At 71.5% G+C, this 227,220-nt stretch carries 218 protein-coding genes, 2 tRNA genes, 1 pseudogene and 1 riboswitch (2 of these 222 only partly in view); of the genes and pseudogenes, 93 read left to right on the top strand and 128 right to left on the bottom strand.

Translation table 11 applies throughout. The features are described 5' to 3' along the window. The 7 genes from KV394_RS10205 to dhaK all read right to left on the bottom strand — a co-directional run. Positions 1–73: the beginning of a TetR/AcrR family transcriptional regulator gene (locus KV394_RS10205; protein ID WP_136035420.1), read on the bottom strand. The gene continues 542 nt to the left of window position 1, outside the view; 73 of the gene's 615 nt are visible here — the first part of the coding sequence; its start codon is at positions 71–73; its stop codon lies off the left edge, out of view. Positions 74–135: 62 nt separating this feature from the next. After that, a complete protein-coding gene (gene paaK, locus KV394_RS10200) occupies positions 136–1,461 on the bottom strand; it encodes a phenylacetate--CoA ligase PaaK (protein ID WP_247638495.1) in 1,326 nt (441 codons plus the stop codon). Between the two features lie 24 nt (positions 1,462–1,485). Beyond that, entirely contained in the window at positions 1,486–1,914 is a 429-nt protein-coding gene (gene paaI, locus KV394_RS10195; protein ID WP_136035418.1) for a hydroxyphenylacetyl-CoA thioesterase PaaI, read from the bottom strand. 114 nt (positions 1,915–2,028) lie between these two features. Further along, positions 2,029–3,312, bottom strand: coding sequence for a sensor domain-containing protein (locus KV394_RS10190; protein WP_247981377.1), 1,284 nt, complete (start codon positions 3,310–3,312; stop codon positions 2,029–2,031). 181 nt (positions 3,313–3,493) lie between these two features. Next, the gene (gene ptsP, locus KV394_RS10185; RefSeq protein WP_247981376.1) at positions 3,494–6,163 is read right to left on the bottom strand and encodes a phosphoenolpyruvate--protein phosphotransferase; all 2,670 of its coding nucleotides are present in this window, start codon (positions 6,161–6,163) and stop codon (positions 3,494–3,496) included. Then, positions 6,163–6,804: a dihydroxyacetone kinase subunit DhaL gene (gene dhaL / locus KV394_RS10180; RefSeq protein ID WP_247638494.1), complete on the bottom strand. Its 642-nt coding sequence runs from the start codon at positions 6,802–6,804 to the stop codon at positions 6,163–6,165. The genes ptsP and dhaL overlap by 1 nt, the downstream gene beginning before the upstream one ends. After that, the gene (dhaK, locus tag KV394_RS10175) at positions 6,804–7,796 is read right to left on the bottom strand and encodes a dihydroxyacetone kinase subunit DhaK (protein ID WP_136030276.1); all 993 of its coding nucleotides are present in this window, start codon (positions 7,794–7,796) and stop codon (positions 6,804–6,806) included. The genes dhaL and dhaK overlap by 1 nt, the downstream gene beginning before the upstream one ends. Between dhaK and KV394_RS10170 the strand changes: the two are divergent. Then, positions 7,728–8,564, top strand: a pseudogene (locus KV394_RS10170) (IclR family transcriptional regulator); the annotation flags it as partial. The gene dhaK and the pseudogene KV394_RS10170 sit on opposite strands and share 69 nt — an antisense overlap. 164 nt (positions 8,565–8,728) lie before the next feature. Here the strand turns inward: KV394_RS10170 and KV394_RS10165 are convergent. Continuing rightward, complete coding sequence (locus tag KV394_RS10165; RefSeq protein ID WP_247981375.1) at positions 8,729–10,936, bottom strand: RecQ family ATP-dependent DNA helicase; 2,208 nt, start codon at positions 10,934–10,936, stop codon at positions 8,729–8,731. Positions 10,937–11,025: 89 nt separating this feature from the next. Between KV394_RS10165 and KV394_RS10160 the strand changes: the two genes are divergently transcribed. The 8 genes from KV394_RS10160 to KV394_RS10125 all read left to right on the top strand — a co-directional run bounded on the left by KV394_RS10160 (position 11,026) and on the right by KV394_RS10125 (position 17,722). Beyond that, entirely contained in the window at positions 11,026–11,445 is a 420-nt protein-coding gene (locus tag KV394_RS10160; protein ID WP_136035308.1) for a pilus assembly protein CpaE, read from the top strand. A gap of 88 nt (positions 11,446–11,533) precedes the next feature. Beyond that, positions 11,534–12,511 (top strand): 1,2-phenylacetyl-CoA epoxidase subunit PaaA, encoded by a 978-nt coding sequence (gene paaA / locus KV394_RS10155; protein WP_247981374.1) that lies wholly within the window; start codon positions 11,534–11,536, stop codon positions 12,509–12,511. Beyond that, on the top strand, positions 12,511–12,816 hold the full coding sequence (gene paaB, locus KV394_RS10150) for a 1,2-phenylacetyl-CoA epoxidase subunit PaaB (protein ID WP_247982858.1): 306 nt from the start codon (positions 12,511–12,513) through the stop codon (positions 12,814–12,816). Before paaA ends, paaB begins: the two co-directional genes overlap by 1 nt. Next, positions 12,813–13,682, top strand: a complete 870-nt coding sequence (gene paaC, locus KV394_RS10145; protein WP_407665438.1) for a 1,2-phenylacetyl-CoA epoxidase subunit PaaC — start codon at positions 12,813–12,815, stop codon at positions 13,680–13,682. The genes paaB and paaC overlap by 4 nt, the downstream gene beginning before the upstream one ends. After that, positions 13,679–14,179 (top strand): 1,2-phenylacetyl-CoA epoxidase subunit PaaD, encoded by a 501-nt coding sequence (paaD, locus tag KV394_RS10140; protein ID WP_136035818.1) that lies wholly within the window; start codon positions 13,679–13,681, stop codon positions 14,177–14,179. Before paaC ends, paaD begins: the two co-directional genes overlap by 4 nt. Further along, the gene (paaE, locus tag KV394_RS10135; protein WP_136030008.1) at positions 14,179–15,339 is read left to right on the top strand and encodes a 1,2-phenylacetyl-CoA epoxidase subunit PaaE; all 1,161 of its coding nucleotides are present in this window, start codon (positions 14,179–14,181) and stop codon (positions 15,337–15,339) included. Before paaD ends, paaE begins: the two co-directional genes overlap by 1 nt. Before the next feature lie 13 nt (positions 15,340–15,352). Beyond that, positions 15,353–16,123, top strand: a complete 771-nt coding sequence (locus KV394_RS10130) for an enoyl-CoA hydratase/isomerase family protein (RefSeq protein ID WP_136045974.1) — start codon at positions 15,353–15,355, stop codon at positions 16,121–16,123. Between the two features lie 75 nt (positions 16,124–16,198). Further along, positions 16,199–17,722: an ATP-dependent DNA ligase gene (locus KV394_RS10125; protein ID WP_247981373.1), complete on the top strand. Its 1,524-nt coding sequence runs from the start codon at positions 16,199–16,201 to the stop codon at positions 17,720–17,722. A 1-nt stretch (position 17,723) separates the two neighbouring features. Here KV394_RS10125 and KV394_RS10120 read toward each other — a convergent pair whose 3' ends face one another. After that, a complete protein-coding gene (locus KV394_RS10120; protein WP_136035815.1) occupies positions 17,724–18,233 on the bottom strand; it encodes a phosphoribosyltransferase in 510 nt (169 codons plus the stop codon). Between the two features lie 165 nt (positions 18,234–18,398). On the opposite strand from KV394_RS10120, the gene KV394_RS10115 reads away from it, so the two are divergent. Together KV394_RS10115 and KV394_RS10110 are read left to right on the top strand one after the other, a co-directional pair. Continuing rightward, positions 18,399–20,123, top strand: a complete 1,725-nt coding sequence (locus tag KV394_RS10115; RefSeq protein WP_247981372.1) for a thiamine pyrophosphate-binding protein — start codon at positions 18,399–18,401, stop codon at positions 20,121–20,123. A 25-nt stretch (positions 20,124–20,148) separates the two neighbouring features. Then, the gene (locus KV394_RS10110) at positions 20,149–20,997 is read left to right on the top strand and encodes a PhzF family phenazine biosynthesis protein (protein ID WP_247981371.1); all 849 of its coding nucleotides are present in this window, start codon (positions 20,149–20,151) and stop codon (positions 20,995–20,997) included. A gap of 121 nt (positions 20,998–21,118) precedes the next feature. Here the strand turns inward: KV394_RS10110 and KV394_RS10105 are convergent, their stop codons facing one another. The 6 genes from KV394_RS10105 to KV394_RS10080 form a co-directional block, all read right to left on the bottom strand. Beyond that, positions 21,119–21,499, bottom strand: coding sequence for a VOC family protein (locus KV394_RS10105; protein ID WP_136045970.1), 381 nt, complete (start codon positions 21,497–21,499; stop codon positions 21,119–21,121). Positions 21,500–21,590: 91 nt separating this feature from the next. Continuing rightward, positions 21,591–22,223 (bottom strand): response regulator transcription factor, encoded by a 633-nt coding sequence (locus KV394_RS10100; RefSeq protein ID WP_407665437.1) that lies wholly within the window; start codon positions 22,221–22,223, stop codon positions 21,591–21,593. After that, complete coding sequence (locus KV394_RS10095) at positions 22,220–23,416, bottom strand: sensor histidine kinase (RefSeq protein WP_136045969.1); 1,197 nt, start codon at positions 23,414–23,416, stop codon at positions 22,220–22,222. The genes KV394_RS10100 and KV394_RS10095 overlap by 4 nt, the downstream gene beginning before the upstream one ends. A 29-nt stretch (positions 23,417–23,445) precedes the next feature. Continuing rightward, a complete protein-coding gene (locus KV394_RS10090; RefSeq protein ID WP_136028501.1) occupies positions 23,446–24,201 on the bottom strand; it encodes an ABC transporter permease in 756 nt (251 codons plus the stop codon). A gap of 2 nt (positions 24,202–24,203) precedes the next feature. Then, positions 24,204–25,202 carry an ABC transporter ATP-binding protein gene (locus KV394_RS10085; RefSeq protein WP_247981369.1) on the bottom strand — a complete coding sequence of 333 codons (999 nt, stop codon included), beginning with the start codon at positions 25,200–25,202 and terminating at the stop codon, positions 24,204–24,206. 82 nt (positions 25,203–25,284) lie between these two features. Continuing rightward, entirely contained in the window at positions 25,285–27,156 is a 1,872-nt protein-coding gene (locus KV394_RS10080) for an FAD-dependent monooxygenase (protein WP_136028479.1), read from the bottom strand. A 151-nt stretch (positions 27,157–27,307) separates the two neighbouring features. Between KV394_RS10080 and KV394_RS10075 the strand changes: the two genes are divergently transcribed. Further along, positions 27,308–28,018, top strand: coding sequence for an IclR family transcriptional regulator (locus tag KV394_RS10075; protein WP_206251614.1), 711 nt, complete (start codon positions 27,308–27,310; stop codon positions 28,016–28,018). A gap of 246 nt (positions 28,019–28,264) precedes the next feature. On the opposite strand, the gene KV394_RS10070 is transcribed toward KV394_RS10075, so the two are convergent. Then, positions 28,265–29,644, bottom strand: coding sequence for an MFS transporter (locus tag KV394_RS10070; protein ID WP_136033970.1), 1,380 nt, complete (start codon positions 29,642–29,644; stop codon positions 28,265–28,267). A gap of 125 nt (positions 29,645–29,769) precedes the next feature. On the opposite strand from KV394_RS10070, the gene KV394_RS10065 reads away from it, so the two are divergent. The 8 genes from KV394_RS10065 to KV394_RS10030 are packed head-to-tail and all read left to right on the top strand — an operon-like array spanning position 29,770 to position 38,275. Then, positions 29,770–31,269, top strand: coding sequence for a fumarylacetoacetate hydrolase family protein (locus KV394_RS10065; protein WP_407665436.1), 1,500 nt, complete (start codon positions 29,770–29,772; stop codon positions 31,267–31,269). Next, positions 31,266–31,952, top strand: a complete 687-nt coding sequence (locus tag KV394_RS10060; protein WP_136033966.1) for a GntR family transcriptional regulator — start codon at positions 31,266–31,268, stop codon at positions 31,950–31,952. Before KV394_RS10065 ends, KV394_RS10060 begins: the two co-directional genes overlap by 4 nt. Beyond that, complete coding sequence (gene hpaE / locus KV394_RS10055) at positions 31,949–33,448, top strand: 5-carboxymethyl-2-hydroxymuconate semialdehyde dehydrogenase (RefSeq protein WP_136033965.1); 1,500 nt, start codon at positions 31,949–31,951, stop codon at positions 33,446–33,448. Before KV394_RS10060 ends, hpaE begins: the two co-directional genes overlap by 4 nt. Before the next feature lie 28 nt (positions 33,449–33,476). After that, positions 33,477–34,643: a 3,4-dihydroxyphenylacetate 2,3-dioxygenase gene (gene hpaD / locus KV394_RS10050; protein WP_136036961.1), complete on the top strand. Its 1,167-nt coding sequence runs from the start codon at positions 33,477–33,479 to the stop codon at positions 34,641–34,643. 9 nt (positions 34,644–34,652) lie between these two features. Continuing rightward, positions 34,653–35,438 (top strand): fumarylacetoacetate hydrolase family protein, encoded by a 786-nt coding sequence (locus KV394_RS10045; RefSeq protein WP_247981367.1) that lies wholly within the window; start codon positions 34,653–34,655, stop codon positions 35,436–35,438. Continuing rightward, entirely contained in the window at positions 35,423–36,223 is an 801-nt protein-coding gene (locus KV394_RS10040) for an HpcH/HpaI aldolase family protein (RefSeq protein ID WP_136036959.1), read from the top strand. Before KV394_RS10045 ends, KV394_RS10040 begins: the two co-directional genes overlap by 16 nt. Before the next feature lie 59 nt (positions 36,224–36,282). Beyond that, positions 36,283–37,533 (top strand): MFS transporter, encoded by a 1,251-nt coding sequence (locus KV394_RS10035; protein WP_247981366.1) that lies wholly within the window; start codon positions 36,283–36,285, stop codon positions 37,531–37,533. A 22-nt stretch (positions 37,534–37,555) separates the two neighbouring features. Beyond that, positions 37,556–38,275 carry a DUF6882 domain-containing protein gene (locus tag KV394_RS10030; RefSeq protein WP_247981365.1) on the top strand — a complete coding sequence of 240 codons (720 nt, stop codon included), beginning with the start codon at positions 37,556–37,558 and terminating at the stop codon, positions 38,273–38,275. A gap of 122 nt (positions 38,276–38,397) precedes the next feature. On the opposite strand, the gene KV394_RS10025 is transcribed toward KV394_RS10030, so the two are convergent. Beyond that, the gene (locus KV394_RS10025) at positions 38,398–39,276 is read right to left on the bottom strand and encodes a bifunctional methylenetetrahydrofolate dehydrogenase/methenyltetrahydrofolate cyclohydrolase (RefSeq protein WP_247981364.1); all 879 of its coding nucleotides are present in this window, start codon (positions 39,274–39,276) and stop codon (positions 38,398–38,400) included. A 117-nt stretch (positions 39,277–39,393) separates the two neighbouring features. Further along, positions 39,394–40,668 carry a serine hydroxymethyltransferase gene (glyA, locus tag KV394_RS10020; RefSeq protein WP_136033951.1) on the bottom strand — a complete coding sequence of 425 codons (1,275 nt, stop codon included), beginning with the start codon at positions 40,666–40,668 and terminating at the stop codon, positions 39,394–39,396. Positions 40,669–40,703: 35 nt separating this feature from the next. Then, positions 40,704–40,788, bottom strand: a riboswitch (ZMP/ZTP riboswitch). A 116-nt stretch (positions 40,789–40,904) separates the two neighbouring features. Between glyA and KV394_RS10015 the strand changes: the two genes are divergently transcribed. From KV394_RS10015 to KV394_RS09990, 6 genes are all read left to right on the top strand, one after another. After that, positions 40,905–42,416, top strand: coding sequence for a beta-N-acetylhexosaminidase (locus tag KV394_RS10015; protein WP_247981363.1), 1,512 nt, complete (start codon positions 40,905–40,907; stop codon positions 42,414–42,416). Beyond that, positions 42,413–43,585, top strand: a complete 1,173-nt coding sequence (locus KV394_RS10010) for an N-acetylglucosamine-6-phosphate deacetylase (protein WP_206251621.1) — start codon at positions 42,413–42,415, stop codon at positions 43,583–43,585. The genes KV394_RS10015 and KV394_RS10010 overlap by 4 nt, the downstream gene beginning before the upstream one ends. Positions 43,586–44,178: 593 nt before the next feature. Further along, complete coding sequence (locus tag KV394_RS10005) at positions 44,179–46,230, top strand: sigma-70 family RNA polymerase sigma factor (RefSeq protein ID WP_247981362.1); 2,052 nt, start codon at positions 44,179–44,181, stop codon at positions 46,228–46,230. 9 nt (positions 46,231–46,239) lie between these two features. Next, positions 46,240–46,611, top strand: a complete 372-nt coding sequence (locus KV394_RS10000; RefSeq protein WP_136030984.1) for a YrdB family protein — start codon at positions 46,240–46,242, stop codon at positions 46,609–46,611. Between the two features lie 24 nt (positions 46,612–46,635). Further along, the gene (locus tag KV394_RS09995; protein WP_247981361.1) at positions 46,636–48,000 is read left to right on the top strand and encodes an FAD-binding oxidoreductase; all 1,365 of its coding nucleotides are present in this window, start codon (positions 46,636–46,638) and stop codon (positions 47,998–48,000) included. Beyond that, positions 47,993–48,400, top strand: coding sequence for an NUDIX hydrolase (locus tag KV394_RS09990; RefSeq protein ID WP_247981360.1), 408 nt, complete (start codon positions 47,993–47,995; stop codon positions 48,398–48,400). The genes KV394_RS09995 and KV394_RS09990 overlap by 8 nt, the downstream gene beginning before the upstream one ends. A 7-nt stretch (positions 48,401–48,407) precedes the next feature. On the opposite strand, the gene nagB is transcribed toward KV394_RS09990, so the two are convergent. The 5 genes from nagB to KV394_RS09965 all read right to left on the bottom strand — a co-directional run bounded on the left by nagB (position 48,408) and on the right by KV394_RS09965 (position 55,921). Further along, the gene (gene nagB / locus KV394_RS09985; protein WP_136030990.1) at positions 48,408–49,187 is read right to left on the bottom strand and encodes a glucosamine-6-phosphate deaminase; all 780 of its coding nucleotides are present in this window, start codon (positions 49,185–49,187) and stop codon (positions 48,408–48,410) included. Then, the gene (locus KV394_RS09980) at positions 49,180–50,145 is read right to left on the bottom strand and encodes an ROK family protein (RefSeq protein ID WP_247981359.1); all 966 of its coding nucleotides are present in this window, start codon (positions 50,143–50,145) and stop codon (positions 49,180–49,182) included. The genes nagB and KV394_RS09980 overlap by 8 nt, the downstream gene beginning before the upstream one ends. A 31-nt stretch (positions 50,146–50,176) precedes the next feature. Continuing rightward, positions 50,177–51,364, bottom strand: coding sequence for an ROK family transcriptional regulator (locus KV394_RS09975; RefSeq protein WP_136030992.1), 1,188 nt, complete (start codon positions 51,362–51,364; stop codon positions 50,177–50,179). Between the two features lie 79 nt (positions 51,365–51,443). Further along, the gene (locus KV394_RS09970; protein ID WP_247981358.1) at positions 51,444–54,713 is read right to left on the bottom strand and encodes a family 20 glycosylhydrolase; all 3,270 of its coding nucleotides are present in this window, start codon (positions 54,711–54,713) and stop codon (positions 51,444–51,446) included. After that, positions 54,704–55,921 (bottom strand): alanine racemase, encoded by a 1,218-nt coding sequence (locus KV394_RS09965; RefSeq protein ID WP_247981357.1) that lies wholly within the window; start codon positions 55,919–55,921, stop codon positions 54,704–54,706. The genes KV394_RS09970 and KV394_RS09965 overlap by 10 nt, the downstream gene beginning before the upstream one ends. 25 nt (positions 55,922–55,946) lie before the next feature. Here KV394_RS09965 and KV394_RS09960 point away from each other — a divergent pair, with 25 nt between their 5' ends. Continuing rightward, positions 55,947–56,351, top strand: coding sequence for a RidA family protein (locus tag KV394_RS09960; protein WP_136030997.1), 405 nt, complete (start codon positions 55,947–55,949; stop codon positions 56,349–56,351). 121 nt (positions 56,352–56,472) lie between these two features. After that, entirely contained in the window at positions 56,473–57,963 is a 1,491-nt protein-coding gene (locus KV394_RS09955) for a L,D-transpeptidase family protein (RefSeq protein ID WP_247981356.1), read from the top strand. Positions 57,964–58,028: 65 nt separating this feature from the next. On the opposite strand, the gene KV394_RS09950 is transcribed toward KV394_RS09955, so the two are convergent. Then, the gene (locus tag KV394_RS09950; RefSeq protein ID WP_136044221.1) at positions 58,029–60,248 is read right to left on the bottom strand and encodes an NADP-dependent isocitrate dehydrogenase; all 2,220 of its coding nucleotides are present in this window, start codon (positions 60,246–60,248) and stop codon (positions 58,029–58,031) included. A gap of 175 nt (positions 60,249–60,423) precedes the next feature. On the opposite strand from KV394_RS09950, the gene KV394_RS09945 reads away from it, so the two are divergent. From KV394_RS09945 to KV394_RS09925, 5 genes are all read left to right on the top strand, one after another. Then, positions 60,424–60,882, top strand: a complete 459-nt coding sequence (locus tag KV394_RS09945; RefSeq protein ID WP_136031001.1) for a GNAT family N-acetyltransferase — start codon at positions 60,424–60,426, stop codon at positions 60,880–60,882. 218 nt (positions 60,883–61,100) lie between these two features. Then, entirely contained in the window at positions 61,101–62,084 is a 984-nt protein-coding gene (locus KV394_RS09940) for a TauD/TfdA family dioxygenase (RefSeq protein ID WP_136031003.1), read from the top strand. After that, positions 62,081–63,106, top strand: coding sequence for a sugar-transfer associated ATP-grasp domain-containing protein (locus tag KV394_RS09935; protein ID WP_247981355.1), 1,026 nt, complete (start codon positions 62,081–62,083; stop codon positions 63,104–63,106). Before KV394_RS09940 ends, KV394_RS09935 begins: the two co-directional genes overlap by 4 nt. An 83-nt stretch (positions 63,107–63,189) precedes the next feature. Then, positions 63,190–63,780 (top strand): alanine racemase C-terminal domain-containing protein, encoded by a 591-nt coding sequence (locus KV394_RS09930; protein ID WP_247981354.1) that lies wholly within the window; start codon positions 63,190–63,192, stop codon positions 63,778–63,780. Then, on the top strand, positions 63,777–64,835 hold the full coding sequence (locus KV394_RS09925) for an alanine racemase (protein ID WP_247981353.1): 1,059 nt from the start codon (positions 63,777–63,779) through the stop codon (positions 64,833–64,835). Before KV394_RS09930 ends, KV394_RS09925 begins: the two co-directional genes overlap by 4 nt. Here the strand turns inward: KV394_RS09925 and KV394_RS09920 are convergent, their stop codons facing one another. The 8 genes from KV394_RS09920 to KV394_RS09885 all read right to left on the bottom strand — a co-directional run bounded on the left by KV394_RS09920 (position 64,836) and on the right by KV394_RS09885 (position 75,594). Beyond that, a complete protein-coding gene (locus tag KV394_RS09920; RefSeq protein WP_136031008.1) occupies positions 64,836–65,648 on the bottom strand; it encodes a hypothetical protein in 813 nt (270 codons plus the stop codon). 92 nt (positions 65,649–65,740) lie between these two features. After that, on the bottom strand, positions 65,741–67,555 hold the full coding sequence (locus KV394_RS09915) for an ABC transporter ATP-binding protein (RefSeq protein WP_247981352.1): 1,815 nt from the start codon (positions 67,553–67,555) through the stop codon (positions 65,741–65,743). Then, the gene (locus KV394_RS09910; protein WP_247981351.1) at positions 67,552–69,477 is read right to left on the bottom strand and encodes an ABC transporter ATP-binding protein; all 1,926 of its coding nucleotides are present in this window, start codon (positions 69,475–69,477) and stop codon (positions 67,552–67,554) included. Before KV394_RS09910 ends, KV394_RS09915 begins: the two co-directional genes overlap by 4 nt. 312 nt (positions 69,478–69,789) lie before the next feature. Further along, the gene (locus KV394_RS09905) at positions 69,790–70,287 is read right to left on the bottom strand and encodes a methylated-DNA--[protein]-cysteine S-methyltransferase (protein ID WP_136045942.1); all 498 of its coding nucleotides are present in this window, start codon (positions 70,285–70,287) and stop codon (positions 69,790–69,792) included. Then, complete coding sequence (locus tag KV394_RS09900; protein ID WP_247981350.1) at positions 70,284–71,798, bottom strand: DNA-3-methyladenine glycosylase 2 family protein; 1,515 nt, start codon at positions 71,796–71,798, stop codon at positions 70,284–70,286. Before KV394_RS09900 ends, KV394_RS09905 begins: the two co-directional genes overlap by 4 nt. A gap of 125 nt (positions 71,799–71,923) precedes the next feature. Next, positions 71,924–73,531, bottom strand: a complete 1,608-nt coding sequence (gene purH, locus KV394_RS09895; RefSeq protein ID WP_136031019.1) for a bifunctional phosphoribosylaminoimidazolecarboxamide formyltransferase/IMP cyclohydrolase — start codon at positions 73,529–73,531, stop codon at positions 71,924–71,926. Between the two features lie 43 nt (positions 73,532–73,574). Next, complete coding sequence (purN, locus tag KV394_RS09890; RefSeq protein WP_136031021.1) at positions 73,575–74,153, bottom strand: phosphoribosylglycinamide formyltransferase; 579 nt, start codon at positions 74,151–74,153, stop codon at positions 73,575–73,577. A gap of 61 nt (positions 74,154–74,214) precedes the next feature. Further along, entirely contained in the window at positions 74,215–75,594 is a 1,380-nt protein-coding gene (locus KV394_RS09885) for a cell division protein PerM (RefSeq protein WP_247981349.1), read from the bottom strand. Positions 75,595–75,684: 90 nt separating this feature from the next. On the opposite strand from KV394_RS09885, the gene KV394_RS09880 reads away from it, so the two are divergent. Next, positions 75,685–77,160, top strand: coding sequence for an NCS2 family permease (locus KV394_RS09880; RefSeq protein WP_247981348.1), 1,476 nt, complete (start codon positions 75,685–75,687; stop codon positions 77,158–77,160). Between the two features lie 61 nt (positions 77,161–77,221). On the opposite strand, the gene KV394_RS09875 is transcribed toward KV394_RS09880, so the two are convergent. Further along, the gene (locus tag KV394_RS09875; RefSeq protein ID WP_247981347.1) at positions 77,222–77,623 is read right to left on the bottom strand and encodes a VOC family protein; all 402 of its coding nucleotides are present in this window, start codon (positions 77,621–77,623) and stop codon (positions 77,222–77,224) included. Positions 77,624–77,698: 75 nt separating this feature from the next. Here KV394_RS09875 and KV394_RS09870 point away from each other — a divergent pair, with 75 nt between their 5' ends. Continuing rightward, positions 77,699–78,277 (top strand): TetR/AcrR family transcriptional regulator, encoded by a 579-nt coding sequence (locus tag KV394_RS09870; protein ID WP_247981346.1) that lies wholly within the window; start codon positions 77,699–77,701, stop codon positions 78,275–78,277. A gap of 195 nt (positions 78,278–78,472) precedes the next feature. Here KV394_RS09870 and sucD read toward each other — a convergent pair whose 3' ends face one another. Further along, positions 78,473–79,375 (bottom strand): succinate--CoA ligase subunit alpha, encoded by a 903-nt coding sequence (gene sucD / locus KV394_RS09865; RefSeq protein ID WP_136036215.1) that lies wholly within the window; start codon positions 79,373–79,375, stop codon positions 78,473–78,475. A gap of 18 nt (positions 79,376–79,393) precedes the next feature. Further along, entirely contained in the window at positions 79,394–80,560 is a 1,167-nt protein-coding gene (sucC, locus tag KV394_RS09860; RefSeq protein ID WP_136031181.1) for an ADP-forming succinate--CoA ligase subunit beta, read from the bottom strand. Between the two features lie 157 nt (positions 80,561–80,717). On the opposite strand from sucC, the gene KV394_RS09855 reads away from it, so the two are divergent. Continuing rightward, complete coding sequence (locus tag KV394_RS09855) at positions 80,718–81,380, top strand: TetR/AcrR family transcriptional regulator (protein ID WP_136031183.1); 663 nt, start codon at positions 80,718–80,720, stop codon at positions 81,378–81,380. A gap of 73 nt (positions 81,381–81,453) precedes the next feature. Continuing rightward, on the top strand, positions 81,454–82,689 hold the full coding sequence (locus KV394_RS09850; protein ID WP_136031185.1) for an acyl-CoA dehydrogenase family protein: 1,236 nt from the start codon (positions 81,454–81,456) through the stop codon (positions 82,687–82,689). On the opposite strand, the gene KV394_RS09845 is transcribed toward KV394_RS09850, so the two are convergent. After that, the gene (locus KV394_RS09845; RefSeq protein WP_247981345.1) at positions 82,686–83,237 is read right to left on the bottom strand and encodes a GNAT family N-acetyltransferase; all 552 of its coding nucleotides are present in this window, start codon (positions 83,235–83,237) and stop codon (positions 82,686–82,688) included. The two genes, KV394_RS09850 and KV394_RS09845, sit on opposite strands and share 4 nt — an antisense overlap. Continuing rightward, positions 83,237–83,722: a hypothetical protein gene (locus KV394_RS09840; protein WP_136031186.1), complete on the bottom strand. Its 486-nt coding sequence runs from the start codon at positions 83,720–83,722 to the stop codon at positions 83,237–83,239. Before KV394_RS09840 ends, KV394_RS09845 begins: the two co-directional genes overlap by 1 nt. Positions 83,723–83,786: 64 nt before the next feature. Between KV394_RS09840 and KV394_RS09835 the strand changes: the two genes are divergently transcribed. Together KV394_RS09835 and KV394_RS09830 are read left to right on the top strand one after the other, a co-directional pair. After that, positions 83,787–85,241, top strand: a complete 1,455-nt coding sequence (locus KV394_RS09835) for a phytoene desaturase family protein (protein ID WP_247981344.1) — start codon at positions 83,787–83,789, stop codon at positions 85,239–85,241. A 46-nt stretch (positions 85,242–85,287) separates the two neighbouring features. After that, positions 85,288–86,331, top strand: a complete 1,044-nt coding sequence (locus tag KV394_RS09830; protein WP_136031190.1) for an ATP-dependent DNA ligase — start codon at positions 85,288–85,290, stop codon at positions 86,329–86,331. 6 nt (positions 86,332–86,337) lie between these two features. Here KV394_RS09830 and ligD read toward each other — a convergent pair whose 3' ends face one another. The 6 genes from ligD to KV394_RS09800 all read right to left on the bottom strand — a co-directional run bounded on the left by ligD (position 86,338) and on the right by KV394_RS09800 (position 96,647). Continuing rightward, the gene (gene ligD, locus KV394_RS09825; RefSeq protein ID WP_136036211.1) at positions 86,338–87,408 is read right to left on the bottom strand and encodes a non-homologous end-joining DNA ligase; all 1,071 of its coding nucleotides are present in this window, start codon (positions 87,406–87,408) and stop codon (positions 86,338–86,340) included. A 64-nt stretch (positions 87,409–87,472) separates the two neighbouring features. After that, positions 87,473–88,741: an SseB family protein gene (locus tag KV394_RS09820; protein WP_247981343.1), complete on the bottom strand. Its 1,269-nt coding sequence runs from the start codon at positions 88,739–88,741 to the stop codon at positions 87,473–87,475. 45 nt (positions 88,742–88,786) lie between these two features. Continuing rightward, a complete protein-coding gene (locus tag KV394_RS09815; RefSeq protein WP_247981342.1) occupies positions 88,787–91,255 on the bottom strand; it encodes an ATP-dependent helicase in 2,469 nt (822 codons plus the stop codon). Between the two features lie 101 nt (positions 91,256–91,356). Next, positions 91,357–94,470, bottom strand: a complete 3,114-nt coding sequence (locus tag KV394_RS09810; RefSeq protein ID WP_247981341.1) for a lamin tail domain-containing protein — start codon at positions 94,468–94,470, stop codon at positions 91,357–91,359. 144 nt (positions 94,471–94,614) lie between these two features. Next, positions 94,615–95,634: an ABC transporter permease gene (locus tag KV394_RS09805; protein ID WP_136033543.1), complete on the bottom strand. Its 1,020-nt coding sequence runs from the start codon at positions 95,632–95,634 to the stop codon at positions 94,615–94,617. Next, positions 95,631–96,647: an ABC transporter ATP-binding protein gene (locus KV394_RS09800; protein WP_247981340.1), complete on the bottom strand. Its 1,017-nt coding sequence runs from the start codon at positions 96,645–96,647 to the stop codon at positions 95,631–95,633. Before KV394_RS09800 ends, KV394_RS09805 begins: the two co-directional genes overlap by 4 nt. Positions 96,648–96,736: 89 nt before the next feature. On the opposite strand from KV394_RS09800, the gene KV394_RS09795 reads away from it, so the two are divergent. Beyond that, complete coding sequence (locus tag KV394_RS09795; protein WP_136033547.1) at positions 96,737–97,135, top strand: YccF domain-containing protein; 399 nt, start codon at positions 96,737–96,739, stop codon at positions 97,133–97,135. Between the two features lie 10 nt (positions 97,136–97,145). On the opposite strand, the gene KV394_RS09790 is transcribed toward KV394_RS09795, so the two are convergent. Beyond that, positions 97,146–98,132 (bottom strand): glycerophosphodiester phosphodiesterase family protein, encoded by a 987-nt coding sequence (locus tag KV394_RS09790; protein WP_247981339.1) that lies wholly within the window; start codon positions 98,130–98,132, stop codon positions 97,146–97,148. 90 nt (positions 98,133–98,222) lie between these two features. Between KV394_RS09790 and KV394_RS09785 the strand changes: the two genes are divergently transcribed. Both KV394_RS09785 and KV394_RS09780 read left to right on the top strand, forming a co-directional pair. Beyond that, complete coding sequence (locus KV394_RS09785; RefSeq protein WP_136033551.1) at positions 98,223–99,149, top strand: Bax inhibitor-1/YccA family protein; 927 nt, start codon at positions 98,223–98,225, stop codon at positions 99,147–99,149. A gap of 159 nt (positions 99,150–99,308) precedes the next feature. Continuing rightward, positions 99,309–99,581, top strand: a complete 273-nt coding sequence (locus tag KV394_RS09780; RefSeq protein WP_136033553.1) for a GlsB/YeaQ/YmgE family stress response membrane protein — start codon at positions 99,309–99,311, stop codon at positions 99,579–99,581. 134 nt (positions 99,582–99,715) lie between these two features. Here KV394_RS09780 and KV394_RS09775 read toward each other — a convergent pair whose 3' ends face one another. The 18 genes from KV394_RS09775 to KV394_RS09685 form a co-directional block, all read right to left on the bottom strand. Then, positions 99,716–101,002 carry an RNA polymerase sigma factor gene (locus tag KV394_RS09775; RefSeq protein WP_247981338.1) on the bottom strand — a complete coding sequence of 429 codons (1,287 nt, stop codon included), beginning with the start codon at positions 101,000–101,002 and terminating at the stop codon, positions 99,716–99,718. 10 nt (positions 101,003–101,012) lie between these two features. Further along, positions 101,013–101,441, bottom strand: a complete 429-nt coding sequence (locus KV394_RS09770) for a YciI family protein (RefSeq protein WP_136046019.1) — start codon at positions 101,439–101,441, stop codon at positions 101,013–101,015. A gap of 118 nt (positions 101,442–101,559) precedes the next feature. Further along, positions 101,560–102,948 carry a glycosyltransferase gene (locus KV394_RS09765; protein WP_247981337.1) on the bottom strand — a complete coding sequence of 463 codons (1,389 nt, stop codon included), beginning with the start codon at positions 102,946–102,948 and terminating at the stop codon, positions 101,560–101,562. Positions 102,949–102,996: 48 nt separating this feature from the next. Next, a complete protein-coding gene (gene guaA / locus KV394_RS09760) occupies positions 102,997–104,583 on the bottom strand; it encodes a glutamine-hydrolyzing GMP synthase (protein ID WP_136033560.1) in 1,587 nt (528 codons plus the stop codon). Beyond that, entirely contained in the window at positions 104,580–105,092 is a 513-nt protein-coding gene (locus tag KV394_RS09755) for a DUF3817 domain-containing protein (RefSeq protein WP_136033563.1), read from the bottom strand. The genes guaA and KV394_RS09755 overlap by 4 nt, the downstream gene beginning before the upstream one ends. A gap of 102 nt (positions 105,093–105,194) precedes the next feature. Next, on the bottom strand, positions 105,195–106,184 hold the full coding sequence (locus KV394_RS17435) for an ATP-binding protein (protein ID WP_407665435.1): 990 nt from the start codon (positions 106,182–106,184) through the stop codon (positions 105,195–105,197). A 548-nt stretch (positions 106,185–106,732) separates the two neighbouring features. Then, the gene (locus KV394_RS09740; protein WP_247981336.1) at positions 106,733–111,364 is read right to left on the bottom strand and encodes an ExeM/NucH family extracellular endonuclease; all 4,632 of its coding nucleotides are present in this window, start codon (positions 111,362–111,364) and stop codon (positions 106,733–106,735) included. Positions 111,365–111,604: 240 nt separating this feature from the next. After that, a complete protein-coding gene (locus tag KV394_RS09735) occupies positions 111,605–112,363 on the bottom strand; it encodes an SURF1 family protein (RefSeq protein ID WP_136036415.1) in 759 nt (252 codons plus the stop codon). 59 nt (positions 112,364–112,422) lie between these two features. Continuing rightward, positions 112,423–113,538, bottom strand: coding sequence for a GuaB3 family IMP dehydrogenase-related protein (locus KV394_RS09730; RefSeq protein WP_136033579.1), 1,116 nt, complete (start codon positions 113,536–113,538; stop codon positions 112,423–112,425). A 49-nt stretch (positions 113,539–113,587) separates the two neighbouring features. Then, positions 113,588–115,276: an ABC-F family ATP-binding cassette domain-containing protein gene (locus tag KV394_RS09725; RefSeq protein ID WP_206251653.1), complete on the bottom strand. Its 1,689-nt coding sequence runs from the start codon at positions 115,274–115,276 to the stop codon at positions 113,588–113,590. A 76-nt stretch (positions 115,277–115,352) separates the two neighbouring features. Further along, entirely contained in the window at positions 115,353–117,167 is a 1,815-nt protein-coding gene (locus KV394_RS09720; RefSeq protein WP_136046025.1) for a sensor histidine kinase, read from the bottom strand. Next, positions 117,164–117,511, bottom strand: coding sequence for a response regulator (locus KV394_RS09715; RefSeq protein ID WP_136033572.1), 348 nt, complete (start codon positions 117,509–117,511; stop codon positions 117,164–117,166). The genes KV394_RS09720 and KV394_RS09715 overlap by 4 nt, the downstream gene beginning before the upstream one ends. Then, on the bottom strand, positions 117,508–117,651 hold the full coding sequence (locus tag KV394_RS09710; protein ID WP_247981335.1) for a hypothetical protein: 144 nt from the start codon (positions 117,649–117,651) through the stop codon (positions 117,508–117,510). Before KV394_RS09710 ends, KV394_RS09715 begins: the two co-directional genes overlap by 4 nt. After that, the gene (locus KV394_RS09705; RefSeq protein WP_136036406.1) at positions 117,648–119,135 is read right to left on the bottom strand and encodes a glycosyltransferase family 2 protein; all 1,488 of its coding nucleotides are present in this window, start codon (positions 119,133–119,135) and stop codon (positions 117,648–117,650) included. The genes KV394_RS09710 and KV394_RS09705 overlap by 4 nt, the downstream gene beginning before the upstream one ends. Next, a complete protein-coding gene (locus KV394_RS09700; protein WP_247981334.1) occupies positions 119,135–119,851 on the bottom strand; it encodes a PHP domain-containing protein in 717 nt (238 codons plus the stop codon). The genes KV394_RS09705 and KV394_RS09700 overlap by 1 nt, the downstream gene beginning before the upstream one ends. Beyond that, positions 119,848–120,837, bottom strand: a complete 990-nt coding sequence (locus KV394_RS09695) for an ATP-grasp domain-containing protein (RefSeq protein WP_136036408.1) — start codon at positions 120,835–120,837, stop codon at positions 119,848–119,850. The genes KV394_RS09700 and KV394_RS09695 overlap by 4 nt, the downstream gene beginning before the upstream one ends. Continuing rightward, complete coding sequence (locus KV394_RS09690; RefSeq protein ID WP_136036409.1) at positions 120,838–121,884, bottom strand: response regulator; 1,047 nt, start codon at positions 121,882–121,884, stop codon at positions 120,838–120,840. Between the two features lie 141 nt (positions 121,885–122,025). After that, positions 122,026–122,340 (bottom strand): DUF2277 domain-containing protein, encoded by a 315-nt coding sequence (locus tag KV394_RS09685; protein WP_136035184.1) that lies wholly within the window; start codon positions 122,338–122,340, stop codon positions 122,026–122,028. Between the two features lie 167 nt (positions 122,341–122,507). On the opposite strand from KV394_RS09685, the gene KV394_RS09680 reads away from it, so the two are divergent. Further along, complete coding sequence (locus tag KV394_RS09680) at positions 122,508–122,954, top strand: HTH domain-containing protein (RefSeq protein WP_323131759.1); 447 nt, start codon at positions 122,508–122,510, stop codon at positions 122,952–122,954. 72 nt (positions 122,955–123,026) lie between these two features. After that, positions 123,027–123,455 carry a DUF4190 domain-containing protein gene (locus KV394_RS09675; RefSeq protein WP_206251659.1) on the top strand — a complete coding sequence of 143 codons (429 nt, stop codon included), beginning with the start codon at positions 123,027–123,029 and terminating at the stop codon, positions 123,453–123,455. Between the two features lie 74 nt (positions 123,456–123,529). Here KV394_RS09675 and guaB read toward each other — a convergent pair whose 3' ends face one another. Beyond that, complete coding sequence (gene guaB / locus KV394_RS09670; RefSeq protein WP_136035187.1) at positions 123,530–125,032, bottom strand: IMP dehydrogenase; 1,503 nt, start codon at positions 125,030–125,032, stop codon at positions 123,530–123,532. A 315-nt stretch (positions 125,033–125,347) separates the two neighbouring features. Between guaB and KV394_RS09665 the strand changes: the two genes are divergently transcribed. Genes KV394_RS09665 through KV394_RS09650 form a run of 4 tightly spaced genes read left to right on the top strand, consistent with a single transcriptional unit; the run spans position 125,348 to position 129,364 of the window. Further along, complete coding sequence (locus KV394_RS09665; protein WP_136035188.1) at positions 125,348–126,634, top strand: branched-chain amino acid ABC transporter permease; 1,287 nt, start codon at positions 125,348–125,350, stop codon at positions 126,632–126,634. Positions 126,635–126,637: 3 nt separating this feature from the next. Beyond that, a complete protein-coding gene (locus tag KV394_RS09660; RefSeq protein WP_136035189.1) occupies positions 126,638–127,615 on the top strand; it encodes a branched-chain amino acid ABC transporter permease in 978 nt (325 codons plus the stop codon). After that, a complete protein-coding gene (locus KV394_RS09655) occupies positions 127,605–128,600 on the top strand; it encodes an ABC transporter ATP-binding protein (protein ID WP_168387197.1) in 996 nt (331 codons plus the stop codon). The genes KV394_RS09660 and KV394_RS09655 overlap by 11 nt, the downstream gene beginning before the upstream one ends. Next, positions 128,597–129,364, top strand: a complete 768-nt coding sequence (locus KV394_RS09650; protein WP_136035190.1) for an ABC transporter ATP-binding protein — start codon at positions 128,597–128,599, stop codon at positions 129,362–129,364. The genes KV394_RS09655 and KV394_RS09650 overlap by 4 nt, the downstream gene beginning before the upstream one ends. Before the next feature lie 127 nt (positions 129,365–129,491). Here the strand turns inward: KV394_RS09650 and KV394_RS09645 are convergent, their stop codons facing one another. From KV394_RS09645 to groES, 3 genes are all read right to left on the bottom strand, one after another. Next, positions 129,492–130,748, bottom strand: a complete 1,257-nt coding sequence (locus KV394_RS09645) for an ABC transporter substrate-binding protein (RefSeq protein WP_136035191.1) — start codon at positions 130,746–130,748, stop codon at positions 129,492–129,494. A 145-nt stretch (positions 130,749–130,893) separates the two neighbouring features. Then, positions 130,894–131,823: an EamA family transporter RarD gene (gene rarD, locus KV394_RS09640; protein WP_136035192.1), complete on the bottom strand. Its 930-nt coding sequence runs from the start codon at positions 131,821–131,823 to the stop codon at positions 130,894–130,896. Between the two features lie 173 nt (positions 131,824–131,996). After that, positions 131,997–132,293 carry a co-chaperone GroES gene (gene groES, locus KV394_RS09635; protein WP_017203655.1) on the bottom strand — a complete coding sequence of 99 codons (297 nt, stop codon included), beginning with the start codon at positions 132,291–132,293 and terminating at the stop codon, positions 131,997–131,999. 151 nt (positions 132,294–132,444) lie between these two features. Between groES and KV394_RS09630 the strand changes: the two genes are divergently transcribed. Further along, a complete protein-coding gene (locus KV394_RS09630) occupies positions 132,445–133,650 on the top strand; it encodes a class I SAM-dependent methyltransferase (RefSeq protein WP_247981332.1) in 1,206 nt (401 codons plus the stop codon). 4 nt (positions 133,651–133,654) lie between these two features. Here the strand turns inward: KV394_RS09630 and KV394_RS09625 are convergent, their stop codons facing one another. From KV394_RS09625 to flgN, 10 genes are read right to left on the bottom strand one after another with little or no spacing between them, the layout of a single operon-like run. Further along, positions 133,655–134,923 carry a hypothetical protein gene (locus tag KV394_RS09625; RefSeq protein ID WP_247981331.1) on the bottom strand — a complete coding sequence of 423 codons (1,269 nt, stop codon included), beginning with the start codon at positions 134,921–134,923 and terminating at the stop codon, positions 133,655–133,657. Beyond that, on the bottom strand, positions 134,907–136,046 hold the full coding sequence (locus tag KV394_RS09620; RefSeq protein ID WP_247981330.1) for a hypothetical protein: 1,140 nt from the start codon (positions 136,044–136,046) through the stop codon (positions 134,907–134,909). The genes KV394_RS09625 and KV394_RS09620 overlap by 17 nt, the downstream gene beginning before the upstream one ends. 2 nt (positions 136,047–136,048) lie before the next feature. Then, positions 136,049–136,534, bottom strand: a complete 486-nt coding sequence (locus KV394_RS09615) for a hypothetical protein (protein ID WP_136031035.1) — start codon at positions 136,532–136,534, stop codon at positions 136,049–136,051. Beyond that, complete coding sequence (tsaD, locus tag KV394_RS09610; RefSeq protein ID WP_136031037.1) at positions 136,531–137,619, bottom strand: tRNA (adenosine(37)-N6)-threonylcarbamoyltransferase complex transferase subunit TsaD; 1,089 nt, start codon at positions 137,617–137,619, stop codon at positions 136,531–136,533. The genes KV394_RS09615 and tsaD overlap by 4 nt, the downstream gene beginning before the upstream one ends. Next, positions 137,616–138,104, bottom strand: coding sequence for a ribosomal protein S18-alanine N-acetyltransferase (gene rimI, locus KV394_RS09605; RefSeq protein WP_136044835.1), 489 nt, complete (start codon positions 138,102–138,104; stop codon positions 137,616–137,618). The genes tsaD and rimI overlap by 4 nt, the downstream gene beginning before the upstream one ends. After that, positions 138,101–138,718, bottom strand: coding sequence for a tRNA (adenosine(37)-N6)-threonylcarbamoyltransferase complex dimerization subunit type 1 TsaB (gene tsaB / locus KV394_RS09600; protein WP_136031041.1), 618 nt, complete (start codon positions 138,716–138,718; stop codon positions 138,101–138,103). Before tsaB ends, rimI begins: the two co-directional genes overlap by 4 nt. A gap of 55 nt (positions 138,719–138,773) precedes the next feature. Beyond that, positions 138,774–139,145, bottom strand: a complete 372-nt coding sequence (locus KV394_RS09595; RefSeq protein ID WP_136035474.1) for a flagellar assembly protein FliW — start codon at positions 139,143–139,145, stop codon at positions 138,774–138,776. Continuing rightward, the gene (flgL, locus tag KV394_RS09590; protein WP_247981329.1) at positions 139,142–140,023 is read right to left on the bottom strand and encodes a flagellar hook-associated protein FlgL; all 882 of its coding nucleotides are present in this window, start codon (positions 140,021–140,023) and stop codon (positions 139,142–139,144) included. The genes KV394_RS09595 and flgL overlap by 4 nt, the downstream gene beginning before the upstream one ends. Positions 140,024–140,036: 13 nt before the next feature. Further along, complete coding sequence (gene flgK, locus KV394_RS09585; RefSeq protein ID WP_247981328.1) at positions 140,037–141,446, bottom strand: flagellar hook-associated protein FlgK; 1,410 nt, start codon at positions 141,444–141,446, stop codon at positions 140,037–140,039. 13 nt (positions 141,447–141,459) lie between these two features. Continuing rightward, the gene (gene flgN, locus KV394_RS09580; RefSeq protein ID WP_136031050.1) at positions 141,460–141,942 is read right to left on the bottom strand and encodes a flagellar export chaperone FlgN; all 483 of its coding nucleotides are present in this window, start codon (positions 141,940–141,942) and stop codon (positions 141,460–141,462) included. A gap of 220 nt (positions 141,943–142,162) precedes the next feature. On the opposite strand from flgN, the gene KV394_RS09575 reads away from it, so the two are divergent. The 16 genes from KV394_RS09575 (at position 142,163) to KV394_RS09500 (ending at position 155,314) form a co-directional block, all read left to right on the top strand. Next, positions 142,163–142,966 (top strand): sigma-70 family RNA polymerase sigma factor, encoded by an 804-nt coding sequence (locus KV394_RS09575; protein WP_247981326.1) that lies wholly within the window; start codon positions 142,163–142,165, stop codon positions 142,964–142,966. Positions 142,967–143,064: 98 nt separating this feature from the next. Then, a complete protein-coding gene (locus KV394_RS09570; RefSeq protein ID WP_136044837.1) occupies positions 143,065–143,895 on the top strand; it encodes a flagellin N-terminal helical domain-containing protein in 831 nt (276 codons plus the stop codon). 88 nt (positions 143,896–143,983) lie between these two features. Continuing rightward, the gene (gene fliD, locus KV394_RS09565) at positions 143,984–145,372 is read left to right on the top strand and encodes a flagellar filament capping protein FliD (protein ID WP_136035470.1); all 1,389 of its coding nucleotides are present in this window, start codon (positions 143,984–143,986) and stop codon (positions 145,370–145,372) included. Between the two features lie 2 nt (positions 145,373–145,374). After that, entirely contained in the window at positions 145,375–145,761 is a 387-nt protein-coding gene (gene fliS / locus KV394_RS09560) for a flagellar export chaperone FliS (protein ID WP_247982855.1), read from the top strand. Next, a complete protein-coding gene (locus KV394_RS09555) occupies positions 145,758–146,054 on the top strand; it encodes a hypothetical protein (RefSeq protein ID WP_136031059.1) in 297 nt (98 codons plus the stop codon). Before fliS ends, KV394_RS09555 begins: the two co-directional genes overlap by 4 nt. A gap of 110 nt (positions 146,055–146,164) precedes the next feature. Next, positions 146,165–146,506: a flagellar basal body rod protein FlgB gene (locus tag KV394_RS09550; RefSeq protein ID WP_136031061.1), complete on the top strand. Its 342-nt coding sequence runs from the start codon at positions 146,165–146,167 to the stop codon at positions 146,504–146,506. After that, positions 146,503–146,898, top strand: coding sequence for a flagellar basal body rod protein FlgC (locus tag KV394_RS09545; RefSeq protein WP_136031062.1), 396 nt, complete (start codon positions 146,503–146,505; stop codon positions 146,896–146,898). The genes KV394_RS09550 and KV394_RS09545 overlap by 4 nt, the downstream gene beginning before the upstream one ends. Beyond that, positions 146,895–147,200: a flagellar hook-basal body complex protein FliE gene (gene fliE, locus KV394_RS09540; protein ID WP_247981325.1), complete on the top strand. Its 306-nt coding sequence runs from the start codon at positions 146,895–146,897 to the stop codon at positions 147,198–147,200. Before KV394_RS09545 ends, fliE begins: the two co-directional genes overlap by 4 nt. Next, complete coding sequence (gene fliF / locus KV394_RS09535) at positions 147,200–148,825, top strand: flagellar basal-body MS-ring/collar protein FliF (RefSeq protein WP_206251669.1); 1,626 nt, start codon at positions 147,200–147,202, stop codon at positions 148,823–148,825. Before fliE ends, fliF begins: the two co-directional genes overlap by 1 nt. Further along, complete coding sequence (gene fliG / locus KV394_RS09530; RefSeq protein WP_136031068.1) at positions 148,822–149,826, top strand: flagellar motor switch protein FliG; 1,005 nt, start codon at positions 148,822–148,824, stop codon at positions 149,824–149,826. Before fliF ends, fliG begins: the two co-directional genes overlap by 4 nt. Then, the gene (locus KV394_RS09525; protein ID WP_247981324.1) at positions 149,816–150,424 is read left to right on the top strand and encodes a FliH/SctL family protein; all 609 of its coding nucleotides are present in this window, start codon (positions 149,816–149,818) and stop codon (positions 150,422–150,424) included. The genes fliG and KV394_RS09525 overlap by 11 nt, the downstream gene beginning before the upstream one ends. Further along, positions 150,421–151,713, top strand: a complete 1,293-nt coding sequence (locus KV394_RS09520; RefSeq protein WP_247981323.1) for a FliI/YscN family ATPase — start codon at positions 150,421–150,423, stop codon at positions 151,711–151,713. The genes KV394_RS09525 and KV394_RS09520 overlap by 4 nt, the downstream gene beginning before the upstream one ends. After that, positions 151,710–152,132, top strand: a complete 423-nt coding sequence (locus KV394_RS09515) for a flagellar export protein FliJ (RefSeq protein WP_247981322.1) — start codon at positions 151,710–151,712, stop codon at positions 152,130–152,132. The genes KV394_RS09520 and KV394_RS09515 overlap by 4 nt, the downstream gene beginning before the upstream one ends. After that, positions 152,129–153,655 (top strand): flagellar hook-length control protein FliK, encoded by a 1,527-nt coding sequence (locus KV394_RS17395; RefSeq protein ID WP_282187124.1) that lies wholly within the window; start codon positions 152,129–152,131, stop codon positions 153,653–153,655. The genes KV394_RS09515 and KV394_RS17395 overlap by 4 nt, the downstream gene beginning before the upstream one ends. A 14-nt stretch (positions 153,656–153,669) precedes the next feature. Then, a complete protein-coding gene (locus KV394_RS09505) occupies positions 153,670–154,128 on the top strand; it encodes a flagellar hook capping FlgD N-terminal domain-containing protein (protein ID WP_247981321.1) in 459 nt (152 codons plus the stop codon). Between the two features lie 25 nt (positions 154,129–154,153). After that, on the top strand, positions 154,154–155,314 hold the full coding sequence (locus KV394_RS09500; RefSeq protein ID WP_136034174.1) for a flagellar hook protein FlgE: 1,161 nt from the start codon (positions 154,154–154,156) through the stop codon (positions 155,312–155,314). An 80-nt stretch (positions 155,315–155,394) separates the two neighbouring features. Here the strand turns inward: KV394_RS09500 and KV394_RS09495 are convergent, their stop codons facing one another. Then, complete coding sequence (locus KV394_RS09495; protein ID WP_247981320.1) at positions 155,395–155,736, bottom strand: ArsR/SmtB family transcription factor; 342 nt, start codon at positions 155,734–155,736, stop codon at positions 155,395–155,397. An 84-nt stretch (positions 155,737–155,820) separates the two neighbouring features. Between KV394_RS09495 and KV394_RS09490 the strand changes: the two genes are divergently transcribed. Continuing rightward, positions 155,821–157,125, top strand: coding sequence for an FAD-dependent oxidoreductase (locus KV394_RS09490; RefSeq protein ID WP_247981319.1), 1,305 nt, complete (start codon positions 155,821–155,823; stop codon positions 157,123–157,125). Between the two features lie 103 nt (positions 157,126–157,228). On the opposite strand, the gene KV394_RS09485 is transcribed toward KV394_RS09490, so the two are convergent. Beyond that, positions 157,229–158,587, bottom strand: a complete 1,359-nt coding sequence (locus tag KV394_RS09485) for a M23 family metallopeptidase (protein ID WP_247981318.1) — start codon at positions 158,585–158,587, stop codon at positions 157,229–157,231. 271 nt (positions 158,588–158,858) lie between these two features. On the opposite strand from KV394_RS09485, the gene KV394_RS09480 reads away from it, so the two are divergent. The 12 genes from KV394_RS09480 to csrA are packed head-to-tail and all read left to right on the top strand — an operon-like array spanning position 158,859 to position 168,174. Next, a complete protein-coding gene (locus tag KV394_RS09480; protein WP_247981317.1) occupies positions 158,859–159,116 on the top strand; it encodes a flagellar FlbD family protein in 258 nt (85 codons plus the stop codon). Then, positions 159,116–159,928, top strand: coding sequence for a motility protein A (locus KV394_RS09475; protein ID WP_136031174.1), 813 nt, complete (start codon positions 159,116–159,118; stop codon positions 159,926–159,928). Before KV394_RS09480 ends, KV394_RS09475 begins: the two co-directional genes overlap by 1 nt. Further along, entirely contained in the window at positions 159,925–160,734 is an 810-nt protein-coding gene (locus KV394_RS09470) for an OmpA/MotB family protein (protein ID WP_247981316.1), read from the top strand. The genes KV394_RS09475 and KV394_RS09470 overlap by 4 nt, the downstream gene beginning before the upstream one ends. 43 nt (positions 160,735–160,777) lie before the next feature. After that, positions 160,778–161,713 (top strand): flagellar motor switch protein FliM, encoded by a 936-nt coding sequence (locus KV394_RS09465; protein ID WP_205814364.1) that lies wholly within the window; start codon positions 160,778–160,780, stop codon positions 161,711–161,713. Next, positions 161,710–162,369: a flagellar motor switch protein FliN gene (fliN, locus tag KV394_RS09460; RefSeq protein ID WP_136031168.1), complete on the top strand. Its 660-nt coding sequence runs from the start codon at positions 161,710–161,712 to the stop codon at positions 162,367–162,369. Before KV394_RS09465 ends, fliN begins: the two co-directional genes overlap by 4 nt. Positions 162,370–162,419: 50 nt before the next feature. Next, complete coding sequence (locus KV394_RS09455; RefSeq protein WP_247981315.1) at positions 162,420–162,923, top strand: flagellar biosynthetic protein FliO; 504 nt, start codon at positions 162,420–162,422, stop codon at positions 162,921–162,923. Then, positions 162,920–163,735: a flagellar type III secretion system pore protein FliP gene (gene fliP, locus KV394_RS09450; RefSeq protein WP_206251678.1), complete on the top strand. Its 816-nt coding sequence runs from the start codon at positions 162,920–162,922 to the stop codon at positions 163,733–163,735. Before KV394_RS09455 ends, fliP begins: the two co-directional genes overlap by 4 nt. Then, positions 163,732–164,004 (top strand): flagellar biosynthesis protein FliQ, encoded by a 273-nt coding sequence (gene fliQ / locus KV394_RS09445; RefSeq protein WP_136029649.1) that lies wholly within the window; start codon positions 163,732–163,734, stop codon positions 164,002–164,004. The genes fliP and fliQ overlap by 4 nt, the downstream gene beginning before the upstream one ends. Positions 164,005–164,008: 4 nt before the next feature. After that, positions 164,009–164,770, top strand: a complete 762-nt coding sequence (locus tag KV394_RS09440; RefSeq protein WP_136046146.1) for a flagellar biosynthetic protein FliR — start codon at positions 164,009–164,011, stop codon at positions 164,768–164,770. Then, positions 164,767–165,858: an EscU/YscU/HrcU family type III secretion system export apparatus switch protein gene (locus tag KV394_RS09435; RefSeq protein WP_247981314.1), complete on the top strand. Its 1,092-nt coding sequence runs from the start codon at positions 164,767–164,769 to the stop codon at positions 165,856–165,858. Before KV394_RS09440 ends, KV394_RS09435 begins: the two co-directional genes overlap by 4 nt. After that, entirely contained in the window at positions 165,855–167,918 is a 2,064-nt protein-coding gene (locus KV394_RS09430) for a flagellar biosynthesis protein FlhA (RefSeq protein WP_136029655.1), read from the top strand. The genes KV394_RS09435 and KV394_RS09430 overlap by 4 nt, the downstream gene beginning before the upstream one ends. Before the next feature lie 4 nt (positions 167,919–167,922). Beyond that, positions 167,923–168,174: a carbon storage regulator CsrA gene (gene csrA / locus KV394_RS17390; RefSeq protein ID WP_136029658.1), complete on the top strand. Its 252-nt coding sequence runs from the start codon at positions 167,923–167,925 to the stop codon at positions 168,172–168,174. A 4-nt stretch (positions 168,175–168,178) separates the two neighbouring features. Here the strand turns inward: csrA and KV394_RS09420 are convergent, their stop codons facing one another. The 8 genes from KV394_RS09420 to coaA all read right to left on the bottom strand — a co-directional run bounded on the left by KV394_RS09420 (position 168,179) and on the right by coaA (position 176,798). Next, the gene (locus tag KV394_RS09420) at positions 168,179–169,315 is read right to left on the bottom strand and encodes a hypothetical protein (protein WP_247981313.1); all 1,137 of its coding nucleotides are present in this window, start codon (positions 169,313–169,315) and stop codon (positions 168,179–168,181) included. Beyond that, positions 169,312–170,904, bottom strand: coding sequence for a sensor histidine kinase (locus tag KV394_RS09415; RefSeq protein ID WP_247981312.1), 1,593 nt, complete (start codon positions 170,902–170,904; stop codon positions 169,312–169,314). The genes KV394_RS09420 and KV394_RS09415 overlap by 4 nt, the downstream gene beginning before the upstream one ends. Before the next feature lie 208 nt (positions 170,905–171,112). Continuing rightward, positions 171,113–171,913 carry a response regulator transcription factor gene (locus KV394_RS09410; protein ID WP_136029675.1) on the bottom strand — a complete coding sequence of 267 codons (801 nt, stop codon included), beginning with the start codon at positions 171,911–171,913 and terminating at the stop codon, positions 171,113–171,115. Then, positions 171,910–172,404, bottom strand: coding sequence for a tRNA (adenosine(37)-N6)-threonylcarbamoyltransferase complex ATPase subunit type 1 TsaE (tsaE, locus tag KV394_RS09405; RefSeq protein ID WP_240753201.1), 495 nt, complete (start codon positions 172,402–172,404; stop codon positions 171,910–171,912). The genes KV394_RS09410 and tsaE overlap by 4 nt, the downstream gene beginning before the upstream one ends. Beyond that, positions 172,401–173,507 carry an alanine racemase gene (gene alr, locus KV394_RS09400; protein WP_136029677.1) on the bottom strand — a complete coding sequence of 369 codons (1,107 nt, stop codon included), beginning with the start codon at positions 173,505–173,507 and terminating at the stop codon, positions 172,401–172,403. The genes tsaE and alr overlap by 4 nt, the downstream gene beginning before the upstream one ends. Beyond that, positions 173,504–173,863, bottom strand: coding sequence for a holo-ACP synthase (locus KV394_RS09395; RefSeq protein ID WP_136029679.1), 360 nt, complete (start codon positions 173,861–173,863; stop codon positions 173,504–173,506). Before KV394_RS09395 ends, alr begins: the two co-directional genes overlap by 4 nt. A gap of 72 nt (positions 173,864–173,935) precedes the next feature. Next, a complete protein-coding gene (gene glmS / locus KV394_RS09390) occupies positions 173,936–175,783 on the bottom strand; it encodes a glutamine--fructose-6-phosphate transaminase (isomerizing) (protein ID WP_136029681.1) in 1,848 nt (615 codons plus the stop codon). Positions 175,784–175,847: 64 nt separating this feature from the next. After that, positions 175,848–176,798 (bottom strand): type I pantothenate kinase, encoded by a 951-nt coding sequence (coaA, locus tag KV394_RS09385; protein ID WP_136029683.1) that lies wholly within the window; start codon positions 176,796–176,798, stop codon positions 175,848–175,850. Between the two features lie 28 nt (positions 176,799–176,826). On the opposite strand from coaA, the gene KV394_RS09380 reads away from it, so the two are divergent. The 4 genes from KV394_RS09380 to KV394_RS09365 all read left to right on the top strand — a co-directional run bounded on the left by KV394_RS09380 (position 176,827) and on the right by KV394_RS09365 (position 180,557). Further along, on the top strand, positions 176,827–177,768 hold the full coding sequence (locus tag KV394_RS09380; protein WP_247981311.1) for a Ppx/GppA phosphatase family protein: 942 nt from the start codon (positions 176,827–176,829) through the stop codon (positions 177,766–177,768). 35 nt (positions 177,769–177,803) lie between these two features. Further along, complete coding sequence (locus tag KV394_RS09375; RefSeq protein WP_247638433.1) at positions 177,804–178,277, top strand: VanZ family protein; 474 nt, start codon at positions 177,804–177,806, stop codon at positions 178,275–178,277. 35 nt (positions 178,278–178,312) lie between these two features. Next, positions 178,313–179,005 carry an arsenate reductase/protein-tyrosine-phosphatase family protein gene (locus tag KV394_RS09370; protein ID WP_282187123.1) on the top strand — a complete coding sequence of 231 codons (693 nt, stop codon included), beginning with the start codon at positions 178,313–178,315 and terminating at the stop codon, positions 179,003–179,005. 94 nt (positions 179,006–179,099) lie between these two features. Continuing rightward, positions 179,100–180,557: a polysaccharide biosynthesis tyrosine autokinase gene (locus KV394_RS09365; RefSeq protein WP_247981310.1), complete on the top strand. Its 1,458-nt coding sequence runs from the start codon at positions 179,100–179,102 to the stop codon at positions 180,555–180,557. Positions 180,558–180,567: 10 nt separating this feature from the next. Here the strand turns inward: KV394_RS09365 and KV394_RS09360 are convergent, their stop codons facing one another. Then, complete coding sequence (locus KV394_RS09360) at positions 180,568–181,668, bottom strand: ATP-binding protein (RefSeq protein WP_247981309.1); 1,101 nt, start codon at positions 181,666–181,668, stop codon at positions 180,568–180,570. A 261-nt stretch (positions 181,669–181,929) separates the two neighbouring features. Here KV394_RS09360 and KV394_RS09355 point away from each other — a divergent pair, with 261 nt between their 5' ends. From KV394_RS09355 to KV394_RS09340, 4 genes are all read left to right on the top strand, one after another. Next, a complete protein-coding gene (locus KV394_RS09355) occupies positions 181,930–182,124 on the top strand; it encodes a hypothetical protein (protein ID WP_247981308.1) in 195 nt (64 codons plus the stop codon). 187 nt (positions 182,125–182,311) lie between these two features. After that, positions 182,312–183,208: a helix-turn-helix domain-containing protein gene (locus KV394_RS09350; protein WP_247981307.1), complete on the top strand. Its 897-nt coding sequence runs from the start codon at positions 182,312–182,314 to the stop codon at positions 183,206–183,208. Between the two features lie 197 nt (positions 183,209–183,405). Continuing rightward, positions 183,406–183,912, top strand: coding sequence for a hypothetical protein (locus KV394_RS09345; RefSeq protein ID WP_247638428.1), 507 nt, complete (start codon positions 183,406–183,408; stop codon positions 183,910–183,912). An 82-nt stretch (positions 183,913–183,994) separates the two neighbouring features. Continuing rightward, positions 183,995–184,984, top strand: coding sequence for a MauE/DoxX family redox-associated membrane protein (locus KV394_RS09340; RefSeq protein WP_247638427.1), 990 nt, complete (start codon positions 183,995–183,997; stop codon positions 184,982–184,984). A gap of 6 nt (positions 184,985–184,990) precedes the next feature. Here the strand turns inward: KV394_RS09340 and KV394_RS09335 are convergent, their stop codons facing one another. Then, on the bottom strand, positions 184,991–186,058 hold the full coding sequence (locus KV394_RS09335; protein WP_247981306.1) for a heparan-alpha-glucosaminide N-acetyltransferase domain-containing protein: 1,068 nt from the start codon (positions 186,056–186,058) through the stop codon (positions 184,991–184,993). Positions 186,059–186,105: 47 nt separating this feature from the next. Between KV394_RS09335 and lepB the strand changes: the two genes are divergently transcribed. Then, positions 186,106–186,786 carry a signal peptidase I gene (gene lepB / locus KV394_RS09330; RefSeq protein WP_247981305.1) on the top strand — a complete coding sequence of 227 codons (681 nt, stop codon included), beginning with the start codon at positions 186,106–186,108 and terminating at the stop codon, positions 186,784–186,786. 3 nt (positions 186,787–186,789) lie between these two features. Here the strand turns inward: lepB and KV394_RS09325 are convergent, their stop codons facing one another. From KV394_RS09325 to KV394_RS09310, 4 genes are all read right to left on the bottom strand, one after another. Beyond that, positions 186,790–188,643 carry a DUF4012 domain-containing protein gene (locus KV394_RS09325; RefSeq protein WP_247981304.1) on the bottom strand — a complete coding sequence of 618 codons (1,854 nt, stop codon included), beginning with the start codon at positions 188,641–188,643 and terminating at the stop codon, positions 186,790–186,792. A gap of 67 nt (positions 188,644–188,710) precedes the next feature. After that, entirely contained in the window at positions 188,711–189,637 is a 927-nt protein-coding gene (locus KV394_RS09320) for a nucleotidyltransferase family protein (protein WP_247638423.1), read from the bottom strand. 263 nt (positions 189,638–189,900) lie between these two features. Further along, positions 189,901–191,277 (bottom strand): O-antigen ligase family protein, encoded by a 1,377-nt coding sequence (locus KV394_RS09315; RefSeq protein ID WP_247638422.1) that lies wholly within the window; start codon positions 191,275–191,277, stop codon positions 189,901–189,903. Beyond that, a complete protein-coding gene (locus KV394_RS09310; protein WP_247981303.1) occupies positions 191,274–192,800 on the bottom strand; it encodes a lipopolysaccharide biosynthesis protein in 1,527 nt (508 codons plus the stop codon). Before KV394_RS09310 ends, KV394_RS09315 begins: the two co-directional genes overlap by 4 nt. 316 nt (positions 192,801–193,116) lie before the next feature. Between KV394_RS09310 and KV394_RS09305 the strand changes: the two genes are divergently transcribed. After that, positions 193,117–193,947, top strand: a complete 831-nt coding sequence (locus KV394_RS09305; protein WP_247638420.1) for a glycosyltransferase — start codon at positions 193,117–193,119, stop codon at positions 193,945–193,947. Here the strand turns inward: KV394_RS09305 and KV394_RS09300 are convergent. The 10 genes from KV394_RS09300 to KV394_RS09255 form a co-directional block, all read right to left on the bottom strand. Further along, a complete protein-coding gene (locus tag KV394_RS09300) occupies positions 193,886–195,004 on the bottom strand; it encodes a glycosyltransferase family protein (protein ID WP_247981302.1) in 1,119 nt (372 codons plus the stop codon). The two genes, KV394_RS09305 and KV394_RS09300, sit on opposite strands and share 62 nt — an antisense overlap. A 151-nt stretch (positions 195,005–195,155) precedes the next feature. Beyond that, complete coding sequence (gene wecB / locus KV394_RS09295; RefSeq protein ID WP_247981301.1) at positions 195,156–196,283, bottom strand: non-hydrolyzing UDP-N-acetylglucosamine 2-epimerase; 1,128 nt, start codon at positions 196,281–196,283, stop codon at positions 195,156–195,158. Positions 196,284–196,285: 2 nt separating this feature from the next. Then, on the bottom strand, positions 196,286–197,380 hold the full coding sequence (locus KV394_RS09290) for a polysaccharide biosynthesis C-terminal domain-containing protein (protein ID WP_247638417.1): 1,095 nt from the start codon (positions 197,378–197,380) through the stop codon (positions 196,286–196,288). After that, positions 197,377–198,429 (bottom strand): SDR family NAD(P)-dependent oxidoreductase, encoded by a 1,053-nt coding sequence (locus KV394_RS09285; protein WP_247638416.1) that lies wholly within the window; start codon positions 198,427–198,429, stop codon positions 197,377–197,379. Before KV394_RS09285 ends, KV394_RS09290 begins: the two co-directional genes overlap by 4 nt. Further along, on the bottom strand, positions 198,426–199,658 hold the full coding sequence (locus KV394_RS09280) for a glycosyltransferase family 4 protein (RefSeq protein WP_247981300.1): 1,233 nt from the start codon (positions 199,656–199,658) through the stop codon (positions 198,426–198,428). The genes KV394_RS09285 and KV394_RS09280 overlap by 4 nt, the downstream gene beginning before the upstream one ends. Further along, on the bottom strand, positions 199,655–200,305 hold the full coding sequence (locus KV394_RS09275) for a NeuD/PglB/VioB family sugar acetyltransferase (protein ID WP_247638414.1): 651 nt from the start codon (positions 200,303–200,305) through the stop codon (positions 199,655–199,657). Before KV394_RS09275 ends, KV394_RS09280 begins: the two co-directional genes overlap by 4 nt. Continuing rightward, a complete protein-coding gene (locus tag KV394_RS09270; RefSeq protein ID WP_247638413.1) occupies positions 200,302–200,928 on the bottom strand; it encodes a sugar transferase in 627 nt (208 codons plus the stop codon). The genes KV394_RS09275 and KV394_RS09270 overlap by 4 nt, the downstream gene beginning before the upstream one ends. Then, positions 200,925–202,055, bottom strand: a complete 1,131-nt coding sequence (locus KV394_RS09265; protein ID WP_247981299.1) for a DegT/DnrJ/EryC1/StrS family aminotransferase — start codon at positions 202,053–202,055, stop codon at positions 200,925–200,927. The genes KV394_RS09270 and KV394_RS09265 overlap by 4 nt, the downstream gene beginning before the upstream one ends. Then, the gene (locus KV394_RS09260; protein ID WP_247981298.1) at positions 202,052–203,884 is read right to left on the bottom strand and encodes a polysaccharide biosynthesis protein; all 1,833 of its coding nucleotides are present in this window, start codon (positions 203,882–203,884) and stop codon (positions 202,052–202,054) included. The genes KV394_RS09265 and KV394_RS09260 overlap by 4 nt, the downstream gene beginning before the upstream one ends. Before the next feature lie 103 nt (positions 203,885–203,987). After that, positions 203,988–204,431: a GtrA family protein gene (locus KV394_RS09255; RefSeq protein WP_247638410.1), complete on the bottom strand. Its 444-nt coding sequence runs from the start codon at positions 204,429–204,431 to the stop codon at positions 203,988–203,990. Between KV394_RS09255 and KV394_RS09250 the strand changes: the two genes are divergently transcribed. Together KV394_RS09250 and KV394_RS09245 are read left to right on the top strand one after the other, a co-directional pair. Further along, on the top strand, positions 204,430–205,275 hold the full coding sequence (locus KV394_RS09250) for a glycosyltransferase family 2 protein (RefSeq protein ID WP_247981297.1): 846 nt from the start codon (positions 204,430–204,432) through the stop codon (positions 205,273–205,275). The genes KV394_RS09255 and KV394_RS09250 overlap by 2 nt on opposite strands. Further along, positions 205,206–206,720 carry a hypothetical protein gene (locus tag KV394_RS09245; RefSeq protein WP_247981296.1) on the top strand — a complete coding sequence of 505 codons (1,515 nt, stop codon included), beginning with the start codon at positions 205,206–205,208 and terminating at the stop codon, positions 206,718–206,720. The genes KV394_RS09250 and KV394_RS09245 overlap by 70 nt, the downstream gene beginning before the upstream one ends. A gap of 65 nt (positions 206,721–206,785) precedes the next feature. On the opposite strand, the gene glmM is transcribed toward KV394_RS09245, so the two are convergent. The 7 genes from glmM to KV394_RS09210 all read right to left on the bottom strand — a co-directional run bounded on the left by glmM (position 206,786) and on the right by KV394_RS09210 (position 212,923). Next, positions 206,786–208,144, bottom strand: coding sequence for a phosphoglucosamine mutase (glmM, locus tag KV394_RS09240; protein WP_247981295.1), 1,359 nt, complete (start codon positions 208,142–208,144; stop codon positions 206,786–206,788). Positions 208,145–208,158: 14 nt separating this feature from the next. Further along, positions 208,159–208,644, bottom strand: a complete 486-nt coding sequence (rpsI, locus tag KV394_RS09235) for a 30S ribosomal protein S9 (RefSeq protein ID WP_247981294.1) — start codon at positions 208,642–208,644, stop codon at positions 208,159–208,161. A 26-nt stretch (positions 208,645–208,670) separates the two neighbouring features. Then, entirely contained in the window at positions 208,671–209,117 is a 447-nt protein-coding gene (rplM, locus tag KV394_RS09230) for a 50S ribosomal protein L13 (RefSeq protein ID WP_247981293.1), read from the bottom strand. A 195-nt stretch (positions 209,118–209,312) separates the two neighbouring features. Further along, the gene (locus KV394_RS09225; protein ID WP_136031683.1) at positions 209,313–209,981 is read right to left on the bottom strand and encodes an endonuclease/exonuclease/phosphatase family protein; all 669 of its coding nucleotides are present in this window, start codon (positions 209,979–209,981) and stop codon (positions 209,313–209,315) included. A 52-nt stretch (positions 209,982–210,033) separates the two neighbouring features. Further along, complete coding sequence (gene truA / locus KV394_RS09220) at positions 210,034–210,882, bottom strand: tRNA pseudouridine(38-40) synthase TruA (protein ID WP_136036436.1); 849 nt, start codon at positions 210,880–210,882, stop codon at positions 210,034–210,036. A 38-nt stretch (positions 210,883–210,920) separates the two neighbouring features. Next, a complete protein-coding gene (locus KV394_RS09215; RefSeq protein WP_247981292.1) occupies positions 210,921–212,459 on the bottom strand; it encodes an APC family permease in 1,539 nt (512 codons plus the stop codon). A gap of 98 nt (positions 212,460–212,557) precedes the next feature. Continuing rightward, the gene (locus tag KV394_RS09210) at positions 212,558–212,923 is read right to left on the bottom strand and encodes a winged helix-turn-helix transcriptional regulator (RefSeq protein WP_136045384.1); all 366 of its coding nucleotides are present in this window, start codon (positions 212,921–212,923) and stop codon (positions 212,558–212,560) included. Between the two features lie 97 nt (positions 212,924–213,020). Between KV394_RS09210 and KV394_RS09205 the strand changes: the two genes are divergently transcribed. Beyond that, on the top strand, positions 213,021–213,866 hold the full coding sequence (locus tag KV394_RS09205; RefSeq protein WP_247981291.1) for an SDR family oxidoreductase: 846 nt from the start codon (positions 213,021–213,023) through the stop codon (positions 213,864–213,866). A gap of 28 nt (positions 213,867–213,894) precedes the next feature. On the opposite strand, the gene KV394_RS09200 is transcribed toward KV394_RS09205, so the two are convergent. From KV394_RS09200 to KV394_RS09160, 9 genes are all read right to left on the bottom strand, one after another. Next, positions 213,895–214,287, bottom strand: a complete 393-nt coding sequence (locus KV394_RS09200) for a hypothetical protein (RefSeq protein WP_240753185.1) — start codon at positions 214,285–214,287, stop codon at positions 213,895–213,897. Next, a complete protein-coding gene (locus tag KV394_RS09195; RefSeq protein WP_136031671.1) occupies positions 214,287–214,889 on the bottom strand; it encodes an Asp23/Gls24 family envelope stress response protein in 603 nt (200 codons plus the stop codon). The genes KV394_RS09200 and KV394_RS09195 overlap by 1 nt, the downstream gene beginning before the upstream one ends. Continuing rightward, positions 214,886–215,452: an RNA polymerase sigma factor gene (locus KV394_RS09190; RefSeq protein WP_136035291.1), complete on the bottom strand. Its 567-nt coding sequence runs from the start codon at positions 215,450–215,452 to the stop codon at positions 214,886–214,888. Before KV394_RS09190 ends, KV394_RS09195 begins: the two co-directional genes overlap by 4 nt. A 123-nt stretch (positions 215,453–215,575) precedes the next feature. Then, positions 215,576–215,749, bottom strand: a complete 174-nt coding sequence (locus KV394_RS09185) for a CsbD family protein (RefSeq protein WP_136031698.1) — start codon at positions 215,747–215,749, stop codon at positions 215,576–215,578. 14 nt (positions 215,750–215,763) lie between these two features. Then, complete coding sequence (locus tag KV394_RS09180) at positions 215,764–216,462, bottom strand: hypothetical protein (protein ID WP_247981290.1); 699 nt, start codon at positions 216,460–216,462, stop codon at positions 215,764–215,766. Then, positions 216,459–217,022 carry a hypothetical protein gene (locus tag KV394_RS09175; RefSeq protein WP_247981289.1) on the bottom strand — a complete coding sequence of 188 codons (564 nt, stop codon included), beginning with the start codon at positions 217,020–217,022 and terminating at the stop codon, positions 216,459–216,461. Before KV394_RS09175 ends, KV394_RS09180 begins: the two co-directional genes overlap by 4 nt. Then, positions 217,019–217,360, bottom strand: a complete 342-nt coding sequence (locus KV394_RS09170) for a hypothetical protein (protein ID WP_206251708.1) — start codon at positions 217,358–217,360, stop codon at positions 217,019–217,021. Before KV394_RS09170 ends, KV394_RS09175 begins: the two co-directional genes overlap by 4 nt. Continuing rightward, a complete protein-coding gene (locus KV394_RS09165; protein ID WP_136031662.1) occupies positions 217,357–217,548 on the bottom strand; it encodes a DUF2273 domain-containing protein in 192 nt (63 codons plus the stop codon). Before KV394_RS09165 ends, KV394_RS09170 begins: the two co-directional genes overlap by 4 nt. Then, a complete protein-coding gene (locus KV394_RS09160) occupies positions 217,545–217,985 on the bottom strand; it encodes an Asp23/Gls24 family envelope stress response protein (RefSeq protein WP_247981288.1) in 441 nt (146 codons plus the stop codon). The genes KV394_RS09165 and KV394_RS09160 overlap by 4 nt, the downstream gene beginning before the upstream one ends. 175 nt (positions 217,986–218,160) lie before the next feature. Here KV394_RS09160 and KV394_RS09155 point away from each other — a divergent pair, with 175 nt between their 5' ends. Together KV394_RS09155 and KV394_RS09150 are read left to right on the top strand one after the other, a co-directional pair. Then, positions 218,161–218,772, top strand: coding sequence for a TetR/AcrR family transcriptional regulator (locus KV394_RS09155; protein WP_136044524.1), 612 nt, complete (start codon positions 218,161–218,163; stop codon positions 218,770–218,772). Next, a complete protein-coding gene (locus KV394_RS09150) occupies positions 218,773–220,434 on the top strand; it encodes an MDR family MFS transporter (protein WP_247981287.1) in 1,662 nt (553 codons plus the stop codon). Positions 220,435–220,438: 4 nt separating this feature from the next. Here KV394_RS09150 and KV394_RS09145 read toward each other — a convergent pair whose 3' ends face one another. From KV394_RS09145 to KV394_RS09100, 10 genes are all read right to left on the bottom strand, one after another. Then, the gene (locus tag KV394_RS09145) at positions 220,439–220,597 is read right to left on the bottom strand and encodes a hypothetical protein (protein WP_168387156.1); all 159 of its coding nucleotides are present in this window, start codon (positions 220,595–220,597) and stop codon (positions 220,439–220,441) included. A gap of 292 nt (positions 220,598–220,889) precedes the next feature. Continuing rightward, the gene (locus tag KV394_RS09140) at positions 220,890–221,360 is read right to left on the bottom strand and encodes a hypothetical protein (RefSeq protein WP_247981286.1); all 471 of its coding nucleotides are present in this window, start codon (positions 221,358–221,360) and stop codon (positions 220,890–220,892) included. Positions 221,361–221,476: 116 nt separating this feature from the next. Beyond that, positions 221,477–221,550 (bottom strand) — tRNA-Met (locus KV394_RS09135). Positions 221,551–221,582: 32 nt separating this feature from the next. Continuing rightward, positions 221,583–221,654 (bottom strand) — tRNA-Thr (locus KV394_RS09130). A gap of 68 nt (positions 221,655–221,722) precedes the next feature. Then, the gene (locus KV394_RS09125) at positions 221,723–222,772 is read right to left on the bottom strand and encodes a M23 family metallopeptidase (protein ID WP_247981285.1); all 1,050 of its coding nucleotides are present in this window, start codon (positions 222,770–222,772) and stop codon (positions 221,723–221,725) included. Positions 222,773–223,093: 321 nt separating this feature from the next. Next, on the bottom strand, positions 223,094–223,879 hold the full coding sequence (locus KV394_RS09120) for an inositol monophosphatase family protein (protein ID WP_136045433.1): 786 nt from the start codon (positions 223,877–223,879) through the stop codon (positions 223,094–223,096). Positions 223,880–223,881: 2 nt separating this feature from the next. After that, a complete protein-coding gene (locus tag KV394_RS09115; protein WP_136036360.1) occupies positions 223,882–224,883 on the bottom strand; it encodes a hypothetical protein in 1,002 nt (333 codons plus the stop codon). 121 nt (positions 224,884–225,004) lie between these two features. Beyond that, entirely contained in the window at positions 225,005–225,805 is an 801-nt protein-coding gene (locus KV394_RS09110; protein ID WP_247981284.1) for an enoyl-CoA hydratase/isomerase family protein, read from the bottom strand. Positions 225,806–225,851: 46 nt separating this feature from the next. Next, positions 225,852–226,343, bottom strand: a complete 492-nt coding sequence (locus tag KV394_RS09105) for an FBP domain-containing protein (protein ID WP_136044941.1) — start codon at positions 226,341–226,343, stop codon at positions 225,852–225,854. 9 nt (positions 226,344–226,352) lie between these two features. Beyond that, a protein-coding gene (locus tag KV394_RS09100) for a bile acid:sodium symporter family protein (protein ID WP_240744573.1) crosses the window boundary here: on the bottom strand, positions 226,353–227,220 show its 3' portion. The gene runs 17 nt beyond the window's last position; the window shows 868 of its 885 coding nt (coding positions 18–885); the start codon falls outside the window, past its right edge — the gene reads right to left on this strand; the stop codon is at positions 226,353–226,355.

Here is a 227,220-nt window from a genome sequence, read left to right as displayed (position 1 = left end):
CGACCGCGACGTCGAGGATCCCCTGCTGGTCGTACCCGGGGCGGCCGCGCCGCGTGGTCTGCATCTCGGACATCCCCCACAGTCTCCCATCGCGGCGCCCCCGCGCCGTGCAGGCGGCGCGATCTCGGCGCCGTGTCAGCGCAGGTCGTAGACGCGCTTGTACTTGCCCTCGCTGCGGGGCAGGGCACCCGGCTCCTCCAGCCGCACCGCGACCGTCGACCCGACGAACACCTTGATGCGCTGCGCCAGCACCTTCGCCGCCGCCGCGCACGTGTCCACCGAGAGGTCGGGGTGACGCTCGATGCGCACGGTCAGCGCGTCCATCCGCCCCTCCTTCGTCAGCTCCAGGATGAAGTGCGGGGTCAGCTGCTCGATGCCCAGCACCAGCTCCTCGATCTGCGTCGGGAACAGGTTCACGCCGCGCAGGATGATCATGTCGTCGTTGCGACCGGTCACCTTCTCCATGCGCCGCATGCCCGGCCGCGCGGTGCCCGGCAGCAGGCGCGTGATGTCGCGCGTGCGGTAGCGGATCACCGGGAAGGCCTCCTTGGTGAGCGAGGTGAACACGAGCTCGCCGCGTTCCCCGTCGGGGAGCGCCTCGAGCGTGTCGCCGTCGATCACCTCGGGAAGGAAGTGGTCCTCCCACAGGTGCGGCCCGTCCTTCGTCTCCAGGCACTCGTTCCCGACCCCGGGCCCCATCACCTCGCTGAGCCCGAAGATGTCGAGCGCGTCGAGGTCGAGGCGCTGCTCGAGCTCGTGCCGCATCTCGTTCGTCCACGGCTCGGCACCGAGCACCGCCACCTTCAGCGACGTCGACCGGGGGTCGATGCCCTGCGCGGCCATCGCATCCGCGATCGTGAGCAGGTAGCTGGGCGTGCACAGGATGGCGTCCGGCTCGAAGTCACGGATCAGCTGCACCTGCCGTGCCGTCTGCCCGCCCGACATCGGGATCACCGTGGCGCCCAGGGCCTCGATGCCCGCGTGCGCTCCGAGGCCGCCCGTGAACAGGCCGTAGCCGTAGGCGTTGTGCACCTTCATGCCCCGCCGGATGCCGCTGGCCCGCAGCGACCGCGCCACGAGCGAACCCCAGCGGTCGAGGTCGCCCCGGGTGTAGCCGACCACGGTCGGGCGGCCCGTGGTGCCGCTGGAGGCGTGGATGCGGGCGACCTCGTCCATCGGCACCGCGAACATCCCGAACGGGTAGGTCTCGCGCAGGTCGTCCTTCGTCGTGAAGGGCAGGCGGCGCACGTCGTCGAGCGACCGGATGTCGTCGGGGTGCACGCCCGCCTCGTCGAACTTGCGGGTGTAGAGCGGCACGTGCGCGTAGGCGTGGCGCACGGTCCGTTGCAGCCGCTCCAGCTGAAGGGCCTCGAGCTCCGCACGGCTCAGGCGCTCCTCGGGGTCGAGTTCCTCGGCGGCGGGCGGGCGGAGGGCGGAAGCGGGGGCGGTCGTCGTCGACACGGGGGCTCCTCGGGTTTCGGCGGGTCAGTGGGTCTGGGGCGTGGTGCGGGAGCGGCCGCGGAACTCGGCGACGGTGTCGCCCTGCTCGTCGACCACGGTGACGTCGTAGATGCCGGAGCGCCCGGTGCGTGTGCGTCGCACGGCCGTGGCCGTGAGGGTCTGCCCGGCGACGGTCGGCTTGAGGAAGGCGATGTCGGCTCCGGCCGCGACCGTGACCCGGTCGTCCTCGTTGCAGGCGATCGCGAAGGCCGTGTCGGCGAGCGCGAACACGAACCCGCCGTGGGTGATGCGGAAGCCGTTGGTCATGTCGTCGCGCACGCGCATCGAGACGACCGCATGACCGGGGTCGTCGCGCTCGACCGTGAGCCCGAGCATCGCGGACGCACGGTCGCGCTGCATCATGGCGCGATTGGGCTGCACGGCCTCCGCCGTCTCCGTCGTCACATCCGTCATCGCCGACCTCCTCGTCGCGCTGGGGACGGGACGCCGCGGTCCCGCTCGGCCCATACTAACTGAACGATCGGTCAGTAAGACAGAGCGGGACCGCGGCCCGACGCAGAGCGTGCGTCAGTCGACGGTGAGGGGCGGGGTCAGCGTCGCATCCTCCACCGTGATCCCGGTGATGACGGCCGCCGGATCCGCGGCGTCGCGGTCCGCGCGGAAGCGAACCACGCCGCCCTCCCTCGTCGCCCACTGATAGAAGTCCTCGCCGGACGAGACGATCTGCAGGAACGTGCCATCGGGGAATGCGGCGACGGCGTCGGCGAGCGGCGCCCCGATGCGCACGCCCTGGGCCGCCGGGAGCAGGTCGCCGTTCGGCTCGACGTCACCGTCCAGGTTCGCGATGCCGGCGGTCACGCCGCTGAGCCGCGCCCCGTCTTCGGTGAAGTGCAGGATGAGCGAGGACTGTCCGTCCGGACTCACCAGGCGCGCGGCCGTGTCCGTCCAGGTGAACTCCTCGGCCGTCGCGCCGGGGACCGCGGCGAGCGCGGCGGCGCGGTCGGCACCGAAGATCAGAGGACCGACGCCCGTCGGCGTCAGCTCCCACGTGCTCCAGTCGGCGGAGGGATCCTGCTCGGACGGCGTCGGCGTGACGGGCGGCTGCGCGGTGAGCTCGTCCACGAGCGCGGTCTTCGCCTCCACCGCACGGTCGCGCAGCAGGAGCGCAGCGGCCTCCGCGTCGAACGCGGAACCGTCCTGTGCCGGCTGCCACGCGTGCACGATCACGTTGCCGACCGCGGCGAACGCGTGGTGTGCACGCCACGGGCTCCCCGAGGAGTCGAGTTCCAGCGTCCCGGCGAAGGCGCGGACACCATCGCCGTCGGGAGCCACGGAGGCCGTGAAGGACCCCGGCCCCTGGGCGTCGAACTGCGCGCAGCTCTCGACCGTCGACACGAGGTCGTCCATCCGAGCGGACGCGTTCTCCTCCGAGGCGAACTGCAGGATCTCCTGCCTTCCGCTGTTCCCGGCGTCTGCGCCATCGACCCACGGCACCGTGCGCGCGCCGATGCTGCGCATCGACGTCTCGCTGATCAGGAGCCTGCAGACGGCCGGAGCGAAGTCGGGACCGCCGCCGTCGGCGTACTGCACGAGCGTGTCCGTGATCGCGGTCGCGGGCGGTGCCCCCGGGAAGAGGCCGGCGACCTCCTGCGGAGTCAGTGCGAACGACTCCAGCTCGCCGCCGACGAAGAGCAGCGGCCCGTCGTACGGCTCCGGCGCCGAGGTCGACGGCGCGGCCGAAGGACTCGACGCGGGCTCGGGAGTCGGTGCGCACGCGGACACCCCCGCGAGCGCCCCCACGAGGACGGCCGCGAGGCCGCCTCGCGCGATCGATCTCTTCACGAACGACATGCTGGACATTCGACCCTCCGGTGGTCTCTCACGCGCCGACGGCGCGTCCCCTGCCGCGAGCGTAGTGGTTCGGCCCACCAAAATACTGGCCAGCCGACCACCGTGACGAGAACGATACGGATCGCATGCCCGCATCGGCATACACCCCCGCCCCGACCGCAGAAGCCCGCGTCGGGCGCCGTCACCCGGCGCGCGTCACGGCCGCCCGCGCCTCGGCCGCCGTGGGGGCGCCGGCCGCGGCCTCGGCCATCCGACGGCAGTCCTCGACGGTCACCGCGTCCAGCGCCGCGGCCACCCGTCCGAGCGCACGCGGGGTCATCGACAGGGAGGTCACGCCGAGCCCGACCAGCACGGGAGCGAGGGCCGGATCGCCCCCGGCCTCACCGCACACCCCGACCGGCTTCCCCGCCGCGCGACCTGCCGCACCCACCATGCCGATCAGGCGCAGGACTGCGGGCTGCCACGGGTCGTTCAGCTCGCCGAGGTCGCTCAGCAGGCGGTCGGCCGCCAGCGTGTACTGGGCGAGGTCGTTCGTCCCGAGGCTCACGAAGTCCACGACCTCGAACAGCTCGGCCGCCAGCAGGGCGGCAGCGGGCGTCTCGATCATGATCCCGACCCGGTCCAGCCCGGCGGCGTGACACCGCTCCGCGAACTCCCGCGCCTCCTCGACGGTCGCGACCATCGGCGCCATCACCTCGACCTCGGCCGACTCCGCATCCGCCGCGCGTGCGAGCGCCCGCAGCTGATCGTCGAGCAGGGCGGGGTTCCGCCGGGCGATGCGCAGTCCGCGCACACCGAGGGCCGGGTTGTCCTCGTGATCGGCGTTCGCGAAGGGCAGCGGCTTGTCGCTGCCCGCATCGAGCGTGCGCACCACCACCTTGCGGCCGGGGAACGCGGCGAGCACTCCGCGATACGCCTCGACCTGCTCGTCGATCGTCGGCGCATCGACACGGCCGAGGAAGCAGAACTCGGTGCGGAACAGGCCGACGCCCTCCGCCTGCGCGGCCGCCGCCGCCGCAGCATCGCTCGCACCGCCGACGTTGGCGAGCAGCGGGAGGCGCATCCCGTCCGCCAGGCGCCCGCGACCGTCGAAGGTCACGACGGTGGACGCCGCGCGCGCGGACGCCACGTCGACCTCATCCGGATCGACCGTCACGGTGCCGCGTTCTCCATCCACCAGCACGGTGGTGCCCTCGGAGACCCCGAGGGCACCGGCGAGCCCCACCACCGCGGGGAGCCCGAGCGACCGCGCGATGATCGCAGTGTGCGAGGTCGGGCCGCCCTGCTCCGTCACCAGCGCCACGCACCGCCCCCCGTCCAGGGTGGCGGTGTCGGCCGGCGACAGGTCGGTCGCCACCAGCACGAACGGCTCGTCGCGCTCCGGCACACCCGGCAGGTCGACCCGCAGGATCTCCGCGATGATGCGATCACGCACGTCGCGGATGTCGGCGGCGCGCTCGGCCATCCGGCCGCCGAGCGCGAGGAGGGCCTTCTCGTGCGTCGCGGACGTCTCCCAGACGGCGCGCGCGGCCGTGCGTCCCTGCGCGCGCACGAGCTCCGTCGCCTCCGACACCAGCTCCGGGTCGGACGCGAGGAGCCGGGACGCATCGAGGATCGCGCGGGCCTCGCCGGTCGCCTGAGCCGTGCGCGAGCGCAACTGGTCGGCCACGGCCACCGCGGCCCATTCGATCGCCGACACCTCGGCCTCGCGCTCGTCCGGCGCGACCACCGTCTCGGCGTCGGGCTCCGGCAGCGGCGGCGCCACGTGCACCACCGGCGCCGCGACCCTCCCCGGGCTCACACCGCGCCCCCGCAGCACGGCCCCGGGCTCGATCGGCACCGGTCCGTCCGCATCGCCGTCCACACCCGCTGCGTCCGCAGCCGAACCCGCTCTCTCCCCGCGGGCGTCGTTCGTCTCCGCGCCGGCGCCACGGCCCCCGGTCTCCGCGGCGGCGGCAGCACCCGGACCGTCCGCCGCGACGGACGCATCCGGACCCCCGACGCTGGCGCGAGCGCCCTCTCCGCCGGCACCGTCCGCGGCTCGAGTGTCGTCGCGCTGTGCGTCCTCCACGCCCTCGCCGAAGCCGTCGTCGAACAGGGCGACCAGCCGGTCGAGGGCGGCCGCGGCGTCGGGACCACGGCCGATCAGCTCGAACTCCGTGCCCTGCCGCGCTCCGAGCGCGAGCAGGCGCGTGAGGCTGCGCGCCGCCGCCTCGATCCCATCGGGCAGCCGTCGCAGGCGCACGTCCGCGCCACCGGCGGCCTCCGCGATCAGGGCGGCCGGGCGCGCGTGGATGCCCAGCGGGTTGCGCACCCGCACGCGACGCACACTCGCGCCCTCCCCATGCGCGCCCGACTCCGGCACGGCCGCGGACCCGGTCGTCGTACCCGTTCCCACCCCCGTGCTCCCGGCGGCGCCCGCCTCCGCCTCGGGCTCCCCGAGCTGTCCGCTCTTCGCCACCAGCGCTCCGGTCGCTTCCGCGGCCACGGCGTCGAGGTCGGCCCCGGCCGCCGCGGCGACCACGGCGGCGAGCAGCCCCTCCACGAACGGCGCGGGCGCCAGGCGCACCGGCACGTCGCTCGCCCGCAGCTCCAGCGCGAGCTCGGCGCTCAGCACCGCGGACCCGAGGTCCATCAGCACCAGCACCCCGTCGCAGTCCGCGGCGAGCGCATCGATCGCGGTCGCGACGGCCACGGCGTCGGTCCCGAGTACCGGGGCACCGTCGGCGTCGACCCCCGCGCCCGCCGCCACCTCGACGCGCACGCCTCCCCCCGGCACCATCTGGAGGGCGAGCTCGAGCGCCGCCTCCCCGAGCCGGGCGCTGTGGGAGACGGCGACGATGCCGATCATCAGGCGCTGTCCGCGATCGCGGCGGCGAGCGTGTCGAACAGGATCGCGGTGGAGGCCGCGCCCGGGTCGAGGTGCCCCGCGCTGCGTTCGCCCAGGTAGCTGGCGCGCCCCTTGCGCGCCACCAGGTCGAGGGTGGCGTCGCGCCCCGCGGCCGCCGCGTCGGCCGCCGCCCGGGCGGCGTCGCCCACCGAGGATCCGTCGGCGAGCGCCGCGTCGAACGCATCGACCGCCGGCGCCATCGCGTCGTACATGGTCTTGTCCCCCGCCTCGGGTTTGCCGCGGGCGACGATGCCCTCGAGTCCGGCACGCAGGGCCGCGGCGAGCGCGGGGCCGTCCAGCTCCGAGACCGCTCCGGCGGACATGCCCATGCGCAGGAAGAAGGTGCCGTACAGCGGGCCGCTCGCTCCGCCCACCGAGCTCACGAGCGTCATGCCGACCGTCTTCAGCAGCTCGTCGACCGTGGCCGGGGTCCCCGCGGCCAACTTGTCTCCCACGGCCGCGAAGCCGCGGGCCATGTTGGCGCCGTGGTCGGCGTCGCCGATCGCGGAGTCCAGCTCGGTGAGCCAGTCGCGCTGCGCGGTGACCGCGTCGCGGTAACGGGTGATCCAGTCCGCGAGCTGCGCGGTGCCGACGGCCGCCATCAGGCGCCCCACCGCAGGCCGGGGGTGACCACGGGTGCGTCCCACAGCCGCAGCAGCTCGTCGTCGGCCTTCAGCACCGTGACCGAGCAGCCGGCCATGTCGAGCGAGGTGATGTAGTTGCCGACGAGGTTGCGGGCGATCTGCACGCCCGACTTCTCCAGGATCGCGGCGACCTCGCCGTACATGAGGTAGAGCTCGATGAGCGGGGTCGCACCCATGCCGTTGAGCATCACGATCGCGGGACCGGCCGCGTCGATGTCGCCCAGGATGGGTTCGACGAGCTGGCGGGCGATGTCGGACGCGGGCGCGAGCGGCTCGCGGTGTCGGCCCGGCTCGCCGTGGATGCCGATGCCGATCTCCATCTGGTCGTCCGGGAGGTCGAACGTGGGCTTGCCCGCGGCGGGCACCGTGCAGCTCGTGAGCGCCATGCCCATCGAGCGCCCCTGTCCGTTGATGCGCTTCGCCAGCTCGACGACGGACGCGAGGTCGCGGCCCTCCTCGGCGGCGGCGCCCACGAGCTTCTCCAGCAGCACCGTGAGCCCGACTCCGCGGCGTCCGGCCGTGTACAGCGAGTCCTGCACCGCGACGTCGTCGTCGACCACGACCGTGCCCACCTCGATGCCCTCCATCGACGCGAGCTCAGCGGCCATCTCGAAGTTGAGCACGTCGCCGGTGTAGTTCTTCACGATGTGCAGCACGCCGGCGCCACGGTCGACGGCCTGGGTCGCCACCTGCACGCGGTCGGGGGTGGGTGAGGTGAAGACCTCCCCGGCGACGGCCGCATCGAGCATGCCCGTGCCCACGTAGCCGCCGTGCAGGGGCTCGTGTCCCGACCCGCCACCGGACACGACGGCGACCTTGCCCTGCGCCTTGGGCGTGGCCCGCGTGATGACGTGGTTCTCCAGATCCACCGACAGCTCCGGATGAGCGGCGGCGACGCCCCGCAGGGATTCGACGAGGACGTCTTCCGGGGCGTTGATGAGCTTCTTCATCGTGCGATCTCCTTTGATGCATCGTGCGCTGTCCCGAAAATCCGAAAGGAATTCGTTAATGTCGAATATGCTCGGAGCCTGCCGGCTTGTCAAGATCGTTCAGGCGACCGGCGCGACCGGGTCGACGACGACCGGAAGGAGACGCGGATGATCCAGGCGATCGACCGTGCTGCGAAGATCCTCGACCTGCTGCAGGGGGCGCGCCACCTCGGCATCACCGACCTGTCGAGCGCGCTCGGCCTGCCGCCGTCGACCGTGCACGGCATCGTGAAGTCGCTGCGCGCGCACGGCCTGGTCGCGAAGGAGCGCGGAGGGCAGCGCTACATGCTCGGCCCCACCCTGCTGCGCCTCAGCAACGTGTACCTCGACAGCCTCGACGTGCGGGCCCGGTCCATGCGCTGGACCCAGGAGCTCGCCCGCCGCACGCACCTCTCCGTGCGCCTGGGAGCGCCGCACTTCACCGACGTGCTGGTGATCCATCACAACCTGCGCCCCGACGACAGCCAGCAGATGCTCGAGACCGGTATGGCGATCCCCGCGCACGCCTCCGCGATGGGCAAGGTGCTGCTCGCGTACGACCAGGGGTTCCAGCGGACGGTGTTCGACGCACCGCTGCGCAGCCTCACCGGCGACACGGTCACCGACGTCGCGCGGTTGACGCTGGAGCTGCCCGCGATCGCCGAGCGGGGTATGGCGGGCGAGTTCGACGAGGCCGTGCTCGGTGAGTCGTCGCTCGCGGCGCCCGTCGCCGATGCCTCCGACGCGATCGTCGCCGCGGTCGCCGTGGTCCTGCCGACCTCGCAGACCCCCGCCTCGGACGCCGTCGTGAACGCTCTGCGCGAGAACCGCGAGGAACATCTCCCGCGAGCTCGGCGCGACCTCCTGGCCCCCGCGCATCTCCCCCGCCGACGACTGAGCCCGGGGCCCCGGCGTCAGCCGCGGAGGGCGAGCGCGAACGGGAGCACCGCGGTGGCCCCGGCACGACGGAGGGTGCGCGCGGCGACCGTCATGGTCCAGCGACTGTCGACGAGGTCGTCGACCAGCAGCACGGGGCCCGCTGGCACCTCGAGGTGCGACGCGTCGAAGCGGTCCCACACGCCCGCGAGCCGGAACACGCTGTTCCCTCCCGACTGGCCGGACGGTCCCCCGCCGCGCAGCTCCAGAGCGCCCAGGTACGGCAGTCGCCCGATGTCGGCCAGTCCTCGCGCCAGCGAGTCCACCAGCAGCGGCCGCGACCGCGAGGGCAGGGCGACCACGGCGACGGGCCGCTCCACCCACCCCCACCCGGCGAGCACGCGCACGCACGCCTGCACCAGCTGCGGGGTCACCGCGGCATCGGGGGCGCCCGCGGCGAAGGTGTCGCGCAGCGCGCCGCCCCAGCCCAGATCGGTGAGCCGCGCCAGCGCACGCCCCTCCTCGGCCTGCTCGTCCGCGGGGATGCGGCCCTTGACGGGCACGTCGAGGCGGTCGGCGCCGGTCGGCCAGGCGCGCCGCGGCTCGATCGGCACGCCCACGCGGTCGAGCGACTCCGCCGCCTGCGCGCTGGCCGTCGACGCCACCTCGGTCGGGAACCAGACGCCCGCGCAGGTGTCGCAGCGACCGCAGGGCGCGGCGGTCTCGTCGTCGAGCGCCCGCTGCAGGAACTCCATGCGGCAGCCGTCGGTCCGCTCGTAGTCGAGCATGTGCTGCTGCTCGGCGACCCGCTCGGCGGCGATGCGCTCGTAGCGCTCGGCGTCGTAGGCCCACGGCGCTCCCGTCGCGATCCAGCCGCCCTGCACGCGCCGCACGGCTCCGTCGACGTCGAGCACCTTGAGCAGCAACTCCAGCGGCGTGCGGCGGATGTCGACCAGGGCCTCCAGCGCCGGGGTCGAGATCGGAGCGTCGCCGAGCGCGGCGATCACCCGTTCGGCGCGCTCACGGTCGGGCATCGACGCGGTCGCGAAGTAGTGCCAGATGTCGCGGTCCTCGACCCCGGGCAGCAGCAGCACGTCGGCGTTGTCGCTCGCTCGGCCCGCACGGCCCACCTGCTGGTAGTACGCGACGGGCGACGACGGCGCGCCGAGGTGCACGACGAAGCCGAGGTCGGGCTTGTCGAAGCCCATGCCCAGGGCGCTGGTGGCCACGAGCGCCTTGACCTCGTTGCGCTTGAGCATGCCCTCCGACTCGGCGCGCTCCTCGGCATCGGTCTGCCCGGTATAGGCGCGCACCTCATGCCCGTGCTCACGCAGCAGTCGCGCGGTGTCGACGGCCGCGGCGACCGTGAGCGTGTAGATGATGCCGGAGCCCGGAAGGTCGTCGAGGTGGCTCAGCAGCCAGGCCAGGCGGCTGGCCGAGTCGCGCAGGCGCAGCACGCCGAGCCGCAGCGACGTGCGGGCCAGGGGTCCGCGGATCGTCAGCACCGGCACGGCTCCCGCACCGGCACCCGCTTCCGCTTCCGTTTCCGCATCCGCATCCGCACCCGCACCCGCACCCGGTGCAGCGGACGCCACAGCCCCACCGGCCTCCCCGGTCGGCAGCGCTCCGAGCTGCTCGGCGACGTCGGCCACCACGCGGCTGTTGGCGGTCGCGGTCGTGGCCAGAACCGGCACGTCGGTCGGGAGCTGGCCGATCAGGTCGCGCAGGCGGCGGTAGTCGGGCCGGAAGTCGTGCCCCCAGTCGCTGATGCAGTGCGCCTCGTCGACGACGAGCATGCCGAGGCGGGCCACGAGCGCGGGCAGCTGCTGCTCGCGGAAGGCGGGGTTGTTGAGCCGTTCGGGCGACACCAGCAGCACGTCGACCTCGTCGCGCGCGAGCCGCCCCTCCACCTCCGCCCACTCGTGCGCGTTCGTGGAGTTGATCGCCACCGCCCGCACGCCCGCGCGCTCGGCGGCCGCGATCTGATCGCGCATGAGGGCGAGCAGCGGCGACACCAGCACGGTGGGGCCGGCGCCCTGCCGTCGGCGCAGCAGCGTGGCCACGAAGTACACCGCGGACTTGCCCCAGCCGGTGCGCTGCACCACGAGCGCGCGGCGGCGCCCTTCCACCAGGGCCTCGATCGCCTCGTACTGCCCGTCGTGGAAGTCGACGTCGGCGCGCCCGACCAGCTCGGCGAGGGCGGCGCGGGCGGTGTCGCGGGCGGTGTCGGCGGGTGCGGAGGTCATGTCTTCCACTCTGCCGCACACCGCCGACAGCCCGGTCGTCGCGGCCCGCGATCGGGGGACGGCTGCCGCGTGGCGTCTAGCGTGGAGGGATGATCACGCGCGAACTCGCCGTCGCCCTGCGCGATGCGGGACTCACCTGGCACCCCGCGGAGGGCGACCGTTTCCAGCTGGACCTCCCCGACGAGGTGGAGCTGGAGGCCGAGGCCGACGTGTTCACCGTGAGCGGGATGACGATCGAGGCGCGGCAGACCCCCAGCGGCACCGACCTGGCGTTCAACGGCACGACCGAGTGGGCGCTCGATGCGGTGACCCTGGCTGATGCGGTGTGGTTGCCCCGCGAGGATCAGCTGCGCGAACTTCTCCGCGGTACGTTCCGCTCCCTCGTCCGGCTGCCAGACACGTTCCGCGTGGAGATCGAGATCGCCGGGGAGCCGCTCACGTTCGAGCACCCCGACCCCGCGGAGGCCTACGGCCGGGCCCTGCTCGCGCTCGTGTCGCGCTCGCTCTGATCCGGCGCCGGTTGAATACCGACGATCGCTGTGTCAGAATTACCTAACGATCGGTCAGTAAAGAAGGCCGGATGGCGAGGAGTCGACGATGACCAGTCCTGCAGACCTGTCCCTCGTGACGGACGAGGCCTCCGCGGAGGAGCGCCTGTTCGAGGAGCTCATCGCGAACGAGCAGCGCATCGAGCCGCGCGACTGGATGCCGGAGGCGTACCGCAAGACGCTCATCCGGCAGATCTCCCAGCACGCGCACTCCGAGATCATCGGCATGCAGCCGGAGGGCAACTGGATCACGCGCGCGCCCAGCCTCAAGCGCAAGGCCATCCTGATGGCGAAGGTGCAGGACGAGGCCGGACACGGGCTCTACCTCTACTCCGCCGCGCAGACCCTCGGCATCACGCGCGACGAGATGATGGACCAGCTCATCTCCGGCAAGGCCAAGTACTCGTCGATCTTCAACTACCCCACCCCCACCTGGGCCGACATGGGGGCGATCGGCTGGCTCGTCGACGGCGCCGCCATCTGCAACCAGGTGCCGCTGTGCCGCGCCTCCTACGGCCCCTACGGCCGGGCGATGGTGCGCATCTGCAAGGAGGAGTCGTTCCACCAGCGGCAGGGCTTCGAGATCCTCCTCACCCTCATGCGCGGCACGGAGGAGCAGCGGCAGATGGCGCAGGACGCCGTGGACCGCTGGTACTGGCCGAGCCTGGCGATGTTCGGCCCGCCCGACGACCAGTCCCCCAACTCCGCGCAGTCGATGGCCTGGAAGATCAAGCGCTTCTCCAACGACGAGCTGCGCCAGCGCTTCGTGAGCATGCTCGTGCCCCAGGCCGAGATCCTCGGCGTCACCCTGCCCGACCCCGACCTGCGCTTCGACGAGGAGACCGGCCGCTACGAGATGGGCGAGATCGACTGGGACGAGTTCTTCCAGGTGCTGCGCGGCAACGGACCGTGCAACGCGGAACGGCTGGAGCGCCGCCGCACCGCCCACGAGGAGGGCGCCTGGGTGCGCGAGGCCGCCGCCGAGTACGCCCGCAAGCAGGCCCTCAAGGCGAAGGCGGTCGCGTGATGGCCACCCCCGGCGCCGACCAGCGCGAGCCCTGGCCCCTGTGGGAGATCTTCGTGCGCGCGAACCGCGGCCTGAGCCACGTGCACGTCGGCTCGCTGCACGCGCCAGACGCCGACATGGCGATCCGCAGCGCCCGCGACCTCTACACGCGGCGCGGCGAGGGCGTGTCGATCTGGGCCGTGCCGGCCGACGCCATCACCACCAGCGACCCCGACGCCAAGGGCGCCTACTTCGAGAGCCCGGCCGGCAAGAACTACCGGCACGCGGTGTACTACACCGCCTCCGAGGGGGTGCCGCACCTGTGAGCGCGCAGCAGCACGGGCACACCGACGTGCACGGAACCGACGTGCACGGAACCGACGTGCACGGAGACGTCTCGGTCGACGAACTGCGGCTGAGCGAGGAGCTGGCGGGCGCCGGCACCACCGCGACCAGCGCCGACCTCGCCGAGTACGCGCTCTGGCTGGGCGACGACGCCCTGATCCTGTCGCAGCAGCTCGGCGCGTGGATCTCCCGCGCGCCGGAGCTGGAGGAGGACGTGGCGCTCGGCAACATCGCCCTCGACCTGCTCGGGCACGCCCGCTCGTTCCTGCACTTCGCCGGATCCTGGGACGGCCGCTCCGAGGACGACCTGGCCTACTTCCGCGACGAGCCCGAGTTCCGCAGCGCCTGGATCGTGGAGCAGCCCAACGGCGACTTCGCCCAGACCATCGCGCGGCAGTTCGTCGTGTCGGCGTACCTCGTGGAGCTGTACGCCGCCCTGCGCGCGAGCTCGGAGCCCACGTTGGCGGCGATCGCGGAAAAGGCCCTCAAGGAGGTCGATTACCACCGCGACCACGCCGTGCAGTGGGTGCTGCGGCTCGCGGGCGGCACGGACGAGTCTCGCGCGCGGATGATCCGGGCCCTGACCGACGTGTGGCCGTATGTCGACGAGCTGTTCCGCGACGAGCCGCTCATCGATCGACTCGGCGACGCGGCCGTGCGCCCCTCCGCGCTGCGCCCGGGGTTCGACGCGGTCGTGGACACCGTGTTCGCCGAGGCCGACCTCGCCGTCCCCGCCGTGTCGGCGTCGTCGGCGGGCGGCCGCCGCGGCGCTCATGCGACCCCGCTGGGCCACCTCCTCGCCGAGATGCAGGTGCTGGCGCGACGGCACCCGGGGGCGTCGTGGTGACCGGCACAGCGGCCGGGTCGCGGGCCGAGGCGTGGCGGATCGCCGCGGCCGTGCCCGATCCCGAGGTGCCCGTGCTCACGATCGAGGACCTCGGCGTGCTGCGCGCGGTCGAGGTGCACGGCGACACGGTGCGGGTCGACATCACCCCGACGTACAGCGGCTGCCCGGCGATGGACACCATCCGCGACGACGTCGTGCTGGCGCTCACCGCGGCGGGCTGGGCGCAGGTCGAGGTGCGGCTCGTGCTGTCCCCCGCGTGGACCACCGACTGGATGAGCGACGCCGGCGCGCAGAAGCTCCGGGAGTACGGCATCGCCCCGCCCAGCGGCCGCGCCGCGGTGTCGTCGGGGCCCATCCGGCTCGCGCTGAGCGTGCGGTGCCCGCGCTGCGGCTCGCTCGACACCCGTGAGGTGTCGCGCTTCGGCTCGACCTCGTGCAAGGCGCTGTACGAGTGCCGCGCGTGCCTGGAACCCTTCGACCACTTCAAGGTGCACTGATGTCGCTGTTCTCCCCCGCGCGGGCGACGCCGCCCGCGGCCGCCGCACCCGCCTCCCGCGAGCGCACGCGCGCGCGGTTCCACACGCTCGAGGTCGAGGACGTGCGTCCGCTGACCGAGGATTCCGTCGAGGTCACCTTCACGGTGCCGCCCGAGCTCGCCGACGACTACGACCATCTGCCGGGCCAGTATGTGGCGCTGCGCACGACCCTCGACGGCGAGGAGGTGCGGCGTTCGTACTCGCTGTGCCGCGCTCCCGAGCACCGCACCGACGGACGGCCGACGCGCCTGAGCGTGGCGGTCAAGCGCGACGAGGGCGGGCTCTTCTCCACGTGGGCGCAGACGGGTCTGCACCCCGGCTTCCGCATCGACGTGATGAGCCCGCAGGGCACCTTCACCTCGGGGCTCGACGACCTCGACCAGAAGCACGTGGTGGGCATCGCCGCCGGATCGGGCATCACTCCGCTGATGGCCCTCGCGCACACCGTGCTGACGCGGTCGCGGACCTCGCGGTTCACGCTGCTGTTCACGAACCGCTCGACCCTCGACGTGATGTTCCTGGAGGACCTCGCCGACCTGAAGGACCGCTACCCCACCCGGCTCACGCTGCATCACGTGCTGTCGCGCGAGCAGCGCACGGCCCCCGTGCTGTCCGGCCGCCTCGACGAGCCCAAGCTGCGCACGATCCTCGGATCGCTGATCGACCCCTCCGATGTGGACGAGTGGTTCCTGTGCGGGCCGCTCGCGCTCGTCGACCTGTGCCGCGCGGTGCTCGCCGACGTGGGCGTGCCGCGCGAGCACATCCGGTTCGAGCTGTTCACCACGGGTGACGAGCCGGTGCGGGCCGCGCGCCCCGTGACGGTGAGCGCCGGGGAGAAGACGGTGCGCATCGAGGTGAACCTCGACGGCGTCTCCTCGACGGTGGAGAGCCCCGTGGCGGCACGCGAGTCGGTGCTCAACGCGGCCCTGCGGGTGCGCCCCGACGCCCCGTTCGCGTGTGCGGGCGGCGTGTGCGGCACGTGTCGCGCGCGGGTGATCGAGGGCAGCGTCACCATGACGGAGAACTACGCGCTGGAACCCGACGAGCTCGAGCGCGGCTACGTGCTGACGTGCCAGTCCCACCCCACGAGCGACCGCCTGGTCGTCGACTACGACGTCTGATCCGGAGGGCCCCATGATCGACCTCACCATCGCCGACGACGTCGCCACGGTCGTCCTGAACGCGCCCGCGAAGCTCAACGCCCTCGACGAGACCGCGCTCGACGAGCTCGACGCCGCCTACGACGCGGCGGAGGACGCCGGGGTACGGGCGCTCGTCCTGCGCGGCGAGGGCAGGGCGTTCTGCGCCGGTCGCGACATCTCGGCGGTCGACCCGCGCGACGACGACGTGCTCGGCTACCTCGGCGGCGCGGTGACCCCGCTACTGCAGCGCATGGCGCGGTTCCCCGCACCGACGTTCGCGGTCGCGCACGGGGCCTGTCTGGGCGTCGGACTCGGACTGCTGATCGCGACCGACGTGGTGTACGTGGCCGAGTCCGCGAAGATCGGCTCCCCGTTCGCGGCCCTGGGGGCCACGCTCGACTCCGGTGGTCACGCGCTGTTCCTCGACCGGCTCGGCGCGCACAAGACGCTCGACCTCATCTATACCGGGCGCCTGATGAGCGGAACCGAGGCCGTGCAGTCGGGCCTGTTCTCCCGCGTGTTCCCCGACGACGAGGTGGTGTCGGCGACCGCGGAGGCCGCCGCCGCTGCCGCCCGGGGCGCGACGGCAGCGTTCCTGGCGAGCAAGGAGCTCGTGGCGCGGATCCGCGACGAGAGGCTGACGCTGTGGGACGCGGTCGGCATCGAGAACGCGGCGCAGGCCGCCCTGTGCGACACCGACGACTACCGCGAGGGTTTCGCCGCGTTCCAGGAGAAGCGCAGGCCGCAGTTCCGCGGGCGCTGAGCGAGCGACCCCGCCCCAGGGCGGGCGGTGTCAAGCTCCTTCCGCGGTGTCCGCGGCCGGTGGCATGATGCGGGGATGCTGCTCTCCGAGCTCGTCACCACGACCGAGAAGGTCGCGTCCACCTCGTCGCGCCTCGCCAAGATCGACGCGATCGCCGAGCTGCTGCGCGGTGCGGACGAGGCCGTCGTGCCCGCGCTCGTGGGTCTCCTGCTCGCCTCCCCGCGGCAGGGGCGACTGGGGGTGGGCTGGCGCGGGCTGTCGTCGCTCGACATCGCCCATGCCGCGGAGTCGAGTCTCACGATCGCCGAGGTCGACCACGCGTTCGAGGAGCTGTCCACGGCGTCGGGTGCCGGATCCGCCGGGGTCCGCAGCGACCTCCTGCGCGCCCTGGCCACGCGGTCCACCGCCGCGGAGTGGGACTTCCTCGCCAGGGCCATGCTGGGCGAGCTGCGCACGGGGGCGCTCGGCGGCGTGCTGCTCGACGCGATCGCCCGGGCGTCCGATCAGCCCATCGCGCTCGTGCGACGCGCGGCGATGCTCTCGGGCGACCTCGGGGAGACCGCCCGTCTGGCGCTGACCGGAGACGAGGGCGCGCTGGAGGAGGTCGGGCTGCGGGTGGGCCGCCCGGTGCTGCCCATGCTGGCGGCGACCGCGGCCACGCCCACCGCCGCGCTCGAGATCACGGGCCGCGCCTCCGTGGAGTACAAGCTCGACGGCGCCCGCATCCAGGTGCACCGGCACGGCGACGACGTGGGCATCTACACCCGCAGCCTCGCCGACGTCACGCACCGCCTGCCGGAGATCGTCGAGATCGTGCGGGCACTTCCCGCACAGGACGTGATCCTCGACGGCGAGACGCTGTCGCTCGACGAAGACGGCGGGCCGCGACCGTTCCAGGAGACCATGTCGCGGTTCGGGGCCGACGCCGCGCGCGAACTCGCCCTGCGACCGTGGTTCTTCGACGTGCTGCACCTCGACGGCCGCGACCTGCTCGACGAGCCGCTGTCCGTGCGCCAGGAGGTGCTCGCGGCCGTCGCGGGCGACTGGCGCATGCCGGGCATCGTGACGGACGACCCCGAGGCCGCCGAGCAGCTGTCGCGCGAGGCCCTCGCGGCCGGACACGAGGGCGTGGTGGTCAAGGCCGTCGACGCCCCCTACGCCGCCGGCCGCCGCGGCAAGTCCTGGGTCAAGGTGAAGCCCGTCCTCACGTACGACCTGGTCGTGCTCGGGGCCGAATGGGGCTCCGGCCGACGGCGCGGGTGGCTGTCGAACCTGCACCTCGGCGCCCGCGACCCGGAGGGCGAGTTCGGCGACCCCGGCTCGTTCGTGATGGTGGGCAAGACGTTCAAGGGCCTGACCGACGCGCTGCTGGAGTGGCAGACCGAGGAGTTCCCGGCGCACGAGTCGCATCGCACCGCCTCGACCGTGTTCCTGCGACCGGAGCTGGTGGTGGAGATCGCTATCGACGGCGTGCAACGGTCGCCGCGCTACCCGGGGGGACTGGCGCTGCGGTTCGCCAGGGTCAAGCGCTACCGCGACGACAAGACCCCGGCCGAGGCCGACACGATCCAGACGCTGCGGGCGCTGCTGCGCGGCTGAGTCAGGCGGAGGGCGCGAGGCCCTCGTCCTCCTCGCGCACGGTGCCCTGGAACGACCACGGGAAGTTGATCCACAGATCGGTGTCCTTCCAGGCGTAGTCGGGCTGGATGATCGTGGAGGGCTTGGTGTAGATCGTCACCGACCGCACGTCGGCGCCCTTGTCCTTCAGCAGCTGCACCGCGAGGGCGAGGGTGCGGCCGGAGTCGGCCACATCGTCCACGAGCAGCACGCGGCGACCGTCGAGGTACGCCATGTCGAGCTCGGGCGGCAGCACCTCGGGGGCGTCGAGCACCGTGCCGATGCCGGTGTAGAACTCGACGTTGATCGCGCCGCAGTTCTTCGCGCCGAGGCCGTAGGCGATGGCACCGGCGGGGAGCAGTCCCCCGCGGGCGATCGCGACGACCACCTCCGGCTCGAAGCCGCTGGCGAGGATGCTCCGCGCCAGGTCGCGCGTCGCCGCGCCGAAGCCGTCCCAGGTGAGCGTCTCGCGCTCGATCGCCGCATCCGTCATCGGTCCATTCTCGCGCATCCGCGAGGCAGGAGCCGCCGCTAGACTGGGCTGGTCCGGCCCGGCCGGTGCCTGAAAAAGAGGCACGAAGCGCTTCGCGATGTCGCGGAGGCGAGACACATACGGATCCCGCAGTCCCTCCGTCCCTGTCTCTCGAAAGGCACCCCCATGCCCACCGTCTCCGCGCACGTCGCCCTCACCCTCGCCCAGCACGTCGATGCCGTCTTCGGGGTGATGGGCAACGGCAACGCCTACTTCCTCGACGCGATCGAGAAGCACACCGACGCCGTCTTCACGGCCGTGCGGCACGAGCAGGGCGCCGTGGTCGCCGCCGACGCGCACTTCCGCGCCTCCGGGCGCATCGCCGCCGGCACCTCGACCTACGGCGCGGGCTTCACGAACACCATCACGGCGCTGGCCGAGGCCGTGCAGGCGCACGTCCCGCTCGTGCTCGTGGTGGGCGACGAGCCCACGTCGGGCCCCCGCCCGTGGGACGTGGATCAGATCGCGCTCGCCTCGGCCGTCGGCGCCCGCACCTACACCGTCGGCCGCGCGGACGCCGCGGCGACCACGGTCATCGCGGTGGAGCACGCGCTGACCTACCGCGTCCCGGTCGTGCTCGCGATCCCCTACGACGTCGCGGCCCTGGAGGCCGGCGACGTCCCGGCGGCGCCCGCGCCGCGGCTGCCCGCTCCCCTCGCGCCCCGTGGCGAGTTCGCGGAGGGCATGCTCGACGAGATCGCGGAGGCGCTGCGCGGCGCCGAGCGTCCGTTCCTCCTCGCCGGCCGCGGCGCGTGGCTCGCCGGAGCGGGCGCCGCCCTGGGCGAGCTGGCCGCCCTGACCGGTGCGCTCACCGCCTCGTCCGCCCTCGGTCGCGGCGTCTTCCCCGAGTCGCGGTACGACCTCGGCGTGACGGGCGGGTTCGGTGCCGACGGGGCCATGCAGCTCGTGCGCACGGCCGACGTCGCCGTGGTCTTCGGTGCCTCGCTCAACCAGTTCACGATGCGGTTCGGCGAGCTGTTCGCCCCGGGCACGCGGGTGTTCCAGATCGACGTCGCCCCGGCCGCGACGCACGCCCACGTCGGCGGGTTCGTGCGGGCCGACGCGCGGCTCGCCGCCGAGGCGCTCGTGACACGGCTCACCGGCGCCACTCCCCCGACCGCCGGGGACGACCTCGGCGACGAGAGCCGGCACTCCGGCACCGGCTCCGCGGTGGAGCACGCGACGCCGGCCCGTCCGTGGCGCGAGAGCGTCGATGTCGCAGCCGCGCGCACGTACGACGCCGGTGACGAGCTCGCGCCAGACGGACGCCTCGACCCCCGCTCGGCCGCGCGCCGCATCGCCGAGCTGCTGCCGGAGGACCGTGTGGTGGTGTCGGACGGCGGGCACTTCATCGGCTGGGCGAACATGTACTGGCCTGTCGCGGCGCCCGACCGCATGATGATGGTCGGCACGGCGTTCCAGTCGATCGGTCAGGGCTGGCCGAGCGTGGTGGGCGCCGCCCTGGCCCGCCGGGACTCCACGATCGTGCTGACCTCGGGCGACGGTGGCGGTCTGATGGCGATCGCCGACCTGGAGTCGGCCGTCCGCGCCGCGGGTGGCCGCGGGCTGGCGGTCGTGTGGAACGACGCGGCCTACGGCGCCGAGGTCAACCTCTACGGCCTGAAGGGACTCGCCGAGGCGCCGATGCGCATCCCCGAGGTCGACTTCGCGGCGTTCGGTGCCGCGGTCGGGGCGGAGGGGCTCGTGGTGCGCACGCTGGCCGACCTCGACCGGCTCGCCGCGTGGACCGCCGAGGACCCGGCGACGCGCCGCTTCCTCGTCGTCGACCTGCGCATCTCCGGCGACGTGATCGCCCCGTATCAGCAGGAGATCATCCGCGTGAACTCCTGACCGGGCCCGCCGCTAGGCTCGCCCTATGACGGATGCCCCCGAGATCCTCCGCTTCAGCGCGTTCGCGGCGACGCCGGACGGCGGCAACCCCGCGGGGGTGGTGCTCGACGCCGGAGGCCTCGACGATGCGGAGATGCAGCGGATCGCGGCCGACGTCGGGTACTCCGAGACCGCGTTCGTGACCGGCGCCTCCGATGACGGGGCGCGGCTGCGCGTGCGGTACTGGTCGCCGGCCGCGGAGGTCCCCTTCTGCGGTCACGCGACGGTGGCGACGGCGGTGGCGCTGGCGGAGCGCGACGGCCCGGGCACGGTGGTGTTCGAGACGGCCGCCGGTGCCGTGACGATGGAGTCGTTCGCCGACGCGGACGGGCAGGTGACGGTGTCGTTCACGAGCGTCGAGCCGCAGGTGCGCGACCTCGACCCGGCGGTGCGCGACCGGCTGCTCGGGCTGCTCGGGATGACCGCGGACGACGTCGACCCCCGCTTCCCCGTGCGGGAGGCGTTCGCGGGCAACTGGCACCCGATCGTCTTCGTCGCCGACCGTGAGCTGTTCCACCAGTTCCGCTTCGCTCCGGCCGCGGTCGCCGCCCTCATGCGCGAGCAGGGCTGGCTCGGCACGGTGACCGTGCTGCACGCCGAGGATCCGGCCGACATCGAGGCCCGCAACCTGTTCCCGGTCGGGCGCATCACGGAAGATCCGGCGACGGGTTCCGCGGCGGCCTCGGTCGGCGCGTACCTGCGCGCCCAGGGCTTCCCCGGCGACAGCGTGCGCATCCGCCAGGGCGCCCATGTCGGACGCCCCAGCGAACTGCGCGTGGCCGTGCCCGCGACGGGCGGCATCCTCGTCTCCGGCGGCGCGGTGCGGATCGGATGACGCCCTCTCCCCGCCCGGCGCGCTTCGAGCGTTCGACGTGCTGTCGAGGGCACGGGTCGGCCGCGCGGGCGTCCCGTGCCCCCGACGCGATCCCGTGCACGCGCCGAGACGCGCGTGTCCCTCAGCCCTGCGCGCTGTAGTCCGGGAGCTCCTGCAGGGTCCAGGTGTTGCCGTCGGGGTCGTCGAACGACACGAACCGCCCCCAATCGAGCTCCTGCACCCCGCGCGCCTCGACGCCGAGGCCGCGCAGATGAGCCAGCGCCTCGTCGGCATCCGGCACGACCACCTGGATCGAGTTCTGCTGCCCGGGCTCCAGCGCGACGCCGAGGCCCGTGCCGAACGCGATCGAACAGGCCGACCCGGGCGGCGTCATCTGCACGAACCGCAGCCCCTCCGTCGGCGTGTGGTCCCAGTCGGCGTGGAAGCCGACCCTCTCGTAGAACTCCTTCGACCGGTCGACGTCCGACACGGGCACGAAGATGAGCTCGATCTTCCACTCCATCACGCACTCCTCCTGTCCGGGCTCCCTCGCCCGTCGCGGCTCACGGTACGCCGGGGCACCGACACCCGCCACCGCCGCGGCAGGGTCCGCGTCAGATCCAGCCCTTGTCCGAGGCGATGCGCACCGCCTGCGCCCGGTTGACCGCACCGGTCTTGCCGATCGCAGCCGACAGATGGTTGCGCACCGTACCCGCCGACAGGAAGACCTCCGCGGCGATGGCGGCGGCGGATCGGCCGTCCGCGGCGAGCCGCAGCACCTGTCGCTCCCTGTCGCTGAGTGGATTCGCCCCGTCGAACAGGCTCTCCTCGGCGAGCGCGGGGTCGAGCACCCGCAGCCCGGAGTGCACGCGGCGCACGGCCTCGGCGAGATCCTCCGCGGGAGTGTCCTTCACGATGAAGCCGCTCGCGCCCGCGTCGAGGGCCGACCGCAGATACCCGGGCCTGGCGAACGTGGTCACCACGAGCACCCGCGTGCCCGGGCTGACCTCACGAATCCGCCGCGTCGCCTCGACCCCGTCCACGCCCGGCATCTGGATGTCCATCAGGCACACGTCGGGACGCACCTCGGCCGCCAGCCGCACCGCCTCCGCTCCGTCCGACGCCACGCCGCTCACGGTCAGGTCGGCCTCCAGGTCGAGCAGGGCCGCGAGCGCGCCGCGCACGAGAGCCTGATCGTCCGCGATCAGCAGCCGGATGCTGTCGCCCGCTCCCGTGTCCGCGTTCACCACGTCACCTCCACCCGCGTGCCCGACGCCCCCGCGGGTCCGATCGAGAACGACGCTCCCGCGGCCGCGGCGCGCTCGCGCATCCCGCGGACGCCGTTGCCGTCGACGGCGCGGGAGGCGCAGCCGATGCCGTCGTCCTCCACGACCACCCGCCCCGGCGCGAACAGCACCCGAACCGTGTCGGCCCGCGCGTGACGCAGGACATTCGTGGTCGCCTCGCGAAGGATCCAGCTCGCGGTGATGGCCTGCGCGGGCGAGAGCGCCTCGGGCCCGCCCGTGGTCTCGAGCCGGATGTCGGCCGCGCGCAGGGAGTCCCCCGTCGCGGCGAGCTGCTCGATCAGCGTGGTCGCACGCGCCCCCGAGACGGTCTGCCGCACGCCCGCGATGGCTTCCGCGGTCAGGCGCTCGATGTCGGCGAGCTCGGCCCGCGCCCGCTCGGGGTCCGTGTCCATCAGGCGTCGCGCGAGCTGGGCCTTGAGGCCGACGACGGTCAGCGAGTGGCCGATGAGGTCGTGCACGTCGCGTGCGACCGCCTCGCGCCCCTCGCTCGTCGCCAGCTCCAGCCCGAGGCGCTCCGCCTCGGCAGAGCGCAGGATCAGCCAGGTCGACACCGTGTTGACGACCCCGAGCAGCGCCACGATCGCCAGGACCGACGCGTACGTCAGGTTGCCGGGGATGAGCAGCACGCACCCCGCGGCGACCACGACCGCCGCCACGGTCGCGATCCAGTGCCACAGCCGGGTGAGGCCGTACGACGCGAACGACATGATGAACGGAAGGAAGCTCAGCGCCGAACCGCCGACCGCCGGCACCGTCACGAGTGCGCACGCGATGAGCAGCGCGAAGGTGATCCACTGGCGCGGCGTCGGGGGCCGCCCGAGCCCTCCGCCGCCGCGCATGCCGTGCAGGAACCCCGTGACGTACAGGACGATGAAGGCGACGAGCGCCACCCAGCCGGTGACGACCCACCCGAGCGGTGCGGTCGAGTGCAGCAGGGCGATCACCGGGTACACCAGGAAAACCAGCCAGATGACGGCCATCAGCCATCCGAACCGTGCCCACGGCTCCTTCCCGGAGCGGTCCGCGGCGCCGGGAGGCGGCGACGCGACCGGAGCTCCGGCCGCGCCGGACCGGACGGCGTCGCGGGAGGCTCGGGAGCTGCCGGAGCGCTCCCGCTGCGTGCGCTGCGTCATCCGTCCAACCTACTGTCGGCCGGCGCGGGTCACTGCCGCGCCCGGGAGCGCCGCATGCCCATCGCGACCAGCACCGCGAACACCGCGAGCCACACGGCCACGTTGAGGAAGAGCATCCACAGCGGGTCGGTCTGCCCGGTCGTCAGCACGCCCTCGGTGAGCGGCCAGCGGCTCAGCGCGACGAAGCCGTACAGCGGTGTGAAGCGGGCGATGTCGAGCATCACCCCGTCGAGCGGCATGAACACGTTGCCGAAGAACGCGAAGAACGTCATCGAGATGGACGCGAGGGCGGCGGCCGAGTCGGAGCTGAAGAACAGGCCGACACCGAGACCGAAGAGCCCGTACATGAGGCCGATGCCGAGGATGATGCCGGCGGTCGCGGCCCAGCGCCACCCGTCCTCGACCTCCGCGCCGGTGAGCATGCCGGCGACGAACACGGCCACGAGGGCCAGAGCCGCGAACGACACCGCGGTCAGCAGCTTCGTGAGCGCGTACCCCGCCGTGGTGAGCGGGGTCATCGCCAGCTGGCGCCCCCACCCCTGCTTGGCCTCGGTGGCGGCGAGAGACGTGAGCGAGCTCATCGCGACCGCCGTGCCGTAGGCGGCCATCGACGTCATGACGTAGAAGGAGACGTTGCCGTTCCCCGCGGACAGGGTGCCGTAGCCCATGCCCGCCCCGAAGAGCAGATACATGGCGACGGGCATCGCCAGGGTGAACGCGAGGGTGTACGGGTTGCGCAGCTGGCGGACGCCTTCGATGCGCAGCATGGTGGGTGAGACGAGCATGGTCAGTCCTCCGTGAGAGCGGTGAAGGCGGTCTCGAGCGTGGGCGCGGCGATCTCCAGGTCGTGCGCACCGCCGTCGAGCAGGATCCGGGCGGCCGCGTCGGAGTCGGTCGCGCGCAGGCTGAGGCGGTCCCCGTCCCGGCGCACCCCGGTCACGCCCTCGGCGGCGGCCACCGCGGCGAGGAGCGCCTCCGCGGTCCCCGGGGCGACGGTCGCGGCGACCGTGCGCTCCCCCAGGCTCGCGCGCAGCAGGGCGGTGGGGGCGTCCGCGACGACGGTGCCCCGGTGCATCACGACGGTGCGGCGGGCGAACTGCTCCGCCTCCTCCAGGTAGTGCGTGGCGAACACGATCGTGCGCCCGGCGTCCGCGTCGGCACGCATCACGTCCCAGAAGTGCCGGCGCGCGGTGACGTCCATCCCTGCGGTCGGCTCGTCCAGCACGAGGATGTCCGGGTCGGACACCATCGCGAGGGCGAACTTCACGCGTTGCTGCTCTCCCCCCGAGCACTTCGCGACCCGGCGGCGCGCGAGGCGCGTGAGGTCGGCCCTGGCCATCACGTCGCCCACCCGCGCGAGCGCCTCTCCGCCGTGCAGCGAGGCGATGAGGCGCACGGTCTCGCCGACGGTGAGGTCGCCCAGCAGCCCGCCGGTCTGCAGCACCGCGCCGATCGCTCCGCTCGCGGTCGCCCGCTCCGGGGTCATGCCGAGGACCTGCACCGTCCCGCTGCTGGGGGCCGTGAGGCCGAGCAGCATGTCGAGCGTCGTGGTCTTGCCCGCGCCGTTGGGCCCGAGCAGTGCGACGACCTCTCCGCGGCGGATCGACAGGTCAACGCCGTCGACGGCCTGCACGCGGCGGTCGCCCGAGCCGTAGTGTCGGCGCACGTCGCGCAGCTCCAGCACGATCGGGGCGTCCGCGCGAGCGGCCGCGGGTTCGGTGTCGGGTCCGGGTGCCGGGCGAGGGGCGACCCGCATCGCCATCGCGCCCGCAGAGGTGTCGTTCATGCCTCCAGCCTCGCGTCCGCCCGGCCGCGGCGCCGGAGCCCGGTGTCATCTCCTCGACATGACACGTGTCATGCGGCGGACCTCAGCGCGCGGGGAGGAAGGCGCCCTCCAGGAAGCCCTCGAGCTCCGCCACCCCGTCGAGCGGGAAGATCGCGGCCACGTACTGGTCGGGGCGCACCACGACCACGACGCCGTCGCGGGACAGCTCGCGCGCCTCGAAGATGTCCGTCGCGCACCACTTGCTGGGACCGGCGGCGTACACCTTCTCCCAGTCGGTGAGCCCGAGGGGACCCGTCTTCGGCTGGAACAGCGCGGGGGCCGAGGTCACCTCGACCTCCTCGAACGGCTGCGGATACACGGCCTTCACGTCGAACACCGCGTCCTCGTCGCCGTCGGCCGGGGTGAACCGCGCGAACACGGGTGCCGCGGCCTCGGCCCAGGCCGTGAGCGCCTCGCCCGTCCGGTCGCCGAAGGCGTAGACGCGCCACCGGCCGTCGGCCTTCGCGTGGTGTCCGAGGTGCACGACGTTGCCGTCCCCGACCCGCACGACCTCGGCGGACTTGAAGCGCTTGCCCAGCGGATACCCGACCGCGAGCTCCTGGTGCGCATCGGTGCCCGTGATCATGGAGCCCGTGTACTGCGTCATGAACCCGGAGGGGAACTCGGCCGTCGCGAGGTAGTACGTGGCCAGGTCGTTCGGGTCGGAGATCTCCTCGGGCTTGCGCGCCATGAGGCTCGACCACTCGCGGTCGAAGTCGATCAGCTGCTGCGCGACGGGCCGCCGCTCGGCGCCGTACGTGGCGAGCAGGGACTCGGGCGCGCGGCCGGTGAGCACGGAGCCGAGCTTCCAGCCGAGGTTGAAGCCGTCCTGCATCGAGACGTTCATGCCCTGGCCGGCCTTGGCGCTGTGCGTGTGGCAGGCGTCGCCGGTGAGGAACACGTGCGGCGTCCGCGACTCGCCCTCGTCCACGTCGTCGAAGCCGTCGGTCACGCGGTGCCCGACCTCGTAGACGCTGTGCCAGGCGACCTCGCGCACGTCGAGCGTGTAGGGGTGCAGGATCTCGTTCGCCCTGCGGATGATCTCCTCGATGGGCGTCTGGCGCACGCGGTGGTCGTCGTCGGCGGCGACCTCTCCCAGATCGATGTACATCCGGCTGAGGTAGCCGCCCTCGCGCGGGATGTGGAGGATGTTGCCCGCGGCCGAGTTGATGGCGCACTTGGTGCGCCAGTCCGGGAAGTCGGTGTTGACCAGCACGTCCATGACGCCCCAGGCGTGGGCGGCGCTGGCGCCGACGTGCGTGCGGCCGATCGCCTGGCGCACACCGCTGCGGGCGCCGTCGCAGCCGGCGACGTACTTCGCGCGGATCGTGCGCTCCTCGCCGGCGCGGTCGCCCGCGACGTAGCGGATCCCGACCTCGACGGGGTACTCGCCCTCGTCGTGCACGGTGAGCCCCGTGAACTCCACGCCGTAGTCGGGCGTGATGCGGCCCGGCCCGTTCGCCGCGGCCTCGGCGAAGTAGTCGAGCACGCGCGCCTGGTTGACGATCAGGTGCGGGAACTCGCAGATGTCGTAGGCGTAGTCGGCGGTGCGGGAGGTGCGCACGATGCGATCGCGGTGCTCGGGGTCGGGACCCCAGAAGTTCATCCAGCCGATGTTGTAGGCCTCGGCGATGATGCGCTCGGCGAACCCGAACGCCTGGAAAGTCTCGACGCTGCGCGGCTGGATGCCGTCGGCCTGGCCGAGCACGAGTCGCCCCTCGCGCTTCTCGATGAGGCGCGTGGAGACGTCGGGGTACTGCGACATCTGTGCCGCGAGGAGCATGCCGGCGGGGCCGGACCCGACGATGAGCACGTCGATCTCGTCGGGGAGGTCGGCGGGGCGGTCGGTGCCGATCCCCGCGGCGTCCTGCACGCGGGGGTCTCCGGACACGTAGCCGTGGTGGTGGAACTGCATCGTCGTCGATTCCTTCCGGACGTCGCTGTCGGGTGTCACTGTCGGGTGCTGCGGGGTCTTGCGTCCGAGACGAGTGTGTTCTATATTCGAACACACCGTTCTACTATTGAACACAGCCTAAACCGGCGCCGCGCGCGCCGCAAGGAGCCGCATGTCCGAGAGCCCGACCGCCGCGCCCGCCTCGCAGACGCTCAGCCGCGGGATCCGCATCCTGGAGGTGCTGTCCGACGCACGCCATGCGCTCACGATCGACGAGATCGCCGCGCGGCTCGACGTGCACCGCTCGATCGCCTACCGCCTCCTGCGCACCCTGGAGGACCACGGGCTCGTCAACCGCGACGCGGCGGGCGCCGTCAGCCTCGGCGCCCGCATGGCCGCCCTCGCCGCCGGCGTCGCGCACGACCTGCAGGCCGAGGCGCTGCCCGAGCTCACCGCGATCGCCAACGAGCTCGGCATGACGTGCTTCCTCGCGGTGCTCGACGGCACCGACTGCATCACCCTCGCGAGCGTCGAGCCGCGGCACGCGGTGGCCAGCGTCGCTCAGCGCCCCGGCGCCCGGCACCCGGTGACGGTGGGCGCCCCCGGCAAGGCGATCCTGGCGCAGCTCCCGGTCACCGAGCGGCCGGACGGCATCTCCCCCGCGCTGCGACGCGAGGTCGAGGCCGCCGCGGAGCGCGGCTACGCCACGAGCCACGACGAGGTCATCCCCACCGTGCAGGCCGTCGCCGTGCCGCTGGTGCTGCGCGGGCAGCGCCCGTGCGCGATCGCCGTCGTGCACGTGGCGACCGACCTCGACGACGCCGACATCGCCGCCCGCCTGCAACGCTCCGCCGCCGTGATCCGCGAGGCCCTCGACGGCTGATCCCACCCGGGGCTCACGCCCGCCGCATCCTCGGATCGATCGCCGCGCACCGGCGCGCGATGGCACCCTCGCCCCGCGAGGGAGAACGCACGGCAACGGGCACGCGCGAGAGGGCGCACCGCACCGGGCACGCGCGAGAGGGCGCACGGCACCGGGCACGCGCGAGAGGGCGCACCGCACCGGCCATGCGAACGGGCGCCCCGTCGCCGTCCGGCAACGGGGCGCCCGCAGGATCGATCCTCGGCGTCAGGCCTTCGCGAGACCGCGGATCGGGCTGACCGCCTGCTCCTCCTCGTGATCCGGCCCCAGCGGGATGCCGGAGCGGTCGCGCAGCAGGAGCGTCGCGATCAGACCCAGCAGGGTCATGCCCACGAGGTACCAGGTGACGCCCGCGGTCGAACCGGTCTCCGCGACGATCGCGGTGGCGATCAGGGGCGCGAACGCGCCGCCCGCGATGGCCCCGATCGCGTACGAGATCGAGACGCCGGAGAAGCGGATGCTCGCCGGGAACAGCTCGGTGTAGAGCGCGGCCTGCGGACCGTACGTGAAGCCGAGCCCGATCGTGAGGATCGCGAGCCCGGCGAACAGCAGGCCGATCTCGCCGGTGTTCACGAGCGGGAAGAGCGTGAACACGCCGACCAGCTGCAGCACCCAGCCGATGAGGTAGGTGGTGCGACGGCCGAGGCGGTCCGACACCCAGCCCGCCAGCAGCGTCGTGAGCAGCCAGGTGACCGCCGAGCCGGTGACGGCCCACAGCACGGGTCCGCGCTCGAGACCGATCGGGCCCTCCGGGTTGGTGGCGTAACCCTGGATGTAGCCGCCCGTGGTCATGTAGCCGACCGCGTTGTTGCCGGCGAAGACGAGTGCCGCGATGATCACGAGCAGCGCGTGCTTGCGGAACAGCTGCACGATGGGCATCTTCGCCTTCTCCTTGCGCTCGGCGAGCTCGGCGAAGACCGGGCTCTCCTCCACGCGGCGGCGCACGTAGTAGCCGACGAGGATCAGCACCACGCTGAGCAGGAACGGCACGCGCCAGCCCCACGCGAGGAACTGGTCGCCGGGGGCGATCGCCGTCATGAGCGCCATGACGCCGGAGGCGAGCAGCAGTCCGAGCGGCACACCGATCTGCGGCGAGGCGCCGAAGATGCCGCGCTTCGTGCGCGGGGCGTGCTCGACGGCCATCAGCACTGCGCCGCCCCACTCGCCACCGGCCGAGATGCCCTGCACGATGCGCAGCAGCACGAGCAGGATCGGTGCCATCACGCCGATGGTCTCGTAGGTCGGCAGCACACCGATCAGCGCGGTCGCGGCGCCCATGAGGATGAGCGTCCACATGAGCACGGCCTTGCGCCCGAGCTTGTCGCCGAAGTGGCCGGCGAGGAACGCGCCGAGCGGACGGAACAGGAAGCTGACGCCGACCGTGGCGAAGCCGACCAGGGCGCTGTTGGCGCCGAGCGGCGCGAAGAAGAGCTGTCCGAAGACGAGCCCGACCGCCGTGGCGTAGATGAAGAAGTCGTACCACTCGACGGTGGTCCCGACGACGGTGGCGAACACGACGCGGCGCCGATCGGCCGCCGTCGCGATGGTTCCGGTGGGCGTGAACCCATCCTGTGACTGCCCGCTCATGGGGTGTCTCCTTTGCTTGTGACCGCATTGTCACGGCGTGCGCGGACGTGAATCCGATGTGCTTGCCGAGGGGTGACACGATGATATATGATTTCGGATACGACGCACAACGCGTCCGGCACGACATGCACCGAGCGCGAGGAGGCGCCCCCGTGACGGAACCCATCACCCGCCCCGGCAAGATCATCGCGATCCACCTGAGCTACGCGTCCCGCGCCGACCAGCGCGGCCGCCGCCCCGCCGCTCCCTCCTACTTCTTCAAGCCCGCCAGCTCGGTCGGCGTCTCCGGCGGCACGGTCGAGCGCCCGGCCGGCACGGAGCTGCTCGCCTTCGAGGGCGAGATCGCTCTGGTGATCGGCACCACGGCGCGCCACGTCTCGCTCGCCGATGCGTGGGACCACGTCGGCGCGGTCACCGCGTCGAACGACCTCGGCCTGTACGACCTGCGCGCGAACGACAAGGGCTCCAACGTCCGCTCCAAGGGCGGCGACGGCTACACGCCCCTGGGCCCCGAGCTCATCGACGCCCGCACGGTCGATCCCGCCGCTCTCCGCGTGCGCACCTGGGTCAACGGCGAGCTCCGGCAGGACGACACCACCGCCGGACTGATCTTCCCGCTCGCCCAGCTCGTCGCCGACCTGTCGCAGCACTTCACCCTCGAGCCCGGCGACGTGATCCTCACCGGCACCCCGGCGGGCTCGTCCGTGATCGTGCCGGGCGACGTGGTCGAGGTCGAGGTCGACGCGCCGGACGCGCCCGGCGCTCCGAGCTCCGGCCGCCTGGTGACCACGGTGACGCAGGGCGAGGTGCCGTTCGACGGCGACCTCGGCTCCCTTCCCGCCGTCGACGACCTGCAGCGCACCGAGGCCTGGGGCTCCCGCGAGGAGGCGGGCCTGCCGCCGGAAGAGGACACACCCACGCTCACGCCCGAGCTGCGCGCCCAGCTGCTCGAGGCTCCGACCGCCGGGCTGTCGGCTCAGCTGCGCAAGCGCGGCCACCACTCCTGCTTCATCGACGGCGTTGCGGCGAACCTCCCCGGCACCAAGATCGTCGGCACCGCGAAGACGCTGCGCTTCGTGCCGTTCCGCGAAGACCTGTTCCGTTCGCACGGCGGCGGATACAACGCCCAGAAGCGCGCGTTCGACGCGGTCGCCGAGGGCGAGGTCATCGTGATCGAGGCCCGGGGCGACGCCACCACCGGCACGCTGGGCGACATCCTCGCGCTGCGGGCGCAGAATCGCGGGGCCGCGGGCGTCGTGACCGACGGCGGCGTGCGCGACTTCGACGCGGTCGCCGAGATCGGGCTCCCCGTGTTCTCGCAGGGCGCGCACCCCTCGGTGCTCGGCCGCAAGCACGTGCCGTGGGACGTCGATGTGACCATCTCGTGCGGCGGCGCGACCGTGCAGCCCGGCGACATCATCGTGGGCGACGGCGACGGTGTGATCGTGATCCCGCCGGCTCTGGCGGCCGAGGTCGCCGCCGACGCGATCGCGCAGGAGGTCGAGGACGCCTGGATCGCCGAGCAGGTCGCCGCCGGCCACCCGGTCGACGGTCTCTTCCCGCTGAACGCCGAGTGGCGCGCCCGCTACGAGCAGGCCACCGGGGCCGGGAAGGACCAGCGGTGAGCACGGTCGAGAGCGCGAGCAAGTCGGAGCAGGCGTACGCCTGGATCCGCTCGCGCATCTCCGCGCACACCTACGGCCCTGGCTACCGTCTGGTGCTCGGCCCGATCGCCGACGAGCTGGGCATGAGCGTGGTGCCGGTGCGCGAGGCCATCCGCCGACTGGAGGCCGAGGGGCTCGTGACGTTCGAGCGGAACGTGGGCGCCCGGGTGACCCTCGTCGACGAGGGCGAGTACGCCCACACGATGCAGACGCTCGGGCTGGTGGAGGGCGCGGCGACCGCGCTGTCCGCTCCCCTGCTCGACGCCGACGCCCTCGCCGAGGCCGCCGAGGTCAACGACCGCATGGCCCGGCTGCTCGACCACTTCGACCCGCACGCGTTCACGGAGCTGAACCGCCAGTTCCACTCGGTGCTGTTCGAGCCGTGCCCCAACCCGCACCTGCTCGACCTCGTGCACCGCGGCTGGGCCCGGCTGTCCGGCATCCGTGACTCCACGTTCGCCTACGTGCCCGGCCGTGCGCACCACTCCGTGGACGAGCACGCCCAGATCCTCGAGCTGATCCGCGACGGCGCCGAGCCGCTGGAGATCGAGCTCGCCGCCCGCAACCACCGCTGGCGCACGAGGGACGCGTTCCTCGATGCGCTGCACACCCGTTCCGTCCCCGCCGAAGGAGAAGCATCATGACCGACTCCCGCATCCCCGCCGACCTGCCCGACCACATCCAGCACTACATCGACGGCTCCTTCGTCGACTCGGTCGACGGCGACACGTTCGACGTGCTCGACCCGGTGACGAACCAGACCTACACCACGGCCGCCGCCGGCAAGAAGGCCGACATCGACCTCGCCGTCGCCGCCGCCAAGCGCGCGTTCGACGAGGGGCCCTGGCCGCGCATGCTCCCCCGCGAGCGCTCGCGCGTTCTGCACCGCATCGCCGACATCGTCGAGTCGCGCGACGCCCGCCTCGCCGAGCTGGAGTCGTACGACTCGGGTCTGCCGATCACGCAGGCGCTGGGTCAGGCCCGCCGCGCCGCCGAGAACTTCCGCTTCTTCGCCGACCTGATCGTGGCGCAGGCCGACGACGCGTTCAAGGTGCCCGGCAAGCAGATGAACTACGTCAACCGCAAGCCGATCGGCGTCGCCGGGCTCATCACCCCGTGGAACACGCCGTTCATGCTCGAGTCGTGGAAGCTGGGTCCCGCGCTCGCGACCGGCAACACGGTCGTGCTGAAGCCGGCCGAGTTCACGCCGCTCTCCGCCTCGCTGTGGGCGGGCATCTTCGAGGAGGCCGGGCTGCCGCAGGGCGTGTTCAACCTCGTCAACGGCCTGGGTGAAGACGCGGGTGACGCCCTCGTGAAGCACCCCGACGTGCCGCTCATCTCGTTCACGGGCGAGAGCCGCACCGGGCAGATCATCTTCGGCAACGCCGCTCCGTTCCTCAAGGGACTGTCGATGGAGCTCGGCGGCAAGTCGCCCGCCGTGGTGTTCGCCGACGCCGACCTGGAGGCCGCGGTCGACGCGACCATCTTCGGCGTCTTCTCCCTCAACGGCGAGCGCTGCACCGCCGGGTCGCGCATCATCGTCGAGCGGTCGATCTACGACGAGTTCGTGGAGCGCTACGCCGCCCAGGCGAAGCGCGTGAAGGTGGGCTACCCGCACGACCCCGCGACCGAGGTCGGCGCGCTCGTTCACCCCGAGCACTACGACAAGGTGATGAGCTACGTCGAGATCGGCAAGTCCGAGGGGCGTCTGGTCGCCGGTGGCGGCCGCCCCGAGGGTTTCGAGGAGGGCAACTTCGTCGCGCCGACCGTGTTCGCCGATGTCTCCCCCGACGCCCGCATCTTCCAGGAGGAGATCTTCGGCCCGGTGGTCGCCATCACCCCGTTCGACTCCGACGAGGAGGCGCTCGCGCTCGCGAACAACACCAAGTACGGGCTCGCGGCGTACATCTGGACCAACGACCTCAAGCGCGCGCACACGTTCGCGCAGTCGGTCGAGGCGGGCATGGTGTGGCTGAACAGCAACAACGTGCGCGACCTGCGCACCCCGTTCGGCGGGGTGAAGGCGTCGGGCCTCGGCCACGAGGGCGGCTACCGCTCGATCGACTTCTACACCGACCAGCAGAGCGTGCACATCACGCTCGCCTCCACGCCCCACAACCCGACCTTCGGCAAGAACTGACACCCGTCGCACGAGCAAGGACGCTGACATGACCGACAAGACCAAGAAGACGCTGACCTCCTCGGGGTACTACGTGAGCCAGGAGGCTCCGATCGAGTCCGACAACCCCGTCGCGACGCCGAAGAGCACCCCGCCCGACATCCTGCGCTGCGCGTACATGGAGCTCGTGGTGACCGACCTGGCCGCCTCGCGCCAGTTCTACGTCGACATCCTCGGCCTGTACGTGACCGAGGAGGACGACGAGGCCATCTACCTGCGCTCCACCGAGGAGTTCATCCACCACAACCTGGTGCTGCGCCAGGGCCCGATCGCCGCGGTGGCCGCGTTCTCGTACCGGGTGCGTTCGGCCGAGGACCTCGACCGCGCCGTGGAGTTCTACACCGAGCTCGGCTGCGACGTGCGCCGCAAGGAGGACGGGTTTGTGAAGGGCATCGGCGACTCCGTGCGCGTGGTCGACCCGCTCGGCTTCCCGTACGAGTTCTTCTTCGCCACCGACCACGTCGAGCGCCTGTCCTGGCGGTACGACCTGCACACCCCGGGTGAGCTCGTTCGCCTCGACCACTTCAACCAGGTCACCCCCGACGTGCCGCGCGCCGTGCGCCACTACCAGGACCTCGGCTTCCGCGTGACGGAGGACATCCAGGACGACGAGGGCACCGTGTACGCCGCGTGGATGCGCCGCAAGCCCACCGTGCACGACACCGCCGCGACCGGCGGTGACGGCCCGCGCATGCACCACGTCGCCTTCGCGACGCACGAGAAGCACAACATCCTCGCGATCTGCGACAAGCTCGGCGCGCTCCGCCGCTCCGACGCGATCGAGCGGGGCCCCGGCCGTCACGGCGTCTCCAACGCGTTCTACCTCTACCTGCGCGACCCCGACGGCCACCGCGTCGAGATCTACACGCAGGACTACTACACGGGCGACCCCGACAACCCCGTGGTCACGTGGGACGTGCACGACAACCAGCGCCGCGACTGGTGGGGCACCCCGGTCGTGCCGTCCTGGTACACCGACGCGTCGCTCGTGCTCGACCTCGACGGCAACCCGCAGCCGGTCGTCGCCCGCACGGACTCCAGCGAGATGGCGGTCACGATCGGCGCCGACGGCTTCTCGTACACGCGCGCCGACGAGGGCGAGGGCTCGATGCCCGAGTACAAGCAGGGCGAGTACAAGCTGGGCCACCAGCTCTAGGGGGCACGGATGCTGTCTGAGGAGACGATCGCGCAGATCGCGGCGGAGCTCGCCGAGGCCGACCGCACGCACGGCGTGATCCCGCGCATCACCGCGCGGTACCCGGAGGCCACCGTCGAGGACTCGTACGCGATCCAGGGTGTGTGGCGCGACTCGCAGGTCGCGGCGGGGCGCCGGCTGGTGGGCCGCAAGATCGGGCTGACCTCGAAGGCCATGCAGCAGGCGACGGGCATCACCGAGCCCGACTACGGCATCATGTTCGACGACACCGTCTACGAGTCCGGCGCCGAGATCCCGACCGCGCACTTCTCGAACGTGCGCATCGAGGTCGAGCTCGCCTTCGTGCTGAAGGAACCCCTGGAGGGTCCGGACTGCACGCTGGACGACGCCCTGGCCGCGATCGACTACGCGGTCCCCGCGCTCGAGGTGCTCAACTCGCACATCGAGCTGGAGGGCCGCACGATCGTCGACACGATCAGCGACAACGCCGCCTACGGGGCGATGGTGCTGGGGACGGTGCGCAAGCGCCCCGATGAGATCGATCTGCGCTGGGTGCCCGGTGTGCTGTCGCGCAACGGCGAGATCGAGGAGACGGGCGTGGCCGCCGGCGTCCTCGGGCACCCCGCCACCGGCGTCGCGTGGCTCGCGAACAAGTTCCACCAGCACGGCGCGCGGCTGGAGCCTGGCGAGATCATCCTGGCAGGATCGTTCACGCGCCCGATGTGGGTGTCGCGCGGCGACGAGGTGCTGTGCGACTACGGACCGATGGGAACCATCACATGCCGCTTCGTCTAGCCCCGTCGTTCCGCGCACAGCTCGCGGAGTCCGACCGGCCGTTCGTGGGGATGTGGGTGTGCTCCGGCAGCCCGCTGCTCGCCGAGGTGGCCGCGGGCTCCGGCCTGGACTGGCTCCTGATCGACATGGAGCACTCCGCCAACACGCTCGAGTCGGTGCTCCTCCAGCTCCAGGCGGTCGCGGCGTACCCGGTCACCCCGCTCGTGCGAGCTCCCTTCAACGACGCGGTCGCGCTGAAGCAGATCCTCGACCTCGGCGCGCAGAATCTGATCGTGCCGATGGTGTCGTCCGCCGAGGAGGCCCGCGCCGCCGTGTCCGCGACCCGCTACCCGCCGGAGGGGGTGCGCGGCGTCGGCAGCGCCCTGGCCCGCAGCGCCCGGTGGAACCGCGTCGAGCGGTACCTGCAGGAGTCGGCGCAGCACACCTCGCTCACGGTGCAGATCGAGACGACCGCGGGGGTGGAGGCCGCGGCCGACATCGCGGCGGTCGACGGCGTCGATGCCGTGTTCGTCGGCCCGTCCGACCTGTCCGCGTCGATGGGGCTGCTCGGCCAGCAGACGCATCCCGACGTCGTCGCCGCGGTGGAACGGGTCTTCACGGCCGTGCACGACGCCGGGAAGCCGGTGGGCGTGAACGCGTTCGACCCCGCCGCGGCCGACGCCTACCTCGCGGCGGGCGCGGACTTCGTGGCGGTGGGCGCCGACGTGGCGCTGCTCGCCCGGGCGTCCGAGGCCCTGGCCACGCGCTTCATCGGCACGGACGGCACACCGCGCTCCAGCTACTGACCCGCCGCGCCGCGTGATCCGTGGCAGGATGACTCGGTGCACAGCAGCGAGGCGTCCCGATGATCCGCGGTCTCGCGGCGATGCAGGACCGCAACTTCCGCTGGTTCTTCCTGGCGCGGGCGATCACGATGATCACCGGCTCGATGTCGTCGATCGCGCTGGCCTTCGCGGTGCTGGAGATCGACAACGACGCCCGGTCGCTGTCGATCGTGCTGGCCGCGTTCACCGTCAGCAACATCGTGTTCGTGCTGTTCGGCGGGGTCATCGCCGACCGCCTGCCGCGCGCGCTCATCATCCAGTCCTGCTACGTCGTCGACATCCTGTCGATCGGCGCGATGGCCGCCCTGCTCTTCACCGGCACCGCGACGGTCCCCCTGCTGGCGATCCTGTCGGTGGTCAACGGCGCCTCCACCGCGTTCGTGCTCCCGGCGATGCAGGGCATCATCCCGCAGCTGACCACCCCGGAGCACCTGCAGCAGGCGAACGCGATGCTGTCGTTCGTGCGGTCGGCCGTCACGATCGGCGGACCGGTCATCGCGGGTGTCGTGGTCGCGGCCGCCGGCCCCGCGTGGGCCATGGTGGTGCAGGCTGCGGGCTGGCTGGTCGCGATCCCGGTCCTCGCACTCGTGAAGCTGCCTCCGCCCGCCGCGGAGGGCGGCACCACGATGTTCCACGACCTGCGGATCGGGTGGCACGAGTTCTGGAGCCGCAGTTGGCTGTGGACCATCGTGCTGGCCTTCATGATCATGAACGCGATCCACGTCGGGGCGTGGGGGGTGGTGGGGCCCTACATCGCGAAGAACGACGACCGGCTCGGCATCACCGGCTGGGGGTGGGTGCTCAGCGCGGAGGGCGTCGGCGTGCTGCTGATGACGCTGCTGCTGATGTGGGTGCCGCTGCGGCGTCCGCTGCGCTACGGGATGATCGGGATCGCCGCGTTCGCGATCCCGCTCACCGTGCTCGGCGTGCATCCCGGGGTGGTGCTGCTGGCGATGGCCGCGTTCCTCGCGGGGGCCGGAGCCGAGGTGTTCGCGACGGGCTGGAACCTCGCGATGATGGAGAACGTGCCCGGCGAGAAGCTCTCGCGCGTCGCCAGCTACGACATGCTGGGCAGCTTCGTGGTGATGCCGATCGGCACGCTCGTGTACGGCTGGCTGATCACCCAGGCCGATCCGGCCACCGTGCTGATCGCGTCCGGCGCGGTCTACGGCGCGATCGCCCTCGCGACGCTCGCGGTCCCCAGCGTCTGGCGGATGGGACGACCGGCGGCGGCGGTCGCTCCGGCCCGCGCCGAGGTGGCGGATTCATAGCAATCACGGGGAGACTGGGGGCATGACCTTCGCCGCCCTCCAGCCGCTCGCCGACCGTGCCGCCCTGTTCACCGCGCTCCGCCAGGACGCCCTCTCCGCGGCTGCCGATGCGCTCGGCGAGCACCGCTGGGATGCCGACCTGACTGCGGGCACGCTCACGTTCACGGCGAACGCGGATCCCACGCGGCAGCTGGTGACCCGCGCCCACCTGATCGCGACGATCGCCCCCGGGCCGCGCTCGCTGCTGTGGGCATGGGCGCACCCGCAGGGCGACCCCCAGGGTGTCGCGGCCCAGCTGCGCGCGTACGGCACCGAGCACGGGGTCGCCGAGCTGACCTCCCCCGAGGTGCCGTTCCCGGCCGAGGCCTCGGGCGACGCGGACTGGATCGCGCAGGCGGCGCACACGATCGGCGGGGTCGCGGTCGAGCTGACCGGGCGCTCCCCGTACTACTCCGCGCCGGTCGACGGCGGCACGCGCGCGGTGTTCCTCCTCGACGCACCGCTGGCGCCGCTCACGGTGGCCGACGCCGTGGTCGCGCTCCCCCGCGTGCTCTCCGGTGCGGCGCTGCCCGACGCCAGGACGTCGGTGTGGGACCTCGCTCGTCTGGCCGGCTGGACGCTCACGTGGACCGACGAGGCGTTCTCCGGTGCGACCGTAGTCGACACGAGCGGCACCGCGACGTTCCGTTTCGACGAGCAGGCGCGCATCAGAGGCGTCGAGAGCTCGCTGCACGGTCGCTGAGCCCAGTCTCCTCCCGCCGGCACCGTCTCCTCGCACCGTCTCCTCGCGCTGCGGAATGGAGAAGGCGCCCCTCCCGGCCGGGTGGGGCGCCTTCTCGATCCCGCGGTGACGGGCCGCCGGTGTCAGACCGCGCGCTCGGCGGCTTCGACCACGTTGGTCATGAGCAGCGCCACCGTCATCGGTCCGACGCCGCCGGGGTTGGGCGACAGGTAGCCGGCGACCTCCGCCACATCGGGCGCGACATCGCCGAACACCAGGCTCTTGCCCGTCTCCGGGTCGGTCTCGCGGGTCACGCCCACGTCGAGCACGGCGGCGCCCGGCTTCACGTCCTCGGCGCGGACGAGGTACTTCACGCCCGCGGCGGCCACGATCACGTCGGCCTCCCGCAGGTAGCGCGGCATGTCGACCGTGCCGGTGTGGGTGAGCGTGACGGTGGCGTTGAGGTCGCGGCGGGTCAGCAGCAGCCCGATCGAGCGGCCGATCGTGACGCCGCGGCCGACCACCACCACGTGCTTCCCCTTCAGGTCGTAGTCGTTGCGCAGCAGCAGCTCGATCACCCCGCGCGGCGTGCACGGCAGCGGCGTGTGGATGGGCGCGTTGACGTTGAGCACGAGCCGGCCGAGGTTGGTCGGGTGCAGGCCGTCGGCGTCCTTCGCCGGGTCGATCCGCTCCAGGATGGCGTCGGTGTCGAGGTGCTTCGGCAGCGGGAGCTGCACGATGTAGCCGTGGCAGGCGGGGTCGGCGTTGAGCTCGTCGATCAGCGCCTCGACGTCCTCCTGGGTCGCGTCGGCGGGCAGCTCGCGCTGGATCGAGTTCATGCCGATCGCCTCGGACTGCCGGTGCTTCATGCCGACGTACAGCTGCGAGGCCGGGTCGGCACCGACGAGCACGGTCGCGATGCCCGGCGTGATCCCGCGCTCCTTCAGTGCGGCGACCCGCTCGGTCAGCTCGGCCCGGATCTCGGCCGCGGCGGCCTTCCCGTCCAGGATCTTCGCGGTCATGTGATTCCTCTTCTTCTCTCCCCTCCCGCCGGGTGCAGGGCTTCCCGTCGAGTGCACGCCCCGCTCGCGTGAGCAGGCCGTGCACTCGGCAGGATCCGGTGCGCTCGGCGCGAGGGACTACTGCTGCAGGTCGGGGTAGAGCGGGAAGGCGGCGGCGAGCGCGTCCACGCGGGCGCGCAGGGCCTCCACGTCGGCGCCGGGCAGCAGCGCGAGCGCGATGATGTCGGCCACCTCGGTGAACTCCGCGTCGCCGAAGCCGCGCGTCGCGAGCGCCGGGGTGCCGATGCGCAGGCCCGAGGTCACCATCGGCGGACGCGGGTCGTTCGGCACGGCGTTGCGGTTCACGGTGATGTGGATGTCGTGCAGGAGGTCTTCCGCCTGCTTGCCGTCGATCTCCGCGTCGCGCAGGTCGACCAGCACGAGGTGCACGTCGGTGCCGCCGGAGCGCACGGCGATGCCCGCGTCCTGCACGTCCTGCTGCGACAGGCGCTCGGCGATGAGGGCGGCGCCGCGGAGCACGCGCTCCTGCCGCTCCTTGAACTCGGGGGTGCCGGCGAGCTTGAACGCGGTGGCCTTGGCGGCGATCACGTGCATGAGCGGACCGCCCTGCTGGCCCGGGAACACCGCGCTGTTGATCTTCTTGGCGATGTCGGCGTCGTTCGTCAGGATGAAGCCGGAGCGGGGGCCGCCGATCGTCTTGTGCACGGTCGAGGAGACGACGTGCGCGTGCGGGACCGGGTTGGGGTGCAGACCCGCGGCGACGAGGCCGGCGAAGTGCGCCATGTCGACCCACAGCACCGCACCGACCTCGTCGGCGATCGCGCGGAAGGCCGCGAAGTCCATCGTGCGCGGGTACGCCGACCAGCCGGCGATGATCACCTTCGGCTTGTGCTCGAGCGCGAGGCGACGCACCTCGTCCATGTCGATGGTCGAGGTCTCGGGGTTCACGCCGTAGGCGACGATGTCGTACAGGCGGCCGGAGAAGTTGATCTTCATGCCGTGCGTGAGGTGCCCGCCCTGGTCGAGCGAGAGGCCCAGGAGCGTGTCGCCGGGGCGGGCGATCGCGTGCAGCACGGCCGCGTTGGCGGACGCGCCGGAGTGCGGCTGGACGTTGGCGAACTCGGCACCGAAGAGGCTCTTGGCCCGCTCGATCGCGAGCGACTCGGCGACGTCGACCTCTTCGCACCCGCCGTAGTAGCGGCGGCCCGGGTAGCCCTCGGCGTACTTGTTGGTCAGCACGGAGCCCTGCGACTGCAGCACCGAGACGGGGACGAAGTTCTCCGAGGCGATCATCTCGAGGAAGGTCTGCTGACGCTTCAGCTCGCGGTCGAGGACCTGGGCGATCTCCGGGTCGACCTCGGCGAGCGGGGCGTTGAAGTAACGGTCGGTCATGACGTGCTCCTTTGACGACGGATTCGAGGGGTGTTCGCATCGGCCCAGGCGCGCGGTCGAATTCCGTGGTCAGTCGCTCCCCGGTGGTAGTCCACCCAGACGCCAGTCGCGACGGTTACGAGCATAGCGGATCGGCGGAGCGGGACAGCGCGCTGCCGGCGGGTGCCCGACCGGCCACGCAGAATCGTTTCGATTCCGCTGTTCCCCTGGGCGTCCGCGGCCGATAGGTTTTGTTCATGGTCTTTCCTCTCGAGCTCCCCCTCGTGCCCGCCCCCGCCTCCGCCACCGTCGGCGACGGCCGCCTCGCGATCACCTCCACGTCCCGCATCCAGGGCTCCTCCCCCGCCGCCGCGCAGCTCGCCGCCGCGGTCGAGCGCCGCACCGGCCTGCGGCTGGAAACGGCCGCCGAAGGGCCGGCAGATATCGAGCTGCGCCTCGACAGCGGTGTCGCGGCTGCCGAGGGGTACACGCTGCGGATCGACGACCGCGCGGTGGTCACCGGCGACGACGAGGCCGGACTGTTCTACGGCGTCCAGACGCTGCTGCAGCTGCTGCGCGAGGACGCCGGAGGCTGGGCGCTGCCGCACGTGGAGATCGCCGACGCCCCGCGGTTCGCGCGCCGGGGCGTGATGCTCGACGTGGCGCGCCACTTCTTCGGCGTCGACGACGTGAAGCGCTTCATCGACAGCACGAGCGCCCTGAAGTACAACCACCTCCACCTGCACCTGAGCGACGACCAGGGCTGGCGGGTGCACATCGACGCCTGGCCGCTGCTGACCGAGCGTGCGGCCACGACCTCGGTCGACGGTCACCCCGGCGGCTTCTACACGAAGGACGACTACCGCGAGATCGTCGCCTACGCCGCGACGCGGCACATGATCGTGATCCCCGAGATCGACCTGCCGGGACACACGCACGCGATCGGCGTCGCCTATCCGGAGCTCGTCGAGGAGCCGGTGCTGAACGACGCCCTCGTCGCCGACTCCGAGCGGCTCGGGCAGCCGCTCCCGGTCGCCGGCGAGACGTATCTCGGATGGGGCGTCGGCCACTCCAGCGTGCGCATCCACGAGGAGCGCACCTACGACTTCGTGCGCGACGTCGTCCGGGAGCTCGCCGAGATGACGCCCGGTCCGTACATCCACATCGGCGGCGACGAGTCGCTCGGCACCCCGCAGGCCGACTTCGACCTGTTCGCCGAGCGCGCGACGGCGATCGTGGTCGCGGAGGGCAAGACCCCCGTCGCCTGGCACGAGATGGGCTCCGCCGCGAACATCGCCGAGGGGACCGTCGGACAGTACTGGGGCAAGACCACGCCGGAGGGCACGCACGCGGCGGAGGCCGCGCACTTCGTCGAGCGCGGTGGCGCGCTGATCATGTCCGCCGCGAACGTGACCTACCTCGACATGAAGTACACCGAGGACTTCCCGCTGGGGCTCACGTGGGCGGCGATCATCGACGTCCGCTCCGCCTACGAGTGGGAGCCGACCGCGGTGCTCGACGTGCCGGAGTCCGCGATCCTCGGCGTGGAGGCGCCCCTGTGGTCGGAGACCACCCGCACGCTCGACGAGGTCGAGCAGCTGGTGTTCCCCCGCGCGGCGGCCCAGGCCGAGGTCGCGTGGTCCCCGCGCGAGGGTGCCGGTCGGAGCTGGGAGTCGTTCCGGGCGCGGGTCGGACGACTCGCGCCGCTGTGGAAGGCTGAGGGGGTCGATTTCCACCCCGCCGCCGACATCCCCTGGAGCGAACGTTGACCACCCACTCCTCCGCGACCGGCTCGCTGGTCGTCCACTCCGCCCGCATCGTCGACCGCGGTGAGGTCACCGACGACGGATGGGTCCGCATCGAGAACGGCGTCGTCGTCTCGCGCGGCACCGGGTCGGAGTGGGAGTCCGCGGACGAGGTGGTCGACGCGGCGGAGGCCGCAGGTCCCGGCGCCGTGCTGACCCCCGGCTTCATCGACATCCACGGCCACGGCGGCGCCGGTGCCGCGTACGACGACGGCATCGACGCGATCCGGACCGGGCGCGACCTGCACCGCGCGCACGGCACGACCCGCGCCGTCATCTCGCTGGTGACCGGAACGCTCGACGCACTGGCGGAGAGCGTCGCGACCATCGCCGACTTGACCGAGACCGACGTCGACGTGCTCGGCTCGCACCTCGAGGGCCCGTTCCTCGACCCCGGCCACCACGGCGCGCACGAGCCGTCGCTGCTGCGCCACCCCTCCGAGCGGGACGTCGCCCGGCTGCTGGACGCGGGGCGCGGCACCGTGCGCCAGGTGACGATCGCGCCGGAGCTGCCGGGTGGGCTGGACGCCGTGCGGCAGATCGTCGCCTCCGGCGCAGCGGCCGCCGTGGGGCACACCGACGCCGACGCCGACATGGCGATCGCGGCGTTCGAGGCGGGAGCGTCGATCCTCACCCACGCGTTCAACGCGATGAACGGCATCCACCACCGCGCCCCTGGCCCCGTGCTCGCCGCGGCCGCCGATCACCGGGTGATCCTCGAGGCGATCGCGGACGACATCCACCTCGACCCCGCTGTCGTGAAGCTCGTGTTCGACGCGGCGCCGACCAGGGTCGCGCTGATCACCGACGCCATGGCCGCCGCGGGCAGCGCCGACGGGCAGTACGACCTCGGCGCCGTTCGCGTGACGGTCCTCGACGGGGTGGCGCGCGCCGACGACACGGGCTCGATCGCCGGGTCGACGCTCACGCAGGATGTGGCACTGCAGCGCGCCGTACGCGCGGGGGTGCCCCTGACCGAGGCGGTGCGCGCGCTCACCGAGACACCGGCGAGGGCCGTCGGACGGCACACGCGTCTCGGCGCGCTGCGCGCGGGCATGCTCGGTGACGCCGTGCTGCTCGATGCGAGGCTGCGCGTCGCGCGGGTCTGGACGGGCCAGGCACTGTCCGCCTAGAAGGACAGCACTCCGCGCGACGCGCAGCGCTGCGGCCTCCGATCGAACAGGTCGTGACACCCGCCGGACTCCCCAGATCGGCGACTGTCTCTCCCGTAGAGCGGGATGGTGGGCCGCCGTTCTCCCCAGATCGGCGGCCCCTCTCCCATAGAGCGGGAAAGACCGGCGCCGGACTCCCCAGATCGGCGACTGTCTCTCCCGTAGAGCGGGATGGTGGGCCGCCGTTCTCCCCAGATCGGCGGCCCGTTCCCTCCCGTGTCGAGCGGGCGGGGCCGAGGGCTCCTCCCCCGAGGACCTCGACCCTTCCCCTGATGCAGAACCCCCCGCATCAGAGCCTGAACTCCGCCCCCCGGTGGAGTTCGCATGGCTGTCTCTACGGGATGAGACGAAGCGATCTCCAGTTCATTACGCGACTTCGGAAAAAGTTTTCGGGGCTGGATGCCGAATGACAGAACCCGATGGATCTCCTTCGAACAGAGCACGAAGGGGTGGCCTTATCAGGACTTTCGCGGGACAATCGTCGTACCGCGTAATAAGACGCGCGCTCGCGCGTCTCTTCCCCTGAGGGCCGATCCGCGCCCCGGGACAGATGGATGATTGTGCACCGAGAGAACACCACACCTGACGAGCCCATCGGCGATGCCGACCTGATCCTCCGCACCCGCTCCGGCGACACGACGGCGTTCGGCGAACTCTGGAAGCGTCACTACCCGTCCGGCATCGCCGTCGCACGATCGGTGACCTCGTCGATCGACCCGGACGATCTGGTGCAGGAGGCGTACACCCGCATCTACCAGGCGATCGCCAAGGGCGGTGGGCCCAACGGGTCGTTCCGCGCCTACCTGTTCACGAGCATCCGCAACACCGCCGCCGCGTGGGGACGCTCGCGCCGCGAGACCGCGATCGACGAGCTCGACACGGTGGCCGACCCGAGCAGCACCGAGAACGCCTCCAACGAGGCGCTCGACCGCAGCCTGACGGCGCAGGCATTCCGCAGCCTTCCCTCGCGCTGGCAGGAAGTGCTCTGGTACACCGAGATCGAGCAGATGAAGCCGCAGGAGGTCGCACCGCTGCTCGGCATGAAGGCGGGCGCCGTCTCCCAGCTCGCGTTCCGCGCGCGCGAGGGTCTGCGCGAGGCGTGGATCCAGGCGCACCTGCGCAGCGCGACCCCCGGGTCGGACTGCCAGTGGACGATCGAGCACCTCGGCGCGTACTCCCGCGGCAACCTCGGCACGCGCGACCACAAGCGCCTCGAACTCCACCTCGACGAGTGCGCGCGCTGCATGATCGTCGCCGCCGAGGCCAAGGACGTCTCGATGCGCCTCGCGCTCGTCATGCTGCCGCTGGTGCTCGGCGTCGCGGGTGCCGGTGGCTACCTCGCGACCCTGCAGGGCGGTGGCGCTCCGATCGTCGCGATGGCGGCCATGCCGTCGAGCATCGCCGGCGGCGTGCTGGTCGGCGATGGCGGGGCGGGGCACGCGGCAACGGGTGTCGCCGCGTCCGGTTCCGGCGCGTCCGGTGGGTCCGGCTCCGCGGGGGGCAGCAGCGCCGGCGGTGGAAGCGCGAGCACCGGAGGGGCGTTCACGGGCATGGGAGCGCTGGTCGGCGCGGGGTCGGCCGCACTGGTGGTCGCCGGGGTCGTCACCGCTGCCGCGATCGTTCCCGGTCTCGCCGGCGCCAGCCCCGCGACGTCGCTCCCGAGCGCCGCGGACGGCGACTCCTCGATCACGACCGACATCGCGCCCGACACGTCGCTCGGGCTCGACGAGCCCATCGTGATCGAGGCGCCCGCGGAGGAACCTCCCGCTCCTCCGGCCGCCGAGGTGCCGACACCGCAGCCGACCGAGCAGTCCGGCACCGTCGTCGTCCCGTCGGCGCAACCCGTCGCACCGATCGCGCCGCCCGAGCAGGTGGACCCGACCGACCCCACCGACCCGACAGATCCGACCGACCCCACGGACCCGACCGATCCCACGGACCCCACGGACCCGACCGATCCCACGGACCCGGTCGAGCCCGCGAAGCCGACGGAGGGGCCGCAGTGGAGCGCCGCGACCATCTCCTTCACCGGGATCCAGCTGCACTACACGGTGCCCGTCTCCGGAGCCCCGGGTCTTCAGGTGGAGGCGCTGATCGACGGCGCCACCGGTGGCGGCGACAGCATCACGCTGGATGATGCCGGCACGGGGACCATCGATCTCCGCCCGACCGCGCGTCAGCTGTGGAACGCGGACACCACCACGGTCACCTTCCGCTACGTGTTCCCGGACGGACCGGGGGCCTCGACAGACACCACGCTGCTGTCCCTCGCGCTCGAGACGCCCGTCGTCCCGGAGCAGCCCGCCGAGGACACCGCGCCCGTCGGCGACACGACGGCCGCGGCGGATGCGGCTGTCGTCCCCGACGAGACAGCGCCCTCTCCGGCACCGGCTGACGCGGAGCCCGCTCCGGCCGAGCCCGCTCCGGCCCCCGTCGAGCCCGCACCGGCCCCCGTCGAGCCCGCGTCGGCCCCCGTCGAGCCCGCGTCGGTTCCGGCCCCGGTCGAGGCTGCACCGGCCGAGACTGCACCGGCTCCCGTCGAGGCCGTCGCGACCCTCTCCGAGCCCGTCGCTGCGGCGGCAGAGGGCTCGACGATCGCCGAATAGACTGGAGTCATGACTCCGGATCCCGCCCCCGTCCCCGGCGTCGAACGTCAGGCGCTGACCGCGCTCGACCTCGTGCGCGTCGTCGTCCTGATCGCGGCGATCGCCTCTCTCGCCCTGTGGGGCTTCGCGAGCTGGGACCTGCCGTGGAACATCGTGATCGGCATCGGCGCGCCGGTCACGGCCCTGCTGCTGTGGGCACTGTTCCTGTCGCCCCGCCCCGTGCTGCGCGTGCACCCGTTCCTGCGTGCGCTGGTCGAACTGCTCATCTACGTGGGCGTGACGATCGCGTGGTGGTCCATGGGCCAGGCCCTGATCGGCACCGCCTTCGCCCTCGTCGCCGTGGTCGCCGGTGTTCTGAGCGGTCGCCGCGCCCTGACGTGAACTCGCCGTCGTGAGCATCCCGTCGTGAGCGTCGTCCCGCTGCTGCAGCAGGCGCTCGGCGTCCTCGTCGACACCGACGAGGACGCGCTCGAACTGGCGCGCTCCGACCGCTCCGGCCATGCCGCCGCGGGGCGCCCGCTGGCGATCGTGCACGCCGAGCGCGTGGAGCACGTGCAGGAGACCCTGCGCATCGCCTCGGCGACGCGCACGCCCGTGGTGGTCCGCGGCGCCGGCACGGGCCTCGCCGGGGCGGCCAACGCGGGCGAGGGTGAGATCGTGCTGTCGCTGCGACGCATGGCGGCGATCCACGAGGTCCGCCCCGACGATCTGCTGGCCGTGGTCGAGCCCGGCATCCTCAACGCCGAGCTCAATGCCCACCTCGCGTCCTTCGGCCTGTGGTGGGCACCCGACCCCGCGAGCCGCGACATCTCGACGGTCGGTGGCAACATCGCCACGGGCGCGGGAGGACTGCTCTGCGCGAAGTACGGCGTCGTGCGGGATGCCGTCCTCGGCGTCGACCTCGTACTGGCCGACGGGCGGCTTCTGCACCTGGGGCATCGCAGCGTCAAGGGCGTCACGGGCCTCGACCTGACGGCTCTCGTCGTGGGTTCGGAGGGCATCCTCGGCGTCGTGGTCGGCGCGACGCTCAAGCTCCGGCGGCTCGTCCCCGGCGAGAGCTGCACTGTGACGGCTCTGTTCCCCGGTGTCCGCGCCGCGGCCGCCGCCTCAGCCGCCGTGACCGCCGCCGGGGTGCAGCCCGCGATCATGGAGCTCATGGACGCCCCGAGCCTCGCGGCCGTGCACGCTCTGCTCGGCCTGCCGGCGCCGACGCCCGGCACCGCGCAGCTGACCATCCAGACCGACGGGCCTGCGGCGGCCGCCGAGGCCGACGCGATCGACGCCATCCTGCGCGCCAACGACGGCGTCACCGAGGTGTCGCACGATCGCGCGGAGGGCGAGCGGCTGCTTGCGATCCGCCGGTCCATGCACGCCGCGATGGCCTCCCTCGGCACCACCCTGATCGAAGACGTCTCCGTGCCGCGGAGCGCCATGCCGGCGATGTTCGACGAGATCGCCCGCATCGAGCGCGAGTACGGTCTCGTGATCCCCACGGTCGCGCACGCGGGGGACGGCAATCTGCACCCGAACTTCGTGTTCGAGGGACCCGAGACCCCGGCACACGTCTGGGCCGCCGCCGACGAGCTGTTCCGCGCGGCGATCCGCCTGGGCGGCACGCTCACGGGCGAGCACGGCATCGGGGTGCTCAAGCGGCGCTGGCTTGCGGAGGAGCTCGGCGACGACCAGTGGCGGCTGCAGCGCGAGATCGCCGCCGTCTTCGATCCGCTCGGGATCCTCAACCCAGGGAAGGTGTTCGTCCCCGATGCCTGACATCCACGTGAGCGCGGCGGTGATCGTCGACGACCAGGGCCGCGTGCTGGTGGTCCGCAAGCACGGCACGACCAGGTTCATGCAGCCTGGAGGCAAGCCGGAGCCCGGCGAGAGCGCCGCGCAGACCCTCATCCGCGAACTGCGCGAGGAACTCGGCGTGGCACTGCGCGAGAGCGACCTCCGTCCGCTCGGACGGTTCGTGTCCGCCGCCGCGAACGAACCGGGTCACCGGGTCGTCGCCGATGCTTTCACCGCAGCGATCGACCCGGCCGGGGTGCGGGTGCAGGCCGAGCTCGCGGAGCTGCGATGGATCACCCCGGAAGACGCGGAGACGCTGCCGCTGGCGCCGCTGAGCGTGGAGCACCTGCTCCCCCTCGCCTGGCCGGCCGCGACCCGGTGAGTCGGGGTCAGATCCCCTGCCAGGCCGGCTTGTTCGCGAACGTGTACCGGTAGTAGTCGGCGAGCTGCAGCCGGGAGGCCGCCGCCTCGTCGACCACGATCGTCGCATGCGGGTGGAGCTGGATCGCCGAGCCGGGCAGCAGGGCCGTCAGCGGACCCTCGACCGCTCCGGCGACCGCCTCCGCCTTGCCCTCGCCGAACGCGAGGAGCACGAGGTGCCTGGCCTGAAGGATCGTGCCAAGACCCTGCGTGATGCAGTGCATGGGGACATCGTCGATCGAGTCGAAGAAGCGGGCGTTGTCCTCGCGCGTCTGCTCGGTGAGGGTCTTCACCCGGGTGCGCGACGCGAAGGAGGAGCCGGGCTCGTTGAAGCCGATGTGCCCGTCGGTGCCGATGCCGAGGATCTGCAGGTCGACGCCGCCCGCCTCCTGGATGGCGGCCTCGTAGTCCTCACCCGCGTGCTGGATGGTCGCCTCCGCGCCGTTGGGCACGTGGATGCGCTGCGGGTCGAGGCCCAGGGGCTCGACGACCTCACGGGTGATCACGGAGCGGTAGCTCTCGGGGTGGGCGGGGTCGATGCCGACGTACTCGTCGAGGGCGAAGCCGCGCACCCGGGAGACGTCGCGCCCGGCGAGCTGCGCGCGCAGGGCCTGGTAGACCGGCAGCGGCGTGGAGCCCGTGGCCAGGCCGAGGACGGCGTCCGGACGACGGTCGATCAGCTCCACGATCTCGGTGGCGACCAGCGCACCGGCGGCCTCGGGACTCTCGACGATGACGACCTCAGCCATGCGGAACGATCTCCTTCTCAGAAATGGATGCGCCCACCAGAGCGGCGCCGAGTGCGGCGGCGGGGGAACCCGCGGGGAGCAGTTCGATTCTCTCATCCAGGCGCAGAGACCTCGCGAACGGTGACGCCTCGGCGCCGGCGTGCAGTGCGGCCCTGATGCCTTCGTCGAGGCGGCTTCCCATGGCCGTGAGGCCGCCCCCGATCACCACCGTCTCGACGTCGGCCGACAGCACCAGCACGCGGACCGCGGCGGCCGCGCCGAAGAAGAGGTCGTCACGCAGCGCGAGCGCCAGCGGGTCGCCGGCATCGGCGGCGTCGAAGATGTCCCTGACCGGCAGCGCGCCGGGTCGACCCCAGGCCTTGGCGAGTGCGCCGCCGCCGCAGAACGTCTCCACGCAACCGCGCTGTCCGCACCCGCACAGGCGTCCGTGCGGGTCGACCGAGATGTGGCCGACCTCGCCGGCGGTCCCGCGCGATCCTCGCCAGATGCTACCGTCCACGACGATGCCCGCGGCCACACCGGTGCCGAGGTTCAGGTACGCCATCGAACCGCTCACGCCGCTGAGCACGGCAGCTCCGAGCGCCGCCGCCTTCACGTCGTTCTCGACGCGGAACGGCACGCCGAGCGCTCGCTCCGCCCGGTCGGCCAGGTCGAGCGACTCGACCCCGAGGTTGACGGCGTGCACGACGCGCCCCGCGTCCGCATCGACCAGCCCGGGGATGCCCACACCGACGGACCCGACGGCCGACAGCGGGACCCCGGTCTCATCGGCGAGGGCGACGACGGTCGACACGATGCTGTCGACGACGGCGTCCTCGCCCCAGCCCGTGGCGCGGCGCAGGCGTCCGAGGATCTCACCGGCGGGGTCGACGGCGACGGCGTCGATCTTGGTTCCGCCGACATCCAGGCCAACACGAATCGGCCGACCGGGCAGGTCGGCGGCAGCGGTTCCGGTCATCGGATGCCGGTCTCGGTCGTGGTCGCGGAGGTCACGACACCCCCAGCTGCCCGGAGAGCACCATGACCGCGGCTCCGCGGAGCACGATGTCGTCCTGATGCGTGAGCCGCACCATCACGTCTTCGAACACGCCCTCCAAGGTGCGCGCGTGCAGGGTCTCGACCGCGGCGTCGATCAGCGTGCCGTCGAGCAGTTCCGCCGGGCCGGAGAGGACGACCTCGGACAGGTCGAGCGCGGCGACGATCGGGGCGATGGCGATGGCCATGCGCGTGCCGGCGTCGCGCAGGATGTCCTCGCGCGCCGAGGGGTCGGCGTCGAGGGCCTCCCGCATCCGGCTGACGCTGAGCCAGGCCTCCAGGCAGCCGATCTTGCCGCAGGCGCAGCGCGGGCCGCCATCGGTGCCGACGACCACGTGTCCGATCTCCCCCGCGGCGAAGCGACTGCCCAGCAGCGGCTGGCTGCCCGTGATGAGGCCGGCACCCACGCCTCGGCCGATCTTGATGAGCATGAAGTCGGCCTTCGCCTCGCCGAAGGTGTATTCCGCGAGGACAGCGGCGTTCGCGTCGTTGCGCGCGAGGACGGGCAGGTCGAGCTCGGCGCCGAGCTTCGCCTCGAGCGGGAAGTCGGTCCAGCCGAGGTTGGGCGAGCTCAGCACCAGACCGTCCGGTCGCACGACGCCCGGCGTGCCGATGCCGACGCCGAGCACGGGGCGCGTGGCGGCGTCGACGAGGCTCTGTGCGAGCTCGCGGAGCGCGGCGTAGGCGGCCTCCCCGTCCGGGCGCTCCGGGCGAGGCACCTGGCGGCGCTCCAGCACGTCGCCGTCGAGGCTCAGCACGGCTCCCTCGAAAGCGTTCGGACCCGACAGGTCGAGGCCGACGATCTGGTGCCCGGCGCGGTCGATGTCGATGAGGATCGGCGGCTTCCCCGGACCCACCGCCTCGCGGACGCCCATCTCGATCACGATGCCGTCGGCGATGAACTCCGCGACGAGGTCGGAGATCGTGACCCGGGTCAGTCCGGTCTCCCGGGAGAGGTCGGCGCGACTCATCGCTCCGGAGTGGTACAGCGTCTGCAGCACGAGGGCGCGGTTGTGTCCGCGGGCGTGCTCGGGGAGCACCTTGGTTCGCGAGCGCAGGTGCCGCGCGGGCCCGAAGGCGTGCGCGTTCGCGGCGACGAAGTCTGTCGTCGCCGCGGGGCGCTGATCATCCGAAACGGACATGTTTGTTAGTAGACCTTACGAACAAAAATTGCGCAACCTCTGCCCGCGAGGCCGCGGCCAGGGTTACCGAAACGTTACATTACTTTCGAGCCGCGCGGGCCCGTGCCGCAGAACCGTCCAGGAGCCGCTCCACCAGCCCCGCGACGATGGCCTCGCGCGCCTCCACCGTCAGCGGCTTTCCCGGAACGCCGGGGCGGCGCTGATCCGGGGACGGGCCATCCAGCGGACGATACCGCACCCCCGCCGCCGCCAGGCGACGCAGATGCGTCGGAAGCCGCCGCATGAAGTCCGCGAACGGCCTCGGTTCCCCGCCCTCCCACAGCCGCTCGGCGATCGCGGCGAGCCGCGGGAACATCGCGAAGTCCACGCGGTCCCGGCTGGGCAGGTGCTCGCTCCACACGTTCGCCTGACCGCCCACCGCACCGTCCTCGATCCGGAGCGAGTACGCGCGGGCGAGCGGCAGCGGGGGTCCCACCCTGATCGGCTCCTCGGGCGACTCCGACTGCGGATAGTCGAGGTAGACCTCCAGGTCGGGGCACGCCACCACGGGGATCCCGCGGCTCAGCGCCTCGCGCATCGCGACGGGTCCGCGCCACGCGAGGATGCGCACGCCCTCCGGCACCTCGCCCTCCAGCACCTCGTCCCACGCGAGCGCCGTCCGCCCCCGCGAGCGCACGTGCGCCACGAAGTGCGCGGTGAACCAGGGCTGCACGTCGTGCGGCGTCGCCAGGCCCAGCGCGCGCATCCGCTCCGCCGCCGCCTCGCTCTGCGCCCACTCCGTCACGGGCACCTCGTCGCCGCCGATCCCGATCCACTCCGCGTCGAACACGTCGCAGAGGGCATCGATCGCCGCACGGCCGAACGCCAGCGAGGCCTCCGTCGGGGCGAGCGTGCGTGCGTTCACGCCGAACCGCTCCCACGGGCCGCTCGCCGGCACGCCCACATCGGTGTTGCCGAGCTCGGGGTACGCGGCCAGCGCGGCCTGGATGTGCCCGGGCAGCTCGACCTCCGGCACCAGGGTCACGCCGCGCTCCGCCGCATAACGGACGAGGTCGCGCAGCTCGTCCGTCGTGTAGAAGCCCTCGTGCACGCCGGGCTCGACCGTGGCCTCGGGCCCGTGCCCGCGCTGGGTGGCCTCCCGTCGCGCGCTGACCTCCGTCAACCGCGGGTAGCCGGGCACTTCGAACCGCCAGCCCTGATCGTCGGTGAGGTGCAGCTGCAGGATGTTCAGGTGGTGCAGCGCCAGCAGGTCGATCAGGCGCCGCACGTCGTCGACCGGGCGGAAGTGCCGCGCCACGTCGAGCATGACGCCGCGCCAGCCGTACGCCGGCGCCCCCTCCCACACACCGGCCGGAAGCAGCACCTCGGCCTGCGCAGGGGCGTCGGGGTCGCGCAGCTGCCGCAGCACGGTGGCGCCCCGGGAGACCCCGAGCGGACTCGCACCGCGGATCTCGACCCCGTCGGCGGACACGGTCACGCGGAACGCCTCGTCCCCCACGCGGCCGGCGCGGGCGGCCGCGGCCCCGAGGGCGTCATCCAGCGTGAGACGGATGCCCTGACCGGTCCCCTGGCCTCCCCCGCCCAGCCAGTCGACGGACGCGGACAGCTCGGGCACCGCGTCGATCGGGGTGTCCGGCCGCCACGCGAACCGAGCAGCCGCGGCATCGACGTGCGCCGCGATCGCCGGCACGGTCGCCCGGTGCGCGGGCGGCGGCAGGCGCAGGGCCCGTCCGGCGACGGCACCGGTCACGACGCCGTCCAGGACCACGGGCACGCCCGCCACCAGCACCTCGTGGACGCCGATCGGCGGCCGATGCGGCTCCTCGAACGTGGCGCCCGCGGCGACCGTGAGCGGATCGAACAGCACCAGGTCTGCGGTGGCGCCGACGCGGATGATCCCGCGAGGCGCATCGCCGCGGTCGAGTCCCAGACGGGCCGCGGGGTTGCCCGAGAGGTGGCGCACGGCCTCCTCCAGCGTCAGCACCCCGAGCTCGCGCACGTAATGCCCCAGGTAGCGCGCGAACGTGCCGCGGCCGCGAGGGTGCGGACGAGCCCCGATCAGGATGCCGTCACTGCCGCCGGAATGCCGCGGGTGCCGCATGATCGCGCGCACGTTGTCCTCATCGCCGATGTGCATCAGCACGCCGGTCGCCCCGGCGTCCTCGAGGATGGTGTCGAGCACCACGTCGACGGCCCGCCGCCCCGAGTCGTTCGCGATCTCGGCGACCGTGCGGCCGACGAGGCCCGCGAGAGCCGGATTCGCGGTGCCGGAGATCTGGATGGCCGACCAGTCGGCACGCTCCCCGTGGAAGCCGTCGCAGCCGAGCTCCTCCAGCTCCACGCGGACGGCCTCGCGCCCCTCGGCATCCAGCCCGGCGATGGCGGCCAGCAGGTCGCCCGACGCCGCCAGCCGGCTGGGCAACAGGGCAGAGAGCGTGGTCGCGCCGGGGAGATACGGATAGGTGTCGAGCGTCACGTCGACGCCGTCCGCGATCGCCGCGTCGACGATCTCGAGCAGCTCGTCGGCCCGGCCGCGGTTGGGGGCGAAGTTCATCGTGGCGTGCGTCAGGTGCACCGGGCAACCCGTGCGACGGCCGATCTCGACGGCCTCGCGGTACGCATCCAACGCGGCCGCGCCGTAACTGCGGGTGTGCGGCGCCCAGTATCCCCCGCGCTCGGCGACCACACGGCACAGGGCCTCGAGCTCCGCGGTGTCGGCGTACATGCCCGGTGTATAGGTCAGGCCGCTCGACATGCCGAACGCCCCTGCGTCCAGAGCCTCGCCGAGCAGCGCGGCCATCGCCTCGATCTCCTCCGCGGTCGCCGCGCGGTTCTCGTGCCCGACCACCATCATCCGGAGGTTCCCCTGCGGAACGAGCACCGCGGCGTTCGCGACCGCGGCGGCGTCGATCTCTGCCAGCAGATCGCTCATCGACCGCCACGGCACCGTGGTGGGCAGGCCGTTCCACCCCGCGATCTGCGCGGGGATCACCGCGGCTGTCGCGTCGTCGAGCGGCGCGTACCCGAGGCCGTCCTGGCCGAGCACCTCGCAGGTCACGCCCTGACGGATCTTCGCGTCGTGCGCGGCACCGCTCAGCACCGCGAGGTCGCTGTGCGCATGCATGTCGATGAAGCCGGGCGCGAGCACGAGGCCGGAGGCCTCCACCTCCACGCCGCCCTCGGGCAGCTCGAGCTGTGCGTCCTCCCCTTCGGGCACGACCGCGACGATCCGCGCGCCCTCCACCGCCACGTCGGCTGTGAACCGCGGCGCACCGGAGCCGTCGACGACCGTGGCCGAGCGGTAGACCCTGACCAGCCCGGCCGCTGCCTTCTCCGCACTCAGAAGCACGTCGCCACCGCTCCGATCACTCGAGGGTCGTCCGCGTCGGGATCGTCGATCACCGCGACCACCCGCCACTTGTCGAACGCGGTGCACGGGTGCGAGAGCCCGAGCCGCACGACCTCGCCGACCGCGGCCGCGGCGCCGTCCGCGAGCCGCAGGAAAGCATGTTGATCGTTGAGCGCCGTGATCTCGCCCTCGACGCTCTGCGGCACCGGCAGGTCGAGGTCGAACGGCACGTCACGGCGTCCGGCGTCGAGCAGCGCCAGGGCATCCTCGGGCTGGGAGACCACGCGCGACCAGGCGTGCATGGCCGACCGCAGCGGTGCCGTACCGGTCAGCGGGCCGAAGGGCGACATCCGGGCGTAGAACCCGTCGTCGTGGATCTGGAACGCTCCGGAGCGCAGCACCACGTCGGCCTCGGGAGCGAGCGGCGACAGCACGGCGGCGGCCCGGTCGGGGAAGGAGCTCCCGCCCGCGCTCACGACCGGACGAGGCCCCTCCGGGTAGTCGAGTCGGCGGTGCAGCTCGACCAGGGTGTCCAGGTAGGCGTCGACCGCGGCGACCGACGCCGCGGACCGATCCGGCCCGAACGGCCCCTCGTATCCGGTCACTCCGGCGAGGCGCAGGCCCGGTGCGGCGGCGATCGCGGCGGCGATGCGCTCGCCCTCCTCCACGCTGCGGGCACCCGTGCGTCCGTGCGCGCCGCCCAGCTCCACGAGCACGTCGAGGGGGCGGGCAGCATCGGAGAGGGCATCGGCGAGGATGCGGACGCCGTCGACCGCGTCCGCCCAGCACAGGATCCGCAGGTCGTGGTCGGCGGCGAGCAGTTCGCCGAGGCGACGGGCGGCAGCGGCATCCGTGACCGCGTTGGCGATCAGGACGGTCGGCACTCCGGCGGTCACGGCCACTTCCGCTTGCCAGGGCGTCGCGACGGAGATGCCCCAGGCGCCCGCGTCGAGCAGCCGCTGCCACAGCGCGGGGGCCATCGTGGTCTTGCCGTGCGGGGCCAGGCCCACGCCCTGCTGTGCGGCCCACGCGAACACGGTCTGCTCGTTGTGCGTCAGCGCGTCGGCGTGCACCGTGAGCACCGGCGTGACCAGGTCGGAGAGGTGCAGTCCGGCCTGCCCGACCTCGGAGAGCCGCAGCCCTGCGGCGCGCGCCGGGAACCCCTTCGCCCAGGCGCCGAGAACGGGATCCGGAATTTGTAGAGGCATCTAACAAGGCTACTAGGCTGGCGGCATGACCGCGAAGACACGAGTTTCGACCGACGCCGCCCCCGCCCCCGCCCACACCTTCTCGCAGGGAGTGCGCAAGGGCCCGATCGTGCAGGTCTCCGGCCAGGGCCCGGTCGACCCCGTCACGAACGAGTACCTCCACCCCGGCGATGTCGCGGCACAGACCACCCGCACGCTCGAGAACGTCAAGGCGATCGTCGAGGCGTCCGGCGCCACGTTCGACGACGTCGTGATGCTCCGCGTCTACCTGACCAAGCGCGAGGACTTCCCCATCATGAACGAGGCCTACGGCGCGTTCGTCGAGGCGCACACGACGAGCGGGGTCCTGCCCTCGCGCACCACCGTCTTCACCGGCCTTCCGCGCGAGGAGATGCTCGTCGAGATCGACGGTCTCGCCGTCATCGACTGACCGCGCAGCCGGACGTGTCCGGAGAACGGGGAGGCAGGGTAGCAGACCGTTGCCTCCCCGTTACCTGCCATCCCGTACCATTGAGAGACTGGATGCGTCAGAACCGCGGGGGGTGTAGTTCGTGACCGATGTGATTTCCGTACCGGGCGCTGCGACGGGAGCTCCTGCCGACGACGGCACGCCCACCAGCGTGCTCGCGCCCGCGGATACGCCCACCGAGACGGTTCCGCCGCACACCGGTGAGCAGCCCCTGGCCTGGGCTCCGATCGAACCGTCTCCCAAGAAGCGCCGCCTCGGCCTGTGGATCGGTCTCGGCGTCGGAGTCGTCCTGCTCGGCGCGGGAGCGGCCTCCGCGATCCTCATCGCACCCGGGACGACCGTCGCGGGCATCCCCGTCGGATGGATGACGCCGGGCGCCGCCGCCGACGCGATCAGCACGCACCTGGCGCAGACGGAGGTCACGCTCACGGGTGAGGGCGACGGCGCGGTCCTCACGGGCGCCGACCTGGGCGCCACGGCCGATGCCACCGCCCTGGCCGATGCCGCCTTCGCCGCCCACCCGCTCTGGAACCTCGGGTCCTGGATGGGAGACCCGGTACCGGCCGACATCACCCTCGACCCCGAGAAGGCCACGGCCGCCCTGCGGGACGCCGTTCCCGCGAGTTTCGTCGACCCGGTCGATGCGGGAGTCGTGTTCGACGCCGCGACCGGCGCGTACACGATCACGCCTTCGGAAGCCGGCACCGGCATCGACCTCGGCGACCTCGGCACGGCGTTCGTCGACGCGGTCGGCGACGGTCGCACCTCCTTCGAGTATCCGGGCGGCCCCGCCGAAGCCCTTCCCGCCGTGAGTGACGCCGACGCGACCGCCACGGCGAGCGAACTCAACACCATGCTCGCCACGATCGGCTTCTACGTCGGCGAGGAGCGCACGGTCCCGATCGACCCCGCCACGGCCGCCTCCTGGCTGACCGTCGTGGACGACGAAGGTCAGCTGCGCATCCAGGCCGACCCGCAGGCGATCCAGGCGACCGTCGACGCGCTTCCGGCCGCGGTCGACCGCGCCCCGGTCAATGCGACCGTCATCGTCGACTCGGCCGGCACCGTGCTGCGCGCCGAGCAGGAGGGCGTCACCGGACGCGCGCTGGGTGACACCTCCCAGATCGCGGAGCAGTTCGCGACCCAGCTCGCCGCCGGCGACGGTGTGTTCGCGCTGACCGTCACCGAGACGCCGTTCGAGACGGTCAACCTGTTCCGTCGCATCGACATCGACCTGGGCTCGCAGCGGGCCACGCTGTACGAGAACAATGCGGTCGTGAAGTCGTGGGCCGTCTCGACCGGGCTGCCCGGCACTCCGACGCCGACGGGCAACTTCAAGGTCTTCGCCCACACGCGCATGCAGGACATGGGCTGCTACCCCGGCGCCCCGTACTGCACCGAGAACGTCCCGTGGATAACCTGGTTCACCACGAACATCGGCTTCCACGGCACGTACTGGCACAACAACTTCGGCAACCGCATGAGCCACGGCTGCGTGAACCTGCCGATCGACCTCGCGAAGTACGTCTACGACTGGTCGCCCGTGGGCCTCGAGGTCTCCGTCCACAACTGACGCACCTCGGGCCGGCGGATACGAGAAGGGGGCGGATGCCGCAGCATCCGCCCCCTTCTCGTATCTCAGCGCAGGGCGTCGACGATCTCGTTCAGCGTCGCGGACGGGCGCATGACAGCGGCCACGAGCTTCTCGTCCGGACGGTAGTAGCCGCCGATCTCGGCCGGCTTGCCCTGCACCGCGTTGAGCTCGGAGACGATGGCCTCCTCGTTCGCGGCGAGCTTCTCGGCGACCGGGGCGAATGCCGCGGCCAGCTCGGGGTCCTTCGTCTGCTTCGCCAGCTCCTGCGCCCAGTACAGGCCGAGGTAGAAGTGGCTGCCCCGGTTGTCGATCGTGCCGAGCGCCCGACCGGGCGAACGGTCTTCCTCCAGGAAGGTGCCGGTCGCGGCGTCGAGCGTCTCGGCGAGCACGCGGGCCTTCTCGTTGCCCGTGCGGTCGGCGAAGTGCTCGAGCGAGGCCGCGAGCGCGAAGAACTCGCCCAGCGAGTCCCAGCGCAGGTAGTTCTCCTCGACGAGCTGCTGCACGTGCTTCGGGGCGGAGCCGCCGGCGCCGGTCTCGAACAGCCCGCCGCCCGCGAGCAGCGGGACGATCGAGAGCATCTTGGCGCTCGTTCCGACCTCGAGGATCGGGAACAGGTCGGTCAGATAGTCGCGCAGCACGTTGCCGGTCACCGAGATGGTGTCCAGGCCATGACGCATGCGGGCGAGCGTGTAGCGCGTCGCCTCCTCCGGCGCGAGGATCGTGATCGTGAGCCCCTTGGTGTCGAGCGTCGCCAGACCCTGGTGCACCTTCGCGATGATCTGCGCGTCGTGCGAGCGGTTGGCGTCGAGCCAGAACACGGCGGGCGCTCCGGTCGCACGGGCGCGCGAGACCGCGAGCTTCACCCAGTCCATGACCGGGATGTGCTTCGTCTGGGTCGCGCGCCAGATGTCGCCCTTGCCGACCTCGTGCTCGATGAGCACGGTGCCCTCGCTGTCGAGCACCTGGACGATGCCGTCCTCCGCGATCTCGAAGGTCTTGTCGTGGCTGCCGTACTCCTCGGCCGCCTGCGCCATGAGCCCGACGTTCGGGACGGTGCCGATCGTGGCCGGGTCGAGCGGGCCGTTCGCGATCACGTCGTCGATGACCGCCTGGTAGACGCTCGCGTAGGAGGAGTCGGGGATCACGGCGATCGTGTCGGCCTCCTCGCCGTCCTTGCCCCACAGCTTCCCGCCGTTGCGGACGAGCGCGGGCATGGACGCGTCGACGATGACATCGCTCGGCACGTGGAGGTTCGTGATCCCCTTGTCGGAGTTCACGTACGACAGGCGCGGCCCCTCGGCGATGGCCTTGTCGAACGCGGCGGCGATCTCGTCGCCGTTCGCGACGTCGGCCAGCCCCGCGAGGATCGAGCCGAGGCCGTCGTTCGCGCTGAGTCCGGCTTCGGCCAGCTGCGTGCCGTACTGGTCGAAGACGTCCTTGAAGAACGCCTTCACGACGTGGCCGAAGATGATCGGGTCGCTGACCTTCATCATGGTGGCCTTGAGGTGCACCGAGTACAGCACGTCGTCCGCCTTGGCGGCCTCGAGCGTCTCGGCGAGGAAGGCGTCGAGCTCCTTCGCGGACAGGAAGGTGGCGTCGATGATCTCGCGCGGGAGGACCTTGAGGCCTTCCTTCAGGATCGTGACGGTGCCGTCCTTCGCGGTGTGACGGAACGAGAGGACGTCGTCATGGGCGGCGACCCACGAGCGCTCGTTGTGCTTGAAGTCGTCGTGACCGAGCGTGGCCACACGAGTCTTCGACCCCTCCGCGAACGGCTTGTTGCGGTGCGGGTGCTTCTTGGCGTAGTTCTTCACGGCCAGCGGGGCCCGGCGGTCGCTGTTGCCCTCGCGCAGCACCGGGTTCACCGCGGAACCCTTGATGCGGTCGTACCGCGCCCGCACGTCCTTCTCCTCGAGCGACGTGGGCTCGTCGGGGAAGTCGGGGATGTCGTATCCCTGCTGCTGCAGTTCGGCGATGGCGGCCTTGAGCTGCGGGATCGAGGCCGAGATGTTCGGCAGCTTGATGATGTTGGCCTCGGGAAGAGTGGCCAGGCCACCCAGCTCGGCCAGCGCGTCGCCGACCTGCTGCTCCGGCGCGAGCTTCTGCGGGAAGGCGGCGAGGATACGGCCGGCCAGGGAGATGTCCCGCGTCTCGACCTCGATGCCTGCCTGGCCGGTGTAGGCCTGGATGATGGGCAGGAACGAGGCGGTGGCCAGTGCCGGTGCCTCGTCGGTGTACGTGTAGATGATGGCGTCGTCGGTCACCGGGAGGTTCTCCGTTCACGGGGCGATTTGTCTCGATACCAAGATACCCCGAGCGCGCTCGACGCCCCGCCCGCCCGCTGGACGCCTCCCGCCGACGGTGTGCGCCCGCCTCCGCCGGTCCGAAAATGTTCAGCCGGGACGTGTCGAGTCCGCCGGGAGGGGCTAGCCTGGGGGCATGTCCGAACTGCGCATGGTCGAACTCTCCGCTGCGACGATCGTCGCCGTGAACAACCTGTCGCTCAAGCCCGGACAGGAGCAGTTCCTCGCTCCGGTGTCGTACGGCATCGCGGCAACCGTGATCAACCCGCAGACGTCGTGGCAGCGCGTCATCCTCGACCGCAACGAGGTCGTCGGCTTCGTCAGCGCGAACTTCGACGACGAGGCCCCCGAGGAGCACTTCCGCTCCGTGCTGTGGCGCATCAACGTCGACGCCGACGACCAGGGCCGCGGGGTCGGTCGCTTCGCGGTCGAGAGCCTCATCGAGGAGGCCCGCCGCCGCGGCGTCGACCACGTCAACGTCATCTACGAGGCGGGCGAGGAGGGGCCGGAGGCCTTCTTCCGCCGCGTCGGCTTCACCCCGGTCGGCGAGACGGCCTACGGCGAGGTCATCGCCGAGATCCGCGTCGAGCCCTGAGACCGGCGGCGGGGTCTCGAATCCCCTCCCCCATCGAGACCCCGTCGCCCCCGGCTGAGCCACCTCCCGTAGCGACTCAGCCCGTCCTCAGTAACGTGTTACCCCTTAGTTGGTATCGTTGTCGAGCCGCAGCTGCGGCCCCCCTCGAAGAAAGCGATACCCATGCTCACCATGCCTCTCTGCCTCTGCGCGCCCATCGAGACGACGGGAGCGACGCGATGATCACGCACGCCCTCGCTCCCGCGGCACTCGACGCCCTTTCCGCCCTCGCCGTGGGGCGCCGCGGCATCTACCGCGACGACGCGGCCTTCGACGACCTGCTGGCGTCGGCGACCGCCGCACTCGCCGCGGAGGACCCCGACACCGTCGCGGTCATCCGGCGCTTCGCGGCCGCCGACGTCCCCGACGGCGCAGTCCTCTTCACCGGCTTCACCGTGGACCAGGAGCAGATGGGGCGCACCCCGGAGGGGTGGCAGCTCGAGTTCCAGAATCAGGACCGGGACCCCGTCACGGAGGCCACGCTGCTCGCGCTCGCCGGAACCGCGGGGGAGATCTTCGCGTTCGCGCGCCAGCACGCCGGCGCCCAGATCCAGAACGTCGCGCCGGTGAAGGGCCACGAATACGACGCGGTCGGCACGGGCAGCCGCGGCTTGCTCGACTGGCACACGGAGGACGCGTTCGACGACGCCCACCCGCACTACGTGGGCCTGCTGTGCGTGCGCGGCGATGTGAACGCCGACACGGCCCTCGCTCCGATCGACCGCGTGGTCCTGAGCCCGGAAGACGAGCGGATCCTGCGCGAGCCCCGATTCCTGCACGGCATCGACAAGGCATCGGGCGGCACGGGACGCCCCGAGGACGGGGTCCGTGGACCGGTCCTGTACGGCGAGGACGGCGAGCGCTTCGTGCGCGTGGACATGGACTGCGCGGCCGCCGTCGAGGGCGACGAGGAGGCGGCCGCCGCGCTGCGGCGCTTCCACGACGCGGCGGACGCCGCCCGTATCGCCGTGAATCTGAAGGCGGGCGACCTGCTGCTGTTCGACAACCGTCGCGTGCTCCACGCCCGGACCAGCTTCGAGCCGCGCTACGACGGCACCGACCGCTGGCTCCAGCGCGTCATCATCACGGGTGACCCCGGCGCGTCGGCCGGACGCCGCACCCGTCGCCCCCGCGTCGTCGAGAACGACCCCGCCGGGCAGTGAGCTCGACCGTTCACGCCGGCGTGATCCGCCTCCGCTATCTGCTGGGTCGCGCACGGCGCATCGACGTGGGTTCGTTGATGCGCCGTGCGCGTGCGGTGGCGGCGCACCATGATCAGCGCACGGTTGCGGTGCTCGTCGACATGCTCAGGGAGGCGGCCTTCCACCAGGTCGGCTTCCAGGACTACGTCGACTACGACTTCGCGATGCTCACGGCGGCGGAGCGCCGCACCATGATGACGCATCCGCTGTCGAATCGACTGTCCTACCTGTTCGACCACGCCGACTACCGGCACATCTTCCACGACAAGTGGGAGTTCGTGCGCGTGTTCTCCGACCTGTTGGGGCGGGAGTGGATGCTGCTGGACAACGACAATGCGGACGCTCTGCGCTCGTTCGCGGACCGGCACCAGACGCTGATCACCAAGCAGCAGCTCGGGCGCTCCGGCCATGCGATCCACCGGTACCACGGCGCAGACGTCTCCGACTGGGACGCGTTCCACCACCGGCTGATGGAGAACGGCGAGCTGCTCGTCGAGGAGAACATCGTGCAGCACGACGCGCTGTCGGCGGTGTGCCCGGGGACCGTCAACTCCACGCGCATCACGGCGTTCTTCGACGGCCATCGGACGCATATCCTGTCCATCGCCCAGAAGTTCGGTCGCGGCCAGGCCGCCGACCAGATGGACTGGGGCGGCTTCTACACCATGCTCGACGCGGACACCGGGCGCGCCCTCGGCGACGGCTACGACTCGCACGGCAACGTCCACCGATTCCATCCCGACACGGGCTACCGGATCGCCGATTTCCAGTTGCCGCTGTACGACGAGGTGATCGCGCTGATCGACCGGGCTGCCCGCCGCGTGCCGCAGGTGCAGTACGTCGGATGGGACGTGGCGGTCACCCCGACGGGTCCGGTGATCATCGAGGGGAACTGGGGCACGGGCGTGTACGAGGTGAAGCCGAGCGTGCTCGGTATCCGCACCGGCCACCGGCCCCGGTTCCAGAAGGCGATGGGATTCTGAACGCCCTGATCCGTGCCCGCCTCTCCCGCGCCGCGCTCGCTTCGAACGCGCACCGTCAGGCGGCGGCGAGCGTCGGCGTCCCGGTGATCGACCTGCGCCGGGACGCGTGGGGACACGGCCTGACCTGGGTCGCGGGGATCGCGCACGACGCCGGTATCCGCCACGCGATCTTCGACGCCTCGGCCGGGCGCAGCGCGGCCCGGTCGGGCCTGACCCCGTGCGACGAGCCGGCGACGATCGATCCCGCGCGCCTGTTCGGCTGGCCCGGTGCGGACACGGAGCCCGTGATGCGCGTCGCCGGGCGGGTCCTCTCCACCAAGGAGCTGCGGGCGGGCGAAGGGGTGTCGTACAACCACACGCACCATGCGGGCACCGACACGCGTGTGGCGCTCGTGACCGGCGGGTTCGGCCACGGCATCCCCCGAGCGCTCGGGAACGAGGCCGACGTCGAGATCCGCGGCCGGCTGTTCCCGATCATCGGACGGGTGGCGATGGACGTGTGCGTCGTCGACATCGGTCACGCGCCGATCCGGCACGATGAGGAGGTCGTGTACTTCGGCGGGCCCGGTCCCGCGCGGCACATACTGGCCGACTGGACCCGCATCACCGGCTGGACGGCCGCCGAGCTCGTGTGCGCGCTCGGGCTGCGCGCCGCGCGAGAGGAGACACCATGACCCTCCCCCGACTGGTCGTGGATCTGCGCCGACTGCGCGCCAACATCCGCGAACTGCAGCGCCGGAGCGCGCCCGCCGAGGTCATGATGATCGTGAAGTGCGACGCGTACGGACACGGGCTCGAACGGGTCGTCACGGCTGCGGCCGCCGAAGGGGTGCGCTGGTTCGGGGCGTTCGACAGCGCCACCGCGGTGCGCGCGCGCGCCGCCGCCGGCCCCGACGCGCGGGTCTTCGCGTGGGTGACCATGACCCGGAGCGAGATCGCGGCGGCGGTGCGCGCGGGCGTCACCCTCGGGGTGGGTGACGCCGACTACCTGGAACGTATCGTCGAGGTGAATCAGCGTCGCCCGCAGCCCGTGCACCTCAAGATCGACACGGGTCTGCATCGCAGCGGGATCCGCCCCGAGCAGTGGACCGAGGTGGTCCGGCGGGCGGCGGAGCTGGAGGCCGCGGGAGCGATCAGGGTCGAGGGCATCTGGAGCCACATCGCCGAGGTGAGCGACCGCGACGACGACCTGGCGCGAGCCGCGTTCCGGGACGCGGTGCAGCGGGCGGAGGCGCTGGGCCTCACGCCGACCGTGCGGCATCTGGCTGCCAGCGCCGCGGGGGCCGCCCGCTCCGAGTTCCGCTTCGACCTGGTGCGCTTCGGGGCCTTCGCGTACGGGATCCGGTCGGTGGGGGCGCCGCCGCCGGACGACATCGCCCTCGCCTCCACGCTGCTCGCCCCGGTGATCCGCGTGGACGCCGAGGCCGTCACGATCGGGATCGGCAGTCTCGACGGCCTCCCCTCGACCCTCGCCGGCTGCTTCGAGGTCGGGACGGCCGCCGGGGCCAGACGCGTGCTGCGGATCGGGCCGACCGAGAGCGTGGTGCGCCCCTGGCCGCGGGCGGCGATCGGCGAGGAGGTGGCCGTGTGGGGGCCGGGCGCCCGCGGGGAGCTCGACGCGACGAGCCTGGCCGAACTCATCGGCACGGTCGGTGAAGAGCTCCTGGTGCGGCTCTCCCCGCTGATCACGCGCGAGTACCGAGCCGGGCGTCGACCCGGTGCGGGCTGATCAGGCGTCGTCGTCCGACCGGGGGCGGCTGCGGCGGCTGCTCCACGCGGCCAGTGCCGAGGCGGCGGCTCCCGCGGCTCGGTCGATCGCCTCGACCGAGCGGTTCACCATGTCGTGCGCGGCGTCCTGCCACGCGGGAGTGGTCGGCGCCTCCCCCGCGTGCACCCTGGCCGCATGCTCCGCCGCCTCGAACGCGCGCTCCAGCTCCGCGACCGCGTCGCGGTAGGCGGCGAACTCCGCCGCCGTGATCCGCCCCGTGGTGCCGCGGCGCGCCTCCACCGCCGTGCCCGCGGCACGCAGGTAGGCGGCGGTCTCCGGGCGCTTGACGTCGGTCATCGCCGGATACGCGATCTGCAGCGCAGGGTCGGTCTCGTACCGCATCCACCGGGCCGTGACCGCGTCGTGCTCGGCGTACAGCCGCTCCAGCGGCCGCGGCGCCGAGCCGGCCGGGATCGCCGCACGGGCCGCGTTCACCCGCACCCGCCGAGCCCGCACCTCCGCCGACGCCGCGCGTGCGTCGCGCTCCCGCTCCCGCAGCATCCGTCGCGCCCCCGCGACCTGCTCGGCCGTGGCCCGCTGCGCGGCGCGCTCCGCCGTGACCCTCGCGAGATCGGCGCGCGCGATCTTCAGCGTCGTGCGCCGAGCGACCGCCGTCTGCTGCGCGATCCGCAGATCATGTCGGGCCGCGTCGTACTCGAGCCGCCGCCCGCTCCGTGTGCTGCGGCGGCGCAGCCCGATCGCACCAGCGGTCGCGCCGGCGGCGGCGGTCGGCGCGATCCACCACCACTCGGCGAGGAGCAGCACGGGGTCCATACCTCGATGCTACCGACCCGTACCGACGGCGGCGATGCGCCGAGGGCCCGGCCTCCACGGGGAGACCGGGCCCTCCGCGCACGCGGACGCCGTCAGACGAGCGTCTCCTGCCACGCGGCGTGCAGCTGCGCGAACTTGCCGGAGCCGCCGATGAGCGCCTCCGGGGTGTCGTCCTCGATGATGCGGCCGTGCTCCATCACGAGCACCCGGTCGGCGATCGCGACCGTCGACAGCCGATGCGCGATGATGATCGCCGTCCGGTCAGCGAGCAGCGTCTGCAGCGCGTCCTGGATCAGCCGCTCCGACGGGATGTCGAGCGAGGCGGTGGCCTCGTCGAGGATGAGCACCGCCGGGTCGGCGAGGAAGGCGCGCGAGAACGAGATCAGCTGTCGCTGCCCCGCCGAGACGCGCCCACCGCGCTTGTTCACGTCGGTGTTGTAGCCGTCGGGCAGCGCCGAGATGAAGCCGTCGGCGCCCACCGCGCGGGCGGCGGCCTTGATCTCGTCGAGCGAGGCGTCCGGCTTGCCCAGGGCGATGTTGTCCGCGACCGTCCCGCTGAACAGGTACGCCTCCTGCGTGACCATCACGATCGCACGACGGAGGTCCTTCGGGTGCAGCGAGCGCAGGTCGACGCCGTCGAGGGTCACCCGACCCTCCGAGGGGTCGTAGAAGCGCGAGACGAGCTTGGCCAGCGTCGACTTGCCCGCACCGGTCGTCCCCACGAGGGCGATCGTCTGCCCGGCCGGGATGTCGAGCGAGAAGTTCGGGAGGATCGTCTTCTCGCCGTTGTACCCGAACGTGACCTCGTCGAACTCGACGTGTCCGCGCGACTCCCACAGGTCCACCGGCTTCTCGGGGTCGGGCACCGTCGGCACCTCCTCGAGCACGCCGGACACCTTCTCCAGCGCCGCGGTCGCGGACTGGTAGGAGTTCAGGAACATCGCGATCTCCTGCATCGGCGCGAAGAAGTTGCGCACATACAGCACGGCGGACAGCAGCACGCCGACCGTGAGGGCCCCCGTCGACACCCGGATGCCGCCCCACAGCACGACGATCCCGAGCACCAGAGCCGCGACGCCCATGAGCCCCGGCTCGAACGTGCCGAACAGCAGCATCGAGCGGCGGTTCACGTCGCGGTAGTCGCCGGCGACCTGCTGGAACGCCTCGTCGTTGCGCGGCTCCTTGCGGAACGCCTTCACCGCGCGGATGCCGGTCATGGTCTCCACGAACTGCACGATGACCTTGGCGCTGATCACGCGCGACTCGCGGTACACCAGCTGCGAGCGCGAGTAGAACCAGCGCATCAGGAAGAACAGCGGCACCCCGCCGAGCGCGAGGATGAGGCCGGACTGCCAGTCCCACACGCACAGCGCGATGAAGGTGAACAGGCCGAACAGCACGCCCGACACGAGCTCATTCAGGCCGCCGTCCAGCAGCTCCCTGATCGAGTCGAGGTCGCTCGTCTGTCGCGAGATGATGCGCCCCGAGGTGTACGACTCGTGGAACTCCAGGCTCAGCCGCTGGGTGTGCAGGAAGATGCGCTTGCGCAGATCGAGCAGGATCGCCTGCGTCAGCTTCGCCGCGATGATCACGTACCAGGCGATCAGGGCGGCCGCGAGCGCACCGGCCAGCAGGTAGATCCCGCCCACCACGAACGTCGGCATCCAGTCGGCGTTCTCGATCACGGCCGGCAGTGCACGGTCGAGCCCGATGCTGATCAGGATCGGACCGGCGACCTGCAGCGCCGTCGAGATCACGAGCACCACCGCGGCGAGCACGATCTGCGGCTTGAGCGGCCGCACGAGCGAGCCGAGCAGTCGCAGCGACCGCTTGCGGATCGCCCTGCTCTCCTCGCGGGTCAGGCGGGAACGGTCCTCGTCCTGGGTGCCGGTGAGCGTAGAGCTCATCGCTGCACCTCCTTCTCGCTCATCAGATCGTCGTCGGCGGCGTCCTCCCGGAGGCCGTCCTGCACCGCATCGTGGATCTCCGCCTCGGTGTCGCGGATGACCGGGATCGCGCCGGTGCGCGCCGCCTCCTCGGCCTCCAGGCTCGAGATGACGTGACGGTAGTGGCGGCTGGTCTTCAGCAGCTCCGCGTGCGTGCCGACCGCGGTGACCCTGCCGGCCTCCAGCAGCGCGACCCGGTCGGCCAGGGCGACCGTCGACGGGCGGTGCGCCACGATCAGCGCCGTGGTGTCGGCCAGCACGTGCCGCAGGGCCTCCTCCACCAGGGCCTCGGTGTCGACGTCGAGCGCCGACAGCGGGTCGTCGAGCACGAGGACCTTGGGCGCGGCGGCGACGGCACGCGCGAGCGCTAGACGCTGCCGCTGCCCGCCGGACAAGCTCAGGCCCTCCTCGCCGATCACCGTCTCGACCCCCTCCGGCAGCGTGTCGACGAACGACGCCTGGGCGACGTCGAGGGCCTCGCGCAGCACGCGCTCCCCCTCGTCGCTGTGCATGTCGAGGTCGGCGCGTCCGAGCAGCACGTTCTCCCGCACCGACGCCGAGAACAGCGTCGCGTCCTCGAACGCCATCGCGATGTGCCGACGCAGCTCCGCAAGCGGCAGGTCGCGCACATCGACGCCGTCGAGAGTGACCCGTCCGCCCGTCACGTCGTACAGCCGCGTGGGGAGCGTCGTGAGCGTGGTCTTGCCGCTTCCGGTCAGGCCGACGAGCGCCATGGTCTCGCCGGGCCGCAGCACGAGGTCGATGCCGTCGAGCAGGTCGCGCTCGTCGGCACCCGCGTCCTGGTAGCGGAAGTGCGCGCTCTCGAACGCGAGCTCGCCCCGCGGCTCGTCGATGTGCACCGGGTGCTCCGGGTCCGTGATGGTGTTGGTCTCGGAGAAGATCTCGAACACGCGGTCGGTCGCCGTGCGGGCGTCGAGCATGAACGAGAACAGGAAGCCGATCGACTCGATGGGCCAGCGCAGCACCACGGCCATCGCGAAGAAGGCGAACAGCTCGGCCTCGGTGATCGCGCCCTGCGAGATCAGCCAGATGCCCGACATCAGGCTCAGGCCGAACGCGATCTGCGGCATCAGGTCGAGCCAGAACCAGATGGACGCGATCGCGCCGGCCTTGCTCATCTCGGTCTCGCGCAGCGTCTCCGCCTGACGGCTGAAGCGACGCAGGGCGTGCTTGCCGCGGCCGAACGCCTTCAGCACGCGGATGCCGTGCACGCTCTCCTCGACGCTCGTGGCGAGGTCGCCCGCCTGGTCCTGACTGCGGCGGGTGAGGGCGCCGTAGCGCTTCTCGAACAGGTAGCCGCGGATCCACAGCGGGATCGCGGTCACCAGGAAGATCGTGCCCAGCAGCCAGTGCCAGCGGAACAGCAGCACCGAGCCGATGATGATCGTGAGCACGTTGACCACGAGCAGCACGAGGCCGAACGCGAGCCAGCGGCGGATGAGACCGATGTCCTGCATCATGCGGCTCAGCAGCTGACCCGACTGCCAGCGGTCATGGAACGCGACCGGCAGCGTCTGCAGCCGCGAGTACAGCTCCGTGCGCATCGTGTACTCGACCTGCGTGGCGGGGAACAGCACGAACTGACGGCGGAGCCACACCATGAGCGCCTCGCCGAGGGCCAGGGCGAACACGGCGGCCGCGCCCCACACGATCGCATCGATGTGACCGGAGCGGACCGGTCCGCCGATGATCTGCTCGAGCACGATCGGGATCATCAACGCGATGAGAGCGGCGGCGAGAGCGCTCGCGGCCCCTCCGGCGAGACGCCAGACGACCGGCCTCACGAAGGGCTTGAGCCGCCACAGCGCGGCGGGGGTGGACAGGGTGGACGACGGATTGTGCGCGGAAGACGAGGAAGACATGTCTCTCAGAGGAGTCGAGGCGAAACGAAGAGGAAGAGGGACGGATGCGAGAGCGGGCTCCTGGAGCCCGGCATCCGGTGCAGAACGGGGGCGGCGGCTCTAGGAGAGCGGGCGCACCGGGGTCGAGCCGAGAGTGGCGATCTGCGCGGCGGCGATCGTGGTCATGGTGTCCTCCTCATGGGCTCGGCGAGGTCGTCCGGTTGGCGCGACAGCCCATCAGCCTATTCCTGTGAACCAGCTGGGCGCAAGAGGAATTCCCGCGGCAGCCGAAAGCCCCGTCCTGCGTGGAGACGGGGCGGGGCTTCGGACGGCTCAGCGCGCGGCGCTCTCACGGGCCAGGAGGCTCTGCTTCACGGCGAGACCCCACGCGAAGCCGCCCAGCGAGCCGTCGGTGCGCAGCACCCGATGGCACGGGACGTACAGGGCCGGGGCGTTGCGGGCGCAGATCGACGCCGCCGCGCGCACCGCGTTCGGATTGCCGAGGCGCGCGGCGAAGCCCGTGTAGGTGAGCGGCCGACCCGGCTCGATGCCGCGCAGCGCATCCCACCCCGCGCGCTGGAGAGCGGTTCCGGTCTGCTTCACCGCGACGGCGTCGATCGCCGACACGTCACCGGCGTAATAGGCCAGGGCGGCAGCCGCCGCGTCGGTCTCGGCGTCGCGCAGCTCCTCCGGACGGGCGGCGGCGGAGAGGCGACCGAGGATCGCCTCCACGTCGTCGGTCCACCCGGAGGCGAGGACGCGCTGCTCGGCGTCGGCCAGGATCGTGAACGGGCCGTCCGGGGTGTCGATGGTCTGGATCAGGGCGGTCATGGCGTCTCCTTCATCTGGGTCTCGTCGTCGGTCGCGGCCGCGCGGGCGGCAGGCGACCGCGGTCCCGCGGGGCGCTGGGGTGCCGCACGCCACAGGTGCGCGCTGAGGTAGCTCCGCCAGGGGGCCGTGCGCTCGGCCCAGGCGACCAGGGGCTTCGGCTCGCCGGGGAGTCCCACCGCCGCCGCGCCCGCGCGCAGCGCGACATCGCCGGGGAGCAGGATGTCGGGGTCGCCGAGCACACGCATCCGCACGTAGTCCGCCGTCCACGGTCCGATCCCCGGCATGGCCAGCAGGGCCGCGCGCTGCTCCGCGCCGTCATCGCCCACGGTCAGCGTCAGGCTGCCGTCGGCGAGGGCCGCGGCGGCCCCCGTGACCGCGCGGATCCGGGCCGCGGGGCCCCGCAGCACCTCGGCCCCGTGCTCCGCGATCGCGGTCATGGTGGGGAACAGCAGCCCCTCGGGTGTCCTCTCCCCCAGCGCCTCGGTGAGTGCGGTGAGCGCGGTGCGGGCGGCGACGACGGTGATCTGCTGCCCGATCATCGCCCGGATCAGCATCTCGTGCGGATCCGCGGCCCCGGGCACCCGGATCCCCGGCGTGCGTGCGACCAGCGCCGCCAGCGACGGATGCGCGGCCAGGGCCTCGTCGATCGCGAGGGGGTCGGCGTCGAGGTCGAACAGGCGCCGCGCGGTCGACACCAGCGGCGCCAGGTCGCTCAGGCGTGCGACGCGAGCCCGCAGCCGCAGCCGCTCGCCGTCCTGCCGCACCTCGAACCACGCGGGGCCGCCCGGCATGCGCAGGTGGCGCGCGAACGCGTCGGACCGCGCCTCCTCGACCCCCGCGACCGCCCTGGCCGCCATCCATGCGAACACCCCGGCCGCGTCGAACGGGCCGCGGTACGGCAGGGCCAGGTCGATCGCCCCCGGCACGTCGGACGCCGGAGTGCGTCGCCGCGCCCGCAGCTCGCCCGGCGTGAGGCCGAACACCTCGCGGATCGTGTCGTTGCACTGGCGGATGCTCTGGAACCCCGCGGCGAACGCCACATCCGCCACCGGCATGTCCGTGCCCACGAGCAGCATGCGGGCCGTGTGCGCGCGGTGCGCCCTGGCGAGCGCGAGCGGGCCCGCGCCGAGCTCGGTCGTCAGCAGCCGCGTGAGGTGCCGGCTGGAGTAACCCAGGCGGGCGGCGAGGCCCGGCACGCCCTCACGCTCCACGACCCCGGTCGCGATCAGCCGCATGGCGCGCGCCGCCGTGTCTCCGCGCACGTCCCACGCGGGCGACCCCGGTGCGGCCTCGGGCAGGCAGCGCTTGCAGGCGCGGTAGCCGGCCTCATGCGCGGCCGCACTCGTGGGATAGAACGTGACGTTCTGCGGCTTCGGGGTGCGGGCAGGGCAGCTCGGCCGGCAGTAGATCCCGGTCGAGCGGACCGCGGTCACGAACTGCCCGTCGAAGCGGGTGTCGCGCGCACTGATGGCGCGGTACCGCTCGTCGAAGTCGATCACGGGGAGGCTCATGTCCTCCACTCTGCCACCGACCACCGACCACGGCTGGCGGAAATCGGACACGACAGTGAAGGCCCCGGAGACGACGGAACCCGCCCTCCCGAGGAGAGCGGGTCCCGGACGCGGATGCGCGGAGGTCAGTGGAAGAAGTGACGCTCCCCGGTGAAGAACATCGTCACGCCCGCCTTGCGCGCGGCGTCGACGACCTCCTCGTCGCGCACCGACCCACCCGGCTGCACGATCGCGGTGACACCCGCGTCGATGAGCACCTGCGCACCGTCGGCGAACGGGAAGAAGGCATCGGAGGCGGCGACCGATCCGGCCGCCCTGTCGCCCGCTCGCTCGACCGCGAGGCGGCACGAGTCGACGCGGTTGACCTGACCCATGCCGACGCCGACCGTGGCGTTGTCCTTCGCCAGCACGATCGCGTTCGACTTCACGGCGCGGCAGGCCTTCCACGCGAAGATCAGGTTCTCCATCTCCTCGTCGCTCGGACGCTCACCCGACACCAGCTCCCAGTCCTTCGCGACCGACACGATGTCGTCGGGGAAGCGGTCGGCGTCCTGCAGCAGCAGCCCGCCCGACACCAGCCGCACGTCCATGCGCTCCTGCTGCCAGTCCTCGGGCAGCTGCAGCAGACGCAGGTTCTTCTTGGCCTTGAACACCTCGAGCGCGGCGGGCTCGAACGACGGCGCGACGATGACCTCGGTGAAGATGTCCTTCAGGTTCTCGGCCATCTTCAGCGTGACGGTGCCGTTCGCGGCGATGACCCCGCCGTACGCCGAGACCGGGTCGCACTCGTGTGCGCGCAGGTGGGCGCTGGCGATCGGGTCGAGCGCGTTCGGCGCGGTCGTGGCGATCCCGCACGGGTTCGCGTGCTTGATGATCGCGACGGCGGGCTTGATCATGTCGTACGCGGCGCGCAGCGCGGCATCCGCGTCGACGTAGTTGTTGTACGACATCTCCTTGCCCTGCAGCTGCGTGGCCTGGGCGATGCCGTGGCCGCCGGCGCGGGTGTAGATGGCCCCGCGCTGGTGCGAGTTCTCGCCGTAGCGGAGGGTCGCGAGGCGCTCGGCCTGGATCGTGAGGTGTGCGGGGAGATCGCCGGGCTCGGTGAGCGTGCCCTCGGCGAACCACTGCGCCACGGCCGTGTCGTAGGCGGCGGTGTGGGCGAAGGCGCGCGCGGCGAGCTCACGGCGCTGGCCGAGCGTGGTGCCGCCGTCGGCGACGGCCGACACGATCGCCGGGTAGGACTCGGGCGAGACCACGATCGCGACGTTCGCGTGGTTCTTCGCCGCAGCGCGGACCATGGCGGGCCCGCCGATGTCGATCTGCTCCACCACGTCGTCGCCCACGGCGCCGGAGGCCACGGTCTCCACGAACGGGTACAGGTTCACCACCACCAGCTCGAACGGGGCGATGTCGAGCTCCGCGAGCTGGCGCTCGTGGTCCTCGAGGCGCAGGTCGGCGAGCAGGCCGCCGTGCACCTTGGGGTGCAGCGTCTTCACGCGGCCGTCGAGCATCTCGGCCACGCCCGTGACCGCGGCCACGTCGGTGACCTCGAAGCCGGCGTCGCGGATGGTCGAGGCGGTCGAGCCGGTCGACACGATCTCGACCCCGGCGTCGGCGAGGGCCGCGGCGAGCACGAGCAGATCGGTCTTGTCACTGACCGAGACGAGGGCGCGCCGGATCGGCACGGTGTCGCGATCGCGGTAGAGCGTGGGGTCGTGGCGGGGGCCGGCCATGATGGGCTCCTTCGTGCGGGGCGTGCGGGGGTTCGGGGGGGGGTCAGGTCAGGACGAGATCGCCGGTCGCGATGCGACGGACGACGTCGATGAGCAGGCGGCGCTCGACGGGCTTGATGCGCTCGTGCAGGGTGTGCTCGGTGTCGTCGGCGCGGATCGGGACGCGCTCCTGCGCCAGGATCGGCCCGGTGTCCACGCCGTCGTCGACCACGATCACGCTCGCCCCGGTCTCGCGCACCCCGGCCGCGAGGGCGTCGCGCACTCCGTGTGCGCCGGGGAACTCCGGGAGGTACGCGGGGTGCGTGTTGATGATCCGCGGGGCGTACGCGGCGACCAGCGACGCGGGCAGCAGACGCATGAGGCCGCTGAGGACCACCAGGTCGGGGTTCCACACCGCCAGCTGCCTGCCGAGCTCCTCGCCCCAGGCCTCGCGGCTCTCGTGCTCGTGCCACGGGACGGTGAAGCTGGGGATGCCGAACTCCTCGGCGTGCGCCAGCCCCTCTGCTTCGCGATCCGCGCCGACGACGACCACCCTGGCCGGGAAATCGGGGTGACGAGCGGCCTCGAGGAGGGCGCGAAGGTTCGAGCCGGCGCCCGAGATGAGAACGGCGACCGTGAGCACGCGCCCAGTCTACCGGCGCATGCGGACCGCCCTGCGCGGGCGGCTGCGCGGGCGGCGGGACTCAGCCGCGCCGGTCGCGGTCGTCGCCGTCGGGCAGCGGCGGGACGCGCAGGTCGCCGAGCGGCGCGGTGTCGTCGGTGAGGGACGGCCACGCGGTCGGCTCGGCGGGAAGCGGACCGCGGTCGCGCTCGGCCTCGGTCATCTCGGCGAGCCAGCGGTCGGTGCGCTCCTCCGCGAGTTCCTCACGGTTGCGCGGTGCGAGCAGCAGGATCGCCGCGCCCACCAGCACCTCGGCGCCGAGCGCGAGGGCGAAGGGCAGCACGGCGGGACCGACGACGCCCAGGCGCCCCGGCCCCATCGACCCGTTCGCGAGCTCGGCCGCGAGCCCCGCGACTCCCGCCGTCACCGCGGCGATGCCCACGGCGATCACGGCGCGCTGCAGCAGCCCGAGCGGTGTGGCCTCCCAGACGAGCCGGGAGCGCACGGCCCAGCCCGCGAACGCGCCGGCCGCGACGGGGACGAGCACCACGATCAGCATCCACATGGAGGTGTTCTCCGGCAGTAGCCCGAACACGGGGATGCCGGGGACCACGCCGAGCTGGGTGCCGGCGGGCGACACCGCGGTGCCGGCGCCGACCGCAAAGCCGGGACCGGCGAGCCACGCCGCCGCCCACACGATCAGGGTGGGCAGATACGCCAGCTGCGCGAGCGTGAGCACGGTGGCGCCGAGCGCGTCGACGCGCGCACCCTGGAACAGCGCGACCACGTCACCGCCGCGGGTCAGCACCGACAGGGCCACGGCGAGCGCCGCCGCTCCGGTCACGCCGACCAGGACGAAGGCCGCACCCCGGACGATCGCCGCGGGCACGGGAGCCCAGTCCTCCCGCGCGTCGAGGCGGTCGTGCAGGCGGTCGAGGAGGCCGCCGTCGCCGTCGTCCCAGGCCACCCGGACGGCGCCGCAGACGGCGCCCACCAGATAGACGGCGGCGGGCAGCAGGATCGCGAGCGGCAGCGGCGTGCGCACCGCATCGAGCCGTGCCGTCAGCGCGACCAGTGTGGAGATCGCGGCGAACACGGCGGAGCCGGACAGGGCACCCAGCAGCCACGCCCCCGCGTGGGCGGCGCGCGCTCCGGAGCGCGCGGCGAACAGGAGCGTGAAGAACAGCAGCAGCAGGGGCGTGATCGACACCGCGAACGATGCGGCCTGCGCGGGGATGCCCAGCGTGACGAGGAGCTCGTCCGGGATCGTGACCTCGAGCGGGACGCCGTGCCCGAACTCCCAGAGCGTGCCCGTGAGGGGCCAGAGCGCACCCCAGTCGGCCGTGACGCCGAACGCGACCGTCCACAGCAGCGTCAGCGGCGCCAGGAGCACGGCCAGTCCGACCGCGGCCGCGATGGCGGCGTCGAAGGCGGCGAGGAGCGCGACGAGGAGGCGTTGCATAGCGATTCGAGACTACGACGAGTTGCCGTGCGGCTCCTCGGGGCGCGCGCGGGGCGGGCGACACGGTAGCGTTTCTCCGGAGGTTACCCGATGACAACTGCCCCGCCCGCCCCGGCGACCGCCGAGCCCACCGGCGCCCTGGACCGCTTCTTCGAGATCAGCAAGCGCGGATCGACGATCGGCACCGAGATCCGAGGGGGCCTGGTGACGTTCGTCACGATGGCCTACATCGTGATCCTCAACCCGATCATCCTGTCCGGCAAACCCGACGTCGCCGGGAACATGCTGGACTTCAACGCGGTCGGTGCCGCGACCGCCCTGACCGCCGGCGTCATGACGATCCTGTTCGGGCTCGTCACGCGTCTGCCGTTCGGCTTCGCCGCCGGACTCGGCATCAACGCGTTCGTCGCGTTCTCCGTGGTCGGCCAGGTGACGTGGCCCGAGGCCATGGCGCTGGTGATGATCAACGGCGTCGTGATCGTGCTGCTCGCCGCCACCGGACTGCGCAAGGCGATCTTCGACGCGGTGCCGTTCCAGCTCAAGATCGCGATCACGGTCGGCATCGGCCTGTTCATCGCGTTCATCGGCTTCGTCAACTCCGGCTTCGTCACCGCGACCGGTGCCTCCTCGCCGCCCGTCGGGCTCGGGGTCAACGGCTCCGTCGCGACCGTGCCGAGCCTGCTGTTCGTGATCACGCTGCTGCTGACGGGCATCCTCGTCGCGCTGCGCATCAAGGGCGGCATGCTGATCGGCCTGATCGGCGGCACCGTGCTCGCCGTGATCGTCGAGGCCGTCTGGCACATCGGCGCCCGCGGCCTCGACGACGAGGGCAACGTGGTCAACCCGGGCGGCTGGGGTCTGACGGTTCCCGCGCTGAACGGCTCCCCCGTGGGCGTGCCCGACCTGAGCCTGATCGGCGCGGTGGACTTCTCGTTCGACCTCGGCAAGGTCAGCCTCGTCGCGCTCGTGATGATCGTCTTCACCCTGCTCTTCACGAACTTCTTCGACGCGATGGGCACCATGACGGGCCTCGCGAAGGAGGCGAACCTGGCCGACGACAACGGCGACTTCCCGCGCATCAAATCGGCGCTGGTGGTCGAGGGCGTCGGTGCGATCGCGGGTGGCGCGACCTCGTCGTCGTCGAGCACGGTGTTCATCGAGTCGGGCGCGGGGATCGGCGAGGGTGCCCGCACGGGCCTGGCCAACGTCGTGACCGGCGTGGTGTTCCTGATCGCGATGTTCCTGACCCCGCTCACCTCGATCGTCCCGACCGAGATCGCCGCGGCGGCCCTGATCATCGTCGGTGCCATGATGATGGCGCAGATCCGGCACATCGACTTCGGCGACTTCCGCGTGCTGCTGCCGGTGTTCCTCACGGTCTCCGTGATGCCGCTGACGTACTCGATCGCGAACGGCATCGGTGCGGGCTTCGTGAGCTGGGTGCTCATCCACGCGTTCTCCGGCCGGGCGAAGACCATCAGCCCGCTGCTGTGGGTGGTCGGTGCCGGCTTCCTGATCTTCTTCGCACGCGGACCCATCGAGGCGCTGTTCGGCGTCGGGATCTGACGAGCGGATCCACGGAGGGGCGGGTGCTGCGGCACCCGCCCCTCCGTGGTTTCCCTGGGCCTCAGGCGTAGGCGGCGGTGAACTCGGCGGACGGCTCGATCGGCTCGATCACGTCGATCAGCACCCCGCCGGGAGCCTCGACGATGAAGTGCCGCTGACCGAAGTCCTCATCGCGCAGGGCCAGCCGTTCGATCAGTCCGCGCTCCCCCACCAGCCGAGCGTGCTCGGCGGCGGCGTCTGGCACCTCGACGTTCAGCAGCAGTCCGGTGACCGGTGCGCGGAAGCCCTCCGGGATGGTCTCGTGCGTGCGGTCGAGGATCGCGAGCTCTCCCCCGTCGAAGCGCAGGCTCACGTACCAGTCGGCCTCGAACGTCGTGTCGAATCCGAGCTCCTCGCGGTAGAACCGCGCGGCCGCGGACACGTCGTCCACCATCAGCACCGGGTAGAAGCTGGTGATCTCCATCGTCACTCCTTTACATACTGCATGTTTGTATTCGTCCGGCTAGAATACATACAACACGTACGTAAAGGAACCCGCATGCCCCGCGCCTCCGCCGCCGACGCCGCCGCCACGGCCCGCCGCATCCTCGACACCGCCACCGCGCACTTCGCCGCACACGGATACGCGGCGGCTTCGGTCGACGACATCGCCCGGGCCGCGGGCGTGACGCGCGGCGCCGTGTACCACCACTACGACTCGAAGCCCGGACTGTTCGCGGCCGTCGCCGCCGCCGCGCAGGAGCGGGTCGCCGCCGCCATCGCGACCGCCACGCGCGACACCCCCGGCCCCGCCGCGCTCCGCGACGGCAGTCACGCCTTCCTCGACGCCATCACCGCGGGAACCGCCGCGCGCGTGCTGCTCGTCGACGGCCCCGCCGTGCTCGGCTGGGAGCAGTGGCGTCGCCTCGACGCCGAGGGGCCGGAGCAGGAGCTGCGTGCGGGACTGCGCGAGGCCGGGGTCCCGTCCGCACAGCTCGACGCCCTCACCGCCGCGCTGTCCGGCGCCATGAACGAGCTCGCCCTGTGGCTGGCCGCCCGCCCCGACGACACCGCGGCGCGACGGCAGGCACACCGCGCACTCGACCGCCTGCTCGACGCTGTGACGTCGGCGCACTGAGACCGTACGCGACGAGGACCTGGGCACGACGATGCCCCGGACACGACGATGCCCCGGACACGACGATGCCCCGGACACGACGATGCCCCGGACACGACGATGCCCCGGACACGACGATGCCCCGGACACGACGATGCCCCGGACACGACGAAGGCCCCGGGGTGGAGCCCGGGGCCTTCGCTACCAGTGTACGCCTTACAGCGCCTCGATGATCTCGCGCATCAGCGCGGCGGTCTCGGACGGCGTCTTGCCGACCTTCACGCCCGCGGCCTCGAGGGCCTCCTTCTTCGCCTGCGCGGTACCGGCAGAGCCGGAGACGATCGCACCGGCGTGACCCATGGTCTTGCCCTCGGGAGCCGTGAAGCCCGCGACGTAGCCGACGACCGGCTTCGTGACGTTCGCCTTGATGTACTCCGCCGCGCGCTCCTCGGCGTCGCCGCCGATCTCGCCGATCATCACGATCGCCTTGGTCTCGGGGTCGGCCTCGAACGCGGCCAGCGCGTCGATGTGCGTGGTGCCGATGACCGGGTCGCCGCCGATGCCGATGGCGGTGGAGAAGCCCAGGTCGCGCAGTTCGAACATCATCTGGTAGGTCAGGGTGCCCGACTTCGACACGAGGCCGATCGGGCCCTTGCCGGTGATGTTCGCGGGCGTGATGCCGACGAGCGCCTCACCGGGGGTGATGATGCCGGGGCAGTTCGGGCCGATGATGCGGGTCTTGTTGCCCTTGCTCTGCGCGTAGGCCCAGGCCTCGGCCGAGTCGCCCACGGGAACGCCCTCGGTGATGACGACGAGCAGCGGGATCTCGGCGTCGATGGCCTCGATCATCGCGTCCTTCGTGAAGGCGCCGGGGACGAAGGCGATCGACACGTCGGCGCCGGTCTCCTTCATGGCCTCGGCGACCGAGCCGAAGACGGGGAGCTCGACGGCGTTGCCGTCCTTGTCCGTGTGCGAGACCGTGGTGCCGGCCTTGCGCGCGTTCACGCCACCGACGACCTGGGTGCCGGCCTTGAGCATGAGCGCGGTGTGCTTGGTGCCCTCGCCGCCGGTGATGCCCTGGACGATGACCTTGGAGTCCTTGTTGAGGTAGATCGACATTTCTCTCGTCCTTCAGTCTCAGGCGTTGGCGAGCTCGGCGGCCTTGTCGGCGCCCTCGTCCATGGTTGCGGCCAGGGTCACGAGCGGGTGCGCGTACTCCGCGAGGATCGCGCGGCCCTCCTCGACGCGGTTGCCGTCGAGACGGACGACGAGCGGCTTCGAGGCCGTGTCGCCGAGGGTCTCCAGTGCCCCCTTGATGCCGTTGGCCACGGCGTCGCACGCCGTGATGCCACCGAACACGTTGACGAACACGCTCTTGACCTGCGGGTCGCCGAGGATGACGTCGAGGCCCGCCGCCATGACCTCGGCCGAGGCGCCGCCGCCGATGTCGAGGAAGTTGGCCGGCTTGACGCCGTTGTGGTTCTCACCCGCGTAGGCCACGACGTCGAGCGTGGACATGACCAGACCCGCGCCGTTGCCGATGATGCCGACCTCGCCGTCGAGCTTGACGTAGTTCAGGCCGCTCTGCTTGGCCTTGGCCTCGAGCGGGTCGGCGGCGTCCTTGTCCTCGAGCGCCTCGTGCTCGGGGTGGCGGATCTCCGACGCGTTGTCGTCGAGCGTGACCTTGCCGTCGAGGGCGATGATGTCGCCCTCCTCGGTGCGGACGAGCGGGTTGACCTCGACCAGTGTCGCGTCCTCGCCCTTGTAGACGTCGTAGAGCTTCACGAACACGTCGGCGACCTTCTCGACGAGGTCCTCCGGGAAGTTCGCGGCGCGGGCGATCTCGACCGCCTTGTCCTTGTCGATGCCCGTGAGCGGGTTGACCTCGACGCGGGCGAGGGCCTCGGGGCGCTCGACCGCGAGCTCCTCGATCTCCATGCCGCCCTCGACCGAGCAGAGGCTCAGGTAGGAGCGGTTCGCGCGGTCCAGCAGCACGGAGAAGTAGAACTCCTCGGCGATGCGAGCGCCCTGCGCGACCATGACGCGCTTGACGACGTGGCCCTTGATGTCGAGGCCGAGGATCGCCTTCGCGGCCTCGTACGCCTCATCGGGGGTCTTGGCGACCTTGACACCGCCGGCCTTGCCGCGGCCACCGGTCTTGACCTGGGCCTTGACGACCACCACACCGCCGATCTTCTCGGCGGCCGCCTTCACCTCCTCGGGGGTGTCGGCGACGATGCCGGCGAGGACCGGCACTCCGTACTTCTCGAAAACGTCTCGTGCCTGGTACTCGTACAGATCCACTGTGGTTCCTTCACTGGGCTGCTGTTGGTCTGGTGATTCTCTCGATGTCGAGACATCGACCAGTCCCCCAGCCTACTACCTCGGCCTGACCGCTCCGGAGCGCGGGGCGGGCGGCGATGACCGCGGCGGCCGGTCGACGAGGACCTAGGATTTCGTCATGCGAGACTTCCCCGAATCGCGCGACGCCGTCGTCGCCGCCGCCCTCGAGCTCTTCCGGACCCAGGGCTTCGACCAGACCTCCGTCGAGCAGATCGCGAAGGCCGCGGGGGTGTCCCGCTCGACCTTCTTCCGACAGTTCGGCGGCAAGGAGGATGTGGTCTTCGCCGACCACGAGGTCCTGCTGGATCAGCTCAGGGAGTTCCTCGCCGAGGGGCACGACGACCCGTGGGCGGCGGTATGCGCGGCGTCGGAATCGGTGTTCGCGCACTTCTCCAGCGACCCGGAGATGGCACGTCGCCGCTACCAGATCGTGCGCCAGGTGCCGGTGCTGCGCGAGCGGGAGATCATCACGGTGTTCCGCTACGAGCGACTGTTCGACGAGTACCTGCGCGGCGCCCTCCCCGGCGTCGATCCGCTCGACGCGGTCGGGTTCGCGGCGCTCGTCACCGCGGTGCACAATCACGTGCTGCGACAGCTGCTGCGTGGCCGCAGGAAGGTGCCGCTGTCGACCCTGCAGTCGGCGCTCGCGGATGTGCGGCGCCGCTACGGCGTCGCGGACGGGTCCGCCGCGGATGCCCCGGACGACGTGGTGGTGGCGGTGTTCCCGCGGGCGATGCCCGTCGCCGAGGTCACACGGCGGCTGCGCTCCCGGCTCGACTGATACCGCGGCGAGCTCGGGGCTCGTGGGACCCAGTATCGAGGAGTACGATACTCAGGTCCACGAAGGAGCACCCATGAGCATCGAAGCCTCCCCGTTCCCCGGCGAGCGCGTCTCGTCGTACGACGTCACCGGCCGGCAGGACAGCGACTACTACGCCGTGTTCACCGACATCCCCGCGGCCGACCGCGAGGCCTGGGACCGCGCCAAGGCGTACGTCGACGAGGTCGCCCCGCAGATGGCCGAGGCCTGGGACCGCGCCGAGTACCCCCTCGACGCCGCCCGCCGCATGGGCGAGCTGGACCTCGTGGTCGACGGCATCGACCACCCCTCGCTCACGCGCCTCTCCCCCCTCGCCGCCGGGCTGGTCAACATGGAGATCTCCCGCGGCGACGGCTCCCTCGGCACGATCCTCGCGGTGCAGGGCGGCCTGGCCCTTCGCACCCTCGCGCTGTTCGGCTCCCCCGCCCAGCAGGAACGGTGGCTCACCGCGCTGGCGGACGGCTCCGTGCTCGGCTCGTTCGCACTGACCGAGCCCGACCACGGGTCCGACTCCGTCTCCCTGGAGACCACCGCGCGCCGCGACGGCGACTCCTGGGTGCTCCGCGGCACCAAGAAGTGGATCGGCAACGGCGCCTCGGGCGGCATCACGTTCGTCTGGGCCAGGGTCGACGACGAGTCGGCCGCGGAGCACGGCGCCGTGCGCTGCTTCCTCGTCGAGCAAGACACCCCGGGCTACACCGGCACCGTGATCCGCGGCAAGGCCTCGCTGCGCGCGATCCACCAGGCCCACATCCGCCTCGACGACGTGCGCGTGCCCCTCGACGCCGTGCTCCCGGGGACGACGAGCTTCAAGGATGCGTCGACCGTGCTGTACGCCACGCGCTCGGGTGTCGCGTGGTCAGCCCTCGGCCACGCGACCGCCTGCTACGAGGCCGCGCTGGCCTACGCGAAGGAGCGCGTGCAGTTCGGCAAGCCGCTCGCCAAGTTCCAGATGGTGCAGGAGCGGCTGACGCACATGCTGGAGGACCTCACGGCGATGCAGCTGTACTGCCGCCGGATGGCCGACCTGGAGCAGGCGGGGCAGCTGCGGCCGACCCAGGCCTCGCTCGCGAAGTTCCACAACACCCGCGCCGCCCGCCGCATCGCCGCGACCGCCCGCGACCTGCTCGGCGGCAACGGCATCCTGCTGGAGAACGGCGTGATGCAGCACCTCGCCGACATCGAGGCCATCCACACCTACGAGGGCACGGAGTCGGTGCAGGCGCTGCTGCTCGGCCGCGACATCACGGGGATGAGCGCGTTCGCCTAGCCCTTCGAATCGCTCACGGTGCGGCGTTCGGCGGCCGGATGCAGCGAAGTGAGCGACTCGAAGCAGAGGAGGCGGTCGCGGTCGTCCCAGGGGTCGACGGGACGGAAGCCGCGGGACGTGTAGAGCCGGATCGCGGCGCCGCGCCAGTCCCAGACCGACAGCCGCACCGCACCCTCGGCCGCCGCCAGGACGGCGTCGAGCAGCGCGGAGCCGACGCCGCAGCCGCGGACCGCCGGATCCGCCCAGAGTCGCTTGATCTCGGTGTACCCGGCATGCGGAAGAGCGATCACCACGCCGACCGGAGCCCCGTCGAGCTCCGCCACGAGCACCCGTGCTCCGGCGTACGCGCTCGCGGGGTCACGCACCTCCGGCAGGTATCGCTCGGGGAGTTCGCTCTCGGGCTCCGCGGGGTCACCCAGGACGTCGTGTTTCTCATGCTCGGTCTGCCGGAGATACGTCGACACCGCGGCACCGACGAAGGCCCCGTCACCCGGCCACTCCGCCTCACGGACGGTGACGCCGCGCCGCGACGCGGAGGCGGCGGGCATCAGTCGCAGCCGCAGCCGCCCGCGGGCGTCTTCACCATGAAGCACACGTCGCACACGCCGTAGTCGCGCTCGACGGGCTTGGGCGCCGCGGGCGTGCGCGGGGCCGCGGGAGTGCGCGGCGCGGAGGAGCGCTTGGCCCGCACGGCGGTCGGCGGCGCGAACTCGCTCGGGTGCGTCACGTAGAAGTACGGTGCGCGCCCCTCGCTCGGCTGCAGGCGCAGGCGGGTCGAGCCCACCGTGACCACCTCGTCCTCCGTGAATCCGTTGGTGTAGGTGCGGCCGATGTGCAGCGCCGCGCCGTCGCCCCGGCGGATGGCCTCGATGTAGCGACCGCGGTCGATCAGGGAGGTCACCCCGATCTGGTCCACGATCTCGCCGATGAAGGCGTGGTTCACCGGATCGATGCGGTGGGCGCGGAGCGCCTCCGGCAGCGAGCGGTACGGACGGGAGGTGCCGGCGGGGGTCGGGCCCTGGACTTCATTCATCCCTTCCAGGATCGCACGGCGCAACCCCCTCGGCCGACCGTCTGCCGCATGCGAGACTGGCGCCATGCCCCTCGCGACGATCATCGGCTCCGGACCGAACGGCCTCTCGGCGGGCGTCGCGCTGGCCAGAGCCGGATACCGGGTACGCGTGCTCGAAGCGGCGGAGACCGCGGGCGGTGGTCTGCGCACGACCGAGGGGACCACGCTCCCGGGGTTCCGGCACGACGTGTGCTCCGCCGTGCACCCCGCCGCCCTCGCCTCGCCGTTCTTCCGGGCCTTCGGCCTCGACGAGCGCGTCACGTGGATCCGGCCCGACATCTCCTTCGCCCACCCGCTCGACGACGGGCGAGCGGCCATCGCGTGGCGCGACCTGGAACGCACCGCGGCCGACCTCGGGCCCGACCGCGACGCCTGGCTGCGACGACTGCGGCCGCTCACCACGCACATCGACGGCGTGACCGACTTCACCGGCAACCAGCTCCTGCGCATCCCGCGCGACCCCGTCACCGCGGCGCGCTACGCGGTGCGGATGCTGGATCAGGGCACTCTCCTCGCCCGCGCCGCCTTCCGCACCGACGAGGCCGCCGCCCTGATGGCGGGGGTCGTGGCGCACGCGAACTCGCCGCAGCCGACGCTCGCGGGCGCGGCGGCGGGGCTGCTGCTGGCCGCGCTCGCGCACGCCGGAGGGTGGCCCTACCCGCGCGGGGGATCCCAGACCATCGCGGACGCCCTGATCGCCGATCTCGAGGCGCACGGCGGCACCGTCGAGACCGGGGTGCACGTCGGCGACCTCGCCAGCCTCGACGGGGGCGACCCCGCGAGCGGCGACGTGCTGCTGCTGAACACCTCGCCGCGGCTCGCCCTCACGCACCCCGACATCCCCGCCCGCTATGCCAGGGCCGTGCGTGCCTACCGCTACGGTGCGGCCGCCGCCAAGGTCGACTTCGCCCTGGACGGCCCCGTGCCGTGGGCCAACCCGCACGTGCGGAACGCCCCGACCGTGCACGTGGCCGGAGACCGCGACGAGGTGTGGAACAGCGAGAACGCGGTGGCGATCGGGCGCGTGAGCGACCGGCCCTACGTGCTCGCGGTGCAGCCCTCGGTGTTCGACCCGACGCGGGCTCCGGAGGGCAAGGCCGTGCTGTGGGCCTACATCCACGTCCCCGGCGGCAGCGACCTCGACCCCACCGAGCTCATCACGGCACAGGTCGAGCGGTTCGCTCCGGGGTTCCGCGACCGCATCCTCGCCCACCACGCGGTGCCGGCGTCCTCCCGCGAGGCCCTCAACCCGGCCGAGATCGGCGGCGACATCTCCGGGGGCGTGTTCGACATGCGGCAGGCGCTGCGGCGTCCGGTGCTCTCCCCCGCGCCCTGGCGCACCCCGATGCCCGGGGTGTACCTCGCCTCGGCCTCGACCCCGCCCGGCCCCGCGGTCAACGGCATGGCCGGCTGGCACGCGGCGCACACCGTGCTGCGCGACGCGGGCACGCCGGCGGAGCTGGGCGACCTGTTCGGCTGACCGCAACCCCTTCCTCCCCGCGACGCCCGCGGTCCAGGATGGGTGCATGCGCTACGAGATCCCCGCCCCCATGCTCGCCAAGGCGACCGCCACGGTGCCCGACCCCGTGAAGCATCCCGGCGGACTGCTCTTCGAGCCGAAGTGGGACGGCTTCCGCGGGCTGATCGCCTGGGACGGCGAGACCGTCGAGATCGGCTCCCGCGGCGCGAAGCCCCTCACGCGCTACTTCCCCGAGCTCGTCGACGTGATCCCGGAGCTGCTCCCCGGCCCGTGTCTGCTCGACGGGGAGATCGTGGTGGCGACCGGGCCGCAGGGAGCGCAGCGGCTGGACTGGGAAGCCCTCAGCCAGCGCATCCACCCGGCCGCCTCGCGCGTCGCGAAGCTCGCCGCGGAGACCCCCGCCATGTTCGTGGCCTTCGACCTGCTCGCGTACGGCGAGGACGACCTGCAGACGCAGAGCTTCGAGACGAGGCGCGCCCGGCTGGAGAGCGTGATGGAGGCGGTCGAGCATCCCCTGCACCTCACCCGCACCACGCGCGACCGCGACGCCGCCGTCCGCTGGCTCGAGGAGTTCGAGGGTGCCGGGCTCGACGGCGTCGTGGCGAAGCCGCTCGACCAGCCCTACGCGCCGGGCAAGCGCACCCTGCTCAAGATCAAGCATGCCCGCACCGCCGACGTGGTCGCGCTCGGCTACCGCATCCACAAGTCCGGCTCCGGGGTGGGCTCGCTGCTGGTCGGGCTGTACGACGCCGACGGGACACTGCGCCAGGTCGGCGGTGTCGCGGCCTGGAGCGACGCGCGGCGCCAGCAGCTGGTGGAGGAGCTCGCGCCGCTCGTGGAGCGCGACGCCTCCGGAGCGGCCGTGACGGGCGAGGGTGAGCGTTCGCGGTTCAGCGGGTCGAAGGACGTGTCGTTCGTGCGCCTCCGCCCCGAGCGCGTGCTGGAGGTGCGGTACGACCAGCTGGAGGGTGCGCGCTTCCGCCACACGGTGCAGTTCGAGCGGTGGCGACCCGACCGGGACGCGCGCTCCTGCACGTACGACCAGCTCGACACGGTCGCGGGTTACGACCTCGCCGACGTGCTCAGCTGAGCCGGGTCAGTCCTCGACGGGGTTGCCGTTCTCGTCCCAGTTCGCGGCGTTCTTCTTGCTGGGCTGCACGCGCGGCGGCTCGCCGGGCATCTTGGGGAACTCGGGCGGGAACGGCAGCTCGCCCAGCCCCGCCGCCAGGTCTCGCTCCCACCACTCCAGGAGGGTGTCGATGCGTCCCGGCGTCGCCTGCATGTCGGCCCACGGGTCGCCGATGTCGTCGAGTCGCTGCGGGATGCTGCGCACCGTGAACGAGCGCGGATCGACGTCGTCGAGCTCGTCCCAGTGCACCGGCGTCGAGACGGTCGCTCCCGGGAGCGCACGGGGGCTGTAGGCGCCGGCCATGGTGCGGTCACGGTTGGCCTGGTTGAAGTCCACGAACAGCCGCTCGCCGCGCTCCTCCTTCCACCAGTTCGTCGTGACCCGGTCGGGCATGCGTCGTTCCAGCTCGCGCCCTGCCGCGATCACCGCGTGCCGCACGTCGAGGAACTCGTGCGTCGGCTCGATCGGCGCGAACACGTGCAGGCCGCGGTTGCCGCTCGTCTTCGCGAACGCCTCCAGACCGGCCTCGCGCAGCACCTCCCGCAGCGCGTGGGCCGCGGGCACGGCCTCGGCGAAGCCGGTGCCGGGCTGGGGGTCGAGGTCGATGCGCAACTCCACCGGGTTGTCGGAGTTCTCCGCCAGCGACGCCCACGGGTGGAACACGATGGTGTTCATCTGCACCGCCCACACGATCGCGCTGGGCCGGGTGAGCACGATCTGCGGGTGTCGGCGGCCGCTGTTGTACGTCACGGTCACGGCATCGACGAAGTCGGGGGTGCCCTTGGGCGGGTTCTTCGAGAAGAAGCCCTCCGCCCTCGGCTCCCCGCTCGCGCCGACGCCGTCGCGGAACCGTTCGAGCGACACGGGGCGATGGCCGTTGGCCGACAGGAACGGCTGCGCGACCTGCTGCACGTACTCCGCCAGCTCGGCCTTGGTGATGCCGAGGTCGGGCCACACCACCCGGTTCGGGCTGGAGAGGGAGACCTCGCGCTCCCCGTCGGGGTCGGAGACGGTCAGGGTCACGCGTTCGGAGGCCATGATCCGACCCTAGGGCGCACCCCCGACGGGCGGAACCCCCGGCGACCGGGGGAACACGCTCGGCTCAGTCGTCGATCTGCACGGCGCGGACGAGGACCGGTGCGAGGGCGTCGCGCTCCACCACGATCGACGGACCGGCGGAGTCCACGATCACGCCCGCCATCTCGGCGTGACTCGTGAGCACCTTCGCCAGCTGCTCCGGCTCGAACGGCAGCGGCCGGTCGCCACGCCCCAGGGCGATGACCTCCAGCGGGTGCGAGAAGAGCTGCAGGAACCGGCGGCCGTCGGCGGTCTGGGCCTCGGCGATGCCGACCTGACCGGTTCCGGATCCGTCGTTCACGGCCACCCACATGCGCGTCGTCGCGAGGGCCTCCCCCACCTTCGCGGGGGTGTCCTGCGCGCGCGGGCCGGCGATCAGGGACTTGACCGTCATCTCGGTGTCGGCCTGCTCCAGCGTCTTCTCCAGCAGCTCCGTGGGGAACACCACGCGGTGCGGCGCCGAGGCGTTGTCGATGATGAGTCCGGCGAACTCCCCCGCGACCACGTGCTGCATGACCGAGGTGGACGGCTGCGCGACCGCCGACGTCGCGGAGGGGTCACCCTCGAGCTGCACGGAGTCGCGCACCGCGGCCGCCGAGCTGAACGCGAGCATGAACTGACGGTCGCCGTCGCGCACGACCGCGACCGCGAGCGGCTTGCCCTCGCTGATCTGCTCCCTGGCGTCGCCGTTCACGCGGATGAACAGGTGACTCTGCAGCGCCTGCCGCAGCACCCCGAGCAGTTGCTCGTTCGACGCGCCGGCCTCGATCTGGGCCAGGGCCTCGCGCAGCAGGACGTTGTCCTTCATGCCGGGGACGCTCTCCGTCTGCTCCGGCGGGAGGGCCGGGGCCAGCGGCAGCTTCCGCTCCTGCGGCGTCGCGGGCTGCCCGGTCGGGCGCGCGGCGGGGGCGGTCGCGGAGGGTGCGGAAGCGGGGGCGGTGGCGGTGGCGGGAGAGGTGACCGTGGGGGCGCTGGGGTCCGGCTCGGCAGCGGGGGGCGCGACCTCGGGGCCGGCCTCGGCGCCGACGCCGCGGAACGCCTGCACGGAGATGCCCACGGTCGGCGTCGCGGCGGCCTCGGGCGCAGGATCCGTACCCTCGGTCACCGGCGCTCCGGTCGCGGAGGCGGTTCCCTCGGGCGCGGTTCCCTCGGGTGCGGTCGTCTCGGGTGCGGTCGTCTCGGGCGCGGTCGTCTCGGGTGCGGTCGTCTCAGGAGACTCGACCGGGGTGGACTCGACCTCGGGGGAAGCGACAGCGTCGTCGCCGGACTTCTTGCGGCGGGAGAAGAGGGCCATATGAGCCAGCCTAACCGTCTGCGTGTTCCGGCCCCGCGCGCGGCGCTACAGCTTCTCGATCGGCGCGACCTTGATGAGCAGCTTCTTCTGCCCCGCCGTGTCGAACCGCACGTGGGCGATGCGCTTCGCCCCCTCGCCCGTGACCGCGTCCACGCGGCCCTCGCCGAAGTCGACGTGCCGGATGCGGTCGCCCGCCGTGAGCTCCAGGTCGCCGTTGTCGCGCATCTTGGCGGTCACCCGGTTGGGGATCTTGTCCATCGCGGTCGACAGGGGCTTGAGCGACTCCCGCGGCAGCGGCTTGACGCCGAACCGGTCGCCGGAGCCCGAACCGCCGAAGCCACCAGAGCGCCGCGCGTTGAGGGCCCTCGACTGCATGCCGCCGCGCGAGTTCACGTCGCCGGGCGACTGCCGCCAATCGATCAGCGCCGCGGGGATCTCCTGCAGGAACCGGCTCGGCATCGCCACCGACACCTCGCCGAACTGAGCCCGCGTCATCGCGAGCGACAGGTGCAGGCGCTTGCGGGCGCGGGTGATGCCGACGTAGAACAGTCGACGCTCCTCCTGCGGCCCCCCGGGCTCCCCCGCCGAGATGCGGTGCGGGATGAGGTCTTCCTCCACACCCGTCACGAACACCGCGTCGTACTCCAGGCCCTTGGCGGTGTGCATCGTCATGAGCGACACCGACCCCGACTCGTCGTCGAGGTCGTCGGCGTCGGACACCAGGGCGACCTCGGTGAGGAAGTCGGTGATCGTGCCCTCGGGGTTGTTGCGCGCGAAGTCGCGGGTCACGGCGACGAACTCGTCGAGGTTCTCCACGCGCGCCTCGTCCTGCGGGTCGCGGCTGGCGCGCAGCGCGTCGAGGTAGCCGCTCTTGGACAGCAGCAGGCTCAGACCGTCGGCGACCGACGTGGGCGGCGGCACCTCGCCCGTGGCGGGCAGCATGATCGCGGTCGCCTCCGCGAGCACGGCGTCGAGCTGCGCGATCGCGGCCTGGATCTTGGGGCCGACACCGAGCTGACCGGGCATCGACAGCGCCTCCCGGAACGTGATGCCGTGCTCGTCGGCGAACCGGGCGATCGCGGTCTCGGTCACATCGCCGATGCCGCGCCGCGGCTTGTTGAGGATGCGGCGCACCGCCATCTCATCGGCCGGGTTCGCGACGGCGACCAGGTAGGCCAGCGCGTCCTTGATCTCGGCGCGCTCGTAGAACTTGGTGCCGCCCATGATCTTGTAGGGCACGGCCGAGCGGATGAAGATCTCCTCCAGCGCGCGCGACTGCGAGTTCGTGCGATAGAACACGGCCATCTCGGAGTACGGCATGCCGGCGCGGTGCAGCGCCTCGACCTCGTCGGCGACGAACTGCGCCTCGTCGTGCTGCGAGTAGCCGGTGAACCCGATGATCTTGTCGCCGTCGCCCCGGTCGCTCCAGAGCTTCTTGTCCTTGCGGTCGAAGTTGTTGCCGATCACGGCGTTCGCCGCGGAGAGGATGTTCTGCGTGGAGCGGTAGTTCTGCTCCAGCAGCACGACCTTCGCGCCGGGGAAGTCGCGCTCGAACTCGCTGATGTTGCGGATGTCGGCACCGCGGAACGCGTAGATCGACTGGTCGGAGTCGCCGACCACCGTGAGCGAGGCTCCCGGTTCGCCCGCGCCCGCGGAGGGCTCGGGGTCGGGCTCGAAGATCATCATGCCGTTCGAGGCATACGGATCGGGCGCCGATCCGACACCCGACACCGGACGCGTGAGCTCGTGGATGAGCGCGTACTGGGCGTGGTTGGTGTCCTGGTACTCGTCGACCAGGATGTGCCGGAACCGCCGCCGATACGTGTCCGCGACCTGCGGGAACGCCCGGAACAGGTACACGGTCTGCCCGATCAGGTCGTCGAAGTCGAACGCGTTCGCGCGCTGCAGCTGCCGCTGGTAGTCGGCGAACACCTCGACGAACACGCGCTCCGCCGGATCGGTCATGTTCGCCTGGCGCGCGTAGGACTCGGCGTCGGACAGCTCGTTCTTGAGCTTGGAGATGCGCCCCTGCACCGAGGCGGGGGTGAGGCCGTACGCGTCGGCCTCGTGCTCCTTCACCAGGCGCTTGATGAGCGCGCGCGAGTCGCCGGAGTCGTAGATCGTGAAGTTCTTCGTGAAGCCGAACTGCTGCGCCTCGCGGCGGAGGATGCGCACGCAGGCCGAGTGGAAGGTAGAGATCCACATGCCCCGCGCGGCGTCGCCGATGATGCCCTCGACACGCTCGCGCATCTCGCCGGCGGCCTTGTTCGTGAAGGTGATGGCGAGGATCTGGCTCGGCCACGCCTCGCGGTTGCGGAGCAGCGAGGCGATGCGGCGCGTGAGCACGCTGGTCTTGCCCGACCCCGCCCCCGCGACGATCAGGAGTGCGGGGCCGCGGTAGGTGACGGCCTCGAGCTGCTGCGGGTTCAGGCCGGCGAGGAGGTCGTCCTGTGCGGGGGCGCCGGAGGACTGGGGGCCGACGGATCCGGGGACGATGAGAGGGGCTTCGGTCATGACCTTACGAGTCTAGGCGGCGGCACCGACATCGCGGTCGCGGGAGTCGTACGTACGCCGAGAGGGGCGCGCGAGCCTCGCCCGCGCGCCCCTCCGCCCGATCAGTGCGCGCGACGGCGGCGTCCGACCGCCACCGCACCGGACGTGAGCAGCACGAGCGCCAGCACCGCCGCCGCGACCGGAAGCTCTGCGCCCGTGGCAGCGAGGCCGTCCGCGGCGCCCGTGCCCTCCGCGATGCGCAGGTCAGCCCAGCCCAGCAGGGCTCCGTCCGCCGCGTAGACCGCGATGCGGTGGGCGCCGAGGGCCGCGTCCGCCGGGACCGTGACCGTGAGGGCACCCGTCGCCGAGAGGGTCCCCGTGGCGAGGCGCACCGGGTCGGAGTACAGCCACACCTCGGCGGCGGTGCCGGCGGCGGCGGAGCCGACCGTGACCGTGACCCGCTGACCCCGGCTCGCGACCGCCGGGTCGACCGTCACGCCGTGACGGTTGCCGTCGACGAGGTCGGTCCCCGGCAGCGGCGGAGTGCCGGTGCCCGGGTTCTCGCCGCCCGGGTTCTCGCCGTCCACGCCGCCTGGCAGCGTGCCCGTGTGCAGCGCCTGCGCGGCGAAGCCGTCGGCGAACCACCACACCGGGCGCTGTCCGTCGACAGACAGCGAGGCCGGCGCGGTCGCGAAGCCCTCGTTGTTGATGTCGGGCATGCCCGCTGGTCGCGCATAGTGGGCGATGCCCGGCTGTGCGGTGCCGTTGAGGGTGATCTCGGCCGAACGACCCTGGCAGCCGTCGTCGCAGACCGCCCACAGCGTGTTCCGCACCGTGTCCCAGTCGAGGGCCATGACGCCGGCGAGACCCGGCGCGAGCTCCGACACCAGGGTCGCGGTGCCGTCCGCGGCGAGCGCGAAAGCGTAGACGTGCCCGTTGTCCTCCACCGCGACCAGGAACAGGCCGCTGCCGTGACCGGCGTGGTCGGCGGGGTCGTAGGCGGCGCCCGTGGTGTCGTCGAAGAGCTTCCCGGCGAGCGCCGCGTCCGGCACCCACTGCACGGCCTCCACGCCGAGGTTCGCGCCGACCGCGGGAAGCAGTGCCGTCAGATCCCACTCCTGCAGGGCGACCAGGTCTCCGGCGTTCGCCTCGGGGTCGACCTTCAGCACGACGTTCCGGTTCACGCCCTTCGCGCTGTTGTCGCGCTCGGAGGCGACGTAGACGAAGCCGTCGCCGTCGACCGTGATGCCCTCGGTGTCGGGGCCGGCGGCGCCGGGGTCCTGCGCATCCTTCTGGAAGCGGACGCGCTTGCCCTCGTCCCAGCCGTCGGCCTTCTCGACCGAGCCGTCGGCGTGCGCGTCGAGCTTCCAGATGCGCCCCTCGCCGTTGTCCACGGCCCACAGCACCGCACCGTCGGCCGTCTCCTGCACGTCGAGGCCGGAGCTGTCCTCCAGGAACGTCGGGGTCTCGTCGACCACGCGCACCTCCGCGGAGCCGGGCCACACGCCCACCGGCACCTCGCCGGCGCACACGTTCGCTGCACCCTTGGTCGGCTCAGCGGTCACCGCGAAGGCACCCGTCAGATCGGGGCAGCGGCCCCAGGTGACGGCCGCGTGCCCCTCACCCCAGCTGGTCTCGTCGACGAGCAGATCGCCGTCGAACACCCGCACCGCGTCGCCGCCGCCGAGGCCGAACCCGAGCTGCGCGCGCTCGATCACGAGGTAGCCGCCCGCGGCGATCGAGGTGCCGGCGGGGATCGCGTAGGCGTGCGCGTCGTCGTCGTCCTTCACGACGATGCCCGACACGTCGAGGGCCGCCGCCGTCGGGTTCACGAGCTCGACCCAGTCGTCGGGAGAGCCGCCGTCGGACTCCACCTCGTTGATGCGCACCGGGTTGCCGCAGGCGTTGCGCGCTCCCTTGGTGGCGGCTGGTGCATCGATGAACTCGCCCGTGCCGTCGGCACAGCGCGCCCACACACCGTCGGCGTGTGCGGGGTACACGTGCTGATCGACCGCGGTGCCGTTCGCGTCGCGGATCGTCACGGTGTCGCCGTTGCCGAGCCCGAAGACGAAGTCCTCGGGCTGGTCGAACACCAGGTAGCCGCCGGGCGCCAGCACGGTGCCGGCGGCAAGCGGCGTGGTCTCGGCGGCGTGCCCGACCGGGTCGTTGTCCATCACGGTCCACCCCGACAGGTCGACCGGCGTGCTGCCGGTGTTGATGACCTCGACCCAGTCGGTGGCGTCGCCGTTCGACTCGATCTCGTTGATCGCGACCGACGGCAGGACGCAGGAGTTCGCCGCTCCCGGGGTCGCGTAGGCGAGCACGAACGCGCCGACCCCGTCGGGGCAGCGGGCCAGGGTGGCCGCGGCGGCGTCCCCGTCGATCGCGGCATGACCCTGCCAGGGCAGCGTGTCGTCGATCATCGCTCCCGACGCGTCGAAGAGACGGATGCGGTCGGCACTGCCGATGCCGATCGGGTCGCGGAACGCGGTCTCAACGCCGTCGACCAGGCCGATCGTGCCCTCCTCCACCACGAGGAACTGCCCCGCCGCGATCTGCGTGCCCGGCAGGAACGTCCAGCGGTGGTCGTCGGAGTTGTCGCGGATCTCGTATCCGGAGAGGTCGAGCGCCTCGGTGCCCGGGTTGTGGAACTCCACCCAGTCGGCGGGCTGCGAGTCGACCTCGTTGATGCGGATCGAGCCGTCGACGGGCGCGACGCTGCAGTCGTTGGGCGCTCCCGGGGTCACCGCGGTCGCCGGTGCCCAGGCCCCCGTGCCGTCGGGGCAGCGCGCCCATACCGACAGCGGGGCCGTGTTGTCGTACGCGTAGGAGTCGACCTCGACGCCGCTGGGGTCGACGAGCACGACCTCGTCGCCCTTGCCGAGCCCGAACGGGAAGTCCACGTCCTTCACGAGCACGAGGAACTCGCCGGGCGCCAGCACCGTGCCCTCCGGTGCTCGACCGACGCTGTCGCGCTTCTCGTCGGCGATGGTCCAGCCCGCGAGGTCCACGGGGGTGTCGCCCGCGTTGTACAGCTCGACCTGGTCGGCGAGCCCGGTGGGCGCGTCGTCGTAGACGATCTCGTTCAGCACGAGCCCCGACGGGTCGGCGACCGGCGCGGTCTCTTCGGTCGGACGGACGCCGGTGGCGGCGACCGCGGCGGGGGCGGCGAGCAGGGCGGCGGCGCTCAGTGCGCACACCGCCGCGACCGCCGTTGCGGACTGCAAGCGGGGCATGGAGTCTCCTGGAGGGATCGCCCGGACGGGCTCAGACGGGTATGAGCCCAGACCACCGACCCCCGGTGGACGCCGTCGGTCCGCCCGGTGCACGGACGGTGAACGGCGGGTGGCGATCCCGTACCGTCAGGCGATCCCGTACCGTCAGGCGATCCGCGTGCCGGGCGGCAGGCGTCGCGCGGGCGTGCGGGTGCGCGCCCAGGCCCCGGCGAACAGCGATCCGGCGATCACGACCTGCACCCCGAGCCCCACGAACCAGCTGGGCACCGACGACTCGATGACCTCCTGCGGCGTGCGGTAGTTCCCGTCCGTGTCGCACTCGTCCCACCGCTGCTCCAGCGGCGACTGCTGGGCGCTGCGCAGGCCGTACTTGATCTGGCCGAACAGGTCGACGGGGTACCCGTCCGAGGAGAACTCGGTGGGCGTGGCGTCCGCGAGCACCACGAACGGGTTCGCGGCGAGCGCCCACCACACCAGGTCGAAGCGCGGCGCCTCGTAGGTCGTCGACACCTCCCACCGGTCGCACTCGACGTTGCCGTTCGCGTCGTACGGACGGCTGTAGCTGGTGGCCTCGCTGCGGATGGCCATGCCGCCCAGCGCGAAGACGATCAGCGTGCCGACCACGAGCCCCGAGACGACGAGGTAGGTGGCGGCGACGGAGAACAGCGGGCGCGCGATGAGCCCGCTGAGCCCGACCCCGATCGCGGCGACCACCACGATCTCGGCCGCGAGCACGAGCAGTGACACCAGGAGCACGAGCGGATCGGCGCCGCCACCGAGCAACGACAGCGCCAGGAACGGCACGGCGACGAGCAGGAACGCCCCACCGGTCGCGATGGCGGCGAGGAGCTTGCCCAGCATGATGTCGCCGGTCGACGCGGCCGTGACCTGGATGGCGCCGAGGGTGGCGGCATCGCGGTCGCCGTTGATCGCGTTGCCGCTGAGCGTCGGCGAGACGAGCACCACGAGCAGCAGCACGATGTTGACGACGATGGAGTACACCCCGGCGCCGACCGCGTCGCCCCAGGAGTACACGGCGAACGCGAGCCCGGTGATGCCCAGCAGCACGAGGGCGAAGACGCCGAGGAGCACGTACCAGCCGACGCTCCGCAGCCGCTGCGTGAGCTCGAGCCGGGCGATGATGCCGATGTTCGCGAGACTCATGCGCCGGCCTCCGTTCCTTCGGTGGTCGCGGGCGATGTGGCCGCGGGCGGGGCGGGCGGTGGCGGGGTCGGCGCGGTCGCCGGCTGTGCGGGCGCGGGGTGCTGCAGGTGCAGGAACGTGTGCTCGAGGTCGCTCTGCGCCGGCGCGAACTCCGCCACGGGTAGTCCCGCCTCCACGAGCCGCCGCAGCGACTGGGCGGCCGCGTCCTCCCCGGCGAACCCCACGAGCACGGCGCCGCGGTCGACGGCGAGCGACTCGGGCGCGAGGCCGAGCTGCGATGCGACCTGCCGGGTGTCGGCGCTCAGACGCTCCGGGGTGACGCCCGCCAGGCGGATGCGCCACGCGCGCACGCTGCTCTGCGCGGGGGCGGCGTCGACCACCGATCCGGCGACGAGGAACACGGCGTCGTCGACGACCTCCTCGAGCTCCGACAGGATGTGGCTGGAGATGAGGATCGTGCGACCCTCGGCCGCGAACCGGCGCAGCAGCACCCGCAGCTGCACGCGCGCTTCGGGGTCGAGCCCGGAGGCCGGCTCGTCGAGGAGCAGCACCTGGGGGTCGTGCACGAGGGCGCGGGCGAGGCCGAGCTTCTGCTTCTGTCCGCGCGACAGCACCTTGGCCGGCGAGTCGGCGAGCTCGCCCAGGCCGACGAGGGCGAGCAGCTGCTGGGCGCGGACGGCGGCATCCGCGGCGGTGATGCCGTAGAGCCGGGCGGTCGTGACGATGGTCTCGCGGGCGGTGAGCGAGGGCCAGGCGCCGAGGGCGTCGGGCATCCAGCCGAGCAGTCGCCGGGCCGCGAGCGGATCTTCGGCCGGGTCGACGCCGCCGATGCGGATCGTGCCGGTGTCGGGTGCCAGGAGCGACGCGAGCATGAGCAGCAGCGTGGTCTTGCCCGCACCGTTGGGCCCGACCAGTCCGGTCACCTTGCCCGGTTCCGCGCGGAGGGTGGCCGAGCGTACGGCCTGCACCGTCCCGAAGGCCCTGCTGACGTCCTGCACCAATATTCCGATCATGCGGTCAGTCTGGCATCGGTTCGCGCGCCCACCCGGGACCTCCGGGCGGATCCCCAGCCGCGCCCGCGACCGGATGACACAATCGCAGAATGCGCACGATCCTCAACATCATCTGGGTCATCCTCGCCGGCTGGGCCCTCTTCCTCGGCTATCTGCTCGCCGGAGTGCTGCTGTGCATCCCGATCGTCACCATCCCCTGGGCGATCGCCTCGTTCCGCATCGCCCGCTACGCCATCTGGCCCTTCGGCCGCGAGGTCGTCAGCAAGCCGACCGCCGGCGTCGGCTCGTTCCTCGGCAACGTGCTCTGGGTCATCCTCGCGGGCTGGTGGCTCGCGATCGGACACATCGTCTCCGGCCTCGCCCTGTGCGTCACCATCATCGGCATCCCGATGGGCATCGCCGACTTCAAGATGATCCCGGTCTCGCTCATGCCCCTCGGCAAGGAGATCGTCTCCACCCGCCGCGGCGCCTTCGACCGCACGCTCTGACCCGCGGACGTCAGCCCCGGAAGAACGCGACACCCAGGTCGGGGTGGTCGACGAACACGCCGTCCACGCCCTGCCGCGCGATCACGTCCCACTCGGCCTCGTAGTCGCCGAACGCCCCGCGCCCGCCGTCGCCGCGGAACCGCGGGGCGAGGAACGCGTTCTCGGGGCGGCAGGTCCACGTGAACACCGAAAGGCCGCGGGCGTGGGCATCCGCGACGATCGTGTTCCCCTCGGCCAGCAGCATCTTCTTGTCGACGCTGATGCCGTCCACCTCACCCACCAGCGCGTCGAGCCCCGCGGGCGTGACCGTCTCGCGGTACGTGCGCGCCCGCTTCCCCTGCGCGACGGCCAGGTCGTACGGACGCCCCTTCGCCTCGATCAGATACACGTACGACGCCGGCACCCCGAGGGCGCGCAGCTGCCGCAGCACGGTCGACTCGAAGCTCTCGATCACCAGCGGCAGCGCGCCGTCCGGCCATCCGGCCTCGCGCAGCTCCGCGGCGATGAGCGGCGCCAGGTCGAGACCGACACTCGCGAAGTAGGTGGCGTGCTTCACCTCCAACACTACGCCGATCTCCCTGCCGTGCTCCACCGATCCCTCGCGCACGAGGTCGAGCACCTCACGCAGCCGCAGGATCGCCTGGCCCCCGTCGAAGCTCGCGCTCGACACCCGCACCTCGGGCAGCCGCTCGCGGGTGCGCAGCGTGGCGAGCTCGTCCCACGTGAAGTCCTCGGTGAACCAGCCGGTCAGCGTCGCGCCGTCGACGCGCTTGGTCGTCCGGCGATCGGCGAACTCGGGGTGTTCCGCGACGTCGGTCGTGCCCGAGATCTCGTTCTCGTGGCGCACGATCAGCACCCCGTCCTTCGTGGCCACCACGTCGGGCTCGACAGCGTCCACGCCCATCGCCAGCGCGAGCTCATAGGAGGAGCGGCTGTGCTCCGGGCGATAGCCGGGGGCTCCGCGATGCCCGATCACGAGCGGGTTTTTCCTGGGCACGCTCACAGCGTAGAACACCCCGCGCGTGTCGCCGCCCGGGTATCGTGGAGGAAAGCGACCTACTACCCCCCTTTGGAGTGAGGCCCACCAATGAGCAACTTCGCTTTCAACAATCCTGCGTTCCAGCAGCAGGACCCGCGCAACGTCGCGACGTATCCCGGCGCTCCGCAGGCTGCTCAGGGTGCGCAGAACGCCTCGTTCACGCACGCCTCCGTCGACGCCGCCACCAACGCGCAGCTCGAGGGCATGTACGCGGCGCCGCCCGCCGGCGCCATCGAGACCGACCGCATGTCGGTCGAGGACACGGTGTGGAAGACCGCCGGACTGTTCGCGATCCTCCTCGTCACCGCCGCGGTCGGCTGGGTGTGGACCCTCGGCGGCATCTCGGCCCCGCGCTTCGACCCGTACGGCGGCAACACCGTCAACATGCTGCCGTGGATCATCGGTGCGCTCGGCGGCTTCGTGCTCGCGATGGTCATCACCTTCACCTCGCGCAAGACGGTCCGCCCCGCGCTGATCTTCGCCTACGCGGCGTTCGAGGGCCTGTTCATCGGCGGCATCTCCGCGTTCTTCGAGGTCCGCTGGCCGGGCATCGTGTTGCAGGCGACGCTCGCCACGATCGCTGTGGTCGGCGTCACCCTGGCACTGTTCGCGAGCGGCAAGATCCGTGCCTCCAAGAAGGCCACCAAGATCTTCCTCGTAGCCATGATCGGCTATCTGGTCTTCTCGCTGCTGAACCTCGTGCTGATGTGGACGAACGTCCTGCCCGCTGAGCAAGCCTTCGGTCTGTACAGCGCGAAGATCATGGGTATCCCGCTCGGTCTGATCATCGGCGTGCTCGTGGTCATCATGGCCGCGTACTCGCTGGTGCTCGACTTCGACCAGATCCAGCAGGGTGTGCGCAACGGCGCTCCCCGCAAGTACGGCTGGCTCGGCGCCTTCGGCATCATGGTCACCGTCGTCTGGCTGTACGTGGAGATCCTGCGGATCATCGCGATCGCCCGCGGCAACAACTGACGCCCGTCGCGACAGAGGCCCGTCTCCCCTCGGGGAGGCGGGCCTCTTGCCATATCCGGGGAGTGCGGCGCAAGGGGTTGGCACGCGGCTGCCGATCGCGGCACTGTGGATATCACGAAGCCCCGGCACCCCGGGGCTCCCGACATCAAGGAGCTGACCATGAGCTTTCTCGGCTTTCTTCTCCTCGGCCTCATCGCCGGAGCCATCGCCAAGCTGATCCTGCCCGGTAAGCAGGGAGGCGGGTGGTTCGTCACGCTGCTGCTCGGCGTCGTCGGCGCCCTGCTCGGAGGATGGCTCGGCAGCCTGATCCTCAACCGTCCTCTCACGGAGTTCTGGGACCTCGGAACCTGGCTCCTCGCCATCGGCGGCTCGATCATCGTGCTGCTGATCTACGGCCTCATCGTCGGCCGTGGCCAGAAGGTCAACGACTGACGCGCGACCCCACTCGACGCGCCCCCGCGTCATCACGCCCGTCCCTCACGGCTGCGACAGCATCCGTGAGGGGCGGGTCTTTTCGTATCCCCCCGGACCCGTCCTCGCGGGGATGGCCCGGCCCTACGGCGGGCTCAGCTCACCGCCCCGCGGGCCTTGCGCTCCAGCAGCGCACGCTCGCGGTCGTTGCCCGCGATGCCCGCGGCGACCGCGAACTCGCTGCGGGCCTCGTCTTCCCGCCCGAGACGCCGCAGCAGCTCGCCACGCGTCGCCGGGAGCAGGTGATAGCCGCGCAGCGCGCCCGACGCCGCGAGCTGGTCGACGATGCGCAGCGCCGACGCGGGGCCCGTGGCCATCGCCACCGCCGCGGCGCGGTTCAGCTCCACGACCGGGGACGGGGCCAGGCGACCGAGCGCCTCGTACAGCAGCACGATCCGATCCCAGTCGGTGTCGTCGACCGAGGCCGCGATGGCATGGCACTCCGCGATCGCCGCCTGCAGGCCGTACACCCCGCGACCGCGTCCCAGCCCGTCCGCCGTCGCCAGCGCGGCGCGACCCCGGATGATGCGACTGCGATCCCAGCGGCCACGATCCTGATCCGCGAGCAGCACCGGCTCGCCGTTCGCGTCGCGGCGGGCCGGGAACCGGGCGGCGGTGAGCTCCATCAGCGCGAGCAGACCGTGCACCTCCGGCTCGCGCGGCATCAGCGCCGCCAGCACGCGCACGAGACGGATCGCCTCCTCGCTCAGCTCCGGACGCATCCACTCCGGGCCGCTGCTCGCCGCGTGCGCCTCGTTGAACACCAGGTACAGCACGCCCAGGACCGCCCCGAGCCGCTGCGCATGCTCGTCGCGCGGCGGCACCTCGAACGGCGCATGGGCCGCCGCGAGCGTCTTCTTGGCCCGCACGATGCGCTGCTGCACGGTCGCGGTCGGCACCAGGAACGCCCGGGCGATCTCCTCGCTCGACAACCCGCCGACCACGCGGAGGGTCAGCGCGACCTGCGCCTCCCTCGACAGCACGGGGTGGCACGCGATGAAGATGAGCCGCAGCACGTCGTCGTCGACCTCATCGGGGTCCCACGGATCCCGCAACTCGGCCTGCTCGCGCTCCAGGTCGTGCGCGATCAGGGCCAGACGGTCGTCCAGCCGCTCCCGACGCCGCCACGCGTCCACCGCCTTGCGCTTGGCGACCGCGGTGAGCCACGCGGCCGCATTGCGCGGCACCCCGTCGACCGGCCACTGGCGCAGTGCGTCGACCAGCGCCTCCTGCGCCAGATCCTCGGCGAGCCCGAAGTCGCCGACCATGCGGGTGAGCGTGCCCACGATGCGTGCGGACTCGATGCGCCACACCGCGGCGACGGCCCGCTCCGCCGACCCCTCTGCGGGGGCGGAGCGCGCCGTCACGTCGTGCGCGTCCATCGGTCGGCGGTCACTGCTGCTCGGCGCGGCGGGCCTGCTCCTCGCGCCAGCCCGCCTCCTTCTCGATCCACTCGTTGTCGGCGGGGAAGTCCTCCGGGCCGGTCACGCGGCGCACCTCGAGGTACGACCCGGGTCCGAGCGGCGCACGGCTCGCCCACTCCGCAGCCTCCTCGCGCGACGACACCTCCAGGATCCAGAAGCCGTTGAACAGCTCCTTCGTCTCCCCGTAGGGGCCATCGGTGATCAGCGGCTTGTCGGCGCTGAAGTCCACCACGAAGCCCTCCGCGGCGTCCGTCAGGCCCTCGCCGGCGACCAGCACGCCCGCCTTCATCATCGACTCGTTGTATCGGCCCATGGCCTCGATGACCTGCTCGAAGGGCATCTCCTGGTACGCCGCCACCGCGTCGTCGGTCGCGCGCATGATGAGCATGAACTTCATGATGTTCTCCTTGTCGGATGGGGCCGTCTCTCGACCCTCTCACTGAAGACGTCGAACGGGAACGGCCCGGATCGACATCGACGGAGAACTTTTCCTCCGACGTCCGCGCCGCCGCGGATCAGGCGCGTCGAGAGGGGCGGGCGGAGACCTCGGCGACCACGCCCGTGAGGGCGGCGAGGGAGCGCTCGGGGCTCCAGGCCGCCGCGACCGACGGCGCCTCGGCGCGCAGCACGGCCAGACGATCGGCGTCGGTCAGCAGATCGCGGAGCGCGGTCGCCAGTGCGACCTCGTCGCCCGCGGGCACCAGCACGCCGCCACCCGCCCCCAGCACATCGCGGATGCCGTAGCGGACGTCGTAGGACACGACCGGTGTGCCGTGCAGCAGCGCCTCCACGACCCCGAGCGGCTGCCCCTCGAACGCGGTCGACGTGAGCAGCAGCGACGCCCGGTCGAGCACCGTGGCCGGGTCGTCGGCATACCCGGCGAGCATCACGCGGTCGCCCGCGTCGAGCTGGGCGATCAGCGCCGCCAGCTGCTCCTGCTCCGGCCCCGTGCCCCAGATCTCCAGTCGCGTGCCGGCGACGTCGGCGGCGAGGAACGCACGGATCGCGTGGTCGATGCGCTTGCCGGGCGCGAGACGTCCCAGCACCACCACGAGACCGTCTTCGCGCAGGTCGGCGCGGGCCGTGACCGGCGCGATCGGGTTGGGCACCACGACGTGATTCGCGGACGCCCCGAAACGCGCGACCACGTCGTCACGCTGCGTCGCGGTCGGCCAGACCACCGCGTCGAAGCGGTCGGCCAGGCGGAACCACCGTGTCCACAGCGTGTTCATGGTCGCGTCCGGCGTGTACGGCGCCTCCACGTGCATCGTGTGGATCGTGTGGACGATGCGCACGCGCGGGTCGTCCCAGTCGGCGATGAGCTCGCCCAGCTGCCGCGACTCGCAGATCACGACGACGCGACGGTCGCCCGAGGCGGCCACGACGTGGTCGAGCCACGCCCGGTACAGGCCGCGGAAGCCGTGCAGGGCGCCGGCCACTGCTCCCGCGGCGTCGTACACCAGCACCGGCTCGTCGGTCAGGTGCCAGTCCGGGTTGCCCGGGATCACCGGGAGCGCGGCGAACGGGCGGCCCTCGACGTCGCGCAGCACCCGGTACTCGACGTCGGGGTCGGCGACGACGGCGGCATCGGCGGTCTCCCGCAGCCACGCGGCCGCCCCGCCCTCCGGTGCGACGGCCTCATCGAAGAGGTTGCGCATGCGCCCCGGGTCGGACAGCGCTCCGCGCTCCGTGAACACCCGTCGATGCTCCGCGTGGTCGGCGGCGGTACCCGGATCGAACGTCAGCAGTTCCGGTCCGGCGCCGTCGCCGACGCCCGCCGCGGCCAGCATCCGGGCGCGGGCGAGGGTCGCGATCGTGTATCCGCCGTCGAGCCCCGGGATGAGGCGGCTGGACAGCACCAGGTAGTCCGCGTCCGGAAGCACGGGTGGGGACTCCTCGGTCATTGTCTCGCACCTCCTCGGCGGACGCGGGAGCCGATCACTCGGCCCCCGTCACTCCCACTCGATCGTCCCCGGGGGCTTCGACGTGACATCGAGCACGACCCGGTTCACGTCGCGCACCCCGTTCGTGATGCGGTTCGAGATCTTCGACAGCACGTCGTACGGCAGGCGCGTCCAGTCGGCGGTCATGGCGTCTTCGCTCGACACCGGACGCAGCACGATCGGGTGGCCGTACGTGCGGCCGTCGCCCTGCACGCCCACCGAGCGCACGTCGGCCAGCAGCACCACGGGGCACTGCCAGATCTCCTGGTCGAGACCCGCCTTCGTCAGCTCTTCGCGGGCGATGGCGTCGGCCTCACGCAGAATCTCGAGACGGTCAGCGGTGACCTCACCGATGATCCGGATGCCGAGGCCGGGCCCCGGAAACGGCTGCCGTCCGACGATCGCCTCGGGGATGCCCAGCTCACGGCCGATCGCACGCACCTCGTCTTTGAACAGGGCCCGCAGCGGCTCGATCAGCTCGAAGTCGAGGTCGTCGGGCAGACCACCCACGTTGTGATGCGACTTGATGTTCGCGGTGCCCGCGCCTCCGCCGGACTCCACCACGTCGGGGTAGAGCGTGCCCTGCACGAGGAACTTCACCGGGGCGCCGCCGTCGGCCTTGGCCTCCTCGACCAGGTCGAGCTGCACCTTCTCGAACGCGCGGATGAACTCGCGGCCGATGATCTTGCGCTTCTCCTCCGGGTCGGTCACACCCTTCAGGTGTCCGAGGAAGGTCTCGGCCGCGTCGACCGTGATGAGCCGCACGCCGGTCGACTCGACGTAGTCCTTCTCGACCTGCTCGCGCTCGCCCTTGCGGAGCAGCCCGTGGTCGACGAACACCGCCGTGAGCTGGTCGCCGATGGCCTTGTGGACGAGGGCGGTCGAGACCGCGGAGTCGACACCGCCGGACAGCGCCGAGATGACGCGGGCGTCGCCGACCTGCTCGCGGATGCGCTCGACCTGCTCGGCGATCACGTTGTCGGGGTTCCAGTCGGACGCGAGGCCCGCGCCCTTGTGGAGGAAGTTCTCCAGCACGCGCTGGCCGTGGTCGGAGTGCTTGACCTCGGGGTGCCACTGCACGCCGTAGAAGCGGCGCTCCTCGTTCGCGAACGCCGCGACCTTGGTCGCCTCGGTCGTGGCGAGGACCTCGAAACCCTCCGGCGCCTTCGCGACCTGGTCGCCGTGACTCATCCACACGTTCTGCTCCGCGGGCTGCCCGCCCAGCAGGACGCCGCCGTCGCCGGAGATCACGGCATCGGTGGCGCCGTACTCGCGCAGCCCGGTGTTCGCGACCTCGCCGCCGAGGGTCTGCGCCATGTACTGGAAGCCGTAGCAGATGCCCAGCGTGGGCACGTCGAGGTCGAACACGGCGGGGTCGAGCTTCGGCGCCCCCTCCTCGTACACCGACGACGGGCCGCCGGACAGGATGATCGCCACGGGGTTCTTGGCGGCGATCTCCGCGGCCGTGGCCGTGTGCGGCACGATCTCGCTGTAGACGCCGGCCTCCCGCACACGACGGGCGATCAGCTGCGCGTACTGCGCGCCGAAGTCGACGACGAGCGCGGGGCGCTGCTGGGTCTCGGACTGTTCGGTCAACGGACACCTTCCGGGGCGGTCGCGGAGGCCTCCTCGGCCTCCCGGGTGGCGAGATAGGACTTCACTTCACGGGCGACGATGGCCTCCATGAAGAACGACAGCAGCGGCACGACACCGCCGAGGGCGAGCAGGATGAACCGCGGGAACGGCCAGCGCATCAGGCTCCACATGCGGAAGCATGCGAACAGGTAGACCACGTAGAACCAGCCGTGGGCCACCAGGATGAACAGCGACAGGTTGAAGCCGTCGCCCAGCGACGTCATCTCGCAGGAGTTCGTCATCGGGGCGAACAGCGACCACCACTGGCAGTCGGGGCCCGCGATCACGCCCGCGAACCAGAGCGGTCCGCCGGAGCCTCCCGCGAAGAGCTCGAGGTGGATCGGCGTGTACTTGAGCACCATCTCGGTCAACAGCAGGAGCAACATGACTCCCGTGATGATCGACGCGATCTGGTAGAACTTCAGCGCACCGCGGATCGCCGGAAAGCTGGCGACTTTCGGTTCGGGCATGGGTCCAGTCTAGTCGGGGTCGCCCTGTGTCGAATCCGGCCGCCGAAGCATCGTCGGGATCAGCTCACGCGCTAACGAGTCCTCCCCTCACGGCTGAGTTCATCAGCGAACGCACGTGTGATCGCCTCCTCGTCGGGGAGCGCCTTCTGCGCGTCTTCCGTCAGCTCGTATCGGCTGACCGCCACCGGCTGGCTCGTCGACGCCAGCGCGTATCGGACGACTGTGTCGTCGGTGCCCGCGACAAGGAGGATCCCGACAATGGGCTGGCCCCATCAGGAGCGTCCCGTTCAAGGCCAACAAGTTCGGCCACTGGGACTCCGTGCCCGCGAAATCACCAGACAACTCGATGCGAAAGCCCGGATCCTCAGCTGAGGAGTCCGCGACCGTCAGCCGTCCGAGGAGGCTCTCCCCCGGGAAGACAGTGACAGGTGGCTCGTCGATAGTCACCGGGTCGGGCCTCGTAGATCTCACCTCGGCGAGGAAGGACGTCAGCTGGGCACCTTGCCACGGGCTGAACAGCGAATGGATCGTCAACGTCGTCCCGTGCTGATCGCCCGCCCCTGCTTGGCGCTCGTGTGGTTGTACAGAGATCTCACGGGTCTGCTCGATGCTGGCGGTACTCTCTTCGATCGCGCGCCAATTAATCCGTGCCGTGAATCCTGTCTCCGCCTCTCCTCTGTCGTACACATCGAGAGCAGGCATCGATTCCAGAGCCATCGCCTCACCGAGCTTGTGCGCTGAAAGCCGCCCGATGCCCTTCGCGCCGGTGTAGCGCCGCCGCAACATCGGGCTGCGCCGTTGGCCCCCCTCCTTGCTGCGACCAGCGATCCGCAGGAACTTGTCGGTGAAGTCCGCCAGGGTCATACCATGACCGTCATCGGACACGATGATCGTCCCGTGCTGTGTCAGAGCCTCCCCATGCAGCACAACCCGCGTGGCATCCGCATCGTATGCGTTCTTCACCAACTCCACGACGGCAGTGCTGTCACGACCAACCAGCAAAGAACCGAGCTCCCGGAGAAGATGCGTGTCAACGGAGAACGCCAGGCTCTTCTCAGCATCATCCGCATGATGATCGACCTCGTTCTCCATGCCCTGAATCCTAGAGGATCTTCCGCCCCTACCCCGGTTGCTTCGCGCTTCCGCATATCGTGCCAAGCCGCCACTAGGCGCCTCCGAAATCTGCTCACAGGCCACGATTCCTCAGTTCCAACCACCTTGTCTTCAGCAACCCGACCTTGCGCTGTCGTGTGTCCCGATGATCGGCCCGACCCATCCGATCTGCCTGCGCCTGATCCGAATCCGCGCGGTCGAGGGCTGCGGCGAAGTTGCTCGGCGCCGCGGCCTCCCGCTCGGCTCTAACCGTGAAAGGCAGATTTTCCGGCATACCAGTCGCGGAGGTCCTGATCGTCGAGCGTGGTCATGAGGTCGGTCACCTGACCCCGCGACAGTTGGTCAACGGGTCGTTGACCAATCTGCTCCGCTCCCGGCCACGCCTCAGCGAAACGAAAGCACTTAGAAGAGGTTCGCTCGCGAGAATCACCTCATCGCCGGAAACTCAACACGCAAAGGGCCGTGGCGATCGCCACGGCCCTTTGCGTGCGCAGACGAAGAATCCGCCCGTGTCATCCGCTCCTGGCTCAGAACCAGCCGGAGATGAGGTCCCACAGCCAGTCGATGATCGCGCCGACGATGCCGCCCGCACGGTTCACCGTGACGGTCGCGGTCGCCGCGTCACCGTCGGCCTGAGCCGCCGAGACCGTGTACTTGCCCGGCTGTGCGCTCTTCGGCACGGTCACCTGCGTGGTGAACGTCCCGTCCGCACCGACCTGCACCGTGCCGACCTGCACCGCCGCGCCCTTCTTGGGCTGCAGCGCGATCGTCACCGTCTCGCCCGGCACATACCCCTCGCCCGTGACCGTGAGCTTCTTGCCCGCGGCCACCTTGGAGGAGCCGAGCTCGATCGTGCCGGCGAACTCCTCCTGGCCGGCGATCGTGAGGGGCACCTGCACCGTCGTGCCCGTCGCGGGGACGTTCACCGTCAGCACCTGGTCGCCGAACACCCCGGACGGCACCGCGAACGTGAGCGCCGCACGGCCGCCCTCGTCCGTGGTGTCGACCACGGCCGGGTCGACCGTGCCCGAGGCGAGCGCCGTGTCGCCGAGCGACAGCGTCACCTCGCCCGGTGCGGCCTCTCCCCCGCTGAACGCGAGCGACGAGAGCGACACCGTCACCTGGTCGCCGGCGCTGTACCCGTCGGCATCGGCCGGGCTGAGGGTCACGCCGACCGCGCGCTGGGCGAGATCGGGCGTCGCGGTCTTGTTCGCGTCGAACCAGTCCACCATCGACTGCAGGTCGATCTTGCCGGTGTCGCGCTTGCCCGCGCCCTCCTTGAAGGTGGCGAAGTTGTCGCCACCCGCCGCGAGGAACGAGTTCGCCGCCACCGTGTACTGCGCGTCCGGGTCGACCGGGGCGCCGTTCAGCGTGATCGACGTGATGCGCGAGCCCTGCGCCGCGGTCGGGTCGTACGTGTAGACGAGACCCTTCGAGACGCCGAGCTTGAGGAACGGACGTGCCGACCCCGCCGGCTGCCACTGCTCCTCGAGCACGCCCTTGAGCTGCGTGCCGGTGAGGGTCAGGGTGACCAGCGTGTTGGCGAAGGGCTGGACCGTGGCCGCCTCGCGGTAGGTGACGTTGCCGTTCGGATCGCTCGCGGACGACGACGCGTACGTGAGGTTCGCGCGGATGCCTCCCGGGTTCATGAGCGCCAGGTCGGCGCCCGTGGACCACTGCTGCACGTCGGCCACGAAGTTGCCGATCGTGGACTCGCCGCCGCGGTTCTCCGAGCCGTTCGTCTGCCGCGCCCGGTTGAAGTCGGCAGTGATGTCGCCCACCTTCACGGCGCCCAGCACGTCGGCCTCGGCCTTGGCGGCGTCGACGATCGCCTGCACCTCCGGCACCGCCGGGTACAGCGGCTTGCCGGCGGCCGTGAGCGGCTTGATCTCGTTGGTGATCGAGAGCAGCTCCTTCGTGGTCGGGTCGACCTGCAGGTTCATCAGCCCGAGGTTCTCGCCGTACTGCCCGGCGGAGACCACGGGGCGACCGTCGATCACGTGGTTGTACGCGAGGTGCGTGTGCGCCGACACGATCGCGTCCACGTCGTCGTCCACCCCGTAGACGATCTCACCCAGCGGGGAGTCCTCCGTGATGGCCGACAGCGCGGTGCTCTCGGCCCCCTCGTGCACGAGCAGGATCACGACATCCGCCTCGCCGTTGGACGCGTCACCGTCGCGCAGGTCGTCGGCCACCGCGTTGACGGAGTCGACGATGCTGCGCACCTCGAGATCGGCGATGCCCTCCGGGGACACCAGCGAGTCGAGGTCTTCCGTGACGGCGCCGACGAACCCGACGCGCACGCCGTCGACCTCCTTCACCCAGGCCGGGGCGAGCGCGGGCTCACCGGTCTCGGTGACGAACACGTTCGACGAGATGTACTCCCAGTCCGCACGGTCCTGCACGCGATCGCGCAGGTCCTCCCAGCCCTGGTCGAACTCGTGGTTGCCCGCGGCGCTCACATCGAGGCCCGCCGCGTTGAGCGCGTCGATCGTGGGGTTGTCGTCGTTGATGAAGGAGGTGAACGTCGACGCGCCGATCAGGTCGCCGGCTCCCGCGAAGATCAGGTTCGGGTTCGCGTCACGGAACTGCTGCACCGCACCGGCGAGCACCGCGGCACCGGCCGCGGCCCCGTCGGCCTCGATGCGGCCGTGGAAGTCGTTCACCGTGACCACGTCGATGCTCACCGGCGGGATCTCCGCGGAGACGCCGACGATGATCGGGTCGTGGTCGCTGGAGCGGTACGGGGTGCCCTCCTCGGTGGCGCCGAACGCGTAGCCGCGGTCGCTCCACTCCGGCGAGTTGATGCCCCAGACGCCCGCGCCGGTGATCGACGAGACGAGCGACGGCGACGCGATCACGTGGTCGAGCGAGCCGAGCTCGCCGTCGAACGTGTACGTGTACTGCCCGTCGGTCTTGTCGGCGACCAGGTCGCTCCACCCCTGCGAGGCGAAGACGTCGATCGGGTCTTCCTTGCCGTAGGCGTTGAAGTCGCCGATCAGGAGCATGTCGCTGCTGCCGGTCGTCTCTTCCAGCTCCGCCGTGAAGGCGAGGATCGCGTTCGCCTGCGCCACGCGGTCGGCGTTGAAGAAGCCCTGGCCGTCGGCCGGCTCCGCCCCCGCACCCTCGGGCGGCGACTTCGACTTCAGGTGGTTCGCGACCACGGTGACCACGCGGCCGTCGATGTCGAACGCCTGTGCGATCGGCTCGCGCGCGTTGCCCCACACCGACTCGTCGGTCGTCGTGAGACTGTCACCGACCCGCTTCACGGCGTCCTTCTTGTAGATGATCGCGTTGGTGATGTAGTCGGTCGTCGCCGCATCGTTCAGCGCCTCGGGCGTGGGCACGTAGCCCCACACGTCGCTGCCGGCGTCGGCGTTCAGGCCGGCGACCAGATCCTTCAGCGCCGTGTCGACCGGCTTGCCGAGCTTGACCGAGTTCTCGATCTCCATGAGCGAGACGATCTCGGCGTCGAGGCCGTTGATCGCCGCGACGATCTTGGACTTCTGGATCGCGAACTGCGCGGCGTTCGCGGCGCCCCGCGCGTTGGAGTTCTCGCTCTTCAGCGTCGTGAAGTAGTTGTAGACGTTGAACGACGCCACCTGCACGTCGCCGCCCACCTCGGGCGCCTCCGTCGGACGCGGGTTCGTCGCCGCGAAGCCGACCTTCAGCTCGGCGGGCGAGGAGTCGTCGATCGGCACGACCGGCTGCAGACGCCAGTCATCGAAGCCCCACTGCAGCACGTAGCCGTTGTCACCGAAGTCGACCGTGTCGCCGTTGCGGACGACCTGGTCCTTCGTGAAGTAGGGCTGCTGACCCGGGTGGCCGCTGTTGGTCACCTGGATCGACCAGCCGTCGTCGAGCAGGATGCGGTTGGCGCGGTTGGCCGCGGCGATCGCGGCGGCGTCGGCACCGGGACGCGTGGTCTCGGTGCTCTTCACGGCCAGGGCATCTCCTGCGTTCAGCCACAGCGTGCCGTAGTTGTACAGCTGGTGGCTCGACGCCAGGCGGTAGGTGCCCTCGGGCGCGACGAGCATGTTCTCGTACTGCTCCCGGTCGGCGCCCTGCACCGTGGCGGGCAGCGGAGTGACCGCGGGCACGCCGACGCCCGGCGTGACCACCGTCACGTCCGCCGCGGCGGCCGGGTTCACCTGCGTCTGGCCGTAGTACTCGCTCACGGTGCCGGTGACCGAGACCAGGTCGCCGATCGCGAGCGTGGGGGCCAGCGCGTTCAGGAAGACGAAGACGCCGTCGGAGGCGCCGGGGGTCGCGTCGGTCGCGCCGCCCGAGCCCTGGGTCTGGATGACGATGCCCTTGTAGCCGCCCGTGCGGTAGTCGGCGGTGACGACGCCCTCGACCTGCACGCGCGTGCCGTTCAGCGGCGAGACGTCGGTGGTGCCCTGCACCTCGGCGATGGTCGCCTTCTGCGGCTCCGTGCCGGGGTCGGTGCCCGGGTCGGTGCCGGGGTCGGTGCCACCGGAGTTCTGCGGGGTGATGGTGGCGGACAGCGAGAAGTCGACGCTGTTGTCGTCGGTGTCCGCGCCGTTCGTGCGGTTCAGCGACCGCACATCGGTGTTGCCCGACGGCGCCGTGGCCGCCTTCGTCTCGAACGTGTTGGAGGTGCCGTAGCCGAGCAGGTCGACGACGCCGTCGGCTCCCGCCGTGGACCCGGGGGCGAGCGTGATCGCCGTGGTGCCCTCGACCAGGGCGATGGTGCCGTTCGTGCCGCTCGGGGTGAGGCCGGTGACCGCGTCGGGCGTGGGCAGCGCGGCGCCGTTCGTGCCGTTGCTGTTGCCCTGCACCAGGAAGTAGCCGCCGGCGGGGATGCTGCCGGTGAGCGGCGCGATCCCGGTGAACGCCGCCGAGCCGGTCGCCGAGCGGTACTGCAGGGACATGCCGTCGAGCGACACCGCCTCGGACGTGGGGTTGTACAGCTCCACGAACTTGTTCGTGTACGCCGCACCGGCACTGCCTCCGGAGAGATACGCCTCATTGATCACCACCCCGGTCCCGGTCGGATCGGCGACGGCGGGCGTCGCGACCAGCGAGCCGAGGCCCAGGGTGGCGACGCAGGTCACGGCGAGAGCGCCGATGCGCCCCCTGGTTCTGCGGTGCGAGACGGGGGTCATGGACTCCCCGTGCTCTGAAGCGGACATCATCGGTGCTGTCTCCTCGATCGTGTATCGACCCTGCTCAGGACGCTGTCACCGCACGCATCGGGAACTCCCAGCGTGCGCACATGGAGCGAGCATACGAAGCGGGTCGGACATCCTCAACGGAGTTTTCACGATGGTCACCGACTGCTCACCGAAGGGCCGCGCGCACCCCTGACGAAGGTTCACATCGGGGCACGGCCGCGCGCAGAAGCGCACCGGAGGTCGCGCGGATGCGCACGCCGTTCAGACGCTCTCGGCCGCCGCCGCGTCCTCGAACTCCTCGACCTCGCGCTCCCACGCGTCCTTCGCCAGGCGGTACCAGAGGTAGAACGCGAAGCCCGCGAAGATCGCCCACTCCACCGCGTAGAACACGTTGAGCCAGTTCACCGGCGACTGCTCATCGGGTGCCGGCGAGGAGATGTCCTCGAGGCCCGCCGTCGCGGTGGTCGAGGCGAGGTACGGGCGGTACACGTCGAGCTGCTCCGTGTCGTGCCAGCGGCTGAGCAGCGCGGCGGGCGACATGCGGTCGAGACGCTCCGGGTCGCTGCGCGGCGGCACCGACGGCCCCTCGTCCGAGATGATGCGCCCCGCGACCTCGACCGGGCGACCGTCGGCCTCCGCGGCCAGGCGCTCCACCGCGGCATCGGCGGCCGCGCGGTCGGGAGCCCAGCCGATCGCCACGGCGATCGACACACGCTCGTCCACCCGCAGCTGTCCGGTGACCCAGAACCCCTCGACGCCGTCGTTGAAGCGGCTCGACACCACCAGGAAGTCGTCCGGGATCCACGTCCCGCTCGTCTCGACCCGCTGCCCCACGAGGGGTTCGGCGAGGTACTGCCCCGGCTCGACCACGTCGGACAGCGGCCGCACCTGCTCGGTCACGCCGGGCGGCGGCGGGTCGGTCTCGATCGCGCGCTCCAGCTGCCACTGCCCGAGCCACGCGAACACCCCGGCGACCACGAGGCACAGCAGCAGCATGCCGATCCAGCGTCCGCGCAGCATGACCTCACGGAGGGTCGGCGGGAACGGGGCGGGGGCGGTCACGGTGCAGCGGCGGCGGCTCAGGCCTCGTACGGGGCGAGCACGACCTCGACCCGCTGGAACTCCTTGAGGTCGGAGTATCCGGTGGTCGCCATCGACTTGCGCAGCGCGCCGATGAGGTTCGCGGTGCCGTCGGCCACGGGCGCAGGGCCGTACAGGATCTCCTCGAGCGTGCCGATGCCGCCCACCTCGACCCGGCGGCCGCGCGGGAGCTTGGGGTGGTGCGCCTCGGGGCCCCAGTGGAAACCCTGCCCCGGCGCGTCGGTCGCGCGGGCGAGGGCCACGCCGAGCATGACCGCGTCGGCGCCCATCGCGAGAGCCTTCACGATGTCGCCCGAGGTGCCGACGCCGCCGTCGGCGATCACGTGCACGTAGCGCCCGCCCGACTCGTCGAGGTAGTCGCGGCGCGCAGCGGCGACGTCGGAGACAGCGGTGGCCATCGGGGCGTGGATGCCGAGGGTGGCGCGCGTGGTGGACGCCGCTCCCCCGCCGAAGCCGACCAGCACGCCGGCCGCGCCCGTGCGCATCAGGTGCAGCGCCGCGGTGTAGGTGGCCGCGCCGCCCACGATGACCGGGACGTCCAGGTCGTAGATGAACTTCTTGAGGTTGAGCGGCTCGGCCACGCTCGACACGTGCTCCGCCGAGACGGTGGTGCCGCGGATGACGAACAGGTCGACACCCGCCGCGGCCACGGTGTCGTAGAACTCCTGGGTGCGCTGCGGCGTGAGGGAACCGGCGACGGTGACACCGGCCTCGCGGATCTCGGCCAGGCGCCGCGTGATGAGCTCGGGCTTGATCGGCTCGGCGTACAGCTCCTGCATGCGCACGGTCGCCCGGTCGTCGGCGAGACCCGCGATCTCCGCGAGCAGCGGCTCCGGGTCCTCGTACCGGGTCCACAGACCCTCGAGGTCGAGCACGCCCAGGCCGCCCAGCTGGCCGAGCATGATGGCCGTGCGCGGGCTCACGACGGAGTCCATCGGCGCGCCGAGCACCGGGATCTCGAAGCCGAAGGCGTCGATCGTCCAGGCGGTCGACACGTCCTCCGGGTTGCGCGTGCGCCGCGAGGGCACCACCGCGATGTCGTCGAACGTGTACGCGCGACGGGCGCGCTTTCCTCGGCCGAGCTCGATCTCCATGGTCACCCGTCCAGCCTACCGGGCACCCCGAGGGGGCGCGTGCCCGCGGTCACCGGGCCCGTGCCACGCGGCGCTCGTCCCACACCGGCTCGTCCGACTCGTACACCTCGCCGTCGGAGCCGAACACGAGGAACCGGTCGAACGACCGCGCGAACCAGCGGTCGTGCGTGACCGCGAGCACCGTCCCCTCGAACCGCGCCAGCGCCTGCTCCAACGCCTCCGCCGACTCCAGGTCGAGGTTGTCGGTCGGCTCGTCGAGCAGCAGCAGGGTCGCGCCGGACAACTCCAGCAGCAGCACCTGGAACCGCGCCTGCTGCCCACCGGACAGCGACTCGAACGTCTGCAGCGCCTGCCGCACGAGCCCGTAACGGTCGAGCGCCGAGCTCGCGGCGTCCCGGGGCATCCCCGCCCGGCGGTCGTCGCCGCGGTGCAGGATCTCCAGCAGCGTGCGTCCGACGAACTCCGGGTGCGTGTGGGTCTGCGCGAACAGCCCCGGCACCACGCGCGCCCCCAGCACCGCGCGACCGGTGTGCGCGACGGGACTCAGGTCTTCCGCGGCGGAGGAGACGTGACCCAGGGTCGGGTCGGGGTCGCTGCCGCCGCGCGCGAGCAGTCGCAGGAAGTGCGACTTGCCCGAGCCGTTCGAGCCCAGCACGGCCACGCGGTCGCCGAACCACACCTCCGCGTCGAAGGGACGCATGAGCCCGGTGAGCTCGAGCCGCTCGGCCACCACGGCGCGCTTGCCCGTGCGCGAGCCCCGCAGGCGCATGTCGAACTCCTGCGCGGGCGGACGCTCCTCGGGCGGCCCCGCCTCCTCGAACTTGCGCAGTCGCGTCTGCGCCGCCTGGTAGCGGGAGGCGAAGCCGTCGTTCGCCGAGGCCTTCACCTTGAGGTTCGCGACCAGCACGCGCAGCTTCTCGTGCTGCTCGTCCCACCGACGGCGCAGCTCGTCGAGCCGCTCCATGCGGTCGATGCGCGCCTGCGGGTAGGTCGCGAAGCCGCCGCCGTGCACCCACGCCGTCGAACCGGCCGCCCCTGGTTCGAGCGTGATGAGCCGGTCGGCCGCGCGGGCGAGCAGCTCGCGGTCGTGCGACACGAGCAGCACGGTCTTCGCGGTCTGCCGCAGCTGTTCCTCCAGCCACCGCTTGGTCGGGACGTCGAGGTAGTTGTCCGGCTCGTCGAGCAGGAGCACCGCGTCGGGTCCGCGCAGCAGGGCTTCGAGCGCCAGGCGCTTCTGCTCGCCGCCGGACAGCGACGTGAGCTCGCGGTACCGCGCCCGCTCGAACGGCACGCCGAGCGCCGCCATCGTGCACTGGTCCCATACGGTCTCGTGCTCGTAGCCGCCGGCGTCGGCGTACTCCGCGATGGCTGCGGCGTACGCCATCTGCGTGTCGTGCTCATCACGGTCGATCAGGGCGTTCTCCGCCGCGTCGAGGGCTTCGGCGGCGGCGCGGATGCGGGCGGGGGCGACGCGCACGAGGAGCTCATGCACGGTCTGCCCCGGCTCGCCGTGCCCGACGAACTGATCCATCACGCCGAGTCCGCCGTCGATGGTGACGACGCCGTCGTCGGCCGCCTGGTCGCCGCGGATGATCCGCAGGAGCGTGGTCTTGCCCGCGCCGTTCGGCCCGATGAGCGCGCTCGTCGAGCCGGCGCCGACCCGGAACGAGACCTCGTCGAGCAGCGGTCTTCCGTCGGGAAGCGTCAGTGAGATGCCTGATGCGTCGATGTACCCCACAGTGCGTGGCCGTCCTTCCGCCCGCGCACAGCGAGCCGACCAGACTATCAGGATGCTGCGGCCGAGGAGGTCCGGGTCAGTCCGCGCGGCTCAGGGTCTGCAGCACCTCGGTCTTGGGCGCCGCCGGCAGGACGAAGCGGAACTCGGTCCCCACGCCCTCCTGACTCGTCACGTCCATCGAACCGCCGTGCGCCAGCACGATCGCGCGGGTGATCGTGAGGCCGAGCCCCACGCCGGGCACGGCATTCCGCGTGGCCGTCGAGGCCCGGAAGAACCGCGTGAAGAGCATGCCCTGCTCGTCCTCCGGGATGCCGACGCCGGTGTCCGCGACCGAGATCTGCACGCCGCCGTCCACGCGCCGCACGGCCGCCGTGACCCGGCCGCCGCTCGGCGTGAACTTGATCGCGTTCGACAGGAGATTGTCGACGGCCTGCCCGATCCGCCCCGGATCCACGAGCAGCCGGATCGGCTCGTCGCCCGCGTCCGCCACCAGCTCGATGTCCTCCCGCTGCGCGTGCGGACCCGCGGATGCGACCGCCGACCGCACGAGCTCCGCGACATCGGCCTCCACGCGCTCCAACGGGAAACGCCCCGACTCCACCTGGGCGGTGAACAGCAGGTCGCCCACCAGGTTGAGCAGGCGCTTCGCGTTGCGCTCGATGATCCCGACGAACTCCTGCTGATCCTCGGTCAGCGGCTGGCCCGGATCGTTCTGCAGCAGGTCGAGGAAGCCGATGATCGCGCTGAGCGGCGTGCGCAGCTCGTGCGAGATCATGCCCACGAACTCGTCCTTCATGCGGGCCACCTCCACCGCCCGCGTCTCATCGGTCAGCACGAACAGGTAGCCCTGCTGGGCACCGGAGCCGTCCTTGTGCGGACTCACCGTCACCCGCGCGGGAACGGTCGTGCCGCCCGCCGTGGTGACCTCCACGTCGCCGTCGACCGTGACCCCCTCGTCGGCCTGCGCGAACAGCGCCCGGATGCCCTCGGGCGCCGGCCCCGCACTCGCCCCCGCGACGGACGCCTCTCCCGACGCCTCCCGTCGCGCTGCCGTGTCCTCCGCGAGCATCGACAGCACCGTTCGGGAGAAGAACCGGTCGATGCGAACGTCGTCGAGCGCCTCGTCGGCCGTGAGTCCGAGCAGCCGCACGGCACCGGGGTTCCACGCCGTGATGCGCCCCGCGCGGTCGGTGGCGATCACGGCCTGCGCGGTGATCGAGGACCACAGGCTCTCGAAGGAGTCCAGCAGCACGCGGTACTCGTGCTCCTTCTGCCGCAGCTGCACGATCATCGCCACGTTCTCCGACAGCGCCCTCGTGCGTTCGGTGACCAGGTCCTCCGCCTGCTCCACCCGCATCCGCTGCTGCCGCGACAGCTCGTTCACCACGGCGGCGACGGCCGCGAACACGAGCGGCCCCACCACACCCCGCAGCCACACGACGGCGTTCGACGGCGGGTCGGTGATGTACGGCATGAGCAGGGCGAGCGACGACAGCGCGCCGACCACGAACACCCACCGGATGCCGGGGGCGGCCGCGATCCAGATGATCGGCAGCAGCACGAGCGAGCTGAACAGCGACGCCGCCCCGCCCGTCCCCGCACGGAAGAGGCCGAGCCCCACGATGTCGAGCATGGGGACCGCCAGCACGATCCAGCCCTCGCGCACGTGCAGGGCGCTGAGCACCCCGGCCTGCAGCGTGGCCAGCAGCACGATGCCGATGCCGATCAGCGCCGCGCCGAGGTGCGTGAACGGCAGGCCGGGGATGGCCCACGTCATGCTGCCCGCGATCACCGTCGCGACCAGCGTGGGCGCCTGCTTGACGATCGGACTCGGGTTGTCGAACACCCGGTACCAGCGGCTCTCGGCGCGCTCGAGCGGCGTGGCCCTCATCGCGGCACCCCCTCGACCACGCGGTGCAGGTCGGCCCCCGTGACGGGTTTCGGCAGCGCCGCGTCGGCCGGCGGGTAGTCCGCGACATCGAGCACGGAGCTGACCACGAGGTAGCAGTCGGGGAAGCGCTCGTGGATGAGACGCGAGCAGGCGTGACCGGAGATGCCGGGGAGCAGCAGATCGAGCACGGCGACAACCGGATGGATGTCGGGGAAGGCGGCGATCGCGGACTCGGCATCGGGCGCAATGAAGACGTCGAAGCCCTCCCGGTCGAGATACCGCCCCAGGAGCGTCGCCTGATCGGCCGCGTCCTCGACCACGAGCGCCAGCGGCCTCCCGGTCATCGGAGGAGCAGCTCTCGCACGACCACGATCACGATCACGATGCCGAGGGAGATCAGGGCCTGCGGGATGAGCCGCTTCTCGCGCCGGGCGTCCTCGGCGATCTCCTCGACCTCGGCGTCATGCGAAGGTGCGTCCGTCATGAGTCCACCCGTCCGACCTTCTCGGTCTTGATCCACGAGGCGTCGGCGCGGCGCCACTCCTTGAGGTACGAGTCCACCGTGATCGCGCACAGCAGGGAGCCATAGCCGCACACGTAGAGGAGCAGCCCGGCGAAGAAGCGCCCTCCGGGCAGGGGCTCGACGGCGCGCGCCAGCCAGATGCCGAGCATCGAAACGGGGCCCCACAGGTAGAAGAACAGCAGCCACCCGAATCGCGCCTGATCCGTCGCCTCTTCGCCGAAGAGGTTCAGCAGACCGTCGAGCGTCCACGGGAACAGCGCGATGAACATCAGGATCAGCGCGCCGAGGCCGGGGAACATGATCGCCTCGCGCCACGACTGCCGGCCGATCCGCGGGTCGAGCTGCACGGAGTACAGCATCGAGAAGATGTAGATGCATGCGGCGGCGATCCACATGAAGCGGAACACGAACTCGGCGATGTCGCTGTGCAGCAGCAGGAGCGCGATCAGGCCGGCGGCGGCGAGCAGCATGAACGCCGGCAGCAGCAGGATCGTGAACCAGGCCAGGCCGAAGCCGACGCTGCCGAGGTTGTGATCGCGGCTCGGGCGGAACCACAGCTTCTTGTAGATGGACGTCAGCTGCACGTTGCCGCGAGCCCACCGCAGCCGCTGCTTCCACAGGCTGTCGATCGTGCGCGGCTCCTCCGCGAGCACCACGGCGTGCGGCTCGAACACCATCCGGCGTCCGTGGAGCTGGCTCTCGAACGTGGTCATCGTGTCCTCGGCGAGGGTCCCGGTCGGGATGCGACCGCCGATGGCCTCCAGGTTCGCGCGGGAGTGCAGCTGGGCGCCGCCCGCGAGGCACGCGATGGCGCCGCCGACGTTCTGCACGCGGCGGGCCGAGAGCTGTCCGATCACGTACTCGATCGCGATGAAGCGCGTCAGGTAGTTCCGGTCGCGGCTGCCCTCCGCGATGTACGCCGTGACCGCGCCGACCTTCTCGTCGGCGAGGTGACGCGTGAGCTTGCGCAGCGAGTCGCGCGCGAAGATCACGTCGGCGTCCATGATGAGCACGGCCTCGGTCCAGTCGTCCGCGAGCACCACGTCGAGCCCGTGGTTGAGCGTGTGCGCCTTGCCCTGGCCGCCCTGCTCGCGCCGCAGATGCACGACCCGTCCGGGGTATGCCGCGGCCTTCTGCGCCACGATCTCGGGGGTGTCGTCGGTGGAGGCGTCGTCGACCACGAACACGCGCAGCCGCTCCGCCGGGTACTCCAGCTGCAGCAGCCTCTCGATCGCGGGGCCGATCACCATGCCCTCGTTCCACGCCGGGATCACCACCGCGACGTTCGGGTGGTACGGGGCGGCCTTCGGGTAGTGGTTCCGGAACGCGTGCAGCGGGAGCGCCAGGAACTGCAGGCCCGTGTTGATGACGGGCAGCGTGCCCACGAGCACGCACAGCAGCAGGACGACCACGATCACGGTCTCGTACCAGGCGAGGTCGGGCATCAGCCGGTCACCTCCACGCCGTCGAGCAGCGGAAGGATGCGGGAGTAGCGGCCGACGTCGGTGGCCACGTGACTGTCGGTCGACGCCACGACCTCGGCGCCCGCGTCACGCAGGGCGGCCAGTGCGTCGGGCCCGGGGCACGCCCACTTCTCGTTCACCTCGACGAGCGTGCCGGTGGCCGCGGCGGCACGTGCCCACTCGCGCAGCCGTTCGGCGCCCAGCTGCTCCTCGGACAGGCCGATCTTGGGCAGGATCGAGAAGCAGTGCGCGAGCTGGTTGCCGGGGTGGCGGTACATGGTCGCCACGACGGCCCCCACGAACTGGTCGAGCACGTCGTCGGCCGCCCAGCCCGCGGCGATGCGTTCGCGGACGGCGGTGGGGCCGAGCGGCCCGTCCTCGCCCGGGAACTGGTGGTCGGCGATCAGGATGCGGTCGATGCCGGCGGGGAGCGCGGGGATGTCGAGCGCTCCGGACGCGTCGAGGATCTTGGCCTCCACGCCCGTCAGCACCGTGAGCCCGTCCGGCATTCGCAGGGCGCGGACGGCGGCGAGGTACTCCGTCACCCAGGTCGTGCTCTGGCGCACGTGATCCACCAGGCGCACGGTGTCGAGCCCCGCGGCGACCGCGGCCGCCACGTTCTCCTCGAGTGTGGAGACCGCGTCGTCGGAGAAGGTGGAGTGCACGTGATGGTCCCCCCGGAGCACCCCGTGACTCATACGTCCTCCTGATGACCGGCGTGCTCCGAGACGAGCACGTCGTCGACCTCGACGATCACGTCTTCCAGGAACCGCACCGACGCGACCTCGCGGAACGGCACCTGCACGGGCAGCTCGCGGCCCAGGAACAGGTCGGCGACCAGCGACGGGATGTCCACGCCGGCGGCGATCGTCAGCGGGAGCGCGCCGGGGAAGCGCGGGTTGACCTCGAGCAGCACGGCACGGCCGTCGCGGTCGCGGCGCAGCTGCACGTTGGCGACGCCCACCAGGCCGATCGCCCGGGCGATCGCGGACGCGGTCTCCTCCAGCTCGGGGTCGCGCAGGGTGCGTCCGGCGATCGCGACGCCCGAGTCGACCCTCGCCCTGGTGCGCGGCACCGCGGCGACGACCGCACCGGAGGCGTCGGAGATCACGTCGACCGAGTACTCCTCGCCGGGCAGGAAGTCCTGCACGATGAGGCCCTCGTCGGTCGGCAGGGCGTCGAGCGCGGCGCGGTCGGGCACGAGGCGGATGCCCCGGCTGCCCGCTCCCTGGCGCGGCTTGGCGAACACCGGGAACTCCCAGTCGACCGCGGCGGCGTCGGGACCGGCGAGCACGGTGCGCGGGGTGCGTCCGGTCGGCGCGCAGCGCTCCGCGAGGGCGAGCTTGTCGAGGGCCGTGTGCAGCGTGTCCGACGACGGCGCGGCCAGCACCGCGGGAGCCAGCTCGTCTCGGCGGTCCGCGAGCGCGATGAGCTCCACGTCGACGGTGGAGATCACGAGGTCGAGGTCGTCCTGGGCTACGAGTCGTGCGATCGCGGGCACGAAGTCGTCGTCGCGTCCCGGCGGCACCAGGCGACGCTGCTCCGGCGGCACCAGGTAGATCCCGCTCGCCCAGCCGTCCATGTCGGCGGCGAACACCGTCAGGTCGGAGCGACGGAGCAGGGAGCGGATCACCGCCACCCCGGCCGGTCCGCCCGCCCCGGTCACCAGCACGCGCTGCGTCATTCAGCTCTCCCGTCGTGTGAGTTCGTGTGCGCCGACGAACTCCGCCGTCTCGCGCACCACTTCCAGCGGCTCCACCGCGTCGCCCCCGCCGAATCGCGACCAGTACCGCGCGGTCGCGGTGACGAACTCGGGGGCGAGGTAGTCACGGCTCGCGGCGGCCTGCGACTGGAAGCACTCCAGCAGGCGCAGCTTCTCGTCGAGGAAGCGGTCGATGCGCACGAAGCGCGTCGGCCGGTAGTCGATCGTCGAGGAGGGGCTCTGGTAGCACGCGACGGTGCCGACACGACGGGTCGCGACGATCGTGGCCTCGCTCACGGCGCGATGGTCCTGGTGCCGATCGTGCGGGGAGTGCGTGTAGACGATGGTCGGCTGGATCTCGCGCACGACCTCTTCGATCAGTCGCACGGTGGAGCCGCCGCCGGAGATCTCCGTGTCGACGAGGTCTTTCAGGAACAGGCGGGCGCCGATCCGCTCGGCCGCGGCGAGCGACTCGTTCTGGCGGCTGTCGGCGTCTCCGCCCCTGGCTCCGCGGGACAGGGTGAGGATCGTGATCGCGTCGCCGGCGGCGGCGTGGGCCGCGAGGATGCCGCCGACCCCGATCTCGACGTCGTCGGGGTGGGCGCCGATCGCGAGCACCACCTCGGTCGTCCTCGCCTCCTCGCGTCGCCGTCGGCCCTCCTCCACCAGGCGGGTCACGGCTTCCACGAGCCGGGCGTTGTCGAGCGGCTTGGTGAGGAACTCGTCGGCCTGCGCGCGCAAGGCGGACACGGCGTATTCGACCGAGACGTGCGCGGTCATCACGATCACCGGCACGGTGGGGATCGTGCGGCGCAGCTCGGCGAGCAGCTCGAGGCCGCTGAGACCCGGCATCTCGATGTCGGTGACCACCACGTCGGGCCGCACTGCGGCGACACGGTCGATCGCGGAGCGCCCGTCTTCCGCGAGGTCGACGATGCAGCCGGCACGGCGCTCCAGCACGGTCTTCACCAGCAGGGCGACATCGTGGTCGTCGTCGACGACGAGAATGCGGGGGGCGTCCTCAGACATGTACGGCTCTCCTTGGGGAGCTTCCCTGCCGGTGGGGGCCGGCGTCGCGATCCCGGTGCCTTCATCACCGGATCCGCGGGGAAAGTCGAGCGGGGTACGTCGATTCTGGCACAGGCGGGCAGACCCGGCCGCGCAGCGGCGTCAGGTCGCCGCCCGCGCCGCCCGCTTCTCCTGCTGGTACACCCGGATGGCCTCGTATCGCTCGGCCGAGCGGGCCTGGCGCTTGGCCGCCTCCGCCTCCCGGTTCTTGGGCGGCGCGGTCGTCACGAGGTCGTCCAGCAGCCGTCGCGTGGCCGCAGCGATCTCCTCGACGGCGCGATCGAACACGTCCCTGTTGACGCGCGAGGGCGCCGTCGCCCCGGAGATCTTGCGGACGAACTGGAGCGCCGCGTCGTGGCACTCCTCATCGGTCGCCGCGGGGGCCAGGTTGTTCAGGGGCACGATGTTCCGGCACATACCCGCACGCTACGCCCCGCCCCTCCCCCGCGGAAGCACAGACGAGCACCCGCCACAACCACAGGCATTGGGGCACGCTCACCGGAACCGCGGATTTCGCCGAGGTTATCGTGGCTCATGTCGTGCCGAACAACACCTTGTACATCTACCCCTGACCCGGAGTGAGCATGTCATCGACCAGCTTCGACGTTTCCCGTGAACTGGCTCGCCTCCTCGAAGAAGGTGCCATCACGATGAAGGCGCTCGAGGCGATGACGGGTATCGATCACGTGAGGCTGCGGAAGCTCCTCGTCGTAGCACCGGCGGCCGTCGGAATGGACTCGTCACCGGCTGTGCTCACCGGGCACGAAGCGGCTCGTCTCTCCGCGCTCGTGGCCCAACTCACGGAGGCCAGCGGGATCGGCGACGATGATCGGCTCCGCGCGACCCTCGAATCCCTCACCGGAGCACTGCACCTCACCCCGGGGAACATCGCGCGATTGACCGGTCTCTCCACGGACGTCGTCCAGACCGTGCTCGCCGGTGACCGCCCGCTGTCGAGTAACGAGAAGTATGTCGTCGCCATCCGGTGCTCGTACCTCGTGAACGCGGCGAACCTCGCACGACCGCGCTGACGCCCAGGGGATGGCACGCCGACGGCGCCGTCGCTACGCTCTGGGCTACGCACGCTCAACCGAGGAGAGACCATGACGAACCCCCCGCCCCCCGAGGCGTCGCAGCCCGGCACCCCTCCCCCCGCCTGGAACAGCACCCCCGCGAACGACCCGGCCGCCGCGTACCCGCCGCCGCCCGGTCCCGCGGCTCCCGGCGCCTACGGCCAGACCGCGCCGGCCTCGCCTCCCGGACGCGTGCTGTCGATCGTCGGACTCGTGCTGGCGTTCCTGCTGCCGCCGATCGGCCTCATCCTCAGCATCATCGCCGCGGTGCAGCTGGGGAAGGCGCACGCGCCGAAGGGCCTCGCGATCGCCGGCATCATCGTCGGCGCGGTGCTGACCATCCTGGAGATCATCGGCATCATCCTGCTCGTGACCGTGTTCGCGGGCATCTTCGGGATGTGCGCCGAGCTCGGCCCCGGCGTGTGGGAGGTCGGCGGCGTCACCTACCGCTGCGGCTGAACCCGCAACACACACGAGGGGCCGGATGCTGCGCGCATCCGGCCCCTCGTCGTCGCCCCGGTGCGGGGCGCTGTTCACTTCTTGTAGTTGGGCGCCTCGACCACGATCTGCACGTCGTGCGGGTGGGACTCCTTGAGCCCGGCCGAGGTGATGCGCACGAACTTGCCGCGGGCCTTGAGCTCCTCGATCGTGCGGGCGCCGACGTAGAACATCGACTGCCGCAGCCCGCCGACGAGCTGGTAGGCGACGGCGGAGAGCGGGCCGCGGTACGGCACCTGCCCCTCGATGCCCTCGGGGATCAGCTTGTCGTCGCTGGGCACGTCGGCCTGGAAGTAGCGGTCCTTGGAGTAGGAGGTCTGCTTGCCGCGGGTCTGCATCGCCCCGAGCGAGCCCATGCCGCGGTACTGCTTGAACTGCTTGCCCGACTGGAACACGATCTCGCCCGGCGACTCGTCGGTACCGGCGAGCAGCGAACCGAGCATGACCGCGTCGGCGCCTGCGACGAGGGCCTTCGCGATGTCGCCCGAGTACTGCAGGCCGCCGTCGGCGATCACGGGGATGCCGGCCGGACGGGCGGCGAGCGACGCCTCGTACACGGCGGTCACCTGCGGCACTCCGACGCCCGCGACCACGCGCGTGGTGCAGATGGAGCCGGGGCCGACGCCGACCTTGACCGCGTCGACGCCCGCGTCGACCAGCGCCTGCGCACCCTCACGCGTCGCGACGTTGCCGCCGATCACGTCGATGTGGGCGAAGGACTCGTCGGCCTTGAGGCGCTTGACCAGGTCGATCACGCCCTGCGACTGGCCGTTGGCCGTGTCGACCACGAGCACGTCGACGCCCGCGTCACGCAGCGCCTCGGCCCGCTCCCACGCGTCGCCGAAGAAGCCGATCGCCGCACCGACGCGCAGGCGGCCCTGGTCGTCCTTGGTCGCGAGCGGGTACTTCTCGCTCTTGTCGAAGTCCTTGATGGTGATGAGCCCGGCGAGCTTGCCGTCCTCGTCGATCAGCGGCAGCTTCTCCACGCGGTGCTTCGCGAACAGGGCGATGACCTCGCCCGCCGCGACGCCCACCGGTGCGGTGACGAGGTTCTCGCTCGTCATGACGTCTTTCACGAACGTGGTCTGACGCTCGAAACCCGAGACGAACCGCATGTCGCGGTTCGTGATGATGCCCACCAGGCGGCCCTCGGCGTCGACCACGGGAAGGCCGGAGATGCGGTACTTGGCGCACAGCGCGTCGACCTCCTCCACCGTCGCGTCGGCGGTCGTGGTGATGGGGTCGGTGATCATGCCCGACTCGCTGCGCTTGACGCGGTCGACGTGTGCGGCCTGGTCGGCGATCGACAGGTTGCGGTGCAGGATGCCGATGCCGCCCTCGCGCGCCATCGCGATGGCCATGCGCGACTCGGTGACGGTGTCCATGGCGCTGGACAGCAGAGGCGTCGCGACGGAGATGCGACGCGTGATCCGCGACGACGTGTCGGCCTCACTGGGGATGACGTCGGTATGCCCCGGCAGGAGCAGAACGTCATCGTAGGTCAGTCCGACGAAGCCGAAGGGATCGTGCTGGTCCATGGAATCTCCTCCTGCGCGCGTGGCGCGGGTCCGGGTGCGAGTGGGTGGTCGACATCGGCCGGGGCGGGGCTGAGCCCGTATGCAGATTCTAAGCGAGACACGCCCGAGAACATTCCCAGTCCCCCGTCGTTACCGGACCGTTGGCCCGAGAGGTAGGTGATTCGCGGATCGCCCATTACGCTCAAGTGCGTCGTCCATCCCCGCGGTTCGACCCGAGTCCGCGGAGACAGCACTCACAGTGGAGGTTGCGTGGGACCCACAGCACTCGCCGGACCGCGGAAGCGCCCCTGGGCTTTCGTCTTCTTGGGAATCCTCATGGCGCTCGCGGCCTCACTGCTGCTCCCTCCCTCAGCGGCCTCCGCCGACACCACCGACGACGGGCAAGAGGTCACCGACTTCTACTTCGCGGGTGTGGTCACCAACGCCGATGAGCCCGTCGAGGGCGTGGTCATGTCGATCGAGGGCAACGGCTTCGAGGCCGAGACCGAGACCGACGCCGAGGGCAAGTGGCGCCTGTACGTGCCGGAGAAGGAGACGTACACCCTGACGGTGGACGAGTCCACGCTCCCCGACGGTGTGATCGTCGACGCCTCGCAGCTGCCGGAGGGCATCCAGCCGGTGTCGGGCACGACGGCCTCGTTCGAACTGGAGTTCGGGCTCACCGGCACCAAGATCGTCAACCTCTTCCTCGGCGCGGGCGAGCGGGTCACGGTGTCGTTCCTCGATCAGCTGCTGTCGCGCATCGTCGGCGGCCTGAACTTCGGGCTCCTGCTCGGCCTCGCCTCCATGGGGGCGGCACTCATCTACGGCACCACACGGCTGTCGAACTTCGCGCACGGCGAGATGGTGACCTGGGGCGCCGTGATCACCCTCGTGTTCACGACCTTCTGGCAGCTGCCGCTGTGGGCGGGCATCATCGCGGCGGTGATCGGCGGCGCGGCCCTGGGCTGGGCGCTCGACGCCGGCATCTGGAAGCCGCTGCGCCGCAAGGGCCTCGGGGTGGTGCAGCTCATGATCGTGAGCATCGGCCTCTCGCTCGCGCTGCGGTACACGCTGCAGTACATCATCGGCGGCAACACCTACCAGCTCCCCGGCGCGAGCCCCGAGCCGATCCGCCTCGGGCCGATCTCGCTGTCGTACATCGACATGATCGGCATGGCCACCAGCATCATCGTCATCCTCGGCGTGGCGTTCTTCCTCACCCGCACCCGGACGGGCAAGGCGACGAGGGCGATCTCGGACAACCCGCAGCTCGCGGCCGCCTCCGGCATCGACGTCGACAAGGTCATCCGCATCGTGTGGATCCTCGCCGGCACGCTCGCCGCCATCTCGGGCATCCTCTGGGCGTACTTCCGCCCGGGAGTGAAGTGGGACATGGGCATGCAGATGCTGCTGCTGATGTTCTGCGCCATCACCCTCGGCGGCCTGGGTTCGGCGATCGGCGCCCTGATCGGCTCGATCATCGTCGGGCTCGCGGTGGAGGTGTCCACGCTGCTGGGCGTCCCCTCCGACCTCAAGTACGCCAGCGCCCTGGTCGCGCTGATCATCATCCTGCTCGTGCGACCGCAGGGCATCCTCGGACGCAAGGAAAGGTTGGGCTGACACATGGACTTCGGAAGCATCTTCGGCAACACCGCCTCCTATCTGTTCAGCCCGACGACGATCGCGTACGCGCTCGCGGCGACCGGCCTCGCGGTGCACTTCGGCTACACGGGTCTGCTCAACTTCGGCATGGCCGCGTTCATGGCGATCGGCGGCTACGGCTACGCGATCTCGATCCTCACCTTCGGCTTCCCGTGGTGGGCCGGCGTGCTGGTCGGCGTGCTGGGCGGGGCCCTGTTCGCCCTGCTGCTCGGCATCCCCACGCTGCGCCTGCGCGCCGACTACCTCGCCATCGCGACCATCGCGGCCGCGGAGGTCGTGCGGCTCATGTTCGTGACGGAGCTGTTCAAGGACTGGACCAACTCCGCGGGCGGCCTCTCCGGCTACCACCAGAGCTTCCGCGACGCGAACCCCTTCCCCACCGGCACGTACGGCTTCGGTCCCTGGACCTACAACGCGACCGACCTGTGGGTGCGCGTGGTCGGCCTGATCGCCCTGGCCCTCGCGGTGCTGGTGGTGTGGGCGCTCATGCGCAGCCCGTGGGGTCGCGTGCTCAAGGGCATCCGCGAGGACGAGGACGCGGTGCGCTCGCTCGGCAAGAACGTCTTCGCGTACAAGATGCAGGCGCTCGTGGTCGGTGGCATCATCGGCGCGCTCGGCGGCATCGTGTTCATCCTGCCGTCGGCCGTGATCCCCGGCAGCTACTCCACGTCGCTGACGTTCTTCCTGTGGACGATCCTGCTGCTCGGCGGCGCCGCGACGGTGCTCGGGCCCACGCTGGGCGCCGTGCTGTTCTGGATCGTGTTCGCGTTCCTCGGCGCGCTGCTGCCCGCCATGGCGAACGCCGGTTACCTGCCCATGTCGGGCGCGCAGGCCGATGTCGTGCGGTACATCCTCATCGGCATCGTGCTGATGCTGATCGTGATCTTCCGCCCGCAGGGCATCCTCGGAAACAAGAGGGAGATGACCTTTGTCAAGTGAGAACGACGCGGCGGTCACGCCCGCGAAGAGCACCCCGCGCGCCAAGACGACCGGCCTCACCGCCGGCCCCGCGGTGCCCGGCGTCAAGAAGGTCGACCCGATCCTCGTCGTGGACGCCGTGCAGCGGCGCTTCGGCGGCCTCACGGCCGTCGACGTCGACCACCTGGAGATCCCGCGCGGCGCCATCACGGCCCTGATCGGCCCGAACGGCGCCGGCAAGACGACGCTGTTCAACCTGCTGTGCGGCTTCGACAAGCCCAACAGCGGCACCTGGTCGTTCGACGGCACCAACCTCTCCGGCATCCCCTCCTTCAAGGTCGCCCGCATGGGGCAGGTGCGCACGTTCCAGCTCACCAAGTCGCTGTCGCTGCTGACCGTGCTGGAGAACATGAAGCTCGGCGCGAAGGACCAGCGCGGCGAGGGCTTCTGGGCCGGGCTCTTCCCCTTCCTCTGGCGCAAGCAGGACCAGGAGATCGAACAGCGCGCCCACGAGCTGCTGACGCGGTTCAAGCTCGACGCCAAGGAGCAGGACTTCGCGGCGTCGCTCTCCGGAGGCCAGCGCAAGCTGCTGGAGATGGCGCGCGCACTGATGAGCAACCCGACACTGGTGATGCTCGACGAGCCCATGGCCGGCGTGAACCCGGCGCTGACGCAGTCGCTGCTCGACCACATCCTCGACCTCAAGGACCTGGGCATGACGGTGCTGTTCGTGGAGCACGACATGCACATGGTGCGTCACATCGCCGACTGGGTGGTCGTGATGGCCGAGGGACGCGTCGTGGCCGAGGGGCCGCCGGACACCGTGATGGAGGACCCCGCGGTCGTCGACGCCTACCTGGGCGCGCATCAGGACGTGGACCTGGGTGCCGTGACCGGACGTCTGCCCGTGATCTCGGACGCCGACGCGGAGCGCATCCGCGAGCAGATCGAGACCGAGGTCGAAGCCGAGGTCGAGGCCGAAGAGGCCGAGGAGGAGAAGCCATGACCGACGCGCCCGTCGAGCGGAACGAGATCAAGAACGACGACGTGGTCGTCGAGCTCACCAACGTGCACGCCGGGTATCTGCCCGGGGTGAACATCCTCAACGGCGCGAACCTCGTGGCCCACAAGGGCGAGCTGATCGGCATCATCGGCCCCAACGGCGCCGGCAAGTCGACGCTGCTGAAGGCCATCTTCGGCATGGTGAACGTGCGCGACGGCGACATCACGGTCAAGGGCGAGAGCATCGTCGGCCTCAAGGCGGACAAGCTCGTGGCGCGCGGTGTCGCGTTCGTCCCGCAGACGAACAACGTGTTCCCGTCGCTCACGATCCAGGAGAACCTCGAGATGGGGCTCTACCAGAACCCGAAGATCTTCGCGGAGCGGCTGGAGTTCGTCTCCAGCATCTTCGGCGAACTCGGCAAGCGCCTCAAGCAGCGTGCCGGATCGCTGTCCGGCGGCGAGCGCCAGATGGTGGCCATGTCGCGCGCGCTCATGATGGACCCGTCGGTGCTGCTGCTCGACGAGCCGTCGGCCGGCCTCTCCCCCGTGCGGCAGGACGACGCGTTCATCCGCGTCTCCGACATCAACAAGGCGGGCGTGACCACGATCATGGTCGAGCAGAACGCACGACGCTGCCTGCAGATCTGCGACCGCGGCTACGTACTCGATCAGGGCCGCGACGCCTACGAGGGCACCGGCCGCGAGCTGCTGAACGACCCGAAGGTCATCGGCCTCTACCTGGGCACGCTCGGCACCGACGCCGCCTGACACGCGCCGCGAAGGGCCCGGCATCCGCGGATGCCGGGCCCTTCTGCGTGCGGAACGCGTCGCGCCGTGCCCGCCGTGGGACACGACGAAGGCCCCGAGCCGGAGCCCGGGGCCTTCGCGATGCGGCTTACTTGATCCGCGTGGTGGTGTTGTCTGCGCCGAACTCGTAGACGCCGATCGCGGCGCCCTTCGGGTCGTTGTTCTCGTCGAACGTGATCTCACCGGAGAGGCCGTCGTAGTCCGGCGTGCCTCCGTCGTTGATGATCGCGGCGCACTCGGCGAAGTCCTTGCACTTCTCGCCGTCGCCCTCGCCACCCGAGACGGTGATCATCTGCTCGGCGATGTCGGCACCCTCGACCGAGCCGGCCTTCAGGGCCGCCAGGGCGATCAGGATCACGGCGTCGTAGGCCTCGGCCGAGTAGGTCACGGCGTCGATCGGGTCGTTGCCGTCGGCCGTCCAGACCTCGTTGAGCTGGTCGAGGAAGTCCTGCGGCAGCTCGGCGCCGGCGCGCGTGCCCTTCGAACCCTCGAGGCTCACCGGGATGTCGGAGCCCCAGTCCTTCAGGTTTCCGTCGACCAGGTAGAGCGAGCCGGTGTCGATGCCCGCGTTGGCGAGCAGCGGCGCGATGGTCGCGAACTGGTCGTACGAGACCACGGCGACCGCGTCGGGCTTGGCGGCCGCGATCTCCGACACCTGGGCGTTGAACTGGCCGTCACCCTGGTTGTACGACGCGTCGGCGACGACCTCGCCGCCGGTGCCCTCGAACGTGGCCTTGATGGCCTCGAACAGGCCCGTGCCGTACGGGTCGTTCTGGTAGATGATGCCCAGCGTCTTGTGGCCGTCCTCGGCGATCTGGTTGCCCAGCACCTCGCCCTGCAGGTTGTCGCTCGGCGCCGTGCGGAAGTACAGCGGGTTGATGCCCGTGAAGTCGGGCGACGTGTTCGACGGCGAGACGGTGAGGATGCCCGCACCGGCGTTGCTGTCGAGGATCAGCTTGGTGACGCTCGACGACGCGGCACCGATCATCGCGGTGATGCCCGCGTTCTGCAGGTTGGTGATCGACGTCTCGTAGGCCTTGTTGTCGAGGTCGCCCTCGTCGGCGGTGGTCAGGTCGATCGTGACACCGGCGTCGGCCTCGTTGATCTGCTGCACGGCGAGCTGCACGCCGGCTTCCATGGGAGCGCCGAGGAAGGCGAGCGATCCGGTGGCGGGCAGCAGCGAGCCGAGCTTGAGCGTCAGGTCGGCGGCCGGCTTGTCGCCGCCACCCTCCGACGGCTCGGCGTTCGGCGTGCTGCTGCAGCCGGCGATGACGATGGCGGATGCGCTGACCAGCGCGATCCCGGCGAAGACCTTCGCGGTGCGCGAGCCCTTCAGTGCGTTCATGGATGCTCCCTTGCGTGACTGAACGTGGATTGTGACCACAGGCGGGTGCTCTAACACTAGGGCGTGAGGTCAGCGCGCAGGGGGTGCAAGTATCTCGGTGCGTTAACGATCCGACACCGGGTGTCGCCGCGGTCGAGCCCGGGGATCAGAGCAGGGCGGCGCGCGCGATCCGGCGTCCCCGCCGCCCGGCCAGCAGCAGGTCGGCGACGAACACCGCGATCGCGATCCACACGAGCACGAACCCGATCCATCGCTCCGGCGGCATCGGCTCGTGCAGCACCACCACGCCGATCAGGAACTGCATGATCGGCGTGAGGAACTGGATCATGCCGATCACGGCCAGGTTCACGCGGCGCGTCCCCGCCGCGAACAACAGCAGCGGCACCGCCGTCGCGACGCCCGCGAAACCCAGCAGCAGCGCGTGCACCACACCGTTCGCGCCCATCGTGAGGCCGGAGGTCTGCGCCACCACCACCAGCTGCACCACCGCGATCGGCAGCAGCCAGAACGACTCCAGCGTGAGCCCGCTGACCGCGTCGACCGCCGGACCGATCTTCTTCTTGATGAGCCCGTACACACCGAACGAGGCGGTGAGCGACAGCGCGATCCACGGGAAGGAGCGGTACGCCACGATGATCACGACCACCGCGATCGCGGCGATGCCCACCGCGACCCACTGCAGGCGGCGGATGCGCTCCTTGAGCACGAACACCCCGAGCAGCACGGTCGTGATCGGGTTGATGAAGTAGCCCAGCGCCGTCTCGACCACGTTGCCGCTGAGCGTGCCCAGCAGGAACACCTGCCAGTTGATGTAGATGAGCAGACCGGCCAGTGCCGTCCACCCGAGCAGCCGGGGCGTGCGGAGGATCACGCGGATCGCCGCCCACCCGCGCGTGACCGTGAGCAGCAGCAGGCAGAACACGAAGGACAGCACCACGCGCCACGCGACGACCTCCCACGGGCCCGTCGGCGCCAGGAGCAGGAAGTACAGCGGCAGGACCCCCCACAAGACGTAGGCGGACGCGGCGTAGACGACGCCCGCGGTCGGGGTGGCGCGGGCGGTCTCGGGGGTCACCGCACAACCCTATGCCCGCGGCGCGACCCCGCCGCGCCGGTACCGGGCCGCTCGGGAAGATGGGCGGGAAGTGACCGACGATTGGCGGAAACGCAGAAGGGGTCCGGATGCCGTGGCATCCGGACCCCTTCGGATCCGTGGCCCCGCGCGCGGCGGGGACGGGATTCAGCTGATCAGCGGACGACGACCGCGAGGACGTCGCGAGCCGACAGGACGAGGAACTCGTCGGCGCCGAACTTCACCTCGGTGCCGCCGTACTTGCTGTAGAGCACGCGGTCGCCGACGGCGACGTCGAGCGGAACGCGGTTGCCGTTGTCGTCGATGCGGCCGGGGCCGACCGCCACGACCTCGCCCTCCTGGGGCTTCTCCTTGGCGGTGTCGGGGATGACCAGGCCACTCGCGGTGGTCTGCTCGGCCTCGACCTGCTTGATGACGATGCGGTCCTCGAGCGGCTTGATGGAAACCGACACGGTCTACCTCTTCTTTCTTGACGCTGACACGAAAGACTCGTTCGCACTCTCAACCCGAGAGTGCTAATGCCAGTGTAGGCGGTCGGCTGGCACTCATGCAATGCGAGTGCCAGCCCGGGAACGTCCGCCCCCGCGCGCCTAGGCTGAAGGCGTGGAGATGTCCGAGCTGCGTGCCCTGCTGACCCCCGCCGGCCTCGAACTGCTCGACGGCACCGGCGAGGTGGGCTCGACCGCAGAGGCCGCCGCCGCGGTGTCGCGTCTGCGCGCGGCCGGGCACTCCCCCGACCTCGTCTCCGCCGTGGTCGGCCAGGCGCACCTGCGGGCGAAGGCCGCCGCGAAGTTCGGCCCCTTCGCGGCCCGCATGCTGTTCACCAGGGCCGGCCTCGAACAGGCCACGCGCCTGGGCGTCGCAGCCCGGCACGCGCAGCGCCTGCGCAGCGCGGGGATGACGGCCGTGGCCGACCTCGGCTGCGGCATCGGCGGTGATGCGCTCGCGTTCGCGGGCGCCGGACTCGACGTGCTGGCGGTCGACGCCGACGAGGTCACCGCCGCGATCGCCGCCTACAACCTCGCGCCCTTCGGCGACAGCGTCACCGTGCGGCACGACACCGCGGAGGACGCACTCGGGGAGCCACGACCCGGCCGCGCCGTATGGATGGACCCCGCCCGCCGCACCTCTGGGCACAGCGAGACCCGCCGCGTCGCCGCGGACGACTACTCCCCCTCGCTCGACTGGGCCTTCGGGGTCGCCGCGCGGCAGCCCACAGGGATCAAGCTCGGCCCCGCGCACGACCGCGACGCCCTGCCCGACGACGCCGAGACGCAGTGGATCAGTGCCGACGGGAGCGTGGTCGAGCTCGTGGTGTGGACGCGCGAGCTCGCGCGAGACGGTGTGCGCCGCTCGGCGCTGCTCATCCGCGGCGACCGGTCCCACGAGCTCACCGCTGCGGCGGATGCGGAGGACGCCCCGGTGCGCGACCTCGGCGCGTTCCTCCACGAGCCGGACGGCGCCGTGATCCGCGCCCGCCTGATCGGGGATGTCGCGCGCAGCCTCGACGCGGGCATGCTCGACCCCCGCATCGCCTACCTCACGTCGGACACCGCCCTGACGAGCCCGTTCGTGCAGAGCTTCCGCGTGCGGGACGTGCTGCCGATGAACACCAAGGGCATCAACGCGGCGTTGAAGGCGAACGGCATCGGGCGGCTGGAGATCAAGAAGCGCGGGGTGGACGTGGATCCCGCGGCGTTCCGGCGCACGCTCACGCTGAAGGGCGACGCCGAGGCGACCCTGATCCTCGTGCGGATCGGCGACCGGCGCCGCGCGATCCTCGCCGACCGGGTGTCCGCGGCCGACTGATCGCTCAGCCGTCCGGGTCGCGATCGGGGATCTCCACCCGGATCGGATCGCCGGGCGGACCCGTCGTCACCAGATACGAGTCTCCGGACGGCGCCTCGGAGAACACCGCCCCGGTCGTGACCGACAGGTACGGGGCCTGCCAGCGCGTGAACTCCACCTGGACCACCGAGACCGCGATCACGTCTCCCGACTCCTGATCGACGTCGACCACCTGCACCCCCAGCCCGGACTCCAGGGCCTCGCTGATCGGGGCGCACTGGCGCGAGGCGTCGGCATCCACGATCAGACACCGCAGGGACACACCGGTGTCCGACGGACGGTCGGCCAGCCACACCGGCTCCCCGTGGAAGAACCCCACCAGCGACAGCCCGAGCTCGTAGCCGTCCGCTAGGAGCTCCTCGGCCCTGGTGCGCTGCTCGCCCTCGAACTGCGACAGCACCGACGAGTTCATGCTCCAGCGCTGGATGCTCACCATCGGCTCGTCGTCGACCGACAGCAGCAGCGTCGCCACGACGTTCTCGACCGCGGCCCCGCCCTCGTCGCCCGGCGGGTCGATCGGGACAGGGACCGTGACGTTCATGCCGTCCGCGGCGTCGTCCGCGGGCAGGCAGGTCGACTGCGAGCGGTCGCCCACATCGAGCACCAGGCACAGTCGCCGGGCGTCGTCCTGCGTCGCGAACCACGCGAGCGCGTCGTCGCTCTCCGCCACCGCCCGCACCGATCCCTGGTCGTAGTCCTCGGCCGCGAGCTCGGCGCGGCGCTGCTCCTGCGCGGCGGTCAAGGGCAGCGCGGCGTCGCGCGGGGCGAACAACGCCCAGCCCGCTCCCACCCCGACCGCCACCAGCGCGAGGGCCGCGGCGACGACGATCGACGCCCGGCGACGCCGCGCGAGCGGCAGCGACGGTGCGTCCTCCGCCGCGGTGCCGTGGGGCTTCGGGACAGCGTCCCCCTCCGACGAGGGGTCGCCGTGATGCCCGGCGGCGGCCTCCGGGGCGGCCTCGCGCGGCCCGGACGCCGCGCTCTCGTGCCGGGCGGAGGCGGAGGCGAACGCGGGGCCGGACGCACCGGGGCCGGACACACCGGAGGCGGACGCGGAGGCGCGGCGGGCGTCGTGCAGCGCGCGGAGGCGGCGCGCCTGCACGTCGTCGAGCCCGGGGCCGCGGCCGTAGGCGCGACGCTCCAGCTCGCGCAGCTCGCGCTCCTCCGCGTCGGTCCACGATCCCCCGCTGCCGGGCGTCGCCGTGGCGTCCGGCGTCTCAGTCCCCTCCGGCACCGGCGACACCCCCCTCGCGCGTGATCACGAGGACCATAGGCCCCGTGTCCATCGGCAGCTCATAGCGCGTCATCGCGCCAGAGTCCGCATCGGCGACCTCCAGCGTGAGGCCGCGGCCGTACTCGCCGAACGTCTCGGCGGCCTCGCACGTCATCGGCGCCTCCGCGGTCGAGCCGTCGTAGATCAGGCACTGCCGCCCCTCGCCGATCCGCGAGGCCACCCATAGCGGGATGTCGCCGTCGTACCCGGCCACCCAGATCGAGTTCGGATCGAACCCGTCCTCCGCCAGGCGCTCGGCGGTGGCGTTCTCCTCGTCGTTCGCGTACTCGATGCCGGTCACGGTGCTCGAGTAGTCGGAGGAGGCGGCGGCGACCGCGGCCTCGCCGCTCGCGGTCAGCAGCAGCTGCGCGCTGACCTGCCTCTGCCGCTCCTCGTCGGCGCCGAGGGTCAGCGAGCCGTACAGCCCGGTGTTCTCGACCTGCTCGGCAGGACCGCAACTGGGCATGGTGCTCTTGCCCGACCCCAGGACGAGGCAGATGCGCGCGCGCTGCTCCTGGGTCGCCGTCCAGATGACCACGTCGTCCTCCACCGCGAGCGCCCGCACCGACCCGGGGTCGTAGACGCCCGAGGCGACGAGGTCGTTGTGCCACACCTGTTGCTCGGCCGTCAGCGCGACCGCCGGCGCCGCAGATCGGCCGAACGCCGCCCAGCCGATGCCCACGCCGACCGCGACCAGGAGCACCGCGGCGAGCGCGAGGACGAGGGGACGACGGTTCCGCAGCGTCCCGAGGACGCCCGTCGCGTCGGTGCGCCCCGAAAACTCGCTGTCGACGCCGGCACCCGGATCCGAGCCGTCTGCACTCTCCGGCGACGCGTCGCCCGGGCCGCCACCGGACACCGCGTCCGCGCCCGATGCCGAGGCCGTGCTGGCATCGGAAGCCGGGCCGGTGTCGCATGCCGCGGCATCGCGAGCCGGCACCCCGGAGGCGTCCGCACGCCCCGCACGCCGGAGCTCTTCGAGAGCGGCCAGCCGGGCGGCCTCGGCGGCCGTGAGGGCGCCATCGCGGGCGTAGGCCTTCCGCTGCAGCGCCCGCAGCTCGTCGTCGCCCCCCGCCGACGGCATCGCTAGCCGAGCCTCTCGAACTGCATACCGGCCCACACCAGCCAGGCCAGGCTGTACACGGTCGCGCACAGGCCGAGAGCGAGCGCCCAGCGCGCGATCGCGCGGTTCTCCATCGGACGCCGCAGCGACATGATCGCCGCGATCACCGCGACCACCGCGACCGGGATCCCCCAGCCGACGAAGAACGACGCGCCCAGCGCCACGATCGCCGCCAGCAGGGCCCAGGGCGCGAGCCGCGTGTCGTCGACGGGCGCCGGCTCGGTGACCGACGGCTCCCACTCCGCATCCTCGTGACGGTCGATGTCCGGGCCGCTCACCACCACGGGCTCGATGCCGACCGGACCCGTGGGCAGCTTGCTGTATCCGTCGCGCCGCGCGCCGGGGATCCGCGCCGTCGCCGCCGAACGGTCCACCTGTTCGCTCGCCCGCTCGAGTCGCGCAGGGGGCGTCGGGGTCGCGTCTCCCGCCGGTCGCGGCACGTCGCTCATACCGCCACCGCCTCCGCGACCTGGATCTCGGTCACCGGCAGGGTCGAGTCGGCGCCGAACGCGAGCGTCGACGGCGGACGACCAGACGAGATCAGCTCGGCGGCGAGCGCCGCGATCATCGCGCCGTTGTCGGTGCACAGCGACAGCGGCGGGATGCGGACCGTGACGCCCGCCTCCGCGGCGCGCGCCAGGGCGACCTCGCGCAGCCGCCGGTTCGCGATCACGCCGCCACCGAGCAGGAGCCGCGGGACTCCCAGGTCGGCGCAGGCGGCCAGCGCCTTCGTGACGAGCACATCGACCACGGCCTCGCGGAAGCTCGCGGCGACATCGGCGATGGGCAGCGCCGGGGCCTCGTCGCCCGCCGCCGCGGCCTCCGCCTCGAACCGCTCCACCCACCGCGCGACGGCGGTCTTGAGCCCGGAGAACGAGAAGTCGTACCGGTGCTTCGCGAGGTCGGACGCCCGGGACAGCCCGCGCGGGAACCGGATCGCCTCGGGATCCCCGCCCACCGCGGCCCTGTCGATCTCGGGGCCTCCGGGGTACGGCAGCGACAGCAGTCGCGCGACCTTGTCGAACGCCTCGCCCGCCGCGTCGTCGACCGTCTCGCCCAGCAGCTCGACATCGGTCGTGAGGTCGCGCACGTGCAGCAGCGACGTGTGCCCGCCCGACACCAGCAGCGCGATCGTCGGGTACTCGAGCGGCTCCGACTCCGGCGTCAGGATGTCGGCGGCGATGTGACCGACCAGGTGGTTGACGGCGTACAGCGGCTTGTCGAGCGACACCGCGAGCCCCTTCGCCGCGCCGACACCCACCATGAGCGCGCCCGCCAGTCCCGGACCGCTCGTGACGGCGACCGCGTCGAGCTGGTCCAGGCGCACCCCGGCCTCGGCGAGCGCGGCGTCGATCGCCGGCTGCAGCGCCTCCAGGTGCGCACGAGCCGCGACCTCCGGCACCACTCCGCCGTAACGGGCGTGCTCATCCATGCTCGACGCGATCGTGTTGGACAGCAGCGTGCGGCCGCGCACGATCCCGATCCCGGTCTCGTCGCAGCTCGTCTCGATGCCGAGCACCAGGGGCTCGCTCATGCGTTCGCCTCCTCCGGCGTATCGGCGACCGCGGGGTGGCGGCGCAGGTCCAGACGCATCACGATCGCGTCGACGTCGTCGGGCTGATAGTAGCGGGGGCGTCTGCCGATCTCCTCGAAGCCCTCGGCCCGGTACAGCCCCTCCGCCGGCGGGTTGTCGGCCCGCACCTCGAGGAACATCTCCCTGGCTCCCCGGGCGGCCGCCGCCCGGAGCAGAGCGTGCAGCAGCGCACGCCCCCGGCCCCGGCCCCGGTGCTCCGCGAGCAGGGCGATGGTCTGGATGTCGGCGTCCGCGCCGCCATGGAGAGCCCTGACCCCGCCGTACCCCACGATCTCGCCGTCGACCTCGTCGACCAGATAGCGGCCGTGCGGACTCGACAGCTCGCTCGCCATGGTCTCGCGGCTCCAGGCGTCGGTGGGGAACGACCGCTCCTCGATCGCCATGATCGCGTCGAGGTCGCCCGGCACCGCCTCCCGCAGCGTCACGAACCCACCTTCTTCGGCGCTCCGGGCAGCGTCACGTCGGGGTGACGGAGGTACAGCGGCTCGGCGTCGGCGAGCGTGCGGCCCGCGGCCAGCGCCCGCGCGCCCGCCCTGGCCAGGTCGACCGCGGAGAGCACGGTCGTGTCGACGCGCGGGATGCCGTCGAGGTGGGTGTCCGCATCGGCGGCCCGCACCAGCACCGTGTCGGCCACGACCACCGGCAGTCCGTCGTCGTCGAGCCCGTCGAACACCGTGACCGCGACCTCGCGGCGGCGTGCGTCGGTGACGATCGCGAACGGGCCGGACTGCGTCGGCAGGGCCGTGAGCGCCGCCGCGGTGTGGCTCGGGACCGGCAGCACGGGCAGGCCGCGGCCGAGGGCGAACGCGCGGGCGGCGGCGATCCCGATGCGCAGCCCGGTGAACGGTCCAGGACCCATGCCGGACACGACGTGGGTGATGCCGTCGGAGCCTCCGTCGCGGAGCACCCCGGCGAGCAGATCGCCGATCACCTCCGCATGACCGAGCGGATCGGCGGTGCCCGCCTCGGCCCGCGGCGTCCCGTCGGGGTCGATGAGAGCGACGGCGGTGCCAAGGGACGTGTCGACGGCGAGGATCACCCCTCCAGGGTAGTCGTCACGGGCCCTCCGGCGCCGTGCAGGAGGGGCCGCCCGCTCAGCCCAGGGGCGCCCTGACCGGGTAGTCCTGATCCTCCAGGATGACCTGGGCGGCCGCGCCCGTCGTCCGGTTCACGACCACGGGCGCCAGGAGGTTCACGCTCACGCCATCCGCCGAGGGGTGCGCGACCACGAGCACCAGGGCGTCGTCGGGCGAGCGCAGTGCCAGGTCGTCCACCTGGGCGTCGCTCAGCGTCGGCGCATACTCCCCGAGCACGGTGCTCGGGTCGACCAGGTACAGCCGCAGCGCCTCGTCGGCCACGGCCCGCAGCGCGAACAGCCCGTCGGCGCCGTCGATCGGCGCGAGCGAGAAATCGACGTGCGGGGCGAGCCCGGGAGGCGGGGCGGTGAAGGTGAGCGCCGCGGTCATCGCAGGAAGTCCATCAGCGAGGGCTGCAGCACGCGGGCGTTCACCGCGAGCGCCGACCGGTAGACGAGCTCCTGGGCTTGGAGGCGGATGAGGACCTCCACGGAGTCGACGTCCTCGACCGCCGCGCGGCGGGACTCGAGGGACACGGAATTCTGCACGGCCGCCTCCTTGGCGCGTTCGATCTGGGACTGACGGGTGCCGACCGAGCCCTGCACCCCGAGCATCGCGGTGCGGCGGTCGTCGATCTCGCCGAGCCGCGGCCCGACGTTGGTGCCGGAGCGGAGATCCGCCACGATGCGGTCGACCAGCGCGAACACGGAGTCGTCCCCCGTGCCGAACACGGCCGCGCCGTCGGTGTCGACGCGGACCGAGGCGGCGTCGGACACGCGGCGCGTGACCTCGGAGCCCGCGACGCCGCTGTACGAGTAGTCGGCCGCGAAGGCCGCAGTGTCCGACGTGCCGGCGAACACGGAGCGGCCGAGCAGGCGGGTGTTCGCCTGCGCGAGCAGCTCGCCCCTGATGCCCTCCAGCTCCACCGCCAGGGCCTCCTTGGCGGTCGCGTCGAGCCCGCCGTCGTTGGCGCCCTGCGCCGTGAGGTCGCGCACGCGGGACAGCAGCGAGGTGCTGGCGGTGATGGCGCTGTCGGCCGCGGTCACCCACGCCAGCCCGTCGTCGATGTTGCGGGCGTACTGCTCGGTGCGGCGCTGCTCGGCGTGCAGCGCCAGGGTCGCGGCCGCGGCGGTCGGGTCGTCCGACGGTGCCGCGAACGCCTTCTGCGAGGTCGCCTGGTCCTGCAGCCGCGCGAGCTCGGACAGGTTGGCCTGCAACTGGCGCATGGCCGTCTGGGTCATGGTGGACTGCGTCACGCGAGAGATCACGGTGCTCCTCCGATCAGCGTCCGACGACGCCCGTGCGGTTGATCAGGACGTCGAGGGCCTCGTCCACGGCGGTGAGCACGCGGGCGGCCGCCTGATACGCGGTCTGGTAGGTGAGGAGGCTGATCGTCTCCTCGTCGCCGTCGACGGCCGCGACGGACTGCTGGGCGCCGATGGCCCCCGCCGCCGCCGACTCCGACACCTTCGCGCGCTGCACGTCGGCGGCGGTCGAGACGCCGAAGCGGGTGACCTGGTCGGTCCACAGCGCATCGGGCGAGGTGGCGCGCCGTCCGATCTGCGAGATGAGATCGGCGTTGCTCGCATCCTTCGCCCCCGCGCCCGGAGCCGCCAGGGCCAGCTGGTCGGCGCTCGTCACGGCCACGCGCAGCCCGAGGGCCGCGGAACCCGTCGCCGGGAGGGTGAAGAAGTCGCCGCCCGGCTGACCGGAGGCCGTGACACCGGCCCGATGCTGCGCGTTGAGCGACTCGGCCAGCGCGGTCGCCACACGGTCGTAGGTCGAGGCGAGCTGCGCGAGCATGCCCCCGTCGGCGGCCGGCGCCAGCACCGACAGCGTGCCGCCCAGCTCGCCGCCGTCGACCGAGACCGGAAGGTCGGGTGCCGACTCCCAGATCACTCCGACGCGCTGCCCCGCCTCGATCGCGGTCGGCCCGGTGAGGGCGAGACGCCGGGCGTCACCGCCGGAGACCAGGGCGTTGCCGCCGAGGCGCAGCGTGAGCGTGCCGTCGCTCTCCAGGGTCCCGGTGCCGCCCGTGAGGCGGGCGACATCCTCCGCGAGCACGGTCCGGCGATCCATCAGCTCGTTCACCGAACGCCCGGCGGCGAGCGCGTCGCGGATCTCGCTGTTGAGCACCGCGATCTGCTCGGCGGCCGCATTCACCTGATCGACCGCGCGAGCCGCCGACTCGCGTGCGGCCGTCCACTGCGCTGCCACCGTGCGGTAGCCGCCGGCCACGTGCGCGGCGAGCTCCTTCGCGGACTCCAGGACGCTCGCCGCGGCGGCGCCGGAGTCGGGCGTGTTCGCGAGCTCCTGCCACCCCGCCCAGAAGGAGGTGAGGCGGTTGGCGAGGCCCTTGTCGGTCGGCTCGCCCAGAGCAGCCTCGGCCGTGGTCGCGGCGAGGGCGCGTGCCGACCAGTAGCCCGAGGTGCCGAGGGTGTCGCGCACCCGCGCGTCGAGCAGGGCGTCACCGAGCCGGGCGACGCCGTCGATCGACACGCCGTGGCCGGGGAGCGCCCCCATGCTGAAGCGGCCCGTCTGGGCGACGGCGGCGATCGACGAGGTCTCGACCCGCTGCCGCGTGTACCCCTCGGTCTTCTGGTTGGCGATGTTCTGTCCGACGACGTCCATGCCGCGGCGTGCCGCGGCGAGTCCGCTCGCGGCGGTGTTCAGTCCACTGAAGGTCGACATGGTCCCCTCTCGGTCACATCTCTGTGTCGATGATGCGGGCGGAGTCCTCGCGGGCGCGGTCTCCACGGGTGGTGTACTCGCCGCTCTCGAGGCCGAGCGCGGCGATGGTCTCCTGCGTCGCGCGGAGCACGCCGCTGAGCTGCTCGGCGGTGGAGTCGCGCATCTGCTCGACCTCCGCCGTCAGCCGCACGAGCGCGCGCAGGTGGTCGGTGAGCACGTCGGCCCACGCCCCCTCCGGCGCGTGCTCGATGAGCTCCGTGATGGTCGCCTCGTCCGAGGCGCCCCACTCCTGCGCGACTCCGGCGACCTCGACGGCCCTGGACAGTCCTGCACTGCGCAGACGATCGAGTACCTGATCGATCTCGCGTGCCGCAAACTGTATCCAGTGCGATCGGCCAGCCGCGAGCAGCAGTTGCTGCTCGTCGAGCTTGAAAAGCAGCATCTCGAGCAGCTCGCGCTCGCGCCAGAGCTGCATCGATAGTTCGTTGGCTCCCATGATCCCCTTGTTCCCCAGCGATCCCCCGCCCCAACGCCGGTGCGATCGACCCGCCTGTTAACGGTTCATTAATCCCTATCGGCCGCCGCGCCCATAAGGTTACTATGTGGAACGGCGGTGGTTAGTTCTCCCCATGTACATATCGCGAATTATGTGATATGCGCATCTACCCCTCGCCATGGAGCTTCCGGAGTGCATCCAGAGAGGTGGATCATCCCCCATGTCGTCGCGCGCTGAGCGCAACCGCCTCGTCGAGGCCAACCTTCCCCTGGTCGGCTATCTCGCTGCGGACACCCATGCTCGGGCAACCCACATCCCCCGCGAAGAGCTCGCCGCCGTCGGCGCGCTCGCCCTCGTGACCGCCGCCGACGCCTACGACCCCGCGCTCGGCGTCCCCTTCGGCGCCTACGCCCGGCGCCGCATCCTCGGTGCGTTCGCCGACGAGATGCGCTCCATGGACTGGGCGTCCCGCGGCATCCGCAAGCGCATCAAGGAGACCGTCGCCGTGCGCGACACCCTCACCGCCGCCCTCGGCCGCACGGCCACCGTGTCCGAGGTCGCGACGGCCATGGGCTCGCCCAGGGAGGCCGTGTCGGAAGCACTCGCCGACGCCGCGCGCACCGTCTCCACCATCGACGACCCGGCCGCCCGCGACCTCGTCGCCGACGTGCGCCTGCCGGAGGAGTCCGCCCTGGTCGGGGAGCGCCGCGAGGTGCTGGAGCACGCGATCGCCGCCCTTCCCGAGCGCATGCGCCGCATCGTGCTGGCCGTGTACATCGAGGAACGGCCCGTGAAGGAGATCGCCGAAGAGCTCGGGGTGACCCACTCTGCCGTCTCGCAGCAGCGATCGGAGGCCGTGCGGCTGCTGCGCGACGCGCTCGACCGCTACTTCGCCGAGGGCACGGTGGAGCCGGTCGCCTCCACCCGCATCTCCCCCGCCGCCCGCGACGCCTACTTCGGCCGGATCGCCGAGGCCGCCGGCGCCCGCATCGGCGAGGTGTTCCGCACCGCGGCCCCCGCCTGACCACGCCGCGTCCCTAACGCGCGCGCCTCCTCCGCCGATAGGTGTGAGCGGGAGACCACGGACGGTCCCCCGTACAACACATCACGGAGGAAACCCTCATGGGTATGCAGATCAACACCAACGTGTCGGCGCTCAACGCCTACCGCAACCTGTCCAACACGCAGAACGACGTGTCGAAGTCGCTCGAGAAGCTCTCGAGCGGTTTCCGCATCAACCGCGCAGCGGACGACGCCGCCGGCCTCGCGATCTCCGAGGGCCTGCGCTCGCAGGTCAACGGCCTGAACGTCGCGGCCCGCAACGCCCAGGACGGCATCTCGGTCATCCAGACCGCAGAAGGCGCCCTGACCGAAGTGCACTCCATCCTGCAGCGCGTTCGCGACCTGACCAACCAGGGCGCGAACGACTCGAACAACGCGAAGTCGCGCGACGCCATCCAGACCGAGATCTCCGCCCTGGGCGACGAGCTCACCCGGATCGCGGCGAGCACCAACTTCAACGGCATCAAGCTGCTCTCGGGCGGCTCGACGCTGACGTTCCAGGTGGGCGCGGGAGCGGTCGCCGCCGAGGACCAGATCTCGGTGAACCTGACCAACTTCGCCACGCTCGGTGCCGACATCAAGACGCTCGCGACGGGCATGACGGACGCGGCATCGTACGGCGCTGCTCTGGCGGGCATCGACACGCAGATCCAGGCGGTCTCGACCGCACGTGCCGGCTACGGTGCGCTGCAGAACCGCTTCGAGTCGACCATCAACAGCCTCAACGTGTCGGCCGAGAACCTCGCCGCCGCCGAGAGCCGCATCCGCGACACCGACATGGCGTCCGAGATGGTCAAGTTCACGTCGGCGAACATCCTGTCGCAGGCGGGAACGGCGATGCTCGCACAGGCCAACCAGGCCAACCAGGGCGTGCTCCAGCTGCTGCGCTGATCCGCACCGCAGCACTGAATCGCACCGGGGGTCCGGGTGACGGCGCCGTCCGTCACCCGGACCCTCCCCCACACGGAAGGGATCGCGCATGTCGCTCTCGCTCGACGGCCTCGTGTCCGGCCTGAAGACCACCGACATCATCAAGGCGCTGATGGACGTGCACGCGATCCCGCGCACGCTGCTCAAGGCGAAGATCGACGACAAGAACGCCGTCATGACGCAGCTGCGCACCCTCAACACCGCCGTGCAGAACCTCGCGACCGCCGCCGAGAAGGCCGCAGCCCCCGGTGGTCTCGACCGCTTCACCGGCACCTCGTCGTCCGACACCGTGAAGGTCGCGCTACGGGCCGGAGCCGTCCCGCTCACCACCGACATCGTCGTCGACCGCGTCGCCCAGACCCACACCGTCGTCACCGCCGCCTCGCGCGGCTGGGCCGTCGACCCGCCCGTGCTCACCCTGGAGAACGCCGCGGGCGAGCGCGTGCAGGTGCAGGCCGACTCCGCGTCGATCCAGGACATCGCGCAGGCGATCAACGACGCCGACACGGGGATCGTGGCCACCGCCGTGCCCGCCGGGCGCGACGCCGACGGCAACCCGCTGCACCGCCTGCAGCTGCGCGCCGAGGACTCCGGTGAGGCCGGGCGCTTCCGCGTGTACCGCGGCGATATCGCCGCCGTGCAGAACGGAACCGCGACCGACGTCGCCACCGAGACCGGCGCGGCCGTGATCGCCACCGGCACCGACGCCCAGGTGCGCCTGTGGGCAGGAACCGGCGCCGAGCAGGTGCTCACCTCGACCAGCAACACCTTCACCGACCTGTTCGAGGGCGTCGACGTCACCGTCTCCACCCCCTCCACCACCCCGGTCACCGTGACCGTCGCCGTCGACACGGCCGCCCGCACCAAGGCCTCCGGCGAGTTCATCGCCCTCGTGACCGACATCTTCACCCGTATCGACAACGGCTCGAAGGCGACCGTCCCCACCGGTCAGGGCGGCAAGACGACCCTCGGCGTGTTCACCGGCGACAGCACCATCCGCGGCATGCGCACCGCGCTCGCCGACGCCGTGCAGCACCCGGTCGACGGCGTCTCGCCCTCCACCATCGGCATCTCGACCGACATGTACGGCAAGCTCACGTTCGACGAGGACAAGTTCGCCGAGGAGCTCGCGAAGGACCCGGATGCGGTCGGCGCGCTCTTCTCCGCGGTCGCCGCGCGCATCGAGGAGACCGCGACGTCGTTCTCCGACAAGTACGACGGACTGCTCACCACCCGCATCACCGGGCAGGAGAGCGAGGTCAAGAGCCTCGGCGAGCAGATGGAGCGCTGGGACGTGCGCCTCGCGCAGCGCAAGGCCACCCTCGAGCGCACCTACGCCCGGCTCGAGGTGATGCTGTCGCAGATGCAGTCGCAATCGTCGTACCTGGCGTCGCAGATCAACTCGCTGCCGAGCAGCCGCTCCGGATCGGACTCGTGAGCATGAACGCCGCCCTGCGCGCCCAGCAGCGCTACCGCGAGGACGCCATCCTCTCCGCGCCGCCGGAGCGACTGGTCACCATGCTGTACGACCGCCTGCTGCTCGACATCGAACGCGGCGAGACCGCCCAGCGTGCGGGCGACTGGGCCGAGGCGAACGCGCAGCTGCAGCACGCGCAGGCCATCGTCGCCGAACTGTCGTCGTCGCTCACCGACGAGTGGAACGGCAGCGCCGGCCTCCGCTCGCTCTACGTCTTCCTCACCCAGACGCTCATCGGCGCGAACATCGGCCGCGACCCCGAACGCACCAGGGCCTGCCACGGCATCGTCGCCCCGCTGCGCGACGCCTGGCACGAGGCGTCGCGGTCGCTCGCGGAGAGCCGCGCGTGAGCGCCGACGCCTGGGAGGAGCTGCTGGACCGGCTGGAGCAGGAAGCCGAGCGCATCCTCGCCGCACCCGACGGAGCCGTCGAGACGCACGAGCTGCCGCCCTGGACGCCGCCGCCCGCGCCGCTGCCCGCGCACCTCGCCGACCGCGCCCGCCGCGTGATCGACCGCCAGCGCGCGGCCATGGACCGCGTACGCCACGAGATCGACGGCGTCCGCCAGCACCTCGGCGCCGTGGGGCGCGTACCGGCACCGCGCGAACCCGACGCACCGGCCTACCTCGACGTGGACGGCTGACGGCCGCCTAACGCACCCGGCCTGCCTGCCGACAGTGCACCGTGAGCACGGATGGCTCGCAAGACTCGGCCAGGGATCGGCCATTTCCACCACACACGGGGAGCCGGTTCGTGTTCGACTCTGTCACCATCACCGCACTCACGAGTGCGCTCGATGGGCTCTCGCTGCGCCAGCGGGCCATCGCCGACAACATCGCCAACATCAACACCCCCGACTACCACGCCAAGCGCGTGCGGTTCGAGGAGGCACTCGCGGACTCGATCGCCCGCGGCGACGGACGCGTGTCGGCGACGGTCGGCACCTCGCTGGAGCCGACCAGGCTCAACGGGAACAACGTCAACCTCGACACCGAGACCCTCTCCAGCATCGACACCATGCTGCGCTACCAGTTCGCGACGCAGGCCGTGAACGGCTCGTTCTCCTCCATGCGCACCGCGATGAGGACCTCATGACCTTCGACGCGATCGGCATCGCCGGCACCGGACTGACCGTGCACCGCAAGTGGCTCGACGCCATCAGCGACAACATCTCCAACATCAACACGGTGCGCTCGACCGACGGCGCCGCGTTCCGTGCGCGCTACGTGCTCGCGCAGACCAGCGCCCAGTCGCCGGGCGTCTACGTCGCCGGCACCGTGCAGGGCAGCGCCGAGGGCCGCCTCGTGCACCAGCCCGACCACCCCCTCGCCGACGCGAACGGCTACGTGCGCTACCCCGACATCGACCTCGGCGACCAGATGAGCCAGCTCATCCTCGCGCAGCGCGGCTACCAGGCCAGCGCGGCGATCGTCGACCGAGCCCGCACGACCTACGAGTCGGCCCTGCAGATCGGACGCAACGCATGAGCGCGGTCTCCGGAATCGAGGCCGTCGCCTCGTCCCTCAGTCTCACCACCTCCCCCGTCACCGGGGCGAAGACGACCGACGGCTCCGCCTTCGCGAACAGCGTCACGGGCGCGATCGACGAGCTGCGCTCGCTGCAGTCCGACTCCGACGCGCTCAAGGTCGCCGCGGTCACGGGCGACCTCGACGACATCCACGCGGCCATGATCGCGTCGTCGCGCGCGGCCGTGACGCTCGAGCTCGTCGCCGCCGTGCGCAACAAGGGCGTCGACGCGTTCAACGAGATCATGCGGATGCAGGCCTGATGCCCCCGGCCGTCGCCGGTGCGTTCCAGCGCATCCGCCGTGTCATCGCGGGGTTCTCGCTCGCCCAGCGCACCATCGCCATCATCGGTGTCGCCGTGCTCGCCCTCGGCATCATCGCCCTGTCGAGCTGGCTCACCCGCCCCACCTACACCCCGCTGTTCTCCGGGCTGAGCGCGACCGACGCCAACGCCGTGGTCGAGCAGCTCCGCTCCGCGTCGGTGCCGTACGAGCTCGCCGACGGCGGCGCCACCGTCCTCGTGCCGGAGAAGGACGTGTACGACCAGCGCCTCGCCGCCGCATCCGCCGGACTGCCCAGCGCCAACAGCGCCGGCTACTCGCTGCTCGACGACATGGGCGTCACCACCTCCGAGTTCCAGCAGTCGGTCACGTACAAGCGCGCCATCGAGGGCGAGCTCGCCGCCACGATCTCCGCGATCGACGGGGTCTCCGCCGCCTCCGTGCAGCTCGCGATCCCCGAGGAGAGCGTCTTCGTGTCGGAGACCGTCGACGCGACCGCCTCCGTGTTCGTGGAGACCGCGGGCAACAGCACCCTCGACCAGAAGCAGGTCGAGGCGATCGTGCACCTCACCTCCGCGGCGGTCAGCGGCATGAAGCCGGAGAACGTCGCCGTGGTCGACCAGACCGGGCGCACGCTGTCGGCCGTCGGCGTCGGCTCGACGGGCGGCCTCGACCAGCAGGCGGGCGACTACGAGGCACGCGTCACGGCGAGCGTGCAGCAGATGCTCGACACGGTGGTCGGCCCCGGCAACGCGACCGTCACGGTGGTCGCCGAGATCGACCGGTCGGTGAACGAGCGCATCGAGGAGACCTACACCCCGGCCGAGGGCGCCCCGCCGCTGACCGAGGAGACCCGCAGCCAGACGCAGAACGGCGCGAGCTCGGAGGCCGGCGTGCTCGGCCCCGACAACATCGCCGTGCCCAGCGAGAACGGCGGCACGTCGTCGGCGACCGAGCAGAGCCGCACCAACGCGGTCAACAAGGCCACCGAGAGCACCTCGACCCCGGCCGGCACGCTGCTGCGGCAGTCGGTGTCGGTCGCCGTCGACGCCGGGGCTGGCGGCGACCTCAGCTCCGCACAGCTCAGCGACCTGGTGTCCACGGCCGCCGGCATCGACCGCGCCCGCGGTGACGACCTCACCGTCGAGCTGGTCGCGTTCAGCAAGACCGACGCCGAGTCCGCGCAGGCGGCGCTGCAGGCCGCGAAGGACGCCGAGAACGCGGAACGACAGGCCGCCCTGCTCAACACCGTCATCATCGCCGCGGCCATCGCGATCCCCCTGATCGCCGCGATCGCCGCGTTCATCATCCGCGCCCGCCGTCGGGCCGGACGCGTGGAGGAGTTCGATCAGCTGTTCGGCGACCGGCCGCCCGCCCTGTCGGCGCTGTCCGCCGACGCACCCACCGCCGTGCTGGAGGCCCCCACCACCCCGCTGGCGTTCCTGGAGCCGGCGCCCGACCTCGACCCGGAGCCCGAGCCCGACCCGGAGCCCGCCCAGGTCAGCCTCGAGCGCCGCCGCGCCGAGATCGGCGCCCTCACCCGGCAGGACCCGCAGCGCACGGCCGAGCTGCTGCGCACCCTCATCGACGATCGGTCGCACGCGTGACCGGGCTGACCGACCGGCAGACCGCCGCGGTCGTTCTCATGAACCTCGACCGCGCCCAGGCGGTGGAGGTGATGAAGCACCTGTCCGAGGCCGAGGCGGAGGCGGTGGCCGCGGAGATCATCGGGCTGCAGGACCTCGACGCCGCCACGACGGCGCAGGCACTCGGACAGTTCCACCGCATCGCCGCCGGGCACCTGCCGCCCGCACGCGGCGGACGCGACATCGCGGCCGGACTGCTGGAGGCGTCGTTCGGCGCCGAACGGGCGGCGGCCGTGCTGGGCCGCGTCGGCTCGACCTCGATGAGCGCCTCGTTCGAGTTCCTCACCTCGGCCGACCCCGCGCAACTGGCCACCCTGCTGGACGGCGAGCTGCCGCAGACCGTCGCGCTCGTGCTCGCCCACCTTTCCGCGGATCAGGCCGCCGCGGTGCTCGCCGCGTTCCCCGACCCCGCCCGCACCGACGTCGCCCAGGCCATCGCGACCATGGGCACCGCGTCACAGGAGGCCATCGCGATCGTCGCCGACGCCCTCAAGTCGCGCACCGGCAGCTTCGCGTCGCGCGACGCCCCGGAGGTTCTGGGCGGTGTCGAGCCGCTCGTGGAGATCATCGGCCGCTCCGGGGCGACGATCGAGAAGGCGCTGCTGGCGAGCATCGAAGACCGCGACAGCGCCCTCGCGGAGGACATCCGCTCGCGCATGTTCACGTTCGTCGACATCGTCAAGCTCGACGACCGGGACACGCAGCGCGTGCTGCGCGGCATGGACATCCGCTCGCTCGCGCTGGCCCTCAAGGGAGCCCCGCAGCCCATCGTCGACCTCATCCGCCGCAACGTCTCGGAGCGCAACAGGGAGAACCTCGACGAGGAGGCCCGCACGCTCGGCCCCGTCCGCATGTCGCAGGTCGAGGAGGCACGCGCCGAGATCGTCCGCACGATCCGAGCCCTGGAGGCGGCGGGCGACATCACGGTGCAGCGCGCCGACGAGGACGAATATGTCTACTGACGCCTTCGCCCCCGCGGCCTTCCCGCGGCTCGGCGGCCCCGACCACCGCGCCGAGCAGGAGCGTGCACGCCGTCGCGGCTACGCGGAGGGCCACGCCGAGGGGTACCGCGCGGGTGCCGCCCAGGCGGAGACCGAGGCCAGGGCGGCCGAGGAGCAGCGGGCGCAGCGTGAGGCGGCCAGGGCGCACGAGACCGCCGCCGCGGTGGCCGCCCTCCACGCGGCCACCGCATCGATCGCAGCGCGCGAGCAGGAGCTCGCCTCGGTCGCCCACGAGCAGGTGCTGCGTCATGCGATCGAGCTGGCCGAGCTGATCCTCGCCGCCGAGCTGAGCGAACCGGGGGCCTCCGCCGCCGCCGCACTGCGCCGCGTGCTCGCCGCCCCGGAGGCCGCGGCCGCCCGCACCGTCCGGGTGCACCCCGACGACCTGCGCGTGCTGGAGCGCGATCCCGACACGGCCGGCCACGGCTTCACCCTCGTGGCCGACGCCACGCTCGACCGCGGAGACGCCGTCGCGGTGCCGGAGCACGGGGTGGTCGACGCCCGGGTCTCCGCCGCGCTCGACCGTGCCCGCCGCGCGCTCGACGGGAGCGCGACATGACGGCCTGGGGCGCGGTGCGCGACGCCGTACGACCCGAGCGCATCGGCGAGGTCACCCGGGTGCGCGGACTCAGCGTGCACGTGCGCGGAGTCGACGGCGCGGTGGGTGACGTCGTGACGCTCGACGGCATCGACGCCGAGGTCGTGGCCACGGGTGAGGACGGGCTGCGGTGCATGCCGCTCGCCCCGGTCGCCGGGCTCACCGTCGGCGCGCCCGTCCGCGGCAGCGGCGGTCCGGTGCGGGTGCCCACCGGACGAGCGCTCCTCGGGCGGATCCTCGACGGGCTCGGCCGCCCGATCGACGGCAAGGGGCCGCTCGTCGCCCCCACCGTGAGCCTCGACCACGCCACGCCCTCCCTCCTGGAGCGCGACCGCATCACCGCCCCGCTCCCCCTGGGCGTGCGCGCCCTGGACACGCTCGTGAGCGTCGGCCGCGGTCAGCGCGTCGGCCTGTTCGCGGGCTCCGGGGTGGGCAAGTCGTCGCTGCTGTCGATGATCGCGCGCGGCACGGAGGCCGAGGTCACCGTGATCGCGCTGGTCGGCGAACGCGGACGCGAGGTGCGCGAGTTCATCGAGGACGACCTCGGACCCGCCGGCCTCGCCCGGTCGGTCGTGGTGGTGTCGACCTCGGACCAGCCGGCCATGGCCCGCATCCGCGCGGCGTTCACGGCCACGCGCATCGCCGAGGCGTTCCGCGACGACGGCGCCCACGCGATCCTCATGATGGACTCGCTCACGCGCGTGGCGATGGCCCAGCGCGAGATCGGGCTGTCGGCGGGCGAGCCCCCGGCCACGCGCGGCTACCCGCCGTCGACGTTCTCGATCCTCGCCGGGCTGCTGGAGCGCGCCGGCACCGACCGCACCGGGTCGATCACCGGCATCTACACCGTGCTCGTCGACGGCGACGACCACAACGAGCCGATCGCCGATGCCGTGCGCTCGATCCTCGACGGCCACGTGGTGCTCGACCGTGCCCTGGCGCTGTCCGGCCACCACCCCGCGATCGACGTGCTCGGCTCGGTGTCGCGCGTCGCGGGCAAGATCACCGGAGCCGAGCGCCGGGCGCACGCCGCGACGCTGCGGGCCGTGCTCGCCGCGCGCCGTCGCGCCACCGACCTGATCGACATCGGCGCGTATCACGCGGGAGCGGATCCGCGGATCGACGCCGCCATCGCGCACGAGCGGGAGATCTCCGCCTTCCTCACGCAGTCGCTCGACGAGACCTGCGACATCGAGGAGTCGTGGCGCCGGCTGGACGCCCTGGTCGGCGCCTTCGAGGGGGTCGCATGAGTCGTTCGTTCTCGCTGGCCGGTCTCCTGCGCGTGCGGGAGATCCAGGAGCGTGCCGCGGCGCAGCGGCTGTCGCGGGCCGTGATCGACGCGCAGCACACCGAGGCGCGCGACCGGGCCCTGCGCGCGCACCTGTCCGGCGCCGACACCGAGGCCGTTGACGTGCGCTCGCTCGCCGCGCTCGCCGCCGCCCGGGTGGCCGGCCGCGCGCTGCTCGCCGACTTGCGCACGCTGTCGGAACTGCAGCACGAGACCGTCGCCGAGGCGCGCGCGGAGCACGCGGACGCCCGCCGCACGCTGCGCGGCCTGGAGCGCCTGGCCGACGCCCACGCGGCCGAGCTCCGTGCCGCCGACCTGCACGCGGAGCAGGCGGAGCTCGACGAGATCGGCACGCGCACGCGGACGGAGGACCCCCGGTGACCCCGATCGACCTCCTCGGCGCGCTCGGCGCGCGCGCACCCCGCCCCTCCGGCGGCCCGGCGGCCGCGCCGTCGGCGGGGGCCGCGGCGTTCGCCGACGCGGTGCGCGATGCCGAGCGCTCGGCCCAGCGCCGCAACGACGCCGAGGATCGCGATCGCAGTGCGACGGCATCCGCGGATGTCGCCGAGACCCCGGTTCCGTCCGCGGAGTCCGCCCCCGGGACGGCCGCCCCGACCGAGCCGCGCCCGGCGCCGGCCGACCCCACCGGCGCCGGCGCCGGAGACCTCGACCCCGCCACCGCCGCGGCGCCGCCCGCACCCCCCGCTGCGGCGTCCCCCGCTGCCCCGGCCGACGGCACGCTCGCGGGTGGCACCGGCCCCGCGGCACCCGGCGTGCCCGAGGTCGCGACGCCCGCGGGTGACACCGCCTCCGGTGGCATGGCCCCGGGTGGCGACACGCCACGCGCACTCCGCGCCGACGCCGACGCCCGCCCCGTCCGCGCGGCACCCGCACCCTCCGCGACCGCGGCGGCAGCCCTCGCTCCGGCGACGGCTCCCGCGCCGCTCCCGGGTGCCGTCGGTTCCGCGCTCGGGGCGACCGCGGCGGACGGGGCGGCCTCCCCGGTGGGGGCCACGACCGCCTCCCCCGCAGCCGCCTCCCCCGCAGCCGCTTCCCCCGCAGCTGCCTCCCCCACGCACGCGCCCGCCGCCGCGCCCTCCCCCGCGGCCGCAGCAGCCACCCCCGCGCCCGCCGCGGCTGCGACTCCCGTGCCCTCCACCACGTCGTCCGCCCCCGCGCCCGTCGCCGCTGCGACCGACACCGCACCGCCCCTGCGCCTCGTGCCGGGCGACACCGGCTCCGCCCCCGACGCCGCCACCGACGCCGCGACGACCCCCGCATCCGCACCCGCCACCGCCGCGACCGCGAGCCCCGCCGCCGCTCCGTCCCCCGCGTCGGAGGGCGCAGCCCCCGTGGCCGCGGTCGCCCCGAGCAGCCCGACCTCCGCCGCCGCTCCGCCGCCCGCCGCGCCCGCCGCCGCGGCACGGACCCCGCTCCTGCCGCAGCTGTCGGCGCCCGTGGTCTCGCTCGCCCGCGCGTCCGACGGCGACCACCGGATCACGCTCACGGTGTCGCCCGAGAACCTGGGACCGGTGACCGTGCGCGCCCACATCTCCGGCGCCGCGATCCGCATCGAGCTGCAGGCGCCCGGTGAGCTCGGCCGCGAGGCGCTGCGGGCGATCCTCGCCGACCTCCGCCGCGACCTCGCCGTCGCCGCACCCCAGGCCACCCTGAGTCTCGCCTCGTCGTCGGACGGCCCCGGCTCGTCCACCCCGCAGGGCCCCTCCGCCGGAGGCCAGGGCACCACCGGAGGCCAGGGCGCCGCCGGGGGCCAGGGCGCCGCCGGGGGCCAGGGCACCAACCGGCAGCCCGCGGCCGCGCGGCCCCTGCCGTCGACCTCGCCCGCACCACCGACGCCCGTCCCGACCGCCCCGCCGCACGGCGGCATCGACGTCTACGCCTGATCAGAGAGGACCCCATGACCACGGTCGACTCCATCCCCGGCACGATCCCCCCGGGCAGCACACCCGCGTCCGGCGTGCAGACGGGCAGCACCACCCCCGCATCCGAGCGCAAGAAGACCCTCGACTCCGAGGTGTTCCTGAAGCTGCTCGTGACACAGCTGACCAATCAGGACCCCAGCTCGCCCATGAACACCAACGAGATGATCTCGCAGACCACGCAGCTCGCCTCGATGGAGCAGCTCACCGCGCTGTCGACGACCACCACCGAGAACTTCGCGCTCAGCATGCGCCAGACCGCCGCCGCGCTGGTCGGGCGCGAGGCGCAGTACGTCGACGCCGACGGCACCACCAAGAAGGGCATCGTCACCGCGGTGTCCTACAAGGGGGCGGTGCCGCTCGTCATGATCGGCGACGTCTCCATCCCCCTCGACGCCGTCTCCGGCGTCTCCCTCGCTCCCGGCTCCGCTGCCTGACCCCTCTCCCCAGAAAGGCATCACCATGCTCCGCTCGCTCTTCTCCGGAATCTCCGGCCTCCGCTCGCACCAGACCATGCTCGACGTGACGGGCAACAACATCGCCAACGTCAACACGACCGGCTTCAAGGCGTCGTCCGTGCAGTTCCAGGACTCGCTGTCGCAGCTGCTGCGCAACTCGATGCTGCCGCAGCAGGCCCAGGGCGGTCAGAACCCCGCCCAAGTGGGCCTCGGCGTGCAGGTCGCCGGCATCAGCACCAACTTCGCCGGCGGTGCCCCGCAGCCGACCGGTGTGCCCACCGACCTGATGATCTCGGGCGACGGCTTCTTCGTGGTGCGGTCGGGCGGCGAGACCCTGTACACCCGCAACGGCGGCTTCACGTTCGACGCGACCGGTCGCCTGGTCGGCGCGGGCGGCGCGCTCGTGCAGGGCTGGACGGCGCAGAACGGCGCGATCGTTCCCGGCCAGGGCATCGGCGACATCACCCTCCCGGTCGGAGCGCTGAGCCCCGCCGCGGCCACCACGACCGCCCGCGCCACCGGAAACCTGCCCTCGGGCGCCGCCGTGGGTGAGACCCTCGTCCGCGACATCAAGACCTACGACGCCGACGGCGCCGCCACCACGCTGCGCCTCACGTTCACCCGCACCGCGACCGGGTGGGACGTGGCCGACGGTGCCGGCGCCACGACCTCGCTCACCTTCACCGACGGGAAGCAGAACGGCGCGGGCAGCATCGTGTCGGGCGGCATCACGGTCGACCTGTCCGCCGTGACCGGCTTCGCCGACGTGAGCGACCTCGCCCTCAAGGAGCAGAACGGAAAGCCGGCCGGCACGCTCGCCTCCTACGCGCTGACCAACGACGGCAGCCTGGTCGGGACGTTCAGCAACGGCGACACCCAGGTGCTCGCCCGCATCGCGCTCGCCGGCTTCGTCAACCCCGGCGGACTCGAGAAGGTCGGCTCCTCGCAGTTCCGCCCGAGCGGCAACTCGGGTCAGCCCGAGCTCGGTCAGGCCGGGACCGCGGGCCTGGGCGGCATCATCAGCGGCGCGCTGGAGATGTCGAACGTCGACCTGTCGCAGGAGTTCACGAACCTCATCGTGGCCCAGCGCGGCTTCCAAGCGAACGCACGCATCATCACCACGAGCGACGAGGTGCTGCAGGAGCTGACCAACCTCAAGCGATGATCCCGCGGGGTCGCACGGGAGGGTCCACCGCGCGTCGGGGGCCCTCCCGTCTCGTACGGCTTGGTGGAGCGGGCGGAGCGTCAGGCCGGGCGCAGCGCGTCGGCGGCGGCGCGGAGCACCTCGTCGTTCACCGCGAAGTACGCCCACCGCCCGCGCTGCTCACGCGTGACCAGTCCCGCCTCGGCGAGCAGCTTCATGTGGTGCGACACGGTCGCCTGCGACAGTCCGACGGGCTCGGTGAGGTCGCAGATGCACGCCTCCCCCTCCGGGCTGCCCGCGATGAGCGACAGCAGCAGGACCCGGGTCGGATCGCCCATCGCCTTGAACACGCGCGCCGCCCGCTCGGCGTCGTGCGGCGTGAGCGCGGAGGTCACCCGCGGCACGCAGCACGCGGTCTGGTCGATCACGGTGGGGAGACTCACCTGTCCAGTCTTTCACGTATTGACATTCTTCGATAGATCCGTGATGCTCCTCGTATTGATATTCATCGATACGAGGAGCATCGCATGTCCGCACTACCCGTCGTCGTCATCGGAGCCGGCCCGCAGGGCCTCGCCGCCGCCGCCCACCTGACCGAGCGCGGTCTCGACGCGATCGTCGTGGAACGCGGCGACGCCGCCGGGGCCGCCGTGGCGGAATGGGGGCACGTGCGCCTGTTCTCCGCGTGGCCCGAGCTGACCGACGCGGCGGCGCGCCGCCTGCTCGAACCCACCGGCTGGGTCGCGCCGAGCCGCGGGTACCCCACCGGCGCCGAATGGGTCGAGGGCTACCTCGCGCCCCTCGCCGCGAGCCTGGGCGAGCGGGTGCGCTACGCGACCACCGTCACCGGGATCGCCCGACAGGGACGAGACCGGGTCGTGGACAGCGGCCGGGCGGCGCAGCCGTTCATCGTCCACACGCGAGACCGCCAGGGCGTGGAGGGCCGCATCGTCGCCCGAGCGGTCATCGACGCGAGCGGCACCTGGGGCCTTCCCAACCCCGCGGGCGCCGACGGCTTCCCCGCCCTGGGCGAGACCGCAGCCGCCGACCGGGTCTCGTACCGGATCCCCGACGACGTGTCCGCGTTCGCCGGGCGGCACGTCGTGGTCGTGGGGGCCGGGCACTCTGCGACGCACACCGCTCTCCGCCTCGCCGACCTGGCCCGCCGCGAGCCGGGCACCCGCGTCACCTGGCTCCTGCGGCGCGGCAGCACAGGGCACACCTTCGGCGGAGGTGACGCCGACGACCTCGCCGAGCGCGCCGCCCTCGGCCGCCGCGCGCGCGAGGTGGTCGACGCCGGGACGGTCGAGCTCGTCACCGGGTTCCGCGTCGCCGCGCTCGCCTCCCGCGGCGACACGCTCTCGGTGCACGCGGAGGACGGCCGCGAGATCGCCGGGGTCGCCCAGGTGTTCGCGCTCACCGGGTTCCGGCCCGACACGAGCTTCCTGCGCGAGGTGCGCATCGCCCTCGACCCCACCCTCGACGCCGTCGCCGGCATCGCCGCCGACATCGACCCCAACATCCACTCGTGCGGCTCCGTGCCCGCCACCGGTGCGCGACAGCTCGCCCAGCCCGAACAGGACCTGTTCGTCGTCGGTGCCAAGTCGTACGGCCGGGCGCCGACGTTCCTCGCGCTGACCGGCTTCGAACAGGTCCGGAGCGTGGTCGCGCACCTCGCGGGCGACCACGAGGCCGCCGCGCGCGATGAGCTCGTGCTCCCCGCGACCGGGGTGTGCGGCGGTGCGGGCGGGTTCGACGCCGAGGCCGGAGGCGGCTGCTGCGGCGCGCCGACCGTGCTCCAGCTCGGCTCGCGCCCGGTCAGCGTGGGCTGACGCGGGGCGTTACTCCGCCGTCGTATCCGTCGAGCTGAGCCGAGCGGCAGGCGGGCTGCGCACACGGCTCACCCACCGGGTCGACCGCCGCGCCTCCGCCGGGTCAGACGTAGACGCCGCGGTCCTCCATGAAGCGGACGGGGTTCGTGTACCCGCCGTTGATGTACACCTCGAAGTGCAGGTGGCAGCCGAACGAACGGCCGGTGTCTCCGGCGTAGGCGATGACCTGGCCCGCGTTGACCCACTGGCCGCGGCGCACGATGATGCCGCCGTTCTTGATGTGCGCGTAGCCCGTGCTCACGCCGCCGCCGTGCTGGATGCGCACGTAGTTGCCGTAGTTGCCGTTCGATCCGGCGTAGTCCACGGTGCCGGAGTTCGCGGCGTAGATGGCGGCACCGCAGCCGTTCGCCAGGTCGGCGCCGTAGTGGAAGCTCGACGAGCAGCCCCGAGGGCCGCAGATCGACGTACGGGGTCCGTAGCTGGAGCTGCGGGCCCCGCCGTGCGGCCGCACCCAGCCCCCGGAGCCCGCCGTGCCTCCGCCGCCGCCGTTGCCGCCGCCCGCCGCGGCCGCCGCCGCGGCCTCACGCTCGCGTCGGGCTTTCTCCTCGGCCTCGCGCGCCGCGACACCCGCCTGGTACTGCGCGACCGTGGTGGCGGTGGTGTCCTTGAGGGCCGCGAGCTGCGCCTGCATGGTCGCCAGGTTCGCCGACTGCTCGTCGAGCGCGGCCTGCGCGGCCTCCGCGGCCTGCTGTGCCGCCTCCATCTTCTGCTCGGCGACCTGCTGCAGCCGGTCGCGCTCATCGCGGGCGACCGCGGCCTGGTCGCTCAGCGACTGGGCGGCGTTGCGCGCCGCGACGGCGTTGTCGTACACCGACTGGTTGTACTGCAGGAACTTGTCCATCGTCCCGAGCCGCGACAGCAGCTGGTCGGCGCTCGCACCGGAGCCGGCGAAGAACAGCTGCAGCGAGGTGTCGTCTCCGCCGCTGCGGTACAGCTGCGCCGCGATCTGTCCGGCCTTCTTCGCGGACGACTCGGCGAGCGCGGACTGCTCATCGGCCTCCGCCTGGAGGTTGTCCGCCTCGGTGATCGCCGCGAAGTAGGCCTGCTGGGCGGCGTAGAACTCGTCGGACGCGACCTGCGCCGCCGCCTGCGTCTCCGCGACCTTGCGGGTGAGCGACTGGATCAGCCCCTCGATGCGCGAGACCTCGGCCGCTTTGGCCGCCTCGTTGTTCTTGGCCCGCTGCACGTCGTCCCAGCTCGGATAGGTCGCGGCGTACGCGGCCGACACCCCGGTGCCCACGCCGAACGCGGCGAGCGCGACCACGCCGAGCGCCCCGAGCCCGAAGGCGCCGCGGCGGCTGACGTTCACCCGCCACAGCGACTCGCGCTCGGCGGGGGTCGGGGCGCACCCGCAGTCCTCCGCCGCCGTCTCGGCCGCCGTCTGCGGGGTTCGCTGCTTCACGGGGTGCGTCTCCTTCTCTTCCGGTCCGCCTCCGGCGCCGCGCGCACGTCGATGCGCTCTCGGTCGGGTCCGGTCCCGTCCATGCTGACCCCGGTCGACGCGCCCGGCCGCCTGCGACACGGCGCACACGCAAGGTCGGGGCGTCGTCGGCGCGTCGCGCACCCCGCGCCCTAACGCGTCGCGCCGCACGGCCGACAGTCCCTCCCGACAGCCCAGGACGGGCCGTCTGTTCTCCGTCTCCGGACGGAGCGAGCCTTCCAGGATGGAGCCCATGATCGTCCTCACGCGCCTGAACCGCACCCGGTTCGCGGTGAACCCCGACCTGATCGAACGTGTGCAGGCCACGCCCGACACGACGCTGATCATGGTCGACGGCGCGACCTTCGTCGTCACGGAGACGATGGACGACGTGATCGCCCGCATCACCCGCTTCCGCGCGGGAGTGCTCGCCACCGCCGCCGCCCTCGTCGCCACGGACACCGTCGACACGGACACCGTCGACACGGCCACCGCCGGGACGGAGGCCTGATGGATCCGTCGCTCATCCTCGGCCTGGTCCTCGCGTTCGGGGCCCTGATCGCCATGATCAACCTCGAGGGCGCGACCATCGGCTCGCTGCTCCTGCCCGCCCCGATGGTGCTCGTGTTCGGCGCGACCATCGCCGTGGGTCTCGCCAGCGGCACGCTGCGCGACGCCCTGCACGCCGTGAAGTCGCTCCCCCGGGCGTTCCGCGGCGAGCGCCGCACCGCGCAGAGCATGATCGACACGGTCGTCGGCTACGCCGAGAAGGCCAGGTCGGAGGGGCTGCTCGCCCTCGAGCAGGGCCTCGACGAGGAGAAGGACCCGTTCCTCCGGCAGGCACTGCAGAGCATCGCCGACGGCACGGACGCGGAGGACCTTCGGGTGCTGCTGGAGGACGAGCTGACCTCGACCGCCGCCCGCAACCGCACGGCCTCGCGCTTCTACATGACGCTGGGCGGCTTCGCCCCGACGGTCGGCATCATCGGCACGGTCGTGTCGCTGACGCACGTGCTGGAGAAGCTCGACAAGCCCGACACGCTCGGCCCGATGATCGCGGCCGCGTTCGTCGCGACGCTGTGGGGCCTGCTGTCGGCCAACTTCATCTGGCTCCCGATCGGCGGACGCCTGCAGCGCCTGGGCGAGCTGGAGCTGGAGCGCATGACCGTGCTGATGGAGGGCATGCTGGCGATCCAGGCGGGCGCCGCACCGCAGCTGGTGCGGGAGCGCCTGGGTGCGCTGGTGTCCGACCGGTCCGGCGGACGCTCGCGCCGCACCGAGCAGCCCGCACCCGCGGAGGACGCCGAGGACCTGTTCTCATGAGCGTGCGCGCACGCCGCCGCGTGACCGAGTCCGAGCACAGCGGACCGGACGAGCGCTGGATGGCGTCGTACCTCGACATGGTCACGGTGCTGATGTGCATGTTCATCGTGCTGTTCGCGATGTCGACCGTCGACCAGGAGAAGTTCGAGGCGCTGAGCGCGTCGCTCGCCACCGGCTTCGGGCAGGAGCCCTCCGAGGACATCGACGCGGTCACCGGTGTCGTGGTGCCGCCCGACCTGCTGGACGAGAAGGGCCAGGACTTCGCCGACACCGAGGCCGCGGCGGCGCAGCAGGAGTTCGACGAGCTGTCGGCGCTGCGCGACCGGCTGCGGCAGGTGCTCGCCGAGCGCGGCCTCGAAGCCGACGTGACCTTCACGATCGACGAGCGCGGCCTCACGATCGGCCTGGTGAGCGCCGAGACGTTCTTCACCACCAACAGCACCGCGCTGAGCCCCGCCGCCACGCAGGTGCTCGACGCGCTGGGATCGGTGCTGGTCACGACGCCCAACGAGATCTCGGTCGAGGGCCACGCGGACGCCCGGGGCTCCGTCGCGCCGTTCCCGACGAACTGGGAGCTGTCGGCCGGGCGCTCGACCCAGGTGCTGCGCTACCTGGTGGAGTCGGCCGGCCTGCCGCCCGCGCACCTGAAGTCGGTGGGCTTCGGCGACACCCGTCCCGTGGTCGCCGGCAGCACCCCGGAGCAGCTGGCCGAGAACCGCCGCGTCGACATCGTGGTCCTCTCCGATGCGAGCGAGGAGGTGCGAGCGCTGCTCCCCGCCGCGGGCGCGGCGCAGACCTCCCCCTGACCCCTCCCTAACGCACGCCCTCCGCCGCCCGATAGTCGGGTACGTGGTGAGGGATGACGGTGCGCGCTCCGCGGTGCGCGCACGCACGGCGACAGCGACCGCCGAGGTCGAGGTGTACGACTTCGGCCGTGCGGCGACGCTGTCGCGCGAGCACGCGCGCACGCTCGAGCTCGCGTTCGAGACGTTCGCCAGGCAGTGGTCGGCGCAGCTGTCCGGCCGGATCCACGTGCGCGCGACCATCGCGGTCGAGCACGTCGGGATGCTCACCTACGGCGAGTACGCGCAGTCGCTGCCGACCACCACGACCATGATCGTGTGCGCCCTGCCCGACTCCGACGAGCGGATGATCCTGCAGGTGCCGACCTCCACCGCCACCTCATGGATCGTGCAGATGGTCGGAGGGCGCTCGACCGCGACGGTCGACGACCGCACCTTCACGCCGATCGAGCAGGCGCTGCTGCGCTCCCTCGTGACGGAGGCCACGGAGCACCTCGCGGCCGCGCTCGACGGCCTGCTGCCCACCGGTGTCACCGTCGCCGGGATCCAGTACAGCTCGCAGTTCGCGCAGGTCGCGGCCGCCGGGGAGCCGGTGATCGTGGCGCGACTGTCGATGCGGCATGGCGGGCGCACGGTGCCGGCGAGCATCATGCTGCCCGCGTCCGTGCTGTCAGGGTTCGCCGTGCGCGAGGCCCTCACCGACCGTGCGGAGACCCCGGGCCTCGTGCGCCGCCAGGTCGAGGCGGCGCCGGTCGAGGTCGCCCTGCGCCTCGCCCCCCGCTCGGTCCTGCCGCGGGAGGTGCTCGACCTCGCGGTCGGCGACCTCCTGGCCCTCCCCCACTCCGCCGACCGGCCGCTGCTGCTCACGGTCGGCGATCAGACCGTCGCGACGGCCGCGGTCGGCAGCTCCGGCGCGCGTCTCGCGTGCGTCGTCACCACCACCGTCCCCGCATCCGCCCCCGCCGCCCAGGAGTCCGCGTGACCAGCACCACCGCTTACGAATCCGCCGTCGCCGCCGCTTTCGCCGCCCGGCTCCCCACGGCAGCGCCCGTCACCGCACGGGCGTCGCAGGCCTCCGGCGACACCGGCGACGCGGTCGTCGTGCAGTTCGTCGGCGAAGCAGGAGCCCAGCTCGCGGTGCAGCTTCTCGACCCCGACGCGCTGATCGACGGCCTGGCGGGACGGCCCGTCGCCGACCGGCTGCTCGACGCGCTGGAGGCGGCCGTGACCGCCCTGGGCCCCGGCGTGCTGGGCGAGGCCGCCACGGGCGATGCGTCGGCGCTGTTCGCCGACCCGCACGCGCAGCTGTTCGACCTGGTCGACGAGGGCGAGCGCACGATCGGCCGGCTCGCCGTGCGCATCACCCACCGCCCGGCACGACCCGCCGGCGGCGACGGCCGCCTGCACCGCATCGCCGGTGTGGAGATGGAGCTGACGGTCGAGATCGGCCGCACCCGCATGGCCGTGCGCGACGTGCTCGACCTGGAGCCCGGCCGCATCGTGGAGCTGGACCGTTCGGCCGGCGCCCCTGCGGACGTGAAGCTGAACGGCCGCACGATCGCTCACGGCGAGGTCGTGGTGGTCGACCAGGACTACGCGGTGCGGATCACGCGCATCCTCGAGAACGTCGAGGCCTGACCCTGGACGACCTGCTGCTCGCCCTGCGGGTCGGGCTCTCCCTGGCGGCGGTGCTCGGCCTGCTGTGGTTCCTGCAGCGCCGGGTCGCGAAGACCCAGTCGCGCAAGCGCGACGCCGAGCCGATCACGGTGCTGGGGCGTCAGGGCCTCGGGGCGAAGGCGCAGCTCGTGGTGGTGCAGACCGAGGACGCCCGCTACGTGCTGGGTGTCACGGAGCACGGCGTGAGCGTGGTCGACCGCCTTCCGCTGCGCCCGGAGCCCGCGGCCCCGCCCACCGGGCCGGCACCGCGCGACGCCGCCGCCGACGCCGCGGAGTTCGAGCGCATCCTCGCCGCAGCCGCGCTCACCGGCACCCCCGCCGCCCCCGCGACCTCCGGCACGCCCGCGACCCCCGGCACGCCCGCGACCCCCGCCGGCACCGCGACCTCCGCCGCCCCGGGCGACGGCACCGAGCTGCGCCGGCGCGTGCGGCACCGCAACGACCCCCTGCGCGGCTCCATCCTCTCCCCCGACACCTGGCGGCAGACCGCCGAGGCCCTCCGGCGCGCACGATGACCGCAGCCCGGGCCGTCGAGCCTCGTCGCGCGCCGTGGCGGCTGCTCGCCGTCGCGGCCGCGGTGCTGCTCGTGGTCGCGGTGCTCGTGCTGTGCAGCGGCGGTCCCGCGCACGCCGAGGTGCTGCCCGACGACCAGGGCGAGGGCGTCTCGATCGACATCAATGGCGTCGACGGCAGCCCGTCCGGCTCCATCCTCACGCTGCTCGGCATCACGCTGCTGTCGGTCGCTCCGGCGCTGCTGCTGATGATGTCGTCGTTCACGAAGATCTTCGTGGTGCTGGCGATGACCCGCAACGCGCTGTCGCTTCCGACGATCCCGCCGAACCAGGTGCTGGCGGGCCTGTCGCTGTTCCTGTCGCTGTTCATCATGTGGCCCGTGCTCACCGAGATCAACACGCTCGCGGTGCAGCCCTACATCGACGGCGCCCTCACGTTCACGCAGGCGGTCGACATCGGCCAGGGTCCGCTGCGCGAGTGGATGCTGCACTACACGCGCGAGGAGGATCTCGCGCTCATGACCCGCATGGCCGGTCAGGACAACCCCGACGACGCGGCGAGCGTGCCGATGTACACGCTGATCCCCGCGTTCATGATCTCGGAGCTGCGGGCCGCGTTCATCATCGGCTTCGTGATCTTCGTGCCGTTCCTGGTGATCGACCTGGTCGTGGCGGCCGCGCTGATGTCGATGGGCATGATGATGCTCCCGCCGGTCATGATCTCGCTGCCGTTCAAGATCCTGCTGTTCATCCTCGTGGACGGCTGGGGGCTCATCATCAAGGCCCTCCTGGAGAGCTACGGAGGTGTGGGATGAGCCCGGAGGCCGTGCTCGACATCGGCGCGCAGGGGCTGCTCATCGCGGCCAAGCTCGCCGCGCCCATGCTGGTGACCGCGCTCGTGGTGGGCTTCGCGATCTCGCTGCTGCAGTCCATCACCCAGGTGCAGGAGGTGACGCTGTCGTTCGTGCCGAAGATCGTCGCGGTCGGCATCGCCCTGCTGATCGCCGGCAACTGGATGATCGCGGAGATCATCGCCTTCACGAACGAGATGTTCGCCCGGATCCCGGCGCTGCTGAGCGGGTGAGCGCGTGTACATCCCGATCGACTTCGCGTGGCTGGAGGCCACGATGCTCGCGGCCGTGCGCATCACGGCGTTCATCATGATCGCTCCGCCGTTCTCCTACGGCGCGATCCCGGTGCGCGTGAAGGCCATGCTGTCGATCGGGCTGTCCCTCGCAGTGGGCGCGGCCGTCGCCCCCGGCTACGAGCCGCTGGACACCGGCGCGTTCCTCGGCGCGCTCGTGCTCCAGGTGCTCACCGGTGCGCTGCTGGGTTTCCTGGTGATGATGTGCTTCGCGGCGCTGCAGGCCGCCGGCAGCCTGATCGACGTGTTCGGCGGGTTCCAACTCGCCCAGGCGTTCGACCCGGCGGCGATGGTCAACGGCGCCCAGTTCACCCGCCTGTTCCACCTGACGGCGCTGACGCTGCTGTTCGCCTCCGGCGGCTACCAGCTGATCCTCGCCGGGCTCGCGCGCAGCTTCGACGCCGTGCCCGTCGACGGCGTCTTCGCGGTCGCCGGGCCCGTCGAGCTGCTCGTGGACGGGGTGTCGCAGATGGTGCTCGCGGCCGTGCAGATCGCGGGCCCGCTCGTGCTCGTGCTGTTCCTGGCCGACGTGGGCCTCGGCCTGATCACCCGGGTCGCCCCCGCGCTCAACGCGTTCGCGATGGGCTTCCCGGTGAAGATCCTGCTGACGCTGCTGCTCGCCGGCGCCGTGTACGTGGCGTTCCCCGGCATCATCGACGCGCTCGCCTCCCAGGCCTTCCGGCTGATGCAGGGGGTGACGCCGTGAGCGACGCCGACAGCGGGGAGCGCAGCGAGAAGGCGACAGACAAGCACCTGCGCGAAGCCCGGCAGAAGGGCCGCCTCGCCCGCAGCCAGGACCTCACGGCGTGGCTCGGCATCGGCGCCGCGGCCGTCATGATGCCCGCCGCGATCGCTGCGGGCACCGCCGCGGGCACCGAGCAGCTCATCTCGCTCACCTCGCTCATGCGGGCGCCGTCGCCCGAGGCCGCGCTCGGCGCGCTGGGCCGCGGGCTCGCGTCGGTCCTGCCCACGCTCGGCGCGCTGCTGGCCGCCGTCGCGGTCGTCACCCTGCTCGGCGCGGTGGTGCAGGGCGGCGTGCACCTGCGCACGCTCACCGGACGCTACGAGCAGTTCAACCTCGTCTCGGGCATGCGGCGCGTGTTCGGCCTGCAGGCGCTCTGGGAGGGCGCGAAGGCGCTGCTCAAGACGGCAGCGATCGCGCTCGCGCTGTGGTTCGTGATCGCCGGGCTCATGCCGGTGCTGACCGCGAGCGGCGCGCACTCGATCTCCCGTCTGCTGGGCACCGCGGCCGAGGGCACCGCCGCCCTCCTGCAGACCGCGATCGGCGTGGGCCTGGTCCTCGCCGCGATCGACCTGTTCGTGGTGATGCGCCGCAACCGCAAGCACACGCGCATGACCAAGAAGGAAGTGCGCGACGAGAACAAGAACTCCGAGGGCGACCCGCTGATCCGCCAGCAGCGCCGGTCTCGCCAGCTCGCCGTGAGCCGCAACCGGATGATCGCGGCGGTCGCGAACTCCGACGTCGTGGTGGTCAACCCCACCCACATCGCGATCGCGCTGAGCTACGAGGCCGGCACCTCCGCGCCCCGCGTGGTCGCGAAGGGCAGCGGGGTGATCGCCGAGCGCATCCGCGAGAAGGCGCTCGAGGCCGGGGTGCCCCTCGTGCGCGACATCACCCTCGCCCGATCCCTGCACGCCGCGTGCGAGCTGGGACACGAGATCCCCGAAGACCTGTACAACGCCGTGGCGCGCGTGCTCGTGTTCGTCGACGCCCTGCGGCGTCGCGGCGCCGCCCGCGGCATCCACTCGCTCCCCTACCGGAGGACCGCATGAAGAAGATGCTCACCACGCTGATGGTGCCGATCGGGGTGGTCGGCATCATCATGCTGCTCGTCGTCCCGGTGCCGCCGTTCCTGCTCGACGTGCTCATCATCCTCAACATCATGTTCGCGCTGGTGATCCTGCTGACGTCGATGTTCGTGAAGAAGCCGCTCGACTTCTCGGTGTTCCCCTCGCTGCTGCTGGTGGCGACGCTGTTCCGTCTCGGCCTGAACGTCGCGTCCACCCGGCTCGTGCTGGGCGAGGCGTATGCGGGGCAGGTCATCGAGGCGTTCGGGGCCATCGCGGTCGGCGGCTCGCTCATCATCGGCGCGGTCGTGTTCCTCATCCTCGTGGTCATCCAGTTCGTCGTCGTCACGAAGGGTGCCGAGCGCGTGGCCGAGGTCGGCGCCCGGTTCACGCTCGACGCGATGCCCGGCAAGCAGATGGCCATCGACGCCGATCTCAACGCGGGACTCATCACCGACACGGAGGCCAGGCAGCGCCGCGCCGAGGTGGCCGCGGAGGCCGACTTCTACGGCGCCATGGACGGTGCCTCGAAGTTCGTGAAGGGCGACGCGATCGCCGGGCTCGTCATCATCATCATCAACATCGTCGGCGGCATCGCGATCGGGCTCGTGCAGCACGGCATGTCGATCGACCAGGCCGTGAGCACGTACAGCCTCCTGACGATCGGCGACGGCCTGGTCACGCAGATCCCGGCCCTGCTCATGGCCGTGTCGACCGGCATGATCGTGACCCGTTCGACCGCCGAGACCGAGATGGGCACGGCCGCATCGGCCCAGCTCGGGCAGTCCCGCAACGCGCTGCTGATCGCCGGGTGCGCGGCCATCATCATGTCGCTCATCCCGCACATGCCGATGCTGCCGTTCGTCGCGATCGGGGCGCTGCTGCTCCTGGTCGCCCAGCGCATCACCGCCACCAGGAAACGGGAGGCGGCCGAAGCCGCGAAGGCACCGGTGACGCCGCCTGCGGAGCAGCCGGAGGAGCTGATCGAACGCATGCGCGTGCACCCGCTCGAGATCCTCCTCTCGCCCGACATCGTCGACCTGGTCACCGGCGGCCCCGACGACCTGCTCGCGCGCGTGAAGGCGCTGCGGCGGCGCATCGCGCTCGACCTCGGCCTGGTCACCCCGCCCGTCCGCACGCGCGACAGCATCGAGCTGCCGCAGGCCACGTACGTGATCCGCATCGCCGGGGTGGAGACCGGGCGCGGCACCGCGCCGGGCGGATCGGTGCTCGCGCTCGGCTCGGGGCTCGAGTCGCTGCCCGGCGCCGCAGCCCTCGACCCCGTGTTCGGGCTGGAGGGCAAGTGGATCCCGATGGAGATGCGGCACAGCGCCGAGTTCGCCGGAGCGACCGTGATCGACCGGGCCAGCGTGATCGTCACGCACCTGTCGAGCGTGATCCAGACGCACGCCGCGCGGCTGCTGTCGCGGGAGGACGTGCGCCAGCTCACCGACGCGCTCAAGCAGGTGTCGCCGTCGGCGGTGGAGGAGCTCACGCCCGCACAGCTCTCACTCGCCGAGGTCCAGCGCGTCCTGCAGGGGCTGCTCGCGGAGCGCGTGCCGATCAACGACCTCGGCCGCATCTACGAGGCGCTGGCCCTGCGCGCCAAGACCTCGACCGACCCGGAGGGGCTGATCGAGGCCGCCAGGGCCGCGCTCGGCCCGGCGATCGCCGCGCGCTTCGCGGAGAACGGCGTGCTGCGGGTGGTCATGATCAACCCGCTGCTGGAGCAGGCGATGCTGGAGAGCCTGCGGCCGGGCGACGACGGCACCCAGATCGTGTTCGAGCCGCAGCGCATGGAGGCCGTGATCGCCTCGGTCAAGCAGGCGGTTGCCGCGCAGGCGGACGGGCCGGAACCGGTGCTGGTGTGCGCGCCGTCGCTGCGGCCGGCCGTGCGACGGCTGGTGTCGGCGCAGACCGACGGCCTGCCGGTGCTGTCGTACAGCGAGGCCACCGCGGCGCCGCTGACGATCGAGACCATCGGCGTGGTGCGCGACGCCTCGACCGCGTCGCTGGGGCCCGCCCCCGTCGCACCAGTAGGCTGATCGAATGCTGGTGTTGACGAGGCGGATCGGTGAGAGCGTGCGCATCGACGGCGAGATCGAGGTCACGCTGCTCGACATCAAGGGCGACAGCGTGCGGATCGGCGTGAAGGCCCCGCGGGAGACGCGCATCCAGCGCACCGAGATCATCGAGGCCGTCGGCGCCGAGAACGTCTCCGCCGCCGCCGACACCGACGCCACCGCCGAGGGGGCCATCGCCGCCGCGCTCGCGCGCGGCCGCGAGCACCGCCGGTCCTAGCCGTTCACACCGGCGAGAGGTCGGCGGACACGGCGCGCTTCCACTGGTCGCCGCCGGCCGCACGTGCCCGGTCCGCGGCGGCGGCCGCCGCCGCCAGCAGCGCGTCGTAGTCGTAGCCGGCGACGCTCGAGGTGGCCCAGCCGATGCTGGCCGAGGAGCGGATGCCGCTCACCGGCGCGTCCGGGTCGATGACCGAGATCCGGGACAGGATCGCGCGCAGGTGGAAGCGCACGGCCTCGTCGCTGCCCCGGATCAGCACGACGACCCGGTCGTCGCTCACCCGTTCCGCGTCGGCGGTCGTGGGCAGCGCCTCCTGGACGTCGGCGTGGAAGCGGTCGACGATCCGGCGGAAGGCCCCGCTGCTCGACGCCTCGCGCAGGTCGGCGGGGTCGTCCAGCCGCACGTCCAGCACCGACCACGCCCCGTCGTTCTGCGCCTCGGCCTTGCGCAGGCGGGCTCTGGCACGGTCGGCCGCCCCGACGTCACCGCGCGCCGCGCTCTCCACCCGCACCAGCAGCACGAGGGTGAAGGCGGCGCAGGTGCTCACCACGATCGCGCCGACGGCGTTCATGCCCCGCAGGGCGCTCAACTGCGCCTCGGTGCTCACGCTCCCCGACACCAGTGCCGACGCCCCGCTGACCACGGAGACGACCGCGAAGCCGCACGCGGCGAGCGCGAGGGGCATCACGACGTCGCGCGCGGGAGGCTGCCCGCGCAGCAGCTCCCACGCGAGGAGCCCGGCGAACACGCCCATCGACAGGAAGACGAGGTGGAAGACCAGCAGGTACCAGGCCGTGCCCGCCGTGGACACCAGGGCGACCGGCACGCCGATCAGCGCCACGATCACCGGCAGCCAGGGGGCCGAGCGCCCGAAGTGGATCCGCACGCCGATCCAGACGAGGGGGATGAACACGACCGTCAGCGCCGACGAGGCGGCCCGCAGGACCGGGAGGCCGGTGTGATGCCCGGCCAGCCACAGGTACGCGCCCAGCATGCCGATCCCGAAGGCCACGCCCCACACGATCGTCGCCCTGGTCGGGCGCGCCAGGGTGGCGAGACCGATCACGATCGCGGTCAGCACGGTCACGACGGCGACCATGCTGGTGGTCACGTCGACGTTGACGGGCACGAGCGGTGTCATGCCGGATCCTTCCTCGGGGAACGGCGCGGGAAGCGCACGGTGACGGTGGTGCCGACGCCCACCTCGCTGTCGACGAGGATCTCCCCGTCGTGCGCGACGACGATGTCCCGCGCGATGCCCATGCCGAGCCCGGTGCCGGAGATCCCGCCCCGCACGGCGCTGTCGGTGCGGAAGTACGGCTCGAAGAGACGGGGCAGCTCGTCGGGGGCGATGCCCATGCCGGTGTCGACCACGCTCACCTCGGCCCTGGCATCGTCCGCGCCGACCCGCACCTGGATGCGGCCGCCGGACGGGGTGTACTTCACGGCGTTGCCGATCAGGTTGTCGAGCACCTGGCGCAGCCGGAACGCGTCGCCGGTGATGACCAGGCGGTCCGCGCCGTCGAGGCTCAGCTCCTGCCGGGCGGCGGTGATCAGCGGCGCGAAGGAGGCCGCGGACGCCTCCACCACCTCGCGCAGGTCCACCGGCTCGAACGGCTCCGGCGAGCTGCGGGTCTGCGCCTGCATGCTCGAGAGCAGGTCCTGCATCCGCTCTCCCGCGTTCGCGATCACCTCGACCTGCGCGGGCACGCGGCCCGGCAGGTCGTCGCGTTCGCGCAGCAGCTCCACGTGCCCGATGATCGCGGTGAGCGGGTTGCGCAGCTCGTGCGAGACGATCGCGGTGAGGGCCCTGCGCTCCTCCGCGGCCTCCAGGAGCGCGGTGACGTCGTCGATCACGACCAGCGCGATGTGCTCGCCCTCGCCGGCCCCGGCCATCGCCTGCGTGGTCACCTCCAGCGCCCGCCACTGTCCCGCGCCGTCGAACAGCCACACCCGTTCGGCGCGCAGCTCCTCCCCCGCGGCCGCCCGCGCCAGGGTCGTGCGCGCGGGGCTCAGGGCGGTGCCGCGCCGCGCGTCGTACTCGACCGAGGCGGAGGGCAGGGCGGCCCCGTAGCGGTCGCGGCCGTACAGCGCGCGGTAGGCGTCGTTCATCTGCAGGATCCGCCCCTGGGCGGTGACCACGACCAGGGCGACACCGAGCGCGTCGATGATCTGCGTCACCCGCTGCTGGTTGGTCTCGGCCCGCTCCGCCGCCCTGTTCACCTGCTCGGAGCGCCGCTGCAGCAGCCGTCGCGCGGCACCCGACCGCTGCGAGCCGATCCGCACCGTGACCCCGAGGAAGCTGAGGGTCACCACGACCGTCAGCACCCGCAGCAGCACGTCGGCCGGCTCCCCCGACCGGTCGGCGAAGAACACCAGACAGCCACTGCTGAAGGCGACACCGGTGAACACCCACGGCATCGAGAAGTAGGTCGCCAGCCACACCACGGGGAACACCCACAGGAACCCGAGCCGCAGGTCGGGGGCGTTGGTGGTGAAGCCGACGGCCAGGATGTCCAGCAGCGGGAGCGCGGTCACGGCGGTGCGCGGACGCCGGCGCCACGGCACGAGCAGGGCGACGAGCGTGGTGACCACCACGAGGACGATCCCGACCACGAACATTGGGATCGTGAGCGTGTGCGGCTTGAAGCCCGCGACCATCACCACGATGGCGACGATGCTGCCCGCGAACACGAGTTGCCAACGCCAGATCGACACAGTGCGGATCATGAAGCCCCCGCCTCCTGGTCGATCCTCAGCTTTGTCGCAAGATTACTCAAAGATCGGGCCTACGCGCTCTTCAGGCGACATCGGCGTCCTACGATTCTGAGTGGGGGCCGACACTGCGACTGGGGATTTCGCAGACGCTGGGGCCGCGCGAGTGGGGATTCGCAGGCATCCGAGGCCGCGGTGGGGGAGCCGCGGCCTCGAACCCCTGTCAGCCGGGTTGATCGCCGGCTGGGGTGAGCCGATAGCCGACGCCGCGCACGGTCTCGATGTAGCGCGGCTCGGTAGGGCTGTCGCCGAGCTTGCGGCGCAGGTTGGCCATGTGGGTCTCGATGGCGCGCTTGTCCGGTTCACTGACGGGGTCGGCGGAGCCGGACGGCGCGCCGCGCAGACCCCGTGCGAGCTCCGCCTTGCTGCATACGCGGCGCCGCGACTCCAGCAGCGCGGCGAGCAGGTCGAACTCCGTGGGGGTGAGCTCGACCGGACGCTGCGCCACGAGCACGAGTCGCGTATCGAGGTCGAGGCTGAGGTCGCGATGCACGCGACCACGCCACGTGGACACCGTCGTGTCGGTCGCGGCGGCCGGCGGCGCGGGCGCGACCGGACGCTGCGTCGCCGTGGCGACCGGGAGCCGCGGTCGCCGCAGGAGCGCCTCGATCCGCGCGCGCAGCTCGCGCGGACGGAACGGCTTGACCAGGTACTCGTCGGCGCCCGAGGTGAGACCGAGCACCACGTCGGACTCCTCCGCGAGCGCGGACAGCATGATGATGAACGTGTCGCTGACCCTGCGGATGCGCCGGGCCACCTCGAACCCGTCGATGCCGGGCAGGTTGATGTCGAGCGTGGTGATCACGGGCTGGTGCCGTTCGACCGCCGCGAGGCCCTCCGGCCCCGATCCGGTGACGGCGACCTCGAAGCCCGCGGCGAGGAACACCTCCTCCAGCAGCGACTGCACGCCGGGGTCGTCCTCGATGATGACCGCGACCAGGTCGCCGACGCTGCGGGCGGTCATGCCCGCTGCTCCCGGACGATGGTGACCACGCGCGGGGCGTCCGCGTCGAGCTCGGACGGGTCGAGGTCGTCGTCGGCTCCGGCCGCGCCGACCGGGCGTTGCAGCTCGATGTCCCACCACGCGTCGGCGAGCTCCTCCGCCATGCCGCGCCCCCATTCGATCACGACCACCGAGCGCTGCAGGTCGAGGTCGAGGTCGTCGAGCTCGGCGGCCGAGCCGAGCCGGTAGGCGTCCACGTGCACGAGCGGCGCCCCGCCCACGAGCGACGGGTGGGTGCGCGCGATCACGAACGTGGGGCTCTGCACGGGCCCGCGCACGCCGAGCCCCTCCGCGAGCCCCCGCGTGAAGGTGGTCTTGCCCGCCCCGAGCGGCCCCGTGAGGATGAGCAGGTCGCCCGCCTCCAGCTGTTCGCCGATCCGCAGGCCGAGCTGTTCCATCTCGTCCGCGGTGGCGATCTCCCGGCGGCCGAGGAACGCCGGGTCGACGCTCACGACGCCCTCCGCGGCACCCGGTGTCCGATGCGGGTCACGATCTCGTAGTCGATCGTGCCCGCGGCGTCCGCCCACTCCCGCGCCGACGGCACGCCGAGGGTCGGATCGCCGAACAGCACCACCTCGTCGCCGATCGAGACGGGGGTGTCCCCCACGTCCACCACGAACTGGTCCATCGCGATGCGGCCGACGTTCACGAAGCGGCGCCCGCCGATCGACACGGGAAGGCGCCCGGAGGCGCTGCGGGGCACGCCGTCGGCGTAGCCCAGCGGCACCAGGACGAGCGTGGTGTCGCGGTCGGTGCGATGGTCGTAGCCGTACGAGACACCGGTGCCGGCCGGCACCCGGCGCACGGCCGCGACCGCGCCGCGCAGCGTCATGGCCGGGCGCAGGCCCAGTTCGGCCGAGGAGCGGTCGTCGAACGGCGACTGCCCGTACAGGCCGATGCCGATCCGCACCGCATCCAGCCGCGTCTCCGGCAGGTCGATCGCCGCGGCGGTCGCGGCGATGTGGCGGATCTCCGGGCGGATGCCGAACGACGCCGCCGCGGCCACCCCCTCCTCGAACTTCGCCAGCGCCGCCCTGTCGTCGGCGGGTGAGGTGTTCGACAGGTGACTGAACAGGCCCACCACCCGCAGCCGCCCGATGCGTTCGAGCCGCGCGGCCTCGGCCAGCACCCGCCCCCAGTCGCCCGGGGCGATGCCGTTGCGCGACAGCCCCGTCTCGAACTTCAGGTGCACCGCGACCGGGCTGTCGACCGCCGCCGCGGCCGCCGCCGCCTCCAGCTGGTCGAACGAGGAGATCCCGAGCTCGATGTTCTCGGCCGCCGCCTGGGTGAAGCGCTCCCCCGGGGCGTGCAGCCAGGCGAGGATCGGCGCGTGAACGCCCTGCCGACGCAGCTCCAGCGCCTCCGGAATCTCGGCGACCCCGAGCCGGGTGGCACCGGCCGAGAGCGCGGCCACCGCGGTCGCCGCGGCACCGTGTCCGTACGCGTTGGCCTTCACCACCGCGAGCACCTCGACACCGGTGAGCCGACGGAAGTGCCGCACGTTGTCGGCGATCGCGTCGAGGTCGATCGCGGCCTCACGGAAGGGGACGGTCACAGCGGTGCTCCTTCGGCGACGACGAACGCGGCGGCCAGGCCCGCGTCGTGGGTGAGGGTGAGGTGGAGGGTCACGATGCCGCGCTCCTCGACGACCGCCGCCGTCGATCCGGACAGCACGAAGTACGGCCGCCCCGAAGGCTCGGAGGCGATCTCGATCTCGGTCCAGTGCACGCCGTCCGACCCGCCCAGCGTCTTGATCAGCGCCTCCTTGGCGGCGTAGCGCGCGGCCAACGACGGCAGTCGGAGCGCCTGCTCCGAGGGGGCGAACAGCCGCTCGCGGAGCTTGGGCGTGCGGGTCATCGTGCGCTCGAACCGGGGGATGTCCACGAGGTCGATGCCGGTGCCGATGATCACCCGTTCAGCCTACTCGCGCGGAACGGCCCCGCCCCGGAGCGGGACGGGGCCGTTCGCGGACGACGGGTGGGGTCACTCCACCGTGACGGACTTGGCCAGGTTGCGCGGCTGGTCCACATCGAGCCCCTTGGCGGTGGCCAGCGCCATCGCGAAGATCTGCAGCGGCACCACGGCCAGCAGCGGCTCGAACATGGGGCCGGCGAGCGGGATGTGGATGACCTCGTCGGCGAAGGGCAGCACCGCGGCGTCGCCCTCCTCCGCCACCACGATGACCCGGGCGCCGCGCGCGCGGATCTCCTGGATGTTGGAGACGACCTTCGAGTGCACGAGCGCGGAGTGGCGCGGCGACGGCACCAGCACGAACACCGGCTGCCCCGGCTCGATCAGCGCGATCGGGCCGTGCTTGAGCTCGCCGGCGGCGAAACCTTCGGCGTGGATGTAGGAGATCTCCTTGAGCTTGAGCGCGCCCTCCAGCGCGATCGGGTAGCCCACGTGGCGACCGAGGAACAGCACGGAGCGGGTGTCGGCCATCCAGCCGGCGAGCTGCGTGACGTGCTCCTGCTCGCTCTCCAGCACCGCGGCGACCTTCTCGGGCAGGGCCAGCAGCTCGGCGACGTCGGTGGACGCGTCGGCGACCGTGCCGCGCACGCGACCCATGTGCAGGCCGAGCAGCAGAAGCGCCGTGATCTGCGCCGAGAACGCCTTGGTCGACGCGACCGCGACCTCCGGTCCGGCGTGCGTGTAGACGACCGCGTCGGACTCGCGCGGGATGGTGGCGCCCTGCGTGTTGCACACCGAGAGGGTGCGCGCGCCGCGCTCGCGGGCGTACTTGACGGCCATGAGCGTGTCCATGGTCTCGCCCGACTGGCTGATCGACACGACCAGGGTGTCGGCGCCGATCACGGGGTCGCGGTAGCGGAACTCGTGCGCGAGCTCGACGTCGACCGCGACGCGCGCCCACTGCTCGATGGCGTACTTGCCGACGAGGGCGGCGTACGACGCGGTGCCGCACGCGGTGATGATGACGCGGTTGATGCCGGTGAACAGCTCGTCGAGCCCGTCGAGCTCGGGGATCACGACCTGCCCGTCCTGGATGCGACCGCGGATCGTGTTGGCCACGGCCTCGGGCTGCTCGGCGACCTCCTTGGCCATGAAGCTCGACCAGCCGCCCTTCTCGGCGGCGGCGGCATCCCACGACACGTCGAAGGGCTCCGGGGTGACCGGGGTGCCGGCGAAGTCGATCACGGTCACGGCGTCGGGCGTGATCGACACGATCTGGTCCTGACCGATCGCGAGCGCCTGGCGGGTGTGCTCGACGAAGGCCGCGACGTCGGAGCCGAGGAAGTTCTCGCCCTCGCCCAGGCCGATCACGAGCGGGGAGTTGCGGCGGGCGCCGACGACGAGGCCGGGGTGGTCCTGGTGCATCGCGAGCAGGGTGAAGGCGCCCTCGAGGCGGTTCACGACCGAGCGGAAGGCGAGCTCGAGGTCGCCGCCGTTGCCGGCGTACTCGCGACCGAGCAGTGCCGCGGCCACCTCGGTGTCGGTCTCGCTGCGGAACACGACGCCGTCGGCGAGCAGCTCGTCGCGCAGCGCGGCGAAGTTCTCGATGATGCCGTTGTGGATCACGGCGAGCTTGTCGTCGTCGGCGAGGTGCGGGTGGGCGTTGCCGTCGGTGGGTCCGCCGTGGGTGGCCCAGCGCGTGTGGCCGATGCCGGTAGTGCCGTCGGGCAGCGGCGCGTCGCCGAGCGAGTCGCGCAGCACGGCCAGCTTGCCGGCCTTCTTGCGCATCCCCAGCTCGCCGTCGCCGTCGATCACGGCGATGCCCGCGGAGTCATAGCCGCGGTACTCGAGCCGGGCGAGACCGGCGAGAAGGATGTCCTGGCTGGGCCGCGGGCCCACGTATCCGACGATTCCACACATGAGATACAGGGTAAGACGCGATTTTTGCGAGTCGTCCGAACAATAGAGCGCCGACGGCGCGGCGTCACAGCTTGCGCAGCAGCACGCTCTCCACGTCGTGGTCCGGCCCCTTGCGCAGCACCAGGCGTGCGCGATGCCGGGTGGGCATCACGTTCTCGACCAGGTTGGGCATGTTGATCTCGTTCCAGTACCCGAGCGCCGTGGTGATCGCCTCCTCGTCGGTGAGGTGCGCGAACACGTTGAAGTAAGACGACGGATTGCTGAACGCGCCCTGCCGCAGCGCGAGGAAGCGGTCGACGTACCACTTCTCGATGTGCGAGGTCTCGGCGTCGACGAAGATCGAGAAGTCGAACAGGTCGCTGACCGCGACGTCGTTGGGCGCGGGCGGCGGCTGCAGCACGTTCAGCCCCTCCACGATCACCACGTCGGGTCGCCGCACCACGACGTGCGCGTCGGGCACGATGTCGTAGCGCATGTGGGAGTAGAACGGCGCGCGCACCTCGGGGGCGCCGCTCTTGACCTCGGTCAGGAACTCGATCAGCGCGCGCCGGTCGTACGACTCGGGGAAGCCCTTGCGGTCCATGAGCCCGCGGCGCTCCAGCTCGGCGTTCGGATAGAGGAAGCCGTCGGTCGTCACCAGCTCGACGCGCGGCGTGCCCGGCCAGCGGCTCATGAGCTCGCGCAGCAGCCGGGCGATCGTGGACTTGCCCACCGCGACCGATCCGGCGACGCCGACCACGAACGGCGTCGTGCTGTCGTCCTCCTGCAGGAAGGTCGAGGTCGCCGCGCCGAGCTGCTTGGTCGCCGAGGCGTAGAGGCTCAGCAGGCGGCTCAGCGGCAGGTACACCTCGCGCACCTCGGTGAGGTCGAGCCGGTCGCCGATGCCGCGCAGCTCCACGACCTCGGTCTCGGTGAGGGGCTGGTCGAGGCCCGCGGCCAGACGCGCCCACTCGGCTCGGCCGATCTCCCGGTACGGCGACAACGGCAGCGTGGGGTCGGGGGTCACGTGCACCATCGTAACGGCGCGCGAGTAGTCTCTTCCCGTGCGCCTGGGAGTCCTCGACATCGGATCCAACACCGTCCACATGCTCGCCGCCGACGTCCGCCCCGGTGGCCGACCGCTCGCGACATCGAGCGATCGGACGGTGCTGCGCCTCATGCGCTACCTCACACCGGACGGCGCGATCTCCGAAGAGGGCGTGCGCGCGCTCGAGGAGGAGGTCGTGCAGGCGCGACGCGTCGCCGAACGGGAACGGGTGGACGAGCTGCTCGCGACCGCGACCAGCGCCGTGCGCGACGCCCGCAACGGCACCGACGTGATCGCCCGCATCGAGGCCGCGCTCGGACAGCCGCTGCAGGTGCTCGACGGCGAGACCGAAGCCGAGCTCACGTTCCTGGCCGTGCGTCGATGGTTCGGGTGGTCGGCGGGGCAACTGCTGCTGCTCGACATCGGCGGCGGCTCCCTCGAGATCGCGGCCGGCGGCGAGGAACTGCCGGACGCGGCCGCGTCGGTCCCCCTGGGCGCCGGACGCATGACGGTGCAGTTCCTGCCCTCCGACCCTCCCGGCGAGGACGACGTCGAACGGCTGCGAGCGCACGCCGCCGCCACGCTCGACGCCGTGCTGCCCCGGTTCCGCGAGCTCCCCCGCCCCGACCACGTGGTCGGATCGTCGAAGGCCATCCGCTCGCTCGCCCGCCTCGTCGGCTACCCGGTCCCCGGCTGGTCGGGCATCGAGCGCATGCTCCTGCCGCGCACCGCGCTCGGCTCGTGGATCCCCCGGCTCGCCCGGCTTCCCGCCTCCGCCCGCCAGGAGCTACCGGGCATCACCCCCGACCGCACCTTCCAGATCGTCGCTGCCGCGGTCTCGCTGCACACCGCGATGACGGCACTCGAGGTCGACGAGCTCGAGGTGTCGCCCTGGGCGCTGCGCGAGGGGGTGCTGCTGCGGTACATCGAGCAGCACAGCGACGACCACGGAAGCTGAGAAGCCCGCTCCGGAAGCGCCGATACCATGACGGCATGACCTCCCCCACCGCCGTCCGCGCGCGCCCCGGTGCCGTCGCGGCCCGCGTGGCACTGGCTGCCTACCTGCTGTTCGTGGGCTTCACCGTATGGCTGCCCGCGACCGTGTCGGCCAAGGTCACCGGGCTGGTGGGGATCGTCGCGAGGTGGGTCGCCGATGCGGGCATCGCCTCGTACTACCAGAGCGCCTTCGTGCTCGAGATCCTGGCGAACGTGGTGCTGTTCATCCCGGTCGGTCTCCTGCTGCCGTTCGTGTGGTCCCGATTGCGGTTGTGGCAGATCGTGCTGATCGGCGGGCTCATGAGCGTGCTGATCGAATCGGTGCAGGGACTGATGCCCTCCCGCTTCCCGACCCTGAGCGACGTGATCGCGAACACCACGGGCACCCTCATCGGCGCGCTGGCGGCGATGGTGCTGGTGTGGATGTTCGCCTCCGGCCGCGCCCCGGAACACCACAGGTCCGCGGCATGAGCACCGCGCAGGGACACGATGGTCCTCTCCTCGGCATGAGCCGCAGGGAATGGCGAGAGCACCAGGCGTCGGGCGACGCGCCGGCGGCCGGTCCGATCGCCGCTCCGTTCCTGGGCGGGCCGGTGGGCGACGACGACCGTCCGCTCACCATCCTCACCGTCTGCACGGGCAACATCTGCCGCTCCCCCTTGGCCGAGGTGCTGTTGCGCGCGCGCCTGGAACCGCTGGGGGTGAAGGTGCACAGTGCGGGGACGCACGCCCTCGTCGGCCACGCCATGACCGAGCCGGCCCAGCAGCTCGCGATCGATGCGGGGGCCCGCGCCGACGCCGCAGCAGGACACAGCGCCCGTTACCTGCGCGAGCCACTGCTCCTGCAGGCCGACCTCGTGCTCACGATGGCTCGCGAACACAGCGCACATGCGATCCGCATGGTGCCGAGCCGGATCCGGCGCACCTTCACAGCCCGTGAGTTCGCTCGTCTCTGTGCGGGGGTCGGCGAGACCGCGGCGCAGCAGGCGGCGGACGCCGGGGGCACGACCCCCCGCGCGCGCCTCGCGGCGCTGCTCTCCCTGCTCGCCGAGCAGCGCGGATTCGCCGCATCGGCCGATGAGAACGACGACGTGATCGACCCCTATCGCCGCTCCGCGGCCACGTACGCGAAGTCCGCCGGACAGCTCCTGCCCGCGCTCGACGAGGTGGAGCGGATGGTACGAGCCTCCCTCGCCTAGCGCGCAGCCATCCGCGTGAGGCCGCTCGGCCCCGTATGCTCGTTCTCATGCCTGCATCCCGGAATCCCCACGGGATGGTGTGAGGGGATAAGACTTGGAACTCAGCGACTACTTCCGCATCCTGCGCGCGCACTGGATCGTCATCCTGATCGCGACGATCGTGGGCGCGGGCCTCGCCTTCGGGTGGAGCGCCCTGCAGCCGAAGGTGTACTCGGCCGACACGACCGGAATCGTCACAGCGGTCGGCGGCGACGGCACCAGCGGGTCGGCGCTCGTCGGCAACCAGCTGGCGCAGAGCCGCGTGAAGTCATACCTCAACCTCGGCTCCTGGCGCGCCGTCGCGGAGCACGCGATCGACGAGCTGAACCTCGACGCGACACCGGAATCGCTCGTCGACAGCGTCACGGTGACGAACCCGCTCGACACGACCGCGCTGATGGTCACGGCCAAGGGCCCGACGCCCGAGGCCGCGCAGGAGCTCGCCGAGGCATGGATGCGCGGCATGGCCGCCGAGATCCAGCAGCTCGAAGGCGGTGACGAATCCACCCCGGCCGCGGTGACCCTGATCGTGGGCGACTCTGCCCGCCTCCCCAGTGCGCCGTCGACGCCGAACACGCGCATGAACGTGATCATCGGCGCCCTGGTCGGCCTCGCCGCGGGCCTGATCTACGCGTTCATCCGTCACACGGTCGACCGCCGCGTGCGTCACCCGCGCGACATCGAGCGTGAGACGGGCGTCTCGGTCATCGGCACTCTGCCGCTCGAGAAGACGATGGCGGGTGAGCGTCAGGTGATCGACTTCTCGCTCGACACCCAGCACGGCGTCTCGCACCACACGATCGAGTCGATGCGCGAACTGCGCACGAACCTGCAGTTCATCGACGTCGACAACCCGCCGCGCGTGATCGTCGTCACCAGCTCGGTCCCCGGTGACGGAAAGTCCACCGTGGCGGTCAACCTGGCCTCCAGCCTCGCGGCCGCGGGCCAATGGGCGATCCTGATCGACTGCGACCTGCGCCGACCGGTCATCGCCGACATCTTCGGTATGTCGCCCGACGTGGGGCTCACCGACATCCTCGCCGGCCGCGCGGAGCTGCAGGACGTGGCCCACCGCCCGAGCCGCGACATGCCGCTCGCCGTGGTGGGTGCCGGTCGCGTACCGCCGAACCCGAGCGAGCTGCTCGGATCGCACCGCATGCGCGACTTCCTCGCCGAGATCAGCAAGACCGCGATCGTCATCCTCGACTCTCCGCCCGTGCTGCCCGTCACCGATGCGGCCGTGCTCGCCGCCGGGGCAGACGGCGTGCTCATCGTGGTGTCGTCGGGCAAGACCACGTTCGACATGCTGCATCGTGCCATCGCGAACATCAGCCGCACCACGGGCCGCGTGCTCGGCGTCGTGCTGAACAAGGTGCCCCGCACGGGCGCCGAGTCGGCGTATTACGGCCGCGAGTACTACGGGTCCTACGAGCGCTATGGCCGGGAGGACGAGGCTCCCGCCGAGTCTATCCCGATGCCGGAGCCCGGCGTGCGTCGTCGCGGGCAGGCCTGACCCGGGCCGGTCAGGCCCCGGTCTGGACGTCGGACGCGCGGAGCAGGCCGTCGGCGTGCAGTCGGTCGATCGCGGCCTGCACGAGCGCGCGAGGGTCCGCGTCGCCGGGTCGTCCGTGCGCCGCGACGACCTGGTCCGTGATCTCGTCCACCGTGAGTCCTGACGCCGCGTGCCACACCGTAGGACCGATGCCGTCGAGCACGTGTACCCGGCTCCCTGTCTCCGACCGACGCAGCAGAGCCAGTCGACCGTCTTCGAGGTCCAGCGCGTCGATCACGACCGTGCGCCCGTAGACACCCGATCCGGTGAGCTCCGTCGGGTCGAGAGGCGCACGGCCGGTTGCATCGGCGACCGGCCGCCGCGATGCGGAGCGCAGGAGATCGTCGATCGCCCCGTCGAGCGACGCCGCCTCCCGATAGCGGATGCGGACCGCACCGCCCACGGCGGCGAGAAGATCGCGCACGAGATGCAGTGGTGCGGGCATGTCGCTGAGATAGCTGGTCTGCGGGGCGAGCAGCTCCAGCGCCGTCGCGATGTCGAGGCGCTCGACCTCCGGCACATCAGGGCCGTCTTCCCGACGGTCGATCACCACGATCGCGGCGACGCGCAGTCCGGCGGCGAGCGGAGGCCCCTCGTGCAGTCGTGAAGGCGCCACCTGCACTTTGTGCGGTGAGGAAGGCTCGATGACCGACAGCGGCTTCCGGTAGGCCACCACGCTACCGTCGTCGGCCACCCCGACCGTCTCGTCGCTCACGTAGGCGAAGCGCCGCGAGAGGTGCCGTGCCGCAGTCGTCTTCCCGGTTCCCGATGCCGCACTGAGCACGACGACCCGTCCCTCGGCGTCGGCGAGCCCCGCAGCGTGCAGCATCCACAGCGGATCGCCGCGTCGCTTCTCGAGCGCGGCCAGCGTGACATCGGTGGACAGCATCGCGAGGGCCGCGTCGTCGTCGAGCTCCGGACGCACCGCGACGACCGCGGACGCCTCTCCGTCCGCGGCGGTGAGGGCGTCGGTCCAGGCTTCGCGCACCCGCCCGGCGAATCCGCTCCTCCGTCCCTCGACGTCGATCTCGATGACGGCACCGATCGCGGCGACCAGGATGCGGTCGGACATGGCTGCAAGCCTAGCCAGGCTGCACCGCACCCTCTGACGCCGACCGCTCGCGGGTGTCGCTCGCCGCGCGGCGGAAGCCGAAAACACACAGCGCGCAGATGTAACGCGCACAGCGCGCTTTTCGCCCAATTCCCGCACATGCCGCTCAACCCGCGCCTACCGTGACTCGCACGGAGAGGCTCCTGGGGGATGCAGACAGTTCGTGTCGTCTCGCCGCGACAGCACGGACGACCATCTGCATCGACCAGGAGAGAGTGTCGCATGACCGAAGAAGTTCCGCACCGCTCCGGCCCTCTGCGCCGCGTGATCGCCGACGGCGCGACGACCGTTCCGGTCATCTCCGGCCCCGCCCGAGCGTTGACCGCAGCATCCATCCTCGACCTGACGACCGTTCCGGTCACCATCGTCGAAGCCGCCGTCGGGCTGCCGCCGAACGCGACGAGCAGCGTCGCGTGACCATGGGCGCAGGAATCGTCTCACTGCGGGACTTTCTCCTCGCGCCGCTGAATACTTGTTCAATCACCACCACATCCGGGTCGGCTGACACCCCGCACACCCCGCCGCGGATGAGACCGTGTGCGGGAGAACGACCTCCCGGACACCCGCCCTCGACGCACTGCCGATCTTTGAGGAGGAACGTCTCGTGAAGACCAAGATCGCCCACTCGATCGACGATCGCGAGCTCTCTCAGCACGGCGTGCGCCGTGTCAGCGAACGGCCGGGACTGCGCTCCCGGGTGCGCACCTCTGGCGGCGTCATGCTGCTCGGCATCGGCGGCGGAACGTCGGAGCTCAGCATCGACACCGTCGCGGTCTATCCCGATCACTCGGTGTTCGCGTTCGTCGAGACGCAGGGCATGTGGTCGCGCGTCGACGGCGAACCGTGGGTGGAGACGGAGGGCGGACTGGTCATCGCTCCGCACGGGGTGGCCCGCCGTCTGCGCTGGGCGGGGGCATGGCGGCTCGTGGCGGCGCTGGTGCCGCGCTCCGCGATCGCGTCGTTCGCCCCCTCGCTGCCTGCCGGCGCCAGCGTCTACCCCGACCGACGGCTGCTCGACTCCTCGATGCAGCGCTTCGTCGCCGGTCTGCTCGACGCCGACACCCCGGCATCGGCCATCGAGCAGTACGCGCTCGAACAGCTGGTGATGGAGATGAGCGGCGCACTGCTGCTCGACCGCATCGGCGGCGCCACCGGCCAGGGCACACCGCACGAGGTGCTGCGCGAGCGCGCCATCGCCGTGATCGCCCAGCAGTGCGGTGACCCGGCACTCAACCCGGAGCGCGTGGCCCGCGAGGTGCAGTCGTCGCTGCGCCAGCTGCAGCTGGTGTTCTCGGAGGCGGGCAACAGCGTGGCCGGCGAGATCCGCCGCCAGCGCGCCCGGCTCGCCCACTCCCTGCTGATGGACAGCCGGTACGACGTGCTCAGCATCGACCAGATCGCGCAGCGCGCCGGCTTCCAATCGCCGATGAAGCTCCGTCGCGCCCTCGACGAGTCGTACGCGTGCACCCCTCGCGCGCTGCGTTCCGCATGCCGCGCGTAGCCGCCGAGCGCCCCGAAACGCACAGTCCGCGCAGGTAGGGCGCACCCTGCGCGTAGTTCGCCCGAACCTCATTTTCGCCCTGCCTCCCCGACCTAGCTTGAGGTCCACGGAGAGGCTCCTGGGGGATGCAGACAACGTGTCGCCTCTTCGCGACACCGCGGGAAACCGCATCTGCATCTATGAGGGAGGACACTTTCGTGACCGAGGAAATCCAGAAGAACAAGGGCGTCTCGCGCCGCACCATCGTCAAGGGCGCCGCGTGGTCGGTTCCCGTCATCGCCGCCGCCGTCGCGACGCCGCTCGCTGCCGCGTCGGGCACCACCGACATCGGGGCGTTCGCGCTCAACGGCTCGTGTGGAACGCTCGGCGTCCTCGGCCCCGGCTTCACGCTGACGGCCGGCCCCAGCGCGCCGATCCCCGCAGGGACGACCATCGCCGTGACCGGTACCGGCATCGCGAACATCGGCGTGTTCGGCGTCACCGGCGGCACGGCGAACGTCAACGTGCTCTCGCCGACGTCGCGCAGCATCACGCTCACCGCCGATGTTCCGGCCGGCGCGACGATCGCCTTCCGGACCACACTGTCGATCTCGGTCGCCTTCGGCCTCAACGCCACCGCGACCCTGCCCACCGGCTACGTGGGCACGGGCGGCAAGCCGGCCGGCTCGGTCACCTCGACGCTGGTCCTCTGCTCGACCACCTGATCGTCGACGCCAGACAGCACCACTGCGGAGCGGCCGGGACCTTCGGGGCCCGGCCGCTCTGGTGATCCGGGAAGATGAGGTCATGACCGCGTTCGTCCTGCCCCTGGCGGTGTTCCTCGCCGCCGTGTTCGCCGCGAGCGCGATCGGCAAGCTGCGTGCCTCCGATCGCGGCCTCGGCGCATTCTCGGCGCTGCAGATCCGGGTGCGGCGTCCTCAGATCGCCGCCGCGCTCCTGATCACCGCCGAAGCGCTCGTGGCCGTCGCGCTCCTGGCGACGTCGGGCTGGATGTTCGTCGCGGCGAGCGCGGCAGCGCTCGCCCTCACGGCCGGCCTGCTCCTCGTGACGATCCGCGCGCATCGCCTCGGGGCGACGGACGACTGCGGGTGCTTCGGCGACTGGATGCCCGCCGCGATCGGGCCGCGCCTCATCGCACGCAACATCGTGCTGGTCGTCGTGGCGGCGGCTCTCGTCGTGGCGGCTGCGGTCGCCGCGGCGGGCGGCGCACCGCTCGGGCTGCCGGCAGCCCTCGCGGGCGGCCGGCCGGCCGTCGGCATCGCCATCGGCGCCCTCGGTGCCGGTCTGCTGATCGCCGCAGGCACCGCGGCCATCGTGCGGGCATCGAGGGGCGATGCGCCCGTGACGGCGCCCCCGGCGCGCGGTGCCGGCGCCGTGCTGCTGCCGGCCTCCGATGAAGTGATCGATCTGCTCGCCGCGACGGCCCGCGCACGGCTTCTCGTGTTCGTGTCACCCGGCTGTCGCGCCTGCGCCGACGTCCTGGCCTCCCTGGGCGCCGCAGAAGGCCCGCTGAGCGCGCTTGTGGACGTGTACGCGGTCCAGCGCGTGTCGAACGCGTCCGGGGCCCTTCAGCCGGCGCATGCGCTCCCCCGCACGACGCGCTTCGCGGTGGACGTGGGCGGCTCGCTCTCGACGATCCTCGGCACGGGTCGTGCCACGCCGGTCGCCGCCCTCATCGGCACCGACGGCGCGCAGGCGGGTCCGCTCGCGGTCGGCACCGACGAGGTCGACGAGCTGATCCGCAGCCTGCTCGCGCTCGCCGATCAACCGTCGTGATGCGGATCAGCGGGAACGCAGCAACGGCTTGCGGCGCCCCGTGATCCAGCCCATGACCCACTCGACCGGTCCGGTGCCCACGAAGCGCCACCACAGCCAACCGATGAGCACCATGCCGGGCACGATCACGAGCCACCCGAGCCAGACGTTCTCGAGCGGACGACCGTAGGCGTTGTTCCACAGGGCGATCAGGCCCACGTGCAGCAGGTACAACGACAGCGCCACCTGCCCGCACGCCACGAACGGCACGAACACCGTGCTCCAGAGACGCCCCGCGCCCCCGCGCGCCGTCGCGGCGAGCACCACCACCACGTACGTGGCGAGTACCAGCCCGACGTCGCGGAGCGTGTCGGTGTAGTCGCCGGACTGCGCGCGCAACAGATCGAGATACTCGGTGATGCCCCACACGGCATATGCGGAAGGCGCGAGGCACGCGATCACCGCCAGCAGGCGATCGCGACGCAGGCCGTGCCGGATCATGAGCCCGCCGACCAGGAAGAACGGCAGGAGGTTCACGAGCCGATAGTTGGGGCTCATGACCACCCAGTCCAGCAGGTCGTGGAGCGGGCTCGGCGCGGTGTACGCCCATGCCCATCCGCGGGCCAGTCGCACGAGCGGGTCACCGACTACGAGCACCACAGCGGCGACCCCGATGACCCACGGCGTGCGCGCGAGGAGCAACGGCGCGCCGACGATGAGCAGGACGCCGAGATGCCCCAGCACGATCGCCACCCACGAGCCCCAGGACGCCATCCACACTCCGAGCGCGATCAGGAACAGCCCTCTGATCGTCTGCTGCAGGAGGGTGACGGGGACGCGCGGTCCGCGGTTCCAGACGAGCTGCGCCGACATACCCATGACCAGGGCGAAGAGCGGCGACGCCATCTCGCTGAGGTTCCCGGTGAGGAAGCCGGCGGCGGCGGGCTTCACGGGCACGAAAGCCGACGCGTGCGCTACGAGCATGGCCACGATCGCCACCCCCCGCAGCACGTCGGGGATGACGAGCCGTGCGGCCCCGTCCCAGGTGGCTGAGGTCGCGGCGGGCTCCACGTCGACCTCGGCTTCACGACCCATTCCCTGACACTATTGGGTGTGACCCCGACAGCGCGACCGGAGAGACGATGACGACGACCGAGCATCAGCGGCCGCGCCGACGCTTCTTCCGGAGTGTGTGGTTCCACGCGGCGCTCGCCCTGACGCTCGCGCTGATCGTCATCGCCTTCGTCGGGCAGCCGTCCTCGAGCTCGATGGCTCCGACCCTGCAGCCCGGCGACCGCCTCATCGTGAACCGGCTCGCCTACCTGGCCGCCGACCCCGCGCCCGGCGACATCGTGGTGTTCCGGCCCGGTGATGACTGGGAACGTCCAGCGGCCAGTGGGAATGCGCTGGCCGCTGGTCTGAACGCGATCGGCGAGACGACGGGGCTGCGGCCGTACGTGCTCGTCAAGCGCGTGATCGCGGGCCCCGGCCAGACCGTCGAGTGCTGCGACGCGGACGGCTCGGTGCTCGTCGACGGCGTGCCGCTCGACGAACCCTACGTCGTGCAGGATCTCCCCTTCGTCGCCGGCGACCTCGACTGCACGAGCACCCCTACGTCAGCGCGATGCTTCCCCGCTCTGACCGTGCCCGACGACTCCTACCTCGTACTCGGTGACAACCGTACGAACTCCGCGGACTCCGTCTACCCGTGCCGGGGAGACCCGGACGCCGACGATGGCTGTGCGCGCTGGATGATGCGGGACGAGGTGTTCGGCAAAGCCGGGCCCATCCTGTGGCCGATCAACCGATGGGGTGGGCCGTAGGCGTCAGCCACAGCCCGGAGCGTCGATCGTGACCGGGGTCTCGCGCACCATGGGCGTCGTCCATACGTCGTAGGGTCCGTAGTCCGCGCCCGACGATCCCTCCGCCCCCTTCATGTCGACCGTGATGACGGCGGCCGTCTGCGGCGGCGTGACCACGTTGATGCGCACGACCGAGCGACCGAGATGCGTGCCCTCGGCCATGAGTGTGAAGCTCTCTGCCCCTTCGACGTTCCACGACTCGATGCCCACTCCGGGAGGTGCGTACACCACCACATCGGTGGCGATGTAGCCGGGCTCGAAATGAGGGCCGGTGATGAATGCGGGGAGGTTGCTCGCCTCCGCCGGGGTGATGTTGTTCGCGAAGGTGATCGTCTGTCGGAACGTCGGCGCGCCGGTCGCCGTGCACTGATCCGTCGTGGAGACGATGTTCGCGTCGGCGTAGTAGTCGGTCTTCGCTCCGGTCGTGTCGTTGAAGTACACGCCCGCGATCGTCCCTGCGCCGTTGCTCGCGGGCAGGACACCCGCCACCTTCGTGCCCGCCGTGAGTCCCTCGATCTCCGGGTCGGATGACCAGATCGTCATTCGACCTTCCTCACCCGCACGTCGCAGCGCGTCGAGGAAACCGACCGGATTGTTCAACCCCGAGGTGATCGTCGCGAAGACCTGAGCCGCCGCCGAAGCGAAGAACAGATCCTGGGCGGAGGCATCGACGACACCCGGGCCATACTCGCCGTACTTGAAGTAGACCTCGTTGAGCAGGAGGGAGACGGCGTTCTCGCTCGTGAGGATCTCCCCCGTGGCGAGCGGGATCGGACCGGTGGCGTTGAGGATGTAGCTGAGCGCGATGGGGTCGGTGGAGATCACGTCATCGAACGGAGGCAGTCCTTCGTCGGCCCACCACGCCCGCATGATCTCCACGGTGGTCGGGAAGTCAGGCGTCGCCGTCATGTTGGGGATCCACCGCCCGATGATGTCGGTGTAGAGCCCCTCGGTCTCGGCGTCGAGCGGAGCGATGCTCTCTTCCCGCGCGTTCGCGAACTGGACACTGGTGGCTTGCGTCGTCAGCTCGATCCGCCCTTCCGTGGCCGTGACCAGGGCGAGGGCCGCGGGGTTGCCACCCTGCGCACGCAACTCCGAGTTGCCCTGGAACATGAGGAGGTAGGTGCGCGGAGTACCCTCGCCGAGGGCCGCGGGAAGCGCCTTGAGGATCGGCGCGAGCGTTCCGAGGCTCTCGTCGACGCCCGAGACGGCGTCGTCGAGCGTACCGAGAGCCTGCGAGACCTGCGGCAGCAGGAACGTGCGGTCCGTGCCGTCGATGCGGTCGTTGACCCGAGCGAAGACCGTCGCACCTTCGGAGACGATCCCCTCCAGACGATGCACCGCCGCCAGGTCCACGGCCCCGCCGACCGGCCGGAAGGCGGCGAGGTCCAGCCCCGCGATCGATGCCGCCGCGAATTCCGCCACATCGTCGACGCTCTCGGCCGCCGTACGCACTGCGGAGAGATTCTGTCCGACCACGGGGATCCACTCCGCGATCCGCCAGTCGAACCCCTCGGTCTGCGCCACGGCGCGGGCGGACAGTTCCTGCAGCGCCGCGGCGTCGTCCGCGGCGCCGGCCGCGTCGCCCGAGACCACCTTCGCCGGAAGACCGCTCGCGATGGGCACGGCGGGCGTGAGCGAGTCGCGAACGGATAGCGCCTTCGATGCGGCTACCGCGGCGAAGGCCACGACAACCACGACGAGAAGGACCACGACGGCGACGATGATCCACAGGATCGTCCGACGAGATCGACGCTTCGATTCGCGGGCGGCGGCGTCTGCGCGCAGGGTGGCTCTGGTCTGGTGCGAGGAGGACATCCCCCCTATTCAATCGCACTCGGATGGGAATTCCCCGCCCTGCCGGGGGCCGCCCCGACGGGGGGAGTCAGCGGCCGTCGAGCAGCTTCCTCGCACTGGTTCCGACCCGACGGATCCGCGCGGCGAAGACCTCCGCGTTCGATGCTTGGGGGCGCGACAGGGCTATCCTCGTCGTCTCGGCCGTCGGCCAGACCAGCCGGACGAGCGCGCGCAAGCGCATCCGCAGAGGAACGAACTTCAGCGCCTTGAAGTTCCTCGCCGATGACGTGCGCTCGAACCTCATCTCCCAGTCCTTCGGCGGGAGGGCCGATTCGAAGCGTCGCGCCTGTGCGCCGAAGGCGCGCTCCAGCGGTTCCCGCAGGACATAACCGGCATCCAGTCGGTCGATCACGTCGAACACCGCATCGCCGGCGGTGGCGAGCACCGCGGTCGCGGATGCGACGGCATGAGCCGACGGCGGCGCGCCCTCGAAGGGACGCATGTCGTGCAATGCGGACAGCACGGCGTGTGCGGCGAGGGATGGCGTTTGCGCCGACACTCCCGCGTAGGAGCGGTGCTCGGCGCCGTCGAGAAGGAACTGCAGCGCTTCCCCGGGTGCGAGGCGCATCCCAGGGAAGGACGTGTGGACGTCGATCGCGCAGCCCCATTCACCGGCGACGAGGGTGAGCGAATGCGTCACCGTCGTACCGGTGAAGGGCAGCATCAGCGGGGTCCAGCCCCATTCGCGCATCGCCCGCGCAAGCCGCAGGTCGTCGCCTGGTCGGACCCAGCAGTCCACATCGCCGGAGTGCTTGCGGCTGCGGAGCCCTTGCGCGTGCAGCGTCGGCCCCTTGATGAACAAGAGCGGAATGTCGTTCTCCTCGGCGACCCGAGCGACGAGGGCGTAGACGAGCTCGTGGAAGACGGAGTCCAACCACGGCTCGCTGAGCGTGAGCGGAGCGCTGGAGGACGTCCCCGCCCCCGCGGCGAGACCCATCTCCTGCAGCTGCACCACGACCTCCCGCTGCGCGTGGTCGAGGTCACGATCGGCGAGGGCGCCTCGTTCCAGGAGCCGCCATACCTCCGCCCCCTCCCCGAACAGGAGGACCGGCATCGCCGGCGTCGCCGGCGTCACCACGATCTCGTACCCGTCGGCCGCGAGCTCGGTCCCTGTGAGATCCAGCGCTCCCTGTCCGGCCACCGTCCAGGAGGTCGGGCGGTCGCCCTGATCCGGGACCTCTCGCCGACGACGGTTCTCCGAGGGCGTCCCCCGTGGCGTCATGAGCCGCCGCCTTCGTTGCCGCTGCTCAGCGAGCGTTCCAGCGGCGCGCGGTCCTCGGCCGCGCGCGCGATGAGAAGCAGGAGACCGAAGAACACCCAGGTGGTGGACGGGTCGAGCGTGGAGCTGTGCATGGTCAACACGACGGGGAGGGAAGCGATGCCGATGAGAAGGACGATTCCCCCCGCAGAGACGACCCTGTCCGGGTCCTTGCGCTGACGGATCCCGACGACCAGCATCCGCCCGAGCCAGAACACGAAGACGGCGAAGACGAAGATGCCGTATTGCGCGAGCACTTCGATGAAGCCGTTGTGCGGGCTGATGACCCCCAGCGTCCGGGTGTCCATCCCGTTCGAGACCACGGCGCCCTCGAACGCTCCCGGCCCCCATCCGAGCAGAGGGCGGAGCGCGAACAGGGCGAGACCCGCGAGGACCAGTTCCCACCGGACATATGTGGATGAGTCGACGGCCATCTGAAAACCGAGCACGTCGATGCTGTACCCCGCGTTGCCGATGTAGTCCGCGAGCTCCACGATCGGGTTCTCTTCGACACGGTCGAGCACGAGCACCGCGGCCAGCACCGTCACGATCACCAGGGCGAATCGCAGCAGCCTTCTCGTGCGGAGGTAAAGGAGGATGCTCACGACGATGAACGCCGCCGCCGTCCACACCCCCGTGCGGCTGTTGGTGAAGGTCATCAGCACCGGCACCGATGCGAGAGCAAGGAAGCAGAGGACCTTCGCGGCCTTCGTGCGCACCCGCGCCCAGAGCGCGAAGAGCGCCAGGAACGAGTACAGCAAATAGGTCGCGTAGTTGTTCGGGTTGAAGAACACGACGGTGAGTCCCCACCCGTCGATCGTCCGTCCCTGAGCCAGCGATGCGCTGATCGAGCTTCCGGTGATCATCTCGGCCACGGCCAGCGCGGAGATCACGATGTATCCCACGAGCCAGCCGCGCAGGAAGAGCGTCAGCGCACGGCCGGGCGACGGGAGGAGCGAAAGCGCGAGCAGCGCCGCGATTCCCGAGATCAGGGAGAGCAGCTCTCCCCATGATTCGGCGGCGGGTCCGACGGCCAGGAGCGACATGGCCGTCACGAACATCCACACGGCGGCCAGCACCACGGTCGACTGACGAGCCGCCGACCGTACCGTCGACTTCCGACCGAGCACCGCCAGCACGAGGAGAAGCAGCGCGGCCGCGCGGAAGGCGAAGAGCGATCCGACCCCGGGGATGAACGGCCCGAACGCCGCCAGGATCGGAAGAGCGAAGACGATCACGTGTGCCAGCCGGGTGAGGGCCCCGGAAGCCCGGTCGGAACCGCTGTCCCGTTCCCAACCCGGAATCGGCCCGGTGCGCGCGATTCGCTCTGCGGTCATGTCTTCTTCCTCTTCAGCCGAGGACCGATGACGGTCCACGCGCGACGTACGTCACGGTACCGGATCACCGTCCACGCCACGATCACGGCGAGAGCCAGCACGGGAGCGAGGAAGCCGTTCCAGAGCCCTTCCCGAGCGAGCACCCCGAGTCCGATGCTGAGTGCCACGATGCCCACCACCTCGATGGTCGACCGGGCCCAACGCATGCGATAGTGCCTCCACACGATCACATAGGGCAGGAGGCCGGTGAGGACGGTGGCGACGACGCAACCGATCATCACCCCCCGTTCTCCGGCCGTGGGGATCAACACCAGCCAGGTGATCGCCCCGATCAGGGCGCCGAAGAAACTGGTACCGGCGGAGATCAGCATCCCCTTATTCGAGCTGGAGGTCAGGGCGGTCACCGACGGCACCGCCACGGTCGTGGCCAGCGTGCCGATGAGGAGGAACTGCAGGATCCACCAGGTGTTCGAGTATGGGGATCCCCAGACGAACTCGACGAGCGGCACCGCCAGGATGATCATCGTGCACACGGCCGTGGCGATGAGCCAGGTGAGGATGCTCGACGCCTCTGTGACGCGGTGACGCACGACGTCGGCCGTGGATCCCGCGTGCATCGCCGACAACGCCGGGAACAGCGTCGCGCTGATAGCCGTCGCGAGAATGGCGAGCGGCGTCGTCAGCGTGAGTGCGGCCGCGTACTCGCCGGCGAAGGAGGCTCCTCCCGAGGCGTTCGCGACGATGGTCGTCAGCTGCACGAATCCAGAGCTGGCAAGAGTTCCGAAGGCCGCGATGATCATGAAGTGACGGATGGCGCGACGCTCGCCCCGCTTCAACACGCCGGAAGCTCGGGGCGGCCAGGTCACGACGGCGAAGATCACATTGGCGACGGCGACGGGGACGATCACCCAGGGAGTGCGGTTCCCGAGGAGCAGCAGGATCGCGGAGCCTGCGGTTCCCGCGGCCGCCACGGCGAGGCTGCCGACAGCGAGTCGGCGCCCCTCCCCTCCACCGAAATGCAGACCCTCGACGAAGATGCGGGCGGACAGACCCGCGGTCATAACGGACGACACGACCACGACCGTGGTGTTGTCCACGCCCGCCAGGAAGGAGCTGCCGATGACCAGCCCGATGAGGCACACGATCGCGAAGACGACGCGGCGCGCGAGGTAACTCGCGACCACGCGGGCCTTCTCCGGGTCGCCCGCAGCGACCGACGCCGCGACGAAGCGGCTCGCGGCCGAAGCTGCCGGACCGGGGTATGCGAGCGAGGTGAGCGCGGCCGTCGAGATGGCGGTCTGCGTCAATCCCAGAAGATGTGCTCCACCGAGGCGCCCGACCAGCAGATTGGTCGTCAGCGTCGCGAGGCCGGGAGACACCTTGGTGACGATCGCGAGAGCGCTTTTGGTTCCCAGATCGTGGTCGGCTCGCCCGAGGTAGCTCACCCGACTGCGCACCGCTCCCCCTGCCTCGTCGTCCGACGGCGGATTGGACGACGGCTCGGTGGCGGCCACCGTCCACACACCTGTCTCATAATAGGCTAGGCGCGTGCCCGCACAGACCCAGCCCACTGAGCGGGAACCGGCGTCTCTCGGGATCGGTCCGATGAACGCGGCAAGTCAGGCGACCATATGGGCACGGGCAGTGCAGGACTCCGGCACCCCCGCGACATCCTTCGCACACGATGGTCGCGTGAGTCGGCTGCTGCGGCCCCAGACCAAGGTCACCTCGAGAGCACGACGAGCACTCCCCCACCACCGACTCGCACCCCTGGCCATGAGGCGGGCCGCACTCCACCTCGCCCTGCGTCCGGTGACGCACGTGCTGAACGAGGGGAACATGCCCTTCGCCATGGACCCGCACCATGCGTCGTTCGCTTTCGAAGTGGCCGCCGGCTTCTACGGAGACCGCCGGCTGGGCGTCGTGTTCCACGGGTCGGAAGCGCGAGGGCCTGCGCTCGCGAAGGAGCTCGACGAAGCCAGCTATTTCTTCGACGCCGACCCCGAGTGGGTGCGAACGACGGAGGAGCGCACGGCGCGCAACCGACGCGAGGTCGCGGACCTCGGGGTCCCCGTGTTCGTGACGACGCCGGACCTCCTCGCCCATGTGCCGGGGTCGACCCTGCTCCCCATCAGCGTCGACGCGGAGAGCTGGAGAGGCTCATTCCCGGCGATGCAGTCCACCACCCCGCGCGTCCTCCACCGTGGATCGGGCGGCGGCAATGCGAAGGGTTCCGCGTACATCCTTCCCGTGCTCGAAGACCTGGCGCGCGCCGGAAGGATCGAACTCGTCCGCCCTGCCGTGGTCCGCCGCAGCGACATGGCCGCTCTCATAAGATCGGCGGACATCGTCGTCGATCAGCTGCAGACGGGAACCTACGGCGTCACCGGCATCGAGGCGCTGGCGGCCGGTCGCGTCGTCGTCGCGAACATCTCCGCCCACCGGGAGACCGCCCGAGATCGCCCGCCCATGATCGACGCCGATCCGCAGACGTTCCGGGTCGCGATGGAAGACATCCTCGACGACCCGGACTCAGCGATCCGGGTGGCACAGCGCGGTCCGGAGTACGTGCGGCGCTGGCACGACGGACGAGAAGCGGCTCGCGTACTCAGCGCCTTCGTCCATGGTGGCGAGCAGAGCTTCGGAGGCGAGCCTCGGACGACGAGGTGAGCAGTCCGCGAAGCTGCGCCGCCAGCCCCGGCGCGACACCACGCTCCCACGTGAACGTCTCCTTGGCCGCCGCCGCCTTCTCGCGGAGCGCAGCATCCGTCGCCTCAGCGTCCTCGGCCAAGCGCAGCATCGCATCGAGCATGTCGTCGCACGATTCGGGATCTCCGTCCACCATCACGGCGTGCTCGCGGGAGAACTCTCTCTGCGCTCTCCGCGTCGTCACCACGTTGACGAGTCCCGCCATCACGTGCTCATAGTTCTTGCTCGGCACGGCCGTCTCGTTCTGACCGTCCGGCATGAGCAAGGACAGCCCGAACCCCATCCTCGAAAGCAGCGCCGGCATCTCGTGGGAAGGACGGCTCGGGAGCACCTCGACGTTCGGCGGGTTCGATGCCTCGGAGAGCAGTCCCTCGAAATCCGCCTGGTGCTCGACCGACGGATACCGGGCCAGCACGTGGAACGTGAACGGGAGGTCGCGCTCCGCGGATCGCGCCGCCAGACGGACGAGCAGTTCCGTCCCGTACCCGCGACTCAGCGTCCCGATGTGCAGCACGGACCATCGACGATCCTCGAACGGACGCGAGGGAAGGGACTCGAACTGCGTCAGCAGCGGAAAGTTCGGAGACACGGAAACCGCAACCCCCGCTTCGCGGAACGGCCCGGCCATCTTCTCCGTGACGACGTTCGCTGCTCCCAGTCGTTTCGCCGAGCGCACCTGATACCGCTCCAGCATCCACGCGACGCCCCTCTGCACCACCGCAGGCACCGGGAGTTTACCCGCGTAATAGTCCGCGTAATACTCGTGGACGTCGTACAGCACGGCCCTTCCCGAGTGCCGCTGCCAGCGCTTCGCCGCCCGCAGGAAGTAGTAGTCGTGGATGTGCCAGGCATCCGCGAGCCGTGCTGCCGCCTCTCGGGCGACTCCGTTCACCATCCCGATCCGCTCGCGCGCATTGCGCGGAGAGGGAAGCACCGTCTCGGAGACGGCGGCGTCGGCCGACGGCGTGCCCTCCCCCAGCCAGACGAAGTGCACGCGAAAGCCCGCATCGAGTGCCACCTGTGCGCACCGGATGATGCGACGGTCACCTCTCGGATGGACCGTCGGCACGACGAGGAGCGGGGAGGCGTCGCCGACGGTTCGCGGGACGGAAAGCTCCCAGGCGCTCGTGCGGACGATTCGATCCGACTCCGCGTTCTGCTGCGCGCTCTCAGACATGCAGCCCCAGCCGCGCGCGGTGCGAGTATGCCGTGGAGAGGAGGAACGCGGTGGCGCGCCAGGCCGTGTTGTCGATCTCGTAGCCGGCCGGAAGGGAGGCGAGGTCGGCGGGAATGCTCAGCCGCGCCCTGACGGCGCGGACGACGCCCTCCGGCGTGAGACCGGTCGTGATGATCGCTCCCGCATCGAGGGCCTCCGGCCGCTCGATGAAGTCGCGCACGGTCACCGCCGGGAAGCCGAGCACGCTCGACTCCTCGCTGATCGTGCCGCTGTCGGAGAGCACGAGCTTCGCGTCCTGTTGCAGCTTCACGTAGTCGTGGAAGCCGAACGGCGGATGGAAGGTGATGCCGTCCGTCGCTGCGGAGTCGTCGAGCGCCTCGATGCGCTTTCGCGTGCGCGGGTGGGTCGAGACGAGGATCGGCAGCGCGTACTCGGCGCGGAGAGTCTGCAGCGCCGCGATCGCCGAGCGCAGACGGTCAGGATTGTCGACATTCTCTTCCCGATGCAGGCTCACGAGGAAGTACTCCCCTGGCGTGAGGCCCGCACGCGACACCGCGTCGCTCGCGTCGATCTGCTCCCTGTTCTGCGCCAGCACCTCGCGCATGGGCGAGCCGGTCAGCAGGATGCGCGAGGGATGCAGCCCCTCCGCGAGCAGGTTGCGCCGCGCGTGCTCGGTGTAGACGAGGTTGTAGTCGGCGACGTGGTCGACCAGGCGGCGGTTGGTCTCCTCCGGCACGTTCTCGTCGAAGGAGCGGTTTCCGGCCTCCATGTGGAACACCGGGACCTTCAGCCGCTTGGCGATGACCGCCGAGATGCAGCTGTTGGTGTCGCCGAGCACGAGGAACGCATCCGGCTGCTCGGCGCGCAGGACCTGCTCCGTCTTCGTGAGGATGGAACCGAGTGCTGCACCGAGCGATGATGTGTCGGCCTCGAGGAAGTGGTCAGGACGACGGAGTCCGAGGTCTTCGAAGAAGACCTCGTTGAGCTCGTAGTCGTAGTTCTGCCCCGTGTGCACGAGCACCTGATCGGTGTGCTCGTCGAGCAGCTTGATCGTGGCGGAGAGTCGGATGATCTCGGGGCGGGTCCCGACCACCGTCATCACCTTGAGCTTGTCGGCCATAGTCACACTGCCTCGGCAATCGTGTCGGGGTTGGCAGGGTCGAAGATGTCGTTCGTCCAGAACGAGGTGTAGAGCACGTCGTCGCCGATGTTGGTGATGTTGTGCGCCCACATCGTCGGCATGTCGACCGCACCGGGAGCGTCGCCGGACACGTCGAACGACACGACCTCTTCAGAGTACAGGCGGCGCAGCGAGATGCGGGCCCGCCCCTGCAGCACCGTGAAGCGCTCGATCTTGCGACGGTGGAAATGATCGCCCCGGGTCACGCCGGGCACGGTCGTGGAGAATGACGATTGGCCGGGACCGCCGTGCGAGCGGATGATCTCGAAGAACGATCCACGAGAATCGGCGTGCCTCGTCAGGCCGATCGGCGACTGCGTGGGGAACGTGTACGAACGGTAGGTGTTGAAGAGGTCGCGATCGAAGTCGTCGGCCACGCTCGGGATCTCCCCCCGGCCGTAGAGTTCCGCATACCCCTGCAAGCGTGCGAGAACTCCCGATACCGTCTCCACGCGTTGCAGCCCCTCCATCACGGGGACCGGCACCGCGCCGAGAAGAACGTCGGCGGCGTTCTGCGCGTGCAGCAGGGTGAGCTCCTTGTCGTTCTCGACGGTGGGACTCTCCCCGTTCGCGATCAGGTGGCTGAACGTGGCGGTGACGGCGTTGTAGAAGGGACGCCCGTGCTCGCCAAACAGGTTCGGGAGGTGCACGTCGACGAATTCCGCTCCGATGTCCCGCGCCGCCCCGGCCAGGATCTCGGCGGCGCGCGCCTTCGCCTCCCCGTAGACCGAGCCGTTCCCGGCCTGGATGGAGTTCGCGTAGACGACCACGGGTGGGGGATCGCCCGCCGCCCGCAGGGCCGACGCCAGCTGTCCCGCGAATCCGACGTTGCCGTCGGCGATCTCCTCGTCGGTCGCGCGATTCACGCCGGCGACGTGGATCACGCGGTCGGCGCCGTCCACGGCGGCCGTCGCGGCGGTCGCGTCGAACGCGGCCCCCAGCGCGATGGCCTCCGCGGTCGCCCCCGCCTCCTGCAGAGCGGCCCGGAGGTGCCAGCCCAGGAAGCCGCGCGCGCCCGTGACGGCGACGCGGGTCATGCCTGCTCCGTGCGGGACTCCGGCAGCCCGGCAGCGCGCAGCTCGGCGCGGACCTCGGGCAGGGTGAGCAGCAGCTCCTCTACCTCGCTGACCGCCATCTGATCCACGGTGTGCGAGTCATAGTCCTCGAAGCGGCTCTGCGTCACGTCACCCTCTTCGAAGTAGACGCTGTAGTTCAGGTCCCGGTTGTCGGCCACGACACGGAAGTAGTCGCCCATGTCGCGGGCCCGCGACAGCTCCTCGCGGGTGGCGAGGGCCTCCGACAGCTTCTCCGCATGCCGGGTGCCGATCACCTCGACCTTCGCGTCGGAGCGGAACAGGTTCAGCACCGCCTGAGCGAGCGTGCCGATCGACGTCGCCTTGGCCTTGCGCACGAACAGGTCCCCCTGATGGGCGTTGCGGAAGGCGAACTCCACCAGATCGACCGAGTGCGCGAGCGACATCATGAAACGCGTCATGTCGGGGTTGGTGACCGTGATGTCGCCGCCCGACTTGATCTGACGGATGAACAACGGGATCACCGAACCGCGCGAGTACATGACGTTGCCGTACCGCACGCACGACACCGTCGTCGCCGTGTTCGGGTTGTTGAGGCCGTGAGACTGCGCGACCTTCTCCATCAGCGCCTTCGACATGCCCATGGCGTTCACCGGATAGACGGCCTTGTCGGTGCTGAGGGCCACCACCGACGAGACCCCGTTGCGGTCGGCGGCGCGAACGACGTTCTCGCTGCCGTGCACGTTCGTGCGCACCGCTTCCATCGGGAAGAACTCACACGACGGGACCTGCTTCAGCGCGGCCGCGTGGAAGATGAAGTCGACGTCGCGGGTCGCCCGCTCGACGCTGTCGTAGTCGCGCACGTCGCCCACGTAGAATCGCAGCCGCGAGTCCTTGATCTCGTGACGCATGAGGTCCTGCTTGGCCTCGTCCCTGCTGAAGATGCGGATCTCGGACACGTCGCGCTCGAGCAGCTTGCGCGCAACGGTGTGCCCGAAGGAACCGGTGCCTCCGGTGACCAGTACCCGTGCACCGTCGTAGGACTCGCTCATCGTGTTCCCTTCGCAGCCGCCGACAGCAGCTGTTCGATCATGGAGATTCCCGACTCCCGCGAGAAACGGGTGTCGTACAGTTCGCGACCGCGCCGGGCCATGCCGACACGCTCGCTCGGCGGCAGCGCTGCCGCGGTCCGGAACGCGTCCGCCAGCCCGTCCACGCTCTCGGCGTCGGCCGTGAGTCCCACCTCGGCGTCGTCGACGAGCGCGCGCACGTCGCCCTGAACCGTGGTGATCACGGGCACGCCGGCGGCGAGCACGGCCTGCAGCTTGGAGGGGATCGTGCCCCGGAACACCGGTATGTCCTTGAGCGAGACCAGGGCGTAGTCGGCACGGGCGTAGAGATCCGGCATACGCTCGCGCGGCACGGGATCCCCGAAGCGCACGTTGTCCGCTCCGAGTTCCGCGGCGAGCGCCTGCAACTCGGGCTTGGCGACACCGTCGCCGACGATGGTGAGCGCGACCCCGGAGTCGGCGGCGGCGTGCGCCGCTCGCACGGCGGTCTCGAGGTCCTGCATGTCACCGACATTGCCGGCGTACAGCACCTCGGCACGCGGCTCTTCGGCGGCGGGCAGCACGGAAGGGACCGGTGCCCCGGCATCCGCCCAGTTGTAGACGAGGTGAGCACGCTCCGCCGGCACACCGCGGGACACGAGGGTGGAGACCATCGTCGGCGCGATGCCGATCACCGCGCCCGCCCGGCGGTAGGCGCTCCGCAGCCAGGGACCCAGAGCGCCCGAGACGACACGCTCCTTCGGGCCGCCCGCCATCATGGACGAGCCGATGATCGAGTCGGGCCACAGATCCTGCACATGCAGCACGTACGGGCGACCGCCCGTCACCCGCCAGAGCCACGGTCCGAAGCCCGCCGTCATCTGCGTGGCGTAGACGTAGATCACGTCCGCGCCGCGCGACAGCCGGCGTGCCGTCGCGGAGCTCAGTGCGAACGAGGCGTAGTTCAGCATGCGCTTCACGGCGCTCTGCGAGTGGTCCGCGAACAGCGGGACCCGGTGCACCACCACGCCGTCGATATTCTCCCTGTGCCGCCACCGCTGCCGATAGCCGGGGAAGATCCGCCCTGCCGGGTAGTTCGGGAATCCGGTGAGCACGCGGACCGTGTGTCCTCGTTCGGCGAGCCCTCTGGCGAGGTCCGCCGGGATCGGTGCTGTCTCCGGCGGGAAGTACTGGGTGACCACCAGGATCCGCATGGCACCTTCGCTCGTCATGGTGCTTCCCTGCGGGCGAGCACGCGAGCGGGGTTGCCGACGACGGTCGTCCTGGACGCAACCTTCCGGAGCACGGAGGCGGAGGCGCCGACGATGCTGTCTTCGCCGATCCTGATCCCCTGCAGGATGAAGGCGTTCGCGCCGACGAGGGTGCGCTCGCCGATCGCGACCGAGCCGGAGACCGCCGCACCGGGATTCACCGACACGTAGTCGTCCAGCCGCACATCGTGACCGATCGTCGCGTTCACGTTCAGGTGCACGTGGCGTCCCGTCGAGATGTTCGTGGTGAGACGCACGCCGGCGCAGACGACGGCGCCCGGTCCGAGATCGACGCCAAAGCCCCACGACGCCGCCGAATGCGACACCCGCCCGGCGACGTGACCCGCTCGGGTGAGCCGATGATCGATGCGCTGCCGAACAGCGCCGTCTCCGATCCCGATCAGGTATTCGACACCCGCCGGCTCGTGGTCACGGAGGAAGCGCTCCGTGGATCCCAGATAACGGACGCCCTGGGACTGCAGTCGTTGCGCGTTGGCCGCGGTGAGCGCGTCATCGACGACGCCGTGGATCACCCGGCCCTGATCACGGAGCACGTCGAGGATCTCACGGCCGAACCCACCGGCACCGATCACGACCACACCGGTCATCGCTCGCCGTCCGATCCCTCGAAGCGCGACATCGTCGCCTCACCCTCGGCGCTCACGCCTTCGCGGACCGCCACGGAGCGCACAGTCGCCACCAGGATGCGCAGGTCGAGTCCGACACTGCGCCGGTCGACGTAGGCGACGTCGTACGCGAAGCGGCGCTCCCAGTCGACGGCGTTGCGTCCCTTCACCTGGGCGAGCCCGGTGATGCCGGGCCGCACCTCGTGCCGCCGCGCCTGCTGCGGCGTGTACCGCTCCAGATACTCCACGAGCAGCGGCCGCGGTCCCACCACGCTCATGTCGCCCTTGAGCACGTTCCACAGGCTGGGCAGCTCGTCGAGGCTCGTGGAACGCAGGAGGGCGCCGAACGCCGTCAACCGATCGGCGTCGGTCACCCAGCCACGGGTCTCGTCGACCGCGCGCATGGAGCGGAACTTGTACAGCGTGAACACTCGACCATCCTTACCCGGCCGCGGCTGCGTGAACAGCACGGGGCGGCCGAGGCGTACGGCGACGACCAGGGCGACGACCGCGATGACGGGAGCGAGCAGCACCAACCCCGCGGCCGACGCCACGACATCCAGCCCGCGCTTGACGGCGTCGTACGGACGTGCGCGCACACTCATCGGGCGAGGAAGCTGCGGATCGAGCCGAAGACGCGGTCGCGCTGCTCTCCCGTGAGCGCCGACCCACTGGGCAGCGTGAGTCCGCGGGTGAACAGCTCTTCGGAGGCGCCGTCGATCACACCACGGCTGCCCGCGAACACGGGCTGCAGGTGCATGGGCTTCCACAGCGGGCGACTCTCGATGTCATGGTCGGTGAGCGCGGCCGACAGGTCGGCGGGCGTCCACCCGGTCACGGCGGGGTCCACGAGGATCGAGGTGAGCCAGACGTTGTCGTGCTCGTCGCCCTCGGCTCCGAAGACCTCCACGCCGTCCACATCGGCGAACAGCTGCGTGTAGAGGGTGCGCATCTCGCGGCGACGACCGATCATCTCGTCGAGACGACGCAGCTGGGCCCGGCCGAGCGCGGCCAGCAGGTTGCTCATGCGGTAGTTGTAGCCGATGTGGACGTGCTCGTAGTGCACCACCGGCTGGCGGGCCTGCGTGGCCAGGTACCTGGTGCGCCCGGCGAGCTCGGCATCGTCGGTGAGCAGCATGCCGCCACCCGACGTGGTCATGATCTTGTTGCCGTTGAACGACACGATCGACGCCCGACCGAAGCTGCCGGCCGCGCGGCCGGCATGGGTGGCGCCGAGCGACTCGGCCGCGTCGGCGATCACCGGCACCCCGTACTCGTCGGCGACGGCCAGGATCGCGGTGTAGTCGACGGCCTTGCCGAGCAGGTCGACCGGCACGATCGCCGCGACCCGCTCGCCCGCCGCGTGCAGCCTCTGCAGGGCCTCCCGCAGCAGGGCAGGATTCATGTTGCCGGTGGCGCGGTCGGCGTCGACGAAGTAGGGCTCGGCGCCGGTGTACACGATCGCGTTGGTGGTCGCGGCGAACGTCATGGTCGACGTGACGACGACGTCGCGTGCCTGCACGCCGAGTCCCAGCAGTGCCAGGTGCAGCGCCGCCGTCCCCGAGCTCAGAGCGACGCCGTGCGCGACACCCACCCGTTCGGCCAGCTCGGCCTCGAAGGCGTCGACATCGGGGCCGAGAGGGGCGATCCACCCGGATCGCATCGCGGCCACGACCGCCTGCTCCTCCGCCTCGCCGACATCCGGCGACGACATGTGCACGCGTCCGGTCATTCGGCCGCACCCTCCCCTATCCGCACCGGCTCAATGATCACGGTGTCGTTGTTGCGCGGGCTGGCTGACATGCGCGCGAGCCACCCGTCCTTGTCCAGTCGATCGGGCGAGATGACGTCTGCGCGCGTATGTGCGACCTGCGGGTGGAAGGGACGCTCGAGGTTCTCCCGCACGCCCACGAGTTCCTCATGCAGCTTCTCGCCGTGCCGTAGGCCCGTGAACACGATCTCGATGCTCTTTCCCGACATCGCGATCATGCGCTTGGCGACGTCGAGGATGCGCACGGGCTCGCCCATGTCGAGGATGAGGATCTCGCCGGGACGCCCGATGGCGCCCGCCTGGATCACCAACTGGCATGCCTCAGGGATCGTCATGAAGTAGCGCGTCACGTCGGGGTGGGTGACCGTGATGGGCCCGCCCGCGTCGATCAGGGAACGGAACGTGGGCAGCATCGACCCGCGGCTGCCGATGACGTTGCCGAACCGCACCGAGAGGTACCGCATCCCGGTCTCCTCGCCGGCCCACGCGGTGAGCTTCTCCGCGACGCGCTTGGAGTGCCCGAGCACGCTGGTGGGGTTGGCCGCCTTGTCGGTGGAGATGTTGACGAAGGTGTCGACGCCGGCCTCGCGCGCGGCGGTCAGCACGTTGAGCGTGCCGAGCACGTTGGTCTTCCAGGCTTCGTCGGGGTACTGCTCCAGCATGGGCAGGTGCTTCAGCGCCGCGGCGTGGAAGATCACCTCCGGCCGACGCTGGCGCAGCAGCTCGGTGAGCGTGACCGTGTCGCGGATGTCGGCGAGCACGACGTCGTTCGTGTCGAGCAGCCCGTGACCCGCTGTGCCCAGCTGTGCCATCTGCAGTCCGGTCTCGTCGCGATCGAGCATGATGAGCTCGCGGGGGCCGAACTTGGCGAGTTGCCGGCACAGCTCGGAGCCGATGGAACCACCCGCGCCGGTCACGAGCACGCGCCGCCCGGTGACATAGCCCGCGATCAGTTCCACGTTCGTGTCGACGGGGTGGCGGCCGATCAGGTCCTCGATGCTGATGTCGCGCACGTCGCCCGGCGATTCCTCGCCACTGACCATGCTGCTCAGCGTCGGCGTGACCACCACGCGCAGCCCCGCGGCCTCGGCCTCGTCGGTGAGGCGTCGCAGCAGGACGGCGTCGGCGCGGCCGATCGCGATCACCAGGACGGTCGCACCCGTGCGGGCCGCTACCGCGGCGATCTGATCGGTGGGCCCGAGCACGGGCACTCCCCGCAGACGCAGGTGGCGCTTGGCCGGGTCGTCGTCGAGCAGTCCCAGCGGCCGGATGGGCGACGCGGGATCGGTGGTGATGTTGTGCAGCAGCGTGTCGCCCACGTAGCCGGCGCCGACCACGAGGGCGGGCTCCGCCTCCTCACCGGGCTTGCGGGAGCGCTCCAGCACCAGGCGCGCGACGTAGCGCACGCCGAACATCAGCAGCAGCACGAACGGGAAGGCGAGGATCACGGTGCCTCGCGGCAGACCGATGAACGGGCCGAGGATGATCACGATCACGGCGAGGACGAACGCCTGGATGCTCACCGCCGCAGCGAGGCTGCGCACCTCTTCGAAGGACCCGTATGTGAAGCGTCCGCGATAGAAGCGCAGGTAGTAACCGACCACGATCTGCGCGGCACCGGCCACGAGGGCGAGGATCGCCATCGACGCCCAGCCGCGCAGGGTCGGCTCGAACTCGAACCGCAGCACCACCGCCACGACGATGCCGACGATCCACGCCCCTGCATCGACGATCGCGGCGAGAAGTCGGCGGCGCTTCTGCGCGACCGATACCGCGTTTGGTTCCGTCATCCCCCGAGCCTGCCTCCTTCGACACCCCGGACGCCGGTCTCCCCGCCGCCGTCCGAGTGAACGATCCAATCCTGGCATACCGCCCGGCACCCCTCGGCGCGGGTCAGTCCTTCTTCGTCACGCGGAAGACGATGCCGTGATAGAGCACGAAGCGCAGCAGCACGACGATCACGATGCTGGTGAGGTTGACCGCGTTCACCGCGATCGCGCCGGGAGTGCGGCCGAGAAGCGCACCGGCGATCTCCACCCCCACCCACACCAGCGCGGCGCCCAACGCCGTGCAGACGGCGTTCGTGGCGAGGAACAGCAGCACCTCGGACGTGCGTCCTCGACGGTCGCGGTGCCGGAAGGTCCACTCCCTGTTGCCGATGTACGCGTTCACGAGCGCCACGAGCGAGGCGACGATCTTCGCGGTGACGACATCCCATCCCCACACGTACACGAGAAGGTTGAAGACGCCGACCTCGATCAGGGTGCTCAACGCTCCGACGACGAGGAAGCGGCTGCCGACGCCGGCGAGCCGACGCAGTCGTGAGGGAGGATTCATGGCTCAACTAGGCTACTTCCAGATCTCCCCGCGCCCCGCCACCCCACCCGAGGACTCCGTGACTCTCCGCCATCTCGCCATCGTCATGCCCGCCTACAACGAGGCAGAGGGCATCCGGGGCTTCGTCGACGAGATCCGCGCCTCGGTCGCATCGCTGGCCGACGTCGTCTCGTTCCATGTCGCCGACGACCGCTCGACCGACGGGACGGCCGCGGTGTTCGACGACGTCGACGACGTCACGGTGGAGGTGCAGCCGCTGAACCGCGGCCACGGCCCGACCGCGCTGGCCGCCTATCGCGCGGGTCTCGCAGCCGACCCCGACGCCCTCGTGCACGTCGACGGCGACGGCCAGTTCCACGGCAGCGACTTCCCCCGTCTGATCGGCGCGCTCATCTCGGAGGATGCCGACGTCGTGCACGGCGTGCGCGACGGCCGCACCGACCCCTGGTACCGCAAGGTTCTCACCGGGGCGGTGGGGGTGCTGATCGCGTCGGCCGCCGGTCGACGCGTCCCCGATGTGAACACCCCCCTTCGGGCATATCGCCCGGAGGCGCTGCGCACTCTGATCGATGCCGTGCCGACCGACGCCTCCGTGCCGCACGTGCACTTCTCGCTGGCAGAGGCGCGCGCCGGATTCGTGGTGCGCTACCTGCGCGTCGCGAGCATCCCGCGCCGCGGAGTGTCGACCACCGGCACCATGTGGGGGCGCGGCGCCGGCGTCGCCCTCCCCCCGAAGCGGCTGCGTCTGTTCGTGCGCTCCGCGCTGGGTGAGGCATGGCAGCTGTCGTTGCGGCCGTCCGCGCCGCTGCGGCGGATCCGCCGCCCGGAGCCCGTCGCGCGATGACGCGCACCCGCACGGTCCTGTTCTGGGCGGCGGCGGCCGTCCTGCTGATCGGGCACGTCGTCGTCGCCTGGCACAGCCTCACGGTGTGGCGCTTCTGGGAGGACGAGGCGTTCAACCTGACCGTGCCGCGCAACCTCATCGCGGGCCTCGGCTATGCGAGCGACGGCGCCCTCTCCGGATCGGTCATCACCCCCTTCGACCCGCGGATCTCCACGGGCCCGGTCGTGCTGCTGCCGGTGGCCGCGCTGCTCGCGACGGGCATGGACCCCGTGCTCGCCGGACGCCTCGTCCCCCTCGCCTTCTGGGTGCTGCTGCTCGCCGGACTCGCCGTGCTGGGCCGCCGCATCGGCGGACGCTGGGCGGCCCTGCTCGCCGTCGCAGTGGCCCTCGCGTTCACGGCGAGCGCCGGGGTGTCCCCCATCCAGGGTCCGGCCGATCTGCTCGGCGAGATCCCCGCGGCCGCGCTCGTGGTGTGGGCGCTCGTGGTGCTGCCGCGGCGCGCCTGGCTCGCCGGGCTGCTGGTCGGGCTCGCCGTGCAGGCGAAGCTGATCGCTCTGCTGGTGCTTCCCGCCTTCGCCGTGGCGCTGTGGGTGCTGGCGGACGGGCGCGGCTGGGGCCGCATCCTCGACACGCTGCGACGGTCGTGGCTGCCGCTGCTGATGGTGGGGGTGCCGACCCTGCTGGTGGAGCTGACCGCACTGGTGTCGCTCGGGCCGTCCGGTTTCGTCGAGCATCTGCGCGCGATGATCCGCTTCGTGCGCAGCGGTGGGCAGGACGCCACCACCACGGTGCTGCAGAAGCTGGGCACGCTCGCCGACTCGTGGTCGATCCCCGCGGTGCTCGCCGTGGTCGCCGCCGTGATCGCGATCACGCTGGCCGTCGTCGGCGTCGTGCGCCGCTGGCGTTCCGCCTCCGACGCCGACCGCCTCGTCATCGCCTCCACGCTCGCCGCCCTCGTGGGCGCGCTCGCGTTCGTCGGCTGGTGGGCGACCGCCGCACGCCTGCCCCTCTGGGTGCGGCACCCCGCCCCTGGCGTCTTCGCGTTCTTCCCGATCATCGCCGCATCCGCGGTGTGGGCCGTGCGGGGGCTCCCGCGTCGCGGCGGGCTGCGCGTGACCGGCATCGTGGCCGCTGCCGTGCTCGCGGCCACGGTCGCCGGCGGCGCGACCGCGCACGTCATCTCGTCCTTCACTCCGCGCGACGTGACCTTGCAGAGCCAGCGCGCCGCCGTCGCCCCGCTCGCCGACTGGGTCGCCGAGAACGACGTGGAGTGGCTCGCTGCGGAGCCGTGGGGAGCCGCCGTCGCCCCGATCGTGCTCACGGGAGCGCACCTCGGCCTGTCCGACGCCCCGTCGATGAGCGACGTGCCCCGACTGACCGGTGGCACCTGCACGACCGAGACGCTCGCCGACAGCGGCTACTTCCGCATCTGCGCCGCGCCGTAGCGTCCGCGGCATGCAGAACGGCCGGCCGCTGGAGCAGCGACCGGCCGTTCTGTCTGCGACGTGCGTCAGAGCGCCAGGCGCTCCTGGACCACCCCGGCGAGACGTTCCGCGTAGGTGCGCACCGACTCGGCGTCGGCCGCCTCGACCATCACGCGCACCAGCGGCTCCGTCCCGGACTTGCGCAGCAGCACGCGCCCGGTGTCGCCCAGCTCGGCTTCGACGTCGCGCACCGCCTGCTGCACGACCTCGTCGTCGGCGACACGATCCTTGTCGACGTCGCGCACGTTGATCAGCACCTGCGGGTAGACCGTCATCACGGAGGCGAGCTCGGCGAGGGACTTCCCCTGTCGCGCCATCTCGGACACCAGGTGCAGACCCGTGAGCAGGCCGTCGCCGGTGGTGGCGAACTCGCTCATGATCACGTGGCCGGACTGCTCGCCGCCGAGCGCGTAGCCGCCCTCGTTCATGTCCTCGAGCACGTAGCGGTCGCCGACCGCGGTCTGGCGCACGGTCACGCCGTGCTCGCGCATCGCGACGTGCAGGCCGAGGTTGCTCATGACCGTGGCGACGAGCGTGTCGTCGGTGAGGACGCCGCGCTCCTTCATCGACAGCGCGAGGATCGCCATGATCTGGTCGCCGTCGACGATGGTGCCGTTCGCGTCGACCGCGAGGCACCGGTCGGCGTCCCCGTCGTGCGCGATGCCCACGTCGGCGCCGAGCCGCACCACGGCCTCAGCGAGGTTCTCGAGGTGCGTGGAGCCGACGCCGTCATTGATGTTCCAGCCGTCGGGGTCGGCGCCGATGACGGTCACCTCGGCCCCTGCGTCGCGGAACGTCTCGGGCGATACGCCGGAAGCGGCGCCGTGCGCGCAGTCGAGCACCACGTGGATGCCCTCCAGGCGGTGCGGCAGCGAGCCGAGCAGGTGCACGACGTAGCGGTCTTCGGCGTCGGAGAAGCGGTCGATGCGACCGACGCCTGCGCCGGTGGGGCGCAGCTTCTCGCCGTGCATGGCCTCTTCGATGCGCTGCTCGACGATGTCGGGGAGCTTGCGGCCGCCGCGGGCGAAGATCTTGATGCCGTTGTCGGGCGCCGCGTTGTGCGACGCCGAGATCATCACGCCGAAGTCGGCGTCGCGGTCGGCCACGAGGAACGCGAGTGCGGGGGTCGGGATGACCCCGGCCTCGAGCACGTCGACGCCGGAGGACGCGAGGCCCGCGGAGACGGCGGCGGTGAGGAAGTGCCCCGAGACCCGGGGGTCACGGGCGACCACGGCGGTGAGTCGCTTGCCTTCGGCCTTGCGAGCCTCCGCCGTACGGCCCTGGCCCAGGACGACAGCAGTCGCCTGGGCCAGGGTGAGCGCCAGGTCGGCGGTGAGGATGCCATTGGCGAGTCCTCGCACGCCGTCCGTGCCAAAGATCGGCATCGGAGCAGTGGACCTTAACGCTTCGAGTACTGAGGCGCCTTACGGGCCTTCTTGAGTCCGGCCTTCTTGCGCTCCTTGACGCGAGCGTCGCGCGAGAGGAAGCCGGCCTTCTTCAGGGTCGGACGGTTGTTCTCCGCGTCGATGCCGTTGAGGGCACGAGCGATGCCGAGACGCAGCGCGCCGGCCTGGCCGGAGTCGCCACCACCCGAGATGCGGGCGATCACGTCGTAGGCACCGGCGAGGTTCAGCGCGGTGAACGGGTCGTTGATCAGCTGCTGGTGCAGCTTGTTCGGGAAGTAGTCCTCGAGCGTGCGGCCGTTGACCGTGATGGCGCCCGAGCCGGGGACCAGACGCACGCGGGCGATGGCCTGCTTGCGACGGCCGACAGCGGCGCCCGGGACGCTGAGCACGGGGCGGGGAGCCGCCTCGACTGCCTCGGTCTCGGGGGTCGACGTCGAGAAGTTCTGGAGGTTTTCGGTGGTGTCCTGGATGTCAGCCACGAGTATGTCCTTAGTCGTTACGGCGCTTACTGGGCGACCTGGTCGAGGGTGTACGGCTGGGGCTGCTGCGCGGCGTGCGGGTGCTCGGCACCGACGTACACCTTCAGCTTCGACAGCTGCTGGCGGCCCAGGCTGTTCTTCGGGAGCATGCCGCGGATGGCCTTCTCCACGGCGCGGACCGGGTTCTTCTCGAGCAGCTCGGAGTAGTTGACGGCCTTCAGACCACCCGGGTAGCCCGAGTGACGGTAGGCGATCTTCTTCTGGAGCTTCTGACCGGTGAGCGCGACCTTGTCGGCGTTCACGATGATGACGAAGTCACCCGAGTCGATGTGGTTGGCGAAGGTCGGCTTGTGCTTGCCACGCAGGAGCGTCGCCGCGTGCGAGGCCAGGCGGCCGAGAACGACGTCGGTGGCGTCGATGACGACCCAGTCGCGCTGGACTTCGCCAGCCTTGGGGGTGTAAGTGCGCGTCACGATAGTGCTGCTTTCTTGTCGAACGGAGGTGTTCGTGAATCCCACTCCGGGGTGGTTCCTCCCGACAGGGACGAACACGCCAGTGGAGGGCTCACGTTCGGATGTGCGTCTTCCTCGCAGTACGGGAAGGGCACCAAAGAGTCAGCATACGCCACCCGACCCCCTCCGACCAAACCAGCCGCGGGCCCGCGCCGGTCAGTCGGTCTTCACCGTCACGAGGATCGGACGGTGGTCGCTCGACCGCTGCGGCAGGGTCGTGATGCGCTCGATCTCGAATCCGGTCGAGGTGGCGAAGTCGTAATGACCGCGGAAGACGCGGTAGCGCGTGTAGGTGTGGTCGTCGCTGAGCGACAGCGCATAGCCGTGGTCGCGCACGGCCTGCCCCAGGTTCTCCTTGAACACGGGGTAGTTGTAGTCGCCGACCATGAGCTGCGGAAGGCCGTCCCCGAGGCTCGCGAGCTCGGTCAGGGCCGCGCGGATCTGGTGGCGCCGCAGCGAGTTCAGCGCCGTCAGCGGTGCGGCGTGGAACGACGCGACGATGAACTCGTCGCCGTCGTCGATGTCGCGCAGCCGTGCGCCGAGCACCCGCTCGTGCGCGGGCTTCGCGATGCGGTCGTGCAGCGACTTCTTCAGCCCGAGGGTGCGGATGCCCTGCAGGTGGTAGGTGCTCTCGCGGTAGAACAGCGCGAGTCCGAGGCGGTTGCCCTGGGTGGCGTCGGCGAGCACGAGGCCCCCGATCCGGTCGGGCAGCGCCGGCACGTCGCACTCCTGCAGGCAGAGGATGTCGGGGTCGTGTTCGGCGACGAGTGTCGCGAGCTCCCCGGCCGCCCGGTGTTTGCGCAGGTTGTACGAGATGACCTTCATGACCGTGCCCACGCTACCCGCCCCTGCTGTGCCCGGGATCCGTATCCGGCGATCAGTCCGACTCGCGGTCGCGGCGGGCCCTGGTCTGTTCGGCCCGTGCGGCGAGCAGCTCGTCCGCCGGATACCCGACCTCGGTCAGCGTCAGCCCCCGGGCCGCGAGCACCTTGAACTCGCTGGTCCTGGTGAGAGCGTCGCGCAGCACCACCAGGTCGGACACGTCCAGGCGACCCTCCCCCACGGCCGCGCACGCGCCGACGAGGGCGCGCACCATGCTGTGGCAGAACGCGTCCGCCTTCACCTCGGCCACCAGCACGCCGTCCGCGTCGCGCTCCCACCGGTAGTCGAGCAGGGTGCGGATGGTGGTGGCCTCCTCGCGGGGCTTGCAGTACGCCGCGAAGTCGTGCAGGCCGATCAGCGTGCGCGCGGCCTCGTCCATCGCGCGCTCGTCCAGCCGTCCGCGGATGCTCGTGGTGTCGGCGCGACGCAGCGGGTCGTAGCCGGCCAGACCGTCGGCGAGACGGTACCGGTAGCGGCGCCACACGGCCGAGAAGCGCGCGTCGAAACCCTCGGGCGCCGCGGTCGACCGGGTGACGGTGACGTCGGAGTAGGCGCCGAGCACACCCCGCATGCGTCCCGCGATCGAGCCCGCCGGATCCTGCGCCGCCCGTCCGTGCCTGGCCTCGATGCGCGACCACTGCCGCTCGTCGAGATCGACGTGTGCGACCTGTCCGCTCGCGTGCACGCCGGCGTCGGTGCGGCCGGCGACCACGAACCGCACGTCGGAGCCCACGATGCGCGCGAGCGCCGCCTCCAGCGTGCCCTGAACGGTGCGGAGCGTGGGCTGTGTCGCCCAGCCGCGGAAGTGGGTGCCGTCGTAGGCGATGTCGAGCCGGATGCGCACGAGGCCAGCCTAGGACAGCCCCGCGCGCACCCGCCGCCTCAGATGCCGCCGTCGACCGAGCGGATGGAGACGCCGGGCTCGTCCGGCACCATCACCTCGGTGTCGCGGTTCAGACTCTCGCCGCGGAAGAAGCGCTTCGACCGCGGGAACAGGTACCACAGGAGCATCAGCACCAGGCCGATCGCGAGCGAGCCGATGCCGATCACGAACGTGCCGCCGATGCCGAACAGCACCGTGTAGCCGTAGTCCACGTCCCACATGTCGATCGCGGACTGCACGAACGCGCCGGTGAGCAGCAGCGCCCCGACGAGCGGGAAGATCCCCTTGAAGAAGAGGTCGCGTGCCGAGGTGCGCAGGTCGGCGCGGAAGTACCAGACGCAGGCGAATCCGGTGATGGCGTAGTAGAACGCGATGGCGAGGCCCAGCGACAGGATCGAGTCCTGCAGGATGTTGTCGCTGATGAGCGTCATGCCCACGTAGTACGCGGAGGCGACCACGCCCATCACGATGGTCGAGAACGACGGGGTCTTGTAGACCGGGTGCACCTCCTTGAACTTCGCGGGGAGCGCCCGGTACACGCCCATCGCGAGCGTGCCGCGCGCGGTGGGCAGGATCGTCGTCTGCGTCGACGAGATCGCCGAGATGATGACGGAGACCACCAGCACCCAGCCGAACGGGCCCAGCAGGCCGTCCTTGATCGCGAGGAAGAAATCGTCGGCGTTGGCCTCGTTGCCGAGCCCCGTGCCGTCCTCGCCGAGACCCGCGTACATCATCGCCGCGATCGTGACGGCGACGTAGGTCACCAGCAGGATCACGCAGGTCAGCACGGCCGCTCGCCCGGGAATGCGCGTGGGGTCCTTGGTCTCCTCGTTCAGCGCGAGGCACGTGTCCCAGCCCCAGTAGATGAAGAGGGCGAGCAGGATGGCCTCGGTGAAGCCCGACCAGTCCGTGAAGCCGAACGGGTTCAGCCACTCCCACGAGAACGGCGTGGCGTCGGGGGCGTCGCCGGTGAAGAACTGCCACAGCGCGGCCACCACGAAGATCGCGAGGGCCAGGTACTGCACGGCCAGCAGGATGTTCTGGATGCGCTCGCCGATCTCGACGCCGCGCCAGCTGACCCAGGTCATCGCGGCGATGAAGAGCACCGCGACGAGGATGATCCGCCAGTCGTTGTTCTCCAGGTCGAACCCGATCAGGGACCAGAAGTACACCGAGGCGATCTGGGCGAGGTTCGCGAGCACGACCATCCCGGCCACCGCGACGCCCCAGCCGCCCATCCAGCCCACCCAGGGGCCGAACGCTTTCGTGCCCCAGGTGAAGGTGGTGCCGCAGTCGGGCACGGCGTTGTTGAGCTCGCGGTAGGCGAAGGCGATCAGGAGCATCGGGACGAAGGCGATCACGAACGCGATCGGTGCCTGCGCCCCGACCGCGAGCACGACGAAGCCGAGCGTCGCGACGAGGGAGTAGACCGGCGCCGTGGAGGCGAGACCGATGACGGTGGATCCCCACAGGCCGAGGGTGCCAGCGGCCAGCCCCTTGCCGTCGGGTCGTTCCAGGTGGATGGGCGTCGTTGCCATGCTCAGACAGTACGACGAGCTGCGGTATACCGTCAATCCTTTTCTTCGAGCAACGGATTCCACTCACACAACTTCATCTCACGACGGAATCCGTGGATTCATTCGCGACCGAGCATCCCGTCGGCGTGCGTGGCGACCCACTCCATCAGGGGCAGCATCCGGTCCATCAGGTCACGCCCCAGCGGGGTGAGGCTGTACTCCACGTGCGGGGGCACCGTTGGCAGGGATTCCCGGTGCACCAGCCCATCCGCCGACAGCGTGCGCAGCGTGGTCGCGAGCATCTTCTCGCTGATGCCGTCGACCTCCCGTCGCAGCTCGCCCCAGCGCCGCGTGCCGTCCGACAGGCACGACAGCACCAGCACGCCCCACTTGCTCATGATGTGGTCCAGCACCACGCGCGTGCCGCAGCCCTGGTCGAACACCGTGGGCGAAGACTCCCGGATTTCCGCAAAACTCACCGACATGTAGGTACCTTACGTCAAAGTGGGTACCGGTCGGATGGAATGCGCGGGTGCCTCGCGCCGGTTGGGGCAGGTGTTCACCAACGGAAGGACCGCCCTCATGACCATCCTCATCACCGGAGCCACCGGACACCTCGGCCGCCTCATCATCGCCGCCCTCCTCGCCCGCGGCGCCGACCCCCAGTCGATCGTCGCCGGAGCGCGCGACGTGGCCAGGGCGGCCGACCTCGGCGTGCGCGTCGTGCCCCTCGACTACGACGACCCGGCCTCCGTCGCCGCGGCCCTCGACGGCATCGACACGGTCGTGCTCGTGTCCGGCTCCGAGGTCGGCCGCCGCGTCGAGCAGCACCGGGCGGTGATCGACGCGGCCGCAGCCGCCGGCGTCTCGAAGCTCGTGTACACCAGCGCCCCGAAGGCCACCACGAGCGACCTGGTGCTCGCGCCGGAGCACAAGGCCACGGAGGAGCTGATCGCGGCCTCCGGCGTCCCGGCCGTGATCCTGCGCAACAACTGGTACACGGAGAACTACGCCGCCGACCTCGCGCGCGCAGCCGAGACGGGCGTGCTCGCCTCCGGCACCGGAGACGGTCGCGTGGCCTCCGCCAGCCGCGCCGACTACGCCGAGGCCGCCGCCGTGGTCGCGCTCGACGACGGTCACACGGGCGCCGTGTACGAGCTCGGCGGCGACGTCGCGTGGGACTACACGGAGCTGGCCGCCGCGATCGCCGAGGTCACCGGACGCGAGGTGACCTTCGTGTCGCTCACGGCGGACCAGCAGCTCGCGGCGCTGCGCGGAGCCGGGCTCGACGAGGGCACCGCGGGCTTCGTCGTCGCCCTCGACGCCGGCATCCGCGGGGGCGCACTAGCCGAGACCGACGGCACGCTCGCGCGGCTGATCGGCCGTCCGACCACGCCGCTCGTCGAGGGACTGCGCGCGATCGCGTGAGCCGGCCGGAGCCCCGCCGACCGCACGGTCAGCGGGGCTCCGCCTCGACGGGCTCCCCCGCGGCACGGGCGACCTGCACGTAGGCCACCACGAGCGTGATGCTCTCGCGCTGGTACCCCTGCTCCGCGAGCACGGCCTCCACCGCGGCCCGCGCCTCCCGGAGGACCTCTCCGGACGCCGCGCCCGCGTCCACCCCGATCGACGCCTCGACCGCGACCCCGCGCGCCCCCGCGGCCACCGACACGATCGGCTCGGCGTCGCGCGTCGCGCCCAGCGCCGCGGCCCCCGCCCTGAGCAGATTCGAGATGAGCGAGCCGGAGCGGTAGACGCCGCGGACCCCCTCCTGCGCGCGCAGGACCTGTTCGATCCGGGCGGCCAGCTCGCGACGGCCCTCGCCGTCGATCGTCGGATCCTGCGTCATCACGACACCTCCCTGATGTCCTTGACGGTCACGTCGATCGCGGCGATGGTGAGCTCGGTGTGCCGACGCAGCCGCGCGTCCACCTCGGTACGGAGCCGGTCGGCCAGCCCGCGGATCGGCTCGCCGTGCAGCACGCTCGCGTCGATCGCCACGCGCACGGGAGCACCCGGCGTCGTGACGTCGCCCTCCAGGCGGCATCGCCCGACGAGCACGCCGGGGACCGCCTCCTCGGCCGCCCGCACGAGACCGCGCACCGCACCCTCGGTGATCGCCAGCTCCACCGCAGGGTCGTCCGAGGCGAACGGGATGCGGCGTCCCGCCCTGGCGTCCATCGCGATCCCGCTCAGGATCCGGTCGATCCACCCCTCCTCGACCGCGGGCTCTGCCGCGGTGTCGGCCGCCATCAGCGCGTCGCCCAGTCCGTGCAGCCGCTCGAGCGCGTCGAGGGCGAGCTGGCACCCCGGCGATTCCTCGATCGAGGCCACGCGCGGCTGACGCCCCGCCTCGAGGTAGTCGGCGAGCTCCTCGATCGTGTGCCCGTCGAGGTCGTCGGGCTCCAGTCCGAGACCGCGCAGGTCCGGGTTCTCGTGGTCGTCGTTCATCGCCACGCCTCCATCCGGGTGATCAGGAATCCGCGCGCACGGGCCAGCAGCCCGCGCACCGTGCTGACGGGGACGCCGAGCTCCGCGGCGATCTCGTCGTAGCTGTACCCGCCCATCTCGCGCAGCACCCAGCATTCGCGCTGCGCCTCCGGGAGCTCCCGCAGCGCGGCTCCCAGTGCCGCGACGCCCTCGCGCACCTCCACCACTGCCGACGGCGAGGCATGCAGGGGTGCCGGCCGGTCGATCTCGGTCACATCGACCGCCGGGCGGTGGCGCCGGAGCCGGTCCACGGCCTTGCGACTCACGATGCGCATCAGCCAGCTCTTGACCTTGCCGGGGTCGTCGAGCTCGCCGAACCGCTGCCACGCTGTCACGAACGCCTCCTGCACGGTGTCGTCCACTTCGGCCGAGCCGTTCAGCATGCGCTGCGTGTACGCGCGCATCATCGGCGTGTACCTCCGCACCAGCACCGCGAACGCCTCGACGTCGCCGTCCATGGCGCGACCCGCGACGATGTGATCCCCGGCCTGTTCCAGCGGGCCGCGAGAGCCATCCGCTGCCATTCCCCCACCCTTCGTTCCGCTTCCCCTGCAGGTTCGGAGCGCGTGCGGCGACGGATCGGATCCGTGCGCACGGCTCGGCCGCAGGGAGCGCCCCGACCGGGGGCGCCCCCTGCGCGAGCGGGATCACTTCTTGAACGCGTCCTTGACATCCTCGGCGGCGTTCCGCACATCGCCCTTCGCCTGCTCGGCCTTGCCCTCGGCGACGAGCCGGTCGTTGTCGGTGACCTCGCCGACGACCTCCTTCGCCTTGCCGGCGATCTTTTCGGCGGCGGCCTTGATCTTGTTCTCTCCGCTCATGGCGGCTCCTTTCCTCACGCGACCCCGGCTCTCGGGGTCGACGACGTCGGGGCGGTGCGGGACCGGTGCCCCGCCTCGCCCGCGCCGGCCAGCGACCGGCGCATCCTCTGCCTCGACCGGAACAGCTCGCGCCACCCGCGGTCCGCGACGTGCACGACCACCGGCACCTCCACGCCCAGCAACCGGTCCCACTCCGCGACGGCCGCTTCGGCCGCGGCGACGACGGCCCCCAGAGCCGCCCCCTTCCGCGGCGTCACGACGAGCCCGAGGGCGGTACGACGGCCCGCCCGACGCGCGACCGTCCGCGCCGACACCACGTCGGCCCGAGCCGCGAGCGTCTCCGCCAGCACGCCGTCGGCCACACCGCGGTCCACCCGGGTCGTCCCCCGAGGACCCGGCATCGCGAGCACCTCGCGCACGCGACCGCGGCCCCGCGTGAGCAGGAACGCGATCAGCAGGACGACCACGACCAGGGCCGCGGCCGCGGCGGACACGGCCGCGAGCGGGAACTCCCCGATGCTCCCGAGGTCGACCGTCGCGGCCGATGCATCGGCGGACGCCCGCTCGACCGCCGAGAGGGCCCCCGCCGCCCCCGCGGGCAGCAGCCGCGCCGACTCCAGCCCGGTCGCCACGAGTGCCGCGCCCGCCGCGAGCAGCACGAGGCCGCCGCCGAGCAGCACCACCCGGTTCCCCACGGATCCCGAGAGCCTCATCCGACCACTCCTTCCGTCGCCACGAGCACACGCGGCGTCAGGGCGAAGCCCACCTCGTCCAGCACGCGCACCACAGCGGTCCGCGCCGCATCACGGTCCACAGGCACCCCGCTGGTCGGGGTCAGGCGGACCGTGGCGGCTCTGCGCCCCACCGTGACCGCGACGCGCGGTCGCGGAACACCCGTGCGCCTGGCCACCCCGTCGGCGATCGCGTCCGCGAGCACGCCGTCGTCCACCACGAGCGCAGTGCGCCCGGTGAGACGGGCGCGTCGGGCGCGACGCCCCGGGACGACCGCCAGCGCCAGCAGCACCACGGCGAGCGCGATCAGCGCGATGCCCGCACCGATCGCGACACCAGCGGCGGACAGCGCCTGGGCGACGCCCGCCAGCAGCGCCGCCGCATCCGCGCGGAACCCGGGGTCGAGGGCCGCGGCGACCCCGCACCCCAGGAGCCCGAGCAGCACGATCGCCAGGAGAGCGGCGAGCACGGTCGCCGGAGCGGTCCGCGATGCCCGTGTCTCCCGGCGCAGCAGTCGGCGCGTGGCGGCGGGCGCGCTCATGCGACCCTCCGCTCGAGCGCACGCCGCACGCCGGTGAACCGCACGTCGACCGCGCCCACCCGTCGCGACGCCAGCTCCCCGAGCCGACGCACGAGGGTCTCGCGCAGCACCTCGCCGCGGTCGGCGAGGGTTGTGCCGTCGGAGCGCGCCAGCACGACGGGCACGACCACCGTGACGCGCAGGTCGCCGCGCCGGTCGCCCAGCTCCACCGCGATGTCGTCGAGCCCCACGCCTGCGGCATCCCTGGCGATGCCGAGGGCGATCCGGTGCAGGGCGCGGGCCTCGACGGACGTGGCCCCCGCCACACCCGTCGACGCCCCTGCCCGCTCGACGCTCACGAGGACGACCGCCGTCCGCGGACCACCTCGGCGAGCGCCCGCACGTCCAGGCGACCGTCGGCGATGCGCCCGGCCGCCGCGCCGACGAGCATCGCGAGGAGCACGAGCAGGAACGCCCAGAAGCCCAGCACGATCCAGGTCAGTGCGAGGACCGCGGCCGCAGCTCCGCCGATCACCGAGGCGTTCACTGGACTCGCGCCTCCTCGGCGTCGGCGTCGTCGTCCGAGGGGATGTGCACGTCGTTGACGCTCACGTTGATCTCGGCGACGTCCATGCCGACCAGGTCGACCATGGCCCGGTGGATGGCCGTGCGCACGTCGTCGGCCACCTTCTGCAGCGACACCGGGTACTCCGCGACGATCGTGACGTCGACGGCCACCTGCGTCTCGCCGACCTCCACGCTCACGCCCTGCGAGAGGTCGGCCGTGTTCAGCACGTCTCGGATCGCGCCCATCATGCGGGCAGCCCCGCCGCCGAGCGCATAGACGCCGCTGACCTCACGGGCCGCGATGCCCGCGATCTTCGCGACGACCGCGTCCTCGATCGTGGTCTTCCCCACCGCTGCGGCCTGCGCCGTCGGTACGACCTGAGCCTTGGGCTGGCTGCCCCCCGTCACGTTCGCCATCTCGAGCTCCTTCATCCGTGTGTCCGCACCGTGGGGCGCGGGCCGTGTTCTTACGACACCACTAAGACGCATGAGGCACCTCGGATGTCACGAATTCGTCGAGGGTTTTTCCGGGCGGGCAGAGAAACGCACTCTCACAGTGCACTCCAAGGTTGAAAGTGCAAAGTTGCACTCTATGGATGCAAGTGCAGAATCGACGAGGGAGCAGCGCAAGCGCGAGACGTCTCGCGCGCTCACCTCGGTGGCGCGGCGCTGGACGGTCGAACGGGGCTTCGCCGGCTTCACGATCGAGGAGCTGTGCACCGAGGCCGGGGTGTCGCGCCGCACGTTCTTCAACTACTTCGAGAGCAAGGAGAACGCGGTCTTCGGCATCGCCGTGATCGACTCCCGCCAGGAGGAGCTGGAGGACGCTTTCGCGAACGCCGACGGCGACCTGCTCGACGACTTCGTCGAGCTCACCGTCGCCCGCTTCTCCCTGTTCGACCCCGTCGAGCATGCCGCCGAGCTGTTCGCCGTGATCGAGCACGAACCGCGACTGCTCAAGGCCGCGTTCGAGCAGCAGGAGAAGCACGAGCGGCGCGACGTCGCCCTGATCACCCGCCGGCTCGAGGGCGTCGAGGACGCCGAGCTGCGCGCGCAGGTGCTCGTGCAGTCCGTCGGTGCCCTCGTGCGCCTGTGCATGGAACAGCTCCTGCACCACCACTCCACCGAGCCGTTCGCCGAGCTGATCCGACGCCGTCTCCGGCTCGCGCGCGACCTGTACTCCCCCGCACAGAAAGCCCACTGAATGTCCGCCACCGCCACCGCCGACGCGCCCTTCCTGCTCACGAAGCGTCGCATCTGGATCATCTTCAGCGCCCTGATCGCCGGCATGCTGCTCGCGAGCCTCGATCAGACCATCGTGTCGACCGCGATGCCGACCATCGTGGGCCAGCTCGGCGGCGTCGACCACCAGGTGTGGATCACGACCGCGTACCTGCTGGCCACCACCATCGTGATGCCGATCTACGGCAAGTTCGGCGACGTGCTCGGTCGTCGCAGCCTGTTCCTCGTCGCGATCGCGCTCTTCACGCTCGCGTCGGTGGGCTGCGCCCTGGCGACCGACTTCTGGATGTTCGTCGTGTTCCGGGCGCTGCAGGGCCTCGGCGGCGGCGGACTGATGATCCTGTCGCAGGCGATCATCGCCGACATCGTGCCCGCCAACGAGCGCGGCAAGTACATGGGTCCGCTCGGTGCCGTGTTCGGGCTCTCCGCCGTGGCCGGTCCGCTGCTCGGCGGGTTCTTCGTCGACCACATGACGTGGCAGTGGGCGTTCTACATCAACATCCCGGTCGGGATCGCGGCGTTCGTGATCGCGCTGGTCGCGCTGCAGCTGCCCAGCAAGAAGGCCGAGAAGCGCATCGACGTGCTCGGCGTGATCTTCCTCTCCCTCGCGACGACGTGCCTGATCTTCTTCACCGACTTCGGCGGCGACAAGGAGTTCGGGTGGGATTCGCTGGCGACCTGGGCGTGGGGCGCCGGCCTCGTGGTCGCCGCGACCGCGTTCGTCATCACCGAGTCCAGGGCGCAGGACCCGATCATCCCGCTGAGCCTGTTCCGCAACCCGATCTTCGTGAACGCGACGGCCATCGGACTGGTGCTCGGGATCGGCATGTTCGCGGCGATCGGCTTCGTGCCCACGTTCCTGCAGATGTCGTCCGGCACGTCGGCCGCGGCCTCCGGGCTGCTGATGATCCCGATGATGGTGGGCCTGATGGGCACGTCCATCTTCTCGGGCATCGCGATCTCGAAGACCGGGAAGTACAAGGTCTACCCGATCGTCGGCACGATCGTGACGGGCCTCTCGATGGTCGCGATGACCACGCTGTCGGCCGAGACGCCGATCTGGCTGATCTGCGTCTTCCTGTTCGTGTTCGGCGCGGGTCTCGGGCTCATCATGCAGGTCGTGGTGCTGGTGGTCCAGAACGCCGTGCCCGCGGGCGAGATCGGCACCGCGACGAGCACCAACAACTACTTCCGGGAGGTGGGGGCATCCCTCGGAGTGGCCGTCTTCGGCACGATCTTCACGACGCGGCTGACGGAGAACCTGCTCGGCGTGTTCGCCGGAGCCGGTGCCTCGCCGGATCAGGCGTCGCAGGCCGCGTCGACCATCGACCCCGCAACGCTCAGCGCGCTGCCCGACGAGGTGCGCGACGGGATCGTGACCGCGTACGCCGATGCGCTCGCCCCGGTGTTCTGGTACCTGGTGCCGTTCGTGGCGCTCGCACTGCTGCTGTCGCTGTTCCTCAAGCAGATCCCCCTGTCCGACCAGGCGGGACTCGTGGCACGCGGCGAAGCCATCAGCGGCGAGGAGGCGGAGCGGCTGGAGGCCGCTCAGCGCGCCGGCGGACGGACGCCCACCGCGGTCGACGGGCCGGAGGGGTCCGACCCGTCGACCGCGGACCGGTGACCGGTCAGGGGAGGTCGGCGACGTCGAGGTCGTCGTCGTCGTCTTCGCTGGCCGGAAGGTCGTCGGGCTCGGGGTCGTGATCGTTGGTGACGATGTCGGCGTCCACACCGACGGCGTCCACCTCGGGACCATCGTCGGCGGCGTTGCTGTTCGGGTCTGACATGGGATCTCCGTTCCTCGGCCTCGTGGAGCGCAAGTCTCCCGTGCCGGCGGGCCCGAGCGCAGGGGCTTGACATGACCTCCGGGTTCCGGATGGCCCGTGCGGCCGAGGGCGCTGGCCATGGTCGGGCGGCCCGGCGCGCGCGGGGCCGGGTGTCACGGTCAGCTCTGCTCCCCGACGGCCTGTGCGGGATTAGCCGAGCCAGCGGGGACGGAGCGCACCGCACGCTCCGCTCCGCTCCCTGGGAGCCTGCGCGGGATCAGCCGAGCCAGCGCGGGCAGAGCGCGCCGCAGGCTCAGCTCCGCTCCCCGACGGCCTGTGCACTGACGGTGACGATCGCGAACACGACGGCGGCGATGCGGTCGTCGTCCGCGTGGGCGTGGGGGTCCCACAGCACGTCGGTGCCGATCACCTCGGCGGTCATGTCGTCGAGCGGCTGCTCCTCGTCGCGGGCAAGCCCGTCGGCGAGCCAGGCGGCCGCGCGGCGCAGGTCGGCGCGATCGATCGTGTGGTGGGGGTCCTCGATCGACGCGCCGAGCACGTCGGCGACGGAGACTCCCCGGCAGCGGAGCCCGGCCACCGCACCGGACAGTGCGCCCGCCGCGACCGCGAGGCCGTAGCCCGCGGCGATGAGCGCGTCCCAGGAGACGGGGCCCGCGATGTCCTCCAGTCCGAGCGAGACGCCCGCCCGGTCCGTCACGGCGACCATCACCGCCCGATGCGCATGGCAGTAGACAGCGGTCGCGGAGGGAGCGGGGGTCGGCACGGCGGTCCTCTTTCCGGGGAGCCCGCCTCGCTCGTCCGCGCGAGGGCACGGAACGGCTCTCACTCTAGTCCGCGGATACGACGAAACCCCCGGACGTATCCGGGGGTTTCGAGCTGTAGCAGGAGCGGGGCTTGAACCCGCGACCTCACGATTATGAGTCGTGCGCTCTCACCAACTGAGCTACCCTGCCGCACGGCATCCGCATCGCAGATGCGAACTCCGAGCCCCGAGTCAGGATTGAACTGACGACCCCTTCCTTACCATGGAAGTGCTCTGCCACTGAGCTATCGGGGCGTGCTGCCCCTCGCGGGGCAGCCACACGAGAATACCATCACTGTGGCGTCCTCATGAAATCAGGCCGGTCAGTACGACGTGCGTCCGGCGTTGGCGCGGAGCCACGGCATCGGGTCGATCGTCGTGCCGTTGACGATGAGCTCGAAGTGGAGGTGCGCGCCGTAGGAGCGGCCCGTGTTCCCGGTCTTGCCGATGACGGTGCCGACGGTGACCCGGTCGCCCGCCTTCACCTGGAGCGAGCCGTACTGCATGTGCGCATAGTGGCTGGTGATGGTCTGGCCGTCGATCACGTGGTCGATGTAGACCGTGACCCCGTAGGCGCCGCCCTGCTCCGTGGCGGTGCGCACCACGCCGTCGGCGATCGCCTGGATGGGCGCGCCGTTGCCGGGGGTGAAGTCGATGCCCTCGTGCAGGCGCCCGCTGCGCATGCCATAGCCGTACGACATGCCGACGCCGACCATGAACGGCCACTGGATGGCCGCGTCGGGGTCGTTCGTGAAGACCTCGCCCGAGTAGTTGATGCCCTGCTCGGCCGCGACCTCGACGAGCGAGACCGTGCTGTAGTCGTCGTTGCGGGTGAGCGGTGCGTTCTGCACGTCGGAGGGCGCGACGAAGGCCTGGATCTCGTCCTTCGCCGACCCCGCGGCGTCGGCGGCGGCAGCGGTCACGAGGGAGGTGGACGCCATCGACCCTCCGCGCGCGGCGGCGACGGCCTCGGCGGGCAGCGTCATGGAGACCGCGAGCAGTCCGGCCAGACCCATGACACCGACGGTCGCGCCGACCGTCACGAAGCGCCGGAGACGGCGGGGACGCGATGCGACGTGTTCGGCCGCCGCACCCTGCACGTCGGCGGCGCTGGCGAACGACCGGGCACTCGCGGCCGCAGCAGGGACGGTGCGCACGGTGCCGGTGCTACGGAAGGCGCGCGAGGCACGCTCGAACGCGTCTCCCTCGGCGTCGGCTTCGGCCACGAACGGCTCGGAGGCCGGCGGGATGGCCTCGGCGGCTGCGGCCTCGGCGGGTGCCTCGTGCGTCGCCGCGAGGGGCACGGCGGGGACGTCGGCCACGGCGGGCGCGGGCGTCGCGGCGATGAACGGTTCGGCGGGAGCCTGAGGCACCGGCGGGACGTCATTCGGCCGCTGACGTGCGGCGCGACGGGAGAGGGGTGCGACGGCGGCGAGCGCGACCACGGTCTCCGCGTGAGCGAGGGGTGCCGTCGCCCCGGTCGCCGGGGCCTCGGTGGCCGCAGTGCGATGACGGCTGGAGCGACGCGTGGGCGCAGCGGCAGCCTGGGGATTCTCGAAGGGCAAAACTAGTCTCTCGGTCGTTCGTGTTGCTCGGGGGCGCAATGACAGCTTTCACCTTCGGGTGGTGAAAGTAACGATCGGGTAAACACTACCCCGATCACCCTGGGAATGCCATGTATCAGTCCAGGTTTCTCAGCACAGGATCTCGGTGAGCCGCGCGTGCACGGCTGGTCCTCCGGCGATCAGCAGCGGCCGAGGGGAGTCGGTGTCGACGCGCGTCACGATGCCGCCCGCCTCGCTCACCAGGAGCGCGCCCGCCGCGAGGTCCCAGGGGGCCAGTCCGCGCTCGAAGTAGCCGTCGAGTCGACCAGCGGCGACGTACGCGAGGTCGAGTGCGGCCGACCCCATCCGCCGGAGGTCCCGCGCGATGGGCATCACCCGGCGCACGGTCGCGAGGTCGCCGTCGTGGGTCGCGGGGTCGTAGCCGAACCCGGTGGCGAGGAGCGCGCCGGCCGGTGTCTCCTGCGTGACCTCGAGGCGCCTGCCGCCGAGCCAGGCTCCGTGACCTCGAGCGGCGGTGAACGTCTCCCCCACGGCCGGTGCGTGCACGGCGGCGGCGAGCGCCTCCCACCGGCTCGGGTCGGGCTCTCCCTGGACGGCCGCGATGCTGACGTTGTAGGCCGGGATGCCGTAGGCGTAGTTGACGGTGCCGTCGATGGGGTCGACCACCCAGGTGATCCCGCTGTCGCCCGCCGCCGTACCGGACTCCTCGCCGAGGAAGCCGTCGTGCGGCCGCGCCGTCAGCAGACGGTCGCGGATGAGCGCCTCGACCTCGCGGTCGGCCTCGGTCACGATGTCGGCCAGTGTCGACTTGGTCGCGGCCAGGGTGACCCCCTGCTGTCGGCGTGTCCTGGCGAGCTCCCCCGCCTCCCGAGCGACCTCCGCGGCGAGCGCGCCGAGCTCCTGCTCCTGTGACACTGTCACGACGCCCGGTTCCCCGGCGCGGGAGGGGGCGGCGGGAACGCGGGAGGTTCGCCCTGATGCGGCGCGGGGGGCTCCGGCGCGGCGGGTCGGGGCGGCACCGGTGCGTCCGGTACCGGAGGGCCGGGCTGGGCCACCGGGGGTGCGGAGGGCGCAGCCGGAGGCGCGGGCTGCGCGACCGCGGCCTCGGGAACCACGGGGAACGCCGTGGTCTGCGGCTGCGGGAGAGCCTGCTGCGGAGCCGTCGGGTAGCCGGTGTAGTACGCGTTCCAGTCGGGCGAGCCGTCGGGCAGTGCGGGGAGCGGGGTGCGGCCGTCGGCGAACGTGGGCCACGCGGGAGCCGGGTTCTGCGGCGTCGGCGTGGCGGCCTTCCTCGGCGCGAACAGCGCGTTCAGCAGGGGGATGAGCGTGGTGCCCACCGCGACCAGGATCGTGAGGGCGACCACGATGCGCCAGTACAGCTCGCTGTAGTCGAACGTGTTCGGGAACGCGAGGAAGAACACGAGCATCGCCACGAGCGCACCGAGGAACACGACCGTCACGATGAAGATGACGCGCGTGAAGGTGGTGACGTGGCGCTGCGCCGCCTTCGTGAACAGACGCACGTGCAGCAGGGCGAGCTGGAGCACTCCGATCACGAGCAGGAGTTGGAAGAAGCGCTCCGCCCCGAAGTAGATGCCGTCTTCCGGGAGCCAGATCTTCACGAGCCCTACCAGGAGCGCCACGACCCAGCTGACCATGCTCGCGAGCTGGAGCCAGTCCGGGCGGTTGGGGGCGAGCCCGGCCTCCAGGATCGCGATGCCGGCGAACGCGGCCAGGAGCAGGATCGTGAGGAAGGCGCGACCGATCAGGCCGTTCTGGTCGCCGATCAGCACCCACACCACGCACACGAGCGCGGCCGCGATCAGCGCGCCGATCGCCACCCAGATCGAGCCTCGGATGAGCAGCGACATGTTCTTCTTCTCAGCCTGCGGCGGCGTGCTGATGTCCGGATGGGACATGGGGGTCCTCTCGTCGAGTGGCGATCGATGTCCACATCCTCCCACGCGCGCCGGTCCCGGTTCGGGGATCTTCGCGCCGTGCGGACGGACGCGACGAAAACCGGTGGCTGGGGAGGAAGAGTCAGGCCGTCTTGCGCGCCGATGCCGCAGCGAACGCGGCGACCCGCGCCTGCGCGTCGGGAGTCTCGAGCGCGGCACCGATCGAGCGCGCCTCCTCCGACAGCTGCTCGACGAAAGTGCGCTCGGGCTGCGACCGCACCAGCCGCTTGGCCTGGCCATAGGCATCCGCGGCCCCGGCCAGCCAGAAACGGGCGACCCCCTCGGCGCGCGAGCGCACGGCCTCCGCCTCCGCAGCCGCGTCCTCGCCCTCCACGACCTCGGCCACCAGTCCCCACTCCAGCGCCTCGGCCGCCGTCAGCAGCCGATCCTGCAGCACGAGCTGCAGCGCTCTGCGCTGACCGATCGCACGGGCCAGCTGCGCCGACACCGACAGGTCGGGCGTGAGACCGATGTTGGCGTACAGGCTCCCGAGCTTCGATCGTGCCCCGACCACGGCGTAATCGGTCGCGAGCAGGATGCCGAGCCCGCCACCGGCCGTCGTGCCGTGGGCGGCGGCGACCACCGGGATGCTCGACTCGGTCAGCGAGCGGATGCCCGCGTTGATCACCTCGGCGAGCGCCGTGATCTCGGCACCGGAGGCGCCCATCGTGGTCGCCATGTCGATCACGTCGCCGCCCGCGCAGAACGCCGGCCCCGCCGCGTCGAGGAGGATCGCCTTCACGTCGCTCCGCGAGGTGGCCTCGGCCGTCGCGTCACGCCAGGCGTGGGCCAGATCGGCGTTGAAGGCGTTGAGGCGAGCCGGACGGTTCAGCGTCAGCCGCGCCATCCCCTCGTCGACCGCGAACAGGATGGCTTCACTCATGGCGTCTCCCTCGAGCACAGGACGTGTGGATCCAGGCTAGCCGGACTCAGCCCTGCTCCCACACGCGGGAGACGAACCCCTCCATCCGGCGGCGCGTGCCGTCGAGGCGGAAGTCGGCCTGACCCGCCGCACGGATCTCGTTCGGCGCGAGCGGATGCGCGAGTCGCACGTTCTCGTGACAGGAGAGGTCCGCGCAGATGTACGTGCCGAAGGAGTCGCCGCGAGCGCCGGCCTCGCCCGCCCGTCGCGCGGAGAACAGCGCGACCTGGTTGCCCGGCTGCATCGTGTGGCAGATGTTGCACATGCCGGAGCGCCCGCGACCGGGCTCCGACGCCCGCAGCACGACACCGACCACGCGTCCCTCGTGCTGGATCAGCACGTAGCCGCGCTTGCCGGCGCTCGGGTCGCGCCAGGCGAAGAAGTCGAGGTAGTCCCAGTCGACCAGGAGGAAGTCGTGCGGCATCTCCATGACGCGCAGCTCGTCCGCGTCCGCGTTCACGAACGAGGCCCGGACGTCGGCTTCGGTGAGGGCTCGCATCACTCCAGTCTAGGAAACGCCCTCGACGGCGGGCGCGGTCCGTGCCGCGGAGGCACCGCTGCGCTCGCGGATGAGGAACCCGAAGCCGAACGCGATGAAGAACATCAGCACCCCGTAGACGGCCGCGGGGAGGCTCAGCTCCACCGAACCGAGCACGGACTGCGCGATCACGATCGCCAGGGTCGCGTTGTGGATGCCGATCTCGAACGACGTCGCGATCGCCTGACGCTTGCCCACCCGCAGCATCCGCGGGATGAGGAATCCGACTGCGAGGCTGACCAGGCAGAACAGCACGGTGATGAGGGCCAGACGCGCCACGTTGTCGACCAGGAGCGTCCAGTTCGAGGCCACGGCGCCCGCGATCACGACGATCAGGATGACGACCGAGGCGATGCGCACCGGCTTGTCCATGCTCGCGGCGAACCGTGGCCAGAACCGCCGGATCAGCATGCCGAGCGCGACGGGCAGCAGCACGATCGCGAACACCTCGAGGGCCTTCGACCACTGCAGCCCCAGCGTGTCATCGAACGGGCGGAAGTAGGCGATCGCGAGGTTCGTGATGATCGGCAGGGTGATCACGGCGATCACCGAGTTCACCGCCGTGAGCGAGATGTTGAGGGCGATGTCGCCGCGGAACAGGTGGCTGTACAGGTTCGCCGTGGTGCCGCCCGGCGACGCGGCGAGCATCATCATGCCCACCGCCAGCACCGGCGGCAGCTGGAACAGCAGCACGAGCCCGAAGCAGACGGCCGGCAGGAGCACCAGCTGACACAGCAGCGCGACGATCACCGCCCTCGGCTGCTTGAGCACCCGGGCGAAGTCGCCGAGGGTGAGGCTGAGGCCCAGACCCAGCATGATGATGCCGAGCGCGACGGGC

It is taken from the genome of Microbacterium sufflavum (assembly GCF_023101165.1).
GTDB lineage: Bacteria > Actinomycetota > Actinomycetes > Actinomycetales > Microbacteriaceae > Microbacterium > Microbacterium sufflavum.
This window is presented reverse-complemented; position numbering and strand designations above follow the sequence as displayed.

Coding starts and splice junctions, on each gene's coding strand:
- paaI (WP_136035418.1), bottom strand. CDS start 1,914: ATGACGGATGTGACGACGGAGACGGCGGAGGCCGTGCAGCCCAATCGC.
- KV394_RS10190 (WP_247981377.1), bottom strand. CDS start 3,312: ATGTCGTTCGTGAAGAGATCGATCGCGCGAGGCGGCCTCGCGGCCGTC.
- ptsP (WP_247981376.1), bottom strand. CDS start 6,163: ATGATCGGCATCGTCGCCGTCTCCCACAGCGCCCGGCTCGGGGAGGCG.
- dhaL (WP_247638494.1), bottom strand. CDS start 6,804: ATGGCGGCCGTCGGCACCGCGCAGCTCGCGGACTGGATCACCCGTTAC.
- dhaK (WP_136030276.1), bottom strand. CDS start 7,796: ATGAAGAAGCTCATCAACGCCCCGGAAGACGTCCTCGTCGAATCCCTG.
- KV394_RS10165 (WP_247981375.1), bottom strand. CDS start 10,936: ATGACCTCCGCACCCGCCGACACCGCCCGCGACACCGCCCGCGCCGCC.
- KV394_RS10160 (WP_136035308.1), top strand. CDS start 11,026: ATGATCACGCGCGAACTCGCCGTCGCCCTGCGCGATGCGGGACTCACC.
- paaA (WP_247981374.1), top strand. CDS start 11,534: ATGACCAGTCCTGCAGACCTGTCCCTCGTGACGGACGAGGCCTCCGCG.
- paaB (WP_247982858.1), top strand. CDS start 12,511: ATGGCCACCCCCGGCGCCGACCAGCGCGAGCCCTGGCCCCTGTGGGAG.
- paaE (WP_136030008.1), top strand. CDS start 14,179: ATGTCGCTGTTCTCCCCCGCGCGGGCGACGCCGCCCGCGGCCGCCGCA.
- KV394_RS10130 (WP_136045974.1), top strand. CDS start 15,353: ATGATCGACCTCACCATCGCCGACGACGTCGCCACGGTCGTCCTGAAC.
- KV394_RS10125 (WP_247981373.1), top strand. CDS start 16,199: ATGCTGCTCTCCGAGCTCGTCACCACGACCGAGAAGGTCGCGTCCACC.
- KV394_RS10120 (WP_136035815.1), bottom strand. CDS start 18,233: ATGACGGATGCGGCGATCGAGCGCGAGACGCTCACCTGGGACGGCTTC.
- KV394_RS10115 (WP_247981372.1), top strand. CDS start 18,399: ATGCCCACCGTCTCCGCGCACGTCGCCCTCACCCTCGCCCAGCACGTC.
- KV394_RS10110 (WP_247981371.1), top strand. CDS start 20,149: ATGACGGATGCCCCCGAGATCCTCCGCTTCAGCGCGTTCGCGGCGACG.
- KV394_RS10105 (WP_136045970.1), bottom strand. CDS start 21,499: ATGGAGTGGAAGATCGAGCTCATCTTCGTGCCCGTGTCGGACGTCGAC.
- KV394_RS10095 (WP_136045969.1), bottom strand. CDS start 23,416: ATGACGCAGCGCACGCAGCGGGAGCGCTCCGGCAGCTCCCGAGCCTCC.
- KV394_RS10090 (WP_136028501.1), bottom strand. CDS start 24,201: ATGCTCGTCTCACCCACCATGCTGCGCATCGAAGGCGTCCGCCAGCTG.
- KV394_RS10085 (WP_247981369.1), bottom strand. CDS start 25,202: ATGAACGACACCTCTGCGGGCGCGATGGCGATGCGGGTCGCCCCTCGC.
- KV394_RS10080 (WP_136028479.1), bottom strand. CDS start 27,156: ATGCAGTTCCACCACCACGGCTACGTGTCCGGAGACCCCCGCGTGCAG.
- KV394_RS10075 (WP_206251614.1), top strand. CDS start 27,308: ATGTCCGAGAGCCCGACCGCCGCGCCCGCCTCGCAGACGCTCAGCCGC.
- KV394_RS10070 (WP_136033970.1), bottom strand. CDS start 29,644: ATGAGCGGGCAGTCACAGGATGGGTTCACGCCCACCGGAACCATCGCG.
- KV394_RS10065 (WP_407665436.1), top strand. CDS start 29,770: ATGCACCGAGCGCGAGGAGGCGCCCCCGTGACGGAACCCATCACCCGC.
- hpaE (WP_136033965.1), top strand. CDS start 31,949: ATGACCGACTCCCGCATCCCCGCCGACCTGCCCGACCACATCCAGCAC.
- hpaD (WP_136036961.1), top strand. CDS start 33,477: ATGACCGACAAGACCAAGAAGACGCTGACCTCCTCGGGGTACTACGTG.
- KV394_RS10045 (WP_247981367.1), top strand. CDS start 34,653: ATGCTGTCTGAGGAGACGATCGCGCAGATCGCGGCGGAGCTCGCCGAG.
- KV394_RS10040 (WP_136036959.1), top strand. CDS start 35,423: ATGCCGCTTCGTCTAGCCCCGTCGTTCCGCGCACAGCTCGCGGAGTCC.
- KV394_RS10035 (WP_247981366.1), top strand. CDS start 36,283: ATGATCCGCGGTCTCGCGGCGATGCAGGACCGCAACTTCCGCTGGTTC.
- KV394_RS10030 (WP_247981365.1), top strand. CDS start 37,556: ATGACCTTCGCCGCCCTCCAGCCGCTCGCCGACCGTGCCGCCCTGTTC.
- KV394_RS10025 (WP_247981364.1), bottom strand. CDS start 39,276: ATGACCGCGAAGATCCTGGACGGGAAGGCCGCCGCGGCCGAGATCCGG.
- glyA (WP_136033951.1), bottom strand. CDS start 40,668: ATGACCGACCGTTACTTCAACGCCCCGCTCGCCGAGGTCGACCCGGAG.
- KV394_RS10015 (WP_247981363.1), top strand. CDS start 40,905: ATGGTCTTTCCTCTCGAGCTCCCCCTCGTGCCCGCCCCCGCCTCCGCC.
- KV394_RS10005 (WP_247981362.1), top strand. CDS start 44,179: ATGATTGTGCACCGAGAGAACACCACACCTGACGAGCCCATCGGCGAT.
- KV394_RS10000 (WP_136030984.1), top strand. CDS start 46,240: ATGACTCCGGATCCCGCCCCCGTCCCCGGCGTCGAACGTCAGGCGCTG.
- KV394_RS09990 (WP_247981360.1), top strand. CDS start 47,993: ATGCCTGACATCCACGTGAGCGCGGCGGTGATCGTCGACGACCAGGGC.
- nagB (WP_136030990.1), bottom strand. CDS start 49,187: ATGGCTGAGGTCGTCATCGTCGAGAGTCCCGAGGCCGCCGGTGCGCTG.
- KV394_RS09980 (WP_247981359.1), bottom strand. CDS start 50,145: ATGACCGGAACCGCTGCCGCCGACCTGCCCGGTCGGCCGATTCGTGTT.
- KV394_RS09975 (WP_136030992.1), bottom strand. CDS start 51,364: ATGTCCGTTTCGGATGATCAGCGCCCCGCGGCGACGACAGACTTCGTC.
- KV394_RS09965 (WP_247981357.1), bottom strand. CDS start 55,921: ATGCCTCTACAAATTCCGGATCCCGTTCTCGGCGCCTGGGCGAAGGGG.
- KV394_RS09960 (WP_136030997.1), top strand. CDS start 55,947: ATGACCGCGAAGACACGAGTTTCGACCGACGCCGCCCCCGCCCCCGCC.
- KV394_RS09945 (WP_136031001.1), top strand. CDS start 60,424: ATGTCCGAACTGCGCATGGTCGAACTCTCCGCTGCGACGATCGTCGCC.
- KV394_RS09940 (WP_136031003.1), top strand. CDS start 61,101: ATGATCACGCACGCCCTCGCTCCCGCGGCACTCGACGCCCTTTCCGCC.
- KV394_RS09925 (WP_247981353.1), top strand. CDS start 63,777: ATGACCCTCCCCCGACTGGTCGTGGATCTGCGCCGACTGCGCGCCAAC.
- KV394_RS09920 (WP_136031008.1), bottom strand. CDS start 65,648: ATGGACCCCGTGCTGCTCCTCGCCGAGTGGTGGTGGATCGCGCCGACC.
- KV394_RS09915 (WP_247981352.1), bottom strand. CDS start 67,555: ATGAGCTCTACGCTCACCGGCACCCAGGACGAGGACCGTTCCCGCCTG.
- KV394_RS09910 (WP_247981351.1), bottom strand. CDS start 69,477: ATGTCTTCCTCGTCTTCCGCGCACAATCCGTCGTCCACCCTGTCCACC.
- KV394_RS09905 (WP_136045942.1), bottom strand. CDS start 70,287: ATGACCGCCCTGATCCAGACCATCGACACCCCGGACGGCCCGTTCACG.
- KV394_RS09900 (WP_247981350.1), bottom strand. CDS start 71,798: ATGAGCCTCCCCGTGATCGACTTCGACGAGCGGTACCGCGCCATCAGT.
- purH (WP_136031019.1), bottom strand. CDS start 73,531: ATGGCCGGCCCCCGCCACGACCCCACGCTCTACCGCGATCGCGACACC.
- KV394_RS09885 (WP_247981349.1), bottom strand. CDS start 75,594: ATGCAACGCCTCCTCGTCGCGCTCCTCGCCGCCTTCGACGCCGCCATC.
- KV394_RS09880 (WP_247981348.1), top strand. CDS start 75,685: ATGACAACTGCCCCGCCCGCCCCGGCGACCGCCGAGCCCACCGGCGCC.
- KV394_RS09875 (WP_247981347.1), bottom strand. CDS start 77,623: ATGGAGATCACCAGCTTCTACCCGGTGCTGATGGTGGACGACGTGTCC.
- KV394_RS09870 (WP_247981346.1), top strand. CDS start 77,699: ATGCCCCGCGCCTCCGCCGCCGACGCCGCCGCCACGGCCCGCCGCATC.
- sucD (WP_136036215.1), bottom strand. CDS start 79,375: ATGTCGATCTACCTCAACAAGGACTCCAAGGTCATCGTCCAGGGCATC.
- KV394_RS09855 (WP_136031183.1), top strand. CDS start 80,718: ATGCGAGACTTCCCCGAATCGCGCGACGCCGTCGTCGCCGCCGCCCTC.
- KV394_RS09850 (WP_136031185.1), top strand. CDS start 81,454: ATGAGCATCGAAGCCTCCCCGTTCCCCGGCGAGCGCGTCTCGTCGTAC.
- KV394_RS09845 (WP_247981345.1), bottom strand. CDS start 83,237: ATGCCCGCCGCCTCCGCGTCGCGGCGCGGCGTCACCGTCCGTGAGGCG.
- KV394_RS09840 (WP_136031186.1), bottom strand. CDS start 83,722: ATGAATGAAGTCCAGGGCCCGACCCCCGCCGGCACCTCCCGTCCGTAC.
- KV394_RS09835 (WP_247981344.1), top strand. CDS start 83,787: ATGCCCCTCGCGACGATCATCGGCTCCGGACCGAACGGCCTCTCGGCG.
- KV394_RS09830 (WP_136031190.1), top strand. CDS start 85,288: ATGCGCTACGAGATCCCCGCCCCCATGCTCGCCAAGGCGACCGCCACG.
- ligD (WP_136036211.1), bottom strand. CDS start 87,408: ATGGCCTCCGAACGCGTGACCCTGACCGTCTCCGACCCCGACGGGGAG.
- KV394_RS09820 (WP_247981343.1), bottom strand. CDS start 88,741: ATGGCCCTCTTCTCCCGCCGCAAGAAGTCCGGCGACGACGCTGTCGCT.
- KV394_RS09815 (WP_247981342.1), bottom strand. CDS start 91,255: ATGACCGAAGCCCCTCTCATCGTCCCCGGATCCGTCGGCCCCCAGTCC.
- KV394_RS09810 (WP_247981341.1), bottom strand. CDS start 94,470: ATGCCCCGCTTGCAGTCCGCAACGGCGGTCGCGGCGGTGTGCGCACTG.
- KV394_RS09805 (WP_136033543.1), bottom strand. CDS start 95,634: ATGAGTCTCGCGAACATCGGCATCATCGCCCGGCTCGAGCTCACGCAG.
- KV394_RS09800 (WP_247981340.1), bottom strand. CDS start 96,647: ATGATCGGAATATTGGTGCAGGACGTCAGCAGGGCCTTCGGGACGGTG.
- KV394_RS09795 (WP_136033547.1), top strand. CDS start 96,737: ATGCGCACGATCCTCAACATCATCTGGGTCATCCTCGCCGGCTGGGCC.
- KV394_RS09785 (WP_136033551.1), top strand. CDS start 98,223: ATGAGCAACTTCGCTTTCAACAATCCTGCGTTCCAGCAGCAGGACCCG.
- KV394_RS09780 (WP_136033553.1), top strand. CDS start 99,309: ATGAGCTTTCTCGGCTTTCTTCTCCTCGGCCTCATCGCCGGAGCCATC.
- KV394_RS09775 (WP_247981338.1), bottom strand. CDS start 101,002: ATGGACGCGCACGACGTGACGGCGCGCTCCGCCCCCGCAGAGGGGTCG.
- KV394_RS09770 (WP_136046019.1), bottom strand. CDS start 101,441: ATGAAGTTCATGCTCATCATGCGCGCGACCGACGACGCGGTGGCGGCG.
- KV394_RS09765 (WP_247981337.1), bottom strand. CDS start 102,948: ATGACCGAGGAGTCCCCACCCGTGCTTCCGGACGCGGACTACCTGGTG.
- KV394_RS09755 (WP_136033563.1), bottom strand. CDS start 105,092: ATGCCCGAACCGAAAGTCGCCAGCTTTCCGGCGATCCGCGGTGCGCTG.
- KV394_RS17435 (WP_407665435.1), bottom strand. CDS start 106,184: ATGGAGAACGAGGTCGATCATCATGCGGATGATGCTGAGAAGAGCCTG.
- KV394_RS09740 (WP_247981336.1), bottom strand. CDS start 111,364: ATGATGTCCGCTTCAGAGCACGGGGAGTCCATGACCCCCGTCTCGCAC.
- KV394_RS09735 (WP_136036415.1), bottom strand. CDS start 112,363: ATGCTGCGCGGACGCTGGATCGGCATGCTGCTGCTGTGCCTCGTGGTC.
- KV394_RS09730 (WP_136033579.1), bottom strand. CDS start 113,538: ATGGAGATCGAGCTCGGCCGAGGAAAGCGCGCCCGTCGCGCGTACACG.
- KV394_RS09720 (WP_136046025.1), bottom strand. CDS start 117,167: ATGAGGGCCACGCCGCTCGAGCGCGCCGAGAGCCGCTGGTACCGGGTG.
- KV394_RS09715 (WP_136033572.1), bottom strand. CDS start 117,511: ATGACCGGGAGGCCGCTGGCGCTCGTGGTCGAGGACGCGGCCGATCAG.
- KV394_RS09710 (WP_247981335.1), bottom strand. CDS start 117,651: ATGACGGACGCACCTTCGCATGACGCCGAGGTCGAGGAGATCGCCGAG.
- KV394_RS09705 (WP_136036406.1), bottom strand. CDS start 119,135: ATGCCCGACCTCGCCTGGTACGAGACCGTGATCGTGGTCGTCCTGCTG.
- KV394_RS09700 (WP_247981334.1), bottom strand. CDS start 119,851: ATGAGTCACGGGGTGCTCCGGGGGGACCATCACGTGCACTCCACCTTC.
- KV394_RS09695 (WP_136036408.1), bottom strand. CDS start 120,837: ATGACGCAGCGCGTGCTGGTGACCGGGGCGGGCGGACCGGCCGGGGTG.
- KV394_RS09690 (WP_136036409.1), bottom strand. CDS start 121,884: ATGTCTGAGGACGCCCCCCGCATTCTCGTCGTCGACGACGACCACGAT.
- KV394_RS09685 (WP_136035184.1), bottom strand. CDS start 122,340: ATGTGCCGGAACATCGTGCCCCTGAACAACCTGGCCCCCGCGGCGACC.
- KV394_RS09680 (WP_323131759.1), top strand. CDS start 122,508: ATGTCATCGACCAGCTTCGACGTTTCCCGTGAACTGGCTCGCCTCCTC.
- KV394_RS09675 (WP_206251659.1), top strand. CDS start 123,027: ATGACGAACCCCCCGCCCCCCGAGGCGTCGCAGCCCGGCACCCCTCCC.
- guaB (WP_136035187.1), bottom strand. CDS start 125,032: ATGGACCAGCACGATCCCTTCGGCTTCGTCGGACTGACCTACGATGAC.
- KV394_RS09665 (WP_136035188.1), top strand. CDS start 125,348: ATGGCGCTCGCGGCCTCACTGCTGCTCCCTCCCTCAGCGGCCTCCGCC.
- KV394_RS09660 (WP_136035189.1), top strand. CDS start 126,638: ATGGACTTCGGAAGCATCTTCGGCAACACCGCCTCCTATCTGTTCAGC.
- KV394_RS09650 (WP_136035190.1), top strand. CDS start 128,597: ATGACCGACGCGCCCGTCGAGCGGAACGAGATCAAGAACGACGACGTG.
- KV394_RS09645 (WP_136035191.1), bottom strand. CDS start 130,748: ATGAACGCACTGAAGGGCTCGCGCACCGCGAAGGTCTTCGCCGGGATC.
- KV394_RS09620 (WP_247981330.1), bottom strand. CDS start 136,046: ATGCCGTCGGCGGGGGGCGACGACGAGCTGCGGGCGCTGCAGCGGAAG.
- KV394_RS09615 (WP_136031035.1), bottom strand. CDS start 136,534: ATGAGCGACGTGCCGCGACCGGCGGGAGACGCGACCCCGACGCCCCCT.
- tsaD (WP_136031037.1), bottom strand. CDS start 137,619: ATGAGCGAGCCCCTGGTGCTCGGCATCGAGACGAGCTGCGACGAGACC.
- KV394_RS09595 (WP_136035474.1), bottom strand. CDS start 139,145: ATGACCGCGGCGCTCACCTTCACCGCCCCGCCTCCCGGGCTCGCCCCG.
- flgK (WP_247981328.1), bottom strand. CDS start 141,446: ATGTCGACCTTCAGTGGACTGAACACCGCCGCGAGCGGACTCGCCGCG.
- flgN (WP_136031050.1), bottom strand. CDS start 141,942: ATGGGAGCCAACGAACTATCGATGCAGCTCTGGCGCGAGCGCGAGCTG.
- KV394_RS09575 (WP_247981326.1), top strand. CDS start 142,163: ATGTCGTCGCGCGCTGAGCGCAACCGCCTCGTCGAGGCCAACCTTCCC.
- KV394_RS09570 (WP_136044837.1), top strand. CDS start 143,065: ATGGGTATGCAGATCAACACCAACGTGTCGGCGCTCAACGCCTACCGC.
- fliD (WP_136035470.1), top strand. CDS start 143,984: ATGTCGCTCTCGCTCGACGGCCTCGTGTCCGGCCTGAAGACCACCGAC.
- fliS (WP_247982855.1), top strand. CDS start 145,375: ATGAACGCCGCCCTGCGCGCCCAGCAGCGCTACCGCGAGGACGCCATC.
- KV394_RS09545 (WP_136031062.1), top strand. CDS start 146,503: ATGACCTTCGACGCGATCGGCATCGCCGGCACCGGACTGACCGTGCAC.
- fliE (WP_247981325.1), top strand. CDS start 146,895: ATGAGCGCGGTCTCCGGAATCGAGGCCGTCGCCTCGTCCCTCAGTCTC.
- fliF (WP_206251669.1), top strand. CDS start 147,200: ATGCCCCCGGCCGTCGCCGGTGCGTTCCAGCGCATCCGCCGTGTCATC.
- KV394_RS09525 (WP_247981324.1), top strand. CDS start 149,816: ATGTCTACTGACGCCTTCGCCCCCGCGGCCTTCCCGCGGCTCGGCGGC.
- KV394_RS09520 (WP_247981323.1), top strand. CDS start 150,421: ATGACGGCCTGGGGCGCGGTGCGCGACGCCGTACGACCCGAGCGCATC.
- KV394_RS09515 (WP_247981322.1), top strand. CDS start 151,710: ATGAGTCGTTCGTTCTCGCTGGCCGGTCTCCTGCGCGTGCGGGAGATC.
- KV394_RS09505 (WP_247981321.1), top strand. CDS start 153,670: ATGACCACGGTCGACTCCATCCCCGGCACGATCCCCCCGGGCAGCACA.
- KV394_RS09500 (WP_136034174.1), top strand. CDS start 154,154: ATGCTCCGCTCGCTCTTCTCCGGAATCTCCGGCCTCCGCTCGCACCAG.
- KV394_RS09490 (WP_247981319.1), top strand. CDS start 155,821: ATGTCCGCACTACCCGTCGTCGTCATCGGAGCCGGCCCGCAGGGCCTC.
- KV394_RS09480 (WP_247981317.1), top strand. CDS start 158,859: ATGATCGTCCTCACGCGCCTGAACCGCACCCGGTTCGCGGTGAACCCC.
- KV394_RS09475 (WP_136031174.1), top strand. CDS start 159,116: ATGGATCCGTCGCTCATCCTCGGCCTGGTCCTCGCGTTCGGGGCCCTG.
- KV394_RS09470 (WP_247981316.1), top strand. CDS start 159,925: ATGAGCGTGCGCGCACGCCGCCGCGTGACCGAGTCCGAGCACAGCGGA.
- fliP (WP_206251678.1), top strand. CDS start 162,920: ATGACCGCAGCCCGGGCCGTCGAGCCTCGTCGCGCGCCGTGGCGGCTG.
- fliQ (WP_136029649.1), top strand. CDS start 163,732: ATGAGCCCGGAGGCCGTGCTCGACATCGGCGCGCAGGGGCTGCTCATC.
- KV394_RS09430 (WP_136029655.1), top strand. CDS start 165,855: ATGAAGAAGATGCTCACCACGCTGATGGTGCCGATCGGGGTGGTCGGC.
- csrA (WP_136029658.1), top strand. CDS start 167,923: ATGCTGGTGTTGACGAGGCGGATCGGTGAGAGCGTGCGCATCGACGGC.
- KV394_RS09420 (WP_247981313.1), bottom strand. CDS start 169,315: ATGACACCGCTCGTGCCCGTCAACGTCGACGTGACCACCAGCATGGTC.
- KV394_RS09415 (WP_247981312.1), bottom strand. CDS start 170,904: ATGATCCGCACTGTGTCGATCTGGCGTTGGCAACTCGTGTTCGCGGGC.
- KV394_RS09410 (WP_136029675.1), bottom strand. CDS start 171,913: ATGACCGCCCGCAGCGTCGGCGACCTGGTCGCGGTCATCATCGAGGAC.
- glmS (WP_136029681.1), bottom strand. CDS start 175,783: ATGTGTGGAATCGTCGGATACGTGGGCCCGCGGCCCAGCCAGGACATC.
- coaA (WP_136029683.1), bottom strand. CDS start 176,798: ATGGTGCACGTGACCCCCGACCCCACGCTGCCGTTGTCGCCGTACCGG.
- KV394_RS09375 (WP_247638433.1), top strand. CDS start 177,804: ATGACCTCCCCCACCGCCGTCCGCGCGCGCCCCGGTGCCGTCGCGGCC.
- KV394_RS09370 (WP_282187123.1), top strand. CDS start 178,313: ATGAGCCGCAGGGAATGGCGAGAGCACCAGGCGTCGGGCGACGCGCCG.
- KV394_RS09360 (WP_247981309.1), bottom strand. CDS start 181,668: ATGTCCGACCGCATCCTGGTCGCCGCGATCGGTGCCGTCATCGAGATC.
- KV394_RS09355 (WP_247981308.1), top strand. CDS start 181,930: ATGACCGAAGAAGTTCCGCACCGCTCCGGCCCTCTGCGCCGCGTGATC.
- KV394_RS09340 (WP_247638427.1), top strand. CDS start 183,995: ATGACCGCGTTCGTCCTGCCCCTGGCGGTGTTCCTCGCCGCCGTGTTC.
- KV394_RS09335 (WP_247981306.1), bottom strand. CDS start 186,058: ATGGGTCGTGAAGCCGAGGTCGACGTGGAGCCCGCCGCGACCTCAGCC.
- lepB (WP_247981305.1), top strand. CDS start 186,106: ATGACGACGACCGAGCATCAGCGGCCGCGCCGACGCTTCTTCCGGAGT.
- KV394_RS09325 (WP_247981304.1), bottom strand. CDS start 188,643: ATGTCCTCCTCGCACCAGACCAGAGCCACCCTGCGCGCAGACGCCGCC.
- KV394_RS09315 (WP_247638422.1), bottom strand. CDS start 191,277: ATGACCGCAGAGCGAATCGCGCGCACCGGGCCGATTCCGGGTTGGGAA.
- KV394_RS09305 (WP_247638420.1), top strand. CDS start 193,117: ATGCCCTTCGCCATGGACCCGCACCATGCGTCGTTCGCTTTCGAAGTG.
- wecB (WP_247981301.1), bottom strand. CDS start 196,283: ATGGCCGACAAGCTCAAGGTGATGACGGTGGTCGGGACCCGCCCCGAG.
- KV394_RS09290 (WP_247638417.1), bottom strand. CDS start 197,380: ATGACCCGCGTCGCCGTCACGGGCGCGCGCGGCTTCCTGGGCTGGCAC.
- KV394_RS09285 (WP_247638416.1), bottom strand. CDS start 198,429: ATGAGCGAGTCCTACGACGGTGCACGGGTACTGGTCACCGGAGGCACC.
- KV394_RS09280 (WP_247981300.1), bottom strand. CDS start 199,658: ATGACGAGCGAAGGTGCCATGCGGATCCTGGTGGTCACCCAGTACTTC.
- KV394_RS09275 (WP_247638414.1), bottom strand. CDS start 200,305: ATGACCGGTGTGGTCGTGATCGGTGCCGGTGGGTTCGGCCGTGAGATC.
- KV394_RS09270 (WP_247638413.1), bottom strand. CDS start 200,928: ATGAGTGTGCGCGCACGTCCGTACGACGCCGTCAAGCGCGGGCTGGAT.
- KV394_RS09265 (WP_247981299.1), bottom strand. CDS start 202,055: ATGACCGGACGCGTGCACATGTCGTCGCCGGATGTCGGCGAGGCGGAG.
- KV394_RS09260 (WP_247981298.1), bottom strand. CDS start 203,884: ATGACGGAACCAAACGCGGTATCGGTCGCGCAGAAGCGCCGCCGACTT.
- KV394_RS09250 (WP_247981297.1), top strand. CDS start 204,430: ATGGCTCAACTAGGCTACTTCCAGATCTCCCCGCGCCCCGCCACCCCA.
- KV394_RS09255 (WP_247638410.1), bottom strand. CDS start 204,431: ATGAATCCTCCCTCACGACTGCGTCGGCTCGCCGGCGTCGGCAGCCGC.
- KV394_RS09245 (WP_247981296.1), top strand. CDS start 205,206: ATGGCAGCTGTCGTTGCGGCCGTCCGCGCCGCTGCGGCGGATCCGCCG.
- glmM (WP_247981295.1), bottom strand. CDS start 208,144: ATGCCGATCTTTGGCACGGACGGCGTGCGAGGACTCGCCAATGGCATC.
- KV394_RS09225 (WP_136031683.1), bottom strand. CDS start 209,981: ATGAAGGTCATCTCGTACAACCTGCGCAAACACCGGGCGGCCGGGGAG.
- KV394_RS09215 (WP_247981292.1), bottom strand. CDS start 212,459: ATGGCAACGACGCCCATCCACCTGGAACGACCCGACGGCAAGGGGCTG.
- KV394_RS09210 (WP_136045384.1), bottom strand. CDS start 212,923: ATGTCGGTGAGTTTTGCGGAAATCCGGGAGTCTTCGCCCACGGTGTTC.
- KV394_RS09205 (WP_247981291.1), top strand. CDS start 213,021: ATGACCATCCTCATCACCGGAGCCACCGGACACCTCGGCCGCCTCATC.
- KV394_RS09200 (WP_240753185.1), bottom strand. CDS start 214,287: ATGACGCAGGATCCGACGATCGACGGCGAGGGCCGTCGCGAGCTGGCC.
- KV394_RS09195 (WP_136031671.1), bottom strand. CDS start 214,889: ATGAACGACGACCACGAGAACCCGGACCTGCGCGGTCTCGGACTGGAG.
- KV394_RS09190 (WP_136035291.1), bottom strand. CDS start 215,452: ATGGCAGCGGATGGCTCTCGCGGCCCGCTGGAACAGGCCGGGGATCAC.
- KV394_RS09185 (WP_136031698.1), bottom strand. CDS start 215,749: ATGAGCGGAGAGAACAAGATCAAGGCCGCCGCCGAAAAGATCGCCGGC.
- KV394_RS09180 (WP_247981290.1), bottom strand. CDS start 216,462: ATGAGGCTCTCGGGATCCGTGGGGAACCGGGTGGTGCTGCTCGGCGGC.
- KV394_RS09175 (WP_247981289.1), bottom strand. CDS start 217,022: ATGAGCGCGCCCGCCGCCACGCGCCGACTGCTGCGCCGGGAGACACGG.
- KV394_RS09160 (WP_247981288.1), bottom strand. CDS start 217,985: ATGGCGAACGTGACGGGGGGCAGCCAGCCCAAGGCTCAGGTCGTACCG.
- KV394_RS09155 (WP_136044524.1), top strand. CDS start 218,161: ATGGATGCAAGTGCAGAATCGACGAGGGAGCAGCGCAAGCGCGAGACG.
- KV394_RS09150 (WP_247981287.1), top strand. CDS start 218,773: ATGTCCGCCACCGCCACCGCCGACGCGCCCTTCCTGCTCACGAAGCGT.
- KV394_RS09145 (WP_168387156.1), bottom strand. CDS start 220,597: ATGTCAGACCCGAACAGCAACGCCGCCGACGATGGTCCCGAGGTGGAC.
- KV394_RS09115 (WP_136036360.1), bottom strand. CDS start 224,883: ATGTCCCATCCGGACATCAGCACGCCGCCGCAGGCTGAGAAGAAGAAC.
- KV394_RS09110 (WP_247981284.1), bottom strand. CDS start 225,805: ATGAGTGAAGCCATCCTGTTCGCGGTCGACGAGGGGATGGCGCGGCTG.
- KV394_RS09105 (WP_136044941.1), bottom strand. CDS start 226,343: ATGCGAGCCCTCACCGAAGCCGACGTCCGGGCCTCGTTCGTGAACGCG.